The sequence below is a fragment of the Nitratidesulfovibrio sp. D1 genome (assembly GCF_051133415.1).
Lineage (GTDB): Bacteria > Desulfobacterota > Desulfovibrionia > Desulfovibrionales > Desulfovibrionaceae > Cupidesulfovibrio.
Genome location: NZ_JBPGNZ010000002.1, coordinates 1 through 229,861, shown reverse-complemented (window position 1 = coordinate 229,861; position 229,861 = coordinate 1). Strand labels below are relative to the sequence as shown.

Genomic DNA, 229,861 nt, shown 5'->3' with positions numbered 1-229,861 from the left:
ACATGGACGTGGTGGTGGTGGAGATGAACATCGACACCGTGCGCGAACTGCGCACCCTGGCCGCGCACGAGGCGGCCGGAGTGACCGGGGAGGCCATGCCCGACGCGGCGGGCGACGGTTCCCCGGACGGCTCCCCAAAGGATTCCCCGAAAGACGCGCCTGACGACGGCGACCACCACGCCGGGCGCCCCCTGCTGGCCGTGCACGGCGACGCCACCCAGGCCGAGATATTGCGCCACGCGGGGCTGGAAGAGGCCGAGGCGCTGATCATCTCCACGGCCACGGCCCCGGCGCGCGAGATCATCGAGGTGGCCCGCGCCGTGAACCCCAAGGTGCGCATCCTCATCCACACCACCTACCTGCGCGAGGCCGAGGCCCTGCGCGCGGGCGGGGCGGAGGTGGTCTTTTCCGGCGAGGGCGCGGTGGCCCTGTCGCTGTCCACCTTCCTGCTGCGCGAACTGGGCGCCACCGACGAGCAGGTGGAAACCGAGCGCCGCCGCATCCGCCACGACTTCTGCTGAGCCTGCCGGGGGCGGTACCCCATGGCGCCGTTTCGGGCTGCCCCCTTCGGGGGACGGCCCTTCCTTTCCGGCCCCTTTCCTGCCCATGCCCGACCCATATCCGCAGGCACCTGCGCCGCATGGCCCGCGCGGACCGGCGGCCAGAAAAGCGTTGAAAAAAACGGCCATGGCAGGTAGGTAAGTCACGTTTTGCGACCATAACGCCCTCCACGCGGGGGCGTAACCTTCAAGGAGGCATCATGCTCTGGACCAACGTGGCGTACGCCATGGGCGCGGGTCAGCCGGCCGGCGGCGGGGCCAACCCCATCGCGTCTTTCGTGCCGCTGATTCTCATGTTCGCCATCTTCTACTTTCTCCTCATCCGTCCCCAGCAGAAGAAGGCCAAGGAACACAAGGCCATGCTGGAGTCCATCAAGAAGGGCGACAACGTGGTGACCGCCGGCGGCATCTACGCCCGCGTGTTCGACGTGCAGGACGACGTGCTGGTGCTCGACCTTGGCGAAACCAAGGTCCGCGTGGGCCGTTCCTTCGTCAGCGCGGTCCTCGACCCCAAGGCCAAGAAGGACGACAGGAAGCCTGCCGACAAGAAGGCCGGCAAGGACGCGGACAGGAAGGAAGACGGGAAGGACGGGCAGAAGTAGTCCCGTTTCCCGCGGCATGGGGCAAGCACGCGCACCGTGGTCACGGCTGGCGCCTGCTTGCCTTTTTGCCGTGAATGCGGCCGCGCGCCGCGCCCGCGTGACATACCGCAACTCCAGGAGTCGCAATGAAACAGGGTTTCCACTGGAGACTCGCCGTGGTGCTGGCCGTGCTGCTGTTCGGCGTGGCCTACGTGCTCCCGAGCCTGCCGGGCATCAAGTCGTCGCCGTTGGGCAGGTTTCTGCCCGACAGCACCATCAACCTCGGGCTCGACCTCATGGGCGGCATCCACCTGACGCTCGGCGTCGACGTGGACAAGGCCGTGGAAAACTCGCTGGCCCAGATGGGCCAGGACATCCGCACCATGGCGCGCGAGAAGGACGCCTTCGTCCTGCGCCCGCGCGTGCTGCCCGGCGACCGCATCGAGTTCGTGCTGGCCAAGGCCGAGCAGCGCGAAGTGCTGGGCGAACTGCTGGCCAAGCAGTTCCCGCAGCTGAGCGTTGCCGCGCCGCAGACCACCGATGACGGGCAGTTGCGCTACGTGGCCACCATGAAGCCGGACTATCGCAAGAACATCAGCGAGATGGCGCTGGAGCAGGCGGTCAAGACCATCCGCAACCGCATCGACCAGTTCGGCGTGGCCGAACCGGACATCCGCAAGCAGCAGGACAACCGCATCCAGATCCAGCTGCCCGGCCTGCACGACACCCAGCGCGCCATCCAGATCATCGGCCAGACGGCCCACCTGGAATTCCACATCGTGCGCGACGACGTGGACGCGGAAAAGGCCGCGCGCGGCATCCTGCCGCCCGGCACCGAAGTGCGTCCCATGATCCGGCGCGGGGCCGACGGCAGCCAGGCCGAAACGCCCGTGGTGGTGGACAAGGAAGCCGTGCTGACCGGCGAATACGTGGCCGACGCGCGCCCCGGCTTCGACAATTTCAACCAGGCCTACGTGATGCTGACCTTCAACAGCCGCGGCGCGGCCATGTTCGAACGCATCACCCAGGAAAACGTGCGCAAGCGCCTGGCCATCGTGCTGGACGGCAAGGTCTATTCCGCGCCGGTCATCCAGGAAAAGATCGGCGGCGGCCGGGCCAGCATCACCGGCAAGTTCTCCACGGCGGAGGCGCAGGACCTGGCCATCGTGCTGCGCGCGGGCTCGCTGCCCGCGCCGGTGAGCGTGCTCGAGGAACGCACCGTCGGCCCCTCGCTGGGTCAGGAATCCATCGACAAGGGCATCCTTTCCGCGCTCATCGGCGGCGGCATGGTGATGCTGTTCATGGTCGTGTACTACGGCGTCTCGGGCCTCATCGCCGACGTCATGCTGTGCTACACCGTGCTGCTTCTGCTCGCGGGCATGGCCGCCTTCGGCGCCACCCTGACTCTGCCGGGCCTTGCGGGCATCGTGCTGACCCTGGGCATGGCAATCGACGCCAACGTGCTGATCTACGAGCGCATCCGCGAGGAACTGCGCCGCGGGCTGACGACCGCGGCGGCGGTGCACGAGGGCTACAAGCGCGCCATGCTGGCCATCACCGACTCGAACCTGACCACCATCATCGTGGCGGTGATCCTCTACCAGTTCGGCACCGGGCCGGTGCGCGGCTTCGCCGTCACCCTGACGCTCGGCATCATCGCGTCCCTGTTCACGGCCGTTTTCGTGTCGCGCATCGTCTTCGACGTCTGGACCGCCGGGTCCGGCGCAAAACGCCTCAGCATCTAGCCGGGGAGGATCGCCATCATGGGGCTTACGCTCATCAGGCATGACACCAATATCGACTTCGTGGGCATGCGGCGCATCGCCTACGTGGTTTCCATCGCGGCGATGCTGATCGGTCTCGCCTCCGTCGCCTTCAAGGGCGGGCTGAGCTACGGCATCGACTTCGCGGGCGGGGCCATCGTGCAGGTCAAGTTCGACAGGCCCGTGGCCGACGCCACCCTGAAGCAGGGCCTTTCGGGCACCGATCTGCCGGGGCTCGTCGTGCAGCGCTTCGGCGAGGGAGAGACCGACTACCTCATCCGCATCTCGCACACCGAAGAGCGGGCCGACGTCATCCGGACCGTGGTGGCCGAGGCGTTGGAAACCCACATCAAGGACGCCACGTTCGAGATCCAGCGGCTGGAAATGGTCGGCCCCAAGGTGGGCGAGGATCTTAAAGCCAAGGCCGTTGAGGCGCTGTACTATTCGGTGCTGCTCATCGCCATCTACATCTCGGGCAGGTTTGAACAGCGGTGGATGGCCGCCGCCGTCATGGCGGGGGCGCTGGCGGGCGGCATGTACGTGCTGGGGATGCTCGGGGTTCCACGGGTATGGCTGGTCTTCGCCGCGCTGGGGCTGACCTTCGTACTGTGCTGGAAGCTGCGCCTGAACTTCGCCCTGGGGGCCATCGTGGCGCTGGTGCACGACGTGCTCGTCACGGTGGGGGTGCTCTCGCTGCTGGACAAGGAAGTGGACCTGAACATCGTGGCCGCGCTGCTGACCCTGGTGGGCTACTCGCTGAACGACACCATCATCGTCTACGACCGCATCCGCGAAACGCTGCGCGGCCACCGCAAGGAATGGAGCTACGCGCACATCATCAACGCCAGCATCAACCAGACGCTCAGCCGCACCATCCTCACCGGCGGCACCACGCTGGCGGTCCTCTTGGTGCTGTTCGTGCTGGGCGGCGGGGTCATCCACGACTTCGCGCTGACCATGCTGGTGGGCGTGTTCGTGGGCATCCTGTCCTCGATCTTCGTGGCGAGCCCCATCCTGCTCGCCTTCGGCGAACCGGACGAGCAGCCGGAGCCCGCGCCCCGTGTGGGCCAGGAAGGGGCCGTCTAGGCGGCCTGTTCCGGGATTGAAGCAAATGAACGGGCGGCGCGCGGGCGTCGCCCGTTTTTTTCATGTTATTCATGTTATCATCCCAAAGACCCGCCGGTTGCGGCAGAGAATGCGGCAGATGACGCGACAGGCGACGCGACAGGTGACGCGCTTGGGGCGGCGCAAACGCGGCAGCAGCCGTCCAAGGCGGGAAGGCGGTTGCTTTTTTTTGCCTTCAGGCGTTATCCTACGGGCACTTGGAATCGTTTTTGTCCCGTGGAGGTGACATGAAGGTTTGCATCTCCGGCGCGGTCCTTGGCGTCCTGCTGGCCTGTGCGGCATGGGTTCCGGTGGCAGCCGGAACCGCCTTGGCCGCCGACGGTGCGGCGCTGTACGCCCAGTGTGCGGGCTGCCATGGCGAGGACGGCGGCAAGGCGGCCCTGGGGGCCGCGCGGCCCGTGAAGGGCCAGACCGCCGAAGCCCTGTACGGCAAGCTCAAGGGCTACGCGGACGGCAGCTACGGCGGCTCGAAAAAGGTCGTCATGGCGGGAATCGCCAAAAAGCTTTCGGACGAGGACATGCGCGCCCTGGCCGCGCACATGGCCTCCTTCTAGCCCGGCCCGGGCGGGTCACCCCGCGCGTGGTCCGGAAAACCCGGCATCACCGGAACAGGAGAACTCGCATGAAACGCATTCTTGTGGTCATGAGCATCTGTGCCGCCCTTGCCTTCGGCATTTCCGCCGCCGTGGCCGCCGACGGCGCGGCGCTGTACAAGTCGTGCGTGGGCTGCCACGGGGCCGACGGCTCCAAGCAGGCCATGGGCGTGGGCCACGCAGTGAAGGGCCAGACGGCCGATGAGCTGTTCAAGAAGCTGAAGGGCTACGCCGACGGCAGCTACGGCGGCGAGAAGAAGGCCGTCATGACCAACCTCGTCAAGCGCTACTCCGACGAGGAAATGAAGGCCATGGCCGACTACATGTCCAAGCTGTAGGTGCATGGCGATGCGCGTACGCCCCATTCGCATGACGGTTGCCTGCGTGCGCGCGCTTGTCGCCACGGCCTCGCTGCTTGTCCTGCTCGCAGTGTTCGCCTCGGGGGTCCGGGCGGCGGTTCCGTCCGCCGCCCCGGCCCCCGTTCCCGTGGCCGCCGGAACCGGGGACCATCAGGGCCACGGCGCCGCCTCCGATGCCGCGCAGGCGCCAGCGGAACACGTGCATCCGGTGCCCCCGCCCACCACGGGCCGATTCGGCCAGTCCGAACAGCCCGGCCAGTCCGGCCCGGCAGGGCAGCCCGGAGGAGGGGACCCGGCCTCCCAGGCGCAACTGGCCGGGGTGGACGAGCACCTCGGCGACATCATCCCCGAGGGCATCCTGCTGCGCGACGAGGCGGGCAACCCCGTCGACCCGCGCACCCTGATGGACGTGCCGGTGATCATCGCGCCCATCTATTATTCCTGCCCCACGGTGTGCAACATGCTGCAAAGCTCGCTGGCGCGGGTGCTGCCGCAGGTTTCGCTGCAACCGGGCAAGGAGTACCGCGTGCTGTCCGTGAGCTTTGACGAGACGGACACCCCGCAACTGGCCGCGCGCAAGAAGCAGAACTATTTCGCGGCCATGAATTTCGCCTATCCGGAGGACGGCTGGCGCTTCCTGTCCGGCGACCTTGCCTCCATCAACAGGTTCATGGACGCCATCGGCTTCCGGTTCACCCGGCAGGGGCGCGACTTCATCCACCCCGTGGCGCTCATCGTCACCGCGCCGGGGGGCAAGATCGTGCGCTACCTGTACGGCCAGAGCTTCCTGCCCTTCGACCTGACCATGGCCGTCACCGAGGCCTCGCACGGCACCATCGGCCTGTCGGTGAAGCGCGTGCTGTCGTACTGCTTCACCTACGACCCGGAAGGGCGGCGCTACGTGTTCGATTTCATGCGCATCGCCGGGATCATCATCCTGTTCGGCGCGGCGGTGCTGCTGTTCGTGCTGGTGTGGGGAGGCCCGCGCCGCAAGGAACGCAAGGGACCGGGAGACACGCCCCCGTCCGGCCCGCCGCCGGGCTAGGCGGCGCGCGCACCGTACCGCATCGAGTCCATCGACAAAGACCGTCCCGGCAGAGTCCGGCAGTCCGCACGGCCCGCACCAGACACAGGAGACCATCGCATGAGCGCAGACGCGCACGACCACCCGAGCTTCTTCCAGCCGCTGCCCGGCACGAAAGGGGGGCTCGCCTCGTGGCTGTTCAGCACCGACCACAAGCGCATCGGCATGCTGTACCTCTACTGCATCGTCACCATGTTCCTGGTGGGGCTTGCGCTGGGCTTCCTGATCCGGCTCGAACTGGTCGCGCCGGGCCGCACCATCATGGGGCCGCAGACCTACAACGCGCTGTTCACCCTGCATGGCGTGGTGATGATCTTCCTGGTGGTCATTCCCAGCATTCCCGCCGCGTTCGGCAACATCTTCCTGCCCATCCAGATCGGGGCCGAGGATGTCTCGTTTCCCCGGCTGAACATCCTCTCGTGGTGGCTGTACATCATCGGCGCGGCGCTGGCCGTGCTCTCGCTGGTCACGGGCAAGGGCGCGCCGGACACGGGCTGGACCTTCTACGTGCCGTTCAGCGCGGTGACCACCACCAACGTCGATGTGGCGGTCATCGCCGTGTTCATTTTGGGCTTCTCGTCCATTCTCACCGGGCTCAACTTCATCACCACCCTGCACCGGCTGCGCGCCCCCGGCATGACCTGGACCCGCCTGCCGCTGTTCTGCTGGTCACTGTACGCCACCGGATGGATACAGGTGCTGGCCACGCCCATCCTGGGCATCACCGTGCTGCTCATCTTTGCCGAGCGGGTGCTTGGGGTGGGGCTGTTCGACCCCTCGCGCGGGGGCGACCCCATCCTGTACCAGCACCTGTTCTGGATCTACTCGCACCCGGCGGTATACATCATGATCCTGCCCGCCATGGGCGTGATCTCGGAAATTCTTCCGGTGTTCGCGCGCAAGCCCATCTTCGGCTACAAGATGATCGCCTTCTCCAGCCTTGCCATCGCCTTCGCCGGGTCGCTGGTGTGGGCGCACCACATGTTCGTCAGCGGCATGAGCGACACGGCGGTGATGGTCTTCTCGTTCCTGACCTTTGTGGTGGCCATTCCCTCGGCCATCAAGGTCTTCAACTGGGTGTCCACGCTGTACAAGGGCTCCATCCGGGTGGAGCCGCCGCTGTGGTACGCGCTGGCGTTCATCTTTTTGTTCTCCATCGGAGGGCTCACCGGCCTCGTGCTGGGGTCCGCGGGCACCAACGTGCACGTGCACGACACCTACTTCGTGGTGGCGCACTTCCACTACGTGATCTTCGGGGGCATGGGCTTCGGGCTGTTCGGGGCCATGCACTACTGGTTCCCCAAGATCTACGGGCGGATGTACGACAAGCGCATCGCCAACTGGTCGTGCCTCATTGCCTTCGTGGGCTTCAACCTGCTGTACTTCCCCATGTTCATCCTGGGCTTGCAGGGCATGCCGCGCCGCTACTACGACTACCTGCCCAAGTACGCCGAGGGGCACTTCTTCTCCACCATGGGCTCGTGGGTGCTGGCCACGGGGCTGCTGCTGATGTTCTGGAACCTGTGGCGGGGCATCCGGCACGGCAAGCCCGTGGGCCGCAACCCGTGGGGCGCGGCAACGCTGGAGTGGATGGTGCCGTCGCCGCCGCCGCACCACAACTTCGACGCCGAGCCCGTGGTCACGCACGGCCCCTACGATTTCACGGGGGTAAAGCCCGATGCATGAGCACCGCGACTACGAAGGCGCCAAGATCGGCATGTGGCTGTTCCTGTTCACGGAAGTGCTGCTGTTCGGCGGGCTGTTCCTGCTCTATGCCGTGTTCCTGCACCGCTACCCGGCGGAATTCCACGCCGCGGGCAAGGAACTGAGCCGCACCTTCGGCACGGTCAACACCGTGGTGCTCATCACCAGTTCGCTGTTCATGGCCCTGGCCATCAGCGCTCTGCAACACGGCAGGACGGTGCTGTCGCAGCGGCTGGTGCTGCTGACGGTGGCCCTGGCCGGGGTGTTCCTGGTGAACAAGTTCTTCGAGTGGAGCGCCAAGATCGGCCACGGCATCTACCCCGACAGCCCCGGCCTGCTGGCGCTGCCGCCCGGCGAGATGGTGTTCTTCAACCTGTACTACCTGATGACCGGGCTGCACGGCATCCACGTGGTCATCGGCGGGGCCGTGCTGCTGTACGGCTGGCATCTGATGCGCGTTGGCCGGGTGACCCCGGAGCACTTCGTGTTCCTGGAGAACGGCGGCCTGTACTGGCACCTGGTGGACCTGGTGTGGATCTATCTTTTTCCGCTTTTCTACCTTGTGGTCTGAGGGGGCCAGCATGACCGGACACAACACCGAACACCATGCCGTCCCCGTGCGCACCAACCTGCTGGTGTGGGCGGCGCTGATGGTGCTGACCACCATCACCGTGGGCGTCACCAGTTTCGACTTCGGCTTCCTGAACGTGGTGGTGGCGCTGACCGTGGCCACCACCAAGGCGGGGCTGGTCATCCTGTGGTTCATGCACCTGCGCTACGAGGGCAGGGTCATCCGGCTGATGGTGTTCACGGCCTTCGTCATCCTTGCCATCGCCATCGGGCTCACCTTCTTCGACGTGGCCTACAGGTAGGTGACCATGTATCCGCAATCGTTGTCGCCGGTGCAGCAGGTCGATTTCATATTCACCGTCATCTTCGGGTTCTCGGTGTTCGTGCTGCTGGCCATCACCGCGACCATGCTGTGGTTCGTGTGGCATTACCGCGAATCGCGCCATCCCGTGCCCGCGCAGATTTCGGGCAACGTGCCCGCCGAGATCGCGTGGACGCTGATTCCCTCCATCATCGTCATGGGCCTGTTCTACTACGGGTGGGAGGGCTACAAGGCCCTGCGCACCGTGCCCGAGGGGGCCATGGAGGTGCGGGTGACCGCCCGCATGTGGTCGTGGGTGTTCGAATACCCCGGCGGCAAGCGCGGCAGCGTGCTGGTGGTGCCCGTGGACACCCCGGTGAAGCTGCGCATGACCAGCGTGGACGTGCTGCACAGCCTGTACGTGCCCGCCTTCCGCATCAAGATGGACACCGTGCCCGGCCTGGAGACCTACGCCTGGTTCAAGGCCGACCGGCCCGGCGAGTACGACCTGCTGTGCGCCGAATACTGCGGCCTGAAGCACGCCAACATGATCACCACGGTGAAGGTGGTGGACCGGGCCGCCTTCGACGCCTGGCTGGCCAGCGCCGACGCGCCCGGCGGCAAGGGCAGGGCGCTGATGGAAACCCACGGCTGTATCTCGTGCCATTCGCTGGACGGAACCCCGGGCGTGGGTCCCACCTTCAAGGACCTGTACGGGGCCGAGCGCGAGGTGGCGCTGCCCGACGGCACGAAGCGCAAGGTGGTGGCCGACGAAGGGTACCTGCGCCGCGCCTTCGTGGACCCCAACGCAGAGGTGGTGGTGGGCTACGACCCCATCATGCCGTCCACGGAAGGCATGGTGCCGCCCGAAGAGATGGAGGAAATGCTGGGCTGGCTGATGCACGGCAACGAGGTGGGGCACGAGGAAGGCAGGCGGCTGATGGAGGCCGAGGGCTGCATCTCGTGCCATTCGACCGACGGTTCGGTCATCGCCGGGCCCAGCCTGAAGGGGCTGTGGAACGCGCCGACCATCGTGCTGCGCGACGGCAAGGAGCAGCAGGTCACCGCCGACGAAGCCTACCTGCGCGCCAAGATCGCCAATGCCCCGGCGCTGGGCACGGTGAAGGGCTTCGACCCCATGATGCCGCCCTACGAACACCTGACGCCGGAACAGTTGGGGGCCATGGTGGAGTATATCAAGTCGCTGGGCGAACATTCCCATTGATGGACAACAGGCCTGCCATGCCCCGCCTGCATGACCTGCGCCTGCTGCTGCGCCTGAACGTGACCCTGATGGTGGGCGCGGCCACGGCCTTCGGCTTCCTGCTGGCCGTGCCACTGCCTTTTGCCGGACTGGTCGGGCAGATCGGGCAGGCCGGTCCGGCGGGTGCGCTGGCGTGGGTGGTGGCGGGGGCCATGCTGCTGGCCGCGGCCTGCTCGGCGTGGAATCAGGTCCAGGAACGCGACATCGACGCGCTGCTGCCCCGCACGGCGGGGCGGCCGCTGCCCTCCGGGCGCATGACGCCGGGGGCGGCCGTGGGCATCGGTGTGGTGTCGTTCGCGGCGGCGCTGGGGTGCCTGCATGCGGCTTCCCCGGTGTCCGGCCTGCAACTGGCCCTGGTGGGGGCGGGCATCGCCGTGGCCTACAACGGGGTGTACACGCCGCTCAAGCGGGTGACATCCTTCGCCCTGCTGCCGGGCGCGCTGGTGGGGGCCATGCCGCCCCTGCTGGGCTGGATGGCGGCAGGCGGCGACCCGCGCGACCCCGTGGCCATTCTGCTGTACGGCGTGTACGTGCTGTGGCAGGTGCCCCATTTCTGGCTGCGCGCCCAGCGCGAGCGCATCCACTACGTGCGGGCCGGGCTGCCCGTGCCGCCCGCCCAGTTCGCCGCCGCGCGCTACGACAGGCTGCTGCGGGTATGGTACCACGCCTACGCCGTGGCCGTGCTGATGCTGCCGGTGTTTCCCCTGCTGCATGCCCCGCTGCTCCGCGCCGGGGTGGTGCTGCTGGGCGTGGCCCTGCTGGCGGTGTCGGCCCGGATGCGCCGCACATCGGAAACTCCGGCTTGCGGCGGCGGGAGGCTGGCCCTGCGCGCCGCCGACGCGGCCATGCCCGCGCTCATGCTGCTGTTGCTGCTGGACCGGATGCTGCCTTTATTCTAAGCATAGGAATCATCCCTCTTCCCACTACATCCGCACCGGGAGCCCCCATGGTCTGGATTCACCCCGTCCTGCAGTTCGTCGCCACGCTCATCGGCCTGTATGCCACGTATTTTGGCTGGATACGCTTTCAGTCCTCGCACATGGGCCGCAAGCTGGTCTTTCCGTGGAAGGCGCACGTCAAATGGGGCACCGTGGCCCTGGCCGTCTGGGCGGCCGGTTCGCTGCTGGGGCTGGCCGTGGCCAGGCTGGAGTGGTCCAACATGTTCCTGACCGGCGCGCACGCCTGGGTGGGCCTGCTGATGGTGCCGCTGTGCGCGGTGGGCTACTTCACCGGGCAGCGCATGGACGTGGTGAAGAAGCGCCGCAAGCTGCTGCCGCTGGTGCACGGCGTCAACAACCTGCTGCTGGTGGTGCTGGCCCTGTGGCAGTTGTGGACGGGAATCATCGTGGTGCGCGATTATCTCCTGTAGTTCCGGACCGTTCGCATGACCCTTGCACGCGGCGTATCCGCATCCACACGGGTCATTCCCCCGCCAGTCCGCCCGCGTGGCTGGGGCTGATGCCGAAGTAGCGGCGGAATTCCCGGCTGAACTGCGAAACGCTTTCGTAGCCCACCATGCGCGCCGCCTCGCTGGCGCGCACGCCGTCCTCGCGCAGCAGGCTGCGCGCCTTGTTCAGGCGCACCCGCTTCAGGTACTGGATGGGCGAGAACGAGGTCACGTCCTTGAACGCCCGGTGGAAGGTGGACGGGCTCATGTTCACGAACCCGGCCAACTGGTCCACGTTGAACGGCTCGGCGAAGTTGCCGTGGATCTGCTTCAGGGCCTTCTCGATGCGCGACATGTTGGTGTTTCTGGTGACCAGCGCGTGCAGGGCCGCCGCGTTCTCGCCGCACAGCACCCGGAACAGCAGTTCGCGCACCAGCCCCGGCCCCAGCACCTGCGTTTCCAGCGGGCAGGACAGCGCCCACAGCAGACGCAGCACCGTGTTCTTAAACGCGGTGTGGGCCCTGGCCAGGAACAGCCCCTGGTGGGTGCACCCTTGCGTCAGCGACCGGTAGTCGATACGGTCTTCTATCTGATCTATGAGTTGATTGAGCACGCCGAGGTCGATGTCCACGGTCAGGGAGAGCAGGGGCTTTTCCGGCGTGGCCACGGCCTCGCATTCGGCGGCGATGGGCACGCTGAGGGCCAGGTAGTGGTCCTGGTCGTACTGGTAGACCCGCCCGCCGAAGTGCACCAGCTTGGCCCCCTGGCCCAGGATGATCAGCCCCTGCCGGTACAGCAGCGGCGCCCGGTGGATGGAGCCGGAGGTTCTGTACAGCCCCACGCCGGGCAAGCCTGTTTCCGTCTTGCCCTCGTTGGTGGCGAGTCTGCCCATCAGTTCAGCTATTTCACGCATGTATCCTCCATGGCGGAAAACGGCGGACCTCGTAGCCCATGTTCCGGACAGTACCCGATTTGACGCGTTTCTGCCACCCGTTGCAGGATCAGGCAAGAGTTTGGCAGGAATGTGCCTTCTCTTCCGGGCACGGTCCGTTTATTTCACGGAGCATCGAACATCCCCCGCGACGTTTCGGCTGCATTCGCCGGAATGGCGCGCGGCGGGGATGGCGGCCCCGGCGGCCCCGGCGGTCCTGATCACGAGGGATCGCGAGAGACCCCGAGGGGCCGCGAAACCGTGAACGGGCGCACCGCGCCCGGCACCGAAGGAGCGAGACGTGCTGTACAGAACCATGCCCAAAAACGGTGACACGCTGTCCGCGCTGGGCTTCGGCTGCATGCGCCTGCCCATGCGGGACGGCAAGGTGGACGAGGCCCGCGCCATCGCGCAGATCCGCAGCGCCATCGACGGCGGGGTCAACTACGTGGACACGGCGTGGCCGTACCACAACGGCGAGAGCGAGATCGTGCTCGGCAAGGCCCTGCGCGACGGCTACCGCGAGAAGGTCAGGGTGGCGACCAAGCTGCCCTCTTGGCTGGTCGAGGACCGCGCCGACATGGACCGCTACCTCGACGCGCAACTGGAGCGCCTTGGCGTTTCGTGCATCGACTACTATCTGGTGCACGCCCTGGACGGCCCCCTGTGGGACACCGTGCACGGGCTGGGCGTGCTGGAATTTCTGGAAGCGGCCAAGGCCGACGGGCGCATCGCCAACGCCGGGTTCTCCTTCCACGGTCTGGCGGAAGACTTCAAGCGCATCATCGACGCCTACCCCTGGGTGTTCTGCCAGATCCAGTACAACTACCTGGACGAGACCTATCAGGCGGGCACCGAAGGGCTGCGCTACGCGGCGGGCAAGGGCATCGGGGTGATCATCATGGAGCCGTTGCGCGGCGGCAATCTGGGCCTGATCACCGCGCCGCCCGCCGTGCAGGCCATCTGGGACGAGTCGCCCGTGCGGCGCACCCCGGTGGAATGGGCGTTGCGCTGGATATGGAACCACCCGGAGGTGACGGTGGTGCTGTCCGGCATGAACGAGGAAGCGCACATCGCGGAGAACCTTGCCATTGCCGGTTCCGCCGAGGCCGGGGCCATGAGCCCGCGCGACCTCGAACTGGTGGCCCGCGCCAGCGCCAAATACCGCGAACTGATGAAGGTGCGCTGCACCGGCTGCGGCTACTGCATGCCGTGCCCCATGGGCGTCGCCATTCCCATGTGCTTCGAGACCTACAACAAGATGCACATGTTCGGTAACATCGAGGAAGGCAAGTTCCTGTACGCCATGCGGATGAGCGGCGAGATCGGCGGCGAGGGCCCCGGCTACGCCTCGCAGTGCGTGGCCTGCGGGCAGTGCGTGGAAAACTGTCCGCAGCACATCGCCATTCCGGACGTGCTGGCCGAACTGGCCGCCGAACTGGAAGGGCCGGACTTCGCCCAGTTGCAGGAGGCGGGGCGGCAGATGATACGCCGCACCCTGTAGGGGCTACCCCGCGATACACGAAAGAATACCCGCAGTCCGGTCGGAACGCGACCCGGCCGGGCTGCGGGATATCTCCCCGGCCGGAGGATTGTTGGCGTGAAGATACTGTTTTACGACTGCTTCGCGGGCATCAGCGGCGACATGCACCTTGCCGCGCTGCTGGCCCTTGGCGTGGAGCCCGAATACCTGCGGGCCGAGTTTTCGAAGCTGGGGCTGGACCACGAGTTCGAACTGCGGGTGACCCCGGACATGCGCAAGGGTATTTCCGGCCTGCGGGTGGACGTGGTGCTGGCGCACGAAGGCCAGGACTGCGGGCAGGATAGGGGGCGCGGCCATGCGCACGGCCACGAGCATCATGATCATGATCATGAGCACCACCAGCACGGGCGCCATGACCATGGGCATGATCACAGCCACGGCCACCACCATTCCCATGATCATCACCACCCGCCGCACCGCAACCTGCCGGACATAGAGGCCATCATCACCGCCAGCGCGTTGCCCGAGCCGGTGCGGCGCACCAGTCTGGCCATCTTCCGCAAGCTGGCCGAGGCCGAGGCCAAGGTGCACGGCAAGCCGGTGGACGAGGTGCATTTTCACGAGGTGGGGGCCACCGATTCCATCGTGGACATCGTGGGCGCGGCCATCTGCTACCACCGCCTGGGCGTGGACGCGGCCTGGGCTTCGCCCGTGGAGCTTGGCGGCGGCTTCGTGCGCTGCGCCCACGGGCTGATGCCCGTGCCCGCCCCGGCCACGGCGGAACTGCTGTCGGGCATTCCCACCACGCGCGGGGCCAGCCCGCACGAGACCACCACCCCCACGGGCGCGGCCATCCTGGCCACGCTGGTGCGCCGGTTCACCGCCGCGCCGCGCATGGCCGTGCAGCGCACCGGCTACGGCATCGGCCACCGCGACACGGAACTGCCCAACCTGCTGCGGGTGCATCTGGCCGAGGTGGATGAGGCACACGCGGGGCGCGCCGCCGACGCCGCGTCTTCCTCCGCGTTTCCGGCAGCCGGAGAATTGCCCTCCGAGCCCGCGCGCCTCCTGCAATGCAACATCGACGACATGACCGCCGAGCAGTTGGCCGTGGCCATGGAACTGTTGATGGAAGAAGGCGCCATGGACGTGCACTTCACCCCCATCATGATGAAGAAGGGGCGGCCCGCCACCTGCGTTTCGCTGCTCTGCGCCCGGCACGAGCAGGAGCGCTTCGCGCGGCTGCTGTTCCGGCACACCACCACGCTGGGCATCAAGAGCGTGCCCATCGACAAGATCGTGCTGGAAACGCGCTTCGAACGGCTGGAAACCCCGCTGGGCCCCGTGACCATGAAGCAGGCCCTGCTGGACGGCGAAGTGCTGCGCGCCAAGCCGGAACTGGAAGACTGCAAGGCGCTGGCGCGCAAGCACTCCATCCCCCTTGCCGACGTGTATCTGGCCATCGGCAAGGCCCGATAGGGGCTATTTCAAAATTGTCCTTTCGCCCGTTGGCGTCGTCAAACATCGCCTGCCATTTCGGTCAAATACGAGAAGAGTACGCTCTGCGGTCGCCATCCGTAATGCTCGAAGACTCGCATAACGGCTGCCGCACTCCCTCATGGCAGGCTTGTTTTTCTTGCCAACGAACGAAAATCCTAATTTTGAAACAGCCCCCCAGCATGGTTTTGATAACGATACCGGCAGCGCCCGTGCGGCGCGCCGCAACGACGGACAGACGACATGGACAGGACCGACGCATTGCGCGATCTGCTGGAAGGCATCCGCGCGGGCACCATCGATGTGGACAAGGGCATGTCGCAACTGCGCGACCTGCCGTATCTTGAAATGGGCCACACCCGCTTCGACCTGCACCGCAAGCTGCGCAACGGCTTTCCGGAGGTGGTCTACGGCGCGGGCAAGACCCCCCAGCAGGTGGCGGAGATATTTACCCGGCTGCGCGGCCTCAGCCACGTGCTGGCCACCCGCGTCTCGCCGGAAATGGCGGAGCACGTGCTGGCCGCCTGCCCCGAGGCCACCTACAACGCCCTTGGCCGCACCCTGACCATGCTGCACGGCGAACTGGCCTTCAAGCCGGGCGAGATCGGCATCATCACCGCAGGGACCTCGGACCTGCCAGTGGCCGAAGAGGCCCGCGTGACCTGCGAAATGCTGGGTAGCAAGGCGTGGATCATCTCCGACGTGGGGGTGGCGGGCGTGCACCGGCTGTTCGACCGGCTGGACGAACTGCGCAAGGCCCGCGTGCTCATCGTGGTGGCGGGCATGGAAGGCGCGCTGACCAGCGTGGTGGGCGGCCTCGTTTCGCAACCGCTCATCGCCGTGCCCACCTCCGTGGGCTATGGCGCCAACTTCGCCGGGCTCTCCGCGCTGCTCGGCATGCTCACCTCGTGCGCCAGCGGCGTCACCGTGGTCAACATCGACAACGGGTTCGGCGCGGCCTGCGCCGCGTGCCGCATCAATAATTTGTTTGTGTAGGGGGTTGTTTTCTGGAAGCCTCCGGCGGGCAAGGGGCTAACGCCCCCTGCACCCCCAAAAAGGGATATTGTGTGGCATCAGCTCACCAAAACGAAAAGAACCGCCCATTGGGCGGTTCTTTTCGTTAAAGGGGTGCAGGGGGAGAATCCCCCTGCCCGCCGGAGGCATACAAAAAATGAAGCCCGATCCACAATGAAAACCTAATCCACCCGGTAGTGACACCCCAGGCTCTGCTTGTTCCTGAGCGCCGCCATGGTCACCATGTAGGCGGTCTGGCAGCCGTGGAACAGGTCCACGAGGGGTTTGGAGAGCGGGGTGCGCTTGTAGAAGTCGTGCAGGTGGCGCGACAGGTCGCGCAGGTCTTCGAAGGCGCGCTGCAACCGGCTGCGGGTGCGGGTGATGCCCACGTAGTTCCACATGGTGTGGCGGATGGTGGCCCAGTCCTGCGCGATGAGGGCGGGGTCGTCGTTGCGTTCGTCGCCCGAGGACTGCCAGTCGGGAATGGAATCGCGCAGGCGTTTGCCAAGGCCGCGCTGGCCGCCGGAGCGCCTGGCGATGTCTTCCGCCGCGGTGCGGCCCCACAGCAGCGCTTCGAGCAGCGATGTGGAGGCCAGGCGGTTGGCCCCGTGCACGCCGGTGCAGCTGCATTCCCCCACGCTGTACAGCCGTTCCAGGGTGGTGCGGCCCGTGAGGTCGGTGAGGATGCCGCCGCAGAAGTAGTGTGCGGCAGGCACCACGGGGATCAGGTCGCGCCGGATGTCGATGCCCAGTTCCAGGCACCGCGCGAAGATGGTGGGGAAGCGCTCCGCCGGGTCCTGCTCCATGTGGCGGGCGTCCAGGTACACGCATTCCTCGCCGTTGCGCAGCATTTCCTCCACGATGGACCGGGCCACGATGTCGCGCGGGGCAAGGTCGGCGCGGGGGTCGTAGCGCTCCATGAAGTGCTCGCCGCTGCCGTTCACCAGCCGCCCGCCCTCGCCGCGCATGGCCTCGGTGACCAGGAACCGGCGCGAGCTGCGGTGCAGCAGTGCGGTGGGGTGGAACTGCACGTACTCCAGGTTTTCGGTGCGCACGAAGGCGCGGCTGGCCATGGCGACGCCCGATCCGATGCAGGCCGGGCTGTTGGTGGTGTGCAGGTACACCTGTCCGATGCCGCCGGTGGCCAGTACGGTGATGTCGGCAAGAATGGTCTCCACCCGGCGCAACTGCTCGTTGAAGACGTAGGCCCCCACGCACTGGTTGTTGAGCTGGTAGCGGAATTCGTTGTTGCGGGCGTGGTGGTGGCTGGTCAGCAGGTCCACGGCGGTGCGTTCCGACAGCACGCGGATGTTGGGGGCGTCGTTCACCGCCGCCATCAGCCCGTCCATGATGGCCCGGCCGGTGTAGTCGGCGCAGTGCAGGATGCGGTGCGCGCCGTGGCCGCCCTCCATGGTCAGGTCCCATTCGCATTCGGGGGTGCGGCCCTTGGCGAAGGGAATGTGCAGCCGGTCCACCAGAATGTCCTGCACGGCCTTGGGGCCGTTGCGGGCGATGTGGCGCACCGCGCGCAGGTGGTTGTGGCGGTGCCCGGCGATGAGGATGTCGGTTTCCAGCAGGCGGGGGTCATCGTCGCCCGCGCGGAACACGATGCCGCCCTGGGCCAGGGCCGAGTTGCCGCTGTCCAGGTGCTGGCCGCTGTTGATGAGCGTGACTTCCATGCCCCGGTCGGCCAGGGTGAGCGCGGCGGTGCACCCGGCGATGCCCGAGCCGATGACCAGGACCGGGGTGTGCAGGCGGTAGGTGGAATTGTTCATGGCCGTCCCTTGCGAAGAGGAGGGAGTGGGGGATGCGGTGCGGCGTTCGGGTGCCGGGCCTTCCGGATTCCGGGCCCCGGCCCCTGCCGGGCGCAGGATGCTGGTCGGCCCGCGCGACGCCCCGTTGTCGGCGGGCGTCGCGCGGGCCGTCCGTAATCTCTACGCCCGCTCAGGCACAGGCGTCCAGCATGCGTTGCAGGGCAACCCTGGCGGGTTCGTGCAGGTCCATGGGCACCGTGACCGGGGTTTCCGTGCCCGCCGCCATCCCTTCCAGGGTGCGCAGCAGCTTGGGTTCGGTTACGCGGGCCATGTGCGAACAGGCGCTTTCCAGCAGGGGCAGCACGGTCAGCCGCCCGGCATGCTGGCGGGCCAGCCGCCGCACGAGGTTGATTTCCGTGCCCACGATAACGGTGGAGCCGTCCGGGGCCTTGTCGGCAAAGCGGATGATGGCGGTGGTGGACCCGGCGGCGTCGGCGGCGTTGACCACCTCTGGCGAACATTCCGGATGCACCACGATGCGGCAGCCGGGGTGGGCGGCGCGGGCGGTTTCCATCTGGCGCAGGTTGAACCGGGCGTGGATGGCGCAGCAGCCGGGCCAGATCAGCAGTTCCGCCCGGCGGGCCTCGCCGGACAGCGCGTCGGCGGCGAAGCTGGCCGCGCGCACGTCCAGCATGTGGCGCTTGTCTTCGGGAATGCCCAGCAGGTTGGCGGTGTTGCGGGCCAGGTTCTTGTCCGGCAGGAACAGCACGGCGTCGCCCTGCCTGCGGGTCCATTCCAGCATGGTGCGCGCGTTGGCGGAGGTGCACACCGCGCCGCCGTGCCGCCCCACCACGGCCTTCACCGCCAGCGAGGTGTTCACGTAGGCCAGCGGCACCACCTTGCGGCCGTCGGCCGACAGGGCGCGCAGCACCGCGTCCACCCGTTCGGCCGGGGCCATCTGGGCCATGACGCAGTTGGCGGAATGCTCCGGCAGGTACACCTTCTGGCCGGGGCGCGCCAGCAGGGCGGCCGATTCGGCCATGAAGTACACCCCGCAGAACACGATGCTGGCGGCGTCTATGGTGGCCACGCGGCGGGCCAGTTCCAGCGAGTCGCCCCGCAGGTCGGTGTGCCGGATGACCGATTCGTGCTGGTAGTGGTGGCCCATGATGGTCAGGTTGGGGCCGAGCGCGGCGCGCAGCGCGGCGATGCGCTCCTTCTGGGACTGCTGTGCGGTCATGTCATGCCTTGCGTATGCGCATGCTGAAGTCCGCCACCGGGGCGGAGTGGGTAAGCCTGCCCACGGAGACGAAGTCGGGCCCGTGGGGGGATGCCTCGGCCAGTGAACGCAGCGTTTCCAAGGTGACGCCGCCGCTGGCCTCGGTTTCGATGCCGGGGGGCACCAGTGTAAGCGACTCGCGCAGGAGCGCAAGGTCCATGTTGTCCAGCATGATGCGGTCCACCTTGCAGGCCACGGCCTCGCGCACCTCGTCCGGGGTGCGGCATTCCACCTCGATGGGCGGGCAGGGCGCGTAGGCCGCGCGCAGGGCGGCCACGGCGGCGGTGATGGACCCGGACGCGTCGATGTGGTTGTCCTTCAGCATCAGCATTTCGGCCAGGGTGCGGCGGTGGTTTTGCCCGCCGCCCACCAGCACGGCGTATTTTTCGGGAAAGCGCAGCCCCGGCAGGGTCTTGCGGGTGTCCAGCAGGCGGGTGGCCGTGCCTTCCAGTTCACGCGCGTAGCGGTGCGTCAGGTTGGCGATGCCGGACATGTGGCAGATGAAGTTCAGGATGACCCGTTCCGCCTTCAGCACCAGCCGCGCCGGGCCTTCGATGTCGGCGGCGATGGCCCCGGGGGGCAGTTCGTCGCCGTCGGCGGTGTGCGGGTTCCAGGTCCAGCCGCCCACAACCGGGCTTTCCAGCAGGGCGGCGCAGCGCTCCATCACCAGCGGGGCAACGGGCAGCCCGGCCACCAGGGTCTGCTGCTTGGCCACGATTTCCGCCGCCAGCCGGTCCACGGGGCCGAACACGGCGTCGCTGGTCAGATCCGGGCCGTCTTCCAGCAGGGCCAGGTCGATGGCGGCCAGCAGGTGCTCGCGGGGCTGCTCCGCGAAGAAGGTGTCGAAATCCGGTACGGTATGCGATGACATGGATTGTGCCGCCACTGGCTAGATGGTACACGCAGGGTGCCCCGCGCCGCGCCTGTGCGGCGGGGGCGCGAAAAACGGCGGAAATGGCGCTTGCCGTGTAGTAGGAGCCCACCCCGGTTTCGTCAAGCCGATGTCGCGAACCCGCCACGCGGGCCGGGCATGTGAGGGGGGGACAGGGCGCGCCATGCAGCGAGGGAATTCCATGACCGGGCAGGAACACGGGCACGAGCACGACCGCGAATGCGTGGAAGGCGCCCCCCGCGACGACGGGGACGCCTGCCGGACCATCGTGCTGCCCGAGGAATGCCGCGACCCCGCCACGCCGGGCGAGGACGCCGAATTCGCCCACCCCGCCGACGTAGCCGACCATCTGGAGAATCTTTCGCTGGAACGCCAGGTGTGCGTGCTGCGCCACCTGCCCGCCGAGGACGCCGCCGACGCCCTGGCCGAGCTTGACGAGCACGTGCGCGTCGACCTGCTGGAAAACCTCGACGCCGACGTGGCCGCCCAGATCCTGTCCGAGATGTCGCCCGACGACGCGGCCGACGTGCTGGACGAACTGGACGAGGACCACCGCGACGTCCTGCTGAGCAGCCTCGAAACCGAGGACGCCGAGGAAATCCGCCATCTCATGGCCTTCGACCCGGATACCGCGGGCGGGGTCATGAACACCGAGATCATCATCCTCGACCAGGGCCTGACCGCCGACCAGGCCATCTCGCAGATCCGCGCCGAGATCGAGGACAAGGAAATCCCCTACTACGCGTACGTCGTTGACGAGCAGGACCGGCTGGTGGGCGTGCTTTCGCTGCGCGACATCATGCTCTGCAAGCCCGGCAACAAGCTGAAGGACGAGGTGCGCAACCAGGGCCTGATCTCGGTGCTGTTCGACCAGGACAAGGAAGAGGTGGCGCACCTGCTGGGCCACTACAACTTCATGGCCATGCCCGTGGTGGACTACGAGGGCCGCCTGCTGGGCGTGGTCACCCACGACGACATCATCGACATCATCCACGACGAGGCGTCCGAGGACATGCTGGGCATGGTGGGCGCGGGCACGGACGAAAGCGTGGACACGCCGTGGCACGAATCGGTGCTGAAGCGGCTGCCGTGGCTGGTCATCAACATGCTGAACTCGGCGGTGTCGGCGTCGGTGGTATATATGTTCGAAGGGTCCATCGCCCAGATGGCGGTGCTGGCCGTGCTGATGCCGATGGTGGCCAACCAGGCCGGGAACACCGGGCAGCAGGCGCTGGCGGTGATGATCCGGCAACTGGCGGTGGAGCGGTTCGACCGGCGCAAGGCGTGGTGGGCGGTGCTGCGCGAGGCCAAGATCGGCCTGTCCAGCGGGGCCATCGTGGCCTTGCTGGTGCTGTGCGCGGTGTGGGCGTTCTCCGGGTCGTGGAAGCTGGCCTCGGTGATGTCGCTGGCGCTGCTGCTGGACATGCTGCTGGGCGCGCTGGCCGGGGCGTCCATCCCGCTCATCCTGCGGGCCGTGGGGCGCGACCCGGCGCAGGCGTCCAGCATCTTCCTGACAGCGCTCACCGACGGCGCGGGGTTTTTCATCTTTCTGGGGCTGGCCACGCTGGTTCTGTTCTGAGTCCGGGCGACCGGCCCCGGCCGCGCGCGTTGCGGCCATCCGGGGCCGCCGGGCTCCCGCTATTCCGGGTCCTCTCCCGTGATGCCGAATTCCACGGGAATCTTCATGTAGAAAATCCTGAGGTCCTCTTCCCCGATTCTGGCGAACAACTGCGTCGCCTGCTCGGGGCCGACCGCCATGGTCACTTCCACCGGCTGTTCCCCCAACTCGAAGAAACGGGTGGAATGGTATCTGCCGTCGCGGCCGTAGCCACCCTGCGCGGCGGCAACGGTGGCCCCCTTGATGCCGATCTCCCTGGCTTCCCTGAGCAGCCATTCCGCTATGCTCAACATTCCGTGCGTACGCCCCTGCTGGGTGAAGAAGGTGAGCTGGTAGCCGTGCATGTGTCGTCTCCTATCGCAAGATTGTCCTGAGAGCGGCAAAGGTTCCCATCCCCAGAAACAGCATCATGAGGGAACCGACCACATGGAGCGTGATGGCGGCGACGGCCGTCATGATCCGTTGGCCTTGCAACAGCGCGCCCACCTCGGCGGAAAACGTGGAGAACGTCGTCAGCCCGCCGAGAAAGCCGGTAATCACCAGCAGGCGCAATTCCGGCGCCAGGTGGGGAAATGCGTTGAAGGCGCTTACGGCAATGCCTATGCAATAGCCGCCAAGCAGGTTGGCCGCCACCGTGCCGAGGGGGATGGGCGGAAAGACGCCGTTCAGCATCAGGCCGAAAACCCATCGCAGAACCGATCCCATGGACGCGCCCGCGCTGATGCAGATGATTGACTTGATCATGTGTGCTCCGGTTGTCGCCGCTCGATATGGGTGAGTATCTTGTGCATGCCGTGACATGGCATGGTCCGTGTGCATTGTCCGCCAACGGGTTGCGTGTTTTCTTCCGCGCTAGTTCCGCGCAACGCCGGGCTCATGCCGCCGCCGTGGCGGGGGCGCGACGAAAAGGCCGATCAGCAGGGCCGCCAGAAGGGAACACCCGGCCGAGAAGAGAAACGCGCAGGCCGGGGACACCGTCTGGTACAGGAAGCCGAAAAGGACCGAAGCGGGCAGCAGCAGGGCTCCGGCGACCAGGTTGAACCACCCGAAGGCGGTTCCGCGCCGGTCGGCGTCCACGAGGTCCGCGACGAAGGCTTTTTCGACGCCCTCGGTCGCGCCCATGAACAGGCCGTAGAAGCCGAACAGGATGAAGAGAACAGCGCTGTTGTCGCCGACGACGGCCATTGCGAGGTAAAACAGGCAATACGCGCCGTACCCGCCCAGCAGGACGGCGGGGCGTCCCAGCCTGTCGGACAGGGCGGACAGCGGCACGGAAAAGAGCATGGCGACCGCTGAAACGGCGGCCCACAGCAACGGTATCCGCTCCACCGGAACGCCGAGCTCCCCGGCCCGCAGCAGCAGGAACATGTTGGAGGAGTTGCCGAGCGTGAACAGGGCCACCGCCGTGAGGTATCTCTTGAACACCGGCGGCATGCCGCGCAGACGCCAGTCCATGGCGCTCCGTTCGCGGCTTCGCGTTGCGGGCGCCGGTTCCCGTACTCCCAGCGAGAGGCACAGGCAGAGCACGGCGGGGAGCAATGCCCACAGGAAGATGTGTTTGAGGGGCATGCCCAGGGACAGCAGCCCGAAGGCCGCCAAAGGCCCGGCCACGGCCCCGGCGTTGTCCATGGCCCTGTGCAGCCCGAACGCCAGCCCGCACTGTTCGGGACCGGCGCAGGAGGCCAGCAGCGCGTCGCGCGGTGAGGTGCGCAGGCCCTTGCCCACCCGGTCGGCGAAGCGGATGAGCAGGACCCAGCCCCAACTTCCGGCAAAGGCGATCAGGGGGCGGCCGAACCCGGCAAGGCCGTAGCCGAGGATGATCCACGGTCGTGCCGCGCGGTGGCGGTCCATGACCACCCCGGAAAACAGTTTCAGCAGGCTGGCCGTGGCTTCGGCGATGCCCTCGATGATGCCGAGCGCGCGCGGCCCGGCCATCAGGACCGAGGACAGGTACAGCGGAATGACCGGGTAGAGCATTTCGCTGGCGCTGTCGTTGCAGAAACTGATCAGTCCGATCAGCCAGATGTTGCGCGGAAGACCGATGAGCGCCCTGAACATGCTGCACCTCGTGCGGACCATGCCAAAAAAGACAACCACGTCGAAAACGTGGTTGTCTTTGCAATAGCCCACCAACGCCTTCAGAGTTGGTAGGAGTTATCAGCTAGCGCGGTTCAGGGGAAACTCCATTCCCGGTTCCGAAACTACCCGGTCGGGCAGGGAAAGTAAACCCCGTGCCGCACTCCGCCAGGCCGCATTGTCCTGATGGCCTCCGGCTCGTCGTAGAAGGGCCGGTCCCCCGCGAGGGGACCGGCCCTTGGCCGTTCGGTGCGGCAGCCCGCCGTCGCACGGGCTACAGCGTCAGCACCGAGGCGTCTATGAGTTCACGGCGCATTTCCAGAAAACGCATGCTGGTCAGGTCACGCGGGCGGGGCAGGTCCACGGTGTAGGTGCGCTGCACCCGGCCGGGCAGCTTGCCTTCGATGGCGACGATCCTGTCGGCCAGGAACAGCGCCTCGTCGGTGTTGTTGGTCACGAAGATCACGGTGCGCTTGTCGGTCTGCCAGATGCGCTCGGTTTCCTGTTCCATGAAGATGCGCGTCTGGGCGTCCAACTGGCCGAAGGGCTCGTCCAGCAGCATCACCCGCGGCTTGTTGGCGTAGGCGCGGGCAATGCCCACGCGCTGCTTCATGCCGCCGGAAAGCTGGTGCGGGTAGTGCTTCTCGAACCCGGAAAGCCCGACCAGATCGATGTAGTGCATGGCGAGGTCGCGGACCTCGTTACTGGGCAGGCCGCACAGCTTCGGCCCCATTTCCACGTTGCCGAGCACGGTTTTCCACGGAAAGAGCATGTACCCCTGGAACACCAGGCCCCGGTCGGCCCCCGGTCCGGTCACGGGCTCCCCGTCCAGGGTCACGGTGCCGGTGGTGGGCGTTTCCAGCCCGGCGATGATGCGCAAAAGCGTGCTCTTGCCGCTCTGGCCGGGGCCGAGGATGACCACGAATTCGTTGGCCTGCACGTCGATGCTCACGTCCTCGAGCACCGGCACTTCCTGTTTGCCCTTCTGGATGAAGGTCTTGCTCACGTTGCGGCATTCGATCACGGCGTCGTCCCTTCCTTACGGGTGTGCGGTTCCGGCGGTCGGGCTACAGGCCCACGATCTTGCGCTTCCACGGACACAGCTTGCGTTCCAGCGCGGTGACCAGCAGCGTGGTGCCCCACGCGGCCGCCGCGATGACCGCCATGCCGCCGATGACCATGGCCGGTTGCGACAGGTTCATGCCCTGCACGATGATGTACCCCAGGCCCGAGCGGGCGCTGACCAGTTCGGCCGCCAGCACGCAGGTCCAGGCGATGCTGAGCGATATCTGCAACCCCGCGAAGATGGCCGGGAACGAGGCCGGAAAACAGACGTGCAGGATTTCGTCGCGGCGCTTGCCGCCCAGCATGCGCACCACGTCGTACAGTTCCGGCTCCACCAGGCGCACGCCGTTGTAGGCGTTGAGCAGGCAGGGCACGAAGGTGCCGAGCACGATGATGAACACCTTGGACGTCTCGCCGATGCCGAACCACAGGATGGAGATGGATATCCACGAAATGGGCGGCATGGGCTTCAGGAGGTCGAACAATGGTTTGACGATGGCGTTGACGTAGCGGTTCAGCGCCATGAACAGCCCCAGGGGCACGGCAATGACGGCGGCGATGGTAAAGCCTATCACCACGCGCTGGGTGCTGGCCCACACGTGGCCCCACAGGGTCAGTTCCGCCAGTTCCTCATGGGCGAGCACCACCAGTTGGTCCAGCACCTCGTACGGACGGGCCAGGGCGCTGCTGCCCCCGCCCAGCACGTTGGAGCGGGCCAGCCAGTCCCACAGCCAGAAGAACGCGACGATGGACACGGTATGAAGGAACCAGCGGTTGGTGAGGATGCGCCCCAGGCTGAGGGGGCCGCGGTCCACCACCTGTCCCACGGTCTCGTTGGCGATGGAGGAGCCTGCGGCGTTGCACGTGGCTTCCTGCGACATGGTCTACCTCCTGATCCCGGCCAGCAGCCGCTTTTCCACCTTGTCGATGATCACGCCGATGAAGGCGCCGGTCAGCCCCACCATGAACATGCCGAGCACCACCATTTCGGGCATGGCCAGCCGCCGCCCCATGGTGATCATGAACCCCAGGCCCGCGTCGGCGGCCAGCAGTTCCGCGGCCACCAGGTTGGTCCAGCAGCAGGCCAGCGCGATCTGCAACGCGCCGAACACCATGGGCAGGGCCGAGGGGATGCACAGCTGCCGGAAAATCTGCCAGTCGCTGGCCCCGTAGGTGCGGGCCATCTGGATGAGCGTGGGGTTGGTCATCTTGACCCCCACGTAGGCGTTGATGACGCACGGAACCAGCCCCCCCAGCCAGATGATGAATATCTTGCCGGGCAGTCCGATGCCGAACCAGAAGATGGTCAGGGGTATCCACGCCACCGGCGGGATGGGGCGGATGATCTCGAAGATGGGCCGGGCAAGGCCCTCGGCCACGTTGAACCAGCCCATGGCCAGCCCCAGCGGCAGGCCCACGGCCAGGGCCAGGAAATATCCGCCGAAGGCTTCCTGGATGCTGATCCAGGCGTGCTGGTGCAGCAGGGCGCCGTCGGGATCCACGTTGGTGAACTTGTCGAACAGAAGCTGCGTCACGGTTGAAGGCGCGGCCAGCATGGTATCCGGCACGACCCCGGTGCGCACGATGATCTCCCAAGCGATGAAGAACGTGGCCACACTGACGACGGGCAGCACCTTCAGCGCCAGCGGTGTTCTTACGACAACCTCGCGATATGCGGTCATGCATGCCTCCGGTGTCGGCGGTGGAGGGGAGCGGCGCCCGCCCAGGGTGGAACGGGCGCCGCGGGAAAGCGGGTTACTTCACGGTGGGAACCAGCTTCAGGAACTTGTCGGTGATGTAGTAGCCGGTCAGCAGCTTTTCGCCTTCGGCGGGCTTCAGCTTGCCGAGGTCGGTAAAGAACTTCACCAGGTCCTTCTGCCATGCCTGCACCTGGCTTTCGCCGGCGGAGGCGTCGAACATCTTCAGCTGTTCCTGCAGGGTGAACACCGGGTGCAGCTCAAGGTCCATCTTGGCTTCGTCCTCGGTCATGTTCAGGCCGGCCCACTTGAGGAAGCGGGCGTATTCGGGGGCCAGCTTCACGCCTTCGGAGCGCAGCGCGTCGATGCCCTGGAAGTACACCTTGAGGAAACGGGCCACTTCTTCGGGGTTCTTGTCGCAGTATTCCTTGTCGCCGATGAGCACGATGGGCACGAAGCCGCCGGCCGTCTTGACGTCGGAGGCGACCTTCCAGCCCTTCTTGAGGCCGTTGTACATCTGCGGCGCCCACAGCACGACGGCGTCGCCGATGCCCTTTTCGAACGCGGCCACGCACTGGGCGGGGTCCATGTTCTTGATGATAACGTCCTTGTCGGTCAGGCCCAGGGTCTTCAGCCACAGGCTCATGGCGTAGTGGCCGGACGAGATGGTGGTGGCGAGGATGGTCTTGCCCTTGACGCTTTCAGGCGAGCCGAACACCTCGGGGTGCTTGGGGTTGAAGCCCTTGGTCTTCAGGATGGGGCTGTCCGGGCGCACCAGCACCGCGTTGGTCACCGACTCGTCGTTGGCGATGGCGATGAGGTAGGCGTTCTGGCGCAGCGCGCCGAACATCATGGGCACGCCGCCCGTGCCGCCCACGACCCACTGTTTGGCGGGCAGGGCTTCGATCTGGGCCATGCCCGAATCGAACATGTGCAGCTTGAAATCGAACCCGGCTGCCTTGTCCCAGCCCTGCTGCTTGGCATACCAGGGCACGAACGTTTCGTGCTCCGCCTGCCACGTCGTATCCAGTGCCTTCACCTCGGCGGCGAAGGCCGTCGCCGTCATGGCAAGAAGGGCCATCACGGCAGCCGCAAATCCAACCCAACGTTTCATCCGAAGCATGGTCAGACCTCCTTGAAGCGGGTTACGGTAGACTGTCTGGGGCGTATGCTCTTGCCATTCCGAGTTCCCTTGCGGGGTTACCACCATCTGATGAGGTCCGTGACGTGTTCACGGATGCGCACGAATTCCGGGTCCATGAAGTCGCGCGGACGGGGCAGGTCCACCTTCACTTCCGCCTTGATGCGCGTGGGCTTGTTGGAAAGCACGAGGATGCGTTCGGCCACGTAGACCGCCTCCTCGATATTGTGGGTGATGAACAGCACGGTGCTTTTCAGCTTGCGCCACAGGTTCACCAGTTCGTCCTCCAGGTAGAACCGCAGCTTCACGTCCAACTGGCCGTAAGGCTCGTCCATCAGCAGCAGGTCGGGGTCCACGGCAAAGGCGCGCGAGACCGCGATGCGCTGCTGCATGCTGGCGGATATCTGGTTGGGGTACAGGTTGGCGCACTGGGTCAGCCCCACGAGTTCGAGGATGTTGTCCATCCGCTCGTCGATCTCGCGCTGGGGGCGGCCCTTGACCTCCATGCCGTAGGCCACGTTTTCGCGCACGGTGCGCCATGGCAGGCAGGTGGGCTCCTGGAAGACGTAGGAGATGTTGTGGCGTTTGGGATCGGCCGGGGTGCCGTCGATGAGGATCTGGCCGGCCGAGGCGGGCAAAAGACAGGACAGGGCGTTGAGGAAGGTGGTCTTGCCGCAGCCCGTGGGCCCGACGATGGCTACGAACTCGCCCTCGGCCACCGAGAAGGAGATGTCGTTGAGCACCAGCAGTTCACCGAACCGCTTGGTGAGATTGCATACTTCGATCTTGGTTCGTGGTCTTGCGGCATCTTGCACGGGTACGCTCCATCGGCGGGGGGCGACCGCTCCTTCCGCATCCGGACCCGGACCAGGCCGGACTTGTCCATGTCGGATTTGTCCGGGTCTGGCCGTGTCCGGCTCCGGGCGGCCCGGTCGGGGTCGACCGGGCCATCCGGCCGGATACGGAGGAGGCGGGCCGCCGCGTTGACAGGGGCGGCGGATTCCGCGTCGTCGTCATGACTTCGGGGGCCGGGCGTACCCGGCCGGCCCCCGCGCGGGGACCGGCCGAACCCGGACTCCCCGTCTTACAATACCTCTTCCACCGGAATGGGCGGAAGCCGGAAGGCTTCGGCCACGGCCGGGTAGGTTATCTTGCCGTCCACCACGTTGAGGCCCTTGCGGATGTCCTCGTGGCGGCGGCAGGCTTCCTTCCACCCCAGGTCCGCGATGGTCAGGGCGTAGGGAAGGGTGGCGTTGGTCAGCGCGGCCGTGGAGGTCATGGCCACCGCGCCGGGAATGTTGGTCACGCAGTAGTGGCTCACGCCGTCAACCACGTACACCGGATCGGCATGGGTGGTGGGGTGCGAGGTTTCGAAGCAGCCACCCTGGTCGATGGCCACGTCCACCAGGACGGAACCCTTGCGCATCACCTTCAGGTCTTCGCGGGTGACCAGGTGGGGGGCCTTGGCGCCGGGCACCAGCACCGCGCCCACCACCACGTCGGCCTGGGGCAGCAGCTTGCGGATGGCGTAGGGGCCGGACATCATGGTAATGCAGTTGGCCGGCATCACGTCGCTGAGGTAGCGCAGCCGGTCCAGGTTCTTGTCCAGCAGGTACACGGTGGCCCCGAGGCCGCAGGCCATCTTGGCCGCGTTGATGCCCACCGCGCCCCCGCCGATGACCACCACCACGGCGGGTTCCACGCCGGGCACGCCGCCAAGCAGCTTGCCCATGCCTCCGGCGGGCATTTCCAGGTACTTGGCCGCCTGCTGGATGGCCATGCGCCCCGCCACCTCGGACATGGGGGTGAGCAGCGGCAGGGAGCCGTCCGCCTTCTGGATGGTCTCGTAGGCGATGTTCACGCTACGCGCCGCCACCAGGGCGTGGGTCTGCTCCTCGTCGGCGGCCAGATGCAGGTAGGTGAACAGTATCTGGTCCTTGCGCAGCAGCCCGTATTCCGACGGCTGCGGCTCCTTGACGTGCATGACCATGCCGCACTGGGCGAAGATGGTCCGCGCGTCGGACATGACCGCGCCTGCGGCCACGTACTCGTCATCGGAGAACCCCGCGCCCGCTCCCGCCCCGGTTTCGACCATCACCTGATGGCCGTGGGCGCGCATGGCGACCACACCCGCGGGCGTCATGGCCACGCGGTTCTCCAGCACCTTGATCTCTTTCAGAATACCGACCTGCATGGGATGCTCCTGTGGGGTGATTGCGGGTATCAGCCGAGCACCTTGGTCATGGCCGCGCGCAGCGCGCGGAGAATGACGTCGATGTCATCCCTGGTGACCACGTAGGCCGGGGCGATGTTGATGATGTTGTTGTGGCCGGGCAGGCTGCGGTTGGTGCGGCCCACCAGCACGCCGCCCGCCGCCATTTCGCCCACCACCTGGATGACCTTGCCTTCGGGCAGGGGCCTTCTGCTCGCCTTGTCTTCCACCAGTTCCACGCCGCACAGCAGGCCCTTGCCGCGCACGTCGCCGACATTGGGCAGAACAGTCAGTTCCCGCAGGCCCGCCAGCAGGTAGTCGCCCATGGTCTTCACGTTTTCGAGCAGGTTTTCCTCCTCGATGATGTTCATGTTCTCCAGGGCGGCGCTGCACGAGGCGGCGCACCCGCCGTAGGTGCTGATGTCGCGGAAGTAGGCCAGCTTGTCGGCCGGGTCGTGCAGGAAGGACTTGAAGAGGTCTTCGGTGGTGACGGTGACCGAGATGGGCATGTAGGCGCTGGCCACGCCCTTGGCCATGGTCACGATGTCCGGGGTGACGCCGTAGTGCTGGTAGCCGAACATGGTGCCGGTGCGGCCCATGCCGCAGACCACTTCGTCCATGATCAGCAGCACGCCGTGGCGGCGACAGACGGCCGAAAGCTCGGTGTAGTACTCGGCCACCGGGGGGATGACCCCGCCGCCCGCCGTGATGGGCTCTACGATGAGGCCGCCCACGGTCTCGGGACCTTCTTCCCTGATGATGCGGTCGACCGCCTTGACACAGTCGAGGTCGCAGCCGGGATAGGTCTTGCCGAAGGCGCAGCGGTAACAGCAGGCGTGGGGGAATTCGACGAAGCCGGGGACGAACGGGCCGAACCATTCCTTGCGTTCGGCCTGCCCGGTGGAGCTCAGGGCGCCGATGGTGGTGCCGTGGTAGTCGCGGGCGCGGAAGAGGATCTTTTTCTTGGCGGTGTTGCCCGAGATGTGGGCCAGCGCCCGGATCATCTTGTAGGCCTTTTCGTTGGCCTCGGACCCGCTGTTGGAAAGGTAGACCCGCGACAGGCCCGGCATGTGCGAGATCAGCTTACGGGAGAACTCGATGTAGGGGATGTTGCCGGCCGTGGCGGCATAGTAGGGCATGACCCTGAGCTGTTCGTACACCGCCTTGGCGATGCGTTCGCGGCCGTAGCCCACGTTCACGCACCACACGCCGCCGGACGTGGCGTCCAGGTATTCCTTGCCGTTGATGTCCCGCAGCTTCAGCCCGTCGGCTTCGACCACGATCATGGGGCCTTTGCCGGCGAGGGCCTGGTGCTGGACGAGGTGATGCCATACGTGGGCCATGTCGGCCGCCGCGTATGCCGCTGGGTCATGCTTCAGGCTGGGGCTCATGTCCTGCTCCTTGTGTTGTCAGGAAAAAACGAGGGCACCTGTAATGCGGACCGCGGGAAGCGTACCTCCGGGCGGGAATGATGCGGATATGATCCGTTAATGGGCAGTGTTCCGGGCGGTCCTCCAGAAAATTGAGGCGAAAGGGAGAAGGTTCCGGCCTTCTTTTTTCGCTTTGTCTAGACAAAGAAATGAGGCTTTGCTATTTTTCTGTCAAGCGTTTTTTACGACGGGCGGGAACTCGGCGTAAAACTACTTCAACACCGTGCATTGTCAGGTAAAGGCGGCACGGTACGACCCCCCAGGAGGCTTTGAAATGCCCAAGATGACCCCCAGTGAAGCAATGGCGGAAGTGCTGGTGCAGGAAGGCGTCACCCATGTCAGCGGCATTCTCGGCTCCGCTTTCATGGACCTGCTGGACCTGTTTCCGGCGGCGGGCATCGATTTCATTTCGGTGCGCCACGAACAGACGGCGGGCCACATGGAGGACGCCTTCACCAGAATGACCGGCAAGGCGGGTGTCTGCATCGGCCAGAACGGCCCCGGCATCACCAACTACGTCACGGCCGTGGCCACGGCCAACATGGCCCACACGCCCATGGTGCTCATTTCGCCCAGCGCGGGCAGCATTTCGGTGGGCTGGGACGGCTTTCAGGAATGCGACACCTGGAACCTGTTCAAGCCGATCACGAAAGCGTCGCTCCGGGTGCCGCATCCCAAGCGCGCCGCCGACATCATGCGCACGGCCTTCCGCATCGCCTACGCCGAACGCGGCCCGGTGCTGGTGGACATCCCGCGCGACTACTTCTACGGCGAACTGGACGAGGACATCCTGGCCCCGTCGCAGTACCGCGTGGCCCCCGGCGGCATCGGCAACCCCGAGCAGTTCCGCGACGCGGTGGAAGTGCTGAAGTCGGCCAAGCGCCCGGTCATCGTCTCCGGCCGCGGTGTCGTCGATTCCGGCGCGCTGGAAACGGTGAAGGCCCTGGCCGAGCATCTCAATGCCCCCGTGGCCTGCACCTACCTGCACAACGACGCCTTCCCCTGCGACCATCCGCTGTGGACCGGCCCCATCGGCTACATGGGCTCCAAGGCGGCCATGCGCATCCTGCAGCAGGCCGACGTCATCCTGGCCATCGGCACCCGGCTGTCCTACTTCGGCACCCTGCCGCAGTACGACATCAACTACTTCCCCAAGACGGCCAAGATCGTCCAGATCGACATCAACCCCCGCCACATCGCCAAGACCCACCCCGTGGCCGTGGGCCTGTGCGCCGACGCCAAGGACGCCTCCGTGGAACTGCTGGCCCGCGTCCGCGAGGCCATTCCGAATCCCAAGCGTGACGAGGCCGTGTACGCCAAGGTCAAGGCCGAGCTGGACGACTGGTACAAGGAAATCGCGGCCATCGCCGACGAACCGGTGATGGAAGGCCGCATGCACCCGCGCAAGGCGCTGGAGGTGGTGGGCCGCTTCGTCACCGATCACAACGCCATCGCCACCACCGACATCGGCAACACCTCGTCCACGGCCAACAGCTACCTGCGCTTCCGCAACGCCAAGCGCTCGGTGGCCACGCTGACCTTCGGCAACACCGGCTTCGCCTACCAGGCGGGCCTTGGCGCGCAGCTGGCCTGCCCGGAAGACGCCGTGGTGGCCATCGTGGGTGACGGCGCGTGGGGCATGAGCCTGTTCGAAGTGCCCACCGCCGTGCAGTACAACCTGCCGGTCATCGCCACCGTGTACAACAACGGGGCCTGGTGCGCGGAAAAGAAGAACCAGGTGGACTTCTACAACAACCGCTTCGTGGGCGCGGACATCTGGTCCAACTCCTACGCCAAGATCGCGGAAGCCATGGGCGCCGTGGGCTACACGGTCAACACCCAGGCCGACCTGGCCAATGCCCTGGAAGCCGCCCGCAAGAGCCGCAAGCCCTCGGTCATCGAGATCATGACCGACGGCACGCGCCTGGCCCCGCCGTTCCGGCGCGACGCCCTGGCCCTGCCCACCCGGCACCTGCCCAAGTACGAACACCTGGACAAGCGGCACTTCCCCAAGTAGCCGCCGCGAAACGGCGATACGGCAACGGCGGCGCGCCGGACGGCGCGCGAGGATGAACCCGGACAGGTCATGGCTGATGCCCGGACCCGGCACGCCGCCAGCGCCATTTGCAGTTACATGGGAAGGGCGGGGCTATTCCCCCCTTCCCCGAGTACAGGAACACGGACCGGCACCCTCGCGGGGGTGCCGGTCCCGTTCCCGGCCCACGGCACGGCGTTTTCTCGCGTCCGGGGCAGCATCCGGGCCGCGTCCGGGCCGCGTCTGGGGCAGCATCCGGGGCAGCATCCGGGGCAGCTCGGGCTCCCGTGAGCGTTTCCCTTCCCCCACATCCAAGTGCAGGTGAGCATGAAACCTTTTCTTCGCACCCGTGTGTACCACGGTCCGGTGCGGGCCGTGGTGCTGGACTGGGCCGGTACCGCCGTGGACCACGGCTGCCTGGGCCCGGCCGCTGTGTTCGTGGAGGCTTTTGCCCTGCACGGGGTGGCAGTGACCGTGGCCGAGGCGCGCGAGCCCATGGGCAGCGAAAAGCGCGAGCACGTGCGCCGCATGCTGGCCATGGACGGCGTGGCGGCCCGCTGGCGCGCCGCGCACGGGCACGCCCCCGGCGAAGCTGCCGTGGACGCGGTGTACCGCGACGTTGAACCGCTGATGCTGCGCACCATCGCCGCCCATGCCGCGCCGGTGCCGGGTCTGGCGGAATTCGTGGACCTGGTGCGCGGCCGGGGCATGGGCCTTGGCTCGTGCACCGGGTACACCGGCCCCATGATGGAAGTGCTGGCGCCCGAGGCGGCCCGCCAGGGCTACAGCCCCGACGTGGTGGTGCACGCATCCGAGGTGCCCGCGGGCAGGCCGTACCCGTGGATGTGCTACCTGAACGCCATGCGGCTGGGGGTGCATCCCATGGAATCCATGGTCAAGATCGGCGACACCGTGGCCGACGTGCACGAGGGGCGCAACGCGGGCATGTGGACCGTGGCCGTGGTGCGCACCGGCAGCGACGTGGGCCTTTCCGAGGCGGACGCGGCGCGCATGGACCCGGACCTGCTGGCCGGGCGCGTGGCCGTGGCCGCCGCGCGCCTGCGCGAGGCCGGGGCGCATTACGTGGTGGATTCCATCGCCGACTGCTTTTCCGTCATCGAGGCCATCGAGTCGCGCCTTGCCCGGGGAGAGACGCCATGCCCGACATGAAGCCGCTGCGTGACGTTTCGCACGATGGACCGGGGGCTGGCCTGGAGCGCGCATCCATGATACGCGGGCATGACCCGAAGGTACGGGCTGTGGCCTGCCGTCATCGGGACGGCCCGGAACCGGGACATGAGGGGGAATTGTGCCGCGCGGCGCGCAATGGCGCGCGCGGCCATGGGAAGGACATGGCCAAATCCAAGTATCTCGTCATCTACGAATGGCTTTCCGGGCAGATCCGGAACAAGGTGTACCAGCCGGGGGACAAGATCCCCAACGAGAACGAGCTGGCCGCCATGTTCGGCGTGCACCGCATGACGGTGCGCCAGGCCATCGACAAGCTGGTCAACGACCACATGCTGGTGCGCAAGCGCAGCAAGGGCACGTTCCTGCTGTCCGAAAAGAGCCCGGTGCTCACCCGTTCGCTGGAAAGCATCACCACCTACTACGACGACATCGCCAGCGCCGGGCTGGAGCCGCACTACAAGACCATAGCGGCGGGCATCGAGTTCGCCGACGCCGGGGTGGCCGAACACCTCAACATCGCCGTGACCCAGCCGGTGCTCTTCCTGTACCGGCTGATGCTGGCCAGCGGGGTGCCGCTGGTGTTGGAACGCTCCATCCTGCCCACCGACCTGGTGCCCGGCTTGCTGGAAAAGAAGCTGGACACCGTGCTCTACAAGATCCTGCACGAGGACTACGGCATGCGCCTGCTGCATTCGCGGCAGGAACTGGGCGCGGTGATGCCCACCGAGAACGAGCGCAAGTACCTGAAGATCGGCGACAACTGCCCGTGCATCTGGGTGGAGAGCGTGGTCTACAACGACGAGGGACGGGCCGTGGAATTCAGCCGCGCCCTGCACCGGGGCGACAAGTACCGCTTCCGGTGCGCCATCGGTGGGTACGTCTACGACAAGGACGGCAAGGCGGGGCAGACCCCGCTGGCCGGAAGGCTGGTGGACCCCGGCGGCACCGGCGGGACGGATTCCGCCGGGAGGTGAGCAGGGGGGCTGCCGCTAGCGTTTGGGCGGCAGCAGCGACAGCCACTGCGGGGCTTCCGGCGCGGGTTCCGGAGCCCGCTCCTGCGCAACGGAGCGGTCAGGCTCCGGCAGCGGCGCGGCCTGCTCCAAGGGGGAGGGGGCCTGTTCCGGGGCGGAGGGGGGCTGCTCCGGGGGCGGGGTGGCATCCGGGGCCGCGTCCGGTTCCATGAACGGCTCGTCGAGGGCGGCCATGTCCATGTCCGGCCCCGTGCCGGGCGGGTCGGCCGCGAAGTCGGGGGCAGGCCCGTCGCCGGGGCCTTCTGACGCGGCTTCGCCACCGTCGGTAGCTCCGGCGTCCTGCGGTGCGTCAATATCCACAGTGTCGTGTCCCGGAGCACCCGGCGCGGCGGAAGCGTCCACATTTCCGGCGGGGACGGGCTCCGGCGGGAACATGTCGGCCCATGCCGCCCCGGCGGCGTCGTCCTGCGCACAGGCGGCGCGGCACAGCGCCATGAAGGTGTCCATGTACGGCGGCACCCATTTGCCCCGGTGGCGCACCATGAGCACCGCCGTTTCGAAGGGCTGGTCCGCCCAGGCCAGGGCGCGCAGGGTGCCCGCGCGCAGGTCGTCGCGCACGGCGGCCTCGGGCAGCAGGGTGATTCCCGTGCCGGAGGCGACGCAGCCGCGCAGGGCCGCGGCGCTGGAAAATTCAAGCCCGGCGGCGGGCTGTACCCCTTCGGCCGCCAGGGCTTCCTCCATCACCGCGCGGTAGGCGCAATCCGCCGAGGAAAGCGCCAGCGTGACGCCGTGCAGGTCGCGCGCGGTGACCCGCCCGCGCGTGGCCAGCGGGTGGTGCGGCGCGGCCACCAGCACCAGCCGTTCCACGCCCAGGGCTTCCACGTTCAGGTCGCCCCCGCGCACGCTGTCGGCCATGACGAAGGCCAGATCGGTGATGCCCTGGCGCAGGTCCTTTTCCAGCCCGTTCAGGGTGCAGGCGGCCAGGTGCAGGGCCACCTCGGGGTGGCGGCGGCGGAATGCGGCGATGACCGGCGGCAGGCGGTACGCGCAGAGCGATTCCGGCACGCGCACGGTGAGCATGCCGCGCAGGCGCGATTCGCCGGTGACCCAGGCCCGTGCCTCGTCCTCCACGTCGATGAGCTTGGCCGCGTACTGCACCAGCCGTTCACCGGCTTCGGTCAGGGCCACGCGCCTGCCCAGCCGTTCGAACAGCCGGACGCCAAGTTCCGTTTCCAGCGCGGCGATGCGCGCGGAAACCGTGGACTGCGCGGCGTTCAGTTCCGCCGCCGCGCGGTGGAAGCTGAGCAGGCGCGCCACTGCCGCAAAGGTTCTGAGATCGCGTAGCTCCATGTCCGTCTCCGTTGATCGTTCGGAAACCGCCATTGACCGCACGGAACGATATCGCCGGATTCGATTTTGGGCAACGCGAATGCGACGCTTTAGATAGCAGGGAGAGGGGCGGGATTGGATGCCGGGGCCGCAAAACGCAGGCGGGACGCCCCGCGTCGTTGCGTCGTCTTTGCCGCCCGGCTAGCCGGTGGCCTTGGCGTCCTCGCAGCCGGACATGGTGCACACCACGTTGCGGCCGTTGGACTTGGCCAGGTACAGGGCCCGGTCGGCCTCGCGCACCAGTTCCTCCACGTTGGCGAACGCGCCGGGGCGAAAGCCCGCCACGCCGATGCTCACCGTGGCCGAAAGCTGTACGCCGTGGTGTTGTACGCGGCTTTCCTCGATGCGGTGGCGCAGCCGTTCGGCCAGCATGTGCCCTTGCGCCTCGTCCGTGTGGGGCAGGATAACCACGAATTCCTCGCCGCCGTAGCGGGCCGCGAAGTCCGTGGTGCGGATGGAGTGGCGCAGCACGTCGGCCAGTTCGCGCAGCACCGCGTCGCCCGCCAGGTGGCCGTAGGTGTCGTTGATGGCCTTGAAATGGTCCAGGTCCAGCAGCAGCAGGCTCATGGGGTGCCCGTAGCGGCGGTGCCGCTCGAACTCGGTGCGCAGCCGTTCGTCCAGGCTGCGGCGGTTGTGCAGCCGGGTCAGGGCGTCGTGGTCGGCCTGCAGCTTCACCTCGCGGTAGACCATGGCGTTCTTCAGCGCCAGGGCCAGGTGCTTCATGGCCGAATCCAGCGCCTGGGCCTGGTCCTTGCCCATCGACTGGCTGCCGTCGGTAAGGATGGCCAGCGCGCCCAACGCCTCGGCCCCGGTGCGCAGGGGCATCAGGATCACCCGGCCCGGCACGGGACCCGGCGTTGTCTGCGTGGCGCAGCCGGCGGGGTCGAGCGGTTCGGCCATGCCGGGCACGTGGGTGACGCGATAGCCCGCCACCGGCGCGTTGCCCAGCCGCCGGGCAGATTCCAGCAGCAGGTCCACCCATTCCACGTTCACCGGGCAGTCGGGCGCGGTGGCCACGAACAGTTCCGCCTCCAGCGCGCCCCCTTCCGGCACCGGGGGCCAGAAGATGCCGTGTACCGCCGTTACCGGCAGCAGCAGCGCAAGGTCCTCGCGCACGTTGCCCAGGATTTCGGCCGGGTCCAGGCTTTCCGTGGCCCGCGTCAGAAAGGTGACCAGGAACGACAGGGTGTCGTTCTTGCGGGCCAGCATTTCCCGCTCCAGGAAAATTTCGCGCGTCATGCGCAGGATGTCGTGGTACAGGTTGCGCGTTTCCACGGCGCGGCGCAGCACGTCCAGCACGCGGGCGCGGGTGAGCGGCGGCTTGATGACGTCGGTGAAGCTGCTGTCCAGGGCGCGCTCGATCTCCTCGCGCGAGTAGCCGGGCTCCAGCACCAGCACGCGGGGGACCAGGTCGAGGTGTTGCGAGCGGCCTTCGCGCTGGCTGGCAATGGAATTCCACGCATCGGACGTGAGCCAGAACAGGCAGGGGTCGTCGCGCTCCATTTCCAGGGCGGACGGCACGCGCCCCGGCGGCAGGGCGACGATGCGGTAGTCGCCGCCCGCGTGCGCGGCCAGCAGCCCGGCATCGGCCTCGGAAAGGCCCATGGTCCACATGGTGTGTTGCGGTGTCTTCTTCATGGTCCGTTCTCCCCCCCGGGATATGCGGGCGTACGGGCGAAGTATGACCGGCGCGCAAGCGCGGCGGGGCGTCGAAAACACGACGTTTCGCCGGGTTGAAGCAAGAACCGGTCCATGTGGCTTCGAATGCGGGCCGGGTGAGGGCCGGATGCGGGCCGGGCGGCAAGCTTTGCCGGGCCATGGATATGGATATCGGGCATGGATGACCGGGGAAGGGGGAAGGGGGAAAGGCGGAGGGGCGTCCGGTTCGCGGAAGGGGATGAACGCTCCGCCAGGGGCGGCGCGGCGTCCGCCTTCCGGCACCGGCAACCGGTTTGACAGCCTCGACAAGTTGTGTCTTTGCTGGACCATGAGCACCAAACGCGCCTGGGGCACCCTGCACCCCTTTCTTGAAACCGGCGACATCATGGGCCGCCCCGTGGCCAATGCGGGTTTTTTGCGGGCGCTGCTGCGCGCGGATCCGTTTCCCGAGTACCATTTCTTCCTGCCGGGGCTGGACGTGGCCAAGGCCACGGAGGCCCGCCTGCGCGAGGAGTTTCCGGCCATCGCCTCGCGCAACGGGTTCCGGGTGTCCACCCGCAACGACCTGGCCTGGATGCTGGCCCGCAAGCCCTACCATTGCTTCCACCTGTCCGACAGCGTCACCGACCAGCCGCACGTGGCCCGGCTGCGCAACGCGTACGCCCCGGTGCTGTTCCCGGTGACCGGGGTTACCCATTCGCTGAGCTATGCCCGCTATCCCGCTCGGTTCCTGGCCCACCTGTGGCCGGGCACCACCGCGCGCGACGCCGTGGTGGCCACCTCCACGGCCGGGCAGGCGGTGGTGCTGCGCATGTTCGAACACCTGCGCCGCGCCTACGGCCTGGACGAGGAGACGTATCCCGCGCCGCACGTGGAGCGCATTCCCCTGGGCGTGGACGCGGACTTCCTGAACGCCGCGTCCTGCGCGGCGTCTGGCGCGGCGTCCGGCGCGGAGGGGAGGCCGTCGGGGCAGGCGGACCTGCGGGCGGACATGCGCCAGCGGCTGGGCGTGACCGGCGAGCCGGTGCTGCTGGTCTTCGCGCGCATCGCCCACTATTCCAAGATGGACCTGCTGCCCCTGCTGCGCGCCCTGCAACGCGCCGAAGGGCTGGGCCTGGCCCGTGGCGGCTACCTGCTGGTGGTGGCCGGGTTCGTGAAGCCCGGCGATGACACCCCGGCCCGCATCTCCGAACTGGCCGGACGGCTGGGCATCCGCATCCGCGTGGTCCCGTCGCCTTCCGACGCCGAGCGCGCCGCGCTGTTCGCGGCGGCGGACGTGTTCGTCTCGCCCGTGGACAACATGCAGGAAACCTTCGGCCTGAGCCTGGTGGAAGCGGGCGTCGCCGGGCTGCCCTCCGTGGTCTCGGACTACGACGGCTACCGCGACATCGTGACGCACGGCGAAACCGGCCTCACCGTGCCCACCCTGGCCCCGCAGGCCACGCCCGACGTGGACATGCTGGCCCCGGTGTTCTTCGACAGCCAGTACCATCTGCTGCTGGCCCAGCAGACCGTGGTGGACGTGCCCGCCCTGGCCGACGCCCTGGCCCGCCTGGCCACCGACGCGGACCTGCGCGCCCGCATGGGCGCCGCCGCGCGGGCGCGGGTGCTGGCCGAATTCACTTGGGACGGCGTGGCGGCCCGCTGGCTGGACCTGTGGGAGGCGCTGTGGCGCCAGCCCGCGCCATTTCAGGCGGTTGGGCACGGCGGCTACGTCGCCGGGGGGCCGGATGATGGCACGGCCGGTCCGGATGGCGACACGGACGCGGACGCCCTGCGCGAACTGCGCGAGGCCGTCCACCCGCTGCACATGCCCTATGGCGGGGTGTTCGGCGCCTATCCCACCGCGCTGCTGGACCGCGACCTTGTGCTGCGCTGGACCCGCGCGGGCGAGGCCGTGTACCGCAAGCAGGAATTTCCCGTGCTGTACACCGGCGTGGAACGGCTGGTGCCGCCCGCCCGGTTGCAACGGATGCTGTTCGCGGCGCGGCGGCCGGTCCCGGCGGGGCAGTTGCTGGACCTGCTGGCGGGAGAAGGCATGGCGCGCGAGGCGGCCACCTTCCTGCTGCTGTGGGCGCTGAAGCAGGACCTGCTGGAGCGGGCGCAACCGGCACAGGCGGCAGAACCGACACAACCGGCCCAGCCGGACAAACCCCACGGGGGCGGGGAGGGGACATGAGCATCGGGCTTCCCGCCGCGCTGCACTTCCATACCCTGCTTTCCCACCGGGGCGGGGCCACGCGGGTGGCGCGCATGCTGGCGCGGGGCCTTGCCCGGCGCGGCGTGGTGGTGCACCGCACCTGCGAGATTCTGGACGGCGGTCCGGATGATAGCGACGCGGTCGATGACGGCGAGGCCGTGCACGGCGTGGTGCCCGCCGCCGGGGTGGGCGGCTGTCTGCTGCCCGGCATGCCCCTGCACCTGCACGCCACGCTGGACTGGACGGCCTGTCTGGACTCCGTCACCCGGGCGGTCCGGGGGTGTGGCCCCGGCGTTCCGGGTATGCCCGCTCCACCCATGACGCCCGTTCCGTTGGCCGTCACCGTGCACGACTGTTCGCTGCTCACCGGCGGCTGCGTGTACCCCATCGAGTGCGACGGCTGGCGTACCGGCTGCCCCGGTCCGTGCCCGCGCGGCTATCCCGACGCCGCGCCGTTGCAGGACCGCCGGGCTCAGGCCCTGCGCGCCGCCGCGCCGGTCCTGGTCAGCCCGTCGGGCTGGCTGGCCCGCATGGTGCGCGCGCGCTTTCCGGACCTGCCGTGCACCGTGGTGCCCAACGGCGTGGAACCGGCGGGCGGTCCGCCGCCGCACGAGGCCCGCGCCGCCCTGGGCATCGCGCCCGATGCGCGGGTGGCCATCTTCGTGGCGCACGGGGGCGAGCAGGCCATGCTCAAGGGCGGCCACCGCTGGATGGCCCTGTGGAGCGAGGTGAAGCGGGCCGTGCCCGCCGCCGTGGGGCTGATGGTGGGCGGCGACGCCGCCGAACGCGACGGCGACCTGCTGCGCTGGCCCTACGTGGACCGGGCCATGCTGGACACCCTGCTGGCCGCGTCGGACGTGTTCGTGTACCCCACGCTGGCAGACAACCACGCCCTGGTGGTGCTGGAGGCCATGGCCGCCGGGGTGCCGGTGTGCTCGTTCCGCGTGGGCGGGCTGCCGGAACAGGTGGAGGACGGCGTGACCGGGGCCCTGGCCGACGAGGGCGACTGGGGCGGCCTGGCCGCCTCGGTGGCGGGGTTGCTGGAGCGGCCGCGTCTGGCCCGCACCCTGGGCCGGGCCGGGCAGGAATCGTGGTGCGCCCGCTTCACCGTGGACCGGATGGTGGAGGACTACCTGAAGGTCTACGCCCGGCTGTAGTCGGCATCTTTCCGGCCGGGGGCGCGGTCCGCCAGGTCGCGCAGGGCTTTGATGGCCAGCCGGGCGGTGTCGCGGTCCCAGAGCATCCAGATGTGGCTCACGGCGGGCGAGGCGCGCAGGGTCCAGCCGGGCGTGGTCACGTGCAGCCCTTCCTGCGGCACCACCATGTTGTCGATGGGCGAGTACAGAGCCACGCAGGGAACCCCGGCCGGAGCCTCCGTGGCTTCCAGGCTGCGGATCAGCGCGCCCCGGAAGGCCAGGCTGCGCGCCAGGCGGCCCGCGCCCAGCCGGGCCAGGCTGCTGCCCTGGTGCGGGGTGCCCAGGGTCACCGCCCCGGCCACCAGATGCTGGTTGGCCGCGTCGGCCAGCCAGCCCCGGATCAGCAGGCCCCCCAGGCTGTGCCCCATGAGCAGGGGGCGCTCGCCGGGGTGGGCGGCCAGCAGGTCGCGCACCGCCTCGTCCAGTTCATCGACCAAGAGCCCGAAATCGGTGCGCCAGCTGGAATAGCCGTGGCAGTACACACGGGTGAACCCGGCCGCGCGCAGCCAGCGGCGGTACAGGGTCCATGCCGTGACGTTGTGGTACAGGCCGTGGACCAGCAGGACCGGAGGCAGGACCGGGGGCAGGGCGGGGACCGGTCCGCGTGACGGGGCGTTGGGCGATGGCGCGAAGGGGCGGGGACGGCAGCGCCGCCGGAACCACGGTCCCAACGGATAGAAGGCCAGGGCCAGCAGCACCCCGGCCACGCTGTAGGCCATGCCCCGCAGCACCAGGGCGGCGGGTGGCGCGGACGCGGCGTCGCGGCGCGCGGCGCGGAAGAACAGCAGGTAGCTGACCACGGCCACCGCCAGGGCGATGCACAGCGGCACCAGCAGCAAGGACATGCGCGGACCTCGTCGGGCGGAATGCGGCGCGGGGAAGGCATGCGCCCGCCGCCGCGCCGGTCGTCTTGACGTGGTGAGAGTAGCCAATTACTGTTTACCGGACAAGCATGGCCGGGCGCTGCCCGGCACCGTCCGCCTGCGCAGCCCGCCCATGCCGACAAGCCACCCGTCACGAGGTTTTTCCGTCCCATGCCCATGTGTTTCCTTTCGCGTTTCCGCACCGTGGCCCGTTCCGCCGTCCGTGGCCTTTCCGTGACCGCCCTCGCGCTGGGGGCGTCCCGCACCCTGGCCCTGACTCTGGCCCTGACGTTGGCCGGACCCGTGGCGGCCCTTGCCTCCGACGATGCCGACAAAACCAGTGAAAAGGGCAACCTGCCCGAACCGGTGGAAGGCGCCGTGTCCATGCTGCTTGACGCCGTGGGCGACCGCAACGCCGCGCCGGGCAAGGGCATCGACCTGCCCGCGCTGCGCGCCATGCTCGATTTCGCCATGCAGCCCGCCGCAGCCACCGAAAAGGCCCTGCCCGCCAAACGCGACGCGGGCTACGGCATCTTCTACCGCAGCACGATCAACGCCCCGCTGGAAAAGCTGCTGCGCTACTGCTACGACCCGGCCATTCCGCAAGAGGCGGTGTTTCCCGCGTCCATCCGCAGCAGCCGCTGGCAGCCGGACAGCGACATCATCAGGAACGGCGTACGGCTGTGGGATCACGCCGCCGATCCGGGGCTGGCCGACGCCCCGCGGGTGCTGCACGGCGCCGAGCGCGAGGAGATCACCCCCGACACCTTCAGCGGCTGCTACTACGCCTACACCCTGAACCGGCTGCTGGTGCTCACGCGCCACGAGGGCCGGGCGGTGCTGGTGTCCGTGTCACGGCAGGCCGAGCCTTCCACCGTGGGCCGCAAGGGCGCCATCGTGGGCAAGGACACCGACTGGGAATACGTCTATTCCGGGGTGCCCGGCGCCACCACGCGCGGCATCAGCTGGATGGACACCTACATGTACGATTCCGCCACCGTCACCGTGTTTTTCGAGGAGCAGCCCGGCTCGAAGAACACCGGTTACGCCCTGTTCAAGTGGGTGAAGGCCGGGTGGGCCAACCTGAACGTGGTGCAGCGCAAGCACATCCGTTCCGGGGCCGAGCGGTTCCTGTCCGGATTCCGGCAGGTGCTGGAATCTGACCGGCTGCCCCCGGCGGAAACCATCGCCGCGCGCACCGGCGAGTTCGACCGCATGAACGAGGACGCCCTGCGCACCGCGCTGTCCGACTACTGCGTGCGGCTGGCCGTGGTCGGCAAGGAAGATTCCATCCTCTCCCGCGACGACTTCTGGAAGATCATCAAGGACGGCGCCTACGCCAACCACCTGAGCCGCGACGAACTGGTCAGCGCATTGCTCAAGAACTACATGAAGGAACGGCTGGGCAAGCCCTCACTGGGGTCGTAACCCGGCCGGTCTTCGACGCCATCGGCGGCAACGGCAACGCGCGGCGCAACGTCGCGCGTTGCCTCGTTTCCGGCGAGGGGCTATAGTGCGCCGTGCGCGCGGCGCGGCCATCGCATCGCTCCGCGCGCGCCGTTTCCGTACCGCAACAGCAGGAGCCGCATGACCCCGCCCCGTGCTTCCTTCTCCGCCCTTCCGGGATGTGCGCCCGATGTCGCTGATATCGCTGACGCCGCCTCGCCGGACCTGGCCGCGCTGCTGGCCGGTCTGCCCGGCGCGGCGTGCGTGGACGACGCGGCTTTCGCCGCCGCCTACGAGGCCACCGGCGACGTGGACCGTGCCCGCCTGAAGACCTGCATCGCCCGGCTGCACGTGCTGTACGGTCAGCCCGGCGACGTGCGAGAAGGGCACGCCGTCACCCGCTGGCGACAGGGCTTCGTCAGCATGGAGCGCACAACCCCCTGCGCTTGGGCGCTGGTGTGCATGGACGGGGTGTGGACTTCCGCGCCGCGCCTGCTGGCGGCGTTGCTGCCCGCATTGTTCGCCGGGGTGGGCTGCGTGGCCGTGCTGCGCACGGGCGATACGGGCGCATGGCCCGCGCAGGTGCTGGCCGCCCTGGAACTGGCTGGGCAGGAAGTTGTGGCCGATGTGGACTCCGCCGCGTTGTCCGGGGTGCTGGATGCGCTGGCGGCCGGGGAAGGAGCGGGGGGGCGTGCGGGCCGCCTGCTGCTGCTGGGGCAACACTCCGAAGAACTTTCCGCCCATGCCCGCGCCCTTGGCGTGGAGGTGTGGCGCGATGGCCCCGCACCGGCCATTGGCATCGTTTTCGGCGACGAAGATATCGATTCTGCCGATCGACCGGACGTAGCGGCCCTGCGCGCCGCCCATCCCGACGCCACCTTCATGGATGTCCCCGCCACGCCGCATGACGCACCTTCCGCGCCGCTCGCCCCCTTGACCGCAGTCGCCTGCGCCCCGGCCCATGTTGGTGACTGGCTGGCCCATGCCGGGCTGGTGCTGGGTCCCGGCCACGAATGGTGCTGGATGCATCCCGGGCTTTCCCCGGCCTGGTTCATCCGCCGCGCCGTGGCCCTGCTGCCCGTGCCGCCTTTCCGCCATCTGCCGGGCATGCCCTGACCGCCCCCGCGCGGCGTCAACCGTCCTTTCCGGCCGTCACGTCCTCCGGTCCCCCATTTCCTTCGCACGCCATTCCCCGGAGCCCTCCATGTCCCACTCAGCCACCGGCGGCAAACGCACCCATCCCCGCGAAAAGGCGGGGCCGTTGCGCAATATCGGCATCATCGCGCACATCGACGCGGGCAAGACCACCCTCACCGAGCGCATCCTGTACTATACCGACCGCATCCACCGCATGGGCGAGGTGCACGACGGCACCGCCACCATGGACTTCATGCCCGAGGAGCAGGAACGCGGCATCACCATCGCCTCGGCCTGCACCACCTGCGCGTGGAACGGCCACACCGTGAACATCATCGACACCCCCGGCCACGTGGATTTCACCATAGAGGTGGAACGCTCGCTGCGCGTGCTGGACGGCGCGGTGGGCGTGTTCTGCGCCGTGGGCGGGGTGGAGCCGCAGTCGGAGACGGTGTGGCGGCAGTCCGAAAAGTTCGGCGTGCCCAAGCTGGCCTTCGTGAACAAGATGGACCGGGCCGGGGCGGACTTCGGCGCGGTGCTCGACGCCATGCGCGCCCGGCTCGGCGCGGTGGTCGTGCCGGTCATGGTCCCGGTGGGGCAGGGCGAGGACTTCGAAGGGCTGCTGGACCTGGTGACCATGGAATACCTGTCCTTCGACCAGACCACGCAGGGGCGCGAGTACACCCGCACCCCGGCGGATCAGGCCGCGTCGCTGCCGGACGCCCCGGCCGCCGCCGCGCTGGCCGCCGCCAAGGCATGGCGGGAACGGATGCTGGAAATCCTAGCCGAGGCGGACGACGCCTTCATCGACGTGTATCTGGGCGGCGGCGACATGGAACCGGGCGTCATCCGCGCCGCGCTGCGCCGGGCCACCCTGGCCCGCCGGGCGGTGCCGGTGTTCGCGGGGTCGGCCCTGCGCAACGTGGGCGTGCAGCCCGTGCTGGACGGGGTGTGCGACTACCTGCCCGGCCCGGACGAGACCGCCCCGGTGCTGGGCTACGACACGGCCCTGGGCCGTAAGGTGCCCGTGCCCTTCGATCCGGGCGCGCCGCTGTCCGCGCTGGTGTTCAAGGTGGTCATGGAAGGCAGCCGCAAGTATGCCCTGCTGCGCCTGTACGCGGGCGCGGCCTCGGAAGGGGATGCCTGCCGCAACGTCACCCGCGAGAAGGACGAGCGGTTCTCCAAGCTGTACCGGCTGCACGCCGGGCGGCGCGAGCAGATCGAAACCGCCGTGGCGGGCGACATCGTGGCCGCCGTGGGGCTGCGCTCGGTGCGCACCGGCGACACCCTGTCCGACCCGGCCCGGCCGCTGCTGCTGGAGAACATCGCCGCGTACCGCCCGGTGATCTCGCTGGCGCTGGAACCGCGCAACACCGAGGAAGGGGCCAAGCTGGACGAAGTGCTGGAGCGCGTCACCCTGGAGGACCCCACCCTGGCCGTGGAACTGGACGAGGGCACCGGCCAGCGCATCGTGTCCGGCATGGGCGAACTGCACCTTGAGGTGGTGCTGGAACGCATGCGCCGCGAATACGGCGTGTCGCCCCGCGTGGGCAACCCCCAGGTGGTGCATCAGGAAACCATTCTTTCCGCCGCCACGGGCAGCGGCGAATTCGACCGCGAACTGGGCGAACAGCAGCATTACGGATACGTGGCCCTTTCCGTGGCCCCGCGCCCGCGCGACGAAGGCACCCGCGTCCGCTTCGAGGTGGACACCCAATTGTGGCCCCGCCCGTGGGTGGACGCCGTGGAGCAGGGCATCACCGACAGCCTGCAAAGCGGGGTGGTCAAGGGCTACCCGGTGCAGGACGTGGAGATCGCCGTCACCGAACTGCGCCGCCGCGACGGCGCCTCCAGCCCGGCGGGCTACCACATGGCCGCCGTGGCCGCCGTCAAGGACGCGCTGTCCCGGGCCGACCCGGTGTTGCTGGAACCCATCATGTTCGTGGAGATCGGCGTGCCCGAGGCCCACGTGGGCTCGGCCATCGGCCTGCTGGGCGCGCGCGGCGGCAAGGTGGAGAACATGTTCGACCACTCCGGCCAGAAGGTGGTGCAGGCCCTGGCTCCGCTGCGCGAACTGTTCGGCTTTTCCACGGCCCTGCGCTCGGCCACCCAGGGCCGGGCCGGTCTGGTGATGCGCTTCGAACGCTTCGACAGGATGGAATGACGCGCCCGGCAGGGCGGGCCCCTGACGGCAGTTGCAACGCGCACGACGGAGATCGTTCATGAGTTCGAGCAGGAAAGGGGCCGGAAGGGCCGCCCGCATTCGTTCCGGGCATGGCCCGGCAGCGCGGGGCCGCAACCGTTTCGGCGGCGGTCCGGACGGGGAGTTGGCGCGCGAGGCCGGAGAGGGCGTGGCCGGCGGTGCGGCGTCGGGCGTCATGTCACCGCTGATGTCGGGGCCCATGACTCCGTCTGTGTCTCCGGACATGTCTCCATCCATGCCGTCGCCCGACGGGGCAGGGGGACCGCGCGCCAAAAAGAGCCTGGGCCAGAACTTCTTGCGCGACCGCAACATCGCCGCCAAGATCGTGGCGGCCCTGCGCATCGGGCCGGAGGACCGGGTCATCGAGATCGGGCCCGGCCCCGGCGCGCTGACCCGGCACATCCATGCCGCCGGTCCCGCCCAGCTGTTTCTGCTGGAAAAGGACTACCACTGGGCGGCCGAGCATGGCCGCACTCGTCCGGCCGAGCCGCCGCTGATCACCCCCGTGCTCACCGACGCGCTGCTCTTTCCGTGGGAACGGCTGACCCCGGCCCGCTCGTGGAAGGTCATCGGCAATCTGCCCTACAACGTGGCCTCGCCGCTGATGTGGGATATCCTGAGCACGGCCCCCGGCCTTGCGCGGGCGGTGTTCATGATCCAGAAGGAAGTGGGCGAGCGCATCGTGGCCGCGCCGGGCAGCGGGGCCTATGGGGCGCTTTCGGTGTGGCTGCAAAGCTTCGCCGCGCCGCGCCTGGAATTCATCGTGCCGCCGCAGGTGTTCGTGCCGCGCCCCAAGGTGGATTCCGCCGTGCTGTCCTTCGTGCCGCTGGGGGCGGCGCGGGGCCGGTTCGACCCGGCGCGCCTTTCGCGCCTGCTGAAGGTGTGCTTTCAGCAGCGCCGCAAGCAGTTGCAAAGAATCCTGCGTGGTTACCTTCAGGATGACGTGCCCGCGCTGCTCACGGGCCTGGGGCTGGACCCGGCGGCGCGGCCGGAAAATCTTGCTCCGGAAGATTTTCACATGCTCTCGGAATCCGTCAAAATCCCCTGACAGCCTTGACTTTGTGCCGGGAATCATGTTTGTCGATGCGGAGTGTACCGTTGTTCCGTTGCGTGCCGGGTGCGCCTCTGGTATTCCTGAGGCGGCTTGAGAAAAAATGCGCAAGCAGGGTGTCACACCGCCCTCGGCGCTGAAGTCCCCAGGCAACCTGACCGCAGCTAACCCGAGAGGAGGAAAGGCAGATGACCAAGGCTGATCTGGTCGACAAGATCGCGGCAAAGGCCAACCTGACCAAGGCCAGCGCCGAGCGCTCGCTGAACGCGTTCCTGGACGCGGTGAAGGACGCTCTGGCCGCCGAAGGCAAGCTCACCCTGACCGGCTTCGGCACCTTCGCCGTCGAAGCGCGCAAGGCGCGCAAGGGCCGCAACCCCCGCACCGGCGCGGAAATCAAGATTCCCGCGTCCAAGGTGGTCAAGTTCCGCCCCGGCAAGACCCTCAAGGACTCGATCAAGTAGGGTCGGAGGAACGACATGCTGCACGGTGAAACCATCCACAGCCCCCTGCCGCAGGACATCCCGTGGTGGATGCCCGACCACGCCATCTTCTTCGGCGTGCTGTACGGCGTCCTGTTCGTGATCTGCAGCGGCGTGGGCTACGTGATCCTCAAGTCGGTGATGGAATCCTGCAAGGGCGGGTGCCATTCCGAGGGGCATCACTAACGCGCGAGCTTTCCACCCGTTTCCGGCCGCCGCGTGCGGCGTCGCCAACGGGTTCTTTTTTCGGCCCTGTCCGGTACGGCCCAACCAGGTTCATTCCTGGCGGGTGCGGGCAGGGCTTGCCTTTTATGTCCGGGCGATGTATACAGCCCGCTTGCACCCACCCCGCAAGGGGATTTCTGGCGAAGGGGGTGATTTCTTTGCCCGGTGTGTATCTTAACGACGACGAATACAACTTCGACATCGCGCTGCGTCGCTTCAAGAAGCAGGTCGAGAAGGCCGGCGTTCTTTCCGAAATGAAGAAGCGTCAGCACTACGAAAAGCCCAGCGTGATGCGCAAGAAGAAGAAGGCGGCCGCCCGCAAGCGTCTCCTGAAGAAGATCAGGAAGATGAACATGGCCTAAGCCGCCGGTGCGTGAACGGCCCGCGCATGCGGTCCGCACCATGTCTGGAACGGGAAACCCGGAGGTCTTCCGGGTTTCCCGTATTCCGTATTTCCGGAACCCCATCCTCCCGCATCCGGTGGCGACCATGAATCTTTCCGAACGCATCGAGAAGGACTACGTGTCGGCCTACAAGGCCAAGGACGCGGTGCGCCTGGGCGTGCTGCGCATGCTGAAGACCGCCGCCAAGAACCTGCAAGTGGAGCTGATGCGTCCGGTCACCGAGGCGGAACTGCTCGACGTGGTGCTGAAGCAGGCCAAGCAGCGGCAGGACTCCATCGAACAGTTCACCGCCGCCTCCCGTACCGACCTGGCCGACAAGGAACAGGCGGAACTGGTCGTCCTGCGCGAATACCTGCCCACCCCGCTGGAAGGCGGCGAACTGGATGCCGCCATCGCCGCCGCCATCGCCGAAACAGGGGCCAAGGGCCCGCAGGACATGGGCCGGGTGATGCAGGCCATCATGAACGCCCACAAGGGCCGGGTGGACGGCAAGGCGCTTTCCGCCACCGTACGCGCCCGCCTGCAGGGGTAGCCTCGCGCATGGAATCCCGCAGCCTTCAGGTGCTGGAATTCGGCAAGGTGCTCAACCACCTTGCCGGATTGTGCGTTTCCGAAGCCGGAGCGGAAGCGGCCCTCGCCGTGCGCCCGCTGGCCGGCGTCGAGGCCGTGCACCACGCCGCCGCCCTGTTCGACGAGGCGCGGCGCTGGGCCGGGCACACGGGATTCCGCCTCTCTTCCTTTCCCCCGCTGGGCGGCGTGTTCCGCGCGTTGGACGCCCCGGCCACGGTGCTGGACCTGGACGCGCTGTGGGCCCTGCGCCAGACCCTGGGGCTGGCCCGCAAACTGGCCGCTTCCATCCGCGAGAGCCAGTCCACCGGCGGCCGCTGGGACCTGCTGACCGGCCTGGTGGATGCCCACCCGCTGCCCCAGCGCACCGTTTCCGGCCTTGACCGCTGCGTGTCCGACGACGGCCTGCTGCGCGACGAAAGCTCGCCCGAACTATCCTTGGTGCGCGGCGAAATCCGGCGCATCCACCAGCAGTGCACCCGCAAGGTCAAGGAATACGCCCAGCGCTACAACATCGGCCACTACCTGCAGGACGAGTTCATGACCCTCTCGTCCGACCGGTACGTGCTGCCGCTGAAGTCCAACTTCAAGGGGCGGTTGCAGGGCATCATCCACGATTATTCGCAGACCGGCGAAACCTGCTACTTCGAGCCCATGTTCCTGGTGGAGCTGAACAACGGCCTCCAGGAACTGAAGCGCGAGGAGCGCGAGGAAGAGCGCAAGGTGTTGCGCTATCTCACCGACCTTGTCCGCGACGAACTGGCAGCCGTGCGCGGCGCGTACGACCTGCTGGTGGAGGGCGACGTGCTGTGCGCGCGCTGCGCCCTGTCCGCCCGGTTCGAGGAGTTCGGCGACGCCGGGGCCGTGTCCATCACCGAGGGCGGGCAGGTCTCCCTGCTGGGGGCGCGCCATCCGCTGCTGGCCCTGGCCGCCGCGCGCGGCGGGAAGGACGGGACGGCCTCCGCGCAATCCGCACGGCCCGCTTCCCGCGTCCCGCATGCCGCTGGCAAGGGCGCGGCCGCCACAGGTCACGGTCCGCAAGCCGTGGACATAGAACTTCTGCCCGGCCAGCTCGGCCTGGTCATCAGCGGCGGCAACGCGGGCGGCAAGACCGTGTGCCTGAAGACGCTGGGGCTCATCGCGCTGATGGGCCTGGCCGGGTTGCCCATGCCGGTGCGCCCCGGCAGTTCGCTGCCGTTCTGGACCGACATCTTCGCCTTCATCGGCGACGAGCAGAGCCTTGAGGACAACGTGTCCACCTTCACCGCGCAGATCCGCCACCTGAGCGGGGTGTGGGACCGCCTTGGTCCCGGCGCGCTGGTGATCCTGGACGAATTCGGCGCGGGCACGGACCCGGCCCAGGGCGCGGCCCTGGCCCAGGCCGTGCTGGACGAGGTGATGGACGCCGGTTCCACGGTGGTGGCCGCCACCCACTTCCCGGCGCTGAAGGCGTACGCCCTGACCCGCGAGAAGGTGCGCGCCGCCTCGGTGCTGTTCGACCCCGCCACCAAGCGCCCATTGTTCCGTCTGGCCTACGATCAGGTGGGGGCCAGCCAGGCCCTGGACGTGGCCCGCGAGCACGGCCTGCCGGAGGCGGTGCTGCGCCGCGCCGAACAGTACCTGCTGCTGGACGGGGAGGACACCAGCGCCCTGGTGGACCGCCTGAACGCCCTGGCCGTGCAGCGTGAATCGGAAATTTCCTCGCTGCGGGCCGAAGAGGCCCGCCTGCGCGACAAGCGGACCAAGCTCGACGAACGCTTCGAGCGCGAGCGCCGCACCCTGTTCGAATCGGTGCAGGGGCAGGCCAAGGCCGTGCTTCAGGAATGGAAGTCCGGCAAGGTCAGCCACAAGCAGGCCCTGAAGGCCCTGGCGGAAACCCGCGCTCGGCTGGTGGGCGGCGTGGCGGGCAACGGCGATGCCGATGGCGCGACGGACGCGTCCGGCGCTCCCCAGTCCCCCGCGTTGCAGGTGGAAACCCTGCGCGCCGGGCAGGCCGTGCGCTACGTGCCGTGGGGCAAGAAGGGCAGCGTGGTCGAGGTGGACGCCCGGCGCGGCCGGGTGCGCGTGGACCTGAGCGGCGTGACCATGTGGGCCGAGGCTAAAGACCTGGCCGCATCCGACGAAAAGCCTCATGTGGCCGTTGGCGCGGTGACCCGCACCATTTCGGACGCCACCGCGTCCATGAGGGTTGACTTGCGCGGGATGCGTGCTGATGTTGCCGTAAGCGAACTGTCGCGCGCGCTTGACAAGGCCCTGCTCGCGGGCATGTCGGCGGTGGAGGCCATCCACGGCCGTGGCACCGGGGCCCTGCGCAAGGAAATTCACGCATTCCTCAGAACGTTTCCGGCCGTGAAATCGTTCGCGCTGGCCCCGGAAGACCAGGGCGGCGACGGCGTGACCATCATCGAACTCAAGTAGGGGGCTGCTTCTAAATTAGGGGTTTCGTTTGTTGGCAAGGAAAACGAACCTGCCATGAGGGAGTATACTCTTATCGTATTTGACCGATATGGCAGGTGAAGTTTGACGAAGTCAACGAGCGAAAGGACAATTTAGAAACAGTCCCCAAGCTGGTCCAGTTGCAGAAAGCGGTGGAAATGAAACAGGGCGGCCCGCGCACCGCGCGGTCCTCCCTTTCGCGTACCCGGAACACCGGAACGGCGGCATGAAACGCAGGGACGGCTCGGTCGTGCAGGCCATCAAGGCCCGCCTGAACCTCGTGGAGGTGGCGCGTCGCTATGTCGAGCTGCGCCACACCGGCGGTTCGCGCTGGATGGCGCCGTGCCCGTTCCACCAGGAGACCAAGCCTTCCTTCTCCATCAACGAGGAGGAAGGATTTTTCTACTGCTTCGGCTGCCAGGCTTCGGGCGACATCTTCGATTTCTACGGGCGCATCCACGGGCTGGAATTCCGCGAGACGCTGGAAGCCCTGGCCGAAGAGGCGGGCGTCTCGCTGGAGGACGACTGGAAGCCGGACCCCAAGGTCCAGCGCGAACAGTCCTTCAAACGGCAGTGCCTGCGCATGTACGACGTGGCGCGCGAGCATTTCCGGCGCAACCTGACCATCCCCGCCGGGCAGGAATGCCGCGACTACATCGCGCGGCGCCAGCTTTCGCCGGAGATCGTCAACGCGTTCGAGCTTGGCTGGAGCCTGCGCGAATGGTCGGCCCTGGCGGACGCGCTGCGCCGGGCGGGCTTTCAGCAGGCGGACTCCGCGCAGGCGGGGCTGCTTTCGCGCAACGATTCGGGCCGCATGTTCGACCGCTTCCGGGGCCGGATGATCTTTCCCATCAAGAACCTGGCCGGGCAGGTCATCGCCTTCGGCGGGCGCATCATCGCCGACGAGGACCAGGCCAAGTACATCAACAGCAGCGATTCGGCCATCTACAAGAAAGGGGAGCACCTCTACGGGCTGTTCCAGGCGCGCCGGGCCATGACCCAGCACAAGACGGCCATGCTCACCGAAGGGTACATGGACGTGCTGACCCTGCACCAGTACGGCTACAACATGGCCTGCGGCGTGCTGGGCACCGCGCTGACGCCGGAACAGGTCAAGCGCCTGGGGGGCTTCTGCTCCACGGTGGAACTGCTGTTCGACGGCGACAATCCCGGCCGCAAGGCGGCCATGCGCGCCTGCGAAATGCTGCTCACGCGCGGCATGCGCTGCAAGGTGGTGCTGCTGCCCGACGGAGAGGACATCGACAGCCTGCTGCACGACCAGGGCAAGGACGCCTTCGAGGCGTTGCGCAAGAGCGCGCCCGACGGGCTGGATTTCTGCATCGACACCCTGCGCACGCTCTATTCGCCGGGCGACGCGCTGGAGTGGTCGCGCAGCCTGTTGCGGCAGGCCGGGGCGGGCCACGCGGACGGGCAGCTGCTGGCGTCGCGCTTTCTGTCGCGCATCGCCTCCGGCCTCGGCATCCGCGAGGAAGCCATCCGCGAGGGGCTTTCGGGAGATTTCTACAAGGGCGCGGCGGCTGCCGTATCGGGCGCACCCGGTGCGCGGGATGCGCGCCAGCCCGCGCCGCAACGCCGGGTGGACGCCGCGCCCACCAGCGGCGACGCCCCCGCCAGGCGCGACCGGGCGGTGATGTTCTTTCTGGTGCGCTACCCGCACCATTTCGTCCGCCTGCGCGAGGCAGGGGCCGAGCTGGTGCTGGCCAGCCCCTGGGCGCGCGAACTGTGGGCCAAGATGGCCCGCCACGGCGCGGAGCCGGAACAGCTGCTGCCCAATCTTTCGGAACGCGAAAAGGAATTCTGGATCAGGTGCAGGACGGGCGATGTCCCGCCCCGCGACAAGGAACTCGAGGAATTGCAGGATCTGCTTTCCGGCATCGAATCGGTGACCACACGGGAACTCGGCGCATCGAGCATGATGGCCGCCCTTCGCCAGACGGCGACTTCCACCGACCCTGCCGCAGGCATCGAATTGCTCAGGGCCCTTCAGGAAACGTTGGGGAGATCGAATGGGTAACATCAAGGATATTCAGCAGATCAAGTCGCTCATCGCCAAAGGCAAGGTGAACGGCTTTCTGACCTTCGACGAGGTCAACAAGGCCCTGCCGGCAGAGGTCAACACGCCCGAGCAGATCGAGGAGATCATCGGGATCTTCGACCAGTTGGAAATCGCCATCGTCGATACCGAGAAGGACGGCAAGAAGATATCCGTGTCGCCTGGCGAGTCGGAAGAGGAACCCGCCGGCGAACCGGGGCTGGACCTGGTGGAGGACGAGGAGTCGGCGGACTACTCGTCGCGCTCCACCGATCCGGTACGCATGTACCTGCGCGAGATGGGCGCGGTGCCGCTGCTGGACCGCGACGGCGAGGTGCAGATCGCCAAGAAGATCGAACTCGGCGAGCAGGACGTGCTGTACGCCCTGGTGGAAGTGCCGGTGGCCGTCGAGGAGTTGATCAACGTCGGCGAGGACCTCAAGCAGAACCGCATCAAGCTGAAGGACGTCGTCAAGACCATCGAGGAAGACGACCCCAGCGAAGACGAGATGAACCAGCGCTCGCGGGTCATCCTGCTGCTGGACGAGATCAAGCATACCTACAAGAAGAAGCGCAAGGTCTACTCCAAGCTGGACGACTGCTGCACCCTGGAACGCCGGGTCACCGCCATCCAGAAGGAAATCCTGGGCTTCAAGGAAGACATCGTCAACCGCCTGCGCGACATCAAGCTGGAAAAGACCCTCATCGACCGGATCATCGAGACGGTGGAGGACTACGTGCGGCAGATGCACAACTGCCAGCGCGACCTTTCCGCCTACATCCTGTCCACGGGCAAGACCCAGGTCGAGATCCAGGACATCTTCCGCATGCTGGAAGCGCGCGAGATGAACCCCGTGGCCGCGTCCGAGGCGCTGGGCATGACGGTGGAGGAACTGTTCTCGTTCAAGGAAATGATCATCGGCAAGATCGAAATCCTGAACCGGTTGCAGGACAAGTGCTGCCATAACGTCACGGACCTCGAGGAAGTGCTGTGGCGCATCAAGCGCGGCAACACCCACGCCATGCGCGCCAAGCAGGAACTGATCCGCTCCAACCTGCGCCTCGTCGTCAGCATCGCCAAGAAGTACACCAACCGCGGGTTGCAGTTCCTGGACCTGATCCAGGAAGGCAACATCGGCCTGATGAAGGCGGTGGACAAGTTCGAATACCAGCGCGGCTACAAGTTCTCCACCTACGCCACGTGGTGGATACGCCAGGCCATCACCCGCGCCATCGCCGACCAGGCCCGCACCATCCGCATTCCGGTGCACATGATCGAGACCATCAACAAGCTCATCCGCACCTCGCGCTACCTCGTGCAGGAACTGGGGCGCGACCCCACCCCCGAGGAAATCGCCGAGCGCATGGACTACCCCATCGACAAGGTGAAGAAGGTGCTGAAGATCGCCAAGGAACCGATCTCGCTCGAAACGCCCATCGGCGACGAGGAAGATTCCAGCCTCGGCGACTTCATCGAGGACAAGAAGGCCGTGGCCCCGGCGGAAGAGGTGGTCAACACCAAGCTGTCGGAGCAGATCGCCTCCGTCCTGGCCGACCTTACCCCGCGCGAGGAGCAGGTGCTGCGCAAGCGCTTCGGCATCGGCGAGAAGTCGGACCACACTCTTGAGGAAGTGGGCAAGCTGTTCAACGTCACCCGCGAACGCATCCGGCAGATCGAGGCCAAGGCGCTGCGCAAGCTGCGCCACCCGGTGCGCAGCCAGATGCTGCGTTCGTACTACGAAAGCTAGAACCCGTGCGGCGTCAGTGGCGCCGCAACGCATTCACGGATAGAATGAGGGGCGGCCATGGGGCCGCCCTGTCGCGTACTGGGTTCCAACGGACAGCCGTTGGCCCCACGCGGCGGCGCATACGCACGGTGCCCGATGCGCATGCGGAACATGCTTCCCGTGCGGAGGACGAAACACACATGGCCGACAACACCTGCAACTGTACGCGCCAGGAATGCGCCTTTTCGGGGGATGGGCGACTGTGCGACATGCTGGACCGCGCGGGCGTGCCGCGCGACGGCAAGTGGCGCACGCTGATCTTCTACATGCGCGGGCTGGGCGAGTTCAGCACCCTCAGCGACGCCCAGAAGGCACGCATCCAGCAATTGCTGGTGGACGTGCTGAACCGGCGCGACTTCAGCGAGACAAGCTATCACGACGTGCTGCGGGCGGACCGCGACATCCGCGTGGAGCCCTACGAGTGCCGCATGCGCGAGGCCCTTCAGGAAACCGAACGCCTGGCCCGCGAATTCCGCTCCATGCTGCACCAGCGGCGCGGCGACATGGACAAGCTGGAGCAGGAAAGCGTGCGCGCCGTGGAAAGCGGGCTGGACCCGGCCGAGGTGGTGCGCCTGCTGCGGGCCACCTTCAGCGAGATGCGCGAACAGATGGACAGCGATGCCGCCCGCGTGGGCGAGCTGACCGTCACCGACCCGCTCACCGGCCTTGGCAACCGACGCGCCTTCGAGAGGGCGCTGGCGGCGGGCGAGGTGGCCTGGCAGGGCGGGACCGCCCTGGCGCTGGTGCTGTTCGACGTGGACCGCTTCAAGCATATCAACGACCAGCATGGCCACCGCATCGGAGACCAGGTGCTGCGCACCGTGGCCGAGGTGCTGCGCCGCAAGGTCGATGACTGCAACCGCAGCGTGGGCGCCGGGGCCGGTGAATGCGCCTCTGTGGTGGCGCGCTTCGGCGGCGAGGAATTCGCCCTGGTGCTCACCGGCGAGGGTGCGTTGCGCGCGGGCGAGATCGCCGAGTCGGTGCGCGCCGGGCTGGAGAACGTCAGTTTCGCCATCCGCGACGGGCAGGGACAGGTGGTGGAGCACGGCGTGCGCGTGACCCTGAGCGCGGGCGTGGCCCACGCCCGGCCGGGCCTGGCCGAACCGCTGGCGGACAGCCTGTTCGACCAGGCCGACCAGGCCCTGTACGAGGCCAAGCGGGAAGGCCGCAACCGGGTGCGGGTGGCCGTGGGGGGCGACGCACCAGTGGTGTGAGCCCGCGCAGTCGGGTGGCAATGTCAATATATTCGCCTCGTCCGGGAGGTGGGTGTGGCGGGTGCAAAAGCGCCCCGGCCGACAGGCCGGGGCGCTTTTGCGTGGGCATGCCGTGGCGGCGCGCCGTTGCGCTGTTCTCCGCCCTGCAAGGTTGCAGCGAGCCGGGGTTGGTGTATCCTTGGTCCATCCGCCGGTTCGCGCCCCTGGTGCGCGACGCCGCAGCACGTTTGTCAGGAGGTACGCCATGTCCACCATGTCTGCCATATCGGGTCGGCACCATCGTTCCCGGCGCGGCCGTGCCGGTTCCGCCCCGCGTATGCTGAACCGACGGGATTTCCTGCGCCTGTGGGCAGGCTCGACCCTGGGACTGTGCCTGGCCGCCTCCCTCCCGCGTTGGGCGGGCCGGAGTTGGGCGGCCACTGGGCAACTCACGTCCGGGGGGCCACTGCCCCTGCCCGGCCAGTCCGGCTTGTTCGGGCTGCTGGCTCCCACGGAGCCGTTCACGCTGACCGCCGCGCCGCAGCCCGGACTGCTGCCCGCCACGGGCGGCCCCATGCTGGCCTATACGGCGGAGTACCAAGGGCGTGCGTACCACAATCCCGTGCTGGTGTTGGACAAGGGGCAGGAGTTCGCCGTGCGGCTGGTGAACGGGTTGGGCCCCTTGGGACCGGCCCCCGGCGGGCACGATGACGGGCACGGGGGGCACGGGGCCGCCGGTCCGGACACCATCATCCACTGGCACGGCGTGGACTGCCCGTGGCAACAGGCCGGGCACCCCATGTACGCGGTGGGGCCGGGCGCGCACTACGACTATGCCTTTCCCGTCACCAACCGGGCGGGCACCTTCTGGTACCATCCGCATCCGCACGGGGACACGGCACGGCAGGCCTACCTGGGGCTGGCCTCGTTGTTCATCGTGCGCGACGACGAGGAACGCGCCTTCGCGCGCGAGCTGGACCTGACCCTTGGGGTCACCGACATTCCACTGGTGTTGCAGGACAAGCGCATCGGCCCGGATGGCGGGCTGGTCTACGCGCCCACGCAGGATGATTTGTTCATGGGCTATCTGGGCGACCGGGTGCTGGTCAACGGCGCGCACCTGCCCACATTGTCCGCGTCCACCCGCGTGTACCGGTTCCGGCTGCTCAACGGCAGCACGGCGCGCATTTTCAACCTGGCCTTCGTGCAGGGGGACGGCAGCGGGCCGGGCAGGGCCGGAACGCGCGTCCCCATGATCCTTGTGGCCAATGACGGCGGGTTCCTGCCCGCGCCGCACCGGGTGGACACGCTGTTCCTCGCTCCGGGCGAGCGGGCGGAAGTGCTGCTGGACCTGAGCGGCCGGGAGGCGGGCGACCAGGTGTGGCTGCGCAACCAGCCCTTCGACCCCATGCACAACGAGATGGACCACCCGGCAGGAGGGGACGGACACGGCGCGCACGCCGGGGCGGCGCAGGCAGGGACTGGCGACGTCCAGGACATGGGGGGCGGACATGGAAGTTCCCATGCTCCCCAAATCCATGGCATGCCGCACGGCATGACCCAGGCCACCATGCCCATGTCCGCCAGTTCTGGCGGTTCCGGCGGCGGGCACGGCGCGCATGGCGGGGACGGCATGGCCGACGGCGGGCTTGCCGAAGGCAGGGACTACCCGATCCTGCGGGTTTCCGTGGACAGGGCCGAACGGTACGAGCGCAAGATTCCGGAGCGGTTTGCCGCAGGCGCGGCATGGGCGGAGCCCGACGGCCCCGCCGCCCCGCCCGCGTTCATCCGCCCCCTGCGCCTGGAGGCGGACGGCAAGCGCTGGACCATCGCCGGTCAGACCTTCGCCATGGACCGCTTTCCCATCGCCGTGCCCGACAGGCGGCGCGAGACGTGGGCCATGGAGAACGCAGCCCGCAGCATGCCCCACCCCATGCACCTGCACGGGTACTTCTTCCGGGTGCGCGAGCGGCGGGGCAGCCCCGCGCAGGTGCACGCGCTGGCCGTGGACGGCGCGGGCAGGCTGCCCTCCGACCTCGGCCTCAAGGACACGGTGCTGGTGTGGCCCGGCGAGACGGTGCTGGCCGACGTGGACTTCGGCGCGCCCGCCTATCCCGGCGAACAGACATTCCTGTTCCACTGCCACAACCTGGAGCACGAGGACCAGGGGATGATGGTCAACGTGCGCGTACCCTAGGGATGCATGGCGGCAGCGATACACGGGGGCGGCCACGGGCCGCCCCTGCTGCGTGCGGCGGGTTGCGGCGCGGCGGGGTTGTGTACCCTGCGACGGGACGATGTTCCCTATAAAGCATAATGCTTTTAGATGTGCTGATATGTTCCGGGGGTAAACAGAAATACGGCCCGGCCGATCAGTTACGTATATCTCAGTGCGCTTTCCCCCATGCATGGCGCAAAAAACACTAACCGGGAATACTCTATGAAACTGCAAACAAAACTTCTGGCCGGGTTCCTGTTTTCTGCTCTGATAACCTTGGGGGTGGGGCTTTTTGCCGTTTCACGGCTGCACGACATGAGCGCGGCCGATGAGATCATGGCAAACCGCGTCGCGGCGCCGTTGAGCGAACTGATCGATGTCGTGTCGTATGTTCAACGCATCAGGCTCAATGTACTGGATTACGTCACCACGGAAAATGAGGCCGTCAAACAACGCACGCGCGAGGTTCTTCCCCAGTGGCGAGCCCTGGTAGACAAAGGTTCCAAAGAGGTGGACGCGACCCTGATCACCGACAAGGCGCGCAAGACCATGGCCGAATTCAAATCCGCCATGCAGGATTTCAGGAGAATGGTCGATGAGGTCATGGCCCTGGAGGACGCCGGCAAAGGCCGGGAAGCCTATGAACTCCTGACCGGCAGGGGCAGGGAAATAGCCGAAGGCTTCCAGCAAGCCGTCGACGCCCTTGTGGAATCCAAGCGCGAGCAGGGGGCCTTGCTGGCCAAGCAGAACGCCGAGCTGTCCGATTCCGCCAGCAGGCTTCTCTACGTGGTTCTGGGCTTCAGCGTTCTGCTGTCCGTCGCCACCGGCATCCTGCTGGCCCGCAACGTAACGCGCCAGCTTGGCGAAGATCCCGGGTATCTGGCCGAGGTCGCGAACGAAGTGGCCCAGGGCAACCTTGACGTGAAATTCCGGGCGCAAGCGCGGGTCGGCGGCGTATACGAGGTCATGCAGAAGATGGTGGCCACCATGAAGGAAAAAATAGCCGAAGCCGAGGAAAAAAGCGCCGAAGCCGCGCGGCAGGCCGAGCAGGCCCGACGGGCCACGGAGGAGGCCAATGCCGCCAAGGCGGCCGCCGAGCGCGCCAAGGCCGAAGGCATGTTGCAGGCCGCGCAGCAGCTTGAAGGGGTCGTGGACATCCTGACCTCCGCCTCCGAAGAGCTTTCGGTCCAGATCGAGCAGTCCAGCCGCGGCTCGGACGAGCAGTCGCAACGGGTCAATGAAACGGCCACCGCCATGGAAGAAATGAACGCCACCGTGCGTGAGGTTGCCAGCAATGCCGGGCATGCCTCTGAGATGTCCGATCAGGCCCGCATGCAGGCGCAGGAAGGCGCGGCCGTTGTTTCCAGGGTGGTGGCGGGAATCAACGAAGTCTCCCGCCAGAGCCTTGACCTCAAGCAGGATATGGACACCCTGAGCAGCCAGGCCGAGGGCATCGGCCAGATCATGAGCGTCATTTCCGACATTGCCGACCAGACCAACCTGCTGGCCCTCAATGCCGCCATCGAGGCCGCCCGCGCGGGCGAGGCCGGACGAGGCTTTGCCGTTGTGGCGGATGAAGTTCGCAAGCTGGCCGAAAAGACCATGACAGCCACCTCTGAAGTGGGCCAGGTCATCAGCGGCATTCAGGAAGGAACCCGCAAGAGCGTGGCCGGGGTCGACCGTTCCATCGGAACCATTCAGGAAGCCACCGGCCTTGCCAGCCAGGCTGGCGAAACCCTGCACAGCATCGTCGGGCTGGTGGATTCGACCAACGACCAGGTGCGCTCCATCGCCACAGCCAGCGAAGAACAGTCCGCCGCCAGCGACGAAATCAACCGCTCCGTGGAACAGGTAGCCATCATTTCCAGCAAGACGGCAACGGCCATGATGGAGGCGAGCCAGGCTACGCAGGAACTGGCGCGTCAGTCGCAGGTGCTGCTGGGCCTCATCAACGACATGAAGGCCGAAGGCGGCAGGGGCTAGCGTGGCCCTGCCCCGGCGGGGCAAGGCACAGGCACGCCCATGTCGGCGGTCCGACAGCCTGACAGGCAACAGCAGCATACCAAACTGCCCGCCCTCTCCGGACGAGGGGCGGGCAGTTTGCCTGGATGCGCAGGCCGGGCCGCCGCACCACGAAACGGCAACCGAAGAAGCCCGCCGTTCCCATGCAGGGAACGGCGGGCTTCATGTTTCCGTATCGTGAACGCGCGGCGCGTTGCGCTACTTGTTCATCACGTTGAGGAATTCGCGGTTGCTCTTGGTGGCGCGCATCTTGTCCAGCAGGAATTCCATGCTGTCGATGGGCGACATGGGCGCCAGGATCTTGCGCAGGATCCACACGCGGTTGAGCACCTCGTCCGACAGCAGCAGGTCTTCCTTGCGGGTGCCGGTGCGGTTGATGTCGATGGCCGGGAACACGCGCTTTTCGGCAAGGTGGCGTTCCAGGTAGATTTCCATGTTGCCGGTGCCCTTGAACTCTTCGAAGATCACTTCGTCCATGCGCGAGCCGGTGTCGATGAGGGCGGTGGCGATGATGGTCAGGCTGCCGCCTTCCTCGATGTTGCGCGCCGCGCCGAAGAAGCGCTTGGGGCGTTGCAGGGCGTTGGCGTCGAGACCGCCGGACAGCACGCGGCCGGACGAGGGAGTGACGGCGTTGTAGGCGCGGCCCAGGCGGGTGATGGAGTCGAGCAGGATGACCACGTCGCGCTTGCGTTCCACCAGGCGCTTGGCCTTTTCCAGCACCATCTCGCAGACCTGCACGTGGCGCTGCGGCGGCTCGTCGAAGGTGGAGCTGACCACTTCGGCGTTCTTCACCGTGCGTTCCATGTCGGTGACTTCCTCGGGCCGCTCGTCGATGAGCAGCACGATGAGATAGGCATCCGGGTGGTTGGCGTTGATGGAGTTGGCGATGGTCTGGAGCAGGATGGTCTTGCCGGTGCGGGGGGGCGCCACGATCAGGCCGCGCTGGCCGCGGCCCACGGGGGCCATCATGTCGATGACGCGGCTGGAGTAGTTCTTGTCCCCGTTCTCCATGATGAACTGGCGGTCGGGGTAGATGGGCGTCAGGTTGTCGAACAGTACGAGATTCTTGGCGTTTTCCGGCGGCTCGAAGCCGATCTCGGTCACCTTCAGCAGGGCGAAGTAGCGTTCGCCTTCCTTGGGCGGGCGGATCTGGCCGGAAACGACGTCGCCCTTGCGCAGGTTGAAGCGGCGGATCTGCGAGGGCGAGACGTAGATGTCGTCGGGGCCGGGCATGTAGCTGCACAGCGGCGAACGCAGAAAGCCGAAACCGTCGGGCAGTATCTCCAGCACGCCGTCGCCGTAGATGGCGCCGTTCTGCGAAGCGCAGGCCTGGAGCAGGGCGAAGATCAGCTCCTGCTTGCGCATGCCGCTGGCGCCCTCGACGTTGTATTGCTCGGCAAGCTCCATGAGCTCGCTCATGCTCTTGATCTTGAGTTCCGAAAGATTCATGGCCGTCTCGGAACCCTGGACGTTCTTCTTTTTCCTCATAGGCGTGGTGGGGACTGCTTTTGGAAGGGTGTGGGGGGTGTATGGAAGGATGAAACCACAGTCGTCCACACGGCAGGAAAGACCGCGCAAAGGCGAGCCGTCCGCAAGTGGGAACTGTTGTCGGAGTGACGGTATGAAGGAAAATCGTTGAGGTGGACGGGCGGGAACACTGTACCGGGTCCGGTGCCGGGCTTTCGTGGCCCGGAATGGAGGGGAGGGGACCCGCAAGAGAGGTGTTGCAACGTTCGGTTGCTTCCACCCGCCGTACAAGGGGCTACCTAGCCCATTCGACACGGGATGGCAAGTGGTCTATTCGTTTTTTTCCCTGGCCTGCAAGACATCCTGGAACATCTCTTCGATTTCGCCGCGCACGTTGTCCTGGGGGCGGTCCAGCACGCAGGCCAGTTCCAGGGTGATCAGTCCCATGGCCTGTTCCAGCAGGCGGCGTTCGCCGAACGAGAGTTCCTTGTCGCGGCCGATGAGCAAGAGTTCGCGCAGCACGTAGGCAACATCCGCCAGGTCGCCGCTCTTCAGCTTTTCCGAGTATTCACGGTAGCGGCGGTTCCAGTTCTGGCCGGTGTAGCCGGTGAAGCCGGTGCGGTCGCGCAGGGATTCGAGTATCTCGGCTCCGCGCTCCGGGGCGCATAGCGGGCGCAGCCCCACGTTGGCGGCATTGCGCACGGGCACCATGAGGGTCACGTTGTTGCCCAGGATGCGGACGATATAGAAGTCCGTGGCAACGCCGCCAACCACTTGCGACTCGACGCGTTCGACTTTGCCGACGCCTTGAGCCGGGTAGACGACGAGTTGATCCTGGGCAAACACTCGGAACTCCATGCGGTGGAAACAAGGTTGAATTCGGCAGGAAAAAACAGCTTATCCCAATCCGCAGCAAGAGTCCATCCCGCCAGCGTTCGGCAGTGCTGTCCGTGGCAAGGACGCTGGCAAGGACGCTGCGATGCGGAAAGGCTTTCGGCGTGGTGCGCGGCGGGGGCGGAGCCGGTCCGGCAGGCAGGGGCCATCGCACGGCGTGCCGCCGCGCGGGCGCCGCGTCATTCCGGCTTGCAGGCGTTGGCGAACTGGGTGGCGGCGGCCGCGCCCTGGGTGGCGAAGATGGTCATGGCCTGCACGGCGGCGGGCAGCAGCTTGTCCAGCGCGTCCTGTTCCGGGCCGGTCAGGCGGCCCAGCACCCAGTTGGTGGTCTCGCCGCCGTGGGGCGAGCGCCCGATGCCCAGGCGCAGGCGGTGGAAATCAGGCGTGCCGAGCAGTTGGGTGATGGACTTCAGCCCGTTGTGCCCGGCGTTGCCGCCCCCGGTCTTGAACTTCATGCGGCCGAGGGGGATGTCCAGTTCGTCGTGCACCACCAGGATGGCGGCAGGCTTCACCCGGTAGTACGAGGCGATGGCCAGCACCGCCTCGCCGCTCAGGTTCATGAAGGTCTGCGGCTTGGCCACCAGCCACGGGTCGCCTGAGGGCGTGATGCGGCAGCGCCACAGGTCGTACTTCTTCTTGCCGCCGGAAAGCTGGTCGCACCCGCCGCCCGGTTCGCGGGCGGCCGAGTCCATCAGGGCGTCCACGGCCATGAAGCCCAGGTTGTGGCGCGTGCGTTCGTATTCCTTGCCCGGATTGCCCAGGCCGACGATGAGACCGGCGACGTTCATGCGCGATGGGGGTGGTTGACGGTTCAGCGGCGGTTGCCGTTGCGGGGCGGCGCGATGGATGGCGCGGCGGCAGGGCTGGCAGGATGGTCAGACGGGTCCGCCAGACGAGTTCGGCCAGGCGGGTCCGGCCGCTGCGCTACGGGGGTGCGGGCCGGGTTCCGGAAACGCGGAAACCGGCCCCGCGCTGGTGCGCGGGGCCGGGGGAAACCGCGGTCCAAACCGTGGGAAGCCGCGTGTCACGCCCGCATCGGGATGCGGCGGACTGCTGCGGCGTTCCCGGCCTCAGGCGCTATTCCTCGCCCTTGGGCGAGACGACGGCCACGATGGCGAAGTTGCGGTCGGCAACGGCGCAGACGCCTTCGCCTAGGGGCAGGTCATTCACGCTTATGGTCTTGCCGATTTCGAGGTCGGTCAGATCGATGGTGATCTTGCTGGGCATCAGCAGGGGCTTGGCGGAAATGTCCAGCGCTTCGCGGTACACTTCCAGCTTGCCGCCCACCTTCACGCCCTTGGCGGTGCCGGTGAATTCGAGGGGCACGCGGATCTTGACGGGCTTTTCCAGGTCCACGCCGCGAAAATCGATGTGCGAGAAGCGGTTCTTCACCGGGTGATACTGGATCTGCCAGAACAGCGCCGGGTAGGTGGACTTGGCGCCGTTGTCGTCCAGTTCGATGTTGAAGACGGTGGTGCGGCCCACGGCTTCGAACATCTTCTCGACGGGAAGCGTGTCCATCACGACCGGCACGTTCAGGCCCTCGGCGTTGTAGAACACGCCGGGAACCAGGGTTTCGGCCCGCAGCTTGCGGTTGGCGCCCTTGCCAAGGCCGTCGCGCTTGCGCACGCTCAGAGTCTTCAGTTCGGACATTGCAGTTCTCCTTAAATTCATTCCCGCGTAGGCATCCCGCCCCGCGTCGGAATGTGAATTGCTTATACGAAAAGCACGCTCACCGAGGATTCGGTGTGGATGTTGTGGATGGCCTTGGCCAGCAGCCCGGCCACGGACAGCACCTTCAGCTTGCCGCAGGCGGCCAGCTTGTCGCCCAGGGGCACCGTGTCGGTGATGATGACCTGCGAGAAGGTGGAATTGCACAGCCGTTCGATGGCCGGGCCGGACAGCACGGGGTGGGTGGCGCAGGCCATCACTTCCTTGGCCCCGTTCTTCAGCAGCACCTCGCCCGCCGCGCACATGGTGCCCGCGGTGTCGATCATGTCGTCCACCACGATGGCGATCTTGTCCTTGACGTCGCCGATGACGTGCATGGCCGAGGCCTGGTTGGGACGGTCACGGCGCTTGTCGATGATGGCCAGGCCCGCGTTCAGCTTCTTGGCGAACGAGCGGGCGCGCTCCACGCCGCCCGCGTCGGGCGAGACGATGACGATGTTGCCCGCGTACGGGCGCAGGTAGTCGAGAATGACCGGCTGCGCGTACAGGTTGTCCACCGGCACGTCGAAGAAGCCCTGGATCTGCCCGGCGTGCAGGTCCACCGTGACCACGCGGTCGGTGCCCGCGGTGGTCAGGAAGTCGGCCACCAGCTTGGCGCTGATGGGCGCGCGGGGGCTGACCTTGCGGTCCTGGCGGGCGTAGCCGTAGTAGGGCACCACGGCGGTGACGCGGCCGGCGCTGGCGCGCTTCAGCGCATCCAGCATCAGGCACAGCTGCATCAGATTGTAGTTGACGGGCGAGCAGGTGGCCTGGACGACGAACACGTCGTCGCCGCGCACGTTGTCGCCGATCTCGATGCGAATCTCGCCGTCGCTGAATGTCTCGCACAGGGCCGGGGTGAGCTGGCAACCCAGGTGGTCGCAGATGGCCTTGGCAAGGGCGGGGTTCGACGTGCCGGTAAGAATCTTCAGATCACCGTGCATGTTTCGACTTCCGGCTTGTGGTTGCGATGGCAAGCGTCATCGGAAAAATGGCTGGGGCGGAAGGACTCGAACCCTCGGATGACGGGACCAAAACCCGTTGCCTTACCAGCTTGGCGACACCCCAGCATCAGGGAAATATGTGCTTTGACGCAGGGGCTGGCCTGCGTGCGCCGCCGGGCGGCGCGCATCTCACAGCGCGTGCAAAAAGGCCACGATGTTGTCGTTGCGAAGAGCTTCGGCCACATCGCGCGCCGTGCCGTGCTTTCTGAACAGGGCGAACAGGCTGGCGCCGCTCCCGCTCATCAGCGCGGCACAGGCCCCGCGTCGAAGAAGAAATTCCTTGGTTCGGCGCAGGGTTGCATGTGCCTGAAAAACAACCGGTTCAAAGCTGTTGGTCAGCCACGGTCCGCGAGAGAGTGGATTTCTATCTTCTAGACTTTCGGATGTCAAGCAAGGGCGCAATGATTTCGCGCCCTGTCCGGCTTCCGCGTGGCTGCCGGGTACGGAAGGGTTGGCGGCGTCCCAGGCCCGGTAGGCCCAGGGCGTGGAAACGCGTATGGGCGGACAGGCCAGCACCAGGTGCATGCCCGCAAGGCCCAGGGCTGCGAGTCCGCCGGGCCGAAGCGGGGTGAGCGCGTCGCCGATGCCGGTGGCCCGCGCCGGGCCGTCCATGAGAAAGAACGGCACGTCGGCCCCCACCCCTGCCGCGATGGTCCGCAGGGTTTCGGGCGCGGGGGCCTTGCCGGGGGCCTGTTCCGCGCACAGCGCGGCAAGATGGCGCAGCAGCGCTGCCGCGTCCGCGCTGCCTCCGCCCAGGCCCGCGCCGTGGGGGATGCCTTTTTCCAGATGCACCGCAAGGCCGGGGCGAAAGCCGGTGGCCGTGGCGAAGTCCTCGTAGGCGGCCGTCACAGTGTTGCGGGCCGGGTCCACGTCCGGTTCGGTGCAGGAGAAGGCAATGCCCTGGCCCGCGCGGGGCGTCACGTGCAGCAGGTCGCAGGGTTCCGGCAGGGGCAGGAACAGGGTGTCCAGTTCGTGGTAGCCGTCGGGCCGCACGCCGGTGATGCGCAGGTACAGGTTGACCTTGCATCCCGCGCGCAGGGTGACGGCGGCCGCCGTCATGCCGGGGCGTCCGCGTCGCGCCGCAGCGTTTCCACGGTCAGGTGGCCGTTGGTGAACACGCACAACTCACCGGCGATGCCCATGGCCTCGCGGACCACGGCTTCCGCGTCCAGCGCGGTGTGCCGGGACAGGGCGCGGGCGGCGGACAGGGCATAGGGGCCGCCGCTGCCGATGGCGGCGATGCCGTCGTCCGGCTCGATGACGTCGCCGGTGCCGGTGAGGATGAGGATGGTTTCCGCGTCGGCCACCAGCAGCATGGCCTCCAGCCTGCGCAGGTACTTGTCCTTGCGCCAGTCCTTGGCCAGTTCCACGGCGGCGCGGGTGAGGTTGCCGCCGAATTCCTCCAGCTTGGCCTCGAAGCGCTCGAACAGGGTGAAGGCGTCGGCCGTGGCCCCGGCGAAGCCCGCCAGCACCCGGTCGCGGTACAGGCGGCGCACCTTGCGGGCGGTGTGCTTCATGACCACGCTCTGGCCCATGGTCACCTGGCCGTCGCCGGCCATGGCCACGCCGCCCGCGTCGCGCACGGCAAGGATGGTGGTACCCTTCAATTCCATATGTCGGTTCCTTCGGAGTGGTGATGCCGGTGTGATCATGGCCGCGCCGGAGCGAGGCCGCGGGCTCCGGAGCCCGCTACCAGAACGCCTTGCGTTCCTGGTACCTGGAGTCGAAGCGCTCCAGGTCCGCCTGGTCCTCGGGCGTGCGGATGACCGCCCGCGCCTTGTCGCGCAACTGCTCCACCTTGTCCTTCTCGTTGGCGTACAGCGCGCTGTACGCCAGATGCAGGTAGCCCTTGAACACCTGCCCGTCCATGCCCAGGGCGCGGCCGTAGTAGTCGTGCACCTCGGAATCCTCGGGCAGGTGGCGCAGCACTTCCTTGTAGTAGGTGTACGCCTCGTTGCGCTGGCCCGTGTCGAACAGCAGGCGCGCGTAGAAGAACAGGGCCATGTAGTCGCGCGAGTTCATCAGCACGGCGCGTTGCAGCATCTGCGCGGCGCGGTGGCGGTCGCCCTTGGTGTAGTGGAACCGCCCTGCCTCGCGCCAGACCAACTGGTCCCTGGGGTTGCAGGCCAGCGCCCGGTCGAAGGCCGCCGTGGCCTCGCCCACCCGGTTCAGGCGCGAATACAGGATGGCCCGCCCCAGTTGCGACATGCAGTCGTCGGGTTTGGCCTGCTCGAAGGTGCGCAGGGCGATGGTGGCGTCCGCGTAGCGGGCGCGCACCAGCAACTGCACCCGGCGGAAGCGTTCGTCGTCGTCCTGCCGGTTGCGCACGCTGGCGGGCTGCTGTTCCACGCGCAGGCGCACCTCGCTGATGCGGTCGGTAAGGTTGGGGTGGGTGCTGAGATAGGTGGGCACGTCGGTGCCGGTCATCCAACTCTGGCGGCGCAGCTTTTCGAAGGCCCCGGCCATGCCGTCGGGCCGGAAGCCCGCCGCCACAAGATACTGCATGCCCACCTGGTCGGCCTCGGATTCATCGATGCGGCTGTAGTTGAGCATGGCCGCCTGCCCGGCCGCCATGGACCCGGCCATGGCCGCGCCCTTGCCGCTGCCCCCGCCGCCCATGAAGGCCCCGGCCAGCGCCCCGGCCAGGCTGAGCAGGGTGACCCGCTGCGACTTCTCGATGCGGTTGGCGATGTGGCGCTGGGTGACGTGGGCCATTTCGTGGGCCAGCACGCCCGCCACCTCGCTTTCGTGCTCCATGGCCATCAGCAGCCCGGTGTGCACGAAGATGTACCCGCCGGGGCTGGCGAAGGCGTTGACCGCGTTGTGCAGCAGCACGTTGGTCTCGAAGTCGAAGGGCTGCGGCGGCACCACCGCCTTCAGCCGTTCCACGATGGACCGCACGTACTCCTTCACCTCCGGGTCTTCCACCAGCGGCAGGCGGGCCTTGATGAGCACGTTGAACTTCTTGCCCAGTTCCACCTCGTCCTTGACGGTGAAGTCGCCAAGGAAGGCCCCGGCGGGCGGGGCGAAGGCGGGCAGGGCCTGGCCCAACAGCACGAGCGCGCACAGGCACAGGGCAAACGCACCCCGCAGGCGGGCGCGAAGCCAGCCGGTGCGGGGCGCGGAAGAGTGGCGGAAGCGGGTGGTCATGCGCGGATCATAGCACGTCCCACACCGCGCCGGAAGGCGTGTCGCGCACCTCTATGCCGAGGGCGGCGATCTCGTCGCGGATGGCGTCGGCGCGGGCGAAGTCCTTGTCGGCGCGGGCGGCGATGCGGGCCTGCAACAGTCCGTCCACCCTGGCCGGGTCGATGCCCTTGCGGGCCACGCGGCAGGCGCGCAGTTCCGCCAGGAACCCGGCGGGCTCGCGGCCGAACACGCCCAGCACGGCGGACCACACGGCGGCCTCGTCCAGCACGGCGCGGAAGAAGGCGCGCGCGCCCTCGGTCTTGCGCTGGCCCTTGTTGTCCAGGATGCGGTTGGCCAGACGGACCATGGTGAACACGTGGCCCAGGGCGGCCGCGGTGTTCATGTCGTCTTCCATGGCGTCGGTGAAGGCCTGGCGCAGCCCTTCGAATTCCTCGGTCACGTCCCTGGGCAGGGGGCCGGGGGTCCACTTTTCGCGCTCGAGTTCCGCGTGCAGCAGGCCAAGCGCCTCGTAGATGCGCTTGAGGTTCTTTTCCGCCTCGTCCATGGACTCGAAGGTGAAGTCGATGGGGCTGCGGTAGTGCTTTGTCAGCAGGAAGTAGCGCAGGGTTTCCGGCAGGTAGTTTTCCAGGATGTCGCGGATGGTGCGGAAGTTGCCCAGCGACTTGGACATCTTTTCGGCGTTCACCTGCACGAAGCCGTTGTGCACCCAGTAGCGCACGAAGTCCTTGCCGAGGGCCGCCTCGGTCTGGGCGATTTCGTTCTCGTGGTGGGGAAAGACCAGGTCCTGCCCGCCGCCGTGGATGTCCAGGGGCAGGGGCAGGTGCTTTTCGCTCATGGCCGAGCACTCGATGTGCCAGCCGGGGCGGCCGTGCCCCCACGGGCTTTCCCAGTAGGGTTCGCCGGGCTTGGCCGCCTTCCACAGGGCGAAGTCCAGCGGGTCTTCCTTTTCCTCGCCGGGGGCCACGCGCGCGCCGGAGCGCAGGTCGTCCACGTCGCGGCCGGAGAGCTTGCCGTAGCCGGGAAAGGCGCGCACCCGGAAGTACACGTCGCCCGAGGGGGTGGCGTAGGCCTTGCCCTGCTCGATGAGCCGCACGCACAGGGCGATCATCTCTTCGATATGGGTGGTGGCGCGGGGTTCCAGGTCCGCCCGCAGCACGTTCAGGCGGTCCATGTCCTCGTAGAAGGTGGCGATGTACTTTTCCGCCACTTCCTGACTGGAAAGACCTTCCTGGTTGGCGCGGGTGATGATCTTGTCGTCCACGTCGGTGAAGTTGCGCGCGAAGGTGACGTCTAGGCCGGTATGGCGCAGGTAGCGCACCAGCACGTCGAACACCACGGCGGAGCGGGCATGGCCGATGTGGCACAGGTCGTACGCGGTGATGCCGCAGACGTACATGTTGACCTTGCCGGGCACGGCGGGCTCGAAATGTTCCTTTTTGCGGGTCAGGGTATTGTACAGTTGCATTGATGCTCCCGTGGGAATGCGGTGTGGTGCGTGCGGATGCGGAGCGCGCCCGGCGTGGTGGGCGGGGCGCATGAAGGAACGTGCCGCAAGGCCGAGGCTCCGTCTAGCAGCCGCCGGTGCAGACAGGTCCGTCGAACTGGTCGATGCGGCGCTGGTGGCGGCCGCCTTCGAAGGCCGTGTCCAGGAACACGTCCACGAGGCCCATGGCCACGCCGGGGCCGGTCACCCTCTCGCCCAGACACAGCACGTTGGCGTCGTTGTGTTGGCGGGTGGCGCGGGCGTGGAATTCGCAGGTGCACAGGGCGGCGCGGATGCCGGGAACGCGGTTGGCGGCCATGGACATGCCGATGCCGGTGCCGCAGACCAGGATGCCGAACCCGCCGCTGGCCAGCACCCGTTCGGTCACCCTGGCGGCGTAGAGTGGGTAGTCGCAGCTTTCGGCGGTCTGGGGGCCAAGGTCTTCCACCTGGCGGCCGGTGGCCTTGAGGTGGGCCACGATGACCTGCTTCAGGGCGAGACCGGCGTGGTCGGAGCCGATGATGATGGGTGCGGACATGGGATTCCCTCGCTGCATGCTGGCGGAAATACGGGGGTGTGCGCCCATGGTGGGGCGCGGTGCGTGCCGTGGAAACGGGGTGCCGTCCGTGCGTCCGGAAAAGACGGCGCGAGGCCGGCCGGCGCAGGGACTGTGATGTTCCGGGGCCCGCTTGTCAAGACGGCGGCGAGTTCCGGGCGGAGAAGTGGGAAGCTTGCCCGGTCAGTTCTTGCCGCCCGTGCAATTCGGGCCGCAGCATCGGGCCATGCGGGCCAGGTGGCGTTCGCGGTCGGCCTCGGCCCCGGCGGCGTGGCGGGCCAGTTCGTCGCGCAGGAAGGCGGCGCGCCCGGCCAGTTCGCGGACGCGAACGTCATCACTCAGTCCGCGGACGCGGGCGTCATCAGTCAGGCCGCCGGAAGCCGGGCCGTCCGCCTCCAGCAGTTCCGCCACGCGGCGGCCGAGGGCGGCGTGCTCGTCATCCATGCGGCGGCGCAACTGGCGCGCCTCCATGCAGCGCAGCACGCCCGAGGCCACGCGGCCCAGTTCGCCGCGCAGCACGCACAGCCCGACCTTGAGGTTGGACAGCACGGCGGAAAGGGAGAAGGAAGTCTGGGTATCGGGCGCGGTCATGAACGTCTCCGTCGCGTTGTGATGCCTGCGTGACGTGCAGTGTTGACTGGATGTTAGGGGCTGTTTCCAAATCAGGAATTTTTATCCGTTGGCAAGGAAAACGAGACTGCCATGAGGGAGTATACTCTTATCGTATTTGACCGATATGGCAGGTGAAGTTTGACGCAGCCAACGGGAAAAAGGACGATTTGGAGACAGCCCCTAGCGCCGCGTGCCCTCGCGCAGCGGCAGCACCTCGGTGCCTTCGGGCAGTTCGAGCCCCAGCTGTTCGCCGGTGAAGGGCTGCGGCCGTTCCCGCTCCTTCACGAGCAGGATGGCGGAATACCCCTTGGCATGGGTGATGGTGATCTTGCGGGGCAGGGGAGGCACGGCCTCGTCGTAGTCGATGCGCATGTCCCACCCGGCCTGCTTCTCGCCGGGAGCCGTATCGGTCCAGCGGCGGGGCAGCCCTTCGGGAGAAAGTTCAAGCATTCCGCGAACCCTGCCGCGCGGCAGAGTGTAGGCGATTCCCCCGTCGGTCACAAGCCTTGCGTCGGCGCGGTCGTCGTCGAACACTTGGGCGAACCGGCCGTTGAGCAGGTTGGCCAGGTCCGGCACGGAAAAGGGCACCGGCACGCCGAACGAGAGCAGGGCGCGCCCCCCGCGGTTCAGGTCGCCGCTGTGGTAGTAGGCGCGGTGCTCATTGGGGGCGTAGGCGAGGAAGGTGGTGTCGTCCTCGCGGATGCGGGCCACGGTGGCCCCGATGCCGGCCATGATGTCCAGCCGCAACGGCACCTCGCCGTTGGACCACAGCAGGGCCACCACGCGGTTGCCGTCGTTTTCGCCGGTCTTGTAGCGCAGGCTGGCGTTGAGCCGGAAGGGACCGGCGTCGGCGTCGTTGGACTGCGCCCAACTGCGGTAGGCGTGCCATGCGGCGTCGGCCTGGCCCGCCGGGGCGGGCACGCCGGGGGCCACGCGCGGGGCGCAGCCCTGCGCAAGGGCGGCCAGAAACAGCGCGGCCAGGGCCAGCAGGGGCAGTATGCGACGGCGCACGGCATTGCCGTGCGCCCCGATCGCGTTGTTCGCGTTGGATGCGGGAGAAAACCGGAAGGATGAATGCATTACAGCTTCTTGAGCTTGGCGGTGATGTCCGCCGCGTTGGCGGGCGACATTTCCAGGGCCTTGCGGTAGCCCTTGCGCGCTTCCGCCTTCTTGCCGAGGGCGGCGGCGATGTCGCCGTAGTGTTCCCAGATGGTGGGGTCGCTGGCGCCCAGTTCCACGGCGCGGCCGATGGCCTGCCACGCCTCGTTCAGTTCGCCCCGGCGGTAGTGCGCCCAGGCCAGCGAATCTACGATGTAGGTACTGTCGGGCGATTCTTCAAGGGCGCGCTGGATGAGTTCCAGCGCCCGGTCCAGGTCGCGGCCCTGCTCGGCCAGGGTGTAGCCCACGTAGTTCAGGGCCTGGGCGTGGCGCGGATGCTCGGCGATGACCTGTTCCATCACCGTGAACGCCTCGTCCTTCATGCCCCGCTCGTCCAGGATGATGCCGCGCATGAAGGAGATTTCGGCGTCGCCGGGCCAGAACCTGCGCGCCTCTTCCATGACGGCCAGGGCTTCTTCCGGCTTGTCGCTGTTCAGGTACAACTGGGCTTCCATCTGCCAGAATTCCTTCTGGCCGGGGTAGATCTTCTGTCCTTCCTTCAGCGTGGCCAGCGCCCCGGTGAGGTCGCCGGTCTCGTACAGCAGCTGGCTTTTCAGGCGCAGGGCCCGGTCGTGGTACTTGTTGGACGGGGTGATCTCGGAAAGCCAGCGGATGGCCCCGGCCGGGTCGCGCTTGCCCTCGAAGGACAGCACGGCCAGGTAGAAGTACACCTCTTCCGGCGCGCCGGGGGTGTCCTTGACCACGGTGAGCAGGGCATCGGCCTGCTCGTAGAACTTTTCCTCAAGGAACAGGGTGGCCGCCGTGAGCAGGAAGCCGAAGGTTTCCGGCCCCTGCCGGGCCAGTTCGTAGGCCTTGGCCGGGTTGTTCAGCTTCAGGCTGATGGCGATGAGCCGCAGCCACACGTCCTGGTTGCTTTCGTCCAGGGTGATGATCTGCTCGTAGGTGCGCTCCGCCTCCACGTAATCCTTGCGCAGTTCGTAGATGAAGGCCAGTTCCGCCCAGGCTTCCAGGAAGTCCGGCGCGGCCTTCACGGCCTTGCGCAGTTGCCCCAGCGCCTCGGAATGGCGGTTCAGCCCCACCAGGGCACGGGCGTGGTAGTAGCGCAGCACCGGGGTGCGGTTGCGCTCGGAGATGCCGGAAAGCAGCTTGTCCGCCTCGGCGAAATTGCGGGTCTTCACCAGCAGCAGGGCCAGTTCCTGGCGGGCCTGCTCGTCGTCGCCATGGGCGTTGACGAAGCTGCGCAGGGTGTACAGCGCGTCGCCGGTGCGGTTTTCCTCAAGATAGGTTTCCACCAGCAGCAGGGTGATGTCCAGGTCGTCGGGATAGCGCGTCGCGCCTTCCTGCAACACCTGCCGGGCCAGGGTGGGTTCCTTGCGCGAAAGCAGGAACGAGCCGCCGTCGGTGAACACCCTGGGAGACGGATCCAGCGCCACCAGTTGTTCGATGGCGGTCATGGCGTCGTGCAGGTTGCCGGTGCGGGCCGCCTGTTCCAGCAGCAGATAGTAGTAGGTGGTGGCCGCCTCCGGCGTCAGGCGCCATTCCACGGGGGCGTCCGGCTGTTCCGGCGTGGCCTGGCGGGTGGCGCAGCCCGTGACGCCGGTGGCGAGACAGACCGCCGCCAGCAGCACGGCGGCGCGGGCAAGCGACCCGATGCGCGACCAGCCCGATGTTGGGGCGGATGTTGGACCGGACGCGGTGCGGCGCGACACCCGGCGGTGCGCCGTCGTGTCGGCGGCGTTCCGGGCGGGGGCGGTGCGAAGGATGGATGGCATGGAGGGCTCGTGCAACGGCCTGACCGGGCCGGGCGGCTACTGTGATATCCAGTCCGAGGAGAAGTCGCGGATTTCCTTGAACAGATGGTCGCGCAGCTTTTGCAGCAGGCGGGCCTCTATCTGCCGGACGCGTTCCCGGGTGATGTCGTACTTCTCGCCGATCTCGCGCAGGGTGACGGGCTGTTCCGAAAGCAGCCGGTGCTGGAGGATATACGCCTCCTTGTCCGACAGCTTCGGCAGGATGGTCTGCACCCTGTCCTGCACCATGCGCGCGATTTCGCTGTTGGCCAGCGTTTCCTCGATGCCGGGGCCCAGCGCGGGCAGGAAGTCCATGCGGGTGGCCCCGCCGGAGTCCTCGCCCACGGTGATGTCCAGCGACATGTCCGACGAATCCAGCCGCTGCTCCATCTCGACGACCTGCTCCACGGTCACGTTGAGCTTTTCCGAAAGGGTGGCGGCGTCGGGATCGTAGCCCTGCGAGATCAGGCGCTGGCGTTCCTTGTTGAGGTTGTAGAACAGCTTGCGCTGGGCCTGGGTGGTGCCGATCTTGACCATCCTCCAGTTGTCCATGATGAACTTGAGGATGTACGCCTTGATCCAGAACGCGGCGTAGTACGAGAACTTGATGCCTTTTTCCGGGTCGAACTTGTTCACCGCGCGCATCAGGCCCACGTTGCCTTCCTGAATCAGATCCAACACATTCTGCATCCAGCGGCGCTGGAAGTCCATGGCGATCTTGACCACCAGGCGCAGGTGCGAGGTGACCAAGCGGAAGGCGGCGTCGCTGTCGCCCTGTTCCTGCACGCGGCGGGCGAGGTCGAATTCCTCGTCGGGCTTCAGCAGGGGAAAGCGACTGATCTCGCGCAGGTACAGGTGCAGGGAATCGCGCGTGGAGGCGCCGGGCATGGCCGGGCGCAGCACGGGCAGGGAACGGTGGCGGCCTTCGCCCTCGCCGCGGGTTTCGCCGGGGGCGTCGTCATGGGCGTCGTCATGGGTGCCGGGGGCGTGGCGGCGGTCGCGGGACGGCTCGTCGTCGCCGTGCAGCAGGTCCACGTCGATGGCGTCGTCGCTGGCGCCGTCGAAGTCGATGTCCAGTTCGTCGTCGGAGCTTTCGTCGGCGTCGTCCGGTTCATTGGGGTCGTCGGGGGCTTCGCCGGTCACGGTCGCGGATGCGGGGGAAACCGCGGAAGCCGGGGCGTCATCGCCGTCGGCGGGGGCGGCGCGGCGGGTACGCCCCGCCTTGCCGGTGGCGGACTTGCGCGGCGCGGGCTTTCCCGGGGCGGCCTTGGCGCGGGCCGTGCCGGTGCTTTCCGGCTGCGGGTCGAGCACCACCTCGGCGTCAAGCACCTCGGGCACCTTGGGCACCTCGGGCGCCTCAGGCACTTGGGGCGTTGCGCCGGGCGTCTCTGCGGGCCCGGAGGCCTTGGCGCCGCGCGTGCGCGGCGCGCGGCGCGGCGTTTTCGGGGTATCGGTCATGGTATCCGGTCAAGGCGCGGCGCAGGCCGGGCCGGTTCGTGCGTCGAGTAGCGGGGTCCCAAAGTGCTTGACGGGGGCCGTACGGGCATGGATGGTATGATTTTTGTTTGTCCTTTACAAGGCTTTCCGGTACACAGGGCTTCCCGCGCGGCGCCGCGCGCCGATGCGGGCACGTTTTCGGAATACTCGCGGTCCGCCGGACTTCGCGGTCTGGCGGACATGCACGGCCCAGGGTCGCCTGGCCGCCGGCGAGCCAAGTTTCAGGAGTACAGGCTGTGCCAGATTTTCGTCAAGCGCTTCGCTCCGGCCGCCGGCTGATCTTCGATGGCGGCATGGGCACCATGTTGCAGTCGCGCGGCCTGCCGCCCGGCGTGAGCCCCGAACTTTTCTGCCTGGCCCGGCCCGACGTGCTGGTGGGCATCCATGCCGACTACCTGCGCGCCGGGGCCGACGTGCTGACCACCAACACCTTCGGGGGCTGCGTCTACAAGCTGGGCACCGGCCCCGGCGCGCCCGACGTGGTGGAGTTCAACCGCGCCATGGCCCGCGCCGCCCGCGAGGCGGTGGCCGCCAGCGGCCGCGAGGCGTTCGTGGCGGGCAGCGTGGGGCCGTCCGGCCACTTCATGCGCCCCCTGGGCGACCTGGACCCCGCCGAACTGGTGGCCGCCTTCCGCGCCCAGATCCGGGGGCTGGTGCAGGGCGGGGTGGACCTGATCCTGGCCGAGACCCAGTTCGACCTGGCCGAGGCACGGGCCATCGTGCTGGCCGTGCGCGCCGAATGCGACCTGCCCGTGGGCGTCTCCATGACCTTCGAGAACGGCGTGAGCCTTACCGGCTCGCGGCCCGAAGTGTTCGTGCACTCCATGCTGAACATGGGCGTGGACTTCATCGCCACCAATTGCAGCGCCGGGCCGGAGCAGATGGCCGAGGTGGTGGACGAACTGCTGGCCCTTTCGGACGTGCCGGTGCTGGTGGAACCCAACGCGGGCCTGCCGGAACTGGTGGACGGCCGCACCGTGTTCCGCCTGGGGCCGGACGACTTCGCCCGGCACACCGCGCGCTTCGCCGCCGCGGGCGCACGCCTGCTGGGCGGCTGCTGCGGCACCACGCCCGACCACATCGCCGCCCTGCGCGGCGCGCTGGATGGCCTTTCCGGCGGACTCGTTTCCGACCCGGCCCGGCGCGACGGCATCGTCCTGACCACCCGCGCCCAGGCCGTGCACATCGGGGCGGGCAGCCCCATCCGCATCATCGGCGAGCGCATCAACCCCACCGGCAAGAAGCTGCTGACGGCGGAATTGCAGGCGGGCGAATTCGCCCAGGCCCTGCGCTTTGCCGACGAGCAGGTGGAGGCGGGCGCGCCGCTGCTGGACGTGAACGTGGGCGCGCCCATGGTGGACGAGGCGGTGCTGCTGCCCGCGCTGGTGGAACGCCTGGTGGCCCGCCATTCGCTGCCGCTGTCGCTGGACTCGTCCAACGCCGACGCCATCGCGGCGGCCCTGCCGTTCCATCCCGGCTCGCCGCTGGTCAACTCCATCAGCGGCGAACCCGGCCGCATGGAACATCTGGGGCCGCTGTGCCGCGACCACGGCGCGCCGTTCATCCTGCTGCCGCTCAAGGGGCGCAAGCTGCCGGTGACGGCGGCCGAGCGCATCGCCATCATCGAGGAATTGCTGGCCCAGGCCGACGGCCTGCGCATTCCGCGCCGCCTAGTCATGGTGGACGTGCTGGCGCTGGCCGTGTCGTCCAAGGCCGAGGCCGCGCGCCACTGCCTGGACACCATCCGCTGGTGCGCGGCGCAGGGGCTGCCCACCACCATCGGGCTGTCCAATATCTCGTTCGGCCTGCCCGCGCGCGAACTGCTGAATTCCACCTTCCTGGCCATGGCGGCGGGCGCGGGGCTGTCCTCGTGCATTGCCCACCCCGGCAACGCGCGCATCCGCGAGGCGGTGGCCGCCTCCAGCGTGCTGCTGGGGCTGGACGCCAACGCCGAGGCGTTCATCGGGGGCTATTCCGGCTGGACGCCGGGCGGAGACGCCACGGGCGCCGCGCCCACGGGCGGGGCGGGGAGCGCGGGAACCGGCACCGGCGTGAAGGCCAAGGCCGCCACACTGGAAGAGGCCGTCATCCGGGGCGACCGCGAAGGCGCGCTAGCCCTGGTGGAGCGCGCCCTGACCGAAGGGGCCGACCCGTTCGCGCTGGTGCAGGACAGGCTGATTCCCGGCATCACCGAGGTGGGCCGCCGCTACGAGCGGCGCGAATACTTCCTGCCGCAGCTCATCCGCTCGGCCGAGACCATGCAGCACGCCTTCCGCAAACTTCAACCGTTGCTTGAAGCCCAGCGGGGCCAGGAAACCCGCCCGGTGATCATCATGGCCACGGTGGAAGGCGACATCCACGACATCGGCAAGAATATCGTCACCCTGATGCTGGGCAACCACGGCTTCGACGTGGTGGACCTGGGCAAGGACGTGAAGGCCGCCGACATCGTGGAGGCCGCCGAACGCCACGGGGCGCGGGTGATCGGGCTTTCGGCCCTGATGACCACCACCATGGTGCGCATGGAGGACACCGTGCGCCTGGTGCGCGAACGCGGCCTGCCCGTCAAGGTCATGGTGGGCGGCGCGGTGGTCACCCCCGCGTATGCCGAGGCCATCGGCGCGGACGGCTATTCCGCCGACGCCGTGGAGGCCGTGCGCGTGGCCAAGGAACTGCTGACCGTGCAGTAGGGGGGCTCAAAATTGTCTTTTCACCCGTTGGCTTCGTCAAACTTCGCCTGCCATGTCGGTCGAATACGATAAGAGTATACTCCCTCATGGCAGACTTGTTTTCCTTGCCAACGAACGAAAATCCTAATTTTGAGCCAGTTGCTGGAACGTAGCATTATCCCCTGTGCGAAGTAACGGCCTGTTCACATCCACCGGCATGCCCGGCGGTTTCGCCGTTCCGGCATCCGCTCCATTTCCTTTCCGCGCGACCGTCCCGGCCGCGCCGGTTGCCCCGGCGCGCGTTCGGCGGTAAGAATGCGCTCCGCCCCCGTGGCGGACGCCGGAACCGCCGTGGGCCCCGGCCAGTGGGTTCTGGCCCGTGGCGCTCCGGGCGTAGTGGTTCCATCCCATCGGAGGCTTCTTGATGAAACGCCTGATATCGCTCGTCCTCCTGCCGCTGGTGCTGGCCGCCCTGTGCGGCGCGGCCGTTGCCGCCCCCCCCGCCACGGCGGTGGAAGAGATGGGCTCCGGCGAATTGCTGCGCCGCGTCACCGCCGCCAAGGGCAAGGTGGTCATCGTCAACTTCTTTGCCTCGTGGTGCCCGCCCTGTCTGGAGGAAATCCCCGGCCTGATCAACGTGCGCGCCCGCTACCCCGAGGACAAGGTGGCCCTGTACGGCATCTCGCTGGACGACAACCCCCGGCAACTGGCGGCCTTCATGTCCCGCACGCCGTTCAACTATCCGGTCTGGAAGGGGAAGGAGGAGTTGCAGCGGTTTTTCAATGTGTCCTCCATCCCGCAGCTGCTGGTCTACGACCGCCAGGGCAAGCTGGTGGCCAACCACGTGGGCCTCGTCGAAGCCGACGAACTGGGCAAGTTCGTGGACACCCTGCTGGGGGACAAGTAGATGGGCCAGCCTTACATCCGCAAGGCCCGCGTGCAGGACGTCAAGGCCATCCATGGCCTGCTCATGCACACCTCCGGCCAGGGGCTGCTGCTGCCGCGTTCGCTGAACCAGCTGTACAGCCACCTGCGCGACTTTCTGGTCATCGACCCCGACGACGGCGGCCCGCTGGTGGGTTGCTGCGCCCTGTCCATCGCCTGGGACGACATCGCCGAGGTGCGTTCGCTGGTGGTGGCCGACGACCTGCGCGGCAAGGGCTGGGGGCGCAAGCTGGTGGACGCCTGCCTGAGCGACGCCGTGACCCTGGGTATCTTCCGGGTGTTCGCCCTGACCTATCAGGTGGATTTCTTCCTGCGGATGGGGTTCCGGGTGGTGGAAAAGGACGTGCTGCCCCAGAAGATCTGGGCGGACTGCATCCACTGTCCCAAGTTCCCCGATTGCGACGAGACGGCGGTGCTGCTGGAGATGTAGCCACGGCCGGCCCCGCCGGCCGCCATGCAAGACGACCCCACGGGCCGGGCGCGCCGCGCATTCCGCGACGAGCCCGGCATCATCACGATACACTGGCCCGGAGGCCGGACGACAATGAAGATCAAGGAACTGAAGGTGGTGTACGACGCGGAGGCCATCGCCGCGCGCGTGGCCGAGATGGGCCAGGAGATCAACCGCCTGTACGCGGGCGAGGAACTGGTGGTGGTCTGCGTGCTGAAGGGGGCGTTCATGTTCTTCGCCGACCTGGTGCGGCACCTGGACATGCGGCCGGAACTCGACTTCGTGCGCGTGGCCAGCTACGGCGCGTCCACCGCCACCTGCGGCACCGTCAGCTTCACCAAGGACGTGGAGGTGCCCTTGCAGGGCAAGCACGTGCTGCTGGTGGAAGACATCGTGGACACCGGCCACACCGTGGACTTCCTGTTCCGCCAGCTTGCGGCGCGCGGCGCCAAAAGCCTGCGCCTGGCCGCTCTGGTGGACAAGCAGGAGCGCCGCGCCGTGCCCGTGCGCGTGGACTTCGCGGGGTTTGCGTTGCCCGGTGGCTTCATTGTAGGGTATGGCCTCGATTATGCCGAACGCTACCGCGAACTTCCCGGCATTTACGAAGCCGCCATCGAATCCGGGGATGCGTAGGGTGGGCAACGCCGCCAGCCCGACGTCGCGCCCCGGTCATTCGCCGAGACCCCACGTCCGAGGTGCCCGATGATCGTCATCTGCCCCAGTTGCTCGACCAAATACAACCTTCCCGACGATCGCGCCCGCCCCGGTGCGAAGCTGAAGTGCACCCTGTGCAAGTCCGTCTTTCCCATCGAGTCGGCCACGCCGCCTTCCGATGGCGCGCCCGATTTCGACTCGGTGATGGGGAACGCCGGGCTGGGCGGCCCGGACGCCGCCTTTGGCGGTGACGCCCCGGCGCAGCCGTCCGGCGACATGCCCGGCGACACGCCTGCGACCGGCAACGGCGCGGAACTGGACCACGGTCCCTTCGACGTCGCCGCCAATCCGGACGCCGATCCCGCCGCCGCGCGCAAGCGCGGGCGCGCGGACGACGACGGCCCCGACGTCAGCGACATCATCGGCTCCATGAAGGGCTACAACCTGGACGACGCCCCGCCCGCCGTGCCGCCCAAGAAGTACGGCTGGCCGGTCATCGCCGGGTTCGTGGCCGTGCTGCTGGCCGTGGGGGTGGCCGTCACCCTGCGTCTTACCGGCATCTGGCCCGGCGAGAAGCCCGTGGAAACGCCCCCGCCGGTGGTCAACGGCACCGAGCAGATCAAGAACATCGCCCTGCGCAACTACCGCCAGTATTACGTGAACAACGAGAAGGTGGGCCAGGTGGCGGTGATCGAAGGCAAGGTGGTGAACAACTTCGCCTCGCCGCGCGAACTGATCAAGATCGAGGCTTCGCTGTACGACGCCGCGGGCGCCGCCGTGGTCACCAAGCAGCAACTGTGCGGGGTCACCGTGTCGCTGTTCCAGTTGCAGGTGCTGGGCGAGCAGGAACTGGAAACGGCCCTGAACAACAAGATCGAGATCCTCACCAACAACACCAACGTGCCCCCCGGCGGCGAAGTGCCGTTCATGGTGGTGTTCTACAATCCGCCCGCCTCCGTGGCCGAATTCGGCGTCAAGGTGGTGGAGGCGCGCACCCCGCCCGAAAGCAAGTAGCGTGCGCCCGTGAAGCTGCGCGAAACCTACGTCTGCACCGCCTGCGGGGCGCGCGCGCCGCAATGGCGCGGCCAGTGCCCCGCCTGCAAGGAATGGAACACCCTTGAACTGACCGTGGCCCCGCGCGAGGGCAAGGCCGGGGCGCGCCCCGGTGCGTCCGCCGTCGGGCCGAGGGGCAGGGCGCAACCGCTCAAGGACGTGGCCGACCACGGGGCAGAGCCCTTCGGCAGCGGCCTGGATGCCCTGGACCGCGTGCTGGGCAGGGGACTGGTGCCGGGGGCGGCCATCCTGGTGGGGGGCGAACCGGGCATCGGCAAGTCCACGCTGCTGTTGCAGGTGGCCGGGGCCGTGGCCGCCGCCGGGCGCGGCGTGCTGTACCTTTCCGGCGAGGAATCGCTGCCCCAGTTGAAGGCCCGCGCCGCCCGCCTTGGCGTGCTGCACGACGGCCTGATGGCCGTGGCCACCACCCGGCTGGACGACGTGCTGCCCCACCTTGAAGGCTCCGAAGCCCCGGCCTTGCTCATCGTCGATTCCGTGCAGACCGTCAGTTCCGACCGGGCCGAGGGCCTGCCCGGCAACGTCAGCCAGGTGCGCGCCGTGGCCACGGAGATCGTGGAGGTCTGCAAGCGCAGCGGCACCACCGTGCTGCTGGTGGGCCACGTGACCAAGGACGGGGCGCTGGCGGGCCCGCGCCTGCTGGAACACCTGGTGGACACGGTCATCTCCATCGAGGGCGACCGGCGGCAGATGTTCCGCCTGCTGCGGGTGCTCAAGAACCGCTTCGGCCCCAACCAGGAACTGCTGGTCTTCCGCATGGCGGAGCAGGGCATGGAAGTGGTGGAGGACCCTTCCACCTTCTTTCTGGGCGCGCGCGACCCGGCCCTGTCGGGCACCGCGCTGGTCATGGCCGTGGACGGGCAGCGCCCGCTGGCGGTGGAAGTGCAGGCCCTGGTCACCCGCAGCTACCTGGCCATTCCGCGCCGCACCGGCCTCGGCTTCGACGTCAACCGCCTGCACCTGCTGCTGGCGGTGCTGGAAAAGCGGCTGCGCCTCAACTTCGGGCAGGTGGACATCTACGCCAAGATCGGCGGCGGCATGAAGTTGCAGGACCCCGGCATGGACCTGGGGCTGGTGGCCGCCGTGCTGTCGTCGTTCTACGACCTGCCGCTGCCCGAGCGGGCGGTGTTCTGGGGCGAGGTCGATCTCAATGGTCAAGTCCGTCCCGTGGCCGCCCATTCCATCCGCCGCGACCAGGCCCGCAGGCTGGGCTACACGCCCCTTCTCCATCCCGCCGACGATGCCGCGCGCGGCGTGCCCACCGTGGCCGCCCTCCAGGACGCGCTGTTCCGGCGCGCCCGCCGCTCCGCGCCGTCCGCGCAATCGGGGCAGTCTGGTGACAATCCGGCCGACAGTGCGCCCGGCAGCGGGGATGCCGAGGCCGGGGACTGGGGCGTCTAGGGGCCGTCCGGCATGCATGGCGCGCGCATTTACCGGCCAAGGGCCTGCCATGGCGCCCTTTTTCCCCTGCAAACAGATCAGTTGCATTGCTACGGCGCTGATGGAGCCCGGATGCCATGCGCCGGAAGCGGGCAAGACGCCGCCCGCGACAAGGCGCATGTTCACAGGGATCGTTTTCAGGTTCGCGGAGAAACCGTCCTCGACACCCTGTCCGGCGCTCTCTGGACCCTGGACGCCAACCCGGCGGGATTCCCGCTCACGTGGAAGGAAGCCGGGGACCATGTCCTCGCCATGGCGTCGCGCGTCGAACACGGCCAGCGCAACTGGCAGTTGCCGCCGCGACGCCTGCTGTTCTCCCTGCTGAGCCACCAGACCGTGCATCCCGCCCTGCCGCAGGGGCACCCCTTCCGCAATGTCTTCTCCGGCTACTACTGGACGGCCGACGCCTGCCACCGCATTCCGGACCAGGTCTGGCACGTCCACCTTGGCGGGGCACGGGTGGCGCGCGCCAACCGGCAGGATGCGGCCCTCGTCTGGCCGGTCTGCCTGCCGGACTGTCCGCCGCCTTGGCCGCCGGGCACGCCGGACGGGGCCGCGTCGCCGGAAACCGGCGGCGAGAGATTCGTTGCACGGGAAGGTTGGGCGCTGGATACGCTCACCGGCCTTGGCTGGGCGCTGGACGCGGCCCCGGCGGGACATGCGCTTGCCTGGCGGGAAGCCCTTGATTTCGTGAACGGGTGGAACAGCAGGGGGGAATGGGGTGCGTCCGATTGGCGCGTGCCCGATATCCGGGAACTGGAAAGCCTGATCGACCTGGCGGAGGATTCCCCGGCCCTGCCCGGCGGGCATCCTTTCAGGCAGGTGCGGGACGTGTACTGGTCGTCCACGACCAGCGTCTACGAAACCCGCTACGCATGGGCGCTGTACATGCAGGATGGCATGGTCGGGGTGGGCTTCAAGCCGGACGCCGGTTTTCATGTCTGGCCCGTCCGGGACGCGCGCTGAGCCGCCTCCAGGGTATCCGCCTCGCGAGGATGCCCCATTTTATACTTTGAACCCGATGGGGGCTGCGGTATCGTGGCTTACCTGCCGCCCTTGCCTGCGGGCAGGGGTAATGCAACGGCCCGTGCGGCCGAAAGAACGTCGAGGCCACGGCAAGGGGAGGCCGGGCCGCGCCCGGCAACGGGAGGCGCCGGGGGACACCGGGAGAAGCCGGGGGACGGCCACGGGTGCGGAACACGACGGACGCCGCCGCGTCCGGGCATCCGCCGCGCGAGAGGCGGCAACCACTGGAGACGGGACGCAGATGCAGGAATACACGGCGCTGGCACGGGAAGTGCGCGAGCGGCTTGGGCGCGTGGGCAGCGGGCTTGCCCGGCTGGTGCAGCAGCGCGAGGACGATTTTCTCGCCCTCGGCGCGGAACTGCAGGACGTGGCCCGGCGGGTGCAGGACATCGCCGCCGACAGCCAGAAGCTGAACCACATCGCCTCGGGCGACACCGTGCGCCACATCCTGGAAGAACTGGTGGCGGAACTGGACGCCATGCAGACCCTCTGCCACGTGGACGAGGACGCCGTGGACCTCGCCATGCTGTCCCGCGCCCGCGAACTGGTGCAGCAACTTTCCAGGTCCATCCGCGACTACGCCCGCGTGGTGCGCACCCTGCAAATGCTGGGCATTTCCACGCGCATCGAAAGCGCGCGCCTGGGGTCCGACGGGCGCGGCTTCAGCACCCTTGCCGACGACGTGGAAAAGCTGGGCTACAAGATCGTCGAATATTCCGACCGTATCATGCAGCAGGCGAAAACGCTGGACGCGCTGGCCGAAAAGGCCGAGGCCAGCACCCGCGAGATGCACGAGATGCAGCGCGAATGCGCCTATTCGGTGTTCGGCTCCATCCGCGACAACATGGACACCCTGCACGAGGTGGCCGAAGGCAGCCGCAAGGCCTCGGAGGACGTGCGCGGCCACACGGCCGACATCGCCGCCTCCATGGGGCGGATCATCGGTTCCCTGCAGTTCCACGACATCGTGCGCCAGCAGGTGGAGCACGTGGAGGAGGCCCTGGCCGACGCCCGTACGGGCCTGGACGGGGCCCCGGACGGCATGGCGGACGGTGCGGCGGACGACGACGGGGCGCTGGCCGAGGAACTGGCCGTGGCCGCGGACATCTGCGCCCTGCAACAGGCCCAGTTGGACAACGCCCGGACCAGCTTTTCCGATGCCGTGTCCACGCTGCGGCGCGAGCTTGCGGCCATCGCCGCCAGCGTGCGCGGGGTGGGGCAGCGCACCGGCGGCTTTTCCGACGAATCGTGCCTGGGCGAGGACTGCGGCGGCACCGCCGTGCTCGACCACATGGAGCGCAGCGTGGCGGAAATAGCCGCGCGCATGCTGTCCCTGGCCGAACAGGGCGAGCGCATGGGCCACGTCATGGGCGAGGTGGCCGAAATGGTTGCGCAGATGAGCGTTTTCCTTGAAGATATCGAAGACGTCGGCGACGAGATAGAGCTCATCGCGCTCAACGCCAGCATCCGCGCCGCGCACACCGGCGAAAAGGGCAAGGCCCTGGGGGTGCTGGCCTCGTCCATCCAGCGGCTGTCCCAGGACGCGGGCGAAAGCACCACGGCCCTGGCCACGCTGCTGCGCGAGGTGGACGGCGTGGCCGGTCAACTCAAGACCTACGCCACCGCCTACCTCGATTCCTCGCGGGTTTCCGAAATTTCCGGCGAACTGGAAGGGCTTACCCACGGCCTGCGCGAGGTGAACGGCGAGGCCGCCCGCCTGTTCGCCGGGGTGGGCACGGCCTGCGCCAAACTGGCCAGCCGCGTGGACCACGCCGTGGAGGACATGGGCTTCGACGCACAGGTGGCGGCCGGGCTTTCCGACGCCGCCGATGACGTGGGCGAGATGGCCGGCATGCTGCGGGAACGGCTGCCCGCATCGGCGCGGGCAGCCGCGGCGCGCCGTCTGGCCGCCATGCGCGACCGCTACACCATGGAGCAGGAGCGGGTGCTGCACGGCCGCGTGCTGGGCGGCGGCCATGCCGAGGCCCCGGCGGGCGAGGACGGCTACGGCGACAACGTGGAACTTTTCTGACGGCGCGGCGTCGCGGCCCCACCGCACCGTCCGCCAACTCCGAACATTCGGTCACGAGGGAACTCATGAGCAAGCTCATCATGACGGTGGACGATTCGGCGAGCATCCGGCAGATGGTCGGCTTCACCCTGCGCAACGCCGGGTATGAGGTCATCGAGGCCAAGGACGGCAAGGACGCGGTGAGCAAGCTCTCCGGCCCCATCAAGATGGTGATCACCGACCTGAACATGCCCAACATGGACGGCATCGAACTGATCAGGCAGATCCGCGCCAACGCCGCGTACAAGTTCATCCCGGTCATCATGCTGACCACCGAATCGCAGGCCACCCGCAAGCAGGAAGGCAAGGCCGCCGGGGCCACGGGGTGGATCGTCAAGCCGTTCCAGCCGGAGCAGTTGTTGGCCGTGGTCAAGAAGGTGCTCGGCTGACCGGACCCGACGGACAGGGTCGGGCAAAGGGGGCCGGGCTAGCCGGGCCAAGGAAGGGAAGTGCCGCATGCAATCGCAGGAAGACGCAAACAGGGCAGCCTTCATCGAAGAGGCGCAGGACCTGCTGGCGGAGCTGGAAACGGCCCTGCTGGAACTGGAGGCGCAGCCCGATGACCGCGACCTGGTGGCGCGCGTGTTCCGGGCCATGCACACCATCAAGGGGTCCGGGGCCATGTTCGGCTTCGACGACATCGCCCACTTCACCCACGACGTGGAGACGGTGTTCGACCGGGTGCGCAACGGCGAGGTGCCCGTCACCCGCCAGTTGCTGGACCTGACCCTGGCCTCGCGCGACCACATCGCCCGGCTGCTGCACTGCGCGGTCAGCGGAGAGCCCCCCGACCTGTCGCACGCCGCCGCCATCACCGCCTCGCTGCGGGCGCTGGTGCCCGTGGCCCCGCCCGCCGGACAGGGCCCGGCGCAGGGCGCGGATGGCGCGGAATGCCCGGCGGAACCGGAAGAGCCGTGCCCCCCCTGCACCCGTACCTGGCGGGTGCGCTTTCGCCCCGCGCCGTCCATCCTGTTCAGCGGGGCCAACCCGCTGGTCCTGCTGGACGAGTTGCGCGACCTGGGCGGCGCGCAGGTGTTTCCGCATTTCAGCGAGGTGCCCGGCCTCGGCGAGTTGCAGCCCGAACTGTGCCACGTGTGGTGGGACGTGCTGCTTTCCACCGAATCGGACGAGGCCGCCATCCGCGACGTGTTCCTGTTCGTGGAGGACGACGCGGACATCGACATCCGCCTGGTGGACGACGCGCGCATCGTGGACGACGCCGCCTACAAGCGGCTGGGCGAAATCCTGATCGAGCGCGGCGACGTCAGCGCCGACGACCTGCACCGCGTGCTGGACGAGCAGCGTCCCCTTGGCCGCCTGCTGACCGACGCGGGCGTGGTGCCCCCCGAACGGGTGGACGCCGCGCTGGTGGAACAGCAGGCCGTGCGGACCATCCGCCAGACGCGGGACAAGGAGTCCGCGGCCCGTGACGAATCCGGGGCCAGCATCCGCGTGGCCGCCTCCAAGCTGGACTTCCTGGTGGACCTGGTGGGCGAGCTGGTCATCGTGCAGGCCCAGCTTTCGCAGGCCGCGCACCTGCGCAGCGATCCGGGCCTGCTGGGCCTGGTGGAGGAACTGGAACGGCTCAGCGACGAACTCCGCGACACCACCCTGGGCATCCGCATGCTGCCCATCGGCACCACCTTCAGCAAGTTCCGCCGCCTGGTGCGCGACCTTTCGGCGGAACTGGGCAAGGACGTGGAACTGGTGACCCTGGGCGGCGAGACGGAACTGGACAAGACCGTCATCGAACGCCTGGGCGACCCCCTGGTGCACTGCCTGCGCAACAGCCTGGACCACGGGGTGGAGCCGCCCGACGCGCGCGCCGCCGCGGGCAAGCCGCGCACCGGCACGGTAACCCTTTCGGCGGCCCATGCCGGGGGCGAGGTGTTGATCACCATCGCCGACGACGGCGCGGGCATCGACCCGGTCCGGGTGCTGGAAACGGCCCGCAGGCGCGGCGTCATCGCGCCGGACGTGGAACTGCCCCCGCGCGAGGCCGTGGAACTCATCTTCGCGGCCGGGTTCTCCACGGCGGAAAAGGTCACCAGCGTGTCCGGGCGCGGCGTGGGCATGGACGTGGTGAAGCGCTCCATAGAGGCGTTGCGCGGGCGCATAGAGATCGACAGCACGGTGGGGAAGGGCACCACCCTGACCATCCGCCTGCCGCTGACCCTGGCCATCATCGACGGCCTCCAGGTGCTGGTGGGCGGCGAATCGTACGTCATCCCGCTGAACCACGTGGAGGAATGCGCGGAACACGCCACCCCCGGCAGCGGCGAGGGGCGTCAGCGCATCATCAACCTGCGCGGCGAGATCGTGCCCTACATCCGCCTGCGCGAACTGTTCGCCTCTCCCGGCCCCGCGCCCGCCATCGAGCAGGTGGTGGTGGTCGACGCCCAGGGCAGCCGCTTCGGGCTGGTGGTGGACTGCGTGGTGGGCGAACACCAGACGGTCATCAAGAGCCTGGGCCGCATCTACAAGGACGTGCCGGGCATTTCCGGGGCCACCATCAAGGGCGACGGCAGCATGGCCCTGATCCTGGACGTGCCGGGCCTGGTGCAGCTTGCGGCCGACCAGCCCATGCGCGCGCAGCGCGCGCCGGTGGCCGCGCACGGGGGCGGTGCATGAGCCCAGGCCACAGTGACGGCCCGGCCCTTCCGGCGGGATGCGCCCGTCCCGGCCCCATGTCGCAGAAGCTGTTCGACCGCATGAGCCGCTTCGTCTACGAGCAGGTGGGCATCAAGCTGCCCGGCTCCAAGCGGGTGATGCTGGAGGCGCGGCTGCAAAAGCGGCTGCGCGCGCTGGGCATGGCCAGCTACGACCAGTACGTGGACTACCTGTTCACCGAAAAGGGCTTTGACGAGGAGTTGCGCAACTTCTATCGACGTGGTGACCACCAACACCACGGAATTCTTCCGCGAGCCGCGCCATTTCGACTACCTGACCTCCATGGTGCTGCCCGGCTGGACGGCCGAGGCCGCCCGCCTGCGCGCCCAGCGCACCCTGCGGGTGTGGAGCGCGGGCTGTTCCATCGGCATGGAGCCGTACACCCTGGCCATGGTGCTGCGCGACTACGCGGAACGCACCCCCGGCTTCGCCTTTTCCATCCTGGCCACGGACATCTCGTCGCGGGCGCTCCAACAGGCGGTGCGCGCCGTGTACGAAGAGGAACGGGTGCACAGCGTGCCCGAACCCTTCCGCAAGCGCTATCTGCTGCGCAGCCGCGACCGCGCGCGCCGTCTGGTGCGCATGGGGCCGGAACTTCGCTCGGCCGTGCGCTTCGAACGTCTGAACTTCATGGACCCCTTCGGGTTTTCTGAGCCCATGGACATCATTTTCTGCCGCAACGTGATCATCTATTTCGATAAGCCCACGCAGGAAGGGCTGTTCAGCCGGTTCTGCCAGTGCCTGCGCCCCGGCGGGCACCTGTTCATCGGCCACTCCGAAAGCCTTACCGGCATGGCGCTGCCCCTGGAGCAGGTGGCGCCCACCGTCTACCGGAGGATACGATGACCGCGCGCCGCATCAAGGTACTGGTGGTGGACGATTCGGCCCTGGTGCGCCAGACGCTGGGCGACATCGTTTCCGGCGACGACGAGCTGGAACTCATCGGCACCGCCTCGGACCCGTTCGTGGCGGCCAAGCGCATGGAGACCGTGGCCCCGGACGTGATCCTGCTGGACGTGGAGATGCCCCGCATGGACGGCATCACCTTCCTGCGCAAGATCATGACCCAGCACCCCATTCCGGTGGTGATCTGCTCGTCGGTGACGGAGCAGGGGGCCGAGGCCACCTTCAAGGCCATGGAATACGGCGCGGTGGAGGTCATCCAGAAGCCGCGCATGGGCACCAAGCGGTTCCTGGAGGAATCCAGCATCCGCATCTGCGACGCGCTGAAGGCCGCCGCCCGCTCCAAGCTGCGCAAGCTCAGCCCCCTGGCCGCCGGGGTGCCGCCCAAGCTTTCGGCCGACGCGGTGCTGCCCGCCGCCACCCCGCTGACCACCACGGTGCAGCAGACCGAGAAGATGGTGGTCATCGGCGCGTCCACGGGCGGCACGGAAGCCCTGCGCGTGGTGCTGGAGGCCCTGCCCGCCGACTGCCCGCCCATCGCCATCGTGCAGCACATGCCGGAACACTTCACCGCCGCCTTCGCCAACCGGCTCAACGCCATCTGCCGGGTGGCGGTGAAGGAGGCGCAGGACAACGACGTCATGCGGCGCGGCCAGGCGCTCATCGCGCCCGGCAACCTGCACATGCTGCTGAAGCGCAACGGCTCGCGCTACTACGTGGAGGTGCGCGAAGGCCCGCTGGTGCGCAGGCACCGGCCTTCCGTGGACGTGCTGTTCCGCTCCGCCGCGCGCTACGCCGGGCGCAACGCCGTGGCCGTGATCATGACCGGCATGGGCGACGACGGCGCGGCGGGCATGAAGGAACTGTTCGACGTGGGCGCGCACACCATCGCCCAGGACGAGGCCAGCTGCGTGGTCTTCGGCATGCCGCAGGAGGCCATCAAGCTGGGCGGAGTGCGCAAGGTGGTTTCACTGGAAGAGATCGCCCCGGCCGTCATACGGGCCTGCGGGGCATAGGACGCAACCTCAACAGACAACGACACGGATCAAGGAGCACAGGACATGACCGACACCGGCACGCCGGAACCGAGAGGCGCCATCCTCCAGCGCGACAAGCAGACCTACGCCATCGTGCCCCGCACCCCCTGCGGCATGCTGTCGCCCGACATCCTGGACGCCATTTCCCGCGTGGCGCGCAAGTACGCCATTCCCATCATCAAGATCACCTCCGGCCAGAGGCTTGCCCTGGTGGGCATGACGGCGGAACAGGTGGAGCCCATCTGGGAAGAACTGAGCATGGACGTGGGGCGCGCCGTGGAACTGTGCGTGCACTACGTGCAGGCCTGCCCCGGCACGGCGGTCTGTAGGCTGGGGCTCCAGGATTCGCTGGGGCTCGGCATCGAGATCGAGCAGAAGCTGGCGGAGCAGCCCTTTCCGGCCAAGGTCAAGTTCGGCGTGTCCGGCTGCCCCATGTGCTGCGGCGAAAGCTACCTGCGCGACGTGGGCCTGGTGGGCACCAAGCGCGGCTGGACCGTGATCGTGGGGGGCAACTCGGGCGGGCACCCGCGCATCGGCGACGTGCTGGCCGAAGACCTGCCCCGCGAGGCGGCGCTGGACCTGGTGCAGCGTTTCATGGAACTGTACCGGGAAAATTCGGGCAAGCGGCTGCGCGTGTCCAGGTACGTGGACAAGACCGGCATCGAGGCCATCCGCGCCGCGCTGCTGCCCGCCGCCGGGTAGGCGCGGGGCGCGAGCCGGGGCTTTGCGCAATCATCCGGCCGGGCGGGGGATTTCCTCCGCCCGGCTTGCGTTGGCGGCGGCTGGCGGGCCAGCCGCAAGGGAGACGGCGATGCTGATACGCGACGCGGAGACAGGCGACATCGAGGGAATCGTTGCCATCTACAACGACGCGGTGCGCACCACCACGGCCATCTGGAACGAATCCGTCACGGACGCGGCGGGCCGCGCCGCGTGGCTGGCGGACAGAAGGGCGGCGGGGTATCCCGTGCTCGTGGCCGTGGAGGAAGGCCCGGACGGCGGCTCCACGGTGCTCGGGTACGCCACGTTCGGCGACTGGCGGGCCTGGGACGGGTATCGCCACACCGTCGAGCATTCGGTGTACGTGCACGGGGACAGCCGGGGGCGCGGCGTGGGCGGGGCCTTGCTGCACGCCCTGATCGGGCGCGCGCGGGACATGGGCAAGCATGTGATGGTCGCGGGCGTGGAGGCGGGCAACACGGCATCCATCGCCCTGCATCGAAAATTCGGCTTCACCGAAGTGGGGGTGCTGCGCGAGGTGGGCTGCAAGTTCGGGCGCTGGCTCGACCTCGCCTTCCTGCAACTGAGGCTGGACGCGCGCGAGACACCGCCGGAGCGCATGGCCTAGGACGGCGGGCCGGAAAGGGGAGGCGCGGCGGGGCTAGATGCCCTGCCTGCCGCTTCCGTGCGGCGCGGGCTCTCCGGGCGTGTCCTTGCCAGGAGTGTCCGTGCCGGGCGTGTTCGTGCCGGGGCCGTGGCGGTACAGCAGCACGCGCACCGGGTCCACGGTCACCAGCCCTTCGGCCAGCAGCGCCTCGACGCGGGGCAGGAATGCCTCTATCTTGGCCGCGTCGTCGATGATCTCGACCACGACGGGCAGGTCTTCGGACAGGCGCAGCACCCGCGCGGTGTGCACCACGCTGTTGGCGCCGAAGCCTGCCAGGCCCCGGAACACGGTGCCGCCCGCCAGCCCGTCGCGCCGGGCCGATTCCAGGATGACCTCGTGCAGGGAGCGGCCCTTGTGGGTGTCGCGCTCGCCGGTGTAGATGCGCAGACGCAGGGCGTCGCCAGAGATGATGCGCATGGCGTGCTCCTTCCGGTTGCGGATGCGATGCCGGGTGTCCGGCGCGCCGCGCGGCGGGCCTACACCAGCCGCCCGGCGCCCATGCCCAGCCACAGCAGTGCGAGGCCCAGCAGCAACTGGCCGCCCGCGTACAGGGCAAAGGCCAGCCACTGCCCGGTCTCCATGAGCCCCAGGCTTTCGAAGGTGAAGGTGGAAAAGGTGGTGAACGCGCCCATGAAGCCGGTCAGCAGCACCACGCGCACGTCCGGGTGCAGGGAGATGCGGTTTTCGCAGAACCCCCAGATGAAGCCGAAGGCCAGGCAGCCCAGCACGTTGACGATGAACGTGCCGAGCGGAAACGAACCGGGCGTGGCGCGCTGCACCACCCCGGCAAGGCCGTAGCGGGCCAGGCTGCCCAGGGCGCCCGCAAGGCCCAGCAAGACGATCTTCTGCACGAAAAGGCCCTCGCTCGCGCCGCGTGATGCGGCGCCCGGCCGTGCCTCGTCTTCTCGTCCGCCTGGCGGCCCGTCCGGATGCCGGACGCGCAGGGGCGGGAAATGGCGGGGACGCGGTCCATGGAGTTCACATGGCGCTGGAAATAGAAATCAAGTTCCCCGATGCGGACCTTGCCGCGCTTCGCCGCGCATTGCAAGCGCTGGGCGCCGCCGGTGGCGTCCCGTACCTTGAATGCAACCGGGTGTACGACACCCCCGGCCGTGGACTGCGCGCCGCAAGTACCCTGTTGCGGCTGCGCACCAAGGACGGACCTAACCTGCGCGCCGCCGTGCTGACCATGAAGCGTCCGCCCGATGTCGGGGCCGCTCCCTTTCCTGATGACGTGAAGGTGTGGGACGAGGTGCAGACCGGGGTGGACGACGCCGACGCCGTGCACCGCATGCTGACCGGCCTGGGCTACGGCGTGGCCTTCGGCTACGACAAGGTGCGCGAGGTGTGGCATCTGGACGGGGTGCACGTGTGCCTCGACACCATGCCCTTCGGCCCGGTGGCGGAACTGGAGGGCGACCGCGAGGCCATCATGGCCGTGGCCGCCCGGCTCGGCCTTGACAGGGCGCGCGCATCCACCGCAACCTATCACGACCTGAACCGCCAGTGGCGCGCCGCGCGCGGACTGCCCCCGTCGGAGGACTTCACCTTCGATGCGGCAGGGCTGGCCGCCGCCCGCCGGATGGTCTTCGAGAGCGGGGGGAATGGGGGAAGCGGGGAGAGCGGGGACGGCCCCACCGGCACGGAATGATCCGGCAACGTCCCCAGTTGGCCGTCATCCCGCGCGCCCCTCGACAGCGGGCGGCGCGATGTTAGTATAAGGGCGTGCCCGCGCCCGGCCCGCGTCACCCCGTGCGCATTACCCGCATTCCGAAGGGGCATGACGGGACGCGGCCGCCGCAGGACACCCGGAAACAGCGAAACGAGCACCCATGAACACCCATTTCGACGCGTATCGTTTCCCGGCCGTTCCGGCCCGCATGGCCTATCCATCGGGTCCGCCCTATCCACCGGACCCGTCAGGCCCATCGGGCCCGCCGGACATGCCGGATGGCGGCCGGGACACGGAACTCCTCATCGAGGACGAGGTGCGCGAGCCCCGGATGTTCCGGGTGCTCCTGCACAACGACGACTACACGACCATGGAGTTCGTGGTGTCGATTCTGGTCGAGGTGTTCCGCAGAACGCCCGACGAGGCGACGCGCATCATGCTGGCCGTCCACGAGAAGGGCGTCGGCGAATGCGGGGTGTACACGGCGGAGGTGGCCGAGACCAAGGTCGCCCTCGTGCACGCCCGCGCCCGGCGCGAAGGCTATCCACTGCGCTGCACCCTCGAAGAGGTATGACATGATCGGAAGACGCCTTGAAGCAGCGCTTACCGCCGCCGTCAACGACGTGCGGACGCGCAACCACGAGTTCCTGACGCTGGAGCACCTGCTCTACGCCATCTCCGGCGAGGAGGCGGGCAAATCCATCCTCGAATCCGTCGGGGTGGACGTGAAGGCCCTGCGCCTGCGCCTGGAAACCTTTTTCGCCACCCACCTGGAACCGCTGCCCGCCGACACCCCCACCGAAGTGGTGCAGACCCTGGGTGTGCAGCGCGTGTTGCAGCGGGCCATCCGCCACATGCAGTCGGCGGGCAAGGCCGCCGTGGAGATCGGCGACGTGCTGGCCGCCATCTTCGAGGAAGACGACGCCTACGCCACCTATTTCCTGAAATCGCAGGGGGTGACCCGGCTGGACGTGTTGCAGCACATCTCGCACGGCATGCCCGAGGGCGGAGAGGGGGACGGCTCCGGCGACGCCGACGGCGAGGAGGGCGCGTCCGATTCGCCGCGCATCGACGCGCTGGAAAAGTTCACCGTGGACCTTACCGCCCGCGCCCGCGACGGCCGCATCGACCCGCTCATCGGGCGGGCCAGGGAACTGGAGCGGACCATCCAGGTGCTGGCCCGGCGGCGCAAGAACAACCCGCTGTACGTGGGCGACCCCGGCGTAGGCAAGACCGCCATCGCCGAAGGGCTGGCCCTGCGCGTGGCGCGCGGCGACGTGCCCGGGGAATTCCGCGACGTGCGCATCTTCGCCCTGGACATGGGCGCGCTGCTGGCGGGCACCAAGTACCGGGGCGACTTCGAGCAGCGGCTGAAGGGCGTCATCACCGACCTCGGCAAGGTGCCGGGGGCCATCCTGTTCATCGACGAAATCCACACCATCGTGGGCGCGGGCTCCACCAGCGGCGGCTCCATGGATGCCTCCAACATCCTCAAGCCCGTGCTGGCCGACGGCAGCATCCGCTGCATCGGGTCCACCACCTACGAGGAGTACCGCAACCACTTCGAGAAGGACCGCGCCCTGTCGCGCCGCTTCCAGAAGATCGACGTGCAGGAACCCTCGCAGGACGAATGCGTGGACATCCTCAAGGGCCTGCGGCCCTACTACGAGGACCACCACAAGGTGCGCTACACGCTGCCCGCCCTGCGCGCCGCCGTGGAGCTTTCCGCCCGGTACATCACCGAACGGCTGCTGCCGGACAAGGCCATCGACGTGCTGGACGAGGCGGGCGCGGCGGCCCGGCTGCGGCGAGCCGGTTATGGAGGTCGTGCGGCTTCGGCCTCGGACGCCGCCATCGGCGTGAAGGACGTGGAAAAGGTGGTGGCGCGCATGGCCCAGATACCGTCGCGCACGGTGTCCTCCAGCGACCGCGACCGCCTGCGCACCTTGGACGAGGATTTGCGCCGCGTGGTCTTCGGGCAGGACGCGGCCGTGGGCATCCTGTCGCGGGCCATCCTGCGCGCGCGGGCGGGCCTGGGCCGCGAAGACCGGCCCACCGGGTGCTTCCTGTTCTACGGCCCCACGGGCGTGGGCAAGACGGAACTGGCCCGCCGCTTGGCCGAGGTCATGGGCATCGGCTTCGTGCGCTACGACATGAGCGAGTATATGGAAAAGCATTCCGTGTCCCGGCTCATCGGCGCGCCCCCCGGCTACGTGGGGTTCGACCAGGGCGGCCTGCTGACCGAGGCCATCCGCAAGCAGCCGTACACCGTGCTGCTGCTGGACGAAATCGAAAAGGCCCACCCGGACATCTTCAACATCCTGCTCCAGGTCATGGACTACGCCACGCTCACCGACAACACCGGGCGCAAGGCGGATTTCCGCAACGTGGTGCTGATCATGACCTCCAACGCGGGCGTGCGCGAGATGAGCGCGCCGTCCATCGGCTTTGGCGCAACGGCGCAGGAAGACGTGGCGGGCAAGGGCCGCAAGGCCGTGGAGAACATGTTCAGCCCGGAATTCCGCAACCGCCTCGACGCCATGGTGCCCTTCGCCGGGCTGACCACTCCGGTCATGGAACGCATCGTGGACAAGTTCGTGCTGGAGCTGGAAGCCGGGCTCAAGGACCGCCGCGTGCGCCTGGAACTGACCCCGGCGGCCCGCGCGCGCCTGGCCGAGAAGGGCTTCGAGCCCTCCTTCGGGGCGCGCCCGCTGCGCCGGGTCATCCGCACCGCGCTGGAAGACGAACTGGCCCGCGAGGTGTTGTTCGGCAAGCTGCGCAAGGGCGGCACGGCCATCGTGGACGTGGCCGCGCCGGAGGCGGCAGCCGCACCCGCCAGGCCCGCCCGCAAGGGGAAGGCCAAGGGCGCGGCGAAGGATCCCGCGCCGCCAGCCGTGGCCGCTGACGTGTCCGCCCAGCAGGGCCTTGCCGGGCTGGGGCTGGTGTTCCGTTACGAGCCGCTTGGCGGCGACGGCGCCGCCACCGAAAAATGAACGTGCGCGTGCTGGGCCGGATGACCGGGGACGGTTCCGACTTCCCCGATCCGGCCGCCGCGCCGCCCGAAGGGCTGCTGGCCGTGGGGGGCGATCTTTCGCCCGCCCGGCTGGCGGCCGCCTACATGCGCGGCATCTTTCCGTGGTACGACAGGGGCACGCCCATCCTGTGGTGGTCGCCCGACCCGCGCTGCGCGCTGCTGCCGGACGAACTGCACGTGCCGCGCAGCCTGGCGCGGCGCATCCGCGCGGACTCCTTCGAGGTCACCTTCGACAAGGCGTTCGCGCTGGTCATCCGGCGCTGCGCGGCCACCCCCCGGCAGGGGCAGCGCGACACCTGGCTGGTGCCCGCCATGATCAACGCCTACGAGGCGTTGCACCGTCTGGGCATGGCCCATTCGGCGGAAGCGTGGCAGGGCGGCAGGCTGGTGGGCGGGCTGTACGGCGTGGCCCTGGGCGGGGTGTTCTACGGCGAATCCATGTTCCACCTCGCGCCCGAAGCCTCCAAGGTGGCCTTTACCTGGCTGGCCGCGTGGCTGCGCCATGCGGGCTGCACCCTCATCGACTGCCAGCAGACCACCCCGCACATGGTGCGCTTTGGCGCGCGGGAACTGCCCCGTCCCGAATTCCTGGCCCGGCTGGCGGAAGGGCTGCGCGGCGCGCTGCGCCTGGCCGACGGCAGCGAGGCGCGCTGTCCGGACGTTTCCGCGCTGCCCGCGCGTCCGCTGATGCCGGGACCGCAGGCCCCGTGGATACTTCCGCCGGACGCGAAACCGGCCGGGTACTGGCGCGTCCCGGCCGGTTTCCGGCCCCTGTAGCGGGGGAAAGACGGCCCGAGCCGCGCAGCCCCGTGGCGCGTTGCGGCGGGGCGGGCTATTCCTGCTCGTGCACCAGCGGTTCGTGCTGGGCCAGGTCGTAGAAGCCGCGAATGGCGAAGGGCAGCGGATAGCGGGGCACCTCGTCGAAGCGGATGACCCCCATGGTCTTGCCTTCCGGCAGGGCGGAGAAGGGCACCACCCCGCGCGGCACCGGCAGTTGCAGCGGGCAGGCGATGATGCAGGTCAGCCGGTCGGCGTAGCGTTGCGAAAGGTAGGCCACCACCGCGTCGCGCTCCGCTTCGGTAAAGGCTTCCAGCACCGTGCGCAGGGCGTCGGTTTCCGCCTCGGGGCCGGTCAGGTCGTCGGCGCCCGGTGTGTTCGGTCCGCCCGGTTCCAGCGGCGCGCCCACCAGGCCGGGCACGGCGCGCAGGGCGGCCAGGCCGTCGGCCGCCTCGGCCTCTGCGGCCAGCCGGAAAAGGTGGGCCTGTACGTTGCGCCGCCCCTTGAAGGTGCGGATGGTGACGGATATGACGTGGATGCGCGCCACCGGGGGCGTGCCTTCCACGGGAATGACGTTCAGTTCCATGCGGGCTCCATGCGTGGTTCCGGGCGGGCCGCCCGTGCGGGACACCCCCGCGCCGGGCAACGGGCCGTGCCGCTTCCGGATTTTCTAGACCATCTTTCCGGCGGATGGAAGGGGGCGGTTGCCGCCGGAACGGCCCCGCTTCGCCGACGGCGGCGGGCATGGCCCGCGCAACCGTGAACGCAGCAAGGAAAGCACACCGGCCCGCCAGCGGGCCACGGATATCCACATGACCCAATCCCCGTTCATTCTGCGCACCGAGTACGAACCGCGCGGCGACCAGCCCGAAGCCATCGACCAGATCGTCTCCAGCATCGAGGCGGGCGTGACGGATCAGGTGCTGCTGGGCGTCACCGGCTCGGGCAAGACCTTCACCATGGCCCAGGTCATCGCCCGCTGCGGCAGGCCCGCCCTGGTGCTGGCCCCCAACAAGACCCTGGCCGCCCAGTTGTACAACGAGTTCCGCCAGTTGTTCCCGGAGAACGCGGTGGAATACTTCGTCAGCTATTACGACTACTACCAGCCGGAAGCCTACGTGCCCGCGTCGGACACGTACATCGAGAAGGATTCGTCCATCAACGACAACATCGACAAGCTGCGCCACGCGGCCACCCACGCGCTGCTCACCCGGCGCGACGTGGTCATCGTGGCCTCGGTGTCGTGCATCTACGGCCTGGGCTCGCCGGAATACTACGCCAAGCTGGTCATCCCCGTGGAAACCGGGCAGCGGCTGTCCATGGACGCGCTGATCACCCGGCTGGTGGAGGTGCAGTACGAACGCAACGATTACGACTTCCATCGCGGCACCTTCCGGGTGCGCGGCGACGTGCTGGAAATCATTCCCGCCTACCACCACGAGCGGGCGCTGCGCATCGAGTTCTTCGGCGACGACATCGACGCCATCAGCGAGATCGACCCGCTCACCGGCGAGGCGCTGGCATCCGTGGGCAAAACAGTCATCTACCCCGCCAGCCACTACGTGTCCGACCGCGACAACCTGGTGCGCGCCATTTCCGACATCCGCGACGAACTGGGCGAACGCCTGCGCGAACTGAAGGGCGGCAACCGGCTGGTGGAGGCGCAGCGGCTGGAGCAGCGCACCATGCTCGACCTCGAAATGATGGAGGAAATGGGCTACTGCAACGGGGTGGAGAACTATTCGCGCCATCTGGACGGCCGCAAGGCCGGGGACCCGCCCTCGTGCCTGCTGGACTACTTCCCCGACGACTTCCTGCTGTTCGTGGACGAATCGCACATCACGGTCTCGCAGGTGGGGGCCATGTACAAGGGCGACCGTTCGCGCAAATCCACGCTGGTGGACTACGGATTCCGCCTGCCTTCGGCGCTGGACAATCGGCCGCTGGAATTCCACGAATTCCTGGCCAGGCTGAACCAGACCGTGTACGTCTCGGCCACGCCGGGCAAGTGGGAACTGGACCGCTCGCAGGGCATCGTGGCCGAGCAGATCATCCGGCCCACGGGCCTCGTGGACCCCATCGTGGAGGTGCGGCCCACAAAAGGGCAGGTGGACGACCTGTTGGGCGAATGCCGCCTGCGCGCCGCGCGCGGCGAACGGGTGCTGGTGACCACCCTGACCAAGCGCATGGCCGAGGACCTTACCGAGTACCTCAACGAGATGGGCGTGGCCGCGCGCTACCTGCATTCCGACATCGACACCATGGAACGCATGGCCATCATCCAGGCGTTGCGCCGCAAGGAATTCGACGTGCTGGTGGGCATCAACCTGCTGCGTGAAGGTCTTGATATCCCGGAAGTTTCTCTGGTATCCATACTCGATGCGGACAAGGAGGGCTTCCTGCGCTCCACGGGCTCGCTCATCCAGACCTTCGGCCGCGCCGCGCGCAACGTGGAAGGCCGGGTGCTCATGTACGCGGACGTGGTGACCCGCTCCATGCAGGCCGCCATGGACGAGACGGCGCGGCGGCGCGAGAAGCAGACCGGATACAACGAGGCGCACCACATCACGCCCGCCACCATCCGCAAGGCGGTGGAAACGCCCTTTGACGCCATCTACGCCGAGGCGGCCGAGGCCAAGGGCCGCAAGGGCAAGGGGCGCAAGGGCGCGGCGCAGGCGGCGGAAACCTTTGCCCCGTGGAGCGCGGACCCGCACGAACTGGCGAAACAGATCCAGCAACTGGAACGCGACATGCGCGAGGCCGCCAAGGAACTGGAATTCGAGCGCGCGGCGGAACTGCGCGACCGCATCCGGCTGCTGCGGCAGCACCTGCTGGGGGCGCCGGTGGCCGAGGCGGCAGCGGAGTAGGGGCGGCAGGAGACACCGTGACGAATACCAACGGCCCCGCACCGCCGGACGCACCGGATACGCCGGACGCGCCGGGCAGCGCTCCCTTCACGCCGGTCCTGCCCCCTGTCATCGCAACGGTCATCCTGCACTACGGCGACCCGGGGCTGGCGGCCAATCTGGCCGCTGCCCTGCGCCGGGCCGATCCGGAGCACGCGCACCGGGTGCTGGTGCTGGACAACGCGGCCCCGCGTCCGGCCACCGGCGCGTGGCGCAGGCTGCCGGACAACCTGTTCTGGGGCGGCGCGCTGGCCTGGTGCCTGGACGCGGCGCGGGACATGGGCTGCACGCACCTGTGGTTCCTGAACAACGACATTTCCTTCGAGACGCGCCCGCCGCTGGTGGCGCGGGCGGCCCTGCGCATGGCCCGCATCGGCGCATCGCTGGCCGCGCGCGGGCTGGGCGGGACTTCAGGCAAGGGCGGCAGGGTGGGGGTGTACGCCCCGGCGGTGGACCGCAATCCCTACCATCCGCAGATGGTGCGCGATGCGCGCATCCAGTACCGGCGGGTGGCGCTGGTGGACGGCATCGCCCCGCTCATCGACCTGGAATGCGCCCGCGAGGTGGGCGGCGCGGACTGCGCCGACAACCCGCGCGGCTACGGGGTGGACGTCTGGCTTTCGCTGCGGGCGCACCGGGCGGGCTGGCCGGTGGTGGTGGACCATCAACTGGTGGTCCGACACCGCTACCACACCACGGCGCGGTCCGTGGACGGCTTCATGGATGCCGCCGCCCGCGCTGAACACGAGTACATGACCCGCCGCCTCGGCCCCGCATGGCGCGACGAGGTGGCCCGCCTGCAACACCAATGGACCGACGAGACCACGCTGTGAGCAGTACCGACGATATCTCCCCGGCGTCCGCCGCATCCGCTGCCGGACAGGACGCCATGCCCGAAGCCGCCCCCGCCCACGTGGCCGCCCGCGCCGAATCCCTGCGCGAACTGCTGAACTATCACAGCCACCGCTACTACGTGCTGGACGACGCGGAAATCTCCGACGCCGAATACGACGCCCTGTTCCGGGAATTGCAGGACATCGAGGCGGAATGGCCCACGCTGCGCACGCCCGATTCGCCCACCCACCGGGTGGGCGACGCAGTGGTGGCCGCGCTGGAAACGCAGGCCCACACCCTGCGCATGTACAGCCTGGACAACGCCTTTTCGGCGGAAGAGTGGGATGTCTTCATCCAGCGGATGCTGCGGGCCGAGCCGGACGCTCCCACGGCCTTCTGGTGCGACCCCAAGATGGACGGCCTGGCGCTGGAAGTGATCTACGAGAACGGGGTGTTCACCACCGCCCTCACGCGCGGCGACGGCGAGAAGGGCGAAATCGTCACCACGGCCATGCGCACCGTGCGCAACCTGCCGCTGCGCCTGCACGGCGAGGGGCCGCACCCCGCCCGGCTGGAAGTGCGCGGCGAGGTGGTCATCACCCGCGCGGAATTCGAAGCCCTCAACGCCGCCCGGCGCGGCGCGGGCGAAAAGCTGTTCGCCAACCCGCGCAACGCGGCCGCCGGTTCGGTGCGCCAACTGGATGCCTCGATCACGGCCGGGCGTCCGTTGCGCTTTCTGGCCTACGGGGTGGGGCAGGTGGTCTGGCCGGAAGGGGCCGCCGGTATTGCGTCCGGCGCACAGGGCCCGGAAGCGCGCTGGGCCACGCACGGGCAGGTCATGGCCGCCTTGACGGACTACGGCTTCGGCACCCCGCCCGATGCGCGCCGCTGCGAGACCCCGGCAGAGGTCATGGCCTATTACGAGGATTTGGGCCGCCGCCGCTCCGAACTGCCCTTCGACATCGACGGCGTGGTGGCCAAGCTGGACGATCTGGCCGCGCAGGCCGCGCTGGGCTACACCGCCCGCGCCCCGCGCTGGGCCATCGCCCTGAAATTTCCGGCGCACCAGGCCACCACCCGGCTGGAGCACATCGCCGTGCAGGTGGGGCGCACCGGCGTGCTCACCCCGGTGGCGGAACTCGCGCCCGTGGCCGTGGGCGGCGTCACCGTATCGCGCGCCACCCTGCACAACGAGGATGAAATCCGCGCCAAGGACTTGCGCGTGGGCGACATGGTGGTGGTGCAGCGCGCGGGCGACGTGATTCCCGAGGTGGTGCGGCCGCTGGTGGACCAGCGCCCCGCCGGTGGCCTGCCGGAATTCGAATTTCCCCGGGAATGTCCGGTCTGCCATACCCCGGTGCGCCGCGAACCGGGCGAGGCCGCCTGGCGCTGCGTCAACGTGGGCTGTCCCGCCGTGGTGCGCCAGTCCATCATCCACTTCGTGTCCAAGGCCGGGCTGGACATTCAGGGCGTGGGCCGCAGATGGGTGGAACTGCTGGTGGACCGGGGCAAGGTGGCCAGCCCGGCGGACCTGTTCGGGCTGGACAAGCAGACCCTGCTGGCCTTCGAGCGCATGGGTCCCAAGCTGGCGGAAAACTTCATCGCCGCGTTCGAGGCGGCGCGCACCGGGGCCTCGCTGGCCCGGCTGATCTGCGCGCTGGGCATCCGCCACGTGGGGGAGCAGACCGCGCGCACACTGGCCACCCATTTCACCGACCTCGACGCGCTGGGCGCGGCCGAGGCCGAAACGCTGCAACAGCTGCCGGATATCGGGCCGGAAGTGGCCGCCTCCATCCGCGCCTTCTTCGCCAACGAAGGCAACCGCGCCCTGTTGGAACGGCTGCGGGCTGTGGGCCTGTGGCCTGTCCGTCAGGAATCGGAGTCCGGAGCCGCGCGGGGCGAAGGCAGCGGCCCCCTGGCCGGGCTGGGGGTGCTGTTCACCGGCTCGCTGACCACGCTCACCCGCTCCGAGGCGGAGCGGCGCGCCGTGGCCGCCGGGGCGCACATCCTCGGCGGGGTAAGCAAGAAACTGGACCTGCTGGTGGTGGGCGACAAGCCCGGCGGGAAGCTCGACAAGGCCACGAAACTCGGCATACGGGTACTGCGGGAACAGGAATTCCTGGACCTGCTGGAAGGGAAGGGCGGGGACACGCTCCCGGCCACGCCTGCCGAGGCGGCTTCCAGCCCGTCTTCCGGCGTGCCCGACGAGGCAGGGTCGGCGGCGGCATCGTCCGCATCCCGCAAGAACGACCAGCATTCCCTGATCTAGACCGGTTTTTCCCGACCAGACGCCGCGCACTCCGGGCCGCGTTCCGGGTTTCTGCGGCGCGCGCAAACGCATAAGGAGCGAGCATGAGCACTTCGATCATCGTCACGGGCGCCGGTGGCCGCATGGGGTCCACCATCTGCCGCCTGGCGCAGGAAGACCCCGCCCTGCAACTGGCCGCCGTCGTCGAACGTCCCGAACGCCTGGCCTCGCTCGACGTGTGGAAATGTCCCGCCGGCAGCGACCCCGAGGCCATGTTCGCCCGGGTGCCCGGTGGCGTGGTGGTGGACTTCACCTCGCCCGAGGCCAGCCTGTCCAACGCCCGCGCCGCCGCCAGGGCGGGCGTGTCGCACGTCATCGGCACCACGGGCCTCACCGCCGAACAGAAGGCGGAACTGGCCGACCTCGCCAAAACCGCGCGCATCTTCTGGGCGCCCAACATGAGCATCGGCGTCAACGTGCTGCTCAAGATCCTGCCCCTGCTCGTGCAGCAACTGGGCGACCAGTACGACCTGGAAATGGTGGAACTGCACCACAACCGCAAGAAGGATTCGCCCAGCGGCACCGCCCTGCGCCTTGCCGAATGCCTGGCCGAGGCGCGCGGCTGGGATCTGCCCGCCGTCGCCAACTACCACCGCGAAGGCATCATCGGCGAACGGCCGAAAGAAGAAATCGGCATCCAGACCATTCGCGGCGGCGACGTTGTCGGCGTGCACACCGTCTACGCCATGGGACCCGGCGAACGCATCGAAATCACCCACCAGGCCCACTCGCGCGAAAACTTCGCCCAAGGCGCCCTGCGCGCCGCCAAGTGGCTGCCCCAACAGCAGCCCGGTAAGCTCTATTCTATGCTGGACATGCTGTAGCGGTGATTGAAGAATAATCGGGGGAAGGGACCCTTTGCGGCAGCCGTTAGGTGAGCGCGCAGCGCGAACCTTACGGATGGCGGCCGCAGAGCGTAAAAGGGTCTCCTTCCCCCGTACCCTCATCCCCCCAAACTTTTTAATGGGGTGTTCGGGGCGAGGAGGGGTTCGGGGAGAGGGGAGAAAACTTTTGCCCCAGCCGTTAGGCGAGCTTGCGAGCCTTACGGATGGGGACCGCAGCGCGCAAAAGTTTTCTCCCCTCTCCCCGAGGTCCATGCCTTTCCCTGCTTTTCCGGAGAACATCAATGAACATGGCGCTGTTGCAGTTGAATCTGGTGGTGGGCGACGTGACGGGCAACGCGGCGCGCATCGAGGCGGCGGTGCGCGATGCGGCGGCGCGGGGTGCGGGGCTGTGCGTGACGCCGGAACTGGCCATCTGCGGCTATCCGCCGCGCGACCTGCTGCTGCGGCGCGACTTCGTGCCCGGCTGCCGCAAGGCGCTGGAGGCGCTGGCGCGGCGGCTGAAGGACGGTCCGCCGGTGCTGGTGGGCGCTCCGGTGCCCAATCCCACGCCGGTGGGCAACCGGCTGCACAACGCGGCGGTGCTGCTGCACGAGGGCACGGTGACGGTGGCCACGCGCAAGGTGCTGCTGCCCACGTACGACGTATTCGACGAGCGCAGGTACTTCGAGCCTGGGGTGAACTGCGGCGCGGTGACGGTGGCGGGCTGGCGGCTGGGCGTCACGGTGTGCGAGGACATCTGGAACGACAAGACCTTCTGGCAGGAGCACCGCCAGTACGAGACCGACCCGGTGGCGGACCTGGCCCTGGCAGGCGTGGATGCCATCATCAACCTGTCGGCCTCGCCGTTCACGCTGGGCAAGCAGGCGGTGCGCGAGCGCATGCTGTCGCGCGTGGCCTCGCGCTACCGGGTGCCGGTGCTGTACGCCAACCAGGTGGGCGGCAACGACGATCTGTTGTTCGCGGGCAAGAGCGTGGCCTTCGACGCGGTGGGGCACCTCATCGCGCGGGGCTGCCCGTTCGAGGAGGACACGGTGCTGGTGGACGTCGCAGCGGGCACCGGCGCCATCTGCCCGGACCCGGCCGAGCCGGAGGCGCAGGTGTGGCAGGCGCTGGTCATGGGCACGCGCGACTACGCCCGCAAGTGCGGGTTCACGGGCGCGGTGCTGGGCCTTTCCGGCGGAGTGGATTCGGCCCTGGTGGCGGCCGTGGCCGCCGAGGCGCTGGGGCCGGAAAATGTGCGGGCGCTGCTGCTGCCCTCGCCCCATTCCAGCGAGGGCAGCGTGACCGACGCGCTGGCCGTGGCCCGCAACCTGGGCATGACCACCCAAACGGTGCACACGGTGCCCATCGGCCCGCTGATGGAGGGCTTCGACGCGGCGCTGGCCCCGGTGTTCGGCGCGCTGGGCCGCACCGCGCGCGACGTAACCGAAGAAAACATCCAGTCGCGCATCCGGGGCAACCTGCTCATGGCCGTGTCCAACAAGTCGGGCGCGCTGCTGCTGACCACCGGCAACAAGTCGGAACTGGCCGTGGGCTACTGCACCATCTACGGCGACATGGCGGGGGGCCTCGCGGTCATCGCCGATGTGCCCAAGACCCTGGTGTACCGGGTGTGCCGCTGGCGCAACGCCCAGGCGGGCTACGACCTGATCCCCCCGGCCATCCTGGACAAGGCCCCCTCCGCCGAACTGCGGCCCGACCAGAAGGACACCGACAGCCTGCCCCCCTACGACGTGCTGGACGCCATCCTGGAGCGCAGCGTGGTGCACCACATGGACCGCAACGCCGTGGTGGCCGAAGGCTTCGCCCCCGAGGTGGTGGACAACGTGCTGCGGCTGGTGCGCATCTCCGAATTCAAGCGGCGGCAGGCCGCTCCCGGCCTGAAGGTGACCGACCGCGCCTTCGGCACCGGGTGGCGCATGCCCGTGGCGGGGCGGTTGGTGTTAGTGTAGCGGATACGGCGTATACCGTTCCGCAGGCGAATGCCCCGCCAACCCAATTGAAAAGTTTGGGAGGTTGGGGGGCTCGGGGGGAAGGAACCTTTTGCGGCAGCCGTTAGGTGAGCGCGAACAATGGCCTGAGAGTGCGACGCGCAGCCCCAGATGAGCTTGCGAGCCATAAAGCCATCGTACGCAGAGCGCGAATCTTACGGCTGGCGACCGCATAGCGCAAAAGGTTCCTTCCCCCCGATTCGTTTTGGAATGTGTTCAATTCTCCAGCCGTACCCGCTGGTCATAGTACGCCGCGCCGTCGCCGATGTCGGTGGCCAGCGGGGCGATGAGCGCGTTGGGCGAGCGGCCGTGGGCCAGCCAGCCGCCGCGCGGCATGAGCACGGTGCGGGGATGGATGCCGGGCAGGGTCTGCACGCGCACGGGCATGCGGCCGTGCGGCGAGACGAGGTACACGGGGCGGGTGATGTCCAGCGCGGCCAGGGCCGGACATTCCGGGGCCACCTGCACGGTGAGGGGCGCAGCGGCGTCTTCGGGCTGGCGGCCGGTCAACGGCACCTGCGAATTGACGTAGTCCGGGGCCAGCAGGGTCAGCAGACGCAGGGGGTAGCCGTCCGGCGTGGCGACATCCGTCACATCCATGTGCAGGGCGTCGGGCAGGTGATACAGCCCGTCGGGATGGGCGAAACGCAGCCCTTCCCAGGCCACGGAGGGCCGTTTCGCCTTGGTCCAGCCGGTGGCCTTCAATTCTTCAAGCGATACTTCAAGATAGGGCGTACGCAAGGCCTGACGCAACACCTCTTCCCGCTCGGGAAAGGGGATGGGCCGGGCCAGCCGTCGGGCCACGCCGCGCGCGATGTCGAAGTCGTGGCGCACCTGGCCGGGCATGGGGCAGGCGGGCGCGGCGTAGGCGACGTAGTTGTGGTAGGCGGAACCGAAGATTTCCTCGCGCTCCAGCACCAGCGCGCAAGGCAACACCACGTCGGCCCGGCGGGCGGTGTCGGTCAGGAACGCCTCCACCACCACGGTGAAGTCCACGCCTTCCACGGCGCGGGCCAGGGCCGGGGCATCCGGCGACTGGCTTACCGGGTTGAAGGCGTCCACCCACAGGAAACGCACCGTCGGGTCGGCCTCGGCCAGTTCCCGCGCCAGGTGCGAGAGCAGGAAGGTGCGCGCGGGCGTGCCCGCCTTCTTGCTCCACGAAAGGTTCAGGCTGCGGCCGGAGGAAATGCCGTAGTACGCGCCGCCGCCGGAAACGCCCATATTGCCGGACAGCATGACCAGCGCGTTGATGTACCGCACGCTCTCGCCGCCGCGCAGGTAGCGTTGCAGCCCCCAGCCCAGCAGGCTGGCCGTGGGGCCGCCGGAGCCCACCTTGCGGCGCATCCACGCGCACAGGGTGTCCAGGTCCGCCGGGGTGGCGTCGCAGGCGGCCAGCAGTTCCGCCTCGCTTCTGGCCAGCAGCATGGCCCGGAATTCCGCGAAGCCGCGCGTGCGCCCGCTGATGGCTTGGGGCACGGCATCATCGGCCAGCAGGCGACGGATGGCGGCAGCAGCCAGGAACCGGTCGCCGCCGGGGCGGATGCGGATGCGCGCGTCGGTGAAGGCGTCGTTGTCGTCCCCGCCGGGAGAGATGGTCAGCACCGGCACGCCGCGCTTGCGGGCGTCGCGCACCATCAGTCCCAGATGCAGCGCGGAGCGGGCCAGGTCCTTGCCCCAGTTGACGATGGCGGCGGCGTTGGCAAGGTCGTCGCTGTCGTTGTGGTCCGGCGCGCCGAAGTCGGCCTCGCAGGCCGCGTCGCCCGCGCCGTCGCACAGCGAGCCGCGCTTGCTGGCCGCGCCCAGGCTGTTGAAAAGATAGTTGCTGGCCTCGGCCAGCGCCCCCCGGTAGCCGAAGCCACGCAGGTGCAGGATGGATTCCGGCGCGTGGCGCAGGGCGTCCAGCTTGGCCGCGCACAGGGAGAGCGCCTCGTCCCACGTGGTCGGGTGCAGCGCGCCGTCCGCGCCGCGCATCAACGGCGTGGTTATGCGGTCGGGGCTCAGGCGGCGGGCGGCCAGTCCGCGCCCCTTGACGCAGACCACCCCGCGCGTGAACGGGTGGTCCGGGTTGCCGGTCACGCGCACGCCACCGGCGGGGTCGTCTCGCAGGCCGGTTTCTTCGTCCGGCAGGTGCACCACCAGCGAACAGGCCCCGTGACAGTCCAGCGAACAGGCGGAAAGGCATTGCATGCGAAACTCCATGGGGAGTGGGGTATGGCGGGAAGGTAAGGGCATCCGGTAGCGGCCCCGTGCGGGCCGCAGGGACACAGTGCGCCGCATGGCCCGCGGATTCCGTGACCCCGGTCACGGAAGGGCGGCGCGGGCCGTGCCATTGCCCGATCAGCACGAAAAAAGGGGCCGGACCCGGCATCCACCGGACCCGGCCCCGTCCGGTCAGGGAAAGGGCGCTGCTGGCGGCGGGCTAGTTCCGGTACAGCCTGTCGCCGGGAATGACGGGGATGCCCGCTTCGTTCAGCACTTCGATGGCCTGGTCGGTGCGGTCGAAGCGGAAGATGAGCACCGCGTTGGTGCCGTTCTGCTGCACGAAGGCGTACATGTATTCCACGTTGACGCCGCGAGTGCTCAGCAGTTGCAGGATGCTGTCCAGCCCGCCGGGATGGTCGGGCACTTCCACGGCCACCACGGAGGTGCGGCCCACGGTGAAGCCCTTGTCCTTCAGGGCGGCCTTGGCCTTTTCGTGGTCGTGCACGATCAGGCGCAGGATGCCGAAGTCCGAGGTGTCGGCCAGCGACAGGGCGCGGATGTTGATGCCCGCCTCGGCCAGGGTGTGGGTGACCTCGGCCAGACGCCCGGCCTTGTTTTCGAGAAATACGGAAATCTGTTCCACTTTCATGGCGACAATCCTTTTGCGGGGTGAAGCAGGCCGGTTCGCCCTGCCGTTGCAGTCATTGAAGGTGGATAGCATTCCCGGCGGGCTGTTGACAAGCCGGGGCCGTCCGGCCGGGCCGGGTGCGCCGCCCCATCCCGCCGCTTGCGGAAGCAGGCCCCGTGGCTATATTGAACACGCACGCTGCGCGCGCCGCACTTCGCGGCCCGGCGCACGGCAAGCACCGTGGAGCATCGATGTCCAACGCCATGAATTTCGCCTTCATGCGGGAGGAACCCGCACCGCCCAACGGGCGGCGTGTCGCCATCATCGGGGCCGGGCCTTCGGGTCTTGCGGCAGCCGGGTACCTGGGGTGCCTGGGCTATCAGGTGGAGGTCTACGACAAGCTGCCCAAGCCCGGCGGCCTGATGCTGTTCGGCATTCCGGGCCACCGCATCCCGGCGGACCGCGTCCAGCGCGGGGTGTTCAGCCTGTCGCGCAAGTTCGGGGTCAACTTCCACAACAAGACCAAGATATGTTGCAGCGCCCCCCTGCACGAGGAGGAGGGCGACCACTTCTCGTGCGACATCCGGGGGCTGGGCGAACTGGTGGAAGAGCATGACGCCGTGATCATCTGCAGCGGCGCGTGGAAGTCGCGCAAACTGGGCATTCCCGGCGAGCAGCTCAGGGGCGTCTATTCCGGGCTGGAATTCCTGTTCCCCATCCGCGCGGTGAAGTACGCCACCAGCAACGTGTCCGTGCCGCCGGTGGAAGGGCGCACTGTGGTGGTCGTGGGGGCCGGGCATTCGGCCATGGACGTGGCCCACAGCGCCAAGGCCCTGGGGGCCAAACGCGTGGTCATGGTCTACCGGCGCACCAAGAAGGAAGCCCCGGCGGGCAGCTACGAGGTGGACCGGCTCATCGACGTGGGCTGCGAATGGTGGGAGCGCCGCACCCCGTTGCGCGTGACGGCCGATGAAACCGGTGAGCACGTGGCGGCCATCGAGATGACCGACGGCAACACCGGCGAGACCGAAGTGCTGCCCGCCGACGTCGTCGTCACCGCCATCGGCGAGATTCCCACCCCGCCGTTCCAGAAGGAACTGGGGCTGGAGAACGTGCGCAAGGGCGAGGTGCGCTGGCTGCACATGACCAGCATAGAGAACGTCTTCGTGGCGGGCGACGTGCTGACCGGCCCCAGCAAGATCGGCAAGGCCGTGTACAGCGGGCTGCGCGCCGCGCGCTCGCTGACCAACTGGCTGGACCTGAAGGCGCAGCACCGCGAAAACGAATACAACTACGACGCCGACGTCATCACGCGCCCCGGCGCATCCAACGGGCCGAGGTAGCACGCCATGTCGGAATGCCACGGCAGGGGCAAGACCCTGCACATCGACTACAGCAAATGCATCGGCTGCGAAACGTGCGAGGCCGTGTGCGGCTTTCTGTACGACACGCCGCGCATCGCCATGGCCCGCACCGGCGACGGCCAGATGATTCCCATCTACTGTCAGCACTGCGAACACGCCCACTGCATGAAGGTGTGCAACCGGGGCGCGCTGATGCGCGACCGCGACGGCGCCGTGGTGCTGCAACCCATGCTCTGCCGGGGCTGCGAGACCCGCAACTGCGTCATCGCCTGCCCTTACGCCGCCTTCTTCGCCACCGACCGGGGCGTGGCCGTGCGTAAGTGCGACCTGTGCGCCGGGCGGCGCGCCGTGGGCCTGGGTCCCGCCTGCGCGGAAATGTGCCCCTGCGGGGCCATCCGCTTTGCCGACCGCGATGAACTGGACGAACTGGAGACGGAAGCCTCCCGCGAGGCCCGCGACCGTGTGCTTGCGCACATCCGGCCCAAGAAGTAGCCGGTACGAAAATCGTGAAAAGCCAACGGCGGGGCGACCTTGTAACAAGGTTGCCCCGCCGTTGCCGTTTTTGCTTGCGTTGTTTTTCTATATCCAGCAGAGCGTTGACATAAGGCTTTTGCCATGCCGGTGATATGGTGAACATGGTGCCGTCGGGCGTAGCCCGTTCGGGGGTGCAAACGGCAGTTCGACGTGCCAGGACGCAAGCGAAGGGGGGCGCATGTCGTTCACGTGGGTAAATCTGGTGGCGCTGGTCGTAGGGTTGCCTTGCTTCTTCGTTGGTGGGTACCTGAACGGACCCGCCGAACTGAAAATTCTGGATTTCCTGCCTCCGGACTTCAGGGGCAGCATCAACCAGAAGGCCTACGTCGCTGCATTCGCCTACGAGCTGTACATTCCTTTGGAAGTGCGCCGTCAGTACTTCATCTCCACCGTGCTGATGGGGATTGCGCTGGTGTCCGCGTCCATCTTGATGTTCCAGATCAACAATCCCGTGGCGAAAGTGTTGGCCCCTCTGATGGGAATCGCCGCTGTTGGGTCAATGATCGGCACTACCCGGCGATACCTGAAAAGCACGCGCCTACGCTGACAAGCAGGCGTCTGCGGAAAGGGCGACATTTGGTGACCTGCCGGACGCGCATCTGCGGACGGCACACCTGCCGTGCGCGGCTCCTGTTGCGCAAAAAAGAAGGGGGCCGAAGCCCCCTTTCGTTTTTGCAATCTTCAGCGCCGCGCCTACGGCTTCTCGCGCAGGTCGATGACGCGCTTGGCCTTGCCCTCGGAACGCTGGATGGAGCGCGGCTCCACCAGGCGCACCTTGGCCGTGACGCCCAGGAATTCCTTGATGGTCTTCTGCAACCGGGCTTCGCGGCGTTGCAGGTTCTTGATCTCGTCCGAGAAGAATTCCTCGGAAACTTCCACCTGCACCTCGATGTTGTCGAGGTTGCCCTCTCGGGTGACCAGCAACTGGTAGTGCGGGGCCAACCCCTCGGTTTCCATGAGGATGGATTCGATCTGCGAGGGGAACACGTTCACCCCGCGGATGATCAGCATGTCGTCGCTGCGGCCGGTCACGCGGCGCATGCGCACGTGGGTGCGGCCGCACGCGCAGGGGGTATAGTCCAGCGAGGTGATGTCGCGGGTGCGGTAGCGCACCAGCGGGATGCCTTCCTTGGTCAGGGTGGTGATGACCAGTTCGCCGGTGGCGCCGGGGGGCAGGGCTTCGCCGCTGACCGGGTCGATGATTTCCGGCAGGAAGTGGTCTTCGTAGATGTGCATGCCGCACTTGGCCTCCACGCATTCCATAGAGACGCCGGGACCCATGATCTCGGACAGGCCGTAGATGTTCAGGGCGTCGATGCCGAGCTTGCTTTCGATTTCCGCGCGCATTTCCTCGGACCACGGCTCCGCGCCGAACACGCCGATGCGCAGGGGCAGTTCGCGGATGTCGATGCCCGCTTCCTCGGCGGCTTCGTGCAGGTACAGGCTGTACGAGGGGGTACAGCAGATGACCGTGGCCCCGAAGTCGCGCAGCAGCAGCACCTGGCGCTTGGTGGCCCCGCCCGACACGGGAATGACCGTGGCCCCCAGGCGTTCCGCGCCGTAGTGCGCGCCAAGGCCGCCGGTGAACAGGCCGTACCCGTAGGCGTTGTGGATGAGGTCGCGGCGGGTCACCCCGGCGGCGGCCAGGCTGCGGGCCATCAGTTCGGCCCAGTTGTCCAGGTCGCGCTTGGTGTAGCCCACCACGGTGGCCTTGCCGGTGGTGCCGCTGGAGGCGTGCAGCCGCACGATGGTGTCCTTGGGCACCGCGAACAGCCCGAAGGGATAGTTGTTGCGCAGGTCCTGCTTTTCGGTGAAGGGCAGCAGGGTGACGTCGGATAGCCGCTTGATGTCCGCCGGAGTCACCCCCGCCTCTTCGAACCGGCGGCGATAGTGGGGCACGTTGGCGTAGACGCGCTCGCAGAGGTTCTTCAACCTGCGCAGTTGCAGCGCTTCAAGCTCCTCGCGCGGGAGCGTCTCGCGGTCGACGTCGAAAATCATGGGGCTCTCCTCTCGGGTTCACCGCAGGCGGTGCCGCCCGGCGCGCTGGCGCGGGCGGCCCGTGCGACACATGTCGGGCAAGGCCAACTTGTGCCCCAACTGCCGCATGCGGTCAAGGATGCCGGGGCGGTGCGGGATTCGCAAGGCAAGGGGGCATGGGCAGATGCCGGGCTCGCACGGGGAAGGGCGCGCGGCGCGCATTTGCGGTGACGCGGGGAATGCGGTATATGGAATGTTTGGACAGTGGACGGGATCGACCGCCAGGACCGCGCGCCGCGTCTGCCCGTTTCGTCTGCCTGTCGCGCCAGCCCCCAGGACATTTCGCAGGAACACCGCACCATGACCATGCCGCAAGCTCCCACCCGAACGTCCGTGCAGTCGCCCGAATTCGCCGCCTTTGCCCGCTCCGTGCGCGAGGCGCGCACCTGCCGCCGCTTCAGGGAGGACGCCGCCGTGCCCCTGGCCGCGCTGCAAGCGCTGGTGGACACGGCGCGGGTGTGCCCCAGCGGGGCCAACCGCCAGCCGTTGCGCTATGCCGTGTGCGCGGATGCCGCGCGCAATGGCGCCGTGTTTCCGCACCTGCGCTGGGCCGCCTACCTCAAGGACTGGGGCGGCCCGGCTCCCGGCGAGCGCCCGGCGGCGTACATCACCGTGCTGTGCGACAGGAAGGGCTCGCCCACGCCTGAAATCGACCTCGGCATCGCGGCGCAGACCATCCAGTTGGGCGCGCAGGCGCTGGGCCTTGGCTGCTGCATGATCGGCGCGTTCGACCGCGACGGCGTGCGCGCAGCCCTGGGGCTGGACGCGGAACCCTTTGCCGCGCTGGACATCGTGCTGGTGCTGGCCCTGGGCGTGCCCGCCGAAACCCGCGTGCTGGACACCGTGGGCGAGGACGGCGACATCCGCTATCGCCGCGATGCCGACGGCACCCACCGCGTGCCCAAGCGGTCCCTGGCCTCGGTGCTGCTGCTGGCCCACGGCGGCGGGAGCGCGGATACGGGGGCAGGCCGTGATCACGAAGAAACGGCGGGCCTTCCGCCACACGCATAGGAACACCTCGGCCCGCGCCCGGGCCGGACCACAGGACACCGCATGAAATCCATCGAAAAGAAGTTCAAGGACATCCCCACCGCCGAGAAAGTGGCCACCTTCGTGGGCTGGCTGGAAGAAAAGAAGGGCCGCGACGTGCTGGCCCTGGACCTTGCGGGCATGAACGCCTTTGCCGAGTCCATCATCATCGTCACCGCCGGTTCCGTGCGCCATGCGCAGGGCCTGGCCGACCACGTGCTGGGCATGTGCGACGACGGGAAGATCGAATTCCTGCGCATGGAAGGCTACCAGGCCGGACAGTGGATACTGCTCGACTGCAACGACGTGATCATCAACGTCTTCCAACCCCCGGTGCGTGAGATGTTCCGGCTGGAAAGCCTGTGGGCCGACGCGCCGGTGCTGCATGACGGGCGCGAACTGGCCCCGCCGGTGGAGGCCGCCACCGCCTCGGCGGGCACCCACAGCGGCGTGCGCCGCATGGCGGGCCGCGTGGCCGGCGCCCGCGCCGCCGCCGTGACCACCAAACGCGCGGCCACCTCGTCCGCCGCTGCCGACGCGGAAGAGCCCAAGCCCCGCAGCCGCAAGCCCGCCGCACCCAAGGCCCCCGAAGGGGACGACCAGTGAGCGGAACGGGCGCCGGTAAGGGGCTTACCCCCACGGTACTGCTGATCCTGGACGGCTGGGGCATCGCCCCAGCCGGGCCGGGCAACGCGGTGTCGCTGGCGCGCACCCCCAACCTGGACCGGCTGACCGCGTTGCCCTCGCGCACCACGCTGGCCTGTTCGGGCCGCGACGTGGGGCTGCCCGCCGGGTTCATGGGCAACTCCGAAGTGGGCCACATGAACATCGGCGCGGGCCGGGTGGTCTATCAGGACCTGACCCGCATCGACATGGCCGTGGAAAACGGCGAGCTTGCGCGCAACCCCGCGCTGTGCGGCCTGCTGGACTCCATCGCGGCAAAGGGCGGGCGGCTGCACCTGATGGGCCTGCTCTCCGACGGCGGGGTGCACAGCCACATCCGCCACCTGCGCCCCTTGGCCGAAACCGCCAGGGAGCGCAACGTCCCCGTGCTGGTGCATGCCTTCCTGGACGGGCGCGACACCTCGCCCACCAGCGGCGCGGGCTACGTGGCCGACCTTGAAGCCATCCTGCGCGACGCGGGCTGGGGGCGCATCGCCACCCTGACCGGCCGCTACTACGCCATGGACCGCGACAAGCGCTACGAGCGCAACGCCTTGGCCTGGGCCGCCCTGACCGGCGGCAAGGGGACCCTGGTGGCCGCGCCCTCCGGCCCGCAGGGCGGTTCGCTGGCCGAGGCCGTGCGCGCCGCCTATGCGGGGGGGGAAACCGACGAGTTCGTCACCCCCCGCGTGGTCACGGAAAACGGTACCCCCGTGGGCCTCGTGGCCGACGGCGACGGCGTGTTCTTCTTCAATTTCCGGGCTGACCGCGCCCGCCAGCTTACCCGCGCCTTCATCGACCCCGCTTTCGACGGCTTCGACCGCGACGCGGACGGCGGCAGGCGGCCCGTGCTTTCCGGCTTCGTGACCATGACCGGCTACGAGGCCAGCTTCAACGTGCCGGTGGCCTTCGGCAAGGACAACCTGGCCATGACCATCGGCGAAGTGGTGTCCTCCATGGGACTGCGCCAGCTGCGCATCGCCGAGACGGAAAAGTACGCCCACGTCACCTATTTCCTGAACTGCGGCCGCGAGGAACCCTTCCCCGACGAGGAACGCCGCCTGGTGGCCTCGCCGCGCGACGTGGCCACCTACGACCTCAAGCCCGCCATGAGCGCGGTGGAGGTCACCGACCTGCTGCTTCAGGAATGGGGGCAGGGCGGCTATTCCCTTGTGGTGTGCAACCTGGCCAACTGCGACATGGTGGGCCATACCGGCGTCATTCCGGCGGCCGTCGCCGCCGTGGAAACGGTGGACGCCTGCGTGGGCCGCATCGCAGAAGCTGTGCTGTCCGCCGGGGGACGGCTGATCGTCACGGCAGACCACGGCAACGCGGAAGAACTGCTGGACGGCGCGGGCAATCCGCAGACCGCGCACACCACCAACCGGGTGCACTGCGTGGTGGCCGAGCGCGACCCGTCGAGCCCCGGCGGCATGCGCGCGCTGCGCCTGCGCGGCGACGGCAGGCTGGGCGATATCGCGCCCACCATCCTCGGCCTGTGGGGCGTGGACAAGCCGGACCTGATGACCGGCGCGTCCCTGGTCCGGCCAGATACTGAAATACGTGAAGACGGCGACACGGAGGCGGCATAGATGGCCGGTGACAACAGGAACGGGAACGGGCAGGACGGCAAGAGCCGCAAGCCCCTGAACCCGGTGCGGCCCGACGGGCTGGAGGTGATCTTCTTCTACCCCTGCCCGCACTGCCGCCGCCAGGTGCCGCTGATCAGCCCCACCCAGCCGTCCATGGCCCAGTGCGACTCGTGCATGCAGCATTTCCCCATTGTGCCGGTGGACGAGCGCACCGTGCGCTTCCTGAAGGTGATGCTGGACAACGGCCGCGCCGCCATCGACCCCGACTTCGCCTGACGCTCGGCATCCCGACGCCGGATTGTCCGTGATGCCCGTGTCCGCATGAGCGCGGGCCGGAACGACACAACGAAAACGTCCCCCGTTCGCGGTTGCGAGCGGGGGACGTGCGTTTTTCGGAAAGTCCGGCGTGTTGGCAGGTTACGCGTTGGAGTGGCAGTGGGCGAAGGCTTCGGAGATGCGTTCCTTCACGTAATGCATGAACTCTTCGTCGCCATCCTCCACATTGAAGCAGCGGGCGTCGTTGCCGTTGAGGCCGGTGGGAATCCAGTCGCCGCGCTCTTCCGGGTCGGTCAGGGAATCGTCGTGGAAGCACACCGACAGCCAGCGCGCGGCCGGGTCGTCGTCCACCACGTCCACCAGCACGGCCAGCGGGCGGGCGGCCCAGCCGGGAAACATGCCGCGCAGCGAATGGCTGACGCCGGGCCGGCTGACGAATTCCACCACCGCGCCTTCGTGGGTGTGCAGGTGGTCGCGCAGGGCCAGGAACACGGGCAGCACGCCTGCGGCGTCTGCCCCGGCGGCCCACTGGGCGATGAAGGTGTTCACGGCGGCTTCGGTGGCGGCGTCGGCGTACATGGGCGTCTCCGTGGTTGTCGGTTGCGGTGGCCGCGCGGGCCGGGCGTCTGCAAGCGCTTGCATATGCATCCACGGGCCGGGACTGTCAACCCGGGCACGAAGCGGCCGGGAGGCAACACCGGGGGAGATGGCGGTACGGAACGGCCCAACTGGGGAGGATGTGCAGGACGGGTAGGATGGGAAGGACGGGCAGGGTGTGCGCGCGGCAGTCTACGCCTTTTCCGCCGCCGGGGCGGGCACGGGACGCAGGTCGTAGCGGCGGATCTGCGGCAGGGGAAAGAAACGCAGGGTGCCGTCGGGCAGCAGCACTTGCAGGGTGCCCTGCGGGGTGGCGATGCATTCCAGGCAGTTCTGGGTCACCGTGCCCCCGTCGATGAACGCGATGTCCAGCCGCCAGCGCTGCGGCGCGCCCGCCTTGTGCCCGGAAAGCTCGTTCATGGCGCGTATCTCGCGCTCCATCAGGGCGCGCCATGCCGTCTTGACCAGCTTGCGGTTGTCCGGAGTGTCGTGGGCGCGGCACAGGCCCATCTTCAGGTTGTCCGGCGAGGGCACGAAGCCGAGCGCCCAGCCGGTGGAGGCATCCGCGCCGCAGACATGGCAGGGGATCATGGCGTACGCCTCCTGAAAGGGATGTTGCGACGCGGGATTGCGCCTGGGGCTCGCATGCGCGCCCCGTCTCATCCGCCTATACCGCCCCGGTCCCTGCTTGAAAAGATGCCCGGCGCGCAAAACGAAACACGGGAAGGGGATGCGTGCATTCCCTTCCCGTGTGGCATGCGGATATAGTTTGCGGGGGGCGGGCTACTGCCCGCGCAGGTGGCGCACCGCGTTCTCGAACAGCACCGTGCCCAGCGTCGCCGGTTCGCCCCTCGTCCAGCCCGGATGGTTGGTGGGGTGGTTGAACGCCTCGGGGTGGGGCATCAGGCCCAGGATGCGCCCGGAAGGGTCGGTCAGCCCGGCGATGCCCAGCGGCGAGCCGTTGGGGTTCCACGGGTATTCCATGGTCGCCTCGCCGGTTTCCGGGTGGGCGTATTGCAGGGTGACCAGGTTTTCGGCCACCAGGCGGCGCATCACCTCGTCGTCCAACGGCACCAGCTTGCCCTCGCCGTGGCGCACCGGCACGTACAGCGTGTCGATGCCCTTGGTGAACACGCAGGGGCTGTGGGGATTCACCTTCAGGGTCACCCAGCGGTCCTCGTAGCGGGCCGAATCGTTGTGGCCCAGCGACACCTGCCGCTCGAAGTACCTGCCGTCCAGCGCGGGCAAGAGGCCCAGCTTCACCAGCAGCTGGAAGCCGTTGCAGATGCCGATGGCCAGGCCGCCCCGGCCCACGAATTCCTTCAGCCGGTCCAGCAGGGCCTGCCCGTCGGCGTCGGAAAGGTGCAGCCAGCGCTGCGCGGCGGCGTGGGCCGCGCCAAGGTCGTCCCCGTCCAGAAAGCCGCCGGGAAAGACGATGAAGTTGTAGTCCTCTATTCTGGTCCTGCGGGCCACGATGTCGGCGAAATGCACCACGTCCGCCCGGTCGGCCCCGGCAAGGCGGGCCGCGTGGGCCGATTCCTCGTGCGAGTTCGTGCCGTAGCCGGTGATGACCAGCGTGTTCACCTGCGCCATGCGCTGCTCCTCGATGGTTTTCTTGACTGTCCTGACTGCCTTGACAGGGGGATGTGCCTCGACTAGCTACTCGTCAGCGCTGCGCCGTCCGATTGTCCGGCGGCATGCCCCGTGACGTGTCCGGCATGCCTGTGGGGACGCATGCCCGGATGGAGGCTGCCCGTCAAGGACGTTTCCGGGAAAGTTTCCGGACAAGGTTTCCGGGGACATGAACGACGCGGCGGAAACGGGGGCCGGGCCCGGACCGTTTCCGCTGTCTTGCCGTCTCCGGAATGCTGCCGTGCGCAGGGGATAGCCGGGACCGTCGACATTACGTTCCAGTGGTGCATCACGTCAACGACTGACCTTCATGCCGGAAATGTGGCATACGGTCCTGATGGCGTTTTTTTGCGTATCGCGGCAACCGAAGGGCGAGCGCTGTAACGGGCGTGCGGCAAGGACCGCGCCCCGCGAGCGAGAGCAACCAGTCACTCAGGCAGGAGTTTCATGAAGACCAAGTTCATATTCATCACCGGGGGCGTGCTGTCCTCGCTCGGCAAGGGGCTGGCCGCCGCCTCCATCGGAGCGCTGCTGAAGGCCCGTGGGCTCAAGGTAACCATCCAGAAGCTCGACCCCTACATCAACGTCGACCCCGGCACGATGAACCCGTTCCAGCACGGCGAAGTGTACGTCACCGATGACGGCGCGGAGACCGACCTCGACCTCGGGCACTACGAGCGCTACCTCGGCGAGCCCATGTCGCAGAAGAACAACTACACCTCGGGCTCCATCTACCACCGCGTCATCAACAAGGAACGCCGGGGCGACTACCTGGGCGGCACCGTGCAGGTCATCCCGCACGTGACCGACGAGATCAAGAACGCCATCCTCGGCCTGGCCGACGACGACCCGGACGTGGCGCTGATCGAAATCGGCGGCACCGTGGGCGACATCGAGGGCCTGCCCTTTCTGGAAGCCATCCGCCAGCTGCGCGGCGACCTCGGCCGCGACCACTGCCTGTACATCCACCTGACGCTGGTGCCCTACCTGAAGGCCGCGGGCGAGCACAAGACCAAGCCCACCCAGCACAGCGTCAAGGAGCTGCGCTCCATCGGCATCCAGCCGGACATCATCCTGTGCCGCTGCGAGAAGGCCATCAGCGTCGACCTCAAGCGCAAGATCGCCCTGTTCTGCAACGTGGACCAGGACGCCGTGTTCTCGTCGGTGGACGTGGACAACATCTATGAAGTGCCCCTGCGCTTCTACGAGGAAGGCTTCGACCAGAAGATCGCCATCATGCTGCGCCTGCCCGCCAAGAACCCCAACCTGGAGCCGTGGGAAACGCTGATCCACACCTGCTCGCATCCGGAAGGGCAGGTGACCATCGCCATCGTGGGCAAGTACGTGGACCTCAAGGAAGCGTACAAGAGCCTGCACGAAGCGCTGATCCACGGCGGCGTGGCCAACAAGGTCAAGGTGGACCTGCGCTACGTGAACTCGGAAGAGATCACCGAGGCCAACGTGGCCGAAAAGCTGGCCGGGTGCGACGGCATCCTGGTGCCGGGCGGCTTCGGGCATCGCGGGGTGGAAGGCAAGATCCGCTCCATCCGCTACGCCCGCGAGCACAAGATTCCCTTCTTCGGCATCTGCCTCGGCATGCAGTGCGCGGTCATCGAATACGCCCGCGACGTGCTGGGCCTGGCCGACGCCAACTCCGAGGAATTCAACGAGCTTACCGACAACAAGGTCATCTACCTGATGACCGAGTGGTACGACTTCCGCAAGGGCGCGGTGGAACGCCGCGACGCCTCCAGCGACAAGGGCGGCACGTTGCGCCTGGGCGCGTACCCCTGCGTGGTGGTGCCCGGCACCAAAGCGTGGGACGCCTACGGCGCCGAGCGCGTGGACGAACGCCACCGTCACCGCTTCGAATTCAACAAGGCGTACTTCGAGGCCATGGCCGAAAAGGGCCTGGTGTTCAGCGGCCTTTCGCCCGACGGCGAACTGGTGGAAATCGTGGAGTTGCCCGACCATCCGTGGTTCCTGGGCTGCCAGTTCCACCCCGAGTTCAAGTCCAATCCCATGCGCCCGCACCCCCTGTTCCGCGAGTTCATCAAGGCGGCCAAGAAGGAAGCCATGGGCGGCAGGAAGAAGTAGCCGCCGTACCGGGTGCGCTTGCCCAGGCGTGCTTACCCCGGACGAATTCATCACAGACACGTTGCAACGCGCCTTCCCCGGCGGAAGGCGCGTTGCCGTCTGTGGGTGTGGCAGGTTGGGGGGGGCGCGGCGCGCCCCGGCACTTGACGCGCCGCGATTCCGTCGCATTGTTAATCGTCGGCCCTTGAACGGATCACCGCCAACCCGATGTGGCGAAAGCCGCCGACTGATGGTAAAAGCGTCCGGCGGGGCAGGGGGCTACATGCCGTTTCCGTCCCGCGCCCGACGCAGCATCTTTCCGGAACGCACCGCCAGCCGCGCACGCCAGCCAGCGTGCCCAAGGCCCGGCGGCCGCGCGCCGTCCGCCACGGAGAACCATGCATCCCGAAGCACCCAGCACCACCCCGGCCGCTGCCGCCGCCTCCGGCGGCCTGACGCCGGACGCCCTGTACGAACGCCTTGCGGCGCGCCGCTTCATCTTTGCCGGGCCCTGCGCCCTGGAAAGCCTGGAACTTGCCCTGGACACCGCCCACGCCGTGCGCGAGGCGGCAGAGGCCGCCGGGCTGTTCGCCGTGTTCAAGAGTTCGTGGGACAAGGCCAACCGCACCTCGCTGGACGGCTTTCGCGGCCCCGGCCTTGCGCGCGGCATGGAATGGCTGGCCCGCATCAAGCAGGAAACCGGCCTGCCCGTGGTCACCGACATCCACGAGCCGGAACAGGCGAAACCGGTGGCCGAAGTGGCCGACGTGCTCCAGATTCCCGCCTTTCTCTGCCGTCAGACCAGCCTGCTGCTGGCCGCCGCTCAGACCGGCCGGGTGGTCAACGTCAAGAAGGGCCAGTTCGTGGCCCCGTGGGACATGGCCCCGGCCCTGGACAAACTGCGGTCCACCGGCAACAACCGCATTCTTTTGACCGAACGCGGGGCCAGCTTCGGCTACAACAATCTGGTGGTGGACTTCCGCTCGCTGCCCATCATGCAGGGCTTCGGCGTGCCGGTGGTGTTCGACGCCACCCATTCGGTACAGTTGCCCGGCGGCAAGGGCACCTCGTCCGGCGGCGACCGCCGCTTCGTGCCCATGCTGTCCCGCGCGGCCGTGGCCGCCGGGGTGGACGGGGTGTTCCTGGAAACCCATCCCGACCCGGACCACGCCCTGTGCGACGGCCCCAACAGCTGGCCGCTGGACAGGCTGGCCCCGCTGCTGCGCGATTTCGCCGCCCTCTGGAGCCTGCCGTATGCAAGCTGAAGACCTGGCCCAATATCTGGCCCGGTCCATCGCGCTGCTGGTGCTGGACGTGGACGGGGTGATGACCGACGGCGGCCTGTACTATGACGACGAAGGCCGGGTGACCAAGCGCTTCAACGTGCAGGACGGCCTGGGCATCAAGCTGGCGCAGGCGGCGGGCATCACCGTGGCGGTGATCACCGGGCTCACCTCCGGCGCGGTGGAGGCCCGCATCCGCGGCCTGGGCATCACCGACTACCACGCGGGTTTCCTGCACAAGTCGGACTGCATCGACGGAATCCGCCGCAAGCACAATCTTGAATGGTCGCAGGTGGCCTACCTTGGCGACGACTGGGTGGACTTCGGCCCCATGAAGCTCGTGGGCCTGCCCATGGCCGTGGCCAACGCCCAGCCCGAGGTCAAGGCCCTGGCCCGCTACGTGACCACCTCCAACGGCGGGCACGGCGCGGTGCGCGAGGCCATCCGCTTCCTGCTGGCCCAGCAGGGGCTGCTGGACCGCATGCTGGAAAGCTGGCCGGAGCAGGCATGAGACGCCGTACGCTGTGGGCCTTGCTTGTGGTCGTGCTGCTGGTGGGCGGCGCCGCCGCGTGGCGCTGGCAGGCCGGGGTGCGCAAGGCCCTGGAATCGGCCATGACCGGCGGCGTCACCGATTCCGCCACGCTGGAAGAGGCCGTGGGCGTGGCCATGAAGGGCATAGAACTGGTGCAGGGCGAGAAGGGCATCGAGTTGTGGCGGCTGAAGGCCACCTGGGCCCAGTTGCGCCAGAGCAACAACGTCATCGACGTGGACAGCCCCGACCTTGTCTATCAGATGGACGGCGGCAGGCAGCTGCGCATCGTGGCGCAGAAGGGTGAAGTCCAGCAGCAGGTGCAACTGGTGCGCATGTGGGACGACGTGCACGCCACCCACGACCGCCACGAACTGTTCGCCAGCCTGATGGTGTACAACGGCACCAGCCGGACCATGTATTTTCCCGAAGGGGCGCGCATAGAGGGCCAGAGCATCTCCGGCAACGCCACCAGGCTGGAATGGGACATGGCCGCCGACGTGCTGCGCGGCAACGACGGGGTGTCGCTGCTGCTCATGCCGCGCGCCGATGCAAGGGCCGGGCAGGGCGCGGCGCAGCCCAAGGCCGCGCCGCAGGGCGCTTCCAAGCCAACCAAGCAGGAGTCCAAGCAATGAAATATACCGGCATCCGCTCCACGCTGTGCGTGGCGCTGCTGTTGACCTTTTCGGCATTCACCGTGGCCCCTGCCGTCGCGGCCGACGCCAAGTCGGGCAGCGCCGTGCGGCCCGCGCGCAATGACGTGCCCACCGCCGTCAAGTCCGACCGCATGCAGTACGACGCCAAGGGCCAGGTGGTGGTCTTCGAGGGCACCGTGTACGTGCAGCGCCCCGACTTCGAGATGTGGGCCGACCGCATCACCCTGCACCTCAAGAAGAAGGCCGCCAGGTCCGGCAAGGACAACGCCGGGGGCGACGCGGCCCAGGGTGGCCAGTCAGGCCAATCAGGAATATCGGGGATGGACGCGGGCGAGATCGACCGCATCGTGGCCGAGCGCAACGTGCGCATGAAGCGCGAGAACCGCACCGGCGAATGCGAGAAGGCCACCTACACCGTGGACACCGCCGTGCTGGTCATGGAAGGTAACCCCGTGCTGCACGAGGGCGACAACAGCATCAAGGGCGAGGTCATCACCTTCTACACCCGCGAGAACCGCAGCGAAGTGCGCGGCTCGTCCACCAAGCGGGTGCAGGCGGTGTTCACCTCGTCCGGCGACGTGAACCCCTTCGGCGAGTCCAAGGACAACGGCAAGGATGCCGCCAAGGACAATGCCAAGGCCAAGGGGGCGGCCCAGTGACCTCGGTGCTGCGCGGAGAGGACCTGCACAAGCAGTTCGGCCAGCGCGAGGTGGTGCGCGGCGTCTCGCTGTCCGTGACCCAGGGCGAGACCGTGGGACTGCTGGGCCCCAACGGCGCGGGCAAGACCACCACTTTCTACATGCTCATCGGCATCATCAAGCCCACTGCGGGAAGGGTGGAGCTTGACGGCCGCGACATCGCCGACTGGCCCCTGCACGAGCGGGCCCGGGTGGGGCTGAGCTACCTGCCGCAGGAAAGCTCCATCTTCCGGCGGCTCACGGTGCGCCAGAACCTGCAAATGATCCTGGAGCACACCGGGCTTTCCAAGGCCGGGCAGAAGGAACGCTCGGACATGCTGCTGGCGGACTTCGGCATCACCCACCTGGCCGATTCCGTGGCCATGCACCTGTCCGGCGGCGAACGGCGTCGCCTGGAGATCGCGCGGTCCATGATCCGCGAGCCCAAGTTCATCCTGCTGGACGAACCCTTCGCGGGCATCGACCCGCTGGCCGTGGACGACATCCAGCAACTGATCACCGGCCTGCGCGACCGGGGCATCGGGGTGCTCATCTCCGACCACAACGTGCGCGAAACCCTGCACATCTGCGACCGGGCCTACCTTGTGCACCAGGGCGAGGTGATCCTGGAGGGCACGCCCGCGCACATCGTGGACAACCCGCGCGCGCGGGACGTGTATCTGGGCGAAGGATTCTCCCTGTAGCGGGCCTGGGCATGCATCGTACGCCAGCGGCGTCCTCCGGTTTCCGGGGGTCGCCGTTTTCGTTTGTCTGACAGGGGGTTGCGCGCATGCGCAATGTTGACCCGCGAATCGGCGACAGCGGTTGCATACTTCTTGCTTCTGTGGCATGGTTCACCTAACCTCTTGGGGAAGGGAACACATTTTCACTGTGGGCCGTTTCTTGCTTGACGCCGCGCGCCGCGTCGCGTCGTCATCTCGTTCGGCCTCAACGCAAGGTGCATAGGGCCTCGAAAGGTCCAGGGGTTGTCCACGCATGGCATTGGAACTCAGACAACAGCTCAAGCTCACCCAGCAACTGGTGATGACGCCGCAACTGCAACAGGCCATCCGGCTGTTGCAGCTTTCGCGGCTGGAGCTTGTCGAGACGGTGCAGCAGGAACTGCTGGAAAACCCGTTTCTGGAGGAAACCCAGGACGAGGGACCGCTGGCCGAGACGCCCGACCAGCGTGACGCCGCCAGCGATCCCGCCACCGCCGCAGATGCCGCCTACGACCGCGAGATTGCCCGCGAGGCCGATTGGGAGGACTACCTGGGCGACTTCGCCAGCACCAGCCGCCAGTCCACGGTGCGCGAATCGGAACTGCCGGAGGAGATGACCTCGTTCGAGGCGCGCTACGCCGCCAAGCCTTCGCTGGAAGGGCACCTGATGTGGCAGTTGCGCCTGTCCTCGCTTACCGAGCGCCAGAAGGACATCGGCGAGGTGATCATCGGCAACATCGCCTCGTCCGGCTACCTGCACGCCACCCTCGACGAAATTGCCGAGATGGCGGGCGTGGCCCCGGCCGAGGTGGAGCCGGTGCTGCACGCCCTGCAACGCTTCGACCCCGTGGGCGTGGCCGCCCGCACCGCGCAGGAATGTCTGCTGGTGCAGATAGAAATGCTGGGCTACACGCGCGACAAGGTGCTGGTGGAACTGGTGCGCGACCACCTGGAAGACCTTGAGAAGCGCCGCTACAAGCCGCTGTTGCGCAAGTTCCGCCTGACCATGGAGGACCTGAAGGAATACCTGGACCTCATCCAGACCCTGGACCCCATGCCCGGCGCCAGCTACGGCGGGAGCGACCCGCAGTTCGTCAGCCCCGACGTGTACGTCTACAGGTACGACGACGACTTCATCATCATGCTCAACGAGGACGGCCTGCCGCACCTGCAACTGAGCACCATGTACGAGCGGTCCGCCGCGGCGGCCGCGTCGGCGGGCGAGCGCGAATATTTCCAGGAAAAGATGCGCTCGGCATCGTGGCTCATCAAGAGCCTGTACCAGCGCCAGCGCACGCTGTACAAGGTGGTGGAATCCATCGTGAAGTACCAGCGGGGCTTTTTCGAGGACGGGGTTTCGCGCCTGAAGCCGCTCATCCTCAAGGACATCGCCGACGACATCGGCATGCACGAATCCACGGTCAGCCGCATCACCACCAGCAAGTACGTGGCCACCCCGCACGGCATCGTGGAGTTGAAGTTCTTCTTCAACAGCGCGCTGGAACTGGACGACGGCAGCCAGGTGGGTTCCGAGAGCGTGAAGGCGCTGATCAAGAAGCTGATCGGCGGCGAAGACCCCAAGGAACCCCTGAGCGACGAGCGCATCGGCGAAATTCTGAAGGAACAGCTCAAAGTCAATATTGCCCGCAGGACCGTTGCGAAGTATCGTACTGCCATGGACATTCCCTCCTCTTCCAAGCGGAAGGAACTGTTCTGACGGCCCGTGCCCCCGCGCCCGACCCGGCGACCAGGGGGGCACCCGTCGCCGGCGGCGCATCCGGCAGCCGCACCCCGCGTGCGGGCCGCGCGCCGCATTCCCCCTCTCACCACTGGAGGAGCGTATGAACATCGCCTTCACCTTCAAGAACTTCGAACCCTCCGACCACCTGAAGAAGTACGCCCGCCGCCGTCTTGAAAAGCTTGGCCGGTTCGTCGGCAAGTCCGCCCTGGACATGCAGGTGAACCTTTCCGTCGACAAGTTCCGCCACAAGGCGGAAGTGCAGATGGCCGGCGACGGGTTCACCCTGTCCGCCGTCGAGCAGTCCGAAGACATGTACGCCACCATCGACCTGGTGCTGGAAAAGCTGGATTCGCAGCTGCGCAAGCAGGTGGAAAAGCAGAAGGACCGCCGCCGCTCCGTCCAGTCCGAAAAGGTGGGCAAGGGCATCGACGTGTTCACCTTCAGCACCATGGGCGAAGGCGAGGACCGCACCATCGTCGGCACCGACCACTTCGCCCCCAAGCCCATGCACGTGGACGAGGCGGCCATGCAGCTCGACCAGGGCGACAACGAATTCTTGGTGTTCCTGAACGCCGAAGTGGAACGCGTGAACATCATCTACCGGCGTCGCAACGGCGATTTCGGCCTTATCGATCCGGTCGTCTAGGCGTCATACATGAGGCTTTCGGAGTATCTTCACGATGATCTGATCCTGCCCGAGCTCTCCGCCGGCACCAAGAAGGAAGTGCTGGCGGAACTCGTGCAGGCCGTGGTGCGGCGGCATCCCGAAGTGGATGCCGCCGTTGCGCTGGGCGTGCTGCAGGACCGCGAGGGCCTGGGCACCACCGGCATCGGCGACGGGGTGGCCATCCCCCACGGCAAGCTGGCGTCCATCGGCGACATCGTGGTGGCCGTGGGGCGCAGCGTGCCCGGCCTGGACTTCGACGCGCTGGACATGAAGCCCTGCCACCTCTTTTTCCTGGTGCTGGCCCCGGAGCAGGTGGCGGGCATGCACCTGCGCATCCTGGCCCACATCTCGCGCCTGCTGAAGGACCCGCAGTTCCGCCGCGCCATGCTCGAGGCGCCGGACGGCGAGGCCTTCCGGGCCATCATGCGGACCACCTGATCCGTGACGCGTGACCCATGACGCGGGCACGCCGGAACGGCGGGGCAGGGCGGTCCTTGGCCGCACCGTCCGCCGTCAGGCCGTAACGCGCATGCTCCACCTGTAACCGCCAGCGTACATCGCAGCGCCCACCGCAACGGCATCCGGCACGGGCCGCCCGAGGAGTCCGCCATGCCCACCAAGGCCACGCCGTCCGACATATCACCCGCCCAGGCGGAGTCCGACGCCGTATCCGTCCCGCTTCCGGCCACCGGCAAAGGCCCGGAAGCACGCGGAGACGCGGCGGCCGAGGCGGGCAGCCCGGTGGCCGCCGCCGACTTTCCCGTCATCATCGTCACCGGGCTGTCCGGCGCGGGCAAGAGCACGGTGCTCAACGTGCTGGAAGACCTGCGCTATTTCACGGTGGACGGCCTGCCCGCCACCCTGGCCCCGCAGATGGTCACCATCCTGAACCGCGAGGCGCTGGCCCACTATCAGGGCCTGGTGCTGGGCATGGACCTGCGCGAAAGCAACTTCGTGCGCAATCTTGAAAAATCGCTGGAACGGCTGCAAGGCATGGGCATACGCCCGGCGGTGGTGTTCATAGAAGCCAACCCCGCCGTGCTCAACCGGCGCTACGCCACCACCCGCCGCCCGCACCCCCTGGAAAGCGAGGGCATGGGGCTGGAACAGGCCCTGGAGCAGGAACGGCTGCGCCTTGCGCCGGTGCGTGAAACCGCCGACCTCGTGGTGGACACCTCCACCTACTCCATCCACGACCTGCGCCGGGTCATCCAGAAGAAGTGGAGTTCCATCCAGGGACGCATCCGTTCGCTGCGCATCAACATCGTCACCTTCGGGTTCAAGTACGGCGTGCCCGCCGACGCGGACCTGGTGTTCGACCTGCGCTTTCTGCCCAACCCCTACTTCGTGCCCGACCTGCGGCCCCTTTCCGGCCTGGACGAGCCGGTGGCCAGGTACGTGCTGGAGGCGGGGCATGGCGACGCCTTTCTCGCCCGGCTGGTGGATTTCCTGCACTTCCTGCTGCCGCAGTACGAGGCGGAAGGCCGCTACCGCCTGACCATCGCCATTGGCTGCACCGGCGGGCGGCACCGTTCGGTGGCGGTGGCGGAGGCCCTGCTTCGCGCTTTGAAAAAATCTGATTATGCCGTATCCATGGAACACCGTCACATGGAACTGGGCTGACAGGCCGCCCGTGCGCATCATCCCGCCCGGCGGCGGATGTTGCGCCGCGCGGCATGACGCCCCAACCCCGTTCAAACACACCAGGCACGGCCTGAACGCAACAGCATGTCCACCACCGAACAGCATCAAGCAGGCCGCCCCCGCAAGGGGCGGGACGACAACGGGCAGGCCCCCGAGGAACCGCGCATCGGGGTGATCCTGGTGACCCACGCCGACTACGGCGCGGCGCTGCTGCGCGCCGCCGAATTCATCCTCGGCCCGGTGCAGGATTGCGCCTCCATCAGCGTGGACGTCTCGCTGGAAGTGGACGAGACGGTGAAGCGCCTGAACGAGGCGGTGAAACGCCTGGACACCGGACGCGGGGTCATGATCCTTACCGACATGTTCGGCGGCACCCCCACCAACCTCAGCCTGGCGCTGCTGGGCAAGGGCAACGTGGAGGTGTTGACCGGCGTCAACCTGCCCATGCTGCTCAAGGTGTTCGGCGGGCGCGGCGGCGACCTGGCCACCCTTTCGCGCGATGCGCGCGACGCGGGCGCCAAGGGCATCGTGGCGGCGGGCGAACTGCTGCGCAGCCGGGTCAAGAACGGGTAGGGCCATGCTCTGGTTCCGCATCGACAACCGCCTGGTGCACGGCCAGATCATCGAGGCGTGGCTGCCCTACACCGGGGCCAGGCGCCTGCTGGTGGCCAACGACGCCCTTGCCGCGGACGACCTGCAACAGCAGATCGTCTCGCTGGCCATTCCCGGCCGGGTGGAAGTGCACTTCGTACGGGTGGACGCACTGGCCCAGTACTGTACCGGGCGCACGGACGACGGGGACGACACGCTCGTGCTCTTCGCCACGTGCGCCGACGCCCGCCGCGCCTTCGACGCCGGGGTGGGCATGAACACCCTGAACATCGGCAACCTGCACTACACGCCCGGCAAGAAGCAGCTGTGCGCGCACGTTTCCGTCTCCGACGACGACGAAGCCTGCCTGCGCTTCTTCAGCCGCCATTCCGTGGCCCTGGATTTCCGCTGCGTGCCCAACGAACCGGTGCAGATAAAGGGGTGGTCATGACGGAATTCCTGCCCGTGCTCACCCTCGCGCTGCCCATCGCTTTTTTTTTGCCGTTTTTTCGCTGCTGCGCTTCGCGCTGAACCTGGGCTTTCTGGAGCGCCCGCTCGCCATCGGCTTTCTGTGGGCCGTCATGACCGGCGAGTGGGGGCTTTCCATGCATCTCGCCATCTTCCTTGAACTGTTCTGGCTCGACCTGTTCCCCGCAGGCACCTACATTCCGCCCAATTCCATCATCTCGCTGCTGCTGGCCCTGACCGTGGCCGGCCACTTCGGCCTGGAATCGGCCGGGCAACTGGCCATTCCCGTGCTGCTCACGCTGCCCGCCGCGCTCACCGGCGCGCACGTGGAATACCTGCACCGCCGCTGGCGCAACCAGCAGTACACCGACCTCCTGCACTGGGGCAGGGTGGCCGAACACCCCGGCAAGGGCGATTCGCCCCTGTGGCGCATCATGGTGCGTTCGCTGGGCGAACTGTTCGCGCTCAACCTGGGCCTGTTCTGCCTGTGGCTGCTTGTGCTTGTGGGAACTATCGAGCTGATGTCCAACTATATCGGGAATCTTCCTTCCGTTCCCGGAATCGCCTGGGGGCACGTGTGGTTCGTGGGGGCCATGGGCGGCATGCTGGCGCTGCGCCTGCGCCGGGCCTATGTGGCCTTCGCGCTGGCCTTGCTGGCCGCGTCGGTGGCTTCGTTCATCTGATTCGCATTCGTCACCGGAAATTGACGTCGCGTGGGCCGGGGGTACTTGGCAGCCGGGAATGTTTGTGCTATTTGGCACAAACAATTTCGCAGCAGCATGCGAGCTACTCGCAGCACCAAACCCCAATGCCACATGCAACGGAGGAAAACCGACATGGCAGCTCTTGTCCTTGGTCACATGAACCCCGATACCGACTCCATCATCGCCGCCATCGGCGTTGCCGACCTCATGACCAAGCGCGGCATCGAAGCCAAGCCCGTCGCGCAGGGTGCGTGCACCCCCGAAACCGAATTCGTCCTCGGCAAGTTCGGCCTGAAGGCCCCCGAAGTGGTTACCTCCGTGGCTGGCCAGAAGGTCATCCTGGTCGACACCACCGAGCGCGCGCAGCTGCCCGCCGACCTGTCCGACGCCGAACTGCTCGGCGTGGTGGACCACCACAAGCTGGGCGACGTGACCACCTCCAACCCGCTGGAAATGTGGGTGTGGCCGGTGGGCTGCTCCTGTACCGTGATCAAGGCGATGTACGACTTCTACGGCATCGAGGTGCCCAAGGCCATCGCCGGCGGCCTGCTGTGCGCCATCCTGTCCGACACCGTCATGTTCAAGTCCGTCACCTGCACCCCCGAAGACAAGAAGGCCGTCGAGGCCCTTGCCAAGATCGCGGGCGTGGCCGACGTGATGGCCCTGGGCATGGAAATGTTCAAGGTGAAGTCCGCCGTTGAAGGCGCGTCCATGAAGGACCTGGTCTTCCGCGACTACAAGGACTTCGACATGGGCGGCAACAAGGTCGGCATCGGCCAGCTGGAAGTGGTGGACCTGTCCATCCTCGAGCCCGTGAAGGCCGGCCTGTACGAAGAAATCACCAAGGTGAAGGGCGAAGGCCGCCACTCGGTGTTCCTGCTGCTGACCGACATCATGAAGGAAGGTTCCGAAATGCTGATCGTTTCGGACGACGCCTCCGTGGTCGAAAAGGCGTTCGGCGTGAAGGCCGAAGGCAAGTCGGTGTGGCTCGACGGCGTGATGAGCCGCAAGAAGCAGGTCGTCCCCAACTTCGAAAAGGCCTTCAAGGGCTAGTCGAAGCGGCAACCCGACCGACGCACATCGGGCCCGGCGGCATCTGTCGCCGGGCCTTTTGCGTTGGCGGAGGCGGGGCGACGGCGTGATGGCGGCGTGGCCGGTCAGTCCCGTTGGCTGCCGTGCGGGGCGGCCCGCCCGTCCAGCCGGGCAAGGGCCATGCTGCGCAGTTCGCGCAGGTGCGCGCCCGAGGCGGCGCCCTTGTTGCGCAGTTCCGGCGGCAGCTTCACGGCCAGCAGGGTTGCCAGTTCCGCCTCGGTGCGGCGGCGCAGCGCCTCCAGCCGGGACAGGCAGGCATCGGGAATGCGCGGCGGGCCGTACGGCGCAAGGGCGTCGCCGGTGCCGGAAGCGGACGGTGATGCCGCCACGTCCGCCGCATCCTCCGCCCGGCGCAGCGCGCAATCGGGGCCGGTGTCCATGCCCTTGCCGGTACCGTCGGCCAGCACCAGCAGCCGCATGGCGGGCAGCAGCCCGCGCAGGTGCAGTTCCAGCAGCAGGTCCACCCGCGTGCCGGGCCGCAGTTCGCCATGGCGGGCCAGCCGCATGTGCAGCCGGGCCGCCATTTCCCCCGCCTCGATGAACCGGTTGGGCATGGACAGCCGCGCGCCCAGCGCATGGGCCAGCGCCACGCCGCGCTCCTCGTGGCCGTAATGGTGCGGCAGCACGTCCGCGGCCGTGGTCACCTTGCCGAGGTCGTGGCACAGGGCCATCCAGGTCACCAGTTCCGGGCGCAACGGCGGCGCGCCGTCCGCCTCGTGCGCCGCCAGCACGGCGGCCATGTCCATGACCCGCGCCACGTGGTCCAGCACCGACCCCGCATGATACCGCGCAGGCCCTGCGGGAACGGCGTCGGCTCCCGCCAGTTCGGAGAACCATGGCGGCAGGCAGTCGCCCGCGTGCAGCACCTTCAGGTAGCGGCCGGGGCAGGGCGCGGCGAGGGCCTTCAGGGTTTCGCGGCAGACCTGCTCGGCGGGCAGGGCGTCCAGCGCGCCGCTGGCGGCCACCGCGCGCATCTGGTCCTGGGTTTCCGGGTGCACCGAGAAATCGGGAAACTGCGCGGCGAAGCGCGCGGCGCGGAACGCCCGCACCGGGCTGTCGGCCAGCGCCGTGGGCGATGCCGGGCGCAGCACCCGGTGCGCGAGGTCTTGCAGCGCCTGCGGATGCGCGTGCACCAGCCCCGCTTCGGTCATGGCCAGGGCGTTGACGGTGAAATCGCGGGCGGCCAGGTCCTCGTCCAGCGTGCCGCGCAGGGGCATGTGCTCCACACCGTCCACGAGATACACGTCTACGTCGCGGCCAACCTTGCGGGCACGGGGGTTCTGCCGTACAAAACACGCCGCGTCGCCCTCGAAGGCCACGTCGTGTTCGCGCACATGCCTGCCCAGCAGCAGGTCGCGCACGGCTCCGCCCACGAGATACGTCTTCATGGGCCAAGCGTACTCCATTTCACCCCGGACGGAAATGCGCACGGCTCCGCAACGTCCCCGTCCCGCGGGAAAAACCTCCGCCCCGTGCCGGGAGGTGCCATGTCCAGCAGCAATGGCCACGCCATCCGCACCGGCGGCCATGCCCCAGATCATGTCGCTGACCATGCCCCAGACCATGCCGCTGACCGCGCGGCCAGCCCGGGGGGGCAGGGCGCCCCTGTTGCGCACCTGTTGCACGAAGGGCTGCCCCTGCCGCCGTCCGCCACCGCGCCCGGTCCCGAAGCAGATGCCGTCCCCCCGTGGATGGCCGATCCGCTGCCGCCCGAAATCCTGTGCGGCCTGCCCGGCTGGCGGGACGACCTGGCCGCCTGCGCCGGTTTCGTCCCGATCAGCGTGGGGTCCGTGCCCATGCTGGCGGCGTCATCAGGCGCGGAGCAGGGTGGGGATGCACCGTCCGGCGGGACGCCCCTGTCTCTTGCCTCCACCTCTTCCTTCCCGCCGGTGATCGTTTGCGGGCCGTGTACCTCCAGCCTGGACGTGGCCCACGCCCTGGCCGCCGCCGGTGCCCTGCCCGAATGGGGCGCGGTGCTGGCCGTATCGCAGCGGGCCGGGCGCGGGCAGTTGCGCCGCCCGTGGGAATCGCCGCCGGGCAACATCTACGCCGCGTGGCGGCTGCCCGCCTCCGGGGTGTTCGCCACGGAAGCGGCGGCCATCGCCCTGGGCTGCATGTTCGCGGAGTCCTTCGCCGCGCTGGGCGTTCCCGTGCAGTTGAAATGGCCCAACGACCTGTTGCTGGCAGACGCAAAGATCGGCGGCATGCTGATCGAGGAGCGGCGCGGGGTGGTGCTGGCGGGCATCGGCATCAATCTCGTGTCGGCCCCGCCCCCCCAGGCCCTGCGCCAGGGCTGGGCCGTGCCCGCCGCCAGCTTGGCCGGCCGTGGCATTTCCGCCACGCCGCTGACGCTGTGGCGCCATCTTGTGGGTGGTGCGCTTTTCTGCTATGAAGCGCAAGTTCTACGCGCCGGTGGGGCCGACTTCGTATCGTGCGCGGAAAAGCATCTTGCCTGGGTAGGCCGTGGGGTTGTGGTTCACGGTGGCGATGTGGGTGACTGTCCGGGCAGGATTCTTGGACTCGAACCGCAGGGGGGCCTGCGGATTGTCATTTCGGGCAGGGAACACATACTCCGCTCCGGCAGCATCACGCCCATACCTTCGTGATCCGTATTCCATGCGCCCCGCGCATGCGCGCACGTCAATTCCGGTCGCCCGTTGCGGGCCGGACAGCCAGGATACCGAGGATTAGATGGGCATCAAGACCTTCGAGCAGGTGTTGGAAGAGGTGAGGGGCAAGGCGATTCTGGTGGCCAACCGGGGCATCCCGGCCCGCCGCATCTGCCGCTCCATCCGTGAACGCTTCGATGCCGTGGCCGTGATGACCGCCACCGACATCGACAAGACCTCTCCGGCCGCCTCCGCAGCGCAGGAACTCCTGCTGCTCGGCTCCGACCCCAGAGCGTATCTGGACATCGACCACATCATCGCGCTGGCCAAGCAGCGCGGCATCGTCGCCATCCATCCCGGATGGGGCTTCGCCTCCGAAGACGAACGCTTCCCCGCCAAGTGCACGGCCGCCGGGCTGACCTTCATCGGGTCCACGGCAGAGGCCATGAACCTGCTCGGCAACAAGGTGCAGGTCCGCAAGCTGGCCAAGAAGCTGGATATCCCCGTGGTTCCCGGTTCCGAAGGGGCCGTGGACATTCCCACCGCGCGCACCATCATCGACGAGATCGGCCTGCCGGTCATGCTCAAGGCCGAAGGCGGCGGCGGCGGCCGGGGCATCTTCGCCATCCATCGCGCGGAAGAGCTTTCCGACGCCTTCATGAAGGCGTCCACCATGGCTCAAGCCTCGTTCGGCAACCCGCGCCTGTATGTGGAAAAGTACCTGCCCTCGGTGCGCCACATCGAAATCCAGGTCATCGCCGACATGTACGGCAACGTGTTCGCCTTCGACGAACGCGACTGTACCGTGCAGCGCAACCACCAGAAGCTCATCGAGATCACGCCGTCGCCGTGGCCGGGCATCACCCCGGAACTGCGCGAACGGCTGAAGGAATACTCGCGCATGCTGGTGCGCGAGGTGGGCTACCATTCGCTGTGCACCGTGGAATTCCTGGTCACCGCCGACGGCACCCCGTACCTCATCGAGGTCAACACCCGCCTTCAGGTGGAGCACGGCATCACCGAATGCCGCTACGGCATCGACCTGGTGGAGGAGCAGATCGCCGTGGCCTTCGGGGCCAGGCTGCGCTTCACCGAAGAGAACACCACGCCGCAGCACGTGGCCATGCAGGTGCGCATCAACTGCGAGGACCCGCAGAACCATTTCGCCCCCAACTCGGGCCTGGTCAGCCGCTACGTGTCGCCCGGCGGCCCCGGCGTGCGCCTGGACTCGAACATGTGCGCGGGCTACGAGTTTCCGTCCAACTACGACTCGGCGGGCTCGCTGCTCATCGCCTACGGGCAGGGCTGGGAGAAGGTGCTCGGCATCATGGAGCGCTGCCTCGGCGAGTACGTCATCGGCGGCATCAAGACCACCATCCCGTTCTACAAGCAGGTGCTGAAGCACCCCAAGTTCCGCGCGGGCGACCTGGACACCAACTTCATCGCCAACACGCCGGAACTGATGTGCTACTCCGACCTCGCCCCCGAGGCGGAACGCCTGGCCCGGCTGGTGGCCGAGATTTCGGCCAAGGGCTACAACCCCTACGTGCAGCTGGGTGAATACCGCACCCGCGAAACCCCGCGCATGCCCCGCTTCGAGCCGGTGCTGCCGCACATCCCCGGCGCGGTGCGCCGCGCGCCCTCGCCGTACCCCACCGGCGACCGCACGGCGCTGCTCGACTACCTGCGCGACGCGGGCCACGTGCACTTCACCGACACCACCCCGCGCGACATGACCCAGTCCAACAGCGGCAACCGCTTCCGGCTGGCCGAGGACGCGCTGATCGGCCCGTACCTGGACAACTGCGGGTTCTTCTCCATCGAGAACGGCGGCGGCGCGCACTTCCACGTGGCGCTCCTGGCCAACATGACCTACCCGTTCTCGGAAGCGAAGGAATGGAACCGCTTCGCGCCCAAGACGCTGAAGCAGATCCTGATCCGCTCCACCAACGTGCTGGGCTACAAGCCGCAGCCGAAGAACCTCATGCGCATGACCGGCGAGATGGTGTGCGACAACCACCACGTCATCCGCTGCTTCGACTTCCTGAACCACATCGAGAACATGCGGCCCTTCGCGGAAGTTGCGCTGAACCGCACCGACGTGGTCTTCGAGCCCGCGCTGTCGCTGTCGTGGTCCAAGGGCTTCGACGTGGACCATTACCTCGGCGTCACCGAGGAAGTGCTGCGCATGGCGGGCAGCGTGGCCGGGGTCGGCCCCGAGCAGGCCGCGAAGATGATCATCCTGGGCCTCAAGGACATGGCGGGCATGTGCCCGCCCCGGTTCATGACCGCCCTGGTCACCGCCTTGCGCAAGCGCTGGCCCTCGCTGGTGCTGCACTACCACCGCCATTACACCGACGGCCTGTTCGTGCCTTCGGTGGGCGCGGCGGCCAAGGCGGGCGCGCACATCGTGGACACGGCCCTGGGGGCTTCGGTGCGCTCGTACGGGCAGGGCGATGTGCTGGCCACGGCCGCCTACATCCAGGATGAACTGGGCCTGAAGACCAACCTGAACAAGAACATGATCCGCGACTGCAACTTCGTGCTCAAGCAGATCATGCCGTACTACGACCGCTATTGCGCGCCGTACTTCCAGGGCATCGACCACGACGTGGTCGAGCACGCCATGCCCGGCGGGGCCACCTCGTCGTCGCAGGAAGGGGCCATGAAGCAGGGGTACATCCACCTTCTGCCGTACATGCTCAAGTTCCTGGCGGGCACCCGCAAGATCGTGCGCTACCACGACGTGACGCCCGGCTCGCAGGTGACCTGGAACACCGCCTTCCTGGCCGTGACCAACGCCTACAAGCGCGGCGGCGAGGAAGAGGTGCGCTACCTGCTGGAAGTGCTGGACCACGTGGCCCGGCACGACGAGGCCGACCTTTCGGCAGAGATGCGCAAGGCCCGCCTGTCCATCTACCAGGACTGCAACGACGCCTTCCGCAACCTGCTGCTGGGCCGTTTCGGCAAGCTGCCCCTCGGCTTCCCGGCCGACTGGGTGTACGAAAGCGCCTTCGGCAACGAATGGAAGAAGGCCATCGCCTCGCGCACCGAGGTGTCGCCGCTGGATTCGCTGGCCGACGTGGACCTTGCGGCGGAAGAGCGCGGCTACGTCGAGATCATGCGCCGCAAGCCCTCGGAAGAGGAGTTCGTCCTCTACCTGAACCACCCCGGCGACGCCATCAAGACCATCCAGTTGCGGGCCCGCTTCGGCAACCCCAACAGCCTGCCGCTGGACGTGTGGTTCGAGGGCATCGCCCCCGGCGAGGACCTGAACTTCCTCGACGCCAACGGCAAGCCGCACCATCTGGCGCTGCTCAGCATCTCGCGTCCCAACGAGGCGGGCATGAGCGTGGTGCGCTACGTGCTGGACTCCGAGTTCATGAGCTGCGAGGTGCAGGTGGCCAAGGCCGCCATCGCCGACGCCAAGGGCATGGAAAAGGCCGACCCGGCCAACCCGCTGCACGTGGCCGCGCCCAGCAACGGCGACCTGTGGGTGATGTACGTGCACCCCGGCGACGTGGTGAAGCAGGGCGAGGAGTTGTTCAACATCTCCATCATGAAGCAGGAAAAGGCCGTGCTGGCCCCGGTTTCGGGCATGGTCAAGCGCGTGCTGAAGACCGCCGACTACCGCGAAAGCAAGCAGATGATCCCCGTCCGCGAGGGCGAACTGATCGTGGAGCTTGGGCCCATCCCGCGCACCTGCCCCAATGCGGCGTGCTCGCGGCCCATCACCATGGAGGGCATCGACTTCTGCCCGTACTGCGGCGAACCGCTGAACCCGTAGGAAACATCCCGCGCGCGGCCACCGGCCACAGGTCCGGGCCGTGCGCGGGTTCCACATCTTCCGGCTGTATCAGGCACCGCCCGGCCCGCCTTGCGCAAGGGGCCGCGGGCGACGATGCGAGAACCCACCATAAGGAGACCGGCACCCCATGCCAGCCCCCTGCATGATGCCCACGGGTTGACCACCGCGCTCCGGCGCATGGGACAAGACCGTCGTTTTCGGGTATCGGACCTTCAGGCAAGCGTTTCTATCCCCCACAGGAGGATTCACGAATGGGCAAAACTCCGGTTGAAAAGCCCGCGGCCAAGGCCGCCAAGGCTGGCGCCGAGATTTCCGAACTCACCAAGAAGCTGGTGCTGACCGGCGCCGACATCGTGCGCATCGGCGACGACGCCGAACTGCTGGTCGGCGGCAAGAACTACAACACCGCCATCATCAGCCAGGTGGAAGGAATCCGCGCACCCGAGTTCCGCGCCATATCGTCGCAGGCATTCCACATGCTGCTCGACGAAACCAGGGTCAACGCATCGCTCGTCCGCGCCACCGTGGACAAGGAATACAACCGCATCGACTGGAACGACCCCGAGATCAACAAGGACTCGGAGTTCCTCCAGAAGTTCGTCCGCAACCTGGCCAAGGAAATCCGCGCCCAGGCCTCCGCCAAGCCGGACCAGACCCAGATCAAGCTGCGCACCTTCGTCAACAACGTGGTGGAAGGCTTCGCCACCTCGCCGGAAGGCATCGACCAGTTGCGCAAGCGCTCGGTGCTGGTGCAGGCGGGCATCCTGTGCGTGGAACTGCCCAAGGCCGTGGACGAATGCGTGCGCGAAGCCTACCGCTCCATCTGCAAGGAAGCGGGCGCGGAAGACGTGCCCGTGGCCGTGCGCTCGTCCGCAGCCGGTGAAGACTCGCGCAAGAAGGCCTTCGCCGGGTTGCAGGACACCTACCTGAACATCGTGGGCGAAAGCCGCGTGTCCGCCGCCTACCACTGGGACTGCGCATCGGCCTACAACCTGCGCTCCATGACCTACCGCCGCGAGGCGATCCTGGACGCCCAGGCCCGCGCCGAAGCCACCGGCGACGAAGCCATCGCCATCAAGGCCAAGCAGGAATGGGCCATCGAGAACACCTCGCTCTCGGTGTGCATCATGCGCATGATCAACCCGGTCATTTCCGGCACGGCCTTCAGCGCGGACACGGCCACCGGCTGCCGGGGCACCGCGCGCAAGGACCTGGTGGGCATGGACGCCAGCTACGGCCTCGGCGAGGCCGTGGTGGGCGGCATGGTCACCCCGGACAAGTTCTACGTCTTCCAACGCGACGACGGGCCCGAGGTGGTCATCCGCCAGATGGGCTGCAAGGACAAGAAGATCGTCTACGACGAGAAGGGTGGCACCAAGAAGGTTTCGGTTCCGGAAATCGAGGCCTACCGCTGGTCGCTCTCGCTGGCCCAGGCCGAGCAGGTGGCCAAGGGCGTGCGCGCCATCAGCCGCGCCTACGGCGGCATGATCATGGACACCGAATTCTGCATCGACTCGGCCGACCGGCTGTGGTTCGTGCAGGCCCGTCCCGAGACCCGCTGGAACGAAGAACTGGAAAAGCACCCGCACACCATCTTCATGCGCCGCCGCGAGGTGGACCCCAAGGCGGCCACCCAGGCCGAAGTGCTGCTGGAAGGCAACGGTGCGTCGCGCGGGGCCGGGCAGGGCAGGGTGAAGTTCCTGCGTTCGGCGCTGGAACTGAACAAAATCAACAAGGGCGACATCCTCGCCGCCGACCGCACCGACCCCGACATGGTGCCCGGCATGCGCGTGGCCGCCGCCATCCTCGCCGACGTGGGCGGCGACACCAGCCACGCGGCCATCACCTCGCGCGAGTTGGGCATTCCCGCCGTCATCGGCATCCAGCGCCTGGAAATCCTGCGCGCCCTGGACGGCCAGGAAGTGACCGTGGACGGCACCCGGGGCCGGGTGTACCGGGGCATGCTGCCCCTGCGCGAAGTGGGCGGCGAGATGGACCTGTCCAGGCTGCCCTCCACCAAGACCAAGGTCGGCCTGATCCTGGCCGACGTGGGCCAGGCCATGTTCCTCTCGCGCCTGCGCGAGGTGGAGGACTTCGAGGTGGGCCTGCTGCGCGCGGAATTCATGCTGGGCAACATCGGCGTGCACCCGCAGGCGCTGGAAGCCTTCGACAGCGGCGAACTGGACCACGCGGTGCAGGCCAAGCTGCGCGAACTGGACGCCCGCCTGTCCAAGATCCTGCGCGAGCAGCTTTCCGCCGGGCTCATCGCCATCGACATGAAGCTGCGCGAGTACGTGGGCCACATCACCGGCCTGTCCGCCGAGATCGAGGCCCTGGCCTCGCGCGAGAACCTGCGCGGCACCGAACAGGTGCTGGTCATGCACCGCAAGATGCGCGAACTGGACCACCGGCTGGACGAGCACGTGGAACTGGCCACCCGGCGCATCGACATCCTGAAGACGTCCATCGACCTTGAAGACCACGTGCGCGTGGTCATGGGCTACGACGACCAGCTGGCCATGCTCAACGGCATCGACCCCGACACGGTGAAGCGCCGCGCCGAGATCGAGGCCAACGTGCGCGCCCATGTGGAACGCATCGAGGACATCCCCGCCGTGCAGGACGCGCTGGCCAAGATCGCCCGCCTGCGCCACGAGGTGGGGCTGCGCAGCGGCCTGCAGAAGGAAATGGACGACATGCGCGCCGTGCCGGACAAGATCCGCGCCCTGATCCGCTCGCGCGGGTTCCGCACCGGCAAGGAACACTACGTCCAGACCCTGTCGCAGGGGCTGGCCCTGTTCGCCATGGCCTTCTACGGCAAGGACATCGTCTACCGCACCACCGACTTCAAGTCGAACGAGTACCGCAACCTGCTGGGCGGCAACCTGTTCGAGCAGGTCGAGGACAACCCCATGCTGGGCTTCCGCGGGGTGTCGCGCAACCTGCACGACTGGGAAATCGAAGCCTTCAAGCTGGCGCGCGGCGTGTACGGCGGCAGCAACCTGCAACTCATGCTGCCTTTCGTGCGCACCCTTGAGGAAGCGCGCTCCATGCGCCGCTACCTTGAGCAGGTGCACAAGCTGAAGAGCGGTGTGGACGGCCTGAAGATGATCCAGATGTCGGAAATCCCGTCCAACGCCGTGCTGGCCAAGCAGTTCATCGAGGAGTTCGACGGCTTCTCCATCGGTTCCAACGACATGACCCAGATGGTGCTGGCCACCGACCGCGACAACGCGCGCCTGGGCCACATCTACGACGAGGAAGACCCGGCCGTGGTCTGGGCCATCCTGGTCACCATCTTCACCGGCCAGAAGTGCGCCCGCAAGGTGGGCTTCTGCGGCCAGGGCGTGTCCAACAGCAAGATTCTGCGCGGCCTGGTGGCCATCGCGGGCATCGTGTCCGCCTCGGTGGTGCCCGACACCTACTACCAGACCAAGCTGGACATGGCCGAGGTGGAGGCGGAGAACATCCCCACCTCGGAACTGGGCAACTGGCTGCGCAACCAGCATCTGGCCAACCTGCGCGCGCTGCTGGAGGAAAAGGGCTACGGCCACATCCTCAAGAAGTACACCCAGGCCGAAGACCTGATGGACTGGTACGAAGGCGAACTGCGCCGCCTGCACGAACTGCTGCGCGAAAGCCTGGAAACCCCCAAGGAAAAGTTCTACCGCTCCGAACTGGAACAGTTCCGGGCCACCTTCCACAAGCCGGTCATCTACGCCACCTGGGACTGGGCGGGCACCGTGTCCGACGCCCTGCACCAGGCCGGGTTCGCCAGCTTCGAGGAGCAGGCCAAGGCCCTGGAGGCCCAGCGCGCCAAGAAGTGGTAGTCGTGGCAGACGCGGCGACCGTTCCGCCACGCCGTGCGGCGTGCCCGGAATGCATGCCGGAATGACCGGGCGAGTGAATGGAAGAGTGAACGGACAAATGAATGTGCTGACGGGCGGCCTCCGGGCCGCCCGTTTTCCGTCGTGCGCCGGGCGCATGGACACGGGGCAGAGGGAAAAGGCGCGAAGTCCGGGCACATGCAGCCGCCTGCCCTTGCCACGGGCCGCCCCAGGTCGCATTTCATGGGAAGATTGATCCCTCTGGCCCATCAGACACAGGGAGGCGACCATGGGCGAACTGCATGTCCGGCGGGTATACGAATCCCCTGATGCGGCGGGTGGCGGAGACGGCCTGCGCGTGCTGGTGGACCGGCTGTGGCCGCGCGGCCTTGCGCGCGAGGCGGCCCGCATCGACCACTGGCTGCGCGGCGTGGCCCCGTCCGACGACCTGCGCCATTGGTTCGGCCACGACCCCGACCGGTGGCCGGAATTCATGGCGCGCTACCATGCGGAACTGCGCGCGTCGAAGCACGAGGATATGGAGCGGCTGCGCCGCCTGGCCGCCGGGCCGGACCGGGTCACGCTGCTGTTCGCGGCGCGGGACGAAGCCCACAACAACGCCGTGGCCCTGAAGGCATTCCTGGAAGGGGAGCAGAGGGACGGATAGCACTGGCACAAAAGAAGACGGGGAGCCCATGGGACTCCCCGCCGTGCGTTCATGCGTCCTGCGTCCGGCCGGGCGAAACCGGCTGGGCAGGGGGGTTACTTCAGGCGCGAGGTCACGTTGTCCTCGATCCAGTGCGGGTCCAGCCATTCCACGGGCTGCACCTGCACCCCGCTGACGGTCACCCCGAAGTGCAGATGGTCGCCGCCGGCCATGCCGGTGGTGCCGGTCTTGCCGATGATGTCGCCCTTCTTCACCTGCTGGCCCACGTTGGCCGAAATCTCGCTGAGGTGCGAGTACAGGGTTTGCAGGCCAAGGCCGTGGTCCACGATCACCAGGTTGCCGTAGATGCCCAGCTGCCCGGCAAAGACCACCCGCCCGCTGTTGGACGCAGGCACCTCGGCCATGGCCAGCGAGGCGAAGTCCAGCCCCAGGTGGGTCTGGTTGTCCACCTTCTGCCCGTTGTAGATGTAGCTGCGGTTGTCGGCGAATCCGGCCCTGGTGGCCGAGTTGGGCAACTGCTGGAAGGCGCCGTGCCAGAGCATGGCGGGCCCGGTGTCCTTGCCGACTTCCAGCAGCGTGCGCTCGTTGGCGGTGCGCAGTTCGCTGTTCACCTTCAGGAAGCGCTCCAGCTGGGTCATCTCGCCGGGCACCTCCTGCTCGAACTCGGGCATCTTGCTGGCCAGGAAGCTTTCGGAAAGGTTGATGTTGTCATGCCGGAACGCCTTGTCCAGCGGGCGGATGACCAGACGGCTGGCCATGGCGTTGCCGGAAAGGTCCACGGCGGTGATTTCCGGCGCGTACTGGGCCACGGTGAGGAAGTGCGGGAAGGCGAAGAAGCAGATGTAGTCGCCGCTGGGCTGCCTGAACCCCGGGAAGTACAGGTCGCCCACCTTCACCCCGGTGCGTTCCACCTCTTCGTTGACCGAGTAGAGGATGGAGCCGGTGCCGCCGCGCCGCACGTAGGGGGGCATGCTCTTCACCGAAACGCGCGGGGGCTGGGTGTCCAGCCGCATGGGGTAGATCCTGGTGGTGGTGTTGCCCTTGCCGAACCCGGCCAGCGAGGTGTCGGTCGCGCGCACCTCAAGGTCGAAGGCCCCGTCCTTCAGGCCCGCGTCCTTCAGGTTGAAGGTCACGCGCTGTTCGCGGCGGCCGTCGGAGAAGGCGCTGTCGAGCACGACCAGCGAGTGGGAATTCTTTTTCACCGTGACGGTGACGGACCGGATGCCCGACTTCTTGTCGCGCAGGGTCAGGGTCAGGTCCTGATGCGGCGAGGCGCGCCCCGTGTCCGGGGTAAGGATGACTTCCGGCCCTTCCATGTCCTGGAAGAGCATGAAGCCGCCGATGCCGAGCAGCCCCAGCAGGGCCGCGAAGACGATCACGATGGAAAGATTCTTTGCTGCAGTCATGTCTCCTGATCCTTTCAAGTGAAAAGCCGCCCTGAAAGCCGGGCGGCTCGTGTCCAAACCGTTGGTGTGGCCCGCCTAAGGATGCTCTACGGCATCCAGCAGGCTGATGGTCAGCTTCAGGAAGTCCGCCTCGGTCACGATGCCCACCAGCCGGTCGCCGTCGGTCACGGGCAGGCACCCGTACTTGTGATGCAGCAGCAGTTCGGCCGCGTCGCGCAGCAGGGTGCCCGGAGCCACCCGCACCACGTCGGTGCGCATGATTTCGCCCACGGGGATGCCCGAGTCGATCTCGTTCTGCACCGCCTCGTCCACGTCGGCGAAGCGCGAGATGGTGGCGGACAGGATGTCGCGGTGGGTCAGCAGCCCCTGGAAGTCGCCCTTGGCATCCACGATGGGAATGTGCCGGATGCGGGCCAGTTGCATCAACGAGCGCGCCGCCCGGAGCGAGTCGGTCTTCTTCAGGGTGAAGAGGCCGGTGGACATGAGGTCGCCGACGTAGAGCATGGTTTCCCCCGCATGCATGTTTCGGCAAGTGTCGCATACTCCGCGTATAAGTCAAGCCAGCCGGGGCGCCGCGCCCGGTTGAGGGAGGCAGGCGGCGTTCCGCCGCACCCGCCGCCCCGGCCTGCGCGGGCGTCCGGATTGACGCCGGAGGCAAAATCTGTTTTCCAAACCATGCCGGGGCCGTATGGACGAGGCGGCTCGCAACGCCCGTCCCGACAGTTTGCGCCCTTGTTCCGCCGCTCGCCCGCGCCTGGCATTCCGAGCCGTGGCGTTCGCCACTGCGTCCCGCGCCGTCCTGCAAGGTCCGGCGCGCCACGCCGTGCGCGTCGCCCGTCTCGCCGGGCCGTGAACCGGCGGGCACCCGCGATGCGGCCCCGGCAGGGCACCCATTCCAGAGAGGACCGCGCATGCTCGACATGAAGCGCAACCGCGAGCGCATGGTGAAACAGCAACTCGAGACGCGCGGCATCACCGACCCGGCCGTGCTCGCGGCCATGCGTTCCGTGCCGCGCCACCTGTTCGTGCAGGAAGCCCTGCGCGCCCAGGCCTACGAGGACCACCCCCTGCCCATCGGGCACGGCCAGACCATTTCGCAGCCGTTCATCGTGGCGCTCATGTCGCAGATCATCGAGCCGCAGGCGGGCCTGCGGGTGCTGGAGATCGGCACCGGCTCCGGCTACCAGGCCGCCGTGCTGGCCGAGATGGGGCTGGACGTGTACACGGTGGAACGCATCCGCGAGTTGCACGCCGCCGCGCGCGACCTGCTGCGCACGCTGAAGTACCGTAAGGTGCGGCTGAAGCTGGACGACGGCACCCTGGGCTGGCCCGAGGCCGCCCCCTACGACCGCATCCTGGTCACGGCGGGCGGGCCCGCGGTTCCGGGCCCGCTCATCGAGCAGTTGGCCGACCCCGGCATCCTGGTCATCCCCGTGGGGGCCAGCAAGCGCATGCAGGAACTGGTGGTGGTGCGCAAGGAAGGCGGGCGCGTGGTGCGCGAAAGCAAGGGCGGCGTGGCCTTCGTGGATCTGGTGGGCACGCACGGCTGGCGCGGCTGATCCCCGGAATTGCCGGCCTGAGCCCTGCCGCCGGCCCGGCGCGTGCGTTGCCGCACACACCGCTCCGGCGCACCCCCCTCCGCCCGCGCGCTTTTGCCCCCGTTTTTGCCAGCGCTTTTGCCCGCGCTTTTGCTTGACGGGGCGGCCCGATTCATTACCTTACCGGAGCGGGCAAGCCCCGCCGCGTCGCAATTCCATGGCCCGCCACGCCACCGGCCGGCGGCCACAGACAAGGAGCATCCTTATGTCCTCGTGCAGCACCTGCCCCTCGGCCAGGAACAAGGCCGAAACGGGCAAACCCAGTGCCGGCATGGCCATTCAGGACGAGATCATCTCGTCCACGCTGGGGCGGATCAGATACAAGCTTTTCATCATGAGCGGCAAGGGTGGGGTGGGCAAGAGTTCCGTCACCGTGAACACGGCGGCCGCGCTGGCCGCGCGCGGCTACAAGGTGGGCATCCTGGACGTGGACATCCACGGCCCCAGCGTGCCCAACCTGCTGGGCCTGCGCGCGGGCATAGAGGCCGACGAGCGCGGCGGCCTGCTGAACCCCGCGAAGTACAACGACAACCTGTTCGTCATCTCCATGGATTCGCTGCTCAAGGACCGCGACACGGCGGTGCTGTGGCGCGGCCCCAAGAAGACGGCGGCCATCCGCCAGTTCGTGTCCGACGTGAACTGGGGCGACCTGGACTTCCTGCTCATCGACTCCCCCCCCGGCACCGGCGACGAGCACATGACCGTGCTGAAGACCATCCCCGACGCCCTGTGCGTGGTGGTGACCACCCCGCAGGAAATCTCGCTGGCCGACGTGCGCAAGGCCATCAACTTCCTGCAGTACGCCCAGGCCAACGTGCTGGGCGTGGTCGAGAACATGAGCGGCCTGTACTGTCCCCACTGCGGCGGCGAAATCTCGCTGTTCAAGAAGGGCGGCGGCCGCGAACTGGCCGAGAAGTACGGCCTGACCTTCCTTGGCGCGGTGCCGCTGGACCCGGCCACCGTGGTGGCCGCCGACCGTGGCGTGCCCGTGGTGATGCTGGAAGAGGATTCGCGCGCCAAGCAGGGGTTCCTGGAACTGGCCGACAACATCGCGGCCGCGTCCGAAAACAGCCTGGAAGCCGTGGCCAGCACCCACGCCTGATTCGCAGGGCAACGGCGGGGCGTGCGAAGCCGCGCGCCCCGCGCCCATCATGTCCATGGCCCTCTTCCGCGCCCCCGCGCGGCACCCATCCGCCCTTTGCCAGCGCGGCGAAGTGTGCTAGGAACACCCTCATGACGCAGCAACCAAGTCCCCTCAAGCGGATGTTCAACCTCGCCAACCGCATCACGCTGGCGCGCATCTTCATCGTGCCCGCCATCGTCGTGCTGATGATGTTCCCCGGCCGCATCACCTGCCTGGTGGCCGTGGTGCTGTTCGCGCTGGCCTCGCTGACCGACGTCATCGACGGCCACATCGCGCGCCGGTCGAACATGGTGACCAGCTTCGGCAAGTTCCTGGACCCGCTGGCCGACAAGATCCTCATCGGTTCGGTGCTGATCATGCTGGTGGAGCTGGGCTGGATCGCCGGGTGGATCGCCATCGTGATCATCGCGCGCGAGCTGATGGTCACCGGCCTGCGGGCCGTGGCCGCCGACGAGGGGCTGGTCATCGCCGCCGACAAGTTCGGCAAGATGAAGACCGTGATGCAGATGTTCGCGCTGGTGCCGCTGATGCTGCACTACCCGTGGTTCGGGCTGGACCCCAACCCCGCCGGGCAGTTTATGCTTTACATCGCGTTGTTTCTCACGGTATTTTCCGGCTTCAACTACCTGTATACATTTTACGGAAACTGGCTCAAGGAAGGCGCCGGACGGGCCTAGCCCGCAGCAGCGGGTCACATGGCCGGAGACGCATTCATGCAGGATCACGAGGGACTGCACAGCAGGTTGAAGAACTGCCTGCAGACCATCCTCGAGCTGGAGCCGGACCTGGAACGGCTGGAGCTTGGGGGCGAACTGATGCAGGAGTTCACCGTGCTCAAGTCGTTCATGGAACGGCTTGACGCCGTGCTGCTGGACGAGGACGACGTGCGCCGGATAGAGCGGGCCACGGCGAATTTTCTGGAAGAGCTGAAAGGGCCGGTTTCCGCCATGCGCCGACGCGGCGAGCAGCGTCGGCTGTTGCAGTGACCGAGATGTTCTGGCGCCGCCTGCTCATCGGCCTTTCCCTGGCCCTCAACGTCGTCCTGCTGTACCGCCTCGTCTGGAGCGGGCAGGGCATAGTGGCCTACAAGGCGCTGAAGCAGCAATGCACCGCCATGGAGGCCCGGCTGAAGGACCTCGACGCCCGCAACCTGGCCCTCAGCCGCGAAATACGGCTCTTGCAGGCGGACGGGAAATATGTCGAAAAGATGATCCGCAAGCGGTTGAACTTCGTGAAGGACAACGAAATCCTCTACATCTTCCCCGAGACGCAGGCGGAAGCGGCCACACCGGGAGCCGGATCTGATGAAGGCAAAAATTGAGTGGTATCAAGAGGTACTTGAACTCGAACCGAGTTCGAAGGTCTTTTTTCCGCTCGCCCGCCTGCTGGCCGAAAACGGCCAACCCGATGACGCCATAGCCACCCTGCGCCAGGGGCTGGACCGCCATCCCGAATTCATCGAAGCCCGCCTTTTCCTCATCGAACTGCTGCACGCCAGCCACAGGGACGACCTGCGCGACGGCGAAGTGGGCAAGCTGGCCCGCCTGCTGGGCGCCTATCCCGGCTTCTGGGATGCGTGGAGCGCCTGCCTTGCCGCCGGGGACAAGGGCCGCGACACCGCGCTGGCCCTGGCCTTCCTGGCGGCCTCGTTCCGTTCCGGCGCACAGGGCGCGCTGTCGTGGACCTCGGTGATCGAGCACGGCCTGCGGGCCATGCTCGGCGGCAACGGCGCAGACCCCGCGCCCGTCTTCACCCCCACGGCCCCCACCGCACCCACGGTTTCCCCTGTTTCCTCCGCTTCTCCCGCTTCCACAGTCGCGCCGCAGGCCGTCTCCGCTCCTTCCGCTCCTGCTCCCGCCGCTACGGTGGCGCCCGGCGTGCCCGATACGCAGGACGCGCCCGATGCACAGGACGAGGAAGAAGAACATTTTTCGCTGCGTACCCGTTCCATGGCCCAGGTGCTCGCCGAACAGGGCGACCTGAAGGGCGCCCTCGACATCTACGAGGAACTGCTGGCCGCCGCGGGCAGCGACGAAGAGCGCGCCGACATCGCCGGCGTGATCCAGGAACTCACCAACCGCCTCAAGTCCGCAGGGGAGGGAAGCCAGCGGCAGCAGGCGGCCGACGAGGGGCAGCCCCTGCAGGGCAAGCACAAGCTCATCCACATGCTCGAATCGCTGGCCGAACGCCTGGAGGCGCGGGCCCAGGGGTAGCGGGCGACGCAATCCGTATTGAACCCACGCGCGGGGATACCGCGCGGCAGCCGTGCGCGTCCTTCGAGATTGAAGGAAGAGTGGGGCCACGCCCCGCGCCAGGCGGACTGCCGCAGATCGCAACGATCCATTCAGGAGAAAGAGAGTGCAGCGAGTCAACAAGGCCGCCTGTCTGCTGCTCGCGCTGGGCGTGCTGCTGGCGACGGGGTGCAAGCACGAGGCCAAGGAGTACTGGAAGGACACCCGCCGGTACTACCGTGAATATCTGAATACTCCCGCCAAGCTCGACCTTGACGACAAGGGCGAGGTGGAACCCGCCGAAGCCCGTCTTGCCGAAGGTTTCGCCGGCATCGACATCCAGCTGCGCGCCCTGGAGCGCGCCCTGGAAAACAGCGACCGCAAGCCCGACACCGAATGGGCCAGGCAGATGTTCCAGCGCTTTCCGTGGATCAGCGGCCTTGCCGCCGTGGACAACGAAGGCCACGTCATGGCCCAGCAGCCCGAGGCGGCCATGAAGCCGCTGGACTTCGCCCCGCTGCTGGAGGAAGACGCCAAGCAGAACATGCGCGCCCTGCGCGGCTACGTGCAGGAAACGCCCCTCGGCCCCGAAGTGTACGTGGGCGTGCCGGTGTACAGCGGGTCGGACTTCCGGGGCCTGGTCATCGCCCATTTCGACATCCGCGCCCTGCTGCCGTATTCGTCGAGCCCGGCGGACCTGATGATCGCCGCGCCCGGCCAGGTCATGTGGCCCGGCCGCTTCGACGCCGAGGCCACCCCCATCGCCTCCACCGACTGGGGCAGCGTGGTGACCAAGGAAGTCTACGGCTCCGTCTCCAACGCCAACGGCGAGTTCTACTGGGTGTCGCGCTACCTCGGCAACCTTCCGCTGGTCTTTGCCGTGCCCGAGGCCGGCAGCTTCCCCGAAAAGCCGGAGCAGCTCGCCATCCTCAAGCAGGCCGCGTCGCTGGGCTCGGCCAGCACCCACAACGAAGCGGTGACCGAGATCCAGCCCGCCTACCCCGAGCTTGACGAATCCGAGGGCAGCATCCTGACCCAACCCGCGCCGCAGGCGTCGGACGAGCAGAAGGTCAAGGAAGAAGCCATCCGATAAGGTTCGCGTCGCGCCGGGGCGTGCCCGTTCCCGCCGTGCGGCGGGCGGCGCGTCCCGGCGCGCGCCGTTTCTGGCCTTTTCCATCCGCCGGGCGCATCGCCCGGAAATCGCCACACCGCGCCGCACGGGCGCGGTCCCGCCAGGAGCACTCATGCCAGAGGTCACCGTCACCGAACACCTGCTGCTGCACCAGAAGCGTTCGCCCGCCGCCACCGGCCAGTTCACCACCCTGCTGAACGACCTCATCCTGTCCGCCAAGATCATCGCCCGCAGCGTGAACAAGGCGGGCCTGCTGGATGTCCTGGGCGGCACCGGCGAGGTCAACGTGCAGGGCGAGAACGTGCAGAAGCTGGACGAATTCGCCAACCGCGTGCTCATCTACCGCATGGAGCGCTCCGGCGCGCTGTGCGCCATGGGCTCGGAAGAGAACGCCGACGTCATCCGCGTTTCCGAAAAGCTCGTCCGGGGCGACTACATCCTCATCTTCGACCCGCTGGACGGCTCGTCCAACATCGACGTGAACATCAACGTCGGCACCATCTTCTCCATCCTGCGCCGCAAGTCGCCCTCGGGCGACGACGCCACCATGGAAGACGTGCTCCAGGCAGGCACCGAGCAGGTGGCCGCAGGGTACATCCTGTACGGCCCCTCCACCATGCTGGTCTATTCCACCGGCCAGGGCGTGCACGGCTTCACCCTGGACCCCACCGTGGGCGAATTCCTGCTCTCGCACCCCGACATCCGCATCCCGGAGCGGGGCAAGATCTACTCCGTCAACGAATCCTACTGGCACTACTGGGACGAGCCCACCCGCGAGGCCGTAAGCTACTTCAAGGGCACCGCCAACGAGCGCGGCAAGCCCTATTCCCTGCGCTACGTGGGCTCGCTGGTGGCCGATTTCCACCGCACCCTGCTGTACGGCGGCATCTTCATGTACCCCATGGACCTGCGCGACCCCCAAAAGCCCCAGGGCAAGCTGCGCTTGCAGTGCGAAGCCTCGCCCCTGGCCTTCCTGGCCGAGCAGGCCGGGGGACTCGCCACCGACGGCACCGGCCGCATCCTCGACATCAGGCCCCAGGTGCTGCATGAGCGCGTGCCCCTGTTCATCGGCTCGCGCCGCGACGTGCAGGCCGTGACCGACATCTATACCCGTCGCGCAGGGTAGGGCGGGTCGGCGTTCTGAAAAAGACAATAATCGGGGAGGGGAAGGAAACTTTTGCGCGCTGCGGTCGCCATCCGTAAGGTTCGCTTCGCTCACCTAACGGCTGCCGCAAAAGTTTCCTTCCCCTCCCCGAACCCCTCCCCATCCTTCAAAACTTTTTAATTGGGCAATTCGGCCTCTGCGACGGCTCACCATGCTCTGTCTCGGCATAGAAACCTCGTGCGATGAAACCGCGCTGGCGCTGGTGCGCGACGGCATGGTCGTGGCCGACGTCATGTCCTCGCAGGCCGACGTGCACGCCCTGTTCGGCGGGGTGGTGCCGGAACTGGCCTCGCGCGAGCATTACCGGCTCATCGGCGCCCTGTGCGACGAGGTGTTGCGCCGCGCGGGCGTGACCGCCGCCGACATCGACGTGGTGGCCGTGGCGCGCGGGCCGGGCCTGCTGGGCAGCCTGCTGGTGGGCATGGGCTTCGCCAAGGGGCTGGCCCTGGCCACCGGCGCGCGGCTGGTGGGGGTCAACCACCTGCACGCCCACCTGCTGGCGGCGGGCATCGCCAATGAGTTGCCGTATCCCGCGCTGGGCCTGCTGGTGTCCGGCGGGCACACCCACATCTACCGCATGGAATCGCCCCGGCACATGCCGCTGCTGGGCCGCACCCTGGACGACGCGGCGGGCGAGGCCTTCGACAAGGTGGCCAAGCAGCTCGGCCTTGCCTATCCCGGCGGGCGCGCCATCGACGACCTGGGCCGCAAGGGCAGGGTGGCCCCTGCCATGTTCCCCCGGCCGTACGTGGACAACGACAACCTCGATTTCAGCTTCAGCGGCCTGAAAACCGCCGCCGGGGTGGTGGTGCAGGCCAACCCCGCCCTGGCCGATGCCGCGCGCGCCGTGGCCGATGGTTTGGCCCCCGGCGCTTCTGATGACGCGCCAGATGACGCTCCTGATGCCGCGCCCGTTCCCGCCCTGTGCGCCCTGTACGACCTGTGCGCCTCGTTCAACCACGCCGTGGCCGACACCCTGCGCATCAAGCTGGAGCGCGCCCTGGTGCGCGAAAACGGGCCGCTGCCCGGCACGCCCGCCGTCCCGGCCAAAAAGAAACGGAAGAAGGGCGGGGCAGTGGCGGCTGACGCCGGAGCGACCGCCGGACAGGCCGTTTCCGGCCAGGATGCCGGGGCGGCGCGCGAATCCGTGCGGGCGCTGGTGGCCGCCGGAGGCGTGGCCGCCAACTCGTACGTGCGCGCAGCCCTGGCGGATCTTGCCCGGCGCGCGGGCCTGCCGCTGCTTTTGCCGTCGCCCGCCCTGTGCACCGACAACGGCGTCATGGTGGCCCATGCGGGCTGGCGCCTGGCGTCCCTCGGGCTGGGCCACGGCCTCGCGCTGGAGGCCATCCCGCGCGGGCGGACGATTCCCGATGATTTCACCATGTTCCGGAGTATATAGAAGCGGGGTGTCCGCGCCGTCGTGCTTGACACGCCAGCAGCGCCCTACTATTTCTTCATAGGTTGGCAGGAGGCGGGGCAACCGCCGGGGCGACGCCGTGCGCGGTGCGCCGCGCAGCCCCCGCGAAACGTCGTTCCTGCCCATGCCGTTACCGGGTCCTGTCCGTATCGAGACCGGGCATTGACCGTCTCGTGTGCGGTCGCCGCATCGCATATATGACCAAAAGGAGTGCACCATGGCCGTTCAGATCACCGACGCCAACTTCGAAGCCAACGTCCTCAAATCCTCCCTTCCCGTGCTGATCGACTTCTGGGCTCCCTGGTGCGGTCCGTGTCGCGCGATGGGTCCCGTCATCGACGAACTGGCCGCCGAATACGACGGCAAGGTCCTCATCGCCAAGATGAACGTGGACGAGAACCCGGCCACCCCCTCCAAGTACGGCATCCGCGCCATTCCCACCCTGATCCTGTTCAAGGGCGGCGAAGTGGTCGAGCAGATCACCGGCGCCGTGTCCAAGAGCAGCATCAAGGACATGATCGCGCAGAAGGCCCTTGGCTAACATGAAGACATACGACGCCATCGTCATTGGAGGAGGGCCGGCCGGCATGACGGCCGCCCTCTATCTTTTGCGTTCCGGCGTAAGCGTCGCCTTCGTCGAAAAGCTGTCTCCCGGCGGCCAAGTGCTCATGACCGCCGAGATAGAGAACTACCCCGGCTTTCCCAAGGGCATCCAGGGGTGGGAACTGGCGGACCTGTTCGCCGCCCACCTCGAACGCTACCCCCACGACAAGTACAACGACGCGGTGACCGCGTTCGAACCCTCGCCCGGCGCCAACCGCGTGCGCGTGGGCGACGAGTGGATCACCGGCAAGGCCGTGGTGGTCTGCTCCGGCGCCCGCTACAAGAAGCTGGGCCTGCCGGACGAAGACCGCCTGATCGGCAAGGGCATCTCCTACTGCGCCCTGTGCGACGGCAACTTCTTTCGCGGACAGAAGGTCGGCGTGGTGGGCGGCGGCAACTCCGCCCTCGAGGAATCGCTGTACCTCGCCAAGCTGGTGGCCAACCTGCGCCTGATCCATCGCCGCGACGAGTTCCGCGGCTGCAAGTGCTACCAGGAAAAGGTGCAGTCCGCGCCCAACATCGACATCGAGTATTCCTCCGTCGTCAGGAAGCTGCACGGCGACAACGCCCTTACCGGCGTCACCCTGGCGGACGTGAAGACGGGCGAAGAACGCTTCCTGCCGCTGGACGGGCTGTTCATCTTCATCGGCTTCGAACCCGTGGGCGACTTCCTGCCCGACGGCATCGACAAGGACCCGCAGGGCTTCGTCATCACCGATACCGAAATGCGCACCAGCCTGCCGGGTGTCTTCGCCGCCGGGGACATCCGGTCGAAGTCCTGCCGCCAGGTGACCACCGCCGTCGGTGACGGGGCCACTGCCGCAACAGCAGCCTTCACCTACCTGGAACAGCTCGATGCGTAACGCCCTTTCCCGTATCCTGGCCGTCGTGCCCCCGTTGCTGCTGGTGCTGCTGCTCTCGGGTTGCGGCATCATCGACTACTTCTACCTGCCCCCGCCGGAAGAAACCGCGCAGGAACTGTTCGAGTCCGGCAACGACGCCATGCGCGAGAAGCGCTACGGCGAAGCGGCGGAATCCTTCAGCAAGCTGAAGGAGCAGTTCCCGTTCAGCCCCTACACCATCGAGGCCGAACTTTCGCTGGCCGACGCCCACTTCCTGGACGAGGACTACCTGCTGGCCGGCGAAGCCTACAAGGAATTCGAAACCCTGCACCCCCGGCACGAGGCCATTCCCTACGTGCTGTACCAGGTGGGGCAGTCGCGCCAGAAGGCCTTCCTGTCCATCGACCGGCCCACCACGGGCCTGACGGAAGCCATCCAGTACTACCAGCGCCTGCGCGAAAGCTATCCCGGCACCGAATACGCCGAGAAGGCCAAGCAGCACATCGCGGAATGCCGCCGCCTGCTCGCCGAGCGCGAACTGTACATCGGCGACTTCTTCTGGCGCGCCGAGCGCTATGGCGCAGCCTGGCGCCGCTACGTGTATGTGGTGGAGAACTTCCCGGAAATCGAGGACCTGCGCGAACACGCCGAATCCAAGGCCAAGGTTGCCTACCTCAAGTACCGCCAGCAGCAGTCGCAGCAGGTGCACGAACAGCGCGAAGGCTCGTGGAAGCGCTGGTTCAAGTGGCTGTAGGATTCACGGCACCGCACGCAGCATGACGCATGAGGGCGGCCCCCCGCGAGGGAGGCCGCCCTTTCGTCTGTCTGGCGGCCGGTGAAGCCGCGCCGTGTGCATCCGATCAGTTCAGGAACCCGCGCACGCCGGTGAACACGATCTGCGCCGACAGGGCGGCCAGGATCAGCCCGGTGATCTTGCTGAGGATGGAAATGCCGGTGCGGCCCAGCAGCTTTTCGATGGCCGGGCCGATGTACAGGAGCACCGCCACGCACAGCACGGCCGCCAGCAGGCCCAAACTGGCCACCACCCGTTCCAGCGGGCCGCGCACCGTGGCGCCCATGACCATCAGGGCGCCGATGGTGGCGGGTCCCACGGTGATGGGAATGGCCAGCGGCACCACGCTGATGTCGCCGGTCACCTCCTGCACGCGCGAGGGCTGCGGGTCGCGCACCAGGGCCACGGCGGACAGGAACAGCAGCGAGCCGGACCCGATGCGGAAGGCATCCAGGGTGATGCCGAACAGGGTGAAGATGTACTCGCCGAAGAAGTACAGGCACATGCACACGGCGTACACGGCCATGCCCACGCGCACGGCCAGCCGTCGCTGCGTCTGCGGCGTCATGTCCCGGGTCATGGTCAGGAACATGGTCAGCACGAAGAACGGCGTCAGCAGAAAGAACATCTTGACGAGGGTGGTCACGAACAGGTTGACGATGGCGCTCATGGGTGCCGCTCCGATGGGGTGGCAGGGTGTGCGTGCGGGTGCCCCGCCGTGGCTGGCACGGCGGGGTGGGCAGGCGGATTGTACAGCGCGGGCAGTTCGCCGGGAAGGGGGGACCTCCGGGCGGCCGCCCGGAGTTTCGGACGGTATTAGGCGCGGTGCACGGGCAGCGCGCCGAAGGACTGGCTGGTGGGCATGACCTCGATGCGGCTCACGTTGACGTGGGCCGGGCAGGACACGGCCCAGGCGATGGCGTCGGCGATGTCCTGGGGATGCAGGGCGGACGCGCCCTCGTACAGTTTGGCGGCGCGGTCGGCATCACCGCCGAAGCGGACCATGGAAAACTCGCTTTCCGCCAACCCCGGCTCGATGTTGGTCACGCGCACGCCGGTGCCGTGCAGGTCGGCCCGCAGGCCGCGCGAGAACTGCATGACGAACGCCTTGGTGCCGCCATACACGTTGGCTCCGGGGTAGGCATAGGTGCCGGTGATGGACCCCAGGTTGACCACGTGGCCGCGCCCCCGCTCCACCATGCCGGGCAGCAGGGCGCGGGTGACGTGCAGCAGGCCCTTGATGTTGGTGTCCACCATGGTGGTCCAGTCGTCCAGGCTGCACCGGTGGGCGGGCTCCAGCCCAAGGGCCAGGCCCGCGTTGTTCACCAGCACGTCCACGGCGCGCCACGCCTCGGGCAGGTTCGACTGGGAAAAGGCGGCCTGCACCGCGTCGCCGTCGCGCACGTCGAAGCACAGCGGCAGGCAGTTGCCGTCACCCAGTTCCGCCGCCAGCGCGTCAAGCCGGTCCTGACGCCGCCCGGTGGCGATGATGCGCCAGCCGTCGGCGGCGAAGCGGCGCGCGGTGGCCGCGCCGAACCCGGCGGTGGCCCCGGTGATGCAGACGATGCCCACGCCGGATGCGGGCTGGACGGATGCGGGGCGGGTGGTGGCGGCAGTGGAGGTCATGGCGGTGTCCTGTGGGCTGTGGTGTTCCTGAAGGGGCTAGGATGCACCCCAAAAGAGGGGAGCGGCGGCACGGAGGCGCATACTAGCCCCGGTGCGCCCGTCAGGCAAGCCGTTCGTCCGCACAAACGGTGGTGCGCGCCCGGCCGATGGCCCGTACGGATTTGTTGCATGCGCCGCATGTGCATATCGACATGGAACGCGCCCCCGTGCTAGGCTTTGTGCAAACACCGTCGCATTCCGGTGCGGCGGTCCAGCGGTGCCGGCACGCCTTCCGGCGCCGATGCCTCTTCCGGCCGCGAGCGGCCGTACAGGACCATCCCCGCGCCGTCCCCGGCGCACGTCCAACCGCAACCCAGGAAGGCACACATGGCCCATACATTCACCTATCCCCGCGACGTGAAAACCGTCTACTACTTCGGCACCTGCCTCGTGGACATGTCGTTCCCGCAGGCGGGCATGGCGGGCATTCACCTGCTGCGCCGCGCCGGGGTGGAAGTGGTCTTTCCGCAGGAACAGTCGTGCTGCGGCCAGCCCGCGTACAATTCCGGCTTCCTCGAAGAGGCCAGGGCCGTGGCCAGGGCGCAGATCAAGGCATTTTCGAAAGCCGACTGGCCTATCGTGGTGCCCTCGGGCTCGTGCGCGGGCATGATGCGCCACCACTACCCGGAAATGTTCGCCAACGACCCGGAATACTTCGATGTACGCAAATTTTCCGAACGGGTCTTCGAACTGGGCGATTTTCTGCACAACGCCCTGCACGTGCGGTACGAAGACAAGGGCAAGCCGGTGAAGGTCACCTGGCATTCCTCGTGCCACGCCATGCGCGAAATGGGGGCCACGGCCGCGGCCAAGGCGCTCATCGGCCAGCTGTCCAACGTGGAACTGGTGGAAATCGAGCGCGAATACGAATGTTGCGGCTTCGGCGGCACGTTCTCCATCAAGCAGCCGGAAATCTCGGCCGCCATGGTGGCGGACAAGGTGGAGGACATCCGGGCCACCGGCGCCTCGGCCATCCTCTCCGGCGACTGCGGCTGTCTCATGAACATCGGCGGGGCCATGGAGCGCACCGGCGTGCCCGTGGCGCCCCGACACCTTGCCGAATTCATATGGGAGCGCATCAATGGGTAGCCAGCACCTCGACTTCACGGCCAACGTCACCGAGGCCCTTGCCGACCGCCAGTTGCGCGCCAACTTCAAGTCGGCCCTCACCGGTCTGATGAAAAAGCGCGTCGCCGTGCTGCCAAACGCCGAAGAAATCGAACGCATGCGCGACGACGCCGAGGCGGCCAAGCGCAACGCGCTCGCCAAGCTGCCGGAACTGCTGGAACGGCTGGAACGCAAGTGTACGGAAAACGGCATCATCGTGCACTGGGCCGAAACCACGGCAGAGGCCAACGACATCATTCTGGGCATCATGCGCAGCCACGACGCCACCAGGCTGGTGAAGGGCAAGTCCATGGTCTCGGAAGAGATGCACCTGAACCACTTTCTCGAAACCCACGGCATCGAGGCGCTGGAGACGGACCTTGGCGAGTTCATCATCCAGCTGAACCACGAGCCGCCCTCGCACATCATCGTGCCCGCCGTGCACAAGAACCGCCAGCAGGTGGGGCGCATCTTCGCCGACAACCTGGAAGGCATTCCCTACACCGACGTGGTGGAAGAACTGAACGCCATCGCCCGCAAGACCCTGCGCGAAAAGTTCCGCACCGGGCACGTGGGCCTTTCGGGCGTGAACTTCGCCGTGGCCGAAACGGGCACCCTGGTGCTGGTGGAGAACGAGGGCAACGGCCGCATGTGCACCACGGTGCCGCCGGTGCACGTGGCCGTCATGGGCCTGGAAAAGGTGGTGGAATCGCTGTCCGACCTGCCGCCCCTGCTGCGCCTGCTCACGGCATCGGCCACGGGCCAGCTGGTCACCACCTACGTCAACTGCATCACCAGCCCCCGCAAGGAAGGCGAAAGGGACGGCCCCAAGGAAATCCACCTGGTCATCCTGGACAACGGCCGCTCCAGGATGCTGGCCGACGCCCAGTTGCGCCGCACCTTGCAGTGCATCCGCTGCGGCACCTGCCTGAACCACTGCCCGGTGTACATCCGCATCGGCGGGCACGCCTACGGCTCGGTGTATCCCGGCCCCATCGGCAAGATTCTCACCCCGCAGATCGACGGCCTGGCGGAGAAGGGGGTGCTGGCCACCGCCTCCAGCCTGTGCAACGCCTGCGAAGAGGTGTGCCCGGTGCGCATCCCCATTCCGGGCATCATCCGGCGCATGCGCACCGAGGCGTACGACGAGAAGGACGACGGCGTGGTCAAGGGTCACGGCGCCAAGAAGAACCTGCTGGAAACCCTGGTCTGGAAGGGCTGGGAACTGACCTACCGCATCCCGGCGCTAAACAGGTTCGTGGTGTCCATGCTGGGCAAATTCGGCGACAAGCTGCCCAACGTCGGCCCGCTGAAGGCCTGGACCAGCGTGCGCACCGCGCCGCGCTTCGCGCCCAAGAGCCTGCATCAACTCGCCAAGGAAGAGGGGATCCGCCATGAGTAGCACCGCCCGCGACCGCATCTTCGCGCGCCTGCACGCGGCGCGCACCACCGTTTCGCCCTACGTGCCGCGGGGCGGCAGCTGGCAGGCCCCCATGCTGGACAAGGCCCAGCGCATCGAACTGCTGAAGAAGCGCATGGAAACCGTGCGCTCGGAAGTGCACGTGGTGCCCGAGGCGGAATGGCCCGCCAAGCTGCTGGAAGTGCTGAAGGCCCGCGAACCGCAAACCATGGCCTACGGCCACGACGCATGGTTCGGCGGCACCCTGCGCTCCAAGGTGAAAGGCAAGGGGCTGCCCAAGCTGGTGCCCTACGGCGAAAACGTGGAAGCCTTCCGCGACGAACTGTTCGGCATCGACGTGGGCATCACCTCGACCCTGGGCGGCATTGCCGAAAACGGTACGCTCATCGTCTGGCCCACACCCCAGGAACCGCGCCTGCTCTCGCTGGTGCCCACGGTGCACATCGCGCTGCTGAAGGCCGACACCATCTACAGCACCCTTGCCGAGGCCATGCGCGAGATGCGCTGGGCCGAAAGCATGCCCACCAACGCGCTGCTCATCTCCGGCCCGTCCAAGACGGCGGACATCGAGATGACCCTGGCCTTCGGGGTGCATGGGCCCAAGGAAGTGATCGTGCTGGTGCTGGATTAGCCGAAAGCACGCACCACACCTGACGACGCCATAACCAGCGCGCCGGGAAGGGGGGATTCCCTTTTCCCGGCGCGTCGCGCATGGTGCGGCGGAACATCCGCCGCAAAAGAGGGAATAATGCCGGAGAACGCCATCCCGAACGGCCATGCCGCCGACCACCATTCCTTTTGCGGGCACGCCTTCTACAAGCATTTCAAGGGGCGCTACTACCAGGTTGTGGGGGATGCCCTGGACACGGCCACCGAGGGCAGGGTGGTGGTCTACCGCACCCTGTACCCGTCGGGCCATGCGCTGTTCACCCGCCCGTACGACGAATTCCACGGCTGGAAGGAAAATGCCGACGGGCAACGGGTGCGCCGCTTCACGCCGGTAGGCCATGCCGATCTTCCCGCTGACGCCCGCGCCCACGTCATTGCCGCGCTGGACCTGACGGCGGGATAGGCGGCCTTTTCGGCCAGGCATCTCCCGCCCGTTGCGCATGTCCGCCTGAAGTCGATGTTCATCATCAATGACAGCGGGATGCGCTCTTTGCTGGTCACGCCGGAATGGCCGTGATAGGATATCGTGCGCCTGCTTCCCGGCCATTTCCCTGGTCACGCAGCGGGAGAAAAGGCGCACGCCCCGCACGCCTGCATGGCATGCGGAACAGCATCCCCAATGCACGGTCCCCGGAGGCGTCATGCAACCCCACGACTACGAAACCGCCCTGCGCGAAAAGAACGCCGCCGCCCTGTCATCGGTGCTGGCCGCCGTGCTGCTGACCGCGCTCAAGCTGGCGGTGGGCGTATCCACCAACAGCCTCGGCATCCTGTCGGAGGCGGCCCACAGCGGACTGGATCTGGTGGCCGCCGCCGTCACGTGGTTCGCGGTGCGCATTTCGTCCCGCCCGCCCGACGCGCGCCACCCCTACGGCCACGGCAAGGTCGAAAACCTTTCCGCCCTGGTGGAAACGCTGCTGCTGCTGGTCACCTGCGGGTGGATCGTGTGGGAGGCCATGCACCGACTGTTCGTGGAGCCGGAAACGGTGGTGCCGTCGGTCTGGGGGCTCGGGGTCATGGGCGTGTCCATCGTGGTGGACATCTCGCGTTCGCGCATGCTGCGCCGCGTGGCCAAAAAGTACAACAGCCAGGCCCTGGAGGCCGACGCGCTGCACTTTTCCACCGACATCTGGTCGTCCGCCGTGGTCATCGTGGGCCTGCTGGCCCTGCTGGCGGCGGACCTGCTGCCGGAAGGCTCGGCTCTGCGGCCCCTGCTGGAGCGCGCCGACGCCGTGGCCGCCCTTGCGGTGTGCGCCATCGTGGTGCACGTCAGCCTGGGCCTTGGCCGCCGGGCCGTGGATGCCCTGCTGGACGGCGGGGACGCGGGGCTTGCCGGGCGCATCGAGGCGGCCGTGGCCGCGCAACCGGGCGTGGTGCGGGTGGACCGCACCCGCGTGCGTGAAAGCGGGCCGCACGCCTTCGTGGACATGACCGTCATCGTGGCGGCCGGGCTGTCGCTGGAAGCGGCCCACGAGATCACCCGGCAGGCGGAAGCCGCCGTGCGCAAGGTGGCCCCCGGCGCGGACGTGACCATCCATTTCGAGCCGCAGCAGGCGGCGGAGCGGGACGTGACGGCCCGCATCCGCTGCGTGGCCGCGGCCCACGCGCTGCCCGTGCACGCCGTGGAGGTCGTCGATGCCCAGCCCACAGCCGATGCCCCGCACGACCTGATGGTGGAACTTCATGCGGAACTTGAAGGCAGCATGCCCCTGGCCGACGCGCACGCACGGGTCACCGCCTTCGAGGAGGCCCTGCGCGCCGAACTGGGACCGCTGCACGTGACCACCCACATCGAGCCCGCACAGGATACCGCCACCACGGCCGGGCAGACGCCGTCACGCCTGATGGAATCGCCGCGCATCCAGGTAGCCGTGCAGGCCGCTTCCGATGCCGAGCCCGGCGTGCGCGACTGCCACCATGTGCACGTCCGCAGGCACGGCGAGGACGTATCCCTCAGCTTCCACTGCCGCATGGCCCCGGAAACCCCGGTCACCGAGGCGCACCGCGTGTCCGCCGCCCTGGAGGCCCGGCTGCGCGCCAGCCTGCCCGAACTGCGCCGGGTGGTGGTGCACATGGAGCCGGAGGGGGAGTAGGGCGGACAGTCCACCCTCCCTTCTCCAATTGTCCAGAGTTCCATTCCCTCCTTCAGAAACGCGCTCGGTACAACGCGCAGATATCCAGCGGAAGCGGAGCGTGACTTCGCGCTACCGGAGACAGAGCGTCTTGTTCAGCGCCAAATGGAGCGATTACGGGAAGGGGAGTGACAGTGTAACCGTAAATGACAAGCGCCCTTGGCTAGTCGAGTGGCCAAGGGCGCTTCGGTTTACCGCTACCGTTCAATACCGGCTTGATACGTGCGAGTAGTGGCTGCGATGGCTGGAATGACTGGAATGGCTGCTGTGGCTGTAATGCTGGGCATGCAGTTGTGACGCATCGCCATCTTTGATGACGTCCGAGAAATATAACTTGTCACTTGCATCTTGCCATTTCAGGGAAGGAGCCATTTCGGCCGGAACGAGTGGAATGCTTGCATCGGATGAATTTGTTATTCCCAACGTCGAAGCGAAGATTCCCACAGCGAAAAAAATTTTGTAGATAAGTGTACGCATTTATCCCTCCTTTATGATTGTTTCTCAATTGATTGCCGAAATATGAGAGCTTTGCACAGAAGATGTGCTGAAAAATCCACAGCACTCATCTCTCTCCTTGCATGTGGAACATTCGTCAATAAAATAATTCTTCCATGAAGATATTGATTTCCGAGAAAATGACCGTATATCCTCATGGCACAGACACAGCGGAGTATTATACACCGATACGCGCATCCCACGTTTGTGCAATGCAAGAGTCGATTTTCGCAACTCCGACTTGTAATTGAATGGGTCTATGTAAATTGATTCCATGTTGTCATTCGCAATGCCACATATTTCCATCGTCATCAGCGCATAATGGACACAGAAAGGAAAGTATCTATACATATGCTCAGCAAATTCTGGAAGTCGAGCATAGTTCCTCCTAGTCACCACATGTCGTATCTCTGTGGGAATACGATGTTTTGAAATGTTATATATGCCATCTTGAGTTTTACAATAGCTACCATGTATACCGACAATATCATCGTGAATTTCCGGAATGTCCGAGTGCAGGGAGACGCAAAAAATATCGTTGCCTTGCGACAGTCTGGCCACTTCCCTGGAAAATGCGGCATCGGAAAATCTTTTGGCATTCGTCAAAATGCTAACGTGCGCCCTCGGATGTTCAGCATGGCATCTGTGCAATATTTTTAAAAAATTTTCGGCAACAATGGTAGGTTCTCCACCCGTGATGCAAATATTCGCAACGTGCTTGCCTTTCAACAAATCCAGTATCCTGACCGCTGCGTCAAAGAGGGCAGGAGCATGCTTTCTGGGCGGTTGAGGACACATCAAGCAACGACAGTTGCAGGCTTCCGTCAGCATCAGGCTATTTTGCTGCGAGTCGTTTTCCCATAAAACAAGGACTTCTCCAGTGCCTGAGACACTGACGATATCCCCCTGCTTGAAAAGATTCATGTCATCATTGCAGATTTCTCCCACCGTATGCGGGAGGAAAAACTTGTTCTCAGGAGGCGCGGAGGAAAGAACGGCAAGATAGCCCGTGCACCCCATATCAATGCTATCCGTAAGCAAAACCTTATCGTGCCGATCATAAAAAGGCACTCTTCGGGTAGTCACCTCTCCTATGACCGTCTCAAACGACGTTGATGGCTTTCCAACAACTCTAAGCATTTCTGTCCACCGTGGGAGATCGGGCAACCCAACTCCAGATGATATTTTCTTCTTCTTCCGACATGTCTGCCAGTAAAGAAAAAATGAAGTCAAATATTCCCTTATGCTTTATGCAAAACGGTGTGCCTTCCATCTTCCGGATTTCGCTGCCGGACTCCAGGTAATTTCTTACAGGATCGGTGCCGCAGAATGCCTGATAGACGCAGTGGGCACAGCTTGGCGTTACTTCGACGCAGGCGTCTTTGATGATACTCCGCAGCTTGGAACCGCCAAATATTTCTTTATACGGGTCACGGTGAACATTGCCCAAGTTGAAATGGACATCGCCCATCCGGGCGAGCATCCGGGCTTCATCGGAAGGATACACCGACCCGTCATAGTCATAGATAACCCCGCTGATTCCGATGCCAGCAGGAGATTGCAGGTCTACAAATCCCGTGGAGAATGGTGTTAGTATTCTGGAGAGAAGGATTGTGGCAAAATGCTCCGGGAAAAAGCGTGTTCTATTTATCGAAAGGATGTGCCGCAATGCCTCGGTATACGCTGCAACAAACTCATGCATATCATACCCCAGCACACCGGACTGCTCCGCTGCAAACCCGTAAGGATTCAATGAACGAATAAAAATTCCATTAAAACCTAGTACGATATACTCTTCTATGATTTCAGGCAATTTCCTCAGAGAGAAAGCCGTTGTGGTCATCAGGGCATCCACATTGTCCTCGCCTACAATCTCCCGTGCGAGGAACAAGTTGCGGATAAAAAGATCATAGGAACTTCCCCTGGACCTCAAAACACGATGCTTGTCATGCAGCGGCTTTGCTCCATCCAATGAGGTGGAAATGCAAATGCCGTGATCGCGGCAAAAGAGGAGTTGCTCTTTCGTTATGCCTGTAAGATTTGTGCAGAGAACAAAGTACAATACCTTGTCGGATTTTTGTTGCTTTTTCTTGGCGTAAAGAACGGTTTCCTTGACTACGTCCCAATGCAGAGTTGGTTCGCCGCCTTGAAATTCAATTTTTATGGACTTTGAGGGCGATTCAAAAATTGTATCCACAATTTTTAGAGCCGTATGCACAGGCATGTCATATTTGTGGGCATCATGTTCAGCACATGATACTTGGCAATATTCACAACGCTGATTGCAGCGCAATGTCACGACCATCATGTGCAGCGAAGTGAAGTCGCGGAGATAGGCTTTTCTCGATCGATATTTTGCGGCTGTTTTTTGCAAAGAAAATTCATTATTTTCCGCTTGCTCTAGAAACAGACGACTTTGTAAATCGAAGTACTGCCTATTTTCTTTGGTAAAATTCCCGGAAATAATATCTTCGAATGTACTTTGGGGGACAAAAGAATAGTCCCCGCACTCGTTAACCAGCAAGACTTGACCATTAGGATGGTATCTGAACTGAAACGGCAAAAATCTGGTCATTGTCTTTCCAGCGGGGAGAACGCATGTGCAACAATTATCTCCCTCAGTTTCCCAAAACGATTTTGAAGGTCGTGCCGGACTTGCTGCTCTATCAATTCATTGCAAAATATCTTTATGGCGCTGGAGACGTCACCGTCATCATCCTTGGAGCGAAGATAGACTTCAAAGCTGTCATCGCCGTGAGGCTGAATCCCCACGTAATATCGTTCCGTAAACTTGGCTGCCGCTACAAAAACGGGTTCTCTTGCAAAGAACTCCTTGCTCAAAATGACTTTTCCGCCGTCTTGCTCCGGAAATAAAATCCCCTTCATTCTCTATCCCCATAAATCTAGCCTGGTTATGGATAAATGACGGCATGAATGAAACGTCAAACATAACATTGCGCTATAGCGCTCGTCCTTGCCCGCCAACGACCGGAATCCAAAGACGATCTCTCAAAACCGGCCTTCGCAACGAGGGCTGGATGCCAACTATTTATACAATTGTTAAAAGTGGAAGTCGAGCCTTTTTCATACAATTGTTTTATGAAAAAAGTTCAAGGATTACCGCAGGCTTTTGGCAAAGTGATGTCGGAAGCACGAGGGCGGAAGGCAATGTCGCAAGAGCAGTTGGCCGAAGCCATCGACTCGACAAACGTCTATATCAGCTTGCTTGAAAATGGGCAGCGGCAACCATCGCTCAATGCGGCAATATTGATCGCCCACAGCCTGGGAATGTCCCCAGAAGAGCTGGTTGCACAAGTTACCACCCTGCTCAAATCCAAGTAGTGCTGCCTGTTGGGGTAGACATGCCCCAGATGGCGGCGTCACTTGGACACACCCACGCGCAAGTCACAGCGCATTTTCATTCATATCCGGAGCGCGTCCCACAGCCAGCCCCAACGTCCGCACGTACCATGACCGGAAAGGACAGCGCGGCGCGTGAAAAAGCAAGCGGTTACTCGCGTCGGGGTTGCGCGGCGGGCAAAAAAACGTACAATCCCCAGTTACCCGGTGGCTGCGGCCCTCGTCGCGCGCCGGAGCCTGTACGTGTCGCATCCCGAGCACCGCATCCCGTCCCGCACGGCAGTTCCGGAGTCTTCATGTCCGCACCCGATCTCGGTCGCTTCATCGCCGGTTTCCGGCGGTTTCAGAAAAGCTGGTTCTGCCGCGACCACAACCTGTTCGAAAACCTGGTGGAAGAGCAGTCGCCGAAGGCGCTGGTCATCGCGTGCAGCGATTCGCGCGTGGACCCGGCCCTGCTGCTGGACTGCAACCCCGGCGACCTGTTCGTGGTGCGCAACGTGGCCAACCTGGTGCCCCCGTACGAGGCGCACACCACCACCCAGCACGGGGTCAGCGCCGCGCTGGAATTCGCCGTGCGCAGCCTGAAGGTGGAAGACATCATCATTCTGGGCCACGCCCGCTGCGGCGGCATCAAGGCTCTGCTGTCCGGCGCGGCCGGGAGCCGGGACGATACGGAGTTCCTGTCGCGCTGGGTCAGCATCGCCGCGCCCGCGCAGGAGCGGGTGCAGGAAAGCTGCCCGCACTGCTCGGAGCAGGAACTGCACCGCGCCTGCGAGCAGGAATCCATCCTGGTCTCGCTGGAAAACCTGATGACCTTCCCCTGGCTGCGCGCGCGGGTGGAGCGGGGCGAACTTTCGCTGCACGGCTGGTTCTTCGACCTGGAAAAGGGCGAACTGCTGGGCTGGGACGCGGCTACCAACACCTTCCAGCCCATGGTGCGCGAGTGCATCTGACAGCGCGTCCGGATTGAAATTCAGCCTCCACAGGCGCGGGGTTGCGACATCCCCAAGTGACCTGCCACGGCGCGGACCCGCGCCAGCCGCGCCCGCTACGCCATTGCCCGGCACGCCCTGCCGTCTCGCCGCGCTGCCCGCGCCGTATTCCTTCCTTAGAACACCTTGAGAAAAGCCGCCGCGCATCGTATGGTGGCAGACGGAGCAAAGGCGCTCCTGCCGCCCCGCGCGCGCCAGACAACGCCGCGACCGGCGGAAGGCGCCCCCAGCCCGCGCCATGCGCCGGACGGGGGCGTTTTCCCGTCCCTCCGGGCACCCACGCACGAGACAACACGGCACCGCCGTCGTACGGATATTCCCGCATGTTCTTCTCGAAATTCTTCTCCGGTTCGAGGAACGAACCGGAAGCCCCCACCCGCGACGCCAACGCGTCCGCTGATGCTCCGTCCGGCGGTGCTGCCCCCGGCAATGGCGGCGAGGCTCCCGAATCCCCCGGACAATCGCCCGGAGAATCACCGGACCAGCCCCACGAGCCGGGCCGTTTCGGCGGCCTGGGCGACCTGTTGGGCGAGCAGGAGCGCAAGTACGTCCTGGCCTACATCGTCATCGGCATCGTGCTGGTGGAATTTCTGGTGGCCATCGTGGCCATCTGGCAGGGCGTCGCCAACGTGCAGAGCATGCCCGACGGCACGGTGCGCTTCCGCTTTCCGTGGGGCGGCTACCTGGTTTCCGTGGCCGCCGCGCCGGTGGTGGTGCTGCTGGTGTTGCAGGTCATCGCGCTGGGCTACACCCGCCTGATCAAGGGCGACCCGGTGCTGACCGAGGCGCAACTGCGCCAGTTGCCGCCGTGGTTGCAGAAGATGCTGGCCGCCGTCAACGGCGTGCCCACCTTCCTGCTGATGCTGGGCGTGACCCTGCTGGCCGTGGTGATCTACTACTTCGACCGGGTGCTGGGCTTCGTCATCCGGTTGGGCGAATCCACCGAACACCTGGTGCTGTGGGTGGGCGGCGGCGTGCTGGCCGCGTGGTGCGTGGGCTACCTGGGGCGGATGTGGTTCGCCTACAAGGTGCGCCGCATGCAGGAGGAATACGCCTACCGGCGCGAGGTGCTGGACCGCACCGGCATGATCATCGTGGACCAGCGCAGCATGCTGGCCCAGTTGCCGGGACAGGCCGACGGCATGACGCCGCGCGCCCTGCCGGGCACCATCGACGTATCGCCCTCCGGCGGGATGCATGCCCCCAGGGTATTGCCCCCCGCGCCCCCCGCGCCGCCCGCCGCTCCCACAGTGGAGGATGCACCGGCCGATGACGCGAGCGTGGCCCCCGTTGTGGAGGTCTACGACGCCACTGCTCCCGATGCTGTCGCTGAGCCCACCGCTAACCCTGTCGCTGAGCCCGCCCCCGCGCCCAAAAAACCCCGCGCACGCAAGAAGGCTCCGAAACAGCAGGGGGCCGAATAGCAGGGGGCCGAATAGCAGGGGGCAAGAAGAGCAGGGGCGGAACGGCCCTCAAAAATACGAAGCCGGGTGGCGTCGCGCGACGCCACCCGGCTTCATGATTTTTTCGTGCGGGTGCGGCTTCCGGCCTACGGCAGGGCCGCTACCACTCGCCGGGGGCGACGCCCAGCAGCCGCTGCACCTTGACGATGGCCGCATCGCACGCCCGGCGACCGGCCGGGGCGGGGTTGTCGTCCTCGTCCTCTATCAGATGGGCGAACAGTAGGGTGCGGCCGTCCGAATTCCCCGCCCAGCCCACGAACCAGCCGATCTGGCGGTCTTCGTCGCGCGTCCCGTCGGGCAGCAGGCGCACCCCGCTGCCGGTCTTGCCGTACAGCTTCCAGCCGCCCTGCAAGTCCTGCACAAACAGGATGTGCCGGGTCATTTCCTGCGCGTGCGCCGACACCGGCAGCTCGGAGCGCACCAGCCTGCCGATGAAGTCCACCTGCTCCTCGGGCGAGATGGCCAGGCTGCTGGACAGCCACGAGCGGGTCAGGCCGTCGTCGGTCCCGGCCTTGCCCGATGGGCCGCACCGCCCCGAGACGTCGCGGTTGCCGTAGCCCAGACGGTCCACGTAGGCCGCAAAGCGCTCCATGCCCAGTTCCCGCGTGGTGGCCTGCGAATACCACACGCAGCTGTTGCGCATCCACATGACGGGGTCGTGCGGTTGCTTCCACATGTCGTACGCCACGTCCAGGCGTTCGTCGTAGGGGCGCGCCGGGTGCGTCTCGTCGATCAGAATGCCCGCATCGTAGCCCATGAGGCTGATGGCGATCTTGAAGGTGGAGCAGGGCGCGCGGCGGGTGGTCAGGTCGCCCTCCGCCGCCAGTATCCCGTCGCCCTCGCGCGCGAGAAAGCTGGTGGCGGCGCAGGCCGGGGACGGCAGCGCGGTGAACAGCCCGAGGCACACCAGCAGCAGCGGGAAAACACGAAATATCTGCATGCATCGCCTACGCAAGAAAGGTTGGGAACATGACGTGCCGGAAGTGATGATAGAAGGCCGCCGGTCCACCGTCAAAAAAAAAGGGGCCATGCGTCTTTTGTCGGCGGCCCCTTGCAATGACAGCCGGTTTTGGGCCAACATGCCCGGCATATACCTACGCCGGTCTTTCAGATGTGGAGGTGCACCATGGCGGACATGCAGGGATACGAGCAGTTGGGGCTCTTCTACCTGGGGCGGGAACTGGACATCGCCAGCGGCGAGGCGGCGCGGACGCCCCTTCTGTTCAGGAACAAGGACCTCACCACCCATGCCGCCATCATCGGCATGACCGGCAGCGGCAAGACCGGCCTCGGCATCGGCCTGATCGAGGAGGCCATCATGGACAACATCCCCTCGATCGTCATCGATCCCAAGGGGGACATGGCCAACCTGCTGCTCACCTTTCCCGCGCTGTCGCCCGCCGATTTCCAGCCCTGGATAGACCCCGCCGAGGCCAGCCGCAAGGGACTGACCGTCGAGGCCCACGCCGCGCAGGTGGCGAAAACGTGGGAAGACGGCCTGCGCGGCTACGGCCAGACACGGGAACGCATCGCCAGCCTGCGGCAGAAGACCGGCTTCACCCTCTACACCCCCGGTTCCGGGCTGGGCGTACCCGTCTCGGTGCTGGGCGATTTCGCCGCGCCGCCGCCGGACATCCTTGCGGAAAGCGACATCCTGAACGCCCTGGTCGGCTCCACCGCCACCAGTCTGCTGAGCCTCATCGACGTGCACGGCGATCCCCTGCAAAGCCGCGAGCACATCCTGGTCAGTTCGCTGCTCCTGCACCACTGGCGCAAGGGCGAGGGACTGACCATGGAAAGCCTCATCGGCGGCATCGTCAGCCCGCCGTTCACGAAGATCGGGGTCTTCCCCATGGACGGCTTTTTCCCGCAGAACGACCGCCTGGCGCTGGCCATGCGCCTGAACAACATCATCGCCAGCCCCACCTTCGCCGCCTGGACGCAGGGCCGCCCGCTGGACATCCAGCGCATCCTCTACGGCGAGGACGGCCGCCCGCAAACGGCGATCTTCTCCATCGCCCACCTTGCCGAGGCCGAGCGGATGTTCTTCGTGACCATGCTGCTCAACCAGGTCATCGCCTGGATGCGCCGCCAGCAGGGCACGGGGTCGCTGAAGGCGCTGCTGTATATGGACGAGATATTCGGCTACTTCCCGCCCACGGCCAACCCGCCGTCCAAGAAGCCCATGCTCGTCCTGCTCAAGCAGGCGCGCGCCTTCGGGCTGGGGGTGGTTCTCTCCACCCAGAACCCGGTGGACCTCGACTACAAGGGGCTGTCCAATATCGGCACCTGGTTCGTGGGGCGGCTGCAAACCAGCCAGGACCAGGAACGGGTGGCCGGGGGCATTGCCGGGGCCAGCGACGGAAAGCTGGAACACGGCCAGGTGAAGAGCCTGCTGTCGCGCCTGAAGGGGCGGCAGTTCCTGCTGACGTCCGCGCACCTGGAAGCGCCCCTGCTGTTCGAGACCCGCTGGACTATGTCCTATCTGAAAGGCCCCATCGCGGGCGACGACATCAGGCGGCTCGCCGGGGAAGGGTGGACGCCGCCGGACAAAAGCGCCGCCGCCCCCCTTGCTACGCACGGGGAACGGACCGGCGGTCCCGACGGGCATCCGCCGTTGCTCGCGGGCACCATCGAACAGTTGTACTACCTGCACCCCGTGGCCAGCGACGCGCCGGTGTTCGTCCCCTGGCTTTCCGCCCGCGCGACGTTGCGCTTTCACAACCCCGGCAGGAACATCGACGAAAGCCGCGACGTCGCCCTGCGCCTGTATCTCGACGACCGGTTCGTCCGGCCCGAATGGGCGGACGGGGAGGACATCCCCTTTCCGGAGGCCGACTGCCTGCGCCAGCCGCCGACGGGCAGCCGCTTCCACGAGGTGCCTGCGGCCATTTCGCGGTTGAAGGATCTGAAGCCCCTGCACAAGTCGTTCGTCGATTTTCTCTACCAGTCGTGGCAACTGGAACTTTTCCGGGCGGCGTCGCTGAAGATGGAGTCACGCCCCGGCGAAACCCTGGGCGACTTCAAGGTGCGCGTGGCGGACGCCCTGCGCGAGCGCAAGGACGCGGCGCTGGACGAACTGCGGCGGAAATACGCCGTGCGCCAGAAAAGCCTGGAACAGAAACTGCTGGCCGCCCAAGGCAAGCTGGAGCGGGAGCAGGGCGACGTGCAGTCGAAAACCGCCGACGCCCTGATTTCCTTCGGAACGGCGGTGCTTGGCGCGTTCCTGGGGCGCAAGACGTTTTCGGCGGGCAACGTTTCGCGGGCGGCCACCGGTTTCAAGAGCGCCGGACGGGTGATGAAGGAAAAGGGCGACGTGCAGCGCGCCGAAGAATCCATCGCCCTCTTGCAGCAGGAACTGGCGGACCTTGCGGCGGAAATCGAGGAAAAGGCGCGGCAACTGGCGGCGACCTACGATGTGGAGTCCTGCCCCATCGAATCGTTTGCCGTCAAACCCCGGCGCAGCGACATCTTCGACGTCCGCCTGTCCCTGCTCTGGGAAATGGCCCTGTAGTCGCTGCCCGGAAAAACGGCCTGACAATGCCGGCGCCCGTTGCGCCGCGCCAGGGGGCGGGCGGGCCGGGTCCGAAAAAGATTCGGGCCGACCTGCCTTACGGCGGGTCGGCCCGGAAATTGGTGGAGGCGGCGGGAATCTTGCCGCTCAAAGAAAGAACCTTACTTTTTTAGCTAGATAGGCACCATCAACCTTGGAGAGATGTAGCAAGTTTTTGTAACAGGTGCAAGACAGAGCAGGCTGCTTGTCAGGCAAAAAACTGTAGCCAACAGGCGCAACGCGCTCCATCCGCAAACGTGTGGGGCAGGAGCACCTACCGGCGAAGGCTTTCATACAAGGTCTGGCGCGAAATGCCGAACTCACGCGCCAAGGCTGCAACCTTCTCCCCCGATTTTAATCGGCGACGAATCTCGGCAATCTGCGTGCTGTCGAGGCTCGGCTTACGCCCCCTGTATTTCCCGGCAGACTTCGCAATCGCAATACCTTCCTTCTGCCGCTCTTTGATCATTGCCCGTTCAAACTCGGCTACTGCGCCTATGATTTGAAGCTGAAGCCGCTGAAAAGGGGAGTCCTGCCCGTTGAACTCCAAGCCTTCCTTGTGAAACTTGACGGTAATACCCGATGCGGTCATCGCCGTCAGGATGGAAAGGAGGTCTTGGAGGTTACGGGCCAAGCGGTCGATAGAGTGGACGTGCAGTACATCCCCCTCCCTTATAAACGCAAGACAGTCCTTCCAGGCAGGCCGATTGGTTGTGCCCCCGCTTACCCTATCTTCAAACACTCGATCTAAAGTGACGCCCTCAAGCTGGCGGGCCGTATTCTGGTCGGCTGTGCTGACGCGGATGTATCCGATGTTCTTCCCGGTGGTCATACCCTTCCTCCGTTTGGCACCAGTGAGAGATGTGTCAGGAAAGGGTTTAAGACATCTGACCGAATATGTCAAGAAACCTAAAAAACGATCCTACACTGACAGAAAGAGTGTCAGGCAAAGATGTCAACTTGCGGTCTACCCTAGGCTGACACACAATCGAACGGTAAGCATGGATGATGACAGCAGCAATCGACCGAGGCGATTGCTTGGCTCGCCTATGGTGGACGTCCGGAGAGTGGTGGTCGTCGTCCCAGTCAGCGGTGATCCTTGGTCACCTCCATGCATGAGAAGCACCCCGGCCCCGGAAGCGCACGAGGATGGACAGAGAGCGACGGAACGAGAGACGGATGGGCCAAAGGTCGGGCAGCGGCGGGGAAGGGCGTTCTTCGATGGAAAACGGCCCACGGTGTTACGATGGGCAGGTAGCGACCCTGATCGTATGGATTGTGACCACCCCGGTACGGGGGGAATATGCCCCGGTCGGTGTGAGAGATGGGCTTTCAGATTTTTGCGTCAGAACATCCGGGGGCTATGAAGCCGACGAAGACGACGGCGACGGACAACAAAAAATGACGTGAGGGTCTTGCCTGCTGGATGAGGGCGACTTAATGGATGCCTACCTGATCTCCCCAATGCTGGCGACCACGTATGCCGAACCCCCTCCGGCAGCGTGGTCGCTCTTTTTCATGCCCTTCCCATCGCCAGCTTCTATCCCTAATGCCTCGCCCTGGCTTGCCTGTGGGGAGATTCGCCAGCACCGGGGCCAGCGGCAGGCATGAGCGGCGGCGACGAGGCCGACCCTGACGACGCATCCTCTAGGGACTGAATCACAGCGTTGATCGTCGCAATGACACCGGGGTGGGCGTGCTTGCTGAAGATGATGTATCGTGCGTTACCTGCGGGGATGTCGTCGAGCCTGATTGTTGTCACCTCATCACGAGGGATGGACGCCGCCTTCACGAGCGCATCGACTTCCTCCGGGGGAACTAGGACACCATCGATCCTGTAGTTGCGAAGCATCTTGAGAAGCTGCACCCGCATTCCGGCAAGATGATACACATCCCCGGCATGCCTTGCGATGATTCGGTCGCAGTATTCGCCTTCGGAATATCCAACAATAGTTCCAAGGCGGAAGAAGCTGTCTTCCATCAGCTCCACGAAGGTTCGGCGCTTCCTGAATTCGGCTGCACGACTGGACAGCACCAGAAGCTCTGGTGGTTGGTTTGTGTAGATGGGACGTGAAAAAATGAAACGACGTTCCCGTGCTTCAGTGCGGAACCAGCCGATAGAGATAGCAGTCGGGTCAAGCTCGACCCGCTCCAAGGCTCTTTTGGCTGGCATGGGTTTGAACTCGTGCCGTATACGGGCTGCCTCTAGGATAGCCTTTACCTTGGCTACAAGCGTCCCTTTCGGCTGCCCGTCTTCTGTATAGTAGTACGGGGGATGCTCGATGTAGCAGACGTACAGATGATCTACCGGCGCAGCGTACGAGACGTTCCCTGCCAATGAGCAGGAAGCCAGCGCAACGGCCTGCAATAGAAAGCGTTTCATGACCTTGCTGCCCCAATAGGCTTAACAAGATGAGGGGACCTCCATCATCCACATTAAGCCCAAGGACAGACACAGGCAAGACGCAGTTGCAGCCGTTTACGCCTGCTTTGTAGTATCGTGCTGTTGATTCTGGGAAAAAGAGCGACTACGCCGCGCACGGTAAGGGGGTGGGGGGTATGCCGTGGCTGGGCGTAGTCGCAGGCCAGAGGAGACCTTGGTCATTGATTTACGGCAGTGCCCGGCCTGAATCAAGCCCCTTGCTCCGTCCAATCATGACCCCCTCCCAGAACACCCCCGTCATCTTCAGCAACCCCGACCTGTTCTCCGGCAACCTCCGCGTCATCATGCAGGGTGACGATCCGTGGTTCGTGGCGAAGGACGTGTGCGATGCCCTCGGCCTGACCAACATCACCGTGGCCCTCGCCGGTCTTGACGAGGACGAGAAGGCCCAACTTAAGCATCCCTTAAGTTCGCATGGTGGCCGCGCCCCGCTGATCATCAACGAATCCGGCCTGTACTCCCTCATCCTCCGCTCCCGCAAACCCGAAGCCCTGCGCTTCAAGAAGTGGGTCACCGCCGAAGTCCTGCCCTCCATCAGGAAGACCGGCGGCTACATCATGGCCCGCCCGGACGAGGTAATGACCTTACACTATAAGGCCATTGGCGACGAACCCAAGCGCGACAATCAACAGTCTCCTCCTGCCTGACGAGTTTACTACTGCTCCGTGCAGTATACGAGGCAGCCCCGGAACGTCGCCGCCGTCACCAAAGATGACCGCTGCTACTTCTCGCCCCGCCATGTGTGCGATGCGCTGGGTATCGACTGGAAGTCCCAGCATGTGAAAATCATGGCCGATCAGGTGCTTGCCACCTGTGTGGTGGAAATCACCACGCAGCTCCCCGGCACCGGCCAGAGCCGCGCCTACGTCATGCTCCCCATCGAGTTCCTGTCCGGCTGGCTCTTCACCATCAAGAAGGTCCGCCCCGAAGTGCAGGACAAGCTGAACGTCTTCCGGGCCGAGGGCTTCGTCGCCCTTGATGCGTGGTTCCGTAAGGGGCTGCGCCATTCGCCCACGGCGGTTGCTTCGGCGGCACCTTCGCCCACTGGCAGATCGCCTTGGCCTACCTCATGTGGCCTAAGATCAAACCCGCAATGAAGAGTGTCAGTAGTAGCTTCCCCGCCTTATCCATATCCGCGTTGAGTGCCCCACTTATGAAAAGAGTGAGCATGTAGCCGATAAATAAGGCACCGCAAAGTTCACTCCAACTCGTCTTGGTCATTCCATCCTCGCCACCTGGCTAATGGGTCAAACGAAACACACGCCGAATATCAGGAACTGGGCAGTAAGTGAATAAATACGGTGTGGTTCTGGCCAAAAATCTGAAGTGCCTCCCGTCCTTCCCTTTGCAGGAAGGCCCATCATGCCCACCTGCACCCCCGCACTTGTGATCAACGACACCACCATCCGCTTCACCGACGACAAGCTCGTGAACCTGACCGACCTCTGGAAGGCCAGTGGCGGCGACGATAATCAGAAGCCGCAGAAGTGGCTTCGCCTTCCCAGCACCCTGAAATTCCTCACTGAACTGGAAAAGGGGATAAAATCCCCCCTTATCCACATCACCCGTGGCCGCTTCGGTGGCACCTTCGCCCACTGGCAGATCGCCTTGGCCTACGCCAAGTATCTGTCCCCCGAGTTCCACATCCACTGCAACAACATCATCCGCCGGTTCGTGGAGGAAGAGCAGAACCCCGACATGGCCGTTGACCGCAGGGAGAAACGTATCAAGGCTCTTGCGATGGACATGGACAGGCGCTATTAAGGAAGTCCTTGGTCTTCCTCTCGCATGTGCCCACATCGCCTTGTGCCAACCACTAACGCCCTCCCCGGTGCTTGTGGCTACGGGGCGATGTGGGCGCTCCTCCTATGAGGGGAGGGATGAGGCCGCTACCTGCCGTGAGCAAGTGTTGAAGCGGGCTACGGGGCTATGCTACCGGCTGGCTTGAGGAGGATGATGGTAGATGGCGCTGCGATCATGCCGACAGGCAGGAGGGGAGTCCCTAGCCTTGGGCTGGTCATGCTGTGCCGCGACGGCCACCGTCATCCTCCTCAAATCAGCCGCTGCTTCAATGGGCAACAGCGCCATTCAAGGGCAAAGACAGGGGGGAGGATGTAGTTTGGACGCTGAACTAATCTGTTACTGCTTTGGCTACACAGTGGCCGACATCAAGGTGGATGCCATCCGGAACGGTAGATCGACGATCCTTGAACGGATTATCCGCGAGAAGCACGACGGGGCCTGTCGCTGTGCCGAGACAAACCCTACCGGCAGGTGATGTCTGGGGGATGTCCGCCGGGTAGTGGACAGTGTCCTTGGCAAGCCGGGTGCCTCCATCGGACCAAAAATCCGGTGACCACAGTGTTGAGGAAACGCGACCGTTGTTTCCACGATTTCCTTGTAAGCCCTAGCGCCGTGGTCGTTTCTCGTTTGCAGAGCCGATAGTCTGATGCGAACAACGACGGCCCCTCCGTGTGCCGCCCTTGAGTGGGTGACATGTGGAGGGGCCGTCGCTGCGTCGTGTGGGTATGGGGCCACGCGAGGCGGGACAGGATGGGCCGTCCGCTCACGAGAATGGCCGGAGAGAGGCGAACAGGGGCGAGGCGGGACTTTGGTGTGGGCGGCTCTACCTCAGTGGGGTCTTTCATCGAAAAACAGCCCACCGTAACACGACGGCCACCACGACCGCCTACGGAACGGCGGTAGGCCGCTTGGCCCCCTGTTCAGGCTGGTAGACGTACTTGTCGTATGCGCTGAAGCCCGCACCAGCGATGGACAGGGCACCGCCGAGGTAGTTCGGCTGGTTGATGGGGGAGCCGATGTAGTTGGACTGGGACTTCATGCGGGCCTCGGCCTTGTCCTTGTAGCCGCTGATGGCGGTGTCGGCGTTGACGCCCACCATGTCGAGCTGCTGCATGATCACGTCCCGCTTCTGGGCGGCGGAACGCTCGTAGTCGGCCATGAGCGCGTCGAGGGCGGTGCCTGCGGCCTCACTGGAGGCGAGGGCCTGACCCTGCTTCTGCATCTTCTCCTGCTGGAGTTTCTGGAGTTCTTCGGAGGCCGACGCCTGCTGCTGCATCTGGTTGATGCGCTCGGCGGCTGCGGCCTCGATGTATTCCCTGTTGGCCGCCTCTTGGTTCAGCTTGGCCGTCCGGGCGTACTCGTCGGACATGGCCGACTGGTACGATGCCTGGGCGTCGGCCTGCTGCTGTTGGGCGTGGAGGGATGCAGCAGTGGACGCGATGGCAAGTGAGGTGGCGAGACCTGCCATTAGACCACACATGACGACCTCGCGCTATCCCGGCCCGCAGTGGCGGCAGCGTAGTTCGGGTTGCAGCCACAGCGGAACGAGTAGAGGTGGCACGGGGAGTACCGGGGATCGACGTCCGGCGACAGCTCGCACCCGACCACGGCCTCGGCATCGCCTCCCATGCAGCGGTAGAGGCAGAAGGACCGGATGGCCGGTGTGGGCCGATGGGGACAGGTCGTGGCCCGGCGTCCGAAGCGGTAGGGATGCAGCGGGCACCCGGCGTCGGCGCACTCCTCGACGGCCCGCCGGTCACCGCCCATGCAGTCGTGGACGCAGTGGTGGCGGATGGCCTCAAGGGCAGTCATGCCGGGGCGAAGAGGGGTGGTCGTGGTTGGTTCGTTCATGATGACCATCCCCTTAGGCCCGCTTAAGGCCACGAAGAGCGCAGGTTACACGAGCTGGGGCCACCGACCGCAGGGACCGGGCGCGGGCCTCGGTCGCTTCGGCGGCGGACCGCATGACAAGCACGGCGTCCCGGTACGTCGTGATGGCGATGGCAGACGGGGCGAGGCGAACAATCAACTCCTCGCTCACTTCGTCCGCAAGGGCGACCTCTATGTCGATCACAGCCTTCACGGCATCGGCGGCATTGCCGAGGGCGTCGGCGACCTCGTGAAGCCTGCGGGCTACATTGTCGAGTCCGATGCGGAGGTCTTCGACAGACACCGTGGCCGGGTCGATGTGACGCGCCGGGTTGAGGATCAGGCCATAGAGCAGCTTGGTTCGCTCCTGGTCCACCTTGCCGGAACTGACGGCGGCGTTGATGGCGTCGAAGAGGGACGAGGCCGGACTGGTGGGACTGGGATCATCGGACCACGATATGGCCGGGAAGACCTTGTCGAGAACCGCGAAGACCTCCTCGGCTTCTGCCTCGCTGGTGAAGACCACATTGTCCCCCACCGCTTCCAGCAGTGCGTCACGGGTCTCCGGCAGAAGCGGGCAGGTGGTGATGGTCAGGGCGGCAGGTTCGGGGGACATGGTGGGGGCGGTAAGCTTCATGGTCATGGTGTGTTCCTTGCTCTCGGTAGAGCGGCTGGGGTTGGTGGACAGGGTGGGCCTTGAACGACATGGACGACTGATCCTCCTCACGGGCTGACGGCGGGGTGCCCCGGAGCGCCAAGAACCGCCCACGACCTCACGCCGTCCCCCATGCGCGGTGGAGGGGAGACGTGAGGCCGCAGGCGGTTGAACCGAGAGGGGAACAGGAAGGCTTGCGTAGCTGGTGGGGTGACTGTGACGGGGATGGACGATGAACGACGACGGCAGCGGCGTCCCTGAAGGTGGGCCTGTGGTGATGCCTTTGGTTGGCATCAGGTGAGCCACAGGAGTTACTCTAGGAGTAGTCGTCTATAGTTATCTCTTACTTCTTCTCTTACTTCTTCTCTTTAAGTATATCTTATAGGGGAGCTATAGCTGCTCCTCTGGTGAGTGCTTGAGGTGGGCTTGAGGTCGTGCTGGGTGGTCTTTCCCCGAGAGTGCACGGTAATTGACATCACCCTGAAAACATTCAACTTCACCGACTGATGGTCGCTCTGGAAATTGGCGCTTATATCCGATAGTGGCCCATAATCGATAACATTCTAGAATCTTTGAAAATGACACGTCGTCAATCTGCCCCCCCCCCTTCCAGAACGCGTAAAGGCCCTCAGCGTCGGCAACACACAGCGGACCTGTGGTTGGCGTTAGGTGAGCCGCAGGTGGGCTTAGGGTGTCAGGCGTAGTTCATCCTGTTTATAGCCCCGGTAGGTGGTCCCTTTCAGTCTGCTTAAGGCGGCCCTTTGCCCGAGAGTGGGACATAATCGACAATAGTCTGGAATCAATGACGATATGCGGCCTTTGCGCCAGCCTCTGGGTGGTCGTCAGTCTCCTGCCCCCAGAACGCGAAAAGGCCCAGTGCGTCGTCATAACACAGCGGGCCTTTTTTCGTGCAAGTTTTGGGGTGAATCAGGCCGGGATAGGTCTTAGGCCATACCCGGACAGGATCACGCCGGAGAGGGCATCCTCGCGCGATTTTCGAGGGATTCAGCTGGTCAGTTCAGCCCGGCGTCAGGGGCGGTCGGGTGCTTCTCGTTCGAGCCACCTCCCCCGCATCGGGGAGGGCAGGCACGACCTCCGCGCCGTGAAGATCATGTCAAAAGGATGGGAGGGGCACCCACGGAAGAACGGCGATCACCTCATCTCGCAAGGTGGCCGTGGGATGCTTTCCGCTGCACCGCTCGGGTATGCCAATGTCTCCGGCCTTTAGCCTGTGCCCGACAACCTTCTGGATCAGCCGAAGGTTTGCCCGTGCCTGCGTTTCAAGGTGGTTGATCACAGTGTAGCGGAAACAGTGAAACACGACGGAGCTTTCCTCCTCGCCGTCCGTCCCGCCGATGCCCAGCTTGCGCCGGTACCGGGTGAACCAAGTGGTGATGGGGCCACCGACGTTGCCGCGTTTCTCGCGCTTGAGGTCGGGGAACAGGCGATGGTGTCCGGCGGCCTTCTGTTCCTCGACGAACCGCAGGAACCCAAGGCCGTCGATCAGGAACGGGTGGATTGGAACCAAGCGGACCCCCGCCTCGGTCTTGACGTGCTTCCCGTCTCCGGCCTCGTTCACATCGATGCACCACACGCCCTCGTCCAGTCGAATGTCGGTCACGAGGAGTTGTGCAATCTCCTCAATGCGCATGCCGGTAAACAGCGCGATCAGGGGCGTCCAGAAGTAGGCCGGGGATTGCCCGGTAGCGGCGAGGTAGGAACGAGGGTTGAAGAGCCGTTGCAGTTCTTCGGTGGTGAACGGGCGTCGGGATGGGCGGGCCTTCCCCTGCGCCTTCGGGATCACAAAGGCGGCATTCAGGGGTTTGGCGATGATCCCGTATTCCAGTTCCAGCCAGTTCAGCAGCGAACGGACCATGTTGAACTTCGTGTTCAGCGTCTTTGCGGACAGTCGCTTTTCCGCCGGAAGGTCGAGAGCGGCGAGAGCATGCAGGCGTTTACCGGCGTACTCCCTGCTCTTCGGGTTCGCAGGCTGGGCAGCCATGAGGCGGCCATATTCCCGGATCATGTCCCGGTCGAGTTCAGCCAAGGTGACGTCCCGGCCCCGCGTTTCCGTGATGGCCTCCGCAAACTGGCGGACGTTGACGTAGACGTTGCGCTTGCTGCCTTCCGCCAGTTCGGGGTCTTTCGCCGCTATGTACTTTTCGACCGCCGCCGACAGGGTGATGGCCTGTGCTGCCCCGGTGGTGGCGGTGGTAGTCGATGCCTGGGCTGAATCAAGGGCCGGATGTGGCACCGTGGCCGGGGCCTGCCATCCGGGGACGTCCATGATGGTTCGGACTGCCGAAAGCCGGTAGTCGGGCCGGGCAGTCAGTTCCCCGGCGAACGTCGGACACGATGCCGACTCGATGACGGCGGCCTGTGCCAGAAGCAGGGCATCGCAGAGCTTGAGGAACTGAAGGCGGGAGACAGGGGACCGCGATCCATCGTTGTTTGCGGGGCCATCTTTCGACGCACGAGGATGGCCGGAGAGCGACGATCCGGTTCCGGTCGCGTCATTTGTTGGGGTACCGTCGTTCGATGGGCTTTTTTCCCCGAAATCGACCCGCTGTGACACGGTGGCCGGATAGCCCGCCCGCTGCAAGACCTCTCGCGCCGTGGCGGTGGTGTGCCCAACACCCTGCCAGCCATGTTTTGTATTTTGTTGTTAGTTTTGTATCTTGTTGTTAGCATGTTACGAAATTATGCCCCATGTCTTGACACCGCCTTCTCTTGATTTATTCATTCTACGCTGACCACAATTTAAACACTTCAAGGAGGACGCTATGATGGTTTCTAAGCTGAATCCATGGAACTGGTTTAAGAGGGAAAGCGAACAGGAAAAGACCCTTCCGGTTAAGCAGGCGGAACGGGGAGCACGGGAATACGCTTCTCCGCTTGACCACTTCCACGCCGAACTCGACCGTATGGTTGATTCAATGTTCTCTGGCTTTGGAATGCCTTCGCCGCGCCGCTGGCTCGACGCAGCCAGCCCGGTGCTTGGCAAGTCTGTCATCAAGCCGAAGGTCGATATTTACGGCACAGACAAAGAGTACGTTGTTGAAGTTGACCTTCCCGGCATTGAAGAGAACGACTTGTCTGTTGAGCTGAAAGATGATGTGTTGATTCTCTCTGCCGAAAAGAAGCATGAGGAGAAAACAGAAGAAAAGGGGTACTACCGCATTGAGCGCTCTTACGGTTCCTTCCGTCGGGTACTCAATGTCCCTGATGATGCAGACAAGGAAGGCATAAACGCCAAGTTGAACAAGGGCGTGCTGCGAATCACCATGCCGAGAAACAAGGCTATTGAAACCGAATCCCGCAAGATTGCGATTGAAAATTCGAACGAGGACTAACCTAACCAAGGGCAGTCCAAAGAAACAAGAGCAAGCTTGAGGTTCCCTTTGTTCGGGGGTGGTATCAAGCCGGTAATGGCCTGAAATCAACGACGATACCTGGATATTGATCCGGACCCGCATGGTCGTCAGTCTACTGCCCCAGAACGCGAAAAGGCCCGCTGCGTCATCAGAACACAGCGGGCCTTTTTTCGTGCAAGTTCGGGGGTGAATCTGTCCGGGTAGATCGTTGGTCATGCCCGGACAGGATCAGGTCGGATACGCCAACCTCGCGCGATTCCGGCGGGGTAGGCCGGTCAGTTCATCAACGCCTCCCCCGCACCGGGGAGGGCAAGCACGACCTCCGCGCCCGGCAGGACGATCCGGTACTCTAGCCATTGGGTGTCTGTGGCCTCGACGGTGATCTGGGGTGCTCCGATGTCCGGGCCTTCGGTGGCGGTGGGGGCCTCCCAGATGGCATACTCCTCGATCAGTCCGAAGACCTTGGCGGTGTGGAACAGGGTGTCGAGGCGGGTGATGTCCGGCCCTTTGCCGTGCTCCGTGTTGCCCATGACCGGGGCCAGCAGGTTTGCCACGGTGGACGGCGGGAGGCCCAGCAGGGAGGCTATCCGGTCCACCGCATGGACGGCGGACAGGCAGTAGGACAGACGGTCGCAGAGCAGGGCAGCGGCGGAAGAGGAGGGGGTGATGGAAGTGGTGGTTTCTGTCTGTGTCGTGTTCATGGTTGATGATCCGTGTTGTGTTGGTGGTTGAATCATGGGTGCCATAGACGATGATTTGATCCAATGCTGCTTGAGGGAAATAGACCGCAGCACATTGCCAGCTCTTTAGCGGCGCATGAGGTGCGACAGATCAAGACCACGGAAACGTAGTTGTCCCATCGCTTCGGCAAGCTTCTTCAAGGCGAATCCCTTGCCGTACCGCGCAGCCATCCCCTTTTCACTGTGCCCTTGCAAGGCGTTCATAATCTCGGTCGAGATGTCGGAGTCGCGGCACGCATCCTCGAAGCAATGGCGGAAGCTGTGGAAGGCGTTTGTCTTGTGCTTGATTCCTGTGTACTTCAGGAACCTGCTGAACCGCTTTGAGAAGGGCGAGGAGTAGTAGCCATCCTGTCCCATCTCAATGTCAGGGAAGAGCCGCTTGTGTCCCTGCCCCCTGCGTTTCTCGACGTACTCCAACAAGCCGAATTCGATAAGGTCGTTATGAACAGGGATGATGCGCCGTGAGCTTGGCGTCTTGAGTCGCTTATCGTCCCCGGCGTCGTTGATGTCGAAGTACAAGACATCATCTTCTTCTCGGATGTCAGCGAGGTAAAGTTGGAGCACCTCCCCCAGCCGCGCCCCGGTATAGAGGCTGATCAACGGAACCCAGTAGTAGGCCGATTCAATCGGAATTACCGATCCAGCCTTGTGCCACCGTTCAGCCGACTTGCACCCTGTGTAGATCGGGGCGTTGAAGATCGTGCGCAGTTCATCCGTGGTAAACGGGTCGCGCTCATCCCTCACGTTCTTCTTGAGCTTTATCTGGAGGCCGTTGAATGGGTGGGCCGTGGCTTCGTCATAGTGCCCCTGTGCCCACGTCCAAAACGAGCCAACGTACCGCATCAGCTTGTTCACGTTGTGGTCTGACATGGGAGCAAGGCCGAGCTTCTTGGCCTTGTCTGCGGCCTTCTCGATGGGCAGCCCCTGGAGTTCTGCAACCTTGACCCAGTTTGGCGGCAGGCGCAGCAGTACGGCCTTGAAGGCCCTGGCATCGGCCTTGGTGTATGAATCGAGGGGACGATCACCAATCAGCGAGATAAAGTGGTCCATCCAGACGCGATGCTCCTTCTCTGTCTTGGGCACCCAGCTGGTGCGGGACTTCTCCGCGATCCACTCCTCGACAGCCATCGACAGCAGGGGCGTTCTGGATTCAGGGGGCACCCCGGCGGCCTTCGGTGTTTCGATGACCTCGCCTTCATTCCTGCGCCGGATGGCCTCGTATGCCTTGAGGGTGGCCGCCTGTAACGCTCGGGCCAGCCTCGGCCAACTGGGTGACGATGGCTCAAGGCGTATGTTGATGTTGTCCCAGTTCAGGACATCTTCGGCTTCGCTTGCGATGAACGCATCAACACGGCCACGGGCATAGCCGTGCTTCGTATTGTCCACGACCATGCTTGTTGCTGCTTGGTGGTCCGTGAACGATGGCCTCTCTTGCAGACGGGCAGCGAGAAGCCGGTTGATCACTTCCGGGTCATCGGTCTGGACGATGGCGGTTAGCTTCTGGTCCTCAACGCCGTCGTCATCGCCGCCGTCGGCGAACCCTTGAATTCGTATATCTTCATCTTCCTCAAGTAGATGGGCGTAGTATGCCGCTGCCACGCGCTCAATATCGGAGTCGGCCAATTCCTTGAGCGGGGCCTTGCTACCGCTCTCGGCAAGCATACGGCGATGAGCCTCAAACCGACGATCCACCTCGACGGCGGCGATACGGACGCGCCGGAGCGCTTCCTTGTAGTCGGTGGTCCGCAAGGAGAAGGTTTCTTCGGTCTTGGGGTAGGTCGCCCTTATGTCTTGGGGCACGACCGCGCGGTGGTAGTAGGTGGCTCCACGGCGGAACAGGCGGGGGTGTTTGGGCATCGTCTCCATACCTCCACTGTAACACACAGGTGGAGCAGACCAAAGAAAAAAGCCTTACTAGACAGCACGTTGCTGAAAAGTAAGGCTTTCTTCCAAATTGGTGGAGGCGGCGGGAATCGAACCCGCGTCCGAGAACATTCCACGCGAAACGTCTACAGGCTTATGTCGGGAACAATTGTCGTCACGGGCTTGGCCCCCGACCGGGCGGCCCTAGACCAGCTCACCTGTAGTTCTTACATCCGCAGCGGCGAGCGCCCTTGGATGCCAGCCCGATGAAGTTACACCTCGCCGACGTATCGGGCGTCGGACGGTTCGGCGTGGCCACTAATTAGGCAGCCAGAGCGTATTCGTAATTGTTGGCAATTACTTTTGGTGCCGCTTTTTACGAGGCCAGCGGCGCCTCGGCCTGCAGTTCCGGCTTCCACATCCCCGTCGAAACCAGGGCGCCCCCGTACGTACGGCGGTGTCCGGCGAACGGCGTGTCGTGCCGTGATGCGGTGCGGGCCACCATCCCGCTTCGCATATGATAATGCCGTCTCCGGCAAAGGCAAGGTGTCGCGGGGCATACGCGCCTGGCGAGTTGCGCCCGCTTCCCCAGCCCGACCGGAACAGGGGCTATACGGGCTTTCGCGCCCGGTGGCAAGGGATGCGCGCCCGCAGGGCAGGGCGGCTAGGCGTTTCTGCCGAAATAGAAGTGCGACATGGCCCCCTTCAGGCTGACCCGGTAGGCGGATGCGGCCCCTTCGGATGCGCCGTCCGCCGTCGCCGCGTCCACGGCGTCGTAGGCGGCCGCGCCCACGCGCGCGGTGACCACCCGGCGCAGGTTGCGGATGTCGCGGATGATCTCCGACTGCGAGGCCAGTTCCCCGAAGGCGGAAGAGAGCTCTGGCGCGCCGGACAGGGTCTGCTGGATGCGCGCCTTGTCCGGGTGGTCGCCCAGCACGGACAGCGCCCCCTCGTCATCCATGGACAGAGTCAGCTTTTCGTTCAGCGACACCCCGGCCTCGTCCAGCCGGGCGGAAAGGGTGTCCAGAAACCCCTCCTGGAGGTCCGCGACGTTCTGTTCCAGCGTTTCCAGCACGTTGCCGCCGCGCTCGGAAATATCTTCCAGCGTGGACCGCAGCTTGGGACTCAGCGCGGAAAGGCTGGCGCTGTCGGTCAGGCGCGCAAGGCCGCCGTCCGCCGTCTGCGCCTGCTCGGCCCCGGACGCGGCGCGTCCTGCATCGGCGTCCTGTCCCGTGGTGCGGTGGACAACCATCATGCTGCCGAGATTGTTGTAGATGCCGTCTATGGCCACGCCCGCCTCCGTCGTGCAGAAATTTCCCTTCCCGTGTCTGGGGCGGAAATGAGCAAGATCGGTGCCAGCCTGCGGCGCGTGCGGGAAGCACGCCCCATGGCGAAGGGCAGGGCGCCGGGACGCCTGCGGAACAGGGCGCTCCGATACGTTGACAGGGGCGGGGCTTTTGCCAGAATCTGCGGGAAAGACCGGGGCTCCGCCACATGCGGGCCACGGCAGGAGAACGCCATGCTGGACAACGACATGACGACGAACGACATGACCGGCAGCCACGCCGGACGCCCCGGCGGCACCGGCTGCGCAGGCCGCGCGGGACGCGCAGCGGCGGCGCTGTTGTGCCTGGCCCTGGGGACCGCGCTACTAGGCGGCCTGCCAACGTCCGCGCGGGCGGAGGCCACCCAGTTGGGGGGCGACTACCCCGACGCGCAGTGCACCTCGCCCATGCGCCCCTTTGCGGGGGACAAGGCCTGGGAATGGGACCTGTACCGGCAGAAGATGGGCGCCTACCGGGCCTGCGTGGATGCCTACGTGCGGCGCGCCCGCGCGGATATCGAGATCATCCAGGGCAAGATCGACAAGGCCGTGCGCGAATACAACCGCGAGGTGACCATGCCCTGAAGGGGGCCCCACATCAGGTTGGAGACACCCCTAGCCGGGGCCGTTCCAATGCCCGCAATTCTCGCAGGCAAAGCCGGAAAAGTCCGCCGCCCCGGCATCGTCGGTCCACACCTCCACTTCGTTGACGTGGCCGCAGTTCTCGCAGGGGATGCGGGCCAGGTGTTCCTCGGGGTCGTAGTCGCATTCCTCGCCACGGATCAGCAGGGTGGTGGTGTACTCGGGCATGGCGGCCTCCGGGATGTGCGGTGCCGGGCAGCGCGGCAGGCGCGCGGCACCCGTGTTCGGGGGGATGGTCCATGCTGACGATGCAGCAGGTCCGGCGCGCGGTCAACCCCGGCCGGCCAAGCGGCCCAGTCGTCCCGCCCGGTTGCGGGGCTGGCGGCGGAGCGGCGCGTGATCCGGGTTTCCGGCATCTTGACCGGCGCGCCCGGCTGGCCTATATTAACTGACGTGCCGCCGGATGGCGGCGCCGAACTGTGCCGCTGCGCGGGGTTTGCCCCGACGGCGGGACACTTTCTTTTTGCCCGGCAACAGACCATGCCCAGATATCGCAAGGAACGAGCATGAGCAGCATCCCCATCTCCACCGAAGGCTACGAACGACTGAAGAAGGAACTGGAACGCCTGAAGTCGGAACGCCCGGCGGTCATCCAGGCCATCAAGGAAGCCCGCGAAGAGGGCGACCTGCGCGAAAACGCCGGGTACGACGCCGCCCGCGAACGCCAGGGCATGCTCGAAGCCCGCATCGCATACATCGAATCGCGCATGGCCCAGTTCAACGTCATCGACCTGGACTCCCTGTCCGGCGACAAGGTGATGTTCGGCGCCACCGTGGAGATCGAGGATCTCGACAGCGGCGAGGCTAGGCGCTACACGCTGCTCGGCCCGGACGAGGCGGACTACGCCCAGGGCTCCATTTCCGTGCTTTCGCCGGTGGCGCGTGCGCTGCTGGGCAAGGAAGAAGGCGACGAGATCGTGGTGGAGGCCCCGCGCGGCCGCATCAGCTACGAGATCATCTCCATCGCCTTCGAGGGTGTGCGCCGCTAGCGCCGGGCCCGCCATACGCCTGCACCGACGCCCCGGCCCACCGCCGGGGCGTTTCCGTTCACGGTGGCGGCCCCCCCCGCCACAGGCGCCCCGGGGAAACAGGCGGGGAGGGGGTTTCGCCCCGTCCGGAAAGATGGCATGATCCACGTGAAAGAATGCACATGCGGGTCCGCATCCGGAATGTGGCCCGGCAACGGAAGGAGCGCGCCATGGCCAACGCCAGGAACCTGACCACCGACCGTCTCGACGCCTTGCGCCACAAGCTGCTGGCCATGCTCGCCACGGTGGAGCAGGCCATCGACAGCTGCATCGAAGCCTACTGCCAGCGCGACGAGGCCAGAGCATGGTCCGTGGCCTCCCACGACCACGCCATCAACGAAATGGAAACCTGCATCGACGAAATGGGCATGCGCCTGCTGGCCCGCGAAAGCCCGCTGGCCCAGGACCTGCGCACCGTGCTGGCCACCATGCGCATCGCCAACGACATAGAGCGCATGGCCGACGAGGCCGCCAACATCGCCGAACGCACCATGCCGCTGGTGGCCCTGCCGCCGCTGCCCTTCGACGAGGACTTCAAGGCGTACGTGCCGCTGGTGCGCAACATGGTGCATCAGGCCGTGCAAAGCGTGGTGGACATGGACGCCGACCTGGGCCGCAGGCTGGCCGAACTGGACGAGGGCGTGGACTGCGCGCTGCGCCAGCTTACCCTCAAGGTCATCCAGTACATGAAGACCACCCCCGACAAGATCGAGGCGGCGCTGTCGTTCCTGATCATCTGCCGCCGGCTGGAACGCATCGGAGACCTTTCCACCAACATCGGCGAAAGCGTGTTTTTCGCCGTGCGCGGGGTCAACGCCAAGCACAGCCACTTCGAAGACGATTGCAACGCATGATGTTTTCGCATCGCGGCACGCCATGCGCGTGCTGATTCCCGATAACACCGCACACGACATCCGTCATGGAACGGCTTTGGATGCATGGCATCCGAAGCCGTTCCTGTTTATGAAGCATATTTCCGCAACATGACATTCATGGACGGCATATCCTGTCGCATATGCTGTGAAATGCATCTTTCATTTTTCTATCGCGTGCACGTCGCACGCCGAGTGTGCCACTGCACCTCGCGCATGCGACGCAGCTTCATTGCAACTCCCCACCCCGAATCTTGACGCTGCCGGGTCGAAGTGCTACCAAGCCGCTCATTGTCTGAGCAACCAATTCATCCGGCGCGGCGTGAGGAAGTGCCGGGTGGTGTGAACGCCCACTTCGGAGGTGCATCCCACAATGGCGTCCATGGATTATCTGCAACTGGCGGCGGCGCTCGCCCCCATCGTCTGGCTGATCTTCTCGCTCGTCGTGCTCAAGCTGCCCGCCTACCGCACCTGTGCGCTCACGCTGGTCTGCACGCTGGCCCTGGCCGTGTTCGGCTGGTGGAAGATGCCCGCCTTCATGGCCCTTTCCGCCGCGCTGGAAGGCGCCGCCATGGCGCTGTGGCCCATCATGATCGTGATCATCGCGGCCGTGTTCACCTACAACCTTGCCCGCCACACCGGCAGCATGGACGTGATCACCCGCATGCTCTCGTCCATCACCACCGACAAGCGCCTGCTGGTGCTCATCGTGGCCTGGGGCTTCGGCGGCTTTCTCGAAGGGGTGGCCGGGTACGGCACCGCCGTGGCCATTCCCGCCAGCATCTTGGCCGCCATGGGCTTCCAGCCCATGTTCGCCGCGGTGATCTGCCTGGTGGCCAACACCGTGCCCACGGCCTTCGGGGCCATCGGCATTCCCATCGTGACCATGGCGGGCGTCACCGGCCTGCCGGTGGAGACCATCAGCTACTACACCGCGTTGCAGCTGTTCGTGTTCATCATCCTGATCACCTACCTGCTGATCATCCTCACCGCCGGGTTCAAGGGCATCAGGGGGGTGTTCTGGGCCACCCTGGTTTCCGGCCTGGCCTTCGCCTTTCCGCAGTTGTACACCGCCAAGTACATGGGCGCGGAACTGCCGTGCCTCATCGGCAGCGTGTGCAGCATGATCGCCACCATCGTCTGGGCCCGCCTGTTCCACCGCGACACCGCCGCCGAGGTCGCCCCCATCCCCGCCGCCGAAAAGGTAAAGGCCTGGCTGCCGTACATCCTGGTGTTCGCGTTCATCATCCTGTGCAGCAACCTGTTCCCGGCCATCCGCGACGCCCTGGGCGCCGTGAAGACCACCGTGCGCATCTACGGCGACACTCCCTTCACCTTCAAGTGGATCGCCACCCCCGGCGCGCTGATCATCATCGCCACCTACATCGGCGGCATGATCCAGGGCGTGAAGGTGCGCGAGATCACCGGCGTGCTCGGCAGCACCGCCAGGAAGCTGGTGTACTCGGGCATCACCGTGGTCTCCATCGTGGCCCTGGCCAAGGTCATGGCCGCCAGCGGCATGATCAACACCATCGCCATCGCCGTGGCCGATTCCACCAGCAGCTACTTCCCGTTCATCTCGCCGCTGCTGGGCGCGCTGGGCACCTTCGTCACCGGCAGCGACACCTCGTCCAACGTGCTCTTCGGCCAGTTGCAGATGGAAGTGGCCAACCGCATCAGCATCGACAGCGCCTGGATCGTCTCCGCCTCTGCCGCGGGCGCCACCGCCGGAAAGATGATCTCGCCCCAGTCCATCGCCGTGGCCACTGCGGCCACCGGCCTCACCGGCTGCGAAGGGCGCATCATGAACCGCACCCTGGCCGTGTGCGCGGGCTACGTCATCGTGCTCGGCACGCTGGTCTACGTGGCCATTCCGTACCTGCACCTGCTGTAGGCCCGGCCATTCCGCCGACCCTGCGAGGGGGGCGTCTTCGGACGCCCCCCTTTTCGTTGTGCCGTGGGAAAGGGAACAGGAAACGGCCGGTCTCCGACGGGAAGAACGGCCGTGATGGGGCAGCAGCCCTTTCGGGCGCGGGGAGGGGGTGGTCCTACTGGCGCGCGTTGTGGGCGGCCTGTTGCAGGCTGCCGCGCACGATGAACAGCGCCGCCAGCAGCATGCCGGAGATCAGCGGCTGCGAGCGGGTCATGAAGGCCAGCACGAAGGCGGCGAAGGTGGCGTAGAGCATGTAGCGGTCCCATGGCTCCACGTTGCCCGAGGGCATGTCCAGCAGGGCGCTGGGCCGGGCCAGGTAGGTCACCCCCGCCGTGAGCAGGATGATCACGAACACCCCCGCCGCGCGCAGGTCGGCCAGCATGTGCGCCAGCCCCGGCGTGCGGGTGTACAGGCCGAGCCCCCCGAGCATGATGGAGATGTTCACCCCCAGCAGCAGCCGGTCCAGCAGCACGCGCCGCCACAGCAGCACGGCCATGCACAGTGCCGCGCTCAACGCGCCGAGGCCGTAGGGCAGCAGTTCCCGGCCGGGGTCGTCGCCCGCAAGGCGCGAGGCGATGGCGAAGACCTGCAGGGGCAGCAGTTCGAAGGCGAGGCGTATCCACTTGTGCATGGGGCTTCCGGGAGCCTTGCGGCCAGCGGGGGCAAGGGGGGCGTCGGGCCTGCGGCGAGCGGGAGTGTTGTCGTAGGTCAAGCTGGCGCCCATTCCGTTGAACATGCTGGTGCGGGAGACGTCTTTCCGGCGTTCCATCCGCCGGCGACGCGTAGCTCTAACCGAAAAACAGTTCCCGCAGCAAGAGGGCGTTGAGCGCGATGACAATGAATGAAAAAGGCCCCGCATGCGCAGGGCCTCTTGTAATCCTGGTAGCAAGGGAGGGATTTGAACCCCCGACACTGCGGGTATGAACCGCATGCTCTAACCAACTGAGCTACCTTGCCAAGTCCAGCGCCGCACGGGGGTCGTTCCCGTTGCGACGGATGGTTTCTCTACCGGACACGGGGTGCCTTGGCAAGCGTTTTTTGGAGACTTCTAGAAAAAGCCCCTGCAATTCGCGCCCGCCAGGGCGTTGCGCCCGCAGCCCCCGCGTCAGTTGACCATGAACCAGAACACCAGCGGGGCCACGGCCAGCCGGTACCAGGCGAAGGGCGCCAGGGTCACCCGGCCCATGAGCCCGATGAACACCTTCACGGCCACCCACGCGGAAAGGAACGACACCACGAACCCGGTGGCGAAGAAGGGCAGGTCCGCCGCGGTGAACAGGGCATGGCTCTTCAGCAGGTCGTAGCCGGTGGCCGCGAACATGATGGGCACCGCCGCGATGAACGAGTATTCGGCGGCCAGGCCGCGCCGGGCGCCCAGCAGCATGCCGCCCATGATGGTGGCGGCGGAACGCGAGAAGCCCGGCCACAGCGCCAGGCACTGGAACAGGCCGATGCCCAGGGCCAGGGCGGGGGTCATGTCGTCCAGGTCCATGTAGACGGGGCGGTGCCTGCGCCGCTCCACCAGCAGCATGGCCACGGCCCCCACGGCCAGGGCCAGGGCCACGGTGGCCGGGCTGAACAGGTGTTCCTTGATGTAATGGTGCGTGGCAAGGCCCAGCAGGCTGGCGGGCAGCGAGGTGATGCCCAGCAGCACGATGCCGCGCATCCCGGCGAAGCGCACGTACGGCTTCGGCCGCAGCAGGCCCCAGAAGCGGTCCCAGTACAGCACCACCACGGCCAGAATGGCCCCGAGCTGGATGGCCACCTCGAAGGTGGCCGCCTTGGGCCCGGTGAAGCCCAGCAGGTCGCCCGCGATGATTAGGTGCCCGGTGGAGGACACCGGCAGGAATTCGGTCAGCCCTTCGACGATGCCGAGGATGACGGCGGAGAGGATGTCGTGCATGGATGGCTTTCGGCCCGGGGCGGCCGCGCGGCTGGGGTGAACGGGGTGGACGGGCGGGGCGTCCCGCGTGGGCCGGATGCGGGGGGACGCGGTCCGGATGTGAAAGGATATGAAAGGACGTGAAAGGACACGGAAGGACGCCACGGATTGCGCGGGGATACCGCATGGGCCGCCGAGTTGCAACCCCGCCGGGGTTGATGTAGATTCCACGCCGCGCGAACGGCCGCCCCGTGCGGCGGCCCACGCACCATCGGCCCTCGGGGCCGGCATCCGTCCGGGGGGCGGAGACGGTGCCCGCGCCGGAACATCGCCGGGCCGCTCCGGCACATCCGCTTCGGCGATCCGCCAGGGGGAAGCCATGACCACCGTCATTCCGCACAGCGAACTAGTGAAGCGCGCCGCCGCCTGGGTGGCCGAGCGCCGGGCCGAACAGCCCTCGTGCCCGCTGACCGACCTTGTGGACGAGGCGGGCGCGCGGTTCAATCTCGGCCCCATGGAAACCGAGATGCTCCTCGACCTGTTCCGTTCCTGCCACACCGATCATACACAGGGATAATCCTCTGCGTCTTCCTCTCAATACCCTGCTGCAACGCCAGTTGTTCGGCGAACTGCTGCACCTGTTCCTGCTCTGTCTGGGCTCGCTGCTCACGCTGGTGCTCATCGGCCGCGGCCTGCAACTGCGCGAGCTGTTCCTGGGGCTGGACCTGGGGCTGGCCGATGCGGTGCTGCTGTTCGTCTACCTGACCCCGTTCTTCATGCTGCTGGTGGTGCCGGTGGCGTGCATGCTCAGCGTGTTTCTGACCTTCCTGCGCATGAGCACCGACCGCGAACTCATCGCCCTGAAGGCGGGCGGCGTCAGCCTGTACCAGATGCTGGCCGCGCCCGTGCTGTTCTGCGTGCTGTGCACCCTGCTAACCCTGGGCATTTCGCTGTACGGGCTGTCCTGGGGCATGTCCAACTTCCGGGCCACGGTCATGGACATCGCCAACAGCCGCGCCCGCGTGGTGGTGCAGCCCGGCGTGTTCAACAAGGACATTCCGGGGCTTACCCTGTTCGCGCGCCAGGTGGACCCGGCCGACAGCACGCTGTCGCAGGTCATCGTGGAGGACCGTTCGCACAAGGATTCGACCCTGACCATCCTCGCGCCCACCGGGGCCATCGCCACCGACGAGGCGCGCGGCGAACTGCTGTTCCGCCTCCAGAACGGCCGCCTGTACAAGACCGAGGGGCAGCAGGTCTCCGTGCTGGGCTTCGGCGAGTACGTCGTCCGCATCGACCTGGGGCAGATGTTCAAGGGGCTGGACCTTGGCGAGATCAAGCCCAAGGAGCTGTCCTGGTCGCAGTTGCGCGCATTGCCCCTGGACGAGGCCAAGGCTTCGCTGGGCGACAAGTACCTGCGCAAGGTGGCCGTGGAACTGCACAAGCGATGGGTGTTCCCGGCGGCCTGTCTGGTGCTGGGGCTGTTCGCCATGCCGCTGGCCTGCGCCTTCGAAGGGTTGCACCGCCAGTTCGGCGTGGTGCTGGCCCTGCTGATGTTCCTGGTCTACTACAGCCTGCTCTCGTTCGGCCTGACCACGGGAGAGGCGGGCACCATCCCGCCGGTGGTGGGCCTGTGGACGCCCAACGCGCTGTTCCTGGCCACCGGCCTGTGGGGCCTGCGGCTGGCCGCGCGCGAGCGCACGCCCGCCGTGGTCAGTCTGTTCTCGCACAGCCGCCTTGCCCTGCGGCGCAAAAGGGCGCCCGCATGAGCCTGCTTTCGCGCTACCTGTTCCGCAACAACCTGTTGCTGATCCTGCCCACCCTGGCCATCGGCACCGGGCTGTACATCCTGTCCGACCTGTTCGACCGGCTGGACGACTTCCTGGAGGCGGGCGTGGGCTTCGGCGTGGCAGCCTGGTACTTCGTGGCCAAGACGCCGCTGATCATCTCGCAGATCCTGCCCGCCGTGTTCCTGCTGGCTACCCTGGCCCAGCTCTGCCTCATGTCGCGCGGGCGCGAACTCATCGCCCTGCAGGCGGGCGGCATCTCGCTGGGGCGGGTGGCCCGCAACCTGGTGTTCTGCGGCGTGGTCTGGGCCGTGGTGCAGCTTGGCTTCTCCCAGGTGCTCGGCGTTTCGGGCGAGGTGGAGGCGGCGCGCATCTGGAGCGAGGACGTGCGCGGCAAGACCGAGGCCACGGCCACCCTGCGCAACGTGTGGTTCACCGACGGCCCCTACGTGGTCAACCTGGCCCAGGTGGTGCCCGCCAAGGGGCAGGGAAGCGGCCTTGCCGCCTATGAACTGTCGTCCGACGGCATGTCCATCGCCCGCGTGATCCGCGCCGGTTCGTTCACGGCCAGCCACGGGAACTGGGAACTGCGCGACGTGACCGTGTTCGACCCCACGGGCTACCTCAGCACCCGCCACGACACCCTGTCCCTGCACCTGCGGCAGGACGTGCAGGCCTTCCTGGTCACCGCACGCAACGCCGATCCCTCGCGGCTGCCCCTGTGGCAACTGGGCGACGCCATCGACCGGCTGTCGGCATCGGGCTCCAACGTGGAAGGGGTGCGCACCGCCTGGCACATGAAGCTGGCCTACGCCGCCTCGCTGGTGGTCATGGCCGTGGTGGCCGCAGCCGTGGTGACCTGGCGCGACAACATCTACCTGTGCATCGGCCTTGCCCTGGTCATCACCTTCCTGTTCTACACCATGTTCACGGTGGGCGGCACGCTGGGCCAGAAGGGCATCGTCCCGCCGCCGCTGGCCGCGTGGGGGGCCGACGCGCTGATCCTGTCCATCGCCACGGCCCGGCTGGCCTGGCACCTGAAGCCGCGCTTCAAGGCCGGTTGATCCGGCCACGGCAACGCGCACGAAGGAACGACGCCCCGGCATGCATGGCATGGCCGGGGCGTTTCGCGTGCGCGGAAAAAAGGAAGGGGGGACGGGCAGGGGCGGGGCGGTTGGCCTACCCCTCGTGTCCCTCGTGCCTGGCGGGGGCGTCGGGCGCGGCGCCATCCGCCAGCGGCACGTCGCGTTTGGCGCTGCCGAAGGGGTCCAGCAGGGCGGAACCCCGCACCTCGCCCACGGTGGCCACCTTGCGCAACGAGGCCCACAGGTTGTCCACGCCAAGGCCGGTCTTGGCGGACACCACCAGCGGGGCGATGCCCCCCAGGATGTCGCGCCACTGGCGCTGGCGCTCGGCGCGCTCGCGCTGGGTGCACTTGTCGGCCTTGGTCAGCACCGGCAGCAGGGTGATGCCGCTCTTGCGGGCGAACGAGGTCAGGTCCAGGTCCAGTTGCTGCGGGTCCAGGCGGCTGTCCAGCAGCACGGCAAGGGCCTTCAGGGTGGGGCAGGTGGTCAGGTAGCGCTCGATGAGCGTGGCCCATTTCTGCCGTTCTTCCTTGCTGCACTTGGCGTAGCCGTAGCCGGGCAGGTCCACCACGTAGAAGCCGTCCGGCTTCACGCGGTAGTAGTTGATGGAGCGCGTCTTGCCGGGGGTGCCGCTGATCTTGGCCAGCGCCTTGCGGCGGGCCAGGGCGTTGACCAGGGACGATTTGCCCACGTTGGAGCGCCCGGCAAAGGCTATCTGCGGCGCATCGAAGGCGCGCATCTGTTCCAGGGTGTAGACGGTGGCTTCAAGTTCAAGCACTGGCTGCATGGTCGTATCCGGTGGCGCTGGGCGCGCCGTGTGTCTGGGGGTAGGCCCGGCGGGGCGTCGTGCGGGACGGTCGGCGGGCGCATGGTCTGACGGGATGCGTGGTCCGACGGGATGCGTAATCCGGCGTCGGCTTCATTGTTGACAACGGGCCGCCGTTGGGAAAAAATATCCTGTTACCCGATGCGGGCGCATGGTGTCCAGTCCGGCCGCCCCGCCCGTTCCGCCGCAACCGGCCCCCGCGCCGCCAACCCTCGGAAAGGACGCCGCATGGCCCGCTACCGCATACTGGTGCTGAACGGCCCCAACCTGGGCGCGCTGGGCGTGCGCCAGCCCGACATCTACGGCAGCGTGGGCATGGACGCCGTGCCCGGCCTGGTCGGGCAGGTGCTGGGCGCGCGTACCGGCGAGGTGGAACTGGAATTCTTCCAGACCAATGGCGAGGGCGCGCTCATCGACCGGCTGGAACAGGCCCGGCGCGACGGAGTGGACGGCGTGGTGCTGAACGCGGGCGCGTACACCCACACCAGCCTTGCCCTGGCCGACTGCCTGGCCTGGATCGGCCTGCCCTGCGTCGAGGTGCATCTCAGCAACGTGCTGGCGCGCTCTGAACCGCTGCGCCAGAAGAGCTACATCGGACGCCACGTCATCGGCGTGGTGGCCGGGTTCGGCATCACCAGCTACGCGCTTGCCGTGCAGTCGCTGGTGCTGCACCTGGACCGGTCGGACGCCCGGCGGCACGCCGCGACCCCGGTGTAGGGCCGCATATCCAGTCAGAACATCATTCCGGAGGCTTCATGTATTCGACCACCGATTTCAGGAAGGGGCTCAAGATCGAAATCGACGGCACGCCCTTCGAAATCGTCGAGTTCCAGCATTTCAAGCCCGGCAAGGGCGGGGCCATGGTGCGCACCAAGCTGCGCAACCTGCTGAACGACCGCGTGGTGGACAACACCTTCCGCTCCGGCGAAAAGGTGGGCCGCCCCGACATGGAAACCCGCGAAATGCAGTACCTGTACCGTGAAGGCGACGACCTCGTGTTCATGGACCTGACCACCTACGAACAACTGCACATCGCGGAAGACACCACCGACGGCAAGGCCGGTTTCCTCAAGGAAGCCCAGCAGGTGCGCGTGCTGCTGTACAACGGCAAGCCGCTGGACATCGACCTGCCCGTGTCCCTGGTGCTGGAAGTGACCGACACAGAGCCCGGCGCCAAGGGCGACACCGTGAGCAACGTGACCAAGCCCGCCACGCTGGAGACCGGCATCGTCATCGGCGTGCCCATCTTCGTGAACATCGGCGACCGCGTGAAGGTCGACACCCGCACCCGCGAATATCTGGGCCGCGAATAGCCCGGTTCCGCGCGCGGCGCGCCACGAGACGATTTCCCCCCCTGTCCGTTTGGAGGGAAAGGGGGGAGGGGACTACGGCCGCCAGTCCGGAGCGGCTGGGCCTTGTGGACGGGACCTCTCGAGTACGGTAAGGGATATGGCCGATACGGTCATATCCCTTTTCCTTGCGGGCCGCCCCGCGCCAACACGCATTCCGCGACAATCAGGAGGGTGCCGCCACGGACGGCAACAAACTGGCCCGCGAACTTTTCGGGCTCTTCCTCATCTTCTGGGGGCTGCTGCTCTTGCTCAGCCTCGCCACCTTCGACGCCCGCGACCCCAGCCTGAACCACGTGGTCAGCAATGCCGCGCAGGTGCGCAACAGCGCAGGGCTGTTCGGGTCGTACCTTGGCGGCATCCTGGTGGATCTCTTCGGTTTTTCCGCCTTCCTGTGGCCGTTCGGGTTCATGGGCATCGGCGCGCGCTACGTGGTCATTCCCTTTGACGTGCCGTGGTGGCGCTGGCTGGGGCTGATCCTGCTGGGCGCCTGCGTGGCCACCATGGGCGCGGGCTGGAACCTGGCCGTCGGCGACGTGGGCGGGGGCGGCTTCTTCGGCATCATCCTGCACAATTTCGCGGCACGCTATTTCAGCCCGCGCGGCTCGGCGCTGGTGTGGGTGTTCCTGTTCCTGATCTCGGCGCAACTGGTGCTGGGCCTGTCGTGGCCGGCCATGGGCCGTCGCATTCTTGAAGGACTGCGTGAAGGTTTGACGCCCCGGCCCAAGCCCGCCGCAAAACTGGAACTTGCCGCCCCTCGTCCGGCGGCCGAAGTACCTGCCGCCCGCCCGGTGATCGTGGCGGGCGACGAGGGCCTGCCCGATTCCACCGGCCTCGCCGAACCCGCTCACGCATCCCGCCCCTCACGCCCCTCCCGTTGGCTGAAGCTGCCGGGCATGGGCGTGTTCCAGTTCCTGTGGAACCGCAAGCGGGGGGCAAGACAAGGCCAGGTGCTGGACGTCACCCCCGCGCCGCTGCCCGCCGGGCGCGGCGTGCAGGGCACGCCCCGTCCGTACCGGCCCGCTGACGGTGGACTGGAAACGTCCCCTCGCGTGCTGGAAGACGACGACGCCTACGCCCACGCCGTGCACGATGCCGCCCGGCAGGCGGGCCGTGGCGGAGGCAACGGAGCCGTCGTGTCCGGCGCGGCCGTTGGCGGTCATGGCAACCAGGAGGGGCAGGGGGGCAGGGGGGCCCGCGCCAGCGTCGGCGATCCCTTTGCCGGGGGCGAATTCGGCCCCGGCGCCATGGGCCTTGGAGACGACCTTGTCGATGAACTGGCCGGCGGCATGAACGACGACCTCGTGGATTACGCCGCCGGCGAGGCGGGCCCCACCTGGCTGGAAGGCGCGTTCGGCGACGATCCGGCCCGCGAAGGGCAACCCGCTGCTCCGGTGAAGCCGCCCAGGCCCCGCAAGACGCGCAGCAAGCTGCCCGGCCTCGACCTGCTGCATTCCGTGGCGGGCGGCGACACCAAGCCCGCCCGCCAGGTGCTGGAGGCCAAAGGCCAGAGCGTCATCACCTGCCTGGCCGACTTCGGCGTGCAGGGCGAACTGACTCGCATCACCCCCGGCCCGGTGGTCACCATGTTCGAGGTGCGCCCCGCCCCCGGCGTGAAGGTGAGCCGCATCGCCAACCTCAGCGACGACCTGGCGCTGGCGCTGAAGGCCATCGCCGTGCGCATCCAGGCACCCATCCCCGGCACGGACACCGTGGGCATCGAGATTCCCAACGAGGCGCGCGAGAACGTGTGCTTCAAGGAACTGCTGGCCTCGGACACCTTCCGCTCGGCCCCGTCCATGCTCACCATGGCCATCGGCAAGGACATCGCGGGCAACGCCACCGTGGCGGACCTGGCCCGCATGCCCCACCTGCTGGTGGCCGGGGCCACCGGCGCGGGCAAGAGCGTGTGCCTGAACTCCATCCTGCTCAGCTTCCTGTACAAGGCCCGCCCCGAAGACGTGCAGATGCTGCTGGTGGACCCCAAGCGCATCGAACTTGCCGTGTACGCCGACCTGCCGCACCTGGTGCACCCCGTGGTGACGGAAATGGCCCTGGCCAAGAACGCCCTGGACTGGGCCGTGCAGGAGATGGACCGCCGCTATCAGGCCATGGCGCGGCTGGCTGTGCGCAACATCGCGGGGTACAACCAGAAGCTGGCCGACCTTGGCGCGGACCTGCCGCCGGAACTGGCGGACCTGGAGCGCATGCCGTACCTGGTCATCGTCATCGACGAACTGGCCGACCTCATGCTCACCGCCGCCAAGGACGTGGAAACCAGCATCGTGCGTCTTGCCCAGCTGGCGCGCGCGGCGGGCATCCACATGATCCTGGCCACCCAGCGGCCCAGCGTGGACGTGGTCACCGGGCTCATCAAGGCCAACTTCCCGTGCCGCATCTCGTTCCAGGTCACCTCCAAGCACGATTCGCGCACCATCCTCGACACCGTGGGCGCGGAACACCTGCTGGGCAAGGGCGACATGCTCTTCAAGCCCAGCGGCGGCAAGTTGCAGCGGCTGCACGGCGCCTTCGTGGGCGACGACGACGTGGCCGCCGTGGTGGAGTTCTGGAAGGGCCAGCAGGCCCCCAACTACACGGTGGACTTCGCCGACTGGGGCAACGAGGGCACGGGAGACGGCGCCAACGGCAACGGCGGGGGCGATCTTTCCGACGACCCCATGTACGCCGAGGCCGTGGAATTCGTCATCGGCCAGGGCAAGGCGTCCATCTCGCAGATCCAGCGGCGCTTCCGCATCGGGTTCAACCGGGCGGCGCGCTACGTGGAGCAGATGGAGCACGACGGCATCATCGGCCCCTCGGACGGCAGCAAGCCGCGCATGGTCATCCGGTAGCAGACGGGGCGCGGGGCAGGCATCGCCGCAAGGCCGCGCTCCTGAAGCCATTCCATCCCGACAGCAATCCCTCACAGGAGGATTCCGTGAAGCGTCCCCTTTCTCTCCGTGCAGTGGCCCGCCGTTGCGGGCTTGGCGCGCTCTGCCTTGCCGCGCTGCTGGCGGCCGTCCCGGCCCAGGCCGCGGGCGAACTGACCAACCGGCTCCAGCAGCGCTACGACGCCACCACCACCCTCAAGGCGGACTTCACCCAAGTGCTGCTGCATCGTGAAAGCGGGGCCAAGGAAACCCGGCAGGGCACCCTGCAATTCCGCAAGCCGTTGCTGGTGCGCTGGGAGACCAAGGCCCCCCACGCCGAACTGCTGGTGGTGACGGCCAACGAAATCTGGAACTACCTGCCGGACGAAGAGGTGGCCTACAAATACCCGGTGGAGCTGGTGCAGGACTCGCGGTCCATCATCAAGGTCATCACCGGCCAGGCCAGGCTGGAGCAGGACTTCGACGTGGCCGAGGAGGCCGACGATAGCGGCATGGCCCGCCTGCACATGTACCCCAAGGAGCCCACTCCGCAACTCACCGAGGCCTTCCTGTGGGTGGACCCGGCCACCAACCTGATCCGCCGCGCCAAGATCATCGACTTCTACGGCAACGAGAACGACATCACCCTGAACAGCCTGGCCACCGATGCCGGGGTTCAGGATAGCGCCTTCCGCTTCACGCCGCCCAAGGGCGTGGACGTGGAGGACCGGACCAGGCAGGGGTCGCCCGAAAAGCAGCTGTTCAATTAGGGGCGCGCGGTACGTCTGGCTGCTGGCGACGCCGGGCATCGCCAACAGCCCAGGAGTTCTCCCCCCACGGGGAACACTCTTATTTCAAGTTCAACTTGAAGTTCGAGAAAATGCCAACGCCTCCCGCATCAGCGCGGGAGGCGTTGTTTACATTTCAGGGTAAAACAGACGGTTACGCTTCAAGCCCGGCGGCGCGGCGCAGTGCCGCCACCTCGTGCGGGGTCAGGCGGCGGGCCGCGCCCTTGGGCAGTTCGCCCAGTTCCAGCGGCCCCTGCCTGATACGCCGCAGCAGCAGCACCGTCAGGCCCAGGTCGCGGCACATCCGGCGAACCTGGCGGTTCACCCCCTGGCGCAGGGTCATCTCGATGAGGCTGGCCTGCCGGTCCGACTGGAGCAGGCGGACGTCCACTGGGGCCAGACGGTCGCCCTCGGCCAGGGTCATGCCCTGGCGCATGGGGGTAAGGGTGGCCTCGGTCACGTGGCCGCGCACCTTGACCAGGTACACCTTGGGCAGGTGGTAGCGGGGATGGGTGAGCCGGTTGGTCAGGTCGCCGTCATCGGTGAGAATCAGGAGCCCCTCGGAAAAATAGTCCAGCCTGCCCACGGGGTACAGCCGCCCGCCGCGCAGGTCCGGCGGCAGGATGCCCAGCACCGTGGGCCGCCCCTGCGGGTCGCGCACTGTGGACACCACCTGCACCGGCTTGTGCAGCATCACGTAGGTGAACGCGGCAGGCGCGGCGTCCAGTTCCAGCAGTTGCCCGCGCACCTCGATGCGGTCGCGTCCGGGCACCACGCGCGCGCCGGGGGTGTCCACCACCTCGCCGTTGACCCGCACCACCCCCTGCTGTATGAGGTCGTCCGCCTGACGCCGCGAACATACGCCCGCACCGGCAATGGCCTTGTTCAGACGCACCTCGCCGGGCTGCATGACCGGTTCCGCCGTTGCCTGCGCGTCGGGCTGGCGGGCGGTTGCCGGTTCCGCCTCGTGGCGGGGCCTGTCGGATGCCGAACGCATTTCCTCACGGGAGTCCTCGGGGCCCGCCTTCGGGCCATGGGGGGCTGCACCGGGCCTGGAATCGGGGCGAGAAGGGGCGGCTGCGGGCCTCCCGGAACGCTGTGAACGCCCGGTCGAGGGCTTGACGGGACGGGACGGTGATGACGGACGACGCTGGGTCATGAGGTTCCGGGCCGGAAGGCTTCCGGCGGGCTGAAGTTTCGGGAGCATGCGCCCCACGGTAGCTGCGGGCATGACGATGACTGAAGGCTCGACGGACCGGGAGGCATGCAGCCAGACGCGCTGTCATACGCGCGGCCGGTCGCGCCGCATCCATCCCGCCCAGTCTATCCCGGTCGCCCGGCAAAGAAAACCGCCCGGCGCATCCTTTCGGCGGCGCGCCGGACGGCATCCCGGACAGATTGCGCGGCGCGGACCGGCAGCAGGGCGCATTCCTGCTCCGGGCCGGGCGCGCGCCCGGCCGGTTACGGCCGGATAATCTTGGTGGCCAGTTGCAGGCTGGTGACCACGTCGAGCATGTTGGTGGTCTGGCCCACGGCCTTTTGCTCCAGAAGCCCGAAATGGTCAAGGCAAGTGCCGCAGACCAGCACCGTGGCCCCGGCCGCCTCCAGCCGCTTCAGGTGGGGCAGGGCGGGGCTGTCCGCGGCGGAAAGACGCACCGCGCCGTTCAGCATGACCACGCGCCACAGTTCCGCGCCCAGTTCGGGCAGGGTGGCCAGGAAGTTCTGCATCAGCTTGGCGCCCAGCGCGTCATCGCCCCCGCCGATGACGTCGGAGGTCAGGAAGACCACGACCTTTTCGCCCATGCGGCGCAACTGTTCCTCGGTCATCACTTCGCAGACCTCGCAGTCGTCCTCGGGATTGGGCGCGGGCGCGTCGCCCTTCGCGCCGCGCAGCCGCCACAGGCCGTCGCCCGCGTCCTCGGCCTGCACGGCATAGCCCTGGGTGGACAGAAAACGCGTCACGTTCTCGCGCGCGGCCTGGTTATCCACGACCACCACCAGCGATGCGGGCGATTGCTCGTCAAGGCAGCGCTTGCAGCGCAGCACGGGCTGGGGGCAGGGAAGATTCTGGCAGTTCAGTTCGATTTCTGGCATGGTGAGCCTCCTTTTCCGAAGGAACACCACACCGCACGGCCCGGTCAAATCGAAAACTGCCGCGCCGCACCGCGAAACACATTTACAAAACCAATAGAAGATCTCGCACCACATGGCCGACGCCCCCAAGAACGACCAGCCCCCCCAGGGCCAGAGCCTGCACCTGCTCAAGCGTTGCTTGAAGTATTTCCGCCCCTACAAGTGGCAGATCATCCTTTCCATGCTGGCCATGGGCGTGGTGTCGCTGAGCACGGCCGGGACCGCCTGGCTGGTCAAGCCCGCCCTGGACGAAATCTTCATCAACAAGGACGAGCAGGCGCTGCTATACGTACCGCTGCTGTTCTTCGTGCTCACGCTGGTGAAGGGCGCGGGCCGCTACGTGCAGAACTACTTCATGCAGTACAGTGGCCTGCGGGTGCTGGAAAAGCTGCGCTCGGAACTGTACGACAAGATCATCTACCTGCCGCTGCAATTCTATGAAGAATCGCAGGTGGGCATGCTCATGTCGCGCATCATCAACGACGTGACCATGATCCGCAACAGCCTGCCGTCCATCGTGATGATGGTGCGGCAGCTGCTGACCATGCTGGGGCTGGTGGGCGTGGTGTTCTACCAGAATCCGCGCCTGGCGGTGTGGGCGGTGCTGGTGCTGCCGGCGGCGCTGTACCCGCTGGTATGGTTCGGCCGCAAGCTGCGCAAGTACGGCCGCCGCAACCAGTCGAAGCTGGCGGACATTTCCGTGGTGTTGCAGGAGGTGTTCAGCGGCATCCGGGTGGTCAAGGCCTTCGCCACCGAACGGCACGAGGCGCGCCGCTTCGACGACGAGAACGAGCGCCTGGCCCGGCTGTACCTGAAGCAGGCCAGCGTGTCCGAGCTTTCCTCGCCGGTCATGGAACTGATCGGGGCCGTGGGCATTGGCCTGGTGATCTGGTTCGGCGGGCACGAGGTCATCTCCGGCGAGACCACGGCGGGCACGTTCTTCTCGTTCGTGGCCGCCCTGGCCATGATGTACGACCCGGTAAAGTCGCTGAATTCCTACAATATGGACGTGCAGCGCGCCTTGGCCGGGGCCGAGCGGGTCTTCGAGATCCTCGACGCGCCGGAACTGGTGGTGGAGCAGGGGGGCGACATCCCCTTCGATGAACCCTTCCGCGAACTGCGCTTCGAGGGGGTCACCTTCACCTACGGCGGCAAGGCCGTGCCCGCGCTGGACAACGTCAGCCTCACCGTGCGCGCGGGCGAACGGGTGGCCATCGTGGGGCCCAGCGGCGCGGGCAAGAGCACCTTCGTCAACCTCATTCCCCGCTTCTACGAGCCGCAGCAGGGGGCCATCGTCCTCAACGGCCGCCCGGTGGCCGACTACACCCTGGAAACCTTGCGCCGCAACGTATCCATGGTGTCGCAGGACACCTTCCTGTTCAACCTTTCGGTGCGCGACAACATCACCTACGGCCTTGCCGGCCCCATTGACGCGGATGCCGTGCGCGCCGCGGCCACGTCCGCCTATGCCGAGGAATTCATCGCCGAACTGCCCGAAGGGTACGGCACCCTGCTGGGCGAGCGCGGGGTGAAACTGTCCGGCGGGCAGAAGCAGCGCCTGACCATCGCCCGGGCCATCATGAAGGACGCGCCGCTGCTCATCCTGGACGAGGCCACCAGCGCGTTGGACTCCGAAGCCGAGCGCATCGTCCAGAAGGCCCTGGACAACCTGATGGAAAACCGCACCAGCATCGTCATCGCCCACCGGCTGTCCACCATCCTTTCCGCCGACCGCATCCTGGTCATGGAGCAGGGCCGCATCGTGGACGCCGGACGGCACGAGGAACTGCTGGGCCGGTGCACCTTGTACGCCCGGCTGTACGCCATGCAGTTCGCCACCGAAAAGGCGGAGCAGGGCGCTGCCGCGCCGCACGCCGGAGCCACCGCGTGAAGCTGCCCCCCGCCCTCATCGCGCCACCGCTGTACTGCCTGTACAAGGCGTGGTGCGCCACCCTGCGCTACACCGTGGCCGGGCGCGAGGCCGTGGACGCGCTGTGGCGCGACCGCACCCCCATGGTCTTCGCGCTGTGGCATGACGAACTCTTTCCGCTCATGCACGTGCGGGACGGCCTGGAGATCGTCACCGTGGTCAGCCAGAGCCGCGACGGCGAATACCTGGCCCAGGTGCTGCAACGGCTGGGGCTGCGCACGGCGCGGGGTTCCAGTTCGCGCGGCGGGGTCAAGGCGCTGATCGGCGCGGCGCGGCTGATGCGCCGCGAAGGGCTGTGCGGCTGCGTGACCGTGGACGGCCCGCGCGGCCCGCGTCACAAGGTCAAGCCGGGGGCCATCTTTCTGGCGCAGCGGGCGGGGGCGCCCATCGTGCCCATGCGCATCTTCATGGACCGCGCCAAGGTGTTCGAGCGCGCCTGGGACCGCTTCCAACTGCCGCTGCCGTTTTCCCGCGTGCGCGTGGTGTTCGGCGAGCCCTACCGGCTGCCCGAGCCGGGCGCCACAGACACGGAAGAGGACGGGCAGGGGGCCGATGCCGCCCTGGCCGCCGCCTGCGCCGACCTTGAAGCCCGGCTTGAGGGATTGCGATGAACCTTCCCGAATCCGGCGCACCCGCCGCCGATGCCTCTGCGGATTCCCCTCCCGATAGGGGCCTGATGACGAAGCTGCTGCATGCGCTGGCCCGCCGCCTTGCGGCAGGGGGCTTCGATGGGGTCGCCCGGCATGGCGACAGGCTGGGGGCCTTGCTGTGGCATTGCCTGCCCGGCAGGCGGCGTCAGGCGGCCCAGGCAATAGCCCGGCATCTTGGCGTCACGCAGCAGGAGGCCGAACGCATCGCCCGGGAGAGCTTCGCCCACAACGCCCGGTCGTTCCTGGAACTGGTGCTGGTGGACCGGTTCGGCTTCGAACAGGAAGGAACACGCCTGGAGATTGCCGACCAGGAGCTGTTCCGCCGATTTTTCGCCACGGAACGCCCCATTGTGGTGACCACCGCGCATCTGGGCGCATGGGAACTTATGGCCAGCCTGATGGGGCAATGGCATCAGGACCGCCCGCGCATGGTGGTGGTGCGTCGCAACGGCAGCAAGAGCATCAACGACTTCATCTTCGCCATGCGCGGCGCGCGCGGCGTGCAGGTGGTGGACCACCGCAACGCCGTGTTCACCGTGCTCAAGGGGCTGAAGCGCAACGGGGTGGTCGGCTTTCTGGTGGACCACAACACCCGCCGGGACGAAGCCATTTTCCTGCCGTTCCTGGGCGAGGCCGCCGCCGTGAACATGGGGCCGGCCCTGCTGGCCGTGCGCGCCGAAGCCGAAGTCTGGTCCACCTTCCTCGTGCGGGAGGGCGACCGCTACCGGCTGCTGATTGACGAACCGCTGGATACCGCCACCCTGGACGGCGACCGCGCGGACAAGGTCGAAGCCGTTGCCCGGTTCTATACCGAGGCCGTTGAGCGGGCGGTGCGCGCCCATCCGGAACAGTGGTTCTGGATGCACAAGCGCTGGAAGACCCGCCCGAAACAGGGCGATTGATTCCGCCGTACTCCCATCCATTCCCACGTTCATCGACCGAAAAATACGATTGATCCGCCCTGGCGCGCTGCGGTCCGGCACAGCGCCGAGGCCTGGACAGCAGCGTCGCCCCATGCCCTTCCGATCGTTTTTAATGACAATTACAGTAGCTATCCTTTCTTTTCGATATTTCTCCAAATTTAGCAAGCAGGACAAAGCAAGGCCACTCCGCATGCCCACGTTGCGGAGGATGGAGCGCTTGGCTTGTTCCGGCGCGCCTTCGGTCGGTCCAATCGTTCATTGCCCGCCATCAATCGTTTATACAGATTTAAAGGCCATCCCGAACAGTGTGCCGACATCCCGCCTGTGCGGCACGAAACCGGAAGAACCTGAACAGAACTTCATCCCGAATCGAAAATCGGCCCCAGCGGCGCGCCATGAAGCGCGGTTTTCGGGCAGGGTGGATCGGAAAGTCACCGGTTGTTTCACATAAAATCTGAAATTCATAACAATCTGAAATAAAGAAGTTCTCAATATTTAAAAGTTAACATAATTTACATTATGAGACATAAATACAAAAGGACGCCCCCCTGAAGAACCGTCTTCTCGGGCACCGCAACCGGTACCTCCGTGCGGCGCCATGTTCCGGCATGTTCCGGCCGGAACACCTCCGCCGTCATCCACTGTCCACGCTGCGGGGGCTTGTCGGACACGGCTTCTGTGTGACACTCGGCTTTCAATCGAAAAGCATGATCGGTCCCGCTCTGAGACATGCCTTTCCGCTACGCAGTTCACGCGTCGTCATGTCCCCTTTCGGCCATACACGCACCACCGCTTTCACCCCAAAATAGACGGCGCTCACGCCCCAATTCTCAGCCCCGAAATTTCAAAATCCGGGACGAGGGCTCGACCGAAACCCGTTCAAGCCCCAGCGGGCGATTTCGGACGTTTTTGCATTCCGGACGCAAAAACGGGCACCATCCGCTGGGGATGATGCCCGTTCATCGGGGTGCCGAGGAAAAAATACCGGAAAAAGACGACCGGCTGGCACCGGTCGACAGAAAACCGCTAGCCGTTCAGCGCGGCCCAATCCTTGTTGAAGGTTTCGAGCCCGGACGTGGTCAGCGGGTGGTCGAACATCTGGCGCAGCACGGCGAACGGCACGGTGGCCACATGGGCTCCCATCAGGGCCGCCTCGGCCACGTGGCGCGGATGGCGCACGCTGGCCACGATAACCCGCGCGTCCATGCCCATGCCGGCGTAGTTGCGCAAGATGGCCATGATGTCGGCCACCAGTTGCATGCCGTCCTGCGACAGGCCGTCCAGCCGCCCCACGAAGGGCGAGATGAACGCGGCCCCGGCCTTGGCGGCCAGCAACGCCTGCATGGGCGAGAAGACCAGGGTCACGTTGGTGTCCACGCCCTTGGACTTCAGCACCCGCACGGCCTTCAGCCCTTCGGGGGTCATGGGAATCTTGACCACCACGTTGGGACCGTTGCGGACGAGGTCCAGCCCCATGGCGACGAGTTCGTCGGCGGTGTCGCCCACGGCCTCCAGGCTCACCGGGCCTTCCACTTCGCGGCAGATGTCGCGCATCACCGCGCGCCAGTCGCCGCCCTCGCGGGCCATCAGCGTGGGGTTGGTGGTCACGCCGTCCAGCAGGCCCCAGGCCCTGGCGGCGCGTATCTCGGCAAGGTTCGCCGTATCCAGGAAGAACTGCATGAACCGATGCCTCCTGCATCAGGCCGCCGCCCGGCTGTGCGGTTCGGCGGCGTCACGGATGAATCCGCGGCCACGGACATGCCATAGCGGCCCCGGACAGATATCTCTTGCGGGGACTTCCACAGGACTCCCGCCAAGTGGCGGGCCGGAAAAACCGGCGGCACGCCCAGCCCGGCGAGATCGGCGGGACCAGGCAGAGCCCCCCGCCAGCCCCCGGCAAAACCGGGGGTTAGTCGGCGTCCTTTTCCTGGCGGGCGGGGATTTCGCGGCCGCCGCTTTCCAACTGCTTCAGGAAGGTGTCGCGGCACTCGTAGCTGCAGAAACGGTAGGTCTTCTCGCCGTCGCGCACGGTGACGCCGCCGTTGGCGTCGATGTACGCGCCGCAGATGGGGTCGCGCACCATTTCGCCGGTGGCCACCATTTCTTCCTTCAACTTCTTGTCATCCTTGCTCTTCTTGCGCGTCTCGTTGGTCACGAGACGGTAGAGAAAATAGCCTGCCGCGATCAGCAAGAGCCACTTGAGCATGCCAGACTCCCTTTGGGTCCTTGAGGCGTTGATGAAGGCCGATCAGCCAGGCCCCGGTCGGGCCAGACCAGCCGGACCAGTTCTACTGGACCAGTTCTGCCGGACGCGTTGCACCCGCCTGGCCGTTCACTGGCCGATGCACCCGTCGTCCAGAGTGAACGTCAGCGATTTCAGGGCGTGTATCAGACTTTGCCCGTCGGGGAAAGCGAGTTCGGGGGCGATTTCGTGCAGCGGCACCAGCACGAAGGCCCGTTGGCGCATGCGCGGGTGCGGCAGCGTCAGGCGCGGGGTGTCCCGCACGGCATCGCCGAACAACAGCAGGTCGATGTCGATGGTGCGCGGGGCATAGCGGGCAGCGGGCTCCGCCGTTTCCCGCGCCGGGTCGTACCCCCGGCGGCGGCCCAGCGTGCGCTCCACGGCCAGCAGGCGATCCAGCAGCCCTTCCGGCGTCATGTCCGGGTCGCATTCCAGCCGGACCACCTGATTGGCGAACCACGGCTGGTCGCGGTAGCCCTGCGGTTCGGTGCGGTACACGGACGACACCGCGCCAACGACAACGCCGGACAGGGCGGCAAGCGCCGCCACTGCCCGGACGAGATTGTCGGCGGGGTCGCCCCCCGGCGCGTCCGCCCGCGCGTTTGGCGGGGGCAGGTTGGACCCCAGGCAGACGTAGGCGATTACAGGTTCGCGATGCGTGACACGGCCTCCTCGAGGCGGTCGGTGTCCACGGTGAGCGAAATGCGGAAGTAGCCTTCGCCCGGCGTGCCGAAGCCGTTGCCGGGGGTCAGCACCACGCCGGTCTTCTCCAGCACCGTGGTGACGAATTCGGCCGACGAGCCGTACCCGGCGGGCACCTTGGCCCAGATGTAGAACGCGGCGGTGGGCACGCGGCAAGCGATGCCCACCTTGTTCAGGGCGGCCACCACCACGTCGCGGCGCTTGCGATAGATGGCGCGCAGGTCGCGGCAGAAGTCGTCGCCGTCGCGCAGGGCCACGATGGAGGCTTCCTGCACGGCCTGGAAGATGCCGGAGTCCACGTTTTCCTTCACCTTGCCAAGGCCCGCCACCAGCGAGGCGTTGCCCACGGCCATGCCCACGCGCCAGCCGGTCATGTTGTAGGTCTTGGACAGCGAGTGGAACTCGATGGCCACGTCCTTGGCGCCTTCCACTTCGAGAATGCTCATGGGCTTGTCGTTCTCGTCGTAATAGACCTCGGTGTAGGCCGTGTCGTGCGCGATGATGACGTGATGCTTCCTGCAGATGCCGACGAGCTTTTCGTAGAACGCGCGCGGGGCCGTGGCCGCCGTGGGGTTGTTGGGATAGTTGACGAAGATCATCTTCGCCCGGTCCCAGGTGGCGGCGGGAATGGCGTCGAGGTCGGGCAGGAAGTCGTTTTCCTCCAGCAGGGGGATGAACTGCACCTCGCCGCCCACGAAGCCGGTGGCGATGTGGTACACCGGGTAGTTGGGCGTGCACACCAGCACCAGGTCGCCGGGGTTCACGAAGGCCAGCGGGAAGTGGGCGATGCCTTCCTTGGACCCGATGAGGCCGATGACCTCGGTTCTGGGGTCAAGGCTGACGCCGAAGCGGCGGCCGTACCAGTTGGCCACTTCCTGCCGGAATTCCGGCATGCCCACGTACGAGGGGTACTGGTGGTTGGCCGGGCGTTCCACGGCCTTCTTCATGGCCTCGATGATGAAGCCGGGCGTCGGCATGTCGGGGTCGCCGATGCCGAGGCTGATGATGTCCACGCCACGGGCGGCCACTTCGGCCTTGACCTTGTCGATGCCTGCGAACAGGTACGGGGGCAGGGTCGCCAGCCGGTCCGCGAGTTTGAAATCAGCCATTCCGAATGCTCTCCTTGCGGGTTTCGATCCCCTGGGCGCGCCCGTCCGCCTGTGGCGGGGCACGCCCCTGCGCCGGTAAAAAAAGAGGGCTCTGCCAGAAGCCCGTTCCTTGCGATGCCTTTCGGGTAACCGCGTACCCGGTTTCGTCCGGTTGCGCGAAATCTACAGGCCCCCCGCCCGGACTGTCAATTGATAATGGCTCCTGACGGAGGGCGCGCCATCCCTGCCGCCATCCCTGCCGACACTCCCCATGCGGGGCCGAAGCATCCCGCCCGTTACCGCCCTCCCCCCTGTCCCCCTTCCATCCCTCCGCGCCACCGTGCGCTTGACCCGGCTCGGGCATGCATCCTGCACGGAAACGCCGCACACCAGCATCCGCCCAGCCTGCCCCCATGCGGCGCAGGAGGCGCAGAGGGCGTCTGGCGCGCTCCGCCGTGCGGCTGCAAGGACAGGGTACGGATATGTCGGGGTATCCTACCCTACCCTGTTTCCTGACTTTTTGTTGTCAAAAATGTCATCGGACATGACGAAAACGACAAAACGGACAACACGCAACAACGGATAATACACTCGGGTTCATGACAACGTGGGGGAACGCATGACATCGACGACACGGGCTTTGGGTGGATCGGGCCTGCTGGCGATGCTTTTCGCCGGTACGGGCGTGGCCGTCGCGCTGGGCGCGGCGGACTGGGTGGTTTACGTCCTTGTGACGGCGGGCTTGCTGGCGGCGCTGGGCTGCCTGTTCGATGCATGGCGCGTGCATGGCTCCCTGCGCGAGGCCGCCCGGCTGGCCGCCGGGGTGCGCGACGAGGCCGTGGCCTCCGGCACGGCGGCGCACGGTCCAGGCAACGGACTGTCCTTCGGCACCCGCAAGACCGGGGCAATCGCAACCCCCACGGCCAACGGTTTCGACGGGGACGCGGCGGCCCTGCTGGCCCGCCACGTACCGCGCGTGGTCGCCCTGCTGGATGCCGCGCGCCAGGGCATGGCAGCAGAAGCCGCCCGCGCCGACACGTGCACGCAGGCGGCCGATGCCGCCGGGCGCAGGGCCAGGCTGGCGCGCGACCGGGCGGAGGCCTCCAATCGGCAGGCCATGCGCAATTCCGCAAAGACCCTGGACCGCGCCGTCACCTCGCTGCAAGAGGCCGCCGCGCGCCTGGCCGCCGAGGCGGGCGGCGCATCCGGCGGGGCCGACAACCAGCGGCGACTGGCGGGCGACACCGCCGTGGCCATGGAACAGATGACCTCCACGGTCAACGCCGTGGCCCGCAACGCGGGCGACGCCGCCGCCCAGGCCGACACCGCGCGCCAGAAGGCCCTGGCCGGGCGCGACGTGGTGAACCGGGCGGTGTCGGCCATCGCCGCCGTGCACGGGCACACCACCGGCCTGCGCGAGGTCATGGGCGACCTGGGCACCCGTGCCGAATCCATCGGCCAGGTCATGGGGGTTATCACCGACATCGCCGACCAGACCAACCTGCTGGCGCTGAACGCCGCCATCGAGGCGGCCCGCGCCGGTGACGCCGGGCGCGGCTTTGCCGTGGTGGCCGACGAGGTGCGCAAGCTGGCGGAAAAGACCATGCAGGCCACCCGCGAAGTGGGCGAGGTCATCGTGTCCATCCAGACCGGCACCCGCAAGACCCTGTCCGACATGGACGAAGCCGCCCGCGTGGTGGACCAGGCCACCCGCCTGGCCGAGGATTCCGGCGAGGCCCTGGCCGAAATCGTGGACATCGTGGAGACCACCTCCGACGGGGTGCGCAACATCGCCACCGCCGCCGAGCAGCAGGCCGCCACCTGCGAGGAGATCAACCGCATCATCGCCCAGGTGGACGCCATCTCGCGCCAGACGGCCGACGGCATGCACCGCGCCAACGACGACATCGCCGCCCTTTCCGCCGAGATGGCCCGGCTGGCCACCCTGAACAAGGTGTTCCACGTCATCGGCGAAGGCACGGTGCAGACCCTCATGCACGGGCTGGCCGAGTCGCCGGACATCCGGTCCATGCGGCGCGAGCGCATCGAGGCGCACCTCAGGCGGGTCATCGCCGCCGCGCCCCACCTGGAACTGTTGTACATGACCGACGCCAAGGGGCGGCAGATCATCTCCAACATCGCCCCGGCCGCGCTGGCAACCCCGGCGGACGAGGCGGCCCACGGCAAGGACTGGTCGTCGCGTCCGTGGTTCACCGGGGCCATGTCCATCGGCGACCTGTACATCTCGGAAAGCTATGTTTCGCAGGCATCGGGCGCGCCGTGCATCACCGTGTCCCTGCCCATGGAGGACGCGGCGGGCAATCCTGTGGCGCTGCTGGCGGCGGACGTGAAGCTGGGCTGACGCCCCCGCTCTTGCCGCATGGTGAGCGCCCGTGTACCATGCCGACGTGAGTACCGTCCGGTCCCCGCGCCATCCAGGCTGCCGGGACCGGGCACGACCGCGCCACGCGCAGCGAGTTCCATGCCCCCACGCCGCCCCTCCGCTCCCGTCGCCAACGCGCCCGGCAAGCCCGCCGGGGCGGCGTCCGCCCGTCGCGGCGCCAAGGCCGCCGTGTCTTCCAAACCCCGGCGGGCCGCGCCCGTTCGCCCCGGACAGGATGGCGCGCCCCGCGCCTCGCATCCGCTCATCGACGGGTATCTGGAACATCTGCTCATCGAACGCGGCCTTGCCGAAAACACCCTGGCCGCCTACGCGGCGGACCTGGCCGACTTCGCCGGGTTTCTCGCGCAGGGGGGCATCGATCTGCACGCCGCCACGGAACAGACCCTGTTCCTGTACATAGTGGACCTGCGGCGGCGCGGCCTGACCAGCCGCACCCTGTCCCGTCACCTGTCCGCCCTGCGCGGGCTGTTCGCCCACGGCGTGGCCGAGGGCCAGCTTGCCGCCGACCCGCTGCGCTACCTCGAAAACCCCAAGCTGCCGCGCACCCTGCCCGACGTGCTCACCCGGGACGAGATGGCCGCCGTGCTGGCCCGGCCAGACCTTTCCGACCGCCTTGGCTTTCGCGACCGCACCATGCTGGAACTGCTGTACGCCTCGGGCCTGCGCGTCTCCGAGCTGTGCGGGCTGCGCCCCCTGGACTTCGACCCCATGACCGGCCTGGTGCGGGTATTCGGCAAGGGGTCCAAGGAGCGCATCGTGCCGGTGCACGACACGGCGGCCAGGCTGCTGGCGGCCTACATCCGCGACTGGCGGCCCGCGTTCCGCCCGGTGGAGGACGCTCTGTTCCTGAACCGTTCCGGCAAGGGGCTGACCCGCCAGGCGGTGTGGAAGGCGGTCAAGCGCCACGTGGCCGAGGCGGGCATCCGCAAGGACATCTCGCCGCACACCTTCCGCCATTCCTTCGCCACCCATCTGCTGGACGGCGGGGCCGACCTGCGCACCGTGCAGATGCTGCTGGGCCACGCCGACATCGCGGCCACGGAAATCTACACCCACGTGCAGGCCGACCGGCTGCGCCAGGTGCACCGCGCCCATCACCCCCGCTCGCGCTCCTGACCCGGCGCACCCCACGGACACCCACGCATGCAGCAGCCCCCCAAGATCGCCGCGCCGGTGCTGGTCACCGCCCACGCCAACGCCGACTTCGACGCGCTGGCCGCCATGGTGGCGGCGGGCAAGCTGTACCCCGGCGCGGTGCTGGTCTTTCCCGGCAGCCAGGAACGCACCCTGCGCAATTTCTTCATCGAAAGCGCCACCTACATGTTCAACTTCCGGCAGGCGCGCGACATCGACCCGGAAAGCGTGCAGACCCTGGTCATCGTGGATACCCGCCAGCACTCGCGGGTGCCCCACGTGCACAACGTGCTGGCCCGCACCGGGGTCACCGTGCACCTCTGGGACCATCACCCGGACACCGACGAGGACATTCCCGCCGCGTTCAGCCGGGTGCGGCCCTGGGGCTCCACCACGGCCATCATCGTGGCCGAGATCCGCGAGCGGGGGCTGACCCTTTCCGGCGACGAGGCCACCATGCTCGGCCTCGGCATCTTCGAGGACACCGGCTCGTTCACTTTCTCCTCCACCACCGAGCACGACTTTTCCGCGGCGGGCTGGCTGAAGACGCAGGGCATGGACCTGAACGCCATCGCCGAACTCATCGCCCGCGACCTGACGAGCGAGCAGGTGGTCATCCTCAACGCCCTGCTCCAGACCGCCAGCACCCACGACATCAACGGCACCCTGGTGACCATCGCCGAGGCGTCCATGGAAACCTACATGGGCGACTTCGCGCTGCTGGCCCACAAGATCATGGACATGGAGAACATCAAGGTGCTGTTCGCCCTGTGCCGCATGGGCGACAGGGTGCAGGTGGTGGCCCGCAGCCGCCTGCCCGAGGTGGACGTGGCCCAGGTGTGCACGTCGCTCGGGGGCGGGGGGCACCCCTACGCGGCGTCCGCCTCGGTCAAGGACAAGACCCTGCAACAGGTGCGCGACGAACTGTTCGCCCTGCTCTTCTCGGCGGTCAACCCGCAGATACGGGTGCGCGACCTGATGTCCTCGCCCGTGGTGGGCGTGGACGACGACCGCACCATCGCCGACGCCGAGGAAACCATGACCCGCTACGGCCTGAAGGCCGTGCCCGTGTTCGCCGCGGGCACCCGGCGGTGCGTGGGCTACCTGGAACAGCAGACCGCCGCGCGGGCCATCTCGCACGGGCTGGGACACATGGGCGTGACGGAATACATGCACCGCCGGGTGCAGACCGTTACCCCCAACGAAGACCTGTACAAGGTCATGGAAATCATCGTGGGCCAGCGCCAGCGGCTGGTGCCGGTGGTGGACCGGGTGCCCGCGCCGCACCTGGCGGGCAGCTACGGCGTTGAACGCACGCCCCCGCCCGCTGCGGAAACGGGCGAGGAGACCGGCGAGGTGGTGGGCGTCATCACCCGCACCGACCTCATCAACACCCTGGTCGAGGAACCGGCCCGCATCCCGGAAACGCTGCTGCCCGAATCGCGGCGCGAGCGGAACATCCGCTCCCTGTTGCAGGAACGCCTGCCGGACACCCACTTCCGCCTGCTGGAACTGGCGGGACGGCTGGGCGACAGGCTGGACGTGCCGGTGTACGCCGTGGGCGGCTTCGTGCGGGACATCCTGCTGGGGCGGCCCAACCTGGACCTTGATGTGGTGGTTGAAGGCGACGGCATCGCCTTTGCCCGCGCCCTGGCGGACGAACTGGGCGGCCGCATGCGCGCGCACCACAAGTTCAAGACCGCCGTGGTCATCTTTCCCGCGTGGGAGTCGGAAAAACGGCGTGGCAAGGGCGCGGACGCGATACGGGATGATGCCCCCGGCACACCGGACGCCCCGCCCGCCGCCCCACCCGCGGCCCTTCCCTCTGCGGGAGACGCGGCCGACGACGCCGTGGCGGAAGCGGCCCACCGCGCCGCCGCCCGGCCGGAACAGCGCATCGACGTGGCCACGGCCCGCCTGGAATACTACGAATATCCGGCGGCGCTTCCCACCGTCGAGCTGTCGTCCATCAAGATGGACCTGTACCGGCGCGACTTCACCATCAACGCCCAGGCCGTGCAGCTGAACGGCGCGCACTTCGGGCGGCTGGTGGACTTCTTCGGCGCGCAGCGCGACATGAAGGACAAGGCCATCCGCGTGCTGCACTCGCTGTCCTTCGTGGAAGACCCCACCCGCATCCTGCGCGCCATCCGCTTCGAGAAGCGCTACGATTTCCGCATCGGCGCGCAGTGCGAACGGCTCATCAAGAACGCCCTGCAACTGGGCATGATGGACCGCCTGTCCGGGGCGCGGCTGTTCCACGAACTGAAGCTGATCTTCGACGAAAAGGCCCCCCTGCCGTGCATCCGGCGCATGGAGGACTACGACATCCTGCGCCTGATCCACCCGCTGCTGAAGCTGAACCCGGCCAAGATGGACGTGCTGACCGAACTGGAACGGGTGCTGCACTGGTACCGGCTGCTGTACCTTTCGCCCGCGCCGGAACCGTGGGTGCTCTACCTGCTGGGGCTGTGCGGCAACGGCAAGTACCTGGACGTGGCCGCCGTCACCGACCGGCTGGCCTTCTCGCGCAAGGTGCGGCAGGACTTCCTGACCCTGCGCGAGAACGTGCGCGAGGTGTACAACCTGCTCAACCAGTGGATGCAGCGCGACGGCTCCATGAGCGGCCTGAACAACCTGCTGGCGCCCATCGCGCCGGAAGGCATCCTGTACCTGATGGCCCGCGCCAAGACCGAGGCCGCGCGCAAGCACATCTCGCACTACCTCACCCGCCTGCGCGGCGAGACGCCCGACATCACCGGCAACGACCTGCTGGCCATGGGCATTCCGGCTGGCCCCGCCTACGGCCGCGTGTTGCGCCGGGTGCTGGCGGCCAAGCTGGACGGCCTGGCCCGCACCCGCGCGGCCCAGCTGGACCTGGCCCACGAACTGCTGCGCGAGGAAACCGCGCGCGAGGCGCTTGCCAACGAGACAGGCGAAACCGGCGGGGCGGCTGGCGGCGAGGAAGGCGCGGAGGCCGCCTGCGTGGCCCAGGGCCAGGGCGTGGCGTCCGGCAACCGGCGTCACCGGCCGCCGGGCTGGCGCGGGCTTCAGAACGGGCACAGCGGGCAAGAGAGGCAGAGCGGAGAGAACGGCCCGGACAGTCAGGGCGCACCGGATGTCCAAGGCGCTCGGGACACTCGGGATACCCCCGGCACCGGCGACGAAACCGGAGGAACCACCTCCGTGCCGGGGGCCTGACGCCGGTCCGGAATTACTTCGGCACCGGCCACGAGCGGCGATGCCGCGCCCGCCGACGCCACAAACATCGGCCCCGGCGCCCCGCCCCCCTTGCCCCGCAAGGCCCGAGGGTGTAAGCACAACAGACCGGCGGAATTTCAATCGGAAATACGGCACCTTGCGCATGCGCACAAACAGTGGCGCGCGCCGTGCCCCAGGAGACGGATCGGATCATGGAAACCCTTTGGGCGCCCTGGCGCCTCGACTACATTCTGGGCCCCAAGCCCGACAGCTGCGTGTTCTGCCTGCCCGAACACACCGACGAGGACGAGGCGCGCCTGGTCCTGTACCGGGGGCGGCACAACTTCGTGATCATGAACAAGTTCCCGTACAACAACGGGCACCTCATGGTCACGCCGTTCCGGCACGTCATGGACTTGGCCGCGCTGGAACCGGACGAGGCCCACGAGATGATGGACCTGCTCCAGACCTGCGCCGCCACGCTGCGCCAGCGCTTCAGCCCGCAGGGCATCAACGTGGGGCTGAACCTGGGCGAGGCCGCCGGGGCGGGCATCCGCGAACATCTGCATTTCCACCTCGTGCCGCGCTGGAACGGCGATTCGTCGTTCATGGCGGTGATGAGCGAAACACGGGTCATTCCCGAACATCTGCATTCCACGTATCATGCCCTGAAACCCCTGTTCGACCGCCTGCCCCGCGCGGGACGGTAAGGAGGCCGACATGCGCTTCGTCAAGGTTCTCATTCTGGTGCTGGTGTTCTTCATCTCCATGATGTTCTTCGTGCAGAACAACGCGGTGCTCTCGCAGACGGTCACCCTGAAGCTGGACCTGTTCTTCGACACCGCGTGGAGCTCCATCGAGCTGCCGTTCTACTTCATGGTGCTGTGTGCCTTCCTGCTGGGCGCCCTGCTGACCATGCTGCTGCTCATGATCAGCCGCATGCGCGCCGGAGCCGCCCTGCGCCGCGCCAACAAGCGCATCCGCGTGCTGGAGAAGGAACTGAACTCGCTGCGCAACCTGCCGCTGGAAACCGCGCGCAAGGCCCCGGAACCGGCGGCCGCTCCCGCGCCTGTTGACGCGGCGGAGCCCACCCCGGCCAAGGCCGGCTAGGCGGGAGACCCCGTGACGCTGCTGGACAGACTGAAGGCGGGCGCGCGCACGCTGCTGGGCCACCGGCGCGCCGACATCCTTTCGCCCATGGGGCCGGATGCCGAATCTCCCGGCGCGCGCGATGCGCTGTCGGCCATCCAGGAACTGAGCCGGGTGGTGCGCAACGACCCGGACGCGGTGGAGATCTACCTCGCCCTTGGCAACCTGTACCGGCTGCGCGGCGACATCGAGCGCGCCGTGCAGATCCGCAGCAGCCTCATCGTGCGGCCGGGGCTGGACCCGCAGTTCAAGGCGCGGGCCCTGTTCGAACTGGGGCGCGACTACCGGCGCGGCGGCGTCATGGACCGGGCGCTCGCGGCCTTCGACGAGGCGCGGGCGCTCGGGGCCGATCCGGAACAGATCACCTTCGAACTGGCCCTGCTCCACGCGGACAGCGGCGCCTTCGAGGAGGCCGCCGCGCAGTACGCGCGCCTGGGCTTCCGTCCGGCGCAGGCCCACTACATGGTTCGCCACGCCGAAGACCTGGACCGCTGCGGCCGCGCCGACGAGGCCAGGAACCTGCTGGCCAGGGCCGTGAAGGTCTACCCCGGCGCGGTGGAGGCCTGGCGGGCGCGGCTGGTCATGGCCGCGCGCGCGGGCGAATGGCGCCGCGCGGGCAAGCTGCTGCGCGAAGGGCTGGAGCGGGTCCCCGCCTCCATCCGCTTCCTGCTGCTTGAAGGACTGCTTGAACTTGAAGCCCCCGCCCCCCGCAACGGGAACGGCAACGGGGCCAACGGGACCAACAGAACCGGCACCGCCAGCGCGGACTTCGAGGAACAACGCTGCGCCACGGTGCTTGCCGCCATGGAGGCGCAGGAGCCGGACCTGCTGCTGCACTACTACGGCGCGCTGTTCCTGCTGCGTTGCGGCAACCGCGAGGAGGCGGGCAACTGGCTGGCCAAGGCCATGGTGCTGCGCCCCGACTTCTGGGCCGCCCGGCTGGAACTGCTCTCGCTGTCCATGGAACAGCAGCACCTGTCCCCGGTGTTCCGCAGCCAGCTGGAATACTTCATCGAACACGCCCGCAAGGTGAAGCGCTTCGTGTGCGGGGCCTGCGGCCTGCGCCGCGAGCACACCTTCAGCGTGTGTCCGCGCTGCCGCAACTGGCATTCGGCCACGTTCCGGATGTCCTTGCAGGACTAGCAGGGCGGCCGTCGCGGCCAGCGCCGCATTTCCGTCCGGCCCGTCGTCCGGTACTTCCATCCCCACCCCTTCGCGGTGTACAGACGAGGCATGACAGACACCTCCCTCTTCACGCACGCCCAGTCCGATGCCCCGGCGGACGACCCGGCCGCCCCTTCCAACGACGCGCCCGGCGCGCCCGGCCCGCAGGACGAAGGGCTTGCCATCACGTCCGGCATGACCTCTGGCGCGCGCGGCGCATCGCGCCTGGCCGGGGCCACCACGGCGGCGGCGGCCCGCGCCAATCCGTCGAAGCTCACCCCCATGTTCGAGCAGTACCTGCGCATCAAGGACGACCATCCGGACGCGCTGCTGCTCTACCGCATGGGCGACTTCTACGAGATGTTCTTCGACGACGCGGAAACGGCCGCGCGCGAACTGCAAATCGCCCTCACCTGCCGCAACCCCAACGCCGACCTGCGCGTGCCCATGTGCGGCGTGCCCCACCACTCGGTAGAGGGGTACATCAGCCAGTTGCTGGAAAAGGGCTTCAAGGTGGCCCTGTGCGACCAGATAGAGGACCCGCGCGAGGCCAAGGGGCTGGTCAAGCGCGCCGTCACCCGCGTGCTGACCCCCGGCACGGTGGTCGAGGACGCCAACCTCGACGCCAAGGGGCACAACTACCTCGGCGCGCTGTTCTGGGACGACGAGAAGGATGCGGGCGGCTTCGCCTGGCTCGATTTTTCCACCGGCGAATGGTCGGGCCTGCACGCGAAAAAGGCCCCCGACCTGTGGCAGTGGGTGCGCAAGATGCAGCCCCGCGAACTGCTGGTGACCGAGGGCGCGCAGGTGCCCTCGTCCCTGTCGCTGACCTCCACGCAGGTGGTGCGGGTGCCCGGCCGCGCGCCGTTCGACCTCAAGGCCGCCACGGAACGGCTGCTGCACGCCCAGGGCGTGCGCGACACCGGGGCGCTGGGACTTGAAGGAAAGGATGAACTTGTCCGGGCCTGCGGGGCGCTGCTGGCCTACATCGTGCAGACCCAGAAGCAGGACCTCATCCACCTCGCCCCGTTCCGCCCGCTGAACCTCGGCCGCCACCTCATCGTCGATGAAGTGACGGAGCGCAACCTGGAAATCTTCCGCCGCCTGGACGGCCGCAAGGGGCCGGGCACGCTGTGGCACGTGCTGGACCATACCCAGACCCCCATGGGCGGCCGCCTGCTGGAGGAACGCCTGCGCCACCCCTGGCGCGAGACGGGCCCCATCGAGGAAACCCAGGCCGCGGTGACCTGGCTGTTCGAGCGCGACGACACCCGGCGCGACCTGCGGGCCGCCCTCAACGAGGTGTACGACCTTGAACGGCTGACCACGCGCATCTTCCTGAACCGCGCCGCCCCCAAGGACTACGTGGCCCTGCGCCAGAGCCTGGCCGCCCTGCCCAAGGTGCGCGGCGTGCTGGAACGCCCGGAAACGGCCCCCGGCAGCTACCCCACCGACGGCGAGGCGCGCGGCGACGGCCGCCCGTCCTTCCTGCGCACGGCCCTGAAGGGCTGGGACGACCTGTCCGACTACTTCGACCTGCTGGAACGCGCGCTGGTGGACAATCCGCCCCACCTGGTCACCGAAGGGGGGCTGTTCCGGCCCGGCTTCCACGCCGAACTGGACGAGCTGCTCGACCTTACCGAACACGGTGAGAACATGTTGCAGCAACTGCTGGCCGAGGAACAGGCCGCCAGCAACCTGCCGAAGCTCAAGCTGGGCTTCAACCGGGTGTTCGGCTACTACTTCGAGCTGTCGCGCGCCGCCTCGGACGCCGTGCCCGAACACTTCGTGCGCCGCCAGACCCTGGCCAATGCCGAACGGTTCACCACCCCGCGCCTGAAGGAACTGGAGGAAAAGCTGGTCTCGGCCAGCGACCGCCGCAAGTCGCTGGAGTACAAGCTGTTCCAGAAGCTGCGCGAAACCGTGTCCGAGGCGCGCCCCCGCGTGCTGTTCATGGCCGACCTGCTGGCAGGGTTCGACTACTGGCAGAGCCTTGCGGAAACGGCCCGCCGCTGGAACTGGACCCGTCCGGTGCTGGCGCAGGACACCGACATCCTGATCCGCGAAGGCCGCCACCCCGTGGTGGAGGCCATGCAGGGCAGCGCCAACTTCATCCCCAACGACCTGCGCATGGACGAGGCCCGGCGGCTGTTGCTGATCACCGGCCCCAACATGGCCGGTAAATCCACGGTGCTGCGCCAGACGGCCATCATATGCCTGCTGGCCCAGATGGGCTCGTTCGTGCCCGCGCGCGAAGCGCGCCTGGGCATCGCCGACCGGGTGTTCTCGCGGGTGGGGGCCTCGGACAACCTGGCGCAGGGGCAGTCCACCTTCATGGTGGAAATGATGGAGACCGCGCGCATCCTGCGCCAGGCGGGCAAGCGCAGCCTGGTCATCCTGGACGAGATCGGGCGCGGCACCAGCACCTTCGACGGCCTGGCCCTGGCCTGGGCCGTGGTGGAAGAGCTGGCCCGCCGCGCGGGCGGCACCATCCGCACCCTGTTCGCCACCCACTACCACGAGTTGACGGCGCTCGAAGGGCGTATCCCCGGTGTGCACAACATGAACATCGCCATCCGCGAATGGGGCGGCGAAATCGTGTTCCTGCGCAGGCTGGTGCCCGGCCCGTCGGACCGCAGCTACGGCATCGAGGTGGCCCGGCTTGCCGGGGTGCCGCAGCCGGTGGTACAGCGCGCACGGGACCTGCTGCACGAACTGGAAAAGACCCGCGACGGCAGGGGCGAAGCCCCCCGCGCGGCCCGCGCCGTGCTGCCGGGGCTGGACATGCCCGAGCCGAAGCAGGCCGCCAAACCGCGCGCCATGCTCGCCGCTCGGGCGGAGCCGGTGGCCCATCCGCTGCTGACCGCCCTGCGCGACCTGGATACCGACCACCTGACGCCCATGGGGGCGCTGCAACTGCTCAACGAATGGAAACTGCTCTGGGGAGGCCCCGCCCATGCCGAAGATACCGTTCCCGACCAGCCCCCGGCAGCACCGGGAAACGACCGTGACTGACGCACCCGTTTCCCGCACGACTGGGCGCACGGCTGGCCGCGCCCCGCATGTCCGCATCCGGCGCGTGGGGGCCGTGGCGGCCCTGTGCGCGATGCTGGCCCTTGGGGCGGCCTGCGGCAAGAAGATCATGCCCCAGCCCCAGGACAACCGCGAACTGTTCAGCTGGCGCGCCACCACGGCCATGGCCACGGCCAACGGCTGCATCGCCGCGCGGGGCGAGGCCCAGGGCAACGTGGACAACCTGGCCTCGGTGATCCTCGAAATCCAGCCGATAGACGGCAGCGCGGACAGCTGCGCGGGATGCCCCTTCCAGGCCACGTCGCGCCAGGAATTCCGGCCGGAAAAGCAGATCACCCCGCAGGATACCGCCATCGTGGAAATGACCATGTGCCCCGACCGCAAGGCCCCGGCCTACCGCTGGCGGCTGGTGGGGGTGAACGTGCTGACCCGCTTCGCGCACGCCCTCGGCAAGGTGCAGACGCTGGTGGTGGACCCCGACGCCCCCGGCTTCGAACTGCCGGTGGAAGACACGCCGCCCCAGCAGCAGACCGAAATCGTGATTCCGTAACGACGGGGCCGCGCCGGGCGTGCCCGCCCGCAGGGAGGAGACGCATGCACTACTTCCAATACCGCGACGGCGAACTGCACGCCGAAGACGTGCCGGTGCGCGAACTGGCCAGCCGGTACGGCACGCCGCTGTACGTCTATTCGGCCGCCACGCTGCGCCGCCACTTCCAGGCCTTCGACAGCGCGTTCACCGGCGTGGGCCACCTGACCTGCTATTCGGTCAAGGCCAACTCCAACGTGCACCTGCTGCGCCTGCTGGCGGACATGGGCGCGGGCATGGACATCGTGTCCGGGGGCGAACTGCACCGGGCGCTCACGGCCGGGGTGCCCGGCCAGCGCATCGTGTACAGCGGGGTGGGCAAGCGCGACGACGAAATCCGCGCCGCGCTGGAGGCGGACATCCTGCTGTTCAACGTCGAATCGGTGCAGGAACTGGAGCGCATCGACGCCGTGGCCGGGGAAATGGGGCGCACCGCGCGCATCGGCGTGCGCATCAACCCCGACGTGGACCCCAAGACCCACCCGTACATCTCCACGGGCATGCGCAACAACAAGTTCGGGCTGGACATGGAACAGGCCCAGGCCGCCTACCTGCTGGCCCGCGACCTGCCCAACGTGACTCCGGTGGGCATCGACTGCCACATCGGCTCGCAGCTCACCACCCTGGCCCCGTTCCTGGAAGCGCTGGACCGGGTGCTGGACTTCCACGAACGGCTGCGCGACCTGGGGCTGTCCATCACCCATCTGGACCTTGGCGGCGGACTCGGCATCACCTACGGAGAAGAAACCCCGCCCCATCCCAGGGAATTCGGCGAGGCCGTGTCCGACCGGCTGCGCGGGCGCGGGCTGTCGCTGATCCTCGAACCCGGCCGGGTCATCGCGGGCAACGCGGGCATTCTGGTGGGCCGGGTGATCTATACCAAGGCCACGCCCAGCAAGAACTTCATCATCGCCGACGCGGCCATGAACGACCTCGTGCGGCCCTCGCTGTACCAGTCGTACCACCGCATCGCCGAGGTGCACCCCGCCGGGCGCGAGGAAATCACCGCCGACGTGGTGGGTCCCATCTGCGAATCGGGCGACTTTCTGGCGCGCGACCGCATCCTGCCCGACATGCGGCGGGGCGAACTGCTGGCCGTGTTCTCCGCCGGGGCCTACGGCTTTTCCATGAGTTCCAACTACAACTCGCGCCCCCGCGCCGCCGAGGTGCTGGTGGACGGCGCCACGGCGCGGTGCATCCGCCGCCGGGAAACGCTGGACGACCTGGTGGCCCCGGAACTGAACGCCGACGGCTGACCGAAGCGGCGCGCAACGCCAGCGCCGCAGTAGCCAACGCCAACAAAGGGGCCCCACGGGGCCCCTTTCGCGTTGTTGCCTGCCGGTGCGACCGGAAATCGGGAATACGACACCCTATTATTGTGATTTCATGGATGAAACATGAAATGCTCCGGCACGGCGAATTTTCCGCTTGCGCCCGGCGCGGAATCTTGTTTATAAAAGTGAACAAGCCGACCACGTCGGCACGGGCAGCGCCCTCCCTTTGCCAGGACGCCCCAAACACCCCTGCCGGACATGTCTGCCAGACACATCGCCGGACACGTCCGCAGGGCCACGCAGGACACCACCATGCCGGACACCTTCGACACCTTCTTCGCCCGGGTCATGCAGGGCACGGACATCACCACCCAGCAGGCCCTTGCCCGCGTGCTGGGGGTGAACCGCAGCGCCATCACCCAGGCCAAGAACCGCGACGCCATCCCGCAGAAGTGGATCCTGCGGCTGTCGCGGGTGTACGGGCTGTCACCGGATTGGCTGGAATACGGGCGCGGCACGCCCCGTCCCGCCCCCTTGTCTCCGGCCGCATCGGCACATGGCGCGCGCACCCCGGTCAGTCAGACCGCCGGTTCCATTCCCGGCCGCGCGGCGGCGTTGCGCCCGGCCATGCCCGCCTCGCCCCTCACCGACCTGCCTCCCGCCGTGCACATGGTGCCCAAGGTGCGCGCCCGGCTGAGCGCGGGAGGCGGCTCGTTCGAGGTGCAGGCCATGCCCGTGGGCGGCCAGCCCTTCGCCCATGCCTGGCTGTCCCGCAAGGGCACCCCCTCGGCCATGGTGCTCATGGACGTGGTGGGCGACAGCATGGAGCCGGAAATCCGCGATGGCGACACCGTACTGGTGGACCGCGCCACCGAAGACCTGCGCTTCGGCCAGGTCTACGCCGTGGGCCTGGAAGACGCCGTGCTGGTCAAGCGCGTCATGCGCACCCCCGACGGCCTGGCCCTGGTCAGCGACAACCCCGCGTATGCGCCCATCCGCGTGCGGGGCGACGAACTGGAACAGTTCCGCGTCATCGGCCGGGTTGTCTGGCTGTGCCGCGAACTGGGGTAACCCCCTTTTTTTGTCCGACATGTTCACTTTTATAAACACGACAACCGGCGGCATGCCCCGCCACATCCCCAAGGAGACCGTCATGCAACAGCGTTTCTGCACCTGCGGCCATCAGCTCTGGGTCCTGTACAGCTCCATCGAACGCAAGTTCCGCACCATGTTCTTCGCCGGTACCTGCTTCAGCGGCAAACGCGTGGATACCTGCCCCTGCTGCGGCGCTCCCCTCGACATCAACCGTCTGAACTAGGCCGCCACTTGCGGCCCCCCATGCGCCCGCCAGTCCCATCAATCCCACCGGACGCGGCCCGTCGCCATCCCATGCGGCGGGCCGCCGGGCAGCCTTCCCTCCGTGTCCGCTTCCGGCGTGCGTAGCCCACCCCCAGACACCCCCACCTTTGCCCCTCGCAAGTGCAGGGCCAGCCTGCCTTGACCCCATCCTGCCTCCGGGCGATACTTCCGGAGAACCGTACATGTCGCGCACCCTGCGCAACATTCCTCCGTGCGAGTGCGAGGCCGCGCACCCTGCGGCCCTCCCTTCATCCTCAGCCGCCTGACGGTATGCCGGAACACGCCGACACCATCTTTCCCCGCCCCGCCCCCGATGCGCGGCCAGCGAAGTCCGCACGGCGCGGCCGCGCCGGGGCACCCCGCGCCAGAGGGCAGGTCCCGCCCTCCTGGCGAATCAGGATGTCCGTCCTGATGGCCTGCCTTGCCGCGTGGGCGTTCTGCACCGCATGCCCGCCCCCCGCCGGTGCGCTCACCCTGCTCACGGAGGACCTTCCTCCCTTCAACTACATGCAGAACGGCGTACCGCGCGGCCCCGGGGTGGACATCGTCACCCAAGTCCTGCACCGCAACGGACTGCCGGTCGAACCTGGGGACGTCAGGGTGCTGCCCTGGCCCAGGGCCTTCAACCTGGCCCTGAATACCCCGGACGCTCTGCTGTTCAGCACCGCCCGCACCCCGGAACGCGAAGAACTATTCAAGTGGGTAGGGCCGGTCATGCATGTGACCGTGGGTGCCGTGGTGCGCAAGAACAGCCGGGTGGCCCCTCGCCGATGGCGCGACCTGCAGGGGCTGCGGGTGGGCACGGTGCGCAACACCGTGGGCGAACAACTGCTGCTCGAACAGGGGGTGCCGTCCGCCCTGCTGCATTCCGTGACCACCCCCGCCGACGCGGTGCGCATGCTGGCCGCCGGGCGGGTGGACGTGCTGGCGTTCAACATCCACTCCACGCTGTACATGATGGAACAGGGCAACATCGACAGTTCCGAATACACCATGAGCATGGTGCTCCAGAAATTCGGCCTGTACATGGCCTTCAACCGGGCCACGGACGACGCCCTGGTGGCCCGCCTGCAATCCACGCTCGACGCCATGCGCTGCAACGGCGGAGTGCCGGGTTCCAGCGACCTTGCGCGCATCGCCCGTCCCTACGCCTCATTCTTTTCGCCCGACTCGTTCCCGGAGGAACGGAACTGCCCCCGCACGAAGCCACCCGGCTTTTGACGAACGCCCCCTTCGCGGGGCATTCTGGAACGTGAACGTCCACCTGTACCCAACCGGCTTGAAGTCATGCGCCATCCACCCGGAGGCACCATGCACCACGACACCCGGCTATCCAGGCGCGCCTTTCTGGCCGCAGCCACCGGCACTCTCATCAGCACGGGATTGCCCGGTACGTTCGTGACACTCGCGGAAGGGGCCCAACGGGCCATGGCTGCGGAGCGCAGGCCGGACGGGAGGCTGCGCCTTCCCCCCGGCCAGACGGCGGTGGAGAGAATTCCGGACATGGGCGGCATGCCCGGCACGGCCAGCCAGATGGACTGGCGCCTGCGCATTCATGGCGAGGTCGACCGGCCCGTCACCCTCTCCTTCGCGGACCTTCGCCAGTTCGAACAGGTGCGCGTCACCTGCGACGTTCATTGCGTCACGGGCTGGACGTTGCTTGATTCCGTCTGGAACGGGGTTCGCCTCGCCACCCTCGTGGAGCACGCGCGACCAGCCTCGGCCAACGGCTTTCTCGTGCTGGAAGCCGCCCATGGCTACACCACCAGCATCCCCATGCACGACATCCGCAATGCAGACGTCCTTCTGGCCCACGGCCTTTACGACCAGCCGCTGCCCAAACCCAACGGCGGGCCGGTGCGCGCGGTGGTGCCGGACAGGTATTTCTACAAGAGCGCCAAGTGGGTGGAAGGCATCAAGATCGTCAGCAACGATGAACCGGGCTTCTGGGAGACGCGCGGGTACAGCAACTCCGCCGACCCCTGGAAGGAAGAACGTTACCGGAAGTAGAACCTTCCATCGCCCGTTCCATGCCCCGGCACGCAACCGCATCACCCCCCGATGGCCGTGAAACGGAATAAAAATCCACCGGCATAGCCGGTGGTATTTCATATGCGCCTGTAAGGCTCTGTTACCAGCAGCGCCCTAGCAGGCGCATATTTTTAGATCTGGCA

Annotated in this window: 202 protein-coding genes, 2 tRNA genes, 1 other RNA gene, 3 pseudogenes and 1 riboswitch (1 of these 209 cut by a window edge); of the genes and pseudogenes, 137 read left to right on the top strand and 71 right to left on the bottom strand. The window is 66.9% G+C overall.

From position 1 onward, the window contains the following. The 13 genes from ACR4XJ_RS04200 to ACR4XJ_RS04140 form a co-directional block, all read left to right on the top strand. Positions 1–521, top strand: the 3' portion of a protein-coding gene (locus ACR4XJ_RS04200; RefSeq protein WP_434754021.1) for a cation:proton antiporter. The gene continues 1,318 nt to the left of window position 1, outside the view; 521 of the gene's 1,839 nt are visible here — the last part of the coding sequence; its start codon lies beyond the left edge, outside the window; the stop codon is at positions 519–521. A gap of 239 nt (positions 522–760) precedes the next feature. Continuing rightward, on the top strand, positions 761–1,162 hold the full coding sequence (gene yajC / locus ACR4XJ_RS04195; RefSeq protein WP_434754020.1) for a preprotein translocase subunit YajC: 402 nt from the start codon (positions 761–763) through the stop codon (positions 1,160–1,162). 125 nt (positions 1,163–1,287) lie between these two features. After that, a complete protein-coding gene (gene secD / locus ACR4XJ_RS04190; protein WP_434754019.1) occupies positions 1,288–2,886 on the top strand; it encodes a protein translocase subunit SecD in 1,599 nt (532 codons plus the stop codon). 18 nt (positions 2,887–2,904) lie between these two features. Next, positions 2,905–3,990: a protein translocase subunit SecF gene (gene secF / locus ACR4XJ_RS04185; protein WP_434754018.1), complete on the top strand. Its 1,086-nt coding sequence runs from the start codon at positions 2,905–2,907 to the stop codon at positions 3,988–3,990. Positions 3,991–4,256: 266 nt separating this feature from the next. Next, complete coding sequence (locus tag ACR4XJ_RS04180; RefSeq protein WP_434754017.1) at positions 4,257–4,583, top strand: c-type cytochrome; 327 nt, start codon at positions 4,257–4,259, stop codon at positions 4,581–4,583. 68 nt (positions 4,584–4,651) lie between these two features. Continuing rightward, complete coding sequence (locus ACR4XJ_RS04175; RefSeq protein WP_434754016.1) at positions 4,652–4,960, top strand: c-type cytochrome; 309 nt, start codon at positions 4,652–4,654, stop codon at positions 4,958–4,960. A gap of 46 nt (positions 4,961–5,006) precedes the next feature. Further along, complete coding sequence (locus ACR4XJ_RS04170) at positions 5,007–6,026, top strand: SCO family protein (protein WP_434754015.1); 1,020 nt, start codon at positions 5,007–5,009, stop codon at positions 6,024–6,026. Positions 6,027–6,125: 99 nt separating this feature from the next. After that, entirely contained in the window at positions 6,126–7,751 is a 1,626-nt protein-coding gene (ctaD, locus tag ACR4XJ_RS04165) for a cytochrome c oxidase subunit I (protein WP_434754014.1), read from the top strand. Further along, on the top strand, positions 7,744–8,340 hold the full coding sequence (locus ACR4XJ_RS04160) for a cytochrome c oxidase subunit 3 family protein (protein WP_434754013.1): 597 nt from the start codon (positions 7,744–7,746) through the stop codon (positions 8,338–8,340). The genes ctaD and ACR4XJ_RS04160 overlap by 8 nt, the downstream gene beginning before the upstream one ends. Before the next feature lie 10 nt (positions 8,341–8,350). Next, a complete protein-coding gene (locus tag ACR4XJ_RS04155; protein ID WP_434754012.1) occupies positions 8,351–8,641 on the top strand; it encodes a cytochrome C oxidase subunit IV family protein in 291 nt (96 codons plus the stop codon). Between the two features lie 6 nt (positions 8,642–8,647). Continuing rightward, the gene (gene coxB / locus ACR4XJ_RS04150; RefSeq protein ID WP_434754011.1) at positions 8,648–9,865 is read left to right on the top strand and encodes a cytochrome c oxidase subunit II; all 1,218 of its coding nucleotides are present in this window, start codon (positions 8,648–8,650) and stop codon (positions 9,863–9,865) included. Between the two features lie 17 nt (positions 9,866–9,882). Then, a complete protein-coding gene (locus tag ACR4XJ_RS04145) occupies positions 9,883–10,803 on the top strand; it encodes a protoheme IX farnesyltransferase (RefSeq protein ID WP_434754010.1) in 921 nt (306 codons plus the stop codon). A gap of 47 nt (positions 10,804–10,850) precedes the next feature. Beyond that, positions 10,851–11,273, top strand: coding sequence for a DUF4079 family protein (locus ACR4XJ_RS04140; protein ID WP_434754009.1), 423 nt, complete (start codon positions 10,851–10,853; stop codon positions 11,271–11,273). Positions 11,274–11,325: 52 nt separating this feature from the next. On the opposite strand, the gene ACR4XJ_RS04135 is transcribed toward ACR4XJ_RS04140, so the two are convergent. Continuing rightward, entirely contained in the window at positions 11,326–12,204 is an 879-nt protein-coding gene (locus ACR4XJ_RS04135) for an AraC family transcriptional regulator (protein WP_434754008.1), read from the bottom strand. 319 nt (positions 12,205–12,523) lie between these two features. Here ACR4XJ_RS04135 and ACR4XJ_RS04130 point away from each other — a divergent pair, with 319 nt between their 5' ends. The 3 genes from ACR4XJ_RS04130 (at position 12,524) to larB (ending at position 16,198) form a co-directional block, all read left to right on the top strand. Then, positions 12,524–13,726, top strand: coding sequence for an aldo/keto reductase (locus ACR4XJ_RS04130; RefSeq protein ID WP_434754007.1), 1,203 nt, complete (start codon positions 12,524–12,526; stop codon positions 13,724–13,726). A gap of 96 nt (positions 13,727–13,822) precedes the next feature. Further along, on the top strand, positions 13,823–15,184 hold the full coding sequence (larC, locus tag ACR4XJ_RS04125; protein WP_434754006.1) for a nickel pincer cofactor biosynthesis protein LarC: 1,362 nt from the start codon (positions 13,823–13,825) through the stop codon (positions 15,182–15,184). A 261-nt stretch (positions 15,185–15,445) separates the two neighbouring features. Then, the gene (gene larB / locus ACR4XJ_RS04120) at positions 15,446–16,198 is read left to right on the top strand and encodes a nickel pincer cofactor biosynthesis protein LarB (protein ID WP_434754005.1); all 753 of its coding nucleotides are present in this window, start codon (positions 15,446–15,448) and stop codon (positions 16,196–16,198) included. A gap of 200 nt (positions 16,199–16,398) precedes the next feature. On the opposite strand, the gene nadB is transcribed toward larB, so the two are convergent. The 3 genes from nadB to nadC all read right to left on the bottom strand — a co-directional run bounded on the left by nadB (position 16,399) and on the right by nadC (position 20,120). Further along, a complete protein-coding gene (gene nadB / locus ACR4XJ_RS04115; RefSeq protein WP_434754004.1) occupies positions 16,399–17,991 on the bottom strand; it encodes an L-aspartate oxidase in 1,593 nt (530 codons plus the stop codon). Between the two features lie 169 nt (positions 17,992–18,160). Further along, on the bottom strand, positions 18,161–19,210 hold the full coding sequence (gene nadA, locus ACR4XJ_RS04110) for a quinolinate synthase NadA (protein WP_434754003.1): 1,050 nt from the start codon (positions 19,208–19,210) through the stop codon (positions 18,161–18,163). A 1-nt stretch (position 19,211) separates the two neighbouring features. Beyond that, entirely contained in the window at positions 19,212–20,120 is a 909-nt protein-coding gene (gene nadC, locus ACR4XJ_RS04105) for a carboxylating nicotinate-nucleotide diphosphorylase (RefSeq protein ID WP_434754002.1), read from the bottom strand. A 202-nt stretch (positions 20,121–20,322) separates the two neighbouring features. Between nadC and mgtE the strand changes: the two genes are divergently transcribed. Then, positions 20,323–21,720 (top strand): magnesium transporter, encoded by a 1,398-nt coding sequence (gene mgtE / locus ACR4XJ_RS04100; protein WP_434754001.1) that lies wholly within the window; start codon positions 20,323–20,325, stop codon positions 21,718–21,720. A gap of 59 nt (positions 21,721–21,779) precedes the next feature. On the opposite strand, the gene ACR4XJ_RS04095 is transcribed toward mgtE, so the two are convergent. The 10 genes from ACR4XJ_RS04095 to ACR4XJ_RS04050 all read right to left on the bottom strand — a co-directional run bounded on the left by ACR4XJ_RS04095 (position 21,780) and on the right by ACR4XJ_RS04050 (position 31,341). Then, complete coding sequence (locus ACR4XJ_RS04095; RefSeq protein ID WP_434754000.1) at positions 21,780–22,103, bottom strand: DUF190 domain-containing protein; 324 nt, start codon at positions 22,101–22,103, stop codon at positions 21,780–21,782. A gap of 10 nt (positions 22,104–22,113) precedes the next feature. Further along, positions 22,114–22,503, bottom strand: a complete 390-nt coding sequence (gene crcB, locus ACR4XJ_RS04090; protein ID WP_434753999.1) for a fluoride efflux transporter CrcB — start codon at positions 22,501–22,503, stop codon at positions 22,114–22,116. Positions 22,504–22,611: 108 nt separating this feature from the next. Further along, positions 22,612–23,817, bottom strand: a complete 1,206-nt coding sequence (locus ACR4XJ_RS04085) for an MFS transporter (protein WP_434753998.1) — start codon at positions 23,815–23,817, stop codon at positions 22,612–22,614. Between the two features lie 83 nt (positions 23,818–23,900). Beyond that, a riboswitch (Fluoride riboswitch) is annotated at positions 23,901–23,959 on the bottom strand. Positions 23,960–24,109: 150 nt separating this feature from the next. Beyond that, positions 24,110–24,859, bottom strand: a complete 750-nt coding sequence (locus ACR4XJ_RS04080; protein ID WP_434753997.1) for an ABC transporter ATP-binding protein — start codon at positions 24,857–24,859, stop codon at positions 24,110–24,112. Between the two features lie 43 nt (positions 24,860–24,902). Continuing rightward, positions 24,903–25,781 (bottom strand): ABC transporter permease, encoded by an 879-nt coding sequence (locus ACR4XJ_RS04075; RefSeq protein ID WP_434753996.1) that lies wholly within the window; start codon positions 25,779–25,781, stop codon positions 24,903–24,905. 3 nt (positions 25,782–25,784) lie between these two features. Next, on the bottom strand, positions 25,785–26,582 hold the full coding sequence (locus ACR4XJ_RS04070) for an ABC transporter permease (protein WP_434753995.1): 798 nt from the start codon (positions 26,580–26,582) through the stop codon (positions 25,785–25,787). Positions 26,583–26,655: 73 nt separating this feature from the next. Further along, positions 26,656–27,720 carry an ABC transporter substrate-binding protein gene (locus tag ACR4XJ_RS04065; RefSeq protein WP_434753994.1) on the bottom strand — a complete coding sequence of 355 codons (1,065 nt, stop codon included), beginning with the start codon at positions 27,718–27,720 and terminating at the stop codon, positions 26,656–26,658. 77 nt (positions 27,721–27,797) lie between these two features. After that, the gene (locus ACR4XJ_RS04060) at positions 27,798–28,553 is read right to left on the bottom strand and encodes an ABC transporter ATP-binding protein (RefSeq protein WP_434753993.1); all 756 of its coding nucleotides are present in this window, start codon (positions 28,551–28,553) and stop codon (positions 27,798–27,800) included. Positions 28,554–28,822: 269 nt separating this feature from the next. After that, positions 28,823–29,932 carry an alanine dehydrogenase gene (gene ald, locus ACR4XJ_RS04055; protein WP_434753992.1) on the bottom strand — a complete coding sequence of 370 codons (1,110 nt, stop codon included), beginning with the start codon at positions 29,930–29,932 and terminating at the stop codon, positions 28,823–28,825. A gap of 29 nt (positions 29,933–29,961) precedes the next feature. After that, a complete protein-coding gene (locus ACR4XJ_RS04050; protein WP_434753991.1) occupies positions 29,962–31,341 on the bottom strand; it encodes an aspartate aminotransferase family protein in 1,380 nt (459 codons plus the stop codon). Between the two features lie 313 nt (positions 31,342–31,654). On the opposite strand from ACR4XJ_RS04050, the gene xsc reads away from it, so the two are divergent. The 3 genes from xsc (at position 31,655) to ACR4XJ_RS04035 (ending at position 35,580) form a co-directional block, all read left to right on the top strand. Beyond that, complete coding sequence (gene xsc / locus ACR4XJ_RS04045) at positions 31,655–33,397, top strand: sulfoacetaldehyde acetyltransferase (protein WP_434753990.1); 1,743 nt, start codon at positions 31,655–31,657, stop codon at positions 33,395–33,397. 345 nt (positions 33,398–33,742) lie between these two features. Further along, a complete protein-coding gene (gene phnX, locus ACR4XJ_RS04040; protein ID WP_434753989.1) occupies positions 33,743–34,585 on the top strand; it encodes a phosphonoacetaldehyde hydrolase in 843 nt (280 codons plus the stop codon). 182 nt (positions 34,586–34,767) lie between these two features. After that, positions 34,768–35,580: a GntR family transcriptional regulator gene (locus ACR4XJ_RS04035; RefSeq protein WP_434753988.1), complete on the top strand. Its 813-nt coding sequence runs from the start codon at positions 34,768–34,770 to the stop codon at positions 35,578–35,580. A gap of 15 nt (positions 35,581–35,595) precedes the next feature. Here the strand turns inward: ACR4XJ_RS04035 and ACR4XJ_RS04030 are convergent, their stop codons facing one another. Next, positions 35,596–36,927, bottom strand: coding sequence for a LysR substrate-binding domain-containing protein (locus ACR4XJ_RS04030; protein ID WP_434753987.1), 1,332 nt, complete (start codon positions 36,925–36,927; stop codon positions 35,596–35,598). Positions 36,928–37,107: 180 nt separating this feature from the next. Further along, entirely contained in the window at positions 37,108–38,604 is a 1,497-nt protein-coding gene (locus tag ACR4XJ_RS04025) for a diguanylate cyclase (RefSeq protein WP_434753986.1), read from the bottom strand. Between the two features lie 349 nt (positions 38,605–38,953). On the opposite strand from ACR4XJ_RS04025, the gene ACR4XJ_RS04020 reads away from it, so the two are divergent. Beyond that, complete coding sequence (locus tag ACR4XJ_RS04020) at positions 38,954–40,804, top strand: glycosyltransferase family 4 protein (protein ID WP_434753985.1); 1,851 nt, start codon at positions 38,954–38,956, stop codon at positions 40,802–40,804. Next, positions 40,801–41,982, top strand: coding sequence for a glycosyltransferase (locus ACR4XJ_RS04015; RefSeq protein ID WP_434753984.1), 1,182 nt, complete (start codon positions 40,801–40,803; stop codon positions 41,980–41,982). The genes ACR4XJ_RS04020 and ACR4XJ_RS04015 overlap by 4 nt, the downstream gene beginning before the upstream one ends. On the opposite strand, the gene ACR4XJ_RS04010 is transcribed toward ACR4XJ_RS04015, so the two are convergent. After that, the gene (locus ACR4XJ_RS04010; RefSeq protein WP_434753983.1) at positions 41,967–42,866 is read right to left on the bottom strand and encodes an esterase/lipase family protein; all 900 of its coding nucleotides are present in this window, start codon (positions 42,864–42,866) and stop codon (positions 41,967–41,969) included. The two genes, ACR4XJ_RS04015 and ACR4XJ_RS04010, sit on opposite strands and share 16 nt — an antisense overlap. 189 nt (positions 42,867–43,055) lie before the next feature. On the opposite strand from ACR4XJ_RS04010, the gene ACR4XJ_RS04005 reads away from it, so the two are divergent. The 14 genes from ACR4XJ_RS04005 to ACR4XJ_RS03940 all read left to right on the top strand — a co-directional run bounded on the left by ACR4XJ_RS04005 (position 43,056) and on the right by ACR4XJ_RS03940 (position 62,065). Next, complete coding sequence (locus ACR4XJ_RS04005; RefSeq protein WP_434753982.1) at positions 43,056–44,312, top strand: hypothetical protein; 1,257 nt, start codon at positions 43,056–43,058, stop codon at positions 44,310–44,312. Between the two features lie 159 nt (positions 44,313–44,471). After that, entirely contained in the window at positions 44,472–45,446 is a 975-nt protein-coding gene (locus ACR4XJ_RS04000) for a hypothetical protein (protein ID WP_434753981.1), read from the top strand. Between the two features lie 88 nt (positions 45,447–45,534). Beyond that, positions 45,535–47,631, top strand: a complete 2,097-nt coding sequence (gene fusA, locus ACR4XJ_RS03995) for an elongation factor G (RefSeq protein ID WP_434753980.1) — start codon at positions 45,535–45,537, stop codon at positions 47,629–47,631. 274 nt (positions 47,632–47,905) lie between these two features. Further along, complete coding sequence (gene rsmA / locus ACR4XJ_RS03990; RefSeq protein ID WP_434753979.1) at positions 47,906–48,718, top strand: 16S rRNA (adenine(1518)-N(6)/adenine(1519)-N(6))-dimethyltransferase RsmA; 813 nt, start codon at positions 47,906–47,908, stop codon at positions 48,716–48,718. Positions 48,719–48,909: 191 nt separating this feature from the next. Then, positions 48,910–49,182: an HU family DNA-binding protein gene (locus tag ACR4XJ_RS03985; RefSeq protein ID WP_007522025.1), complete on the top strand. Its 273-nt coding sequence runs from the start codon at positions 48,910–48,912 to the stop codon at positions 49,180–49,182. Between the two features lie 15 nt (positions 49,183–49,197). After that, positions 49,198–49,386 carry a hypothetical protein gene (locus ACR4XJ_RS03980; protein WP_007522023.1) on the top strand — a complete coding sequence of 63 codons (189 nt, stop codon included), beginning with the start codon at positions 49,198–49,200 and terminating at the stop codon, positions 49,384–49,386. A 197-nt stretch (positions 49,387–49,583) separates the two neighbouring features. Then, a complete protein-coding gene (rpsU, locus tag ACR4XJ_RS03975) occupies positions 49,584–49,787 on the top strand; it encodes a 30S ribosomal protein S21 (RefSeq protein ID WP_012611647.1) in 204 nt (67 codons plus the stop codon). Positions 49,788–49,914: 127 nt separating this feature from the next. Continuing rightward, on the top strand, positions 49,915–50,361 hold the full coding sequence (locus tag ACR4XJ_RS03970; RefSeq protein ID WP_434753978.1) for a GatB/YqeY domain-containing protein: 447 nt from the start codon (positions 49,915–49,917) through the stop codon (positions 50,359–50,361). Between the two features lie 8 nt (positions 50,362–50,369). Next, the gene (locus ACR4XJ_RS03965; protein ID WP_434753977.1) at positions 50,370–52,814 is read left to right on the top strand and encodes an endonuclease MutS2; all 2,445 of its coding nucleotides are present in this window, start codon (positions 50,370–50,372) and stop codon (positions 52,812–52,814) included. Positions 52,815–53,058: 244 nt separating this feature from the next. Continuing rightward, positions 53,059–54,867: a DNA primase gene (gene dnaG / locus ACR4XJ_RS03960; protein ID WP_434753976.1), complete on the top strand. Its 1,809-nt coding sequence runs from the start codon at positions 53,059–53,061 to the stop codon at positions 54,865–54,867. Then, positions 54,860–56,632 (top strand): RNA polymerase sigma factor RpoD, encoded by a 1,773-nt coding sequence (gene rpoD / locus ACR4XJ_RS03955; protein ID WP_333505690.1) that lies wholly within the window; start codon positions 54,860–54,862, stop codon positions 56,630–56,632. The genes dnaG and rpoD overlap by 8 nt, the downstream gene beginning before the upstream one ends. A 179-nt stretch (positions 56,633–56,811) precedes the next feature. Continuing rightward, positions 56,812–57,885 (top strand): GGDEF domain-containing protein, encoded by a 1,074-nt coding sequence (locus ACR4XJ_RS03950; protein ID WP_434753975.1) that lies wholly within the window; start codon positions 56,812–56,814, stop codon positions 57,883–57,885. Between the two features lie 244 nt (positions 57,886–58,129). Continuing rightward, entirely contained in the window at positions 58,130–60,061 is a 1,932-nt protein-coding gene (locus ACR4XJ_RS03945; protein ID WP_434753974.1) for a multicopper oxidase family protein, read from the top strand. 243 nt (positions 60,062–60,304) lie between these two features. After that, on the top strand, positions 60,305–62,065 hold the full coding sequence (locus ACR4XJ_RS03940; RefSeq protein ID WP_434753973.1) for a methyl-accepting chemotaxis protein: 1,761 nt from the start codon (positions 60,305–60,307) through the stop codon (positions 62,063–62,065). A gap of 237 nt (positions 62,066–62,302) precedes the next feature. Here ACR4XJ_RS03940 and rho read toward each other — a convergent pair whose 3' ends face one another. The 15 genes from rho to ACR4XJ_RS03865 all read right to left on the bottom strand — a co-directional run bounded on the left by rho (position 62,303) and on the right by ACR4XJ_RS03865 (position 77,032). After that, positions 62,303–63,553, bottom strand: a complete 1,251-nt coding sequence (gene rho / locus ACR4XJ_RS03935) for a transcription termination factor Rho (protein WP_012611640.1) — start codon at positions 63,551–63,553, stop codon at positions 62,303–62,305. Positions 63,554–63,901: 348 nt separating this feature from the next. Further along, complete coding sequence (locus tag ACR4XJ_RS03930) at positions 63,902–64,417, bottom strand: CarD family transcriptional regulator (protein ID WP_434753972.1); 516 nt, start codon at positions 64,415–64,417, stop codon at positions 63,902–63,904. A gap of 227 nt (positions 64,418–64,644) precedes the next feature. Continuing rightward, positions 64,645–65,253, bottom strand: coding sequence for an aminoacyl-tRNA hydrolase (gene pth / locus ACR4XJ_RS03925; protein WP_434753971.1), 609 nt, complete (start codon positions 65,251–65,253; stop codon positions 64,645–64,647). Positions 65,254–65,542: 289 nt separating this feature from the next. Further along, on the bottom strand, positions 65,543–66,118 hold the full coding sequence (locus ACR4XJ_RS03920) for a 50S ribosomal protein L25/general stress protein Ctc (protein ID WP_333505696.1): 576 nt from the start codon (positions 66,116–66,118) through the stop codon (positions 65,543–65,545). A 62-nt stretch (positions 66,119–66,180) separates the two neighbouring features. After that, a complete protein-coding gene (locus ACR4XJ_RS03915; protein ID WP_434753970.1) occupies positions 66,181–67,119 on the bottom strand; it encodes a ribose-phosphate diphosphokinase in 939 nt (312 codons plus the stop codon). Positions 67,120–67,167: 48 nt separating this feature from the next. Continuing rightward, positions 67,168–67,243: transfer RNA gene (locus tag ACR4XJ_RS03910), tRNA-Gln, on the bottom strand. 65 nt (positions 67,244–67,308) lie between these two features. Next, complete coding sequence (gene ispE, locus ACR4XJ_RS03905; protein WP_434753969.1) at positions 67,309–68,238, bottom strand: 4-(cytidine 5'-diphospho)-2-C-methyl-D-erythritol kinase; 930 nt, start codon at positions 68,236–68,238, stop codon at positions 67,309–67,311. After that, positions 68,235–68,792 (bottom strand): ATP-dependent protease subunit HslV, encoded by a 558-nt coding sequence (hslV, locus tag ACR4XJ_RS03900; RefSeq protein WP_434753968.1) that lies wholly within the window; start codon positions 68,790–68,792, stop codon positions 68,235–68,237. The genes ispE and hslV overlap by 4 nt, the downstream gene beginning before the upstream one ends. 76 nt (positions 68,793–68,868) lie before the next feature. After that, positions 68,869–70,329: a M48 family metalloprotease gene (locus ACR4XJ_RS03895; protein ID WP_434753967.1), complete on the bottom strand. Its 1,461-nt coding sequence runs from the start codon at positions 70,327–70,329 to the stop codon at positions 68,869–68,871. A gap of 7 nt (positions 70,330–70,336) precedes the next feature. Then, entirely contained in the window at positions 70,337–71,794 is a 1,458-nt protein-coding gene (cysS, locus tag ACR4XJ_RS03890; protein WP_434753966.1) for a cysteine--tRNA ligase, read from the bottom strand. 103 nt (positions 71,795–71,897) lie between these two features. Next, the gene (gene rpiB / locus ACR4XJ_RS03885; RefSeq protein WP_434753965.1) at positions 71,898–72,350 is read right to left on the bottom strand and encodes a ribose 5-phosphate isomerase B; all 453 of its coding nucleotides are present in this window, start codon (positions 72,348–72,350) and stop codon (positions 71,898–71,900) included. A 201-nt stretch (positions 72,351–72,551) separates the two neighbouring features. After that, positions 72,552–72,959, bottom strand: coding sequence for a hypothetical protein (locus tag ACR4XJ_RS03880; protein WP_434753964.1), 408 nt, complete (start codon positions 72,957–72,959; stop codon positions 72,552–72,554). A gap of 201 nt (positions 72,960–73,160) precedes the next feature. Continuing rightward, entirely contained in the window at positions 73,161–73,991 is an 831-nt protein-coding gene (locus ACR4XJ_RS03875) for a hypothetical protein (protein ID WP_434753963.1), read from the bottom strand. A 68-nt stretch (positions 73,992–74,059) separates the two neighbouring features. Then, positions 74,060–75,871 carry a tetratricopeptide repeat protein gene (locus tag ACR4XJ_RS03870; RefSeq protein WP_434753962.1) on the bottom strand — a complete coding sequence of 604 codons (1,812 nt, stop codon included), beginning with the start codon at positions 75,869–75,871 and terminating at the stop codon, positions 74,060–74,062. Positions 75,872–75,907: 36 nt separating this feature from the next. Next, positions 75,908–77,032, bottom strand: coding sequence for a sigma-70 family RNA polymerase sigma factor (locus ACR4XJ_RS03865; RefSeq protein ID WP_434754313.1), 1,125 nt, complete (start codon positions 77,030–77,032; stop codon positions 75,908–75,910). Positions 77,033–77,622: 590 nt separating this feature from the next. On the opposite strand from ACR4XJ_RS03865, the gene ACR4XJ_RS03860 reads away from it, so the two are divergent. The 14 genes and pseudogenes from ACR4XJ_RS03860 to ACR4XJ_RS03795 all read left to right on the top strand — a co-directional run bounded on the left by ACR4XJ_RS03860 (position 77,623) and on the right by ACR4XJ_RS03795 (position 93,671). Continuing rightward, positions 77,623–80,076: a homocysteine S-methyltransferase family protein gene (locus ACR4XJ_RS03860; RefSeq protein WP_434753961.1), complete on the top strand. Its 2,454-nt coding sequence runs from the start codon at positions 77,623–77,625 to the stop codon at positions 80,074–80,076. Positions 80,077–80,479: 403 nt separating this feature from the next. Further along, positions 80,480–80,962: a TlpA family protein disulfide reductase gene (locus ACR4XJ_RS03855; protein ID WP_434753960.1), complete on the top strand. Its 483-nt coding sequence runs from the start codon at positions 80,480–80,482 to the stop codon at positions 80,960–80,962. Further along, complete coding sequence (locus ACR4XJ_RS03850) at positions 80,963–81,430, top strand: N-acetyltransferase (RefSeq protein ID WP_035064713.1); 468 nt, start codon at positions 80,963–80,965, stop codon at positions 81,428–81,430. A 114-nt stretch (positions 81,431–81,544) separates the two neighbouring features. Continuing rightward, entirely contained in the window at positions 81,545–82,084 is a 540-nt protein-coding gene (gene hpt, locus ACR4XJ_RS03845) for a hypoxanthine phosphoribosyltransferase (RefSeq protein WP_434753959.1), read from the top strand. Positions 82,085–82,153: 69 nt separating this feature from the next. Then, positions 82,154–83,119, top strand: coding sequence for a DUF3426 domain-containing protein (locus ACR4XJ_RS03840; RefSeq protein ID WP_434753958.1), 966 nt, complete (start codon positions 82,154–82,156; stop codon positions 83,117–83,119). A 9-nt stretch (positions 83,120–83,128) separates the two neighbouring features. Continuing rightward, complete coding sequence (gene radA / locus ACR4XJ_RS03835; RefSeq protein ID WP_434753957.1) at positions 83,129–84,577, top strand: DNA repair protein RadA; 1,449 nt, start codon at positions 83,129–83,131, stop codon at positions 84,575–84,577. A 12-nt stretch (positions 84,578–84,589) separates the two neighbouring features. Beyond that, positions 84,590–85,582 (top strand): DUF1566 domain-containing protein, encoded by a 993-nt coding sequence (locus ACR4XJ_RS03830; RefSeq protein ID WP_434753956.1) that lies wholly within the window; start codon positions 84,590–84,592, stop codon positions 85,580–85,582. A gap of 301 nt (positions 85,583–85,883) precedes the next feature. After that, the gene (locus tag ACR4XJ_RS03825) at positions 85,884–87,674 is read left to right on the top strand and encodes a methyl-accepting chemotaxis protein (RefSeq protein ID WP_434753955.1); all 1,791 of its coding nucleotides are present in this window, start codon (positions 85,884–85,886) and stop codon (positions 87,672–87,674) included. Between the two features lie 65 nt (positions 87,675–87,739). After that, entirely contained in the window at positions 87,740–88,102 is a 363-nt protein-coding gene (locus tag ACR4XJ_RS03820) for a response regulator (RefSeq protein WP_434753954.1), read from the top strand. A 67-nt stretch (positions 88,103–88,169) separates the two neighbouring features. Then, positions 88,170–90,344 carry a chemotaxis protein CheW gene (locus ACR4XJ_RS03815; protein ID WP_434753953.1) on the top strand — a complete coding sequence of 725 codons (2,175 nt, stop codon included), beginning with the start codon at positions 88,170–88,172 and terminating at the stop codon, positions 90,342–90,344. Continuing rightward, a pseudogene (locus tag ACR4XJ_RS03810) lies at positions 90,341–91,229 on the top strand (CheR family methyltransferase). Before ACR4XJ_RS03815 ends, ACR4XJ_RS03810 begins: the two are co-directional and overlap by 4 nt. Continuing rightward, the gene (locus ACR4XJ_RS03805; RefSeq protein ID WP_434753952.1) at positions 91,226–92,302 is read left to right on the top strand and encodes a protein-glutamate methylesterase/protein-glutamine glutaminase; all 1,077 of its coding nucleotides are present in this window, start codon (positions 91,226–91,228) and stop codon (positions 92,300–92,302) included. Before ACR4XJ_RS03810 ends, ACR4XJ_RS03805 begins: the two are co-directional and overlap by 4 nt. Positions 92,303–92,347: 45 nt before the next feature. Then, positions 92,348–93,025 carry an NAD(P)/FAD-dependent oxidoreductase gene (locus ACR4XJ_RS03800; protein ID WP_434753951.1) on the top strand — a complete coding sequence of 226 codons (678 nt, stop codon included), beginning with the start codon at positions 92,348–92,350 and terminating at the stop codon, positions 93,023–93,025. A 109-nt stretch (positions 93,026–93,134) separates the two neighbouring features. Further along, entirely contained in the window at positions 93,135–93,671 is a 537-nt protein-coding gene (locus ACR4XJ_RS03795; RefSeq protein ID WP_434753950.1) for a GNAT family N-acetyltransferase, read from the top strand. Positions 93,672–93,704: 33 nt separating this feature from the next. On the opposite strand, the gene ACR4XJ_RS03790 is transcribed toward ACR4XJ_RS03795, so the two are convergent. Both ACR4XJ_RS03790 and crcB (ACR4XJ_RS03785) read right to left on the bottom strand, forming a co-directional pair. After that, entirely contained in the window at positions 93,705–94,127 is a 423-nt protein-coding gene (locus tag ACR4XJ_RS03790; RefSeq protein ID WP_434753949.1) for a DUF190 domain-containing protein, read from the bottom strand. A 59-nt stretch (positions 94,128–94,186) separates the two neighbouring features. Beyond that, positions 94,187–94,561 (bottom strand): fluoride efflux transporter CrcB, encoded by a 375-nt coding sequence (gene crcB, locus ACR4XJ_RS03785; protein WP_434753948.1) that lies wholly within the window; start codon positions 94,559–94,561, stop codon positions 94,187–94,189. 131 nt (positions 94,562–94,692) lie between these two features. On the opposite strand from crcB (ACR4XJ_RS03785), the gene ACR4XJ_RS03780 reads away from it, so the two are divergent. The 4 genes from ACR4XJ_RS03780 (at position 94,693) to aat (ending at position 99,193) form a co-directional block, all read left to right on the top strand. Beyond that, the gene (locus tag ACR4XJ_RS03780) at positions 94,693–95,361 is read left to right on the top strand and encodes a class IV adenylate cyclase (protein ID WP_434753947.1); all 669 of its coding nucleotides are present in this window, start codon (positions 94,693–94,695) and stop codon (positions 95,359–95,361) included. 292 nt (positions 95,362–95,653) lie between these two features. Then, a complete protein-coding gene (locus ACR4XJ_RS03775; RefSeq protein ID WP_007521932.1) occupies positions 95,654–95,956 on the top strand; it encodes an ATP-dependent Clp protease adaptor ClpS in 303 nt (100 codons plus the stop codon). A 1-nt stretch (position 95,957) separates the two neighbouring features. After that, positions 95,958–98,375 (top strand): ATP-dependent Clp protease ATP-binding subunit ClpA, encoded by a 2,418-nt coding sequence (gene clpA, locus ACR4XJ_RS03770; RefSeq protein ID WP_434753946.1) that lies wholly within the window; start codon positions 95,958–95,960, stop codon positions 98,373–98,375. Next, positions 98,372–99,193 carry a leucyl/phenylalanyl-tRNA--protein transferase gene (gene aat / locus ACR4XJ_RS03765; RefSeq protein WP_434753945.1) on the top strand — a complete coding sequence of 274 codons (822 nt, stop codon included), beginning with the start codon at positions 98,372–98,374 and terminating at the stop codon, positions 99,191–99,193. Before clpA ends, aat begins: the two co-directional genes overlap by 4 nt. A gap of 55 nt (positions 99,194–99,248) precedes the next feature. Here the strand turns inward: aat and ACR4XJ_RS03760 are convergent, their stop codons facing one another. Further along, entirely contained in the window at positions 99,249–99,779 is a 531-nt protein-coding gene (locus ACR4XJ_RS03760; protein ID WP_434753944.1) for a hypothetical protein, read from the bottom strand. A 226-nt stretch (positions 99,780–100,005) separates the two neighbouring features. On the opposite strand from ACR4XJ_RS03760, the gene uvrB reads away from it, so the two are divergent. The 5 genes from uvrB (at position 100,006) to ACR4XJ_RS03735 (ending at position 108,038) form a co-directional block, all read left to right on the top strand. Beyond that, positions 100,006–102,060 carry an excinuclease ABC subunit UvrB gene (gene uvrB, locus ACR4XJ_RS03755; protein WP_434753943.1) on the top strand — a complete coding sequence of 685 codons (2,055 nt, stop codon included), beginning with the start codon at positions 100,006–100,008 and terminating at the stop codon, positions 102,058–102,060. A 17-nt stretch (positions 102,061–102,077) separates the two neighbouring features. After that, complete coding sequence (locus ACR4XJ_RS03750) at positions 102,078–102,932, top strand: hypothetical protein (protein ID WP_434753942.1); 855 nt, start codon at positions 102,078–102,080, stop codon at positions 102,930–102,932. After that, entirely contained in the window at positions 102,929–105,202 is a 2,274-nt protein-coding gene (ligA, locus tag ACR4XJ_RS03745) for an NAD-dependent DNA ligase LigA (RefSeq protein WP_434753941.1), read from the top strand. Before ACR4XJ_RS03750 ends, ligA begins: the two co-directional genes overlap by 4 nt. 83 nt (positions 105,203–105,285) lie before the next feature. After that, complete coding sequence (gene dapB, locus ACR4XJ_RS03740; protein ID WP_434753940.1) at positions 105,286–106,065, top strand: 4-hydroxy-tetrahydrodipicolinate reductase; 780 nt, start codon at positions 105,286–105,288, stop codon at positions 106,063–106,065. A 302-nt stretch (positions 106,066–106,367) separates the two neighbouring features. Next, complete coding sequence (locus ACR4XJ_RS03735; protein ID WP_434753939.1) at positions 106,368–108,038, top strand: NAD+ synthase; 1,671 nt, start codon at positions 106,368–106,370, stop codon at positions 108,036–108,038. Between the two features lie 255 nt (positions 108,039–108,293). Here the strand turns inward: ACR4XJ_RS03735 and ACR4XJ_RS03730 are convergent, their stop codons facing one another. Both ACR4XJ_RS03730 and ACR4XJ_RS03725 read right to left on the bottom strand, forming a co-directional pair. Next, a complete protein-coding gene (locus ACR4XJ_RS03730) occupies positions 108,294–110,264 on the bottom strand; it encodes a molybdopterin-dependent oxidoreductase (protein ID WP_434753938.1) in 1,971 nt (656 codons plus the stop codon). Between the two features lie 232 nt (positions 110,265–110,496). Then, a complete protein-coding gene (locus tag ACR4XJ_RS03725; RefSeq protein ID WP_434753937.1) occupies positions 110,497–110,928 on the bottom strand; it encodes an ACT domain-containing protein in 432 nt (143 codons plus the stop codon). Positions 110,929–111,158: 230 nt separating this feature from the next. Between ACR4XJ_RS03725 and ACR4XJ_RS03720 the strand changes: the two genes are divergently transcribed. The 3 genes from ACR4XJ_RS03720 (at position 111,159) to ACR4XJ_RS03710 (ending at position 113,352) form a co-directional block, all read left to right on the top strand. Then, the gene (locus ACR4XJ_RS03720) at positions 111,159–112,250 is read left to right on the top strand and encodes an FAD-dependent oxidoreductase (RefSeq protein ID WP_434753936.1); all 1,092 of its coding nucleotides are present in this window, start codon (positions 111,159–111,161) and stop codon (positions 112,248–112,250) included. 6 nt (positions 112,251–112,256) lie between these two features. Further along, positions 112,257–112,763, top strand: a complete 507-nt coding sequence (locus tag ACR4XJ_RS03715; protein ID WP_012611594.1) for a 4Fe-4S dicluster domain-containing protein — start codon at positions 112,257–112,259, stop codon at positions 112,761–112,763. A 220-nt stretch (positions 112,764–112,983) separates the two neighbouring features. Continuing rightward, positions 112,984–113,352: a hypothetical protein gene (locus ACR4XJ_RS03710; RefSeq protein ID WP_434753935.1), complete on the top strand. Its 369-nt coding sequence runs from the start codon at positions 112,984–112,986 to the stop codon at positions 113,350–113,352. Positions 113,353–113,498: 146 nt separating this feature from the next. Here ACR4XJ_RS03710 and ACR4XJ_RS03705 read toward each other — a convergent pair whose 3' ends face one another. After that, positions 113,499–114,803: a phenylacetate--CoA ligase family protein gene (locus ACR4XJ_RS03705; protein WP_333507243.1), complete on the bottom strand. Its 1,305-nt coding sequence runs from the start codon at positions 114,801–114,803 to the stop codon at positions 113,499–113,501. 339 nt (positions 114,804–115,142) lie between these two features. Here ACR4XJ_RS03705 and ACR4XJ_RS03700 point away from each other — a divergent pair, with 339 nt between their 5' ends. From ACR4XJ_RS03700 to ACR4XJ_RS03685, 4 genes are read left to right on the top strand one after another with little or no spacing between them, the layout of a single operon-like run. Next, a complete protein-coding gene (locus ACR4XJ_RS03700) occupies positions 115,143–115,853 on the top strand; it encodes a nitroreductase family protein (protein ID WP_434753934.1) in 711 nt (236 codons plus the stop codon). 42 nt (positions 115,854–115,895) lie between these two features. After that, positions 115,896–116,477, top strand: a complete 582-nt coding sequence (rsfS, locus tag ACR4XJ_RS03695; RefSeq protein ID WP_434753933.1) for a ribosome silencing factor — start codon at positions 115,896–115,898, stop codon at positions 116,475–116,477. Further along, positions 116,474–118,126: a 2,3-bisphosphoglycerate-independent phosphoglycerate mutase gene (gpmI, locus tag ACR4XJ_RS03690; RefSeq protein WP_434753932.1), complete on the top strand. Its 1,653-nt coding sequence runs from the start codon at positions 116,474–116,476 to the stop codon at positions 118,124–118,126. Before rsfS ends, gpmI begins: the two co-directional genes overlap by 4 nt. Then, positions 118,127–118,402 carry a hypothetical protein gene (locus ACR4XJ_RS03685; RefSeq protein WP_434753931.1) on the top strand — a complete coding sequence of 92 codons (276 nt, stop codon included), beginning with the start codon at positions 118,127–118,129 and terminating at the stop codon, positions 118,400–118,402. 141 nt (positions 118,403–118,543) lie between these two features. On the opposite strand, the gene ACR4XJ_RS03680 is transcribed toward ACR4XJ_RS03685, so the two are convergent. From ACR4XJ_RS03680 to ACR4XJ_RS03670, 3 genes are all read right to left on the bottom strand, one after another. Next, positions 118,544–118,981 carry a hypothetical protein gene (locus ACR4XJ_RS03680; protein WP_434753930.1) on the bottom strand — a complete coding sequence of 146 codons (438 nt, stop codon included), beginning with the start codon at positions 118,979–118,981 and terminating at the stop codon, positions 118,544–118,546. Between the two features lie 210 nt (positions 118,982–119,191). Next, entirely contained in the window at positions 119,192–119,590 is a 399-nt protein-coding gene (locus ACR4XJ_RS03675) for a hypothetical protein (RefSeq protein WP_434753929.1), read from the bottom strand. A gap of 192 nt (positions 119,591–119,782) precedes the next feature. Continuing rightward, entirely contained in the window at positions 119,783–120,592 is an 810-nt protein-coding gene (locus ACR4XJ_RS03670; protein WP_434753928.1) for a phosphoribosylformylglycinamidine synthase subunit PurQ, read from the bottom strand. A 486-nt stretch (positions 120,593–121,078) separates the two neighbouring features. Here ACR4XJ_RS03670 and ACR4XJ_RS03665 point away from each other — a divergent pair, with 486 nt between their 5' ends. The 14 genes from ACR4XJ_RS03665 (at position 121,079) to ACR4XJ_RS03600 (ending at position 133,442) form a co-directional block, all read left to right on the top strand. Further along, entirely contained in the window at positions 121,079–122,728 is a 1,650-nt protein-coding gene (locus ACR4XJ_RS03665) for a CTP synthase (RefSeq protein ID WP_434753927.1), read from the top strand. A 377-nt stretch (positions 122,729–123,105) separates the two neighbouring features. Next, the gene (kdsA, locus tag ACR4XJ_RS03660; RefSeq protein ID WP_434753926.1) at positions 123,106–123,972 is read left to right on the top strand and encodes a 3-deoxy-8-phosphooctulonate synthase; all 867 of its coding nucleotides are present in this window, start codon (positions 123,106–123,108) and stop codon (positions 123,970–123,972) included. Next, complete coding sequence (locus ACR4XJ_RS03655; RefSeq protein WP_434753925.1) at positions 123,962–124,501, top strand: KdsC family phosphatase; 540 nt, start codon at positions 123,962–123,964, stop codon at positions 124,499–124,501. Before kdsA ends, ACR4XJ_RS03655 begins: the two co-directional genes overlap by 11 nt. Continuing rightward, a complete protein-coding gene (lptC, locus tag ACR4XJ_RS03650; protein WP_434753924.1) occupies positions 124,498–125,154 on the top strand; it encodes an LPS export ABC transporter periplasmic protein LptC in 657 nt (218 codons plus the stop codon). The genes ACR4XJ_RS03655 and lptC overlap by 4 nt, the downstream gene beginning before the upstream one ends. Then, complete coding sequence (locus tag ACR4XJ_RS03645) at positions 125,151–125,834, top strand: LptA/OstA family protein (RefSeq protein WP_434753923.1); 684 nt, start codon at positions 125,151–125,153, stop codon at positions 125,832–125,834. The genes lptC and ACR4XJ_RS03645 overlap by 4 nt, the downstream gene beginning before the upstream one ends. Continuing rightward, the gene (lptB, locus tag ACR4XJ_RS03640; RefSeq protein ID WP_434753922.1) at positions 125,831–126,556 is read left to right on the top strand and encodes an LPS export ABC transporter ATP-binding protein; all 726 of its coding nucleotides are present in this window, start codon (positions 125,831–125,833) and stop codon (positions 126,554–126,556) included. The genes ACR4XJ_RS03645 and lptB overlap by 4 nt, the downstream gene beginning before the upstream one ends. A 292-nt stretch (positions 126,557–126,848) precedes the next feature. Then, positions 126,849–128,291 (top strand): RNA polymerase factor sigma-54, encoded by a 1,443-nt coding sequence (rpoN, locus tag ACR4XJ_RS03635; RefSeq protein ID WP_434753921.1) that lies wholly within the window; start codon positions 126,849–126,851, stop codon positions 128,289–128,291. Positions 128,292–128,415: 124 nt separating this feature from the next. Continuing rightward, positions 128,416–128,961 carry a ribosome hibernation-promoting factor, HPF/YfiA family gene (gene hpf / locus ACR4XJ_RS03630; RefSeq protein WP_434753920.1) on the top strand — a complete coding sequence of 182 codons (546 nt, stop codon included), beginning with the start codon at positions 128,416–128,418 and terminating at the stop codon, positions 128,959–128,961. Positions 128,962–128,970: 9 nt separating this feature from the next. Next, positions 128,971–129,420: a PTS sugar transporter subunit IIA gene (locus tag ACR4XJ_RS03625; protein ID WP_434753919.1), complete on the top strand. Its 450-nt coding sequence runs from the start codon at positions 128,971–128,973 to the stop codon at positions 129,418–129,420. A 303-nt stretch (positions 129,421–129,723) separates the two neighbouring features. Further along, complete coding sequence (rapZ, locus tag ACR4XJ_RS03620) at positions 129,724–130,605, top strand: RNase adapter RapZ (protein ID WP_434754312.1); 882 nt, start codon at positions 129,724–129,726, stop codon at positions 130,603–130,605. Positions 130,606–130,710: 105 nt separating this feature from the next. Then, on the top strand, positions 130,711–131,199 hold the full coding sequence (locus ACR4XJ_RS03615) for a PTS sugar transporter subunit IIA (RefSeq protein WP_434753918.1): 489 nt from the start codon (positions 130,711–130,713) through the stop codon (positions 131,197–131,199). A 4-nt stretch (positions 131,200–131,203) separates the two neighbouring features. Further along, entirely contained in the window at positions 131,204–131,668 is a 465-nt protein-coding gene (locus tag ACR4XJ_RS03610; RefSeq protein WP_434753917.1) for a PTS sugar transporter subunit IIB, read from the top strand. 154 nt (positions 131,669–131,822) lie between these two features. Then, on the top strand, positions 131,823–132,368 hold the full coding sequence (locus ACR4XJ_RS03605) for a hypothetical protein (RefSeq protein WP_434753916.1): 546 nt from the start codon (positions 131,823–131,825) through the stop codon (positions 132,366–132,368). Positions 132,369–132,521: 153 nt separating this feature from the next. Further along, positions 132,522–133,442 (top strand): manganese-dependent inorganic pyrophosphatase, encoded by a 921-nt coding sequence (locus tag ACR4XJ_RS03600; protein ID WP_434753915.1) that lies wholly within the window; start codon positions 132,522–132,524, stop codon positions 133,440–133,442. A 104-nt stretch (positions 133,443–133,546) separates the two neighbouring features. Here ACR4XJ_RS03600 and ACR4XJ_RS03595 read toward each other — a convergent pair whose 3' ends face one another. Beyond that, positions 133,547–134,869 (bottom strand): HD domain-containing protein, encoded by a 1,323-nt coding sequence (locus ACR4XJ_RS03595; RefSeq protein WP_434753914.1) that lies wholly within the window; start codon positions 134,867–134,869, stop codon positions 133,547–133,549. A 99-nt stretch (positions 134,870–134,968) separates the two neighbouring features. Here ACR4XJ_RS03595 and ACR4XJ_RS03590 point away from each other — a divergent pair, with 99 nt between their 5' ends. The 4 genes from ACR4XJ_RS03590 (at position 134,969) to ACR4XJ_RS03575 (ending at position 144,392) form a co-directional block, all read left to right on the top strand. Then, on the top strand, positions 134,969–136,087 hold the full coding sequence (locus tag ACR4XJ_RS03590) for a biotin--[acetyl-CoA-carboxylase] ligase (protein WP_434753913.1): 1,119 nt from the start codon (positions 134,969–134,971) through the stop codon (positions 136,085–136,087). Between the two features lie 85 nt (positions 136,088–136,172). Continuing rightward, complete coding sequence (locus ACR4XJ_RS03585; protein ID WP_434753912.1) at positions 136,173–139,877, top strand: pyruvate carboxylase; 3,705 nt, start codon at positions 136,173–136,175, stop codon at positions 139,875–139,877. 272 nt (positions 139,878–140,149) lie between these two features. Further along, entirely contained in the window at positions 140,150–143,728 is a 3,579-nt protein-coding gene (locus tag ACR4XJ_RS03580; protein WP_434753911.1) for a PEP/pyruvate-binding domain-containing protein, read from the top strand. Between the two features lie 286 nt (positions 143,729–144,014). Continuing rightward, entirely contained in the window at positions 144,015–144,392 is a 378-nt protein-coding gene (locus ACR4XJ_RS03575; RefSeq protein ID WP_434753910.1) for a DUF488 domain-containing protein, read from the top strand. Between the two features lie 95 nt (positions 144,393–144,487). On the opposite strand, the gene ACR4XJ_RS03570 is transcribed toward ACR4XJ_RS03575, so the two are convergent. Together ACR4XJ_RS03570 and ACR4XJ_RS03565 are read right to left on the bottom strand one after the other, a co-directional pair. Beyond that, positions 144,488–145,798, bottom strand: coding sequence for a M23 family metallopeptidase (locus ACR4XJ_RS03570; protein ID WP_434753909.1), 1,311 nt, complete (start codon positions 145,796–145,798; stop codon positions 144,488–144,490). Between the two features lie 75 nt (positions 145,799–145,873). Further along, the gene (locus tag ACR4XJ_RS03565) at positions 145,874–146,302 is read right to left on the bottom strand and encodes a CBS domain-containing protein (protein ID WP_434753908.1); all 429 of its coding nucleotides are present in this window, start codon (positions 146,300–146,302) and stop codon (positions 145,874–145,876) included. A gap of 407 nt (positions 146,303–146,709) precedes the next feature. Here ACR4XJ_RS03565 and ACR4XJ_RS03560 point away from each other — a divergent pair, with 407 nt between their 5' ends. From ACR4XJ_RS03560 to ACR4XJ_RS03505, 12 genes and pseudogenes are all read left to right on the top strand, one after another. Continuing rightward, a complete protein-coding gene (locus ACR4XJ_RS03560) occupies positions 146,710–147,357 on the top strand; it encodes a protein-L-isoaspartate(D-aspartate) O-methyltransferase (RefSeq protein WP_434753907.1) in 648 nt (215 codons plus the stop codon). A 244-nt stretch (positions 147,358–147,601) separates the two neighbouring features. Further along, positions 147,602–148,498, top strand: coding sequence for an Mrp/NBP35 family ATP-binding protein (locus ACR4XJ_RS03555; RefSeq protein ID WP_434753906.1), 897 nt, complete (start codon positions 147,602–147,604; stop codon positions 148,496–148,498). A 161-nt stretch (positions 148,499–148,659) separates the two neighbouring features. Next, a complete protein-coding gene (pgsA, locus tag ACR4XJ_RS03550) occupies positions 148,660–149,217 on the top strand; it encodes a CDP-diacylglycerol--glycerol-3-phosphate 3-phosphatidyltransferase (RefSeq protein WP_434754311.1) in 558 nt (185 codons plus the stop codon). 36 nt (positions 149,218–149,253) lie between these two features. Further along, on the top strand, positions 149,254–149,526 hold the full coding sequence (locus ACR4XJ_RS03545) for a hypothetical protein (protein WP_012611558.1): 273 nt from the start codon (positions 149,254–149,256) through the stop codon (positions 149,524–149,526). Between the two features lie 5 nt (positions 149,527–149,531). After that, a complete protein-coding gene (locus tag ACR4XJ_RS03540) occupies positions 149,532–149,861 on the top strand; it encodes an FtsB family cell division protein (protein ID WP_333507212.1) in 330 nt (109 codons plus the stop codon). Continuing rightward, positions 149,845–150,753, top strand: a complete 909-nt coding sequence (locus ACR4XJ_RS03535; RefSeq protein ID WP_434753905.1) for a tetratricopeptide repeat protein — start codon at positions 149,845–149,847, stop codon at positions 150,751–150,753. Before ACR4XJ_RS03540 ends, ACR4XJ_RS03535 begins: the two co-directional genes overlap by 17 nt. A gap of 145 nt (positions 150,754–150,898) precedes the next feature. Then, entirely contained in the window at positions 150,899–151,864 is a 966-nt protein-coding gene (locus ACR4XJ_RS03530) for a hypothetical protein (RefSeq protein ID WP_434753904.1), read from the top strand. A 151-nt stretch (positions 151,865–152,015) separates the two neighbouring features. Next, complete coding sequence (fbp, locus tag ACR4XJ_RS03525) at positions 152,016–153,029, top strand: class 1 fructose-bisphosphatase (RefSeq protein ID WP_434753903.1); 1,014 nt, start codon at positions 152,016–152,018, stop codon at positions 153,027–153,029. A 190-nt stretch (positions 153,030–153,219) separates the two neighbouring features. Continuing rightward, positions 153,220–154,362 (top strand): annotated as a pseudogene (tsaD, locus tag ACR4XJ_RS03520) (tRNA (adenosine(37)-N6)-threonylcarbamoyltransferase complex transferase subunit TsaD); the annotation flags it as partial. A 340-nt stretch (positions 154,363–154,702) separates the two neighbouring features. After that, on the top strand, positions 154,703–155,026 hold the full coding sequence (gene trxA, locus ACR4XJ_RS03515; RefSeq protein WP_309541912.1) for a thioredoxin: 324 nt from the start codon (positions 154,703–154,705) through the stop codon (positions 155,024–155,026). Between the two features lies 1 nt (position 155,027). Then, complete coding sequence (locus tag ACR4XJ_RS03510; RefSeq protein ID WP_434753902.1) at positions 155,028–155,951, top strand: NAD(P)/FAD-dependent oxidoreductase; 924 nt, start codon at positions 155,028–155,030, stop codon at positions 155,949–155,951. Continuing rightward, positions 155,944–156,684, top strand: a complete 741-nt coding sequence (locus ACR4XJ_RS03505; protein ID WP_434753901.1) for an outer membrane protein assembly factor BamD — start codon at positions 155,944–155,946, stop codon at positions 156,682–156,684. Before ACR4XJ_RS03510 ends, ACR4XJ_RS03505 begins: the two co-directional genes overlap by 8 nt. 106 nt (positions 156,685–156,790) lie before the next feature. Here the strand turns inward: ACR4XJ_RS03505 and ACR4XJ_RS03500 are convergent, their stop codons facing one another. Together ACR4XJ_RS03500 and ACR4XJ_RS03495 are read right to left on the bottom strand one after the other, a co-directional pair. After that, entirely contained in the window at positions 156,791–157,393 is a 603-nt protein-coding gene (locus ACR4XJ_RS03500) for a MarC family protein (protein ID WP_434753900.1), read from the bottom strand. Positions 157,394–157,539: 146 nt separating this feature from the next. Further along, a complete protein-coding gene (locus tag ACR4XJ_RS03495) occupies positions 157,540–158,349 on the bottom strand; it encodes an SDR family NAD(P)-dependent oxidoreductase (protein WP_434753899.1) in 810 nt (269 codons plus the stop codon). A gap of 366 nt (positions 158,350–158,715) precedes the next feature. Between ACR4XJ_RS03495 and ACR4XJ_RS03490 the strand changes: the two genes are divergently transcribed. The 5 genes from ACR4XJ_RS03490 (at position 158,716) to ACR4XJ_RS03470 (ending at position 163,677) form a co-directional block, all read left to right on the top strand. Next, positions 158,716–159,477 (top strand): (Fe-S)-binding protein, encoded by a 762-nt coding sequence (locus tag ACR4XJ_RS03490; RefSeq protein WP_333507202.1) that lies wholly within the window; start codon positions 158,716–158,718, stop codon positions 159,475–159,477. Continuing rightward, on the top strand, positions 159,470–160,897 hold the full coding sequence (locus ACR4XJ_RS03485) for a LutB/LldF family L-lactate oxidation iron-sulfur protein (RefSeq protein ID WP_434753898.1): 1,428 nt from the start codon (positions 159,470–159,472) through the stop codon (positions 160,895–160,897). The genes ACR4XJ_RS03490 and ACR4XJ_RS03485 overlap by 8 nt, the downstream gene beginning before the upstream one ends. Continuing rightward, positions 160,890–161,546, top strand: a complete 657-nt coding sequence (locus ACR4XJ_RS03480; RefSeq protein WP_434753897.1) for a LutC/YkgG family protein — start codon at positions 160,890–160,892, stop codon at positions 161,544–161,546. Before ACR4XJ_RS03485 ends, ACR4XJ_RS03480 begins: the two co-directional genes overlap by 8 nt. Positions 161,547–161,663: 117 nt before the next feature. Next, positions 161,664–161,987, top strand: coding sequence for a DUF1653 domain-containing protein (locus ACR4XJ_RS03475; RefSeq protein WP_434753896.1), 324 nt, complete (start codon positions 161,664–161,666; stop codon positions 161,985–161,987). Positions 161,988–162,225: 238 nt separating this feature from the next. After that, entirely contained in the window at positions 162,226–163,677 is a 1,452-nt protein-coding gene (locus ACR4XJ_RS03470; RefSeq protein ID WP_434753895.1) for a cation diffusion facilitator family transporter, read from the top strand. A gap of 243 nt (positions 163,678–163,920) precedes the next feature. Here the strand turns inward: ACR4XJ_RS03470 and ACR4XJ_RS03465 are convergent, their stop codons facing one another. From ACR4XJ_RS03465 to hxsD, 4 genes are read right to left on the bottom strand one after another with little or no spacing between them, the layout of a single operon-like run. After that, positions 163,921–164,193: a hypothetical protein gene (locus ACR4XJ_RS03465; protein ID WP_434753894.1), complete on the bottom strand. Its 273-nt coding sequence runs from the start codon at positions 164,191–164,193 to the stop codon at positions 163,921–163,923. A gap of 24 nt (positions 164,194–164,217) precedes the next feature. Next, entirely contained in the window at positions 164,218–165,351 is a 1,134-nt protein-coding gene (gene hxsC / locus ACR4XJ_RS03460; RefSeq protein ID WP_434753893.1) for a His-Xaa-Ser system radical SAM maturase HxsC, read from the bottom strand. Further along, entirely contained in the window at positions 165,344–166,786 is a 1,443-nt protein-coding gene (hxsB, locus tag ACR4XJ_RS03455; protein WP_434753892.1) for a His-Xaa-Ser system radical SAM maturase HxsB, read from the bottom strand. Before hxsB ends, hxsC begins: the two co-directional genes overlap by 8 nt. After that, on the bottom strand, positions 166,783–167,097 hold the full coding sequence (hxsD, locus tag ACR4XJ_RS03450) for a His-Xaa-Ser system protein HxsD (protein ID WP_434753891.1): 315 nt from the start codon (positions 167,095–167,097) through the stop codon (positions 166,783–166,785). The genes hxsB and hxsD overlap by 4 nt, the downstream gene beginning before the upstream one ends. 213 nt (positions 167,098–167,310) lie before the next feature. On the opposite strand from hxsD, the gene ACR4XJ_RS03445 reads away from it, so the two are divergent. The 3 genes from ACR4XJ_RS03445 to ACR4XJ_RS03435 all read left to right on the top strand — a co-directional run bounded on the left by ACR4XJ_RS03445 (position 167,311) and on the right by ACR4XJ_RS03435 (position 169,987). Then, a complete protein-coding gene (locus ACR4XJ_RS03445; protein WP_434753890.1) occupies positions 167,311–167,553 on the top strand; it encodes a helix-turn-helix domain-containing protein in 243 nt (80 codons plus the stop codon). A gap of 314 nt (positions 167,554–167,867) precedes the next feature. Then, the gene (locus ACR4XJ_RS03440) at positions 167,868–168,524 is read left to right on the top strand and encodes a carbonic anhydrase (protein WP_434753889.1); all 657 of its coding nucleotides are present in this window, start codon (positions 167,868–167,870) and stop codon (positions 168,522–168,524) included. A 362-nt stretch (positions 168,525–168,886) separates the two neighbouring features. Continuing rightward, positions 168,887–169,987, top strand: coding sequence for a hypothetical protein (locus ACR4XJ_RS03435; protein WP_434753888.1), 1,101 nt, complete (start codon positions 168,887–168,889; stop codon positions 169,985–169,987). Positions 169,988–170,126: 139 nt separating this feature from the next. On the opposite strand, the gene blaOXA is transcribed toward ACR4XJ_RS03435, so the two are convergent. Continuing rightward, positions 170,127–170,966 carry a class D beta-lactamase gene (gene blaOXA, locus ACR4XJ_RS03430; RefSeq protein ID WP_434753887.1) on the bottom strand — a complete coding sequence of 280 codons (840 nt, stop codon included), beginning with the start codon at positions 170,964–170,966 and terminating at the stop codon, positions 170,127–170,129. A 186-nt stretch (positions 170,967–171,152) separates the two neighbouring features. On the opposite strand from blaOXA, the gene ACR4XJ_RS03425 reads away from it, so the two are divergent. Continuing rightward, positions 171,153–173,540, top strand: a complete 2,388-nt coding sequence (locus ACR4XJ_RS03425) for a helicase HerA domain-containing protein (protein ID WP_434753886.1) — start codon at positions 171,153–171,155, stop codon at positions 173,538–173,540. 313 nt (positions 173,541–173,853) lie between these two features. Here ACR4XJ_RS03425 and ACR4XJ_RS03420 read toward each other — a convergent pair whose 3' ends face one another. Both ACR4XJ_RS03420 and ACR4XJ_RS03415 read right to left on the bottom strand, forming a co-directional pair. Then, a complete protein-coding gene (locus ACR4XJ_RS03420; protein ID WP_043608081.1) occupies positions 173,854–174,411 on the bottom strand; it encodes a recombinase family protein in 558 nt (185 codons plus the stop codon). A gap of 714 nt (positions 174,412–175,125) precedes the next feature. Continuing rightward, on the bottom strand, positions 175,126–175,962 hold the full coding sequence (locus tag ACR4XJ_RS03415; protein WP_271370213.1) for a substrate-binding periplasmic protein: 837 nt from the start codon (positions 175,960–175,962) through the stop codon (positions 175,126–175,128). Between the two features lie 272 nt (positions 175,963–176,234). On the opposite strand from ACR4XJ_RS03415, the gene ACR4XJ_RS03410 reads away from it, so the two are divergent. From ACR4XJ_RS03410 to ACR4XJ_RS03395, 4 genes and pseudogenes are all read left to right on the top strand, one after another. Then, positions 176,235–176,669, top strand: a complete 435-nt coding sequence (locus ACR4XJ_RS03410) for a BRO-N domain-containing protein (RefSeq protein ID WP_434753885.1) — start codon at positions 176,235–176,237, stop codon at positions 176,667–176,669. Between the two features lie 18 nt (positions 176,670–176,687). Then, positions 176,688–177,119: a phage antirepressor N-terminal domain-containing protein gene (locus ACR4XJ_RS03405; RefSeq protein WP_434753884.1), complete on the top strand. Its 432-nt coding sequence runs from the start codon at positions 176,688–176,690 to the stop codon at positions 177,117–177,119. 265 nt (positions 177,120–177,384) lie between these two features. Continuing rightward, the gene (locus ACR4XJ_RS03400; protein WP_434753883.1) at positions 177,385–177,786 is read left to right on the top strand and encodes a KilA-N domain-containing protein; all 402 of its coding nucleotides are present in this window, start codon (positions 177,385–177,387) and stop codon (positions 177,784–177,786) included. A 307-nt stretch (positions 177,787–178,093) separates the two neighbouring features. Continuing rightward, positions 178,094–178,297 (top strand): annotated as a pseudogene (locus tag ACR4XJ_RS03395) (hypothetical protein); the annotation flags it as partial. Positions 178,298–178,711: 414 nt separating this feature from the next. Here the strand turns inward: ACR4XJ_RS03395 and ACR4XJ_RS03390 are convergent. From ACR4XJ_RS03390 to ACR4XJ_RS03380, 3 genes are all read right to left on the bottom strand, one after another. Next, positions 178,712–179,293 carry a virion core protein, T7 gp14 family gene (locus tag ACR4XJ_RS03390; RefSeq protein ID WP_434753882.1) on the bottom strand — a complete coding sequence of 194 codons (582 nt, stop codon included), beginning with the start codon at positions 179,291–179,293 and terminating at the stop codon, positions 178,712–178,714. 396 nt (positions 179,294–179,689) lie between these two features. Next, positions 179,690–180,337, bottom strand: a complete 648-nt coding sequence (locus ACR4XJ_RS03385) for a hypothetical protein (protein WP_434753881.1) — start codon at positions 180,335–180,337, stop codon at positions 179,690–179,692. 1,126 nt (positions 180,338–181,463) lie between these two features. Further along, entirely contained in the window at positions 181,464–182,951 is a 1,488-nt protein-coding gene (locus ACR4XJ_RS03380) for a site-specific integrase (RefSeq protein WP_434753880.1), read from the bottom strand. A 181-nt stretch (positions 182,952–183,132) separates the two neighbouring features. Between ACR4XJ_RS03380 and ACR4XJ_RS03375 the strand changes: the two genes are divergently transcribed. Then, entirely contained in the window at positions 183,133–183,702 is a 570-nt protein-coding gene (locus tag ACR4XJ_RS03375; RefSeq protein WP_196610033.1) for an Hsp20/alpha crystallin family protein, read from the top strand. Positions 183,703–183,998: 296 nt separating this feature from the next. On the opposite strand, the gene ACR4XJ_RS03370 is transcribed toward ACR4XJ_RS03375, so the two are convergent. The 4 genes from ACR4XJ_RS03370 to ACR4XJ_RS03355 all read right to left on the bottom strand — a co-directional run bounded on the left by ACR4XJ_RS03370 (position 183,999) and on the right by ACR4XJ_RS03355 (position 187,617). Further along, positions 183,999–184,424, bottom strand: a complete 426-nt coding sequence (locus ACR4XJ_RS03370; protein ID WP_231039109.1) for a hypothetical protein — start codon at positions 184,422–184,424, stop codon at positions 183,999–184,001. 105 nt (positions 184,425–184,529) lie between these two features. After that, positions 184,530–186,320: a DUF6538 domain-containing protein gene (locus ACR4XJ_RS03365; RefSeq protein WP_434753879.1), complete on the bottom strand. Its 1,791-nt coding sequence runs from the start codon at positions 186,318–186,320 to the stop codon at positions 184,530–184,532. A 98-nt stretch (positions 186,321–186,418) separates the two neighbouring features. Further along, positions 186,419–186,771, bottom strand: a transfer-messenger RNA (tmRNA) gene (gene ssrA, locus ACR4XJ_RS03360). Between the two features lie 219 nt (positions 186,772–186,990). Continuing rightward, complete coding sequence (locus ACR4XJ_RS03355; protein WP_434753878.1) at positions 186,991–187,617, bottom strand: hypothetical protein; 627 nt, start codon at positions 187,615–187,617, stop codon at positions 186,991–186,993. 228 nt (positions 187,618–187,845) lie between these two features. Here ACR4XJ_RS03355 and ACR4XJ_RS03350 point away from each other — a divergent pair, with 228 nt between their 5' ends. Next, positions 187,846–188,235, top strand: a complete 390-nt coding sequence (locus ACR4XJ_RS03350; RefSeq protein WP_434753877.1) for a hypothetical protein — start codon at positions 187,846–187,848, stop codon at positions 188,233–188,235. Positions 188,236–188,265: 30 nt separating this feature from the next. Here the strand turns inward: ACR4XJ_RS03350 and ACR4XJ_RS03345 are convergent, their stop codons facing one another. Further along, positions 188,266–188,460 (bottom strand): hypothetical protein, encoded by a 195-nt coding sequence (locus tag ACR4XJ_RS03345; protein ID WP_333507191.1) that lies wholly within the window; start codon positions 188,458–188,460, stop codon positions 188,266–188,268. Between the two features lie 338 nt (positions 188,461–188,798). On the opposite strand from ACR4XJ_RS03345, the gene greA reads away from it, so the two are divergent. The 3 genes from greA (at position 188,799) to ACR4XJ_RS03330 (ending at position 192,086) form a co-directional block, all read left to right on the top strand. Continuing rightward, complete coding sequence (gene greA / locus ACR4XJ_RS03340) at positions 188,799–189,281, top strand: transcription elongation factor GreA (protein WP_434753876.1); 483 nt, start codon at positions 188,799–188,801, stop codon at positions 189,279–189,281. 209 nt (positions 189,282–189,490) lie between these two features. Then, positions 189,491–190,174: a phosphate signaling complex protein PhoU gene (gene phoU / locus ACR4XJ_RS03335; protein ID WP_434753875.1), complete on the top strand. Its 684-nt coding sequence runs from the start codon at positions 189,491–189,493 to the stop codon at positions 190,172–190,174. A 400-nt stretch (positions 190,175–190,574) separates the two neighbouring features. Next, on the top strand, positions 190,575–192,086 hold the full coding sequence (locus ACR4XJ_RS03330; RefSeq protein WP_434754310.1) for an L-lactate permease: 1,512 nt from the start codon (positions 190,575–190,577) through the stop codon (positions 192,084–192,086). Between the two features lie 154 nt (positions 192,087–192,240). Here ACR4XJ_RS03330 and ACR4XJ_RS03325 read toward each other — a convergent pair whose 3' ends face one another. The 3 genes from ACR4XJ_RS03325 to ACR4XJ_RS03315 form a co-directional block, all read right to left on the bottom strand. Beyond that, entirely contained in the window at positions 192,241–192,756 is a 516-nt protein-coding gene (locus ACR4XJ_RS03325; RefSeq protein WP_434753874.1) for a hypothetical protein, read from the bottom strand. 249 nt (positions 192,757–193,005) lie between these two features. Further along, a tRNA-Met gene (locus tag ACR4XJ_RS03320) sits at positions 193,006–193,082 on the bottom strand. 148 nt (positions 193,083–193,230) lie between these two features. After that, positions 193,231–194,028, bottom strand: a complete 798-nt coding sequence (locus ACR4XJ_RS03315) for an undecaprenyl-diphosphate phosphatase (RefSeq protein ID WP_434753873.1) — start codon at positions 194,026–194,028, stop codon at positions 193,231–193,233. A 358-nt stretch (positions 194,029–194,386) separates the two neighbouring features. On the opposite strand from ACR4XJ_RS03315, the gene ACR4XJ_RS03310 reads away from it, so the two are divergent. From ACR4XJ_RS03310 to ACR4XJ_RS03300, 3 genes are read left to right on the top strand one after another with little or no spacing between them, the layout of a single operon-like run. Further along, entirely contained in the window at positions 194,387–194,584 is a 198-nt protein-coding gene (locus ACR4XJ_RS03310) for a hypothetical protein (protein WP_434753872.1), read from the top strand. A 28-nt stretch (positions 194,585–194,612) separates the two neighbouring features. Next, on the top strand, positions 194,613–195,776 hold the full coding sequence (lptF, locus tag ACR4XJ_RS03305) for an LPS export ABC transporter permease LptF (protein ID WP_434754309.1): 1,164 nt from the start codon (positions 194,613–194,615) through the stop codon (positions 195,774–195,776). Next, positions 195,773–196,858 (top strand): LptF/LptG family permease, encoded by a 1,086-nt coding sequence (locus ACR4XJ_RS03300; protein ID WP_434753871.1) that lies wholly within the window; start codon positions 195,773–195,775, stop codon positions 196,856–196,858. The genes lptF and ACR4XJ_RS03300 overlap by 4 nt, the downstream gene beginning before the upstream one ends. A gap of 115 nt (positions 196,859–196,973) precedes the next feature. Here ACR4XJ_RS03300 and yihA read toward each other — a convergent pair whose 3' ends face one another. Next, entirely contained in the window at positions 196,974–197,666 is a 693-nt protein-coding gene (yihA, locus tag ACR4XJ_RS03295) for a ribosome biogenesis GTP-binding protein YihA/YsxC (RefSeq protein ID WP_434753870.1), read from the bottom strand. Positions 197,667–197,933: 267 nt separating this feature from the next. Between yihA and ACR4XJ_RS03290 the strand changes: the two genes are divergently transcribed. From ACR4XJ_RS03290 to lolA, 4 genes are all read left to right on the top strand, one after another. After that, entirely contained in the window at positions 197,934–198,422 is a 489-nt protein-coding gene (locus ACR4XJ_RS03290; protein ID WP_434753869.1) for a type II 3-dehydroquinate dehydratase, read from the top strand. A 38-nt stretch (positions 198,423–198,460) separates the two neighbouring features. Further along, positions 198,461–199,018 (top strand): elongation factor P, encoded by a 558-nt coding sequence (efp, locus tag ACR4XJ_RS03285; protein WP_167127613.1) that lies wholly within the window; start codon positions 198,461–198,463, stop codon positions 199,016–199,018. 164 nt (positions 199,019–199,182) lie between these two features. Further along, positions 199,183–201,906, top strand: a complete 2,724-nt coding sequence (locus ACR4XJ_RS03280) for a DNA translocase FtsK (protein WP_434753868.1) — start codon at positions 199,183–199,185, stop codon at positions 201,904–201,906. 86 nt (positions 201,907–201,992) lie between these two features. Then, entirely contained in the window at positions 201,993–202,694 is a 702-nt protein-coding gene (gene lolA, locus ACR4XJ_RS03275; RefSeq protein ID WP_434753867.1) for an outer membrane lipoprotein chaperone LolA, read from the top strand. A gap of 172 nt (positions 202,695–202,866) precedes the next feature. Here the strand turns inward: lolA and ACR4XJ_RS03270 are convergent, their stop codons facing one another. Together ACR4XJ_RS03270 and yedF are read right to left on the bottom strand one after the other, a co-directional pair. After that, positions 202,867–203,622, bottom strand: a complete 756-nt coding sequence (locus ACR4XJ_RS03270; protein ID WP_434754308.1) for a pseudouridine synthase — start codon at positions 203,620–203,622, stop codon at positions 202,867–202,869. A 551-nt stretch (positions 203,623–204,173) separates the two neighbouring features. Beyond that, the gene (gene yedF, locus ACR4XJ_RS03265) at positions 204,174–204,806 is read right to left on the bottom strand and encodes a sulfurtransferase-like selenium metabolism protein YedF (RefSeq protein ID WP_434753866.1); all 633 of its coding nucleotides are present in this window, start codon (positions 204,804–204,806) and stop codon (positions 204,174–204,176) included. A 112-nt stretch (positions 204,807–204,918) separates the two neighbouring features. Between yedF and msbA the strand changes: the two genes are divergently transcribed. The 3 genes from msbA to ACR4XJ_RS03250 all read left to right on the top strand — a co-directional run bounded on the left by msbA (position 204,919) and on the right by ACR4XJ_RS03250 (position 208,327). After that, positions 204,919–206,736, top strand: coding sequence for a lipid A export permease/ATP-binding protein MsbA (msbA, locus tag ACR4XJ_RS03260; RefSeq protein WP_434753865.1), 1,818 nt, complete (start codon positions 204,919–204,921; stop codon positions 206,734–206,736). Then, positions 206,733–207,386 carry a lysophospholipid acyltransferase family protein gene (locus tag ACR4XJ_RS03255; protein WP_434753864.1) on the top strand — a complete coding sequence of 218 codons (654 nt, stop codon included), beginning with the start codon at positions 206,733–206,735 and terminating at the stop codon, positions 207,384–207,386. Before msbA ends, ACR4XJ_RS03255 begins: the two co-directional genes overlap by 4 nt. Before the next feature lie 65 nt (positions 207,387–207,451). Next, positions 207,452–208,327 (top strand): lysophospholipid acyltransferase family protein, encoded by an 876-nt coding sequence (locus ACR4XJ_RS03250; protein WP_434753863.1) that lies wholly within the window; start codon positions 207,452–207,454, stop codon positions 208,325–208,327. 1,047 nt (positions 208,328–209,374) lie between these two features. On the opposite strand, the gene fsa is transcribed toward ACR4XJ_RS03250, so the two are convergent. The 4 genes from fsa to ACR4XJ_RS03230 all read right to left on the bottom strand — a co-directional run bounded on the left by fsa (position 209,375) and on the right by ACR4XJ_RS03230 (position 212,401). Then, positions 209,375–210,028, bottom strand: a complete 654-nt coding sequence (gene fsa / locus ACR4XJ_RS03245; RefSeq protein WP_434753862.1) for a fructose-6-phosphate aldolase — start codon at positions 210,026–210,028, stop codon at positions 209,375–209,377. A 229-nt stretch (positions 210,029–210,257) separates the two neighbouring features. After that, positions 210,258–210,554, bottom strand: coding sequence for a transcriptional regulator (locus ACR4XJ_RS03240; protein ID WP_434753861.1), 297 nt, complete (start codon positions 210,552–210,554; stop codon positions 210,258–210,260). 126 nt (positions 210,555–210,680) lie between these two features. Beyond that, positions 210,681–211,217 (bottom strand): 2-amino-4-hydroxy-6-hydroxymethyldihydropteridine diphosphokinase, encoded by a 537-nt coding sequence (folK, locus tag ACR4XJ_RS03235; RefSeq protein WP_434754307.1) that lies wholly within the window; start codon positions 211,215–211,217, stop codon positions 210,681–210,683. A gap of 14 nt (positions 211,218–211,231) precedes the next feature. Then, a complete protein-coding gene (locus tag ACR4XJ_RS03230) occupies positions 211,232–212,401 on the bottom strand; it encodes an LL-diaminopimelate aminotransferase (RefSeq protein ID WP_434753860.1) in 1,170 nt (389 codons plus the stop codon). 598 nt (positions 212,402–212,999) lie between these two features. Between ACR4XJ_RS03230 and ACR4XJ_RS03225 the strand changes: the two genes are divergently transcribed. The 13 genes from ACR4XJ_RS03225 to ACR4XJ_RS03165 all read left to right on the top strand — a co-directional run bounded on the left by ACR4XJ_RS03225 (position 213,000) and on the right by ACR4XJ_RS03165 (position 229,697). Continuing rightward, positions 213,000–214,742, top strand: coding sequence for a methyl-accepting chemotaxis protein (locus ACR4XJ_RS03225; protein ID WP_434753859.1), 1,743 nt, complete (start codon positions 213,000–213,002; stop codon positions 214,740–214,742). Between the two features lie 285 nt (positions 214,743–215,027). Continuing rightward, positions 215,028–215,900: a site-specific tyrosine recombinase XerD gene (gene xerD / locus ACR4XJ_RS03220; protein ID WP_434754306.1), complete on the top strand. Its 873-nt coding sequence runs from the start codon at positions 215,028–215,030 to the stop codon at positions 215,898–215,900. A 27-nt stretch (positions 215,901–215,927) separates the two neighbouring features. Next, complete coding sequence (locus ACR4XJ_RS03215; RefSeq protein WP_434753858.1) at positions 215,928–219,119, top strand: CBS domain-containing protein; 3,192 nt, start codon at positions 215,928–215,930, stop codon at positions 219,117–219,119. A gap of 212 nt (positions 219,120–219,331) precedes the next feature. Further along, positions 219,332–219,829: an HIT family protein gene (locus ACR4XJ_RS03210; protein ID WP_434753857.1), complete on the top strand. Its 498-nt coding sequence runs from the start codon at positions 219,332–219,334 to the stop codon at positions 219,827–219,829. A 10-nt stretch (positions 219,830–219,839) separates the two neighbouring features. Continuing rightward, the gene (locus ACR4XJ_RS03205) at positions 219,840–220,229 is read left to right on the top strand and encodes a lipopolysaccharide assembly protein LapA domain-containing protein (protein ID WP_434753856.1); all 390 of its coding nucleotides are present in this window, start codon (positions 219,840–219,842) and stop codon (positions 220,227–220,229) included. A 12-nt stretch (positions 220,230–220,241) separates the two neighbouring features. Then, the gene (locus ACR4XJ_RS03200; protein WP_434753855.1) at positions 220,242–221,411 is read left to right on the top strand and encodes a tetratricopeptide repeat protein; all 1,170 of its coding nucleotides are present in this window, start codon (positions 220,242–220,244) and stop codon (positions 221,409–221,411) included. Between the two features lie 303 nt (positions 221,412–221,714). Further along, a complete protein-coding gene (gene mutS, locus ACR4XJ_RS03195) occupies positions 221,715–224,447 on the top strand; it encodes a DNA mismatch repair protein MutS (RefSeq protein ID WP_434754305.1) in 2,733 nt (910 codons plus the stop codon). Beyond that, positions 224,440–225,015, top strand: a complete 576-nt coding sequence (locus tag ACR4XJ_RS03190) for a hypothetical protein (protein ID WP_434753854.1) — start codon at positions 224,440–224,442, stop codon at positions 225,013–225,015. The genes mutS and ACR4XJ_RS03190 overlap by 8 nt, the downstream gene beginning before the upstream one ends. A 44-nt stretch (positions 225,016–225,059) precedes the next feature. Further along, positions 225,060–226,310, top strand: a complete 1,251-nt coding sequence (lysA, locus tag ACR4XJ_RS03185; RefSeq protein ID WP_434753853.1) for a diaminopimelate decarboxylase — start codon at positions 225,060–225,062, stop codon at positions 226,308–226,310. 330 nt (positions 226,311–226,640) lie between these two features. Next, positions 226,641–227,399, top strand: coding sequence for a LexA family transcriptional regulator (locus ACR4XJ_RS03180; RefSeq protein WP_434753852.1), 759 nt, complete (start codon positions 226,641–226,643; stop codon positions 227,397–227,399). An 82-nt stretch (positions 227,400–227,481) separates the two neighbouring features. Next, positions 227,482–227,646: a hypothetical protein gene (locus ACR4XJ_RS03175; RefSeq protein ID WP_333506523.1), complete on the top strand. Its 165-nt coding sequence runs from the start codon at positions 227,482–227,484 to the stop codon at positions 227,644–227,646. A gap of 440 nt (positions 227,647–228,086) precedes the next feature. Next, on the top strand, positions 228,087–228,908 hold the full coding sequence (locus ACR4XJ_RS03170) for a substrate-binding periplasmic protein (protein WP_434753851.1): 822 nt from the start codon (positions 228,087–228,089) through the stop codon (positions 228,906–228,908). A gap of 90 nt (positions 228,909–228,998) precedes the next feature. Then, positions 228,999–229,697, top strand: coding sequence for a molybdopterin-dependent oxidoreductase (locus ACR4XJ_RS03165; protein WP_434753850.1), 699 nt, complete (start codon positions 228,999–229,001; stop codon positions 229,695–229,697). Positions 229,698–229,861 lie beyond the last annotated feature (164 nt).

Bases quoted from the DNA above. Each gene is read 5' to 3' on its own strand.
- ACR4XJ_RS04065 (WP_434753994.1), bottom strand. From the start codon at position 27,720: ATGCTTCGGATGAAACGTTGGGTTGGATTTGCGGCTGCCGTGATGGCC.
- ACR4XJ_RS04010 (WP_434753983.1), bottom strand. From the start codon at position 42,866: ATGTCCTTGCTGCTGGTGCCGCTGTGCATCGCCCTGGCGGTGGCCGTG.
- ACR4XJ_RS03555 (WP_434753906.1), top strand. From the start codon at position 147,602: ATGTCCTCGTGCAGCACCTGCCCCTCGGCCAGGAACAAGGCCGAAACG.
- ACR4XJ_RS03645 (WP_434753923.1), top strand. From the start codon at position 125,151: ATGAAATATACCGGCATCCGCTCCACGCTGTGCGTGGCGCTGCTGTTG.
- ACR4XJ_RS03945 (WP_434753974.1), top strand. From the start codon at position 58,130: ATGTCCACCATGTCTGCCATATCGGGTCGGCACCATCGTTCCCGGCGC.
- ACR4XJ_RS03920 (WP_333505696.1), bottom strand. From the start codon at position 66,118: ATGTCCGAACTGAAGACTCTGAGCGTGCGCAAGCGCGACGGCCTTGGC.
- trxA (WP_309541912.1), top strand. From the start codon at position 154,703: ATGGCCGTTCAGATCACCGACGCCAACTTCGAAGCCAACGTCCTCAAA.
- coxB (WP_434754011.1), top strand. From the start codon at position 8,648: ATGTATCCGCAATCGTTGTCGCCGGTGCAGCAGGTCGATTTCATATTC.
- ACR4XJ_RS03540 (WP_333507212.1), top strand. From the start codon at position 149,532: ATGTTCTGGCGCCGCCTGCTCATCGGCCTTTCCCTGGCCCTCAACGTC.
- ACR4XJ_RS03670 (WP_434753928.1), bottom strand. From the start codon at position 120,592: ATGGCGCAGGTGAACACGCTGGTCATCACCGGCTACGGCACGAACTCG.
- ACR4XJ_RS03325 (WP_434753874.1), bottom strand. From the start codon at position 192,756: ATGCACAAGTGGATACGCCTCGCCTTCGAACTGCTGCCCCTGCAGGTC.
- ACR4XJ_RS03820 (WP_434753954.1), top strand. From the start codon at position 87,740: ATGAGCAAGCTCATCATGACGGTGGACGATTCGGCGAGCATCCGGCAG.
- ACR4XJ_RS04020 (WP_434753985.1), top strand. From the start codon at position 38,954: ATGAGCACCAAACGCGCCTGGGGCACCCTGCACCCCTTTCTTGAAACC.
- ACR4XJ_RS03585 (WP_434753912.1), top strand. From the start codon at position 136,173: ATGGGCATCAAGACCTTCGAGCAGGTGTTGGAAGAGGTGAGGGGCAAG.
- hxsB (WP_434753892.1), bottom strand. From the start codon at position 166,786: ATGACCAGATTTTTGCCGTTTCAGTTCAGATACCATCCTAATGGTCAA.
- ACR4XJ_RS03590 (WP_434753913.1), top strand. From the start codon at position 134,969: ATGTCCAGCAGCAATGGCCACGCCATCCGCACCGGCGGCCATGCCCCA.
- ACR4XJ_RS03250 (WP_434753863.1), top strand. From the start codon at position 207,452: ATGACGAAGCTGCTGCATGCGCTGGCCCGCCGCCTTGCGGCAGGGGGC.
- fusA (WP_434753980.1), top strand. From the start codon at position 45,535: ATGTCCCACTCAGCCACCGGCGGCAAACGCACCCATCCCCGCGAAAAG.
- ACR4XJ_RS03710 (WP_434753935.1), top strand. From the start codon at position 112,984: ATGTCGTTCACGTGGGTAAATCTGGTGGCGCTGGTCGTAGGGTTGCCT.
- dnaG (WP_434753976.1), top strand. From the start codon at position 53,059: ATGAAACGCAGGGACGGCTCGGTCGTGCAGGCCATCAAGGCCCGCCTG.
- ispE (WP_434753969.1), bottom strand. From the start codon at position 68,238: ATGACGGCGGCCGCCGTCACCCTGCGCGCGGGATGCAAGGTCAACCTG.
- rsfS (WP_434753933.1), top strand. From the start codon at position 115,896: ATGAAATCCATCGAAAAGAAGTTCAAGGACATCCCCACCGCCGAGAAA.
- nadB (WP_434754004.1), bottom strand. From the start codon at position 17,991: ATGAACAATTCCACCTACCGCCTGCACACCCCGGTCCTGGTCATCGGC.
- ACR4XJ_RS03510 (WP_434753902.1), top strand. From the start codon at position 155,028: ATGAAGACATACGACGCCATCGTCATTGGAGGAGGGCCGGCCGGCATG.
- ACR4XJ_RS03600 (WP_434753915.1), top strand. From the start codon at position 132,522: ATGGCAGCTCTTGTCCTTGGTCACATGAACCCCGATACCGACTCCATC.
- ACR4XJ_RS03440 (WP_434753889.1), top strand. From the start codon at position 167,868: ATGTCCGCACCCGATCTCGGTCGCTTCATCGCCGGTTTCCGGCGGTTT.
- ACR4XJ_RS03805 (WP_434753952.1), top strand. From the start codon at position 91,226: ATGACCGCGCGCCGCATCAAGGTACTGGTGGTGGACGATTCGGCCCTG.
- ACR4XJ_RS03965 (WP_434753977.1), top strand. From the start codon at position 50,370: ATGGAATCCCGCAGCCTTCAGGTGCTGGAATTCGGCAAGGTGCTCAAC.
- ACR4XJ_RS03790 (WP_434753949.1), bottom strand. From the start codon at position 94,127: ATGCGCATCATCTCTGGCGACGCCCTGCGTCTGCGCATCTACACCGGC.
- ACR4XJ_RS03370 (WP_231039109.1), bottom strand. From the start codon at position 184,424: ATGAACACGACACAGACAGAAACCACCACTTCCATCACCCCCTCCTCT.
- yedF (WP_434753866.1), bottom strand. From the start codon at position 204,806: ATGCCAGAAATCGAACTGAACTGCCAGAATCTTCCCTGCCCCCAGCCC.
- ACR4XJ_RS03915 (WP_434753970.1), bottom strand. From the start codon at position 67,119: ATGCACGGTGATCTGAAGATTCTTACCGGCACGTCGAACCCCGCCCTT.
- dapB (WP_434753940.1), top strand. From the start codon at position 105,286: ATGAGCACTTCGATCATCGTCACGGGCGCCGGTGGCCGCATGGGGTCC.
- ACR4XJ_RS03475 (WP_434753896.1), top strand. From the start codon at position 161,664: ATGCCGGAGAACGCCATCCCGAACGGCCATGCCGCCGACCACCATTCC.
- ACR4XJ_RS04035 (WP_434753988.1), top strand. From the start codon at position 34,768: ATGGCCAAATCCAAGTATCTCGTCATCTACGAATGGCTTTCCGGGCAG.
- ACR4XJ_RS03730 (WP_434753938.1), bottom strand. From the start codon at position 110,264: ATGCAATGCCTTTCCGCCTGTTCGCTGGACTGTCACGGGGCCTGTTCG.
- ACR4XJ_RS03950 (WP_434753975.1), top strand. From the start codon at position 56,812: ATGGCCGACAACACCTGCAACTGTACGCGCCAGGAATGCGCCTTTTCG.
- ACR4XJ_RS03205 (WP_434753856.1), top strand. From the start codon at position 219,840: ATGCGCTTCGTCAAGGTTCTCATTCTGGTGCTGGTGTTCTTCATCTCC.
- ACR4XJ_RS03175 (WP_333506523.1), top strand. From the start codon at position 227,482: ATGCAACAGCGTTTCTGCACCTGCGGCCATCAGCTCTGGGTCCTGTAC.
- ACR4XJ_RS03445 (WP_434753890.1), top strand. From the start codon at position 167,311: ATGAAAAAAGTTCAAGGATTACCGCAGGCTTTTGGCAAAGTGATGTCG.
- hxsD (WP_434753891.1), bottom strand. From the start codon at position 167,097: ATGAAGGGGATTTTATTTCCGGAGCAAGACGGCGGAAAAGTCATTTTG.
- ctaD (WP_434754014.1), top strand. From the start codon at position 6,126: ATGAGCGCAGACGCGCACGACCACCCGAGCTTCTTCCAGCCGCTGCCC.
- ACR4XJ_RS03940 (WP_434753973.1), top strand. From the start codon at position 60,305: ATGAAACTGCAAACAAAACTTCTGGCCGGGTTCCTGTTTTCTGCTCTG.
- fbp (WP_434753903.1), top strand. From the start codon at position 152,016: ATGCCAGAGGTCACCGTCACCGAACACCTGCTGCTGCACCAGAAGCGT.
- ACR4XJ_RS04145 (WP_434754010.1), top strand. From the start codon at position 9,883: ATGCCCCGCCTGCATGACCTGCGCCTGCTGCTGCGCCTGAACGTGACC.
- ACR4XJ_RS03665 (WP_434753927.1), top strand. From the start codon at position 121,079: ATGAAGACCAAGTTCATATTCATCACCGGGGGCGTGCTGTCCTCGCTC.
- ACR4XJ_RS03505 (WP_434753901.1), top strand. From the start codon at position 155,944: ATGCGTAACGCCCTTTCCCGTATCCTGGCCGTCGTGCCCCCGTTGCTG.
- ACR4XJ_RS04140 (WP_434754009.1), top strand. From the start codon at position 10,851: ATGGTCTGGATTCACCCCGTCCTGCAGTTCGTCGCCACGCTCATCGGC.
- uvrB (WP_434753943.1), top strand. From the start codon at position 100,006: ATGACCCAATCCCCGTTCATTCTGCGCACCGAGTACGAACCGCGCGGC.
- ACR4XJ_RS04155 (WP_434754012.1), top strand. From the start codon at position 8,351: ATGACCGGACACAACACCGAACACCATGCCGTCCCCGTGCGCACCAAC.
- rho (WP_012611640.1), bottom strand. From the start codon at position 63,553: ATGAATCTTTCGGAACTCAAGATCAAGAGCATGAGCGAGCTCATGGAG.
- secD (WP_434754019.1), top strand. From the start codon at position 1,288: ATGAAACAGGGTTTCCACTGGAGACTCGCCGTGGTGCTGGCCGTGCTG.
- ACR4XJ_RS03735 (WP_434753939.1), top strand. From the start codon at position 106,368: ATGAACATGGCGCTGTTGCAGTTGAATCTGGTGGTGGGCGACGTGACG.
- hxsC (WP_434753893.1), bottom strand. From the start codon at position 165,351: ATGCTTAGAGTTGTTGGAAAGCCATCAACGTCGTTTGAGACGGTCATA.
- fsa (WP_434753862.1), bottom strand. From the start codon at position 210,028: ATGCAGTTCTTCCTGGATACGGCGAACCTTGCCGAGATACGCGCCGCC.
- ACR4XJ_RS03270 (WP_434754308.1), bottom strand. From the start codon at position 203,622: ATGCAGCCCGGCGAGGTGCGTCTGAACAAGGCCATTGCCGGTGCGGGC.
- lptC (WP_434753924.1), top strand. From the start codon at position 124,498: ATGAGACGCCGTACGCTGTGGGCCTTGCTTGTGGTCGTGCTGCTGGTG.
- ACR4XJ_RS03375 (WP_196610033.1), top strand. From the start codon at position 183,133: ATGATGGTTTCTAAGCTGAATCCATGGAACTGGTTTAAGAGGGAAAGC.
- pth (WP_434753971.1), bottom strand. From the start codon at position 65,253: ATGAACGTCGCCGGTCTCATCGTCGGCCTGGGCAATCCGGGCAAGGAA.
- ACR4XJ_RS03615 (WP_434753918.1), top strand. From the start codon at position 130,711: ATGTCCACCACCGAACAGCATCAAGCAGGCCGCCCCCGCAAGGGGCGG.
- ACR4XJ_RS03970 (WP_434753978.1), top strand. From the start codon at position 49,915: ATGAATCTTTCCGAACGCATCGAGAAGGACTACGTGTCGGCCTACAAG.
- ACR4XJ_RS04000 (WP_434753981.1), top strand. From the start codon at position 44,472: ATGACCCCGCCCCGTGCTTCCTTCTCCGCCCTTCCGGGATGTGCGCCC.
- ACR4XJ_RS03465 (WP_434753894.1), bottom strand. From the start codon at position 164,193: ATGCGTACACTTATCTACAAAATTTTTTTCGCTGTGGGAATCTTCGCT.
- ACR4XJ_RS03315 (WP_434753873.1), bottom strand. From the start codon at position 194,028: ATGCACGACATCCTCTCCGCCGTCATCCTCGGCATCGTCGAAGGGCTG.
- msbA (WP_434753865.1), top strand. From the start codon at position 204,919: ATGGCCGACGCCCCCAAGAACGACCAGCCCCCCCAGGGCCAGAGCCTG.
- ACR4XJ_RS03560 (WP_434753907.1), top strand. From the start codon at position 146,710: ATGCTCGACATGAAGCGCAACCGCGAGCGCATGGTGAAACAGCAACTC.
- ACR4XJ_RS03855 (WP_434753960.1), top strand. From the start codon at position 80,480: ATGAAACGCCTGATATCGCTCGTCCTCCTGCCGCTGGTGCTGGCCGCC.
- ACR4XJ_RS04005 (WP_434753982.1), top strand. From the start codon at position 43,056: ATGCCCATGTGTTTCCTTTCGCGTTTCCGCACCGTGGCCCGTTCCGCC.
- ACR4XJ_RS04085 (WP_434753998.1), bottom strand. From the start codon at position 23,817: ATGTTCAGGGCGCTCATCGGTCTTCCGCGCAACATCTGGCTGATCGGA.
- ACR4XJ_RS03610 (WP_434753917.1), top strand. From the start codon at position 131,204: ATGCTCTGGTTCCGCATCGACAACCGCCTGGTGCACGGCCAGATCATC.
- ACR4XJ_RS03470 (WP_434753895.1), top strand. From the start codon at position 162,226: ATGCAACCCCACGACTACGAAACCGCCCTGCGCGAAAAGAACGCCGCC.
- ACR4XJ_RS03895 (WP_434753967.1), bottom strand. From the start codon at position 70,329: ATGACCACCCGCTTCCGCCACTCTTCCGCGCCCCGCACCGGCTGGCTT.
- ACR4XJ_RS04070 (WP_434753995.1), bottom strand. From the start codon at position 26,582: ATGACCGCATATCGCGAGGTTGTCGTAAGAACACCGCTGGCGCTGAAG.
- ACR4XJ_RS03795 (WP_434753950.1), top strand. From the start codon at position 93,135: ATGCTGATACGCGACGCGGAGACAGGCGACATCGAGGGAATCGTTGCC.
- ACR4XJ_RS03425 (WP_434753886.1), top strand. From the start codon at position 171,153: ATGGCGGACATGCAGGGATACGAGCAGTTGGGGCTCTTCTACCTGGGG.
- blaOXA (WP_434753887.1), bottom strand. From the start codon at position 170,966: ATGCAGATATTTCGTGTTTTCCCGCTGCTGCTGGTGTGCCTCGGGCTG.
- ACR4XJ_RS03435 (WP_434753888.1), top strand. From the start codon at position 168,887: ATGTTCTTCTCGAAATTCTTCTCCGGTTCGAGGAACGAACCGGAAGCC.
- ACR4XJ_RS03290 (WP_434753869.1), top strand. From the start codon at position 197,934: ATGGCCCGCTACCGCATACTGGTGCTGAACGGCCCCAACCTGGGCGCG.
- ACR4XJ_RS03570 (WP_434753909.1), bottom strand. From the start codon at position 145,798: ATGACTGCAGCAAAGAATCTTTCCATCGTGATCGTCTTCGCGGCCCTG.
- ACR4XJ_RS04075 (WP_434753996.1), bottom strand. From the start codon at position 25,781: ATGTCGCAGGAAGCCACGTGCAACGCCGCAGGCTCCTCCATCGCCAAC.
- secF (WP_434754018.1), top strand. From the start codon at position 2,905: ATGGGGCTTACGCTCATCAGGCATGACACCAATATCGACTTCGTGGGC.
- ACR4XJ_RS03725 (WP_434753937.1), bottom strand. From the start codon at position 110,928: ATGAAAGTGGAACAGATTTCCGTATTTCTCGAAAACAAGGCCGGGCGT.
- aat (WP_434753945.1), top strand. From the start codon at position 98,372: ATGAACGTGCGCGTGCTGGGCCGGATGACCGGGGACGGTTCCGACTTC.
- lysA (WP_434753853.1), top strand. From the start codon at position 225,060: ATGCACTACTTCCAATACCGCGACGGCGAACTGCACGCCGAAGACGTG.
- ACR4XJ_RS03385 (WP_434753881.1), bottom strand. From the start codon at position 180,337: ATGACCATGAAGCTTACCGCCCCCACCATGTCCCCCGAACCTGCCGCC.
- ACR4XJ_RS04160 (WP_434754013.1), top strand. From the start codon at position 7,744: ATGCATGAGCACCGCGACTACGAAGGCGCCAAGATCGGCATGTGGCTG.
- ACR4XJ_RS03565 (WP_434753908.1), bottom strand. From the start codon at position 146,302: ATGCTCTACGTCGGCGACCTCATGTCCACCGGCCTCTTCACCCTGAAG.
- ACR4XJ_RS04095 (WP_434754000.1), bottom strand. From the start codon at position 22,103: ATGCACGGCTACCAGCTCACCTTCTTCACCCAGCAGGGGCGTACGCAC.
- ACR4XJ_RS03575 (WP_434753910.1), top strand. From the start codon at position 144,015: ATGGGCGAACTGCATGTCCGGCGGGTATACGAATCCCCTGATGCGGCG.
- efp (WP_167127613.1), top strand. From the start codon at position 198,461: ATGTATTCGACCACCGATTTCAGGAAGGGGCTCAAGATCGAAATCGAC.
- ACR4XJ_RS03210 (WP_434753857.1), top strand. From the start codon at position 219,332: ATGGAAACCCTTTGGGCGCCCTGGCGCCTCGACTACATTCTGGGCCCC.
- larB (WP_434754005.1), top strand. From the start codon at position 15,446: ATGGACAGGACCGACGCATTGCGCGATCTGCTGGAAGGCATCCGCGCG.
- ACR4XJ_RS03880 (WP_434753964.1), bottom strand. From the start codon at position 72,959: ATGACCGCGCCCGATACCCAGACTTCCTTCTCCCTTTCCGCCGTGCTG.
- ACR4XJ_RS04175 (WP_434754016.1), top strand. From the start codon at position 4,652: ATGAAACGCATTCTTGTGGTCATGAGCATCTGTGCCGCCCTTGCCTTC.
- ACR4XJ_RS04015 (WP_434753984.1), top strand. From the start codon at position 40,801: ATGAGCATCGGGCTTCCCGCCGCGCTGCACTTCCATACCCTGCTTTCC.
- ACR4XJ_RS04030 (WP_434753987.1), bottom strand. From the start codon at position 36,927: ATGGAGCTACGCGATCTCAGAACCTTTGCGGCAGTGGCGCGCCTGCTC.
- ACR4XJ_RS03415 (WP_271370213.1), bottom strand. From the start codon at position 175,962: ATGAAACGCTTTCTATTGCAGGCCGTTGCGCTGGCTTCCTGCTCATTG.
- ACR4XJ_RS03310 (WP_434753872.1), top strand. From the start codon at position 194,387: ATGACCACCGTCATTCCGCACAGCGAACTAGTGAAGCGCGCCGCCGCC.
- ACR4XJ_RS04050 (WP_434753991.1), bottom strand. From the start codon at position 31,341: ATGAGCCCCAGCCTGAAGCATGACCCAGCGGCATACGCGGCGGCCGAC.
- nadC (WP_434754002.1), bottom strand. From the start codon at position 20,120: ATGTCATCGCATACCGTACCGGATTTCGACACCTTCTTCGCGGAGCAG.
- nadA (WP_434754003.1), bottom strand. From the start codon at position 19,210: ATGACCGCACAGCAGTCCCAGAAGGAGCGCATCGCCGCGCTGCGCGCC.
- ACR4XJ_RS03500 (WP_434753900.1), bottom strand. From the start codon at position 157,393: ATGAGCGCCATCGTCAACCTGTTCGTGACCACCCTCGTCAAGATGTTC.
- ACR4XJ_RS03830 (WP_434753956.1), top strand. From the start codon at position 84,590: ATGCATGGCGCGCGCATTTACCGGCCAAGGGCCTGCCATGGCGCCCTT.
- rpoN (WP_434753921.1), top strand. From the start codon at position 126,849: ATGGCATTGGAACTCAGACAACAGCTCAAGCTCACCCAGCAACTGGTG.
- ACR4XJ_RS03180 (WP_434753852.1), top strand. From the start codon at position 226,641: ATGCCGGACACCTTCGACACCTTCTTCGCCCGGGTCATGCAGGGCACG.
- ACR4XJ_RS03815 (WP_434753953.1), top strand. From the start codon at position 88,170: ATGCAATCGCAGGAAGACGCAAACAGGGCAGCCTTCATCGAAGAGGCG.
- ald (WP_434753992.1), bottom strand. From the start codon at position 29,932: ATGCAGGTCGGTATTCTGAAAGAGATCAAGGTGCTGGAGAACCGCGTG.
- ACR4XJ_RS03170 (WP_434753851.1), top strand. From the start codon at position 228,087: ATGTCCGTCCTGATGGCCTGCCTTGCCGCGTGGGCGTTCTGCACCGCA.
- xsc (WP_434753990.1), top strand. From the start codon at position 31,655: ATGCCCAAGATGACCCCCAGTGAAGCAATGGCGGAAGTGCTGGTGCAG.
- ACR4XJ_RS03390 (WP_434753882.1), bottom strand. From the start codon at position 179,293: ATGGCAGGTCTCGCCACCTCACTTGCCATCGCGTCCACTGCTGCATCC.
- ACR4XJ_RS04025 (WP_434753986.1), bottom strand. From the start codon at position 38,604: ATGAAGAAGACACCGCAACACACCATGTGGACCATGGGCCTTTCCGAG.
- ACR4XJ_RS03720 (WP_434753936.1), top strand. From the start codon at position 111,159: ATGTCCAACGCCATGAATTTCGCCTTCATGCGGGAGGAACCCGCACCG.
- ACR4XJ_RS03420 (WP_043608081.1), bottom strand. From the start codon at position 174,411: ATGACCACCGGGAAGAACATCGGATACATCCGCGTCAGCACAGCCGAC.
- rpoD (WP_333505690.1), top strand. From the start codon at position 54,860: ATGGGTAACATCAAGGATATTCAGCAGATCAAGTCGCTCATCGCCAAA.
- ACR4XJ_RS03345 (WP_333507191.1), bottom strand. From the start codon at position 188,460: ATGCCCGAGTACACCACCACCCTGCTGATCCGTGGCGAGGAATGCGAC.
- ACR4XJ_RS03700 (WP_434753934.1), top strand. From the start codon at position 115,143: ATGACCATGCCGCAAGCTCCCACCCGAACGTCCGTGCAGTCGCCCGAA.
- greA (WP_434753876.1), top strand. From the start codon at position 188,799: ATGAGCAGCATCCCCATCTCCACCGAAGGCTACGAACGACTGAAGAAG.
- ACR4XJ_RS03775 (WP_007521932.1), top strand. From the start codon at position 95,654: ATGCCGGATGGCGGCCGGGACACGGAACTCCTCATCGAGGACGAGGTG.
- ACR4XJ_RS03780 (WP_434753947.1), top strand. From the start codon at position 94,693: ATGGCGCTGGAAATAGAAATCAAGTTCCCCGATGCGGACCTTGCCGCG.
- kdsA (WP_434753926.1), top strand. From the start codon at position 123,106: ATGCATCCCGAAGCACCCAGCACCACCCCGGCCGCTGCCGCCGCCTCC.
- pgsA (WP_434754311.1), top strand. From the start codon at position 148,660: ATGTTCAACCTCGCCAACCGCATCACGCTGGCGCGCATCTTCATCGTG.
- phnX (WP_434753989.1), top strand. From the start codon at position 33,743: ATGAAACCTTTTCTTCGCACCCGTGTGTACCACGGTCCGGTGCGGGCC.
- ACR4XJ_RS03825 (WP_434753955.1), top strand. From the start codon at position 85,884: ATGCAGGAATACACGGCGCTGGCACGGGAAGTGCGCGAGCGGCTTGGG.
- ACR4XJ_RS03715 (WP_012611594.1), top strand. From the start codon at position 112,257: ATGTCGGAATGCCACGGCAGGGGCAAGACCCTGCACATCGACTACAGC.
- ACR4XJ_RS03480 (WP_434753897.1), top strand. From the start codon at position 160,890: ATGAGTAGCACCGCCCGCGACCGCATCTTCGCGCGCCTGCACGCGGCG.
- ACR4XJ_RS03495 (WP_434753899.1), bottom strand. From the start codon at position 158,349: ATGACCTCCACTGCCGCCACCACCCGCCCCGCATCCGTCCAGCCCGCA.
- yihA (WP_434753870.1), bottom strand. From the start codon at position 197,666: ATGCAGCCAGTGCTTGAACTTGAAGCCACCGTCTACACCCTGGAACAG.
- ACR4XJ_RS03410 (WP_434753885.1), top strand. From the start codon at position 176,235: ATGACCCCCTCCCAGAACACCCCCGTCATCTTCAGCAACCCCGACCTG.
- ACR4XJ_RS03625 (WP_434753919.1), top strand. From the start codon at position 128,971: ATGAGGCTTTCGGAGTATCTTCACGATGATCTGATCCTGCCCGAGCTC.
- hpf (WP_434753920.1), top strand. From the start codon at position 128,416: ATGAACATCGCCTTCACCTTCAAGAACTTCGAACCCTCCGACCACCTG.
- ACR4XJ_RS03680 (WP_434753930.1), bottom strand. From the start codon at position 118,981: ATGTACGCCGACGCCGCCACCGAAGCCGCCGTGAACACCTTCATCGCC.
- ACR4XJ_RS03980 (WP_007522023.1), top strand. From the start codon at position 49,198: ATGCTGCACGGTGAAACCATCCACAGCCCCCTGCCGCAGGACATCCCG.
- ACR4XJ_RS03870 (WP_434753962.1), bottom strand. From the start codon at position 75,871: ATGCCATCCATCCTTCGCACCGCCCCCGCCCGGAACGCCGCCGACACG.
- cysS (WP_434753966.1), bottom strand. From the start codon at position 71,794: ATGCAACTGTACAATACCCTGACCCGCAAAAAGGAACATTTCGAGCCC.
- ACR4XJ_RS03850 (WP_035064713.1), top strand. From the start codon at position 80,963: ATGGGCCAGCCTTACATCCGCAAGGCCCGCGTGCAGGACGTCAAGGCC.
- mutS (WP_434754305.1), top strand. From the start codon at position 221,715: ATGTTCGAGCAGTACCTGCGCATCAAGGACGACCATCCGGACGCGCTG.
- ACR4XJ_RS03485 (WP_434753898.1), top strand. From the start codon at position 159,470: ATGGGTAGCCAGCACCTCGACTTCACGGCCAACGTCACCGAGGCCCTT.
- ACR4XJ_RS03330 (WP_434754310.1), top strand. From the start codon at position 190,575: ATGGATTATCTGCAACTGGCGGCGGCGCTCGCCCCCATCGTCTGGCTG.
- ACR4XJ_RS03490 (WP_333507202.1), top strand. From the start codon at position 158,716: ATGGCCCATACATTCACCTATCCCCGCGACGTGAAAACCGTCTACTAC.
- mgtE (WP_434754001.1), top strand. From the start codon at position 20,323: ATGACCGGGCAGGAACACGGGCACGAGCACGACCGCGAATGCGTGGAA.
- ACR4XJ_RS03365 (WP_434753879.1), bottom strand. From the start codon at position 186,320: ATGCCCAAACACCCCCGCCTGTTCCGCCGTGGAGCCACCTACTACCAC.
- ACR4XJ_RS03215 (WP_434753858.1), top strand. From the start codon at position 215,928: ATGCAGCAGCCCCCCAAGATCGCCGCGCCGGTGCTGGTCACCGCCCAC.
- rpiB (WP_434753965.1), bottom strand. From the start codon at position 72,350: ATGTCCGCACCCATCATCATCGGCTCCGACCACGCCGGTCTCGCCCTG.
- ACR4XJ_RS03240 (WP_434753861.1), bottom strand. From the start codon at position 210,554: ATGCTCAAGTGGCTCTTGCTGATCGCGGCAGGCTATTTTCTCTACCGT.
- ACR4XJ_RS04135 (WP_434754008.1), bottom strand. From the start codon at position 12,204: ATGCGTGAAATAGCTGAACTGATGGGCAGACTCGCCACCAACGAGGGC.
- ACR4XJ_RS03535 (WP_434753905.1), top strand. From the start codon at position 149,845: ATGAAGGCAAAAATTGAGTGGTATCAAGAGGTACTTGAACTCGAACCG.
- ACR4XJ_RS03230 (WP_434753860.1), bottom strand. From the start codon at position 212,401: ATGGCTGATTTCAAACTCGCGGACCGGCTGGCGACCCTGCCCCCGTAC.
- crcB (WP_434753999.1), bottom strand. From the start codon at position 22,503: ATGATCAAGTCAATCATCTGCATCAGCGCGGGCGCGTCCATGGGATCG.
- yajC (WP_434754020.1), top strand. From the start codon at position 761: ATGCTCTGGACCAACGTGGCGTACGCCATGGGCGCGGGTCAGCCGGCC.
- ACR4XJ_RS03595 (WP_434753914.1), bottom strand. From the start codon at position 134,869: ATGAAGACGTATCTCGTGGGCGGAGCCGTGCGCGACCTGCTGCTGGGC.
- ACR4XJ_RS03705 (WP_333507243.1), bottom strand. From the start codon at position 114,803: ATGATTTTCGACGTCGACCGCGAGACGCTCCCGCGCGAGGAGCTTGAA.
- ACR4XJ_RS03985 (WP_007522025.1), top strand. From the start codon at position 48,910: ATGACCAAGGCTGATCTGGTCGACAAGATCGCGGCAAAGGCCAACCTG.
- ACR4XJ_RS03400 (WP_434753883.1), top strand. From the start codon at position 177,385: ATGCCCACCTGCACCCCCGCACTTGTGATCAACGACACCACCATCCGC.
- ACR4XJ_RS03675 (WP_434753929.1), bottom strand. From the start codon at position 119,590: ATGATCCCCTGCCATGTCTGCGGCGCGGATGCCTCCACCGGCTGGGCG.
- rsmA (WP_434753979.1), top strand. From the start codon at position 47,906: ATGCCGTCGCCCGACGGGGCAGGGGGACCGCGCGCCAAAAAGAGCCTG.
- ACR4XJ_RS03545 (WP_012611558.1), top strand. From the start codon at position 149,254: ATGCAGGATCACGAGGGACTGCACAGCAGGTTGAAGAACTGCCTGCAG.
- hslV (WP_434753968.1), bottom strand. From the start codon at position 68,792: ATGGAATTGAAGGGTACCACCATCCTTGCCGTGCGCGACGCGGGCGGC.
- ACR4XJ_RS03300 (WP_434753871.1), top strand. From the start codon at position 195,773: ATGAGCCTGCTTTCGCGCTACCTGTTCCGCAACAACCTGTTGCTGATC.
- ACR4XJ_RS03685 (WP_434753931.1), top strand. From the start codon at position 118,127: ATGGCCGGTGACAACAGGAACGGGAACGGGCAGGACGGCAAGAGCCGC.
- ACR4XJ_RS03655 (WP_434753925.1), top strand. From the start codon at position 123,962: ATGCAAGCTGAAGACCTGGCCCAATATCTGGCCCGGTCCATCGCGCTG.
- ACR4XJ_RS04180 (WP_434754017.1), top strand. From the start codon at position 4,257: ATGAAGGTTTGCATCTCCGGCGCGGTCCTTGGCGTCCTGCTGGCCTGT.
- ACR4XJ_RS03760 (WP_434753944.1), bottom strand. From the start codon at position 99,779: ATGGAACTGAACGTCATTCCCGTGGAAGGCACGCCCCCGGTGGCGCGC.
- ACR4XJ_RS03165 (WP_434753850.1), top strand. From the start codon at position 228,999: ATGCACCACGACACCCGGCTATCCAGGCGCGCCTTTCTGGCCGCAGCC.
- ACR4XJ_RS03350 (WP_434753877.1), top strand. From the start codon at position 187,846: ATGCTGGACAACGACATGACGACGAACGACATGACCGGCAGCCACGCC.
- ACR4XJ_RS03580 (WP_434753911.1), top strand. From the start codon at position 140,150: ATGGGCAAAACTCCGGTTGAAAAGCCCGCGGCCAAGGCCGCCAAGGCT.
- ACR4XJ_RS03840 (WP_434753958.1), top strand. From the start codon at position 82,154: ATGATCGTCATCTGCCCCAGTTGCTCGACCAAATACAACCTTCCCGAC.
- ACR4XJ_RS03800 (WP_434753951.1), top strand. From the start codon at position 92,348: ATGACCGACACCGGCACGCCGGAACCGAGAGGCGCCATCCTCCAGCGC.
- ACR4XJ_RS03225 (WP_434753859.1), top strand. From the start codon at position 213,000: ATGACATCGACGACACGGGCTTTGGGTGGATCGGGCCTGCTGGCGATG.
- ACR4XJ_RS03605 (WP_434753916.1), top strand. From the start codon at position 131,823: ATGCATCTCGCCATCTTCCTTGAACTGTTCTGGCTCGACCTGTTCCCC.
- clpA (WP_434753946.1), top strand. From the start codon at position 95,958: ATGATCGGAAGACGCCTTGAAGCAGCGCTTACCGCCGCCGTCAACGAC.
- phoU (WP_434753875.1), top strand. From the start codon at position 189,491: ATGGCCAACGCCAGGAACCTGACCACCGACCGTCTCGACGCCTTGCGC.
- hpt (WP_434753959.1), top strand. From the start codon at position 81,545: ATGAAGATCAAGGAACTGAAGGTGGTGTACGACGCGGAGGCCATCGCC.